229 protein-coding genes, 3 tRNA genes and 1 pseudogene (1 of these 233 only partly in view) are annotated in these 221,056 nt (G+C 63.8%); 107 read left to right on the top strand and 126 right to left on the bottom strand.

What is annotated here, in order from left to right:
* The first annotated feature begins 195 nt into the window (after positions 1 to 195).
* Entirely contained in the window at positions 196 to 732 is a 537-nt protein-coding gene (locus P2T60_RS11210) for a desampylase (protein ID WP_276279337.1), read from the top strand.
* Between the two features lie 518 nt (positions 733 to 1,250).
* Here the strand turns inward: P2T60_RS11210 and P2T60_RS11205 are convergent.
* Together P2T60_RS11205 and P2T60_RS11200 are read right to left on the bottom strand one after the other, a co-directional pair.
* Positions 1,251 to 1,547 carry a DUF7977 family protein gene (locus P2T60_RS11205; RefSeq protein WP_276279336.1) on the bottom strand — a complete coding sequence of 99 codons (297 nt, stop codon included), beginning with the start codon at positions 1,545 to 1,547 and terminating at the stop codon, positions 1,251 to 1,253.
* Positions 1,544 to 2,590: a zinc-binding dehydrogenase gene (locus tag P2T60_RS11200; protein WP_276279335.1), complete on the bottom strand. Its 1,047-nt coding sequence runs from the start codon at positions 2,588 to 2,590 to the stop codon at positions 1,544 to 1,546. The genes P2T60_RS11205 and P2T60_RS11200 overlap by 4 nt, the downstream gene beginning before the upstream one ends.
* A gap of 159 nt (positions 2,591 to 2,749) precedes the next feature.
* On the opposite strand from P2T60_RS11200, the gene P2T60_RS11195 reads away from it, so the two are divergent.
* Positions 2,750 to 3,403 carry a MogA/MoaB family molybdenum cofactor biosynthesis protein gene (locus P2T60_RS11195; RefSeq protein WP_276279334.1) on the top strand — a complete coding sequence of 218 codons (654 nt, stop codon included), beginning with the start codon at positions 2,750 to 2,752 and terminating at the stop codon, positions 3,401 to 3,403.
* A gap of 7 nt (positions 3,404 to 3,410) precedes the next feature.
* Here P2T60_RS11195 and P2T60_RS11190 read toward each other — a convergent pair whose 3' ends face one another.
* A complete protein-coding gene (locus P2T60_RS11190; RefSeq protein WP_276279333.1) occupies positions 3,411 to 3,998 on the bottom strand; it encodes an NUDIX hydrolase in 588 nt (195 codons plus the stop codon).
* Positions 3,999 to 4,464: 466 nt separating this feature from the next.
* On the opposite strand from P2T60_RS11190, the gene carB reads away from it, so the two are divergent.
* Positions 4,465 to 7,743 (top strand): carbamoyl-phosphate synthase large subunit, encoded by a 3,279-nt coding sequence (gene carB / locus P2T60_RS11185; protein WP_276279332.1) that lies wholly within the window; start codon positions 4,465 to 4,467, stop codon positions 7,741 to 7,743.
* A gap of 163 nt (positions 7,744 to 7,906) precedes the next feature.
* On the opposite strand, the gene P2T60_RS11180 is transcribed toward carB, so the two are convergent.
* Together P2T60_RS11180 and P2T60_RS11175 are read right to left on the bottom strand one after the other, a co-directional pair.
* Positions 7,907 to 9,070, bottom strand: a complete 1,164-nt coding sequence (locus P2T60_RS11180) for a hypothetical protein (RefSeq protein WP_276279331.1) — start codon at positions 9,068 to 9,070, stop codon at positions 7,907 to 7,909.
* A gap of 547 nt (positions 9,071 to 9,617) precedes the next feature.
* A complete protein-coding gene (locus P2T60_RS11175) occupies positions 9,618 to 10,802 on the bottom strand; it encodes a hypothetical protein (RefSeq protein WP_276279330.1) in 1,185 nt (394 codons plus the stop codon).
* Between the two features lie 402 nt (positions 10,803 to 11,204).
* Between P2T60_RS11175 and P2T60_RS11170 the strand changes: the two genes are divergently transcribed.
* A complete protein-coding gene (locus P2T60_RS11170) occupies positions 11,205 to 12,005 on the top strand; it encodes a transcriptional regulator FilR1 domain-containing protein (protein ID WP_276279329.1) in 801 nt (266 codons plus the stop codon).
* A gap of 63 nt (positions 12,006 to 12,068) precedes the next feature.
* On the opposite strand, the gene P2T60_RS11165 is transcribed toward P2T60_RS11170, so the two are convergent.
* A complete protein-coding gene (locus tag P2T60_RS11165; protein ID WP_276279328.1) occupies positions 12,069 to 12,344 on the bottom strand; it encodes a hypothetical protein in 276 nt (91 codons plus the stop codon).
* 61 nt (positions 12,345 to 12,405) lie between these two features.
* Positions 12,406 to 12,762, bottom strand: coding sequence for a DUF5802 family protein (locus P2T60_RS11160; protein ID WP_276279327.1), 357 nt, complete (start codon positions 12,760 to 12,762; stop codon positions 12,406 to 12,408).
* 162 nt (positions 12,763 to 12,924) lie between these two features.
* On the opposite strand from P2T60_RS11160, the gene P2T60_RS11155 reads away from it, so the two are divergent.
* From P2T60_RS11155 to P2T60_RS11140, 4 genes are all read left to right on the top strand, one after another.
* Complete coding sequence (locus P2T60_RS11155) at positions 12,925 to 13,566, top strand: DUF2306 domain-containing protein (RefSeq protein ID WP_276279326.1); 642 nt, start codon at positions 12,925 to 12,927, stop codon at positions 13,564 to 13,566.
* A gap of 208 nt (positions 13,567 to 13,774) precedes the next feature.
* Entirely contained in the window at positions 13,775 to 14,422 is a 648-nt protein-coding gene (locus P2T60_RS11150; RefSeq protein WP_276279325.1) for a DUF1405 domain-containing protein, read from the top strand.
* Positions 14,423 to 14,537: 115 nt separating this feature from the next.
* Positions 14,538 to 15,497 carry a DUF7096 domain-containing protein gene (locus tag P2T60_RS11145; RefSeq protein WP_276279324.1) on the top strand — a complete coding sequence of 320 codons (960 nt, stop codon included), beginning with the start codon at positions 14,538 to 14,540 and terminating at the stop codon, positions 15,495 to 15,497.
* Positions 15,498 to 15,546: 49 nt separating this feature from the next.
* On the top strand, positions 15,547 to 16,305 hold the full coding sequence (locus P2T60_RS11140; RefSeq protein WP_276279323.1) for an ArsR/SmtB family transcription factor: 759 nt from the start codon (positions 15,547 to 15,549) through the stop codon (positions 16,303 to 16,305).
* Here P2T60_RS11140 and P2T60_RS11135 read toward each other — a convergent pair whose 3' ends face one another.
* Positions 16,306 to 16,806 carry a hypothetical protein gene (locus P2T60_RS11135; protein ID WP_276279322.1) on the bottom strand — a complete coding sequence of 167 codons (501 nt, stop codon included), beginning with the start codon at positions 16,804 to 16,806 and terminating at the stop codon, positions 16,306 to 16,308.
* Positions 16,807 to 17,048: 242 nt separating this feature from the next.
* On the opposite strand from P2T60_RS11135, the gene P2T60_RS11130 reads away from it, so the two are divergent.
* The 4 genes from P2T60_RS11130 to P2T60_RS11115 all read left to right on the top strand — a co-directional run bounded on the left by P2T60_RS11130 (position 17,049) and on the right by P2T60_RS11115 (position 20,412).
* The gene (locus tag P2T60_RS11130) at positions 17,049 to 17,597 is read left to right on the top strand and encodes a DUF7437 domain-containing protein (protein WP_276279321.1); all 549 of its coding nucleotides are present in this window, start codon (positions 17,049 to 17,051) and stop codon (positions 17,595 to 17,597) included.
* On the top strand, positions 17,594 to 18,127 hold the full coding sequence (locus P2T60_RS11125) for a PIN domain-containing protein (RefSeq protein ID WP_276279320.1): 534 nt from the start codon (positions 17,594 to 17,596) through the stop codon (positions 18,125 to 18,127). Before P2T60_RS11130 ends, P2T60_RS11125 begins: the two co-directional genes overlap by 4 nt.
* 79 nt (positions 18,128 to 18,206) lie before the next feature.
* Positions 18,207 to 19,454, top strand: a complete 1,248-nt coding sequence (gene gatD, locus P2T60_RS11120; RefSeq protein ID WP_276279319.1) for a Glu-tRNA(Gln) amidotransferase subunit GatD — start codon at positions 18,207 to 18,209, stop codon at positions 19,452 to 19,454.
* Positions 19,455 to 19,464: 10 nt separating this feature from the next.
* Positions 19,465 to 20,412: a GNAT family N-acetyltransferase gene (locus tag P2T60_RS11115; RefSeq protein ID WP_276279318.1), complete on the top strand. Its 948-nt coding sequence runs from the start codon at positions 19,465 to 19,467 to the stop codon at positions 20,410 to 20,412.
* On the opposite strand, the gene P2T60_RS11110 is transcribed toward P2T60_RS11115, so the two are convergent.
* From P2T60_RS11110 to P2T60_RS11095, 4 genes are all read right to left on the bottom strand, one after another.
* Positions 20,409 to 21,578 carry a DUF7972 family membrane protein gene (locus tag P2T60_RS11110; RefSeq protein WP_276279317.1) on the bottom strand — a complete coding sequence of 390 codons (1,170 nt, stop codon included), beginning with the start codon at positions 21,576 to 21,578 and terminating at the stop codon, positions 20,409 to 20,411. The genes P2T60_RS11115 and P2T60_RS11110 overlap by 4 nt on opposite strands.
* A gap of 105 nt (positions 21,579 to 21,683) precedes the next feature.
* Positions 21,684 to 21,959, bottom strand: coding sequence for a ubiquitin-like small modifier protein 1 (locus P2T60_RS11105; protein WP_276279316.1), 276 nt, complete (start codon positions 21,957 to 21,959; stop codon positions 21,684 to 21,686).
* Positions 21,960 to 22,173: 214 nt separating this feature from the next.
* Positions 22,174 to 23,355: a TrkA C-terminal domain-containing protein gene (locus P2T60_RS11100; protein ID WP_276279315.1), complete on the bottom strand. Its 1,182-nt coding sequence runs from the start codon at positions 23,353 to 23,355 to the stop codon at positions 22,174 to 22,176.
* Complete coding sequence (locus P2T60_RS11095; RefSeq protein ID WP_276279314.1) at positions 23,352 to 24,614, bottom strand: potassium channel family protein; 1,263 nt, start codon at positions 24,612 to 24,614, stop codon at positions 23,352 to 23,354. Before P2T60_RS11095 ends, P2T60_RS11100 begins: the two co-directional genes overlap by 4 nt.
* A gap of 111 nt (positions 24,615 to 24,725) precedes the next feature.
* Between P2T60_RS11095 and P2T60_RS11090 the strand changes: the two genes are divergently transcribed.
* On the top strand, positions 24,726 to 25,895 hold the full coding sequence (locus tag P2T60_RS11090) for an NAD-binding protein (RefSeq protein ID WP_276279313.1): 1,170 nt from the start codon (positions 24,726 to 24,728) through the stop codon (positions 25,893 to 25,895).
* 34 nt (positions 25,896 to 25,929) lie between these two features.
* On the opposite strand, the gene P2T60_RS11085 is transcribed toward P2T60_RS11090, so the two are convergent.
* Entirely contained in the window at positions 25,930 to 27,435 is a 1,506-nt protein-coding gene (locus P2T60_RS11085) for a universal stress protein (protein ID WP_276279312.1), read from the bottom strand.
* A 397-nt stretch (positions 27,436 to 27,832) separates the two neighbouring features.
* On the opposite strand from P2T60_RS11085, the gene P2T60_RS11080 reads away from it, so the two are divergent.
* The 3 genes from P2T60_RS11080 to P2T60_RS11070 all read left to right on the top strand — a co-directional run bounded on the left by P2T60_RS11080 (position 27,833) and on the right by P2T60_RS11070 (position 30,075).
* The gene (locus tag P2T60_RS11080; protein WP_276279311.1) at positions 27,833 to 28,741 is read left to right on the top strand and encodes an ATP-dependent ribose-1-phosphate kinase; all 909 of its coding nucleotides are present in this window, start codon (positions 27,833 to 27,835) and stop codon (positions 28,739 to 28,741) included.
* A 52-nt stretch (positions 28,742 to 28,793) separates the two neighbouring features.
* On the top strand, positions 28,794 to 29,180 hold the full coding sequence (locus tag P2T60_RS11075) for a winged helix-turn-helix domain-containing protein (RefSeq protein WP_276279310.1): 387 nt from the start codon (positions 28,794 to 28,796) through the stop codon (positions 29,178 to 29,180).
* A gap of 163 nt (positions 29,181 to 29,343) precedes the next feature.
* Entirely contained in the window at positions 29,344 to 30,075 is a 732-nt protein-coding gene (locus P2T60_RS11070) for a nucleoside phosphorylase (RefSeq protein WP_276279309.1), read from the top strand.
* A 177-nt stretch (positions 30,076 to 30,252) separates the two neighbouring features.
* Here P2T60_RS11070 and P2T60_RS11065 read toward each other — a convergent pair whose 3' ends face one another.
* From P2T60_RS11065 to P2T60_RS11055, 3 genes are all read right to left on the bottom strand, one after another.
* Positions 30,253 to 31,059 carry a DUF63 family protein gene (locus tag P2T60_RS11065; RefSeq protein WP_276279308.1) on the bottom strand — a complete coding sequence of 269 codons (807 nt, stop codon included), beginning with the start codon at positions 31,057 to 31,059 and terminating at the stop codon, positions 30,253 to 30,255.
* 56 nt (positions 31,060 to 31,115) lie between these two features.
* Positions 31,116 to 31,682, bottom strand: a complete 567-nt coding sequence (locus P2T60_RS11060; RefSeq protein ID WP_276279307.1) for a DUF7553 family protein — start codon at positions 31,680 to 31,682, stop codon at positions 31,116 to 31,118.
* Positions 31,683 to 32,244: 562 nt separating this feature from the next.
* Positions 32,245 to 32,649, bottom strand: coding sequence for an SPW repeat protein (locus tag P2T60_RS11055; protein ID WP_276279306.1), 405 nt, complete (start codon positions 32,647 to 32,649; stop codon positions 32,245 to 32,247).
* Positions 32,650 to 32,839: 190 nt separating this feature from the next.
* Between P2T60_RS11055 and P2T60_RS11050 the strand changes: the two genes are divergently transcribed.
* From P2T60_RS11050 to arcS, 4 genes are all read left to right on the top strand, one after another.
* A complete protein-coding gene (locus P2T60_RS11050) occupies positions 32,840 to 33,412 on the top strand; it encodes an NUDIX hydrolase (RefSeq protein WP_276279305.1) in 573 nt (190 codons plus the stop codon).
* Between the two features lie 581 nt (positions 33,413 to 33,993).
* Positions 33,994 to 35,463 (top strand): tRNA guanosine(15) transglycosylase TgtA, encoded by a 1,470-nt coding sequence (gene tgtA / locus P2T60_RS11045; protein WP_276279304.1) that lies wholly within the window; start codon positions 33,994 to 33,996, stop codon positions 35,461 to 35,463.
* Between the two features lie 236 nt (positions 35,464 to 35,699).
* Positions 35,700 to 35,954, top strand: a complete 255-nt coding sequence (locus tag P2T60_RS11040; protein ID WP_276279303.1) for a hypothetical protein — start codon at positions 35,700 to 35,702, stop codon at positions 35,952 to 35,954.
* A gap of 104 nt (positions 35,955 to 36,058) precedes the next feature.
* On the top strand, positions 36,059 to 37,810 hold the full coding sequence (gene arcS / locus P2T60_RS11035) for an archaeosine synthase subunit alpha (protein ID WP_276279302.1): 1,752 nt from the start codon (positions 36,059 to 36,061) through the stop codon (positions 37,808 to 37,810).
* A gap of 55 nt (positions 37,811 to 37,865) precedes the next feature.
* Here the strand turns inward: arcS and P2T60_RS11030 are convergent, their stop codons facing one another.
* Positions 37,866 to 38,600 carry a peptidoglycan DD-metalloendopeptidase family protein gene (locus P2T60_RS11030; protein WP_276279301.1) on the bottom strand — a complete coding sequence of 245 codons (735 nt, stop codon included), beginning with the start codon at positions 38,598 to 38,600 and terminating at the stop codon, positions 37,866 to 37,868.
* Between the two features lie 219 nt (positions 38,601 to 38,819).
* Here P2T60_RS11030 and P2T60_RS11025 point away from each other — a divergent pair, with 219 nt between their 5' ends.
* The gene (locus P2T60_RS11025; RefSeq protein WP_276279300.1) at positions 38,820 to 39,635 is read left to right on the top strand and encodes a GNAT family N-acetyltransferase; all 816 of its coding nucleotides are present in this window, start codon (positions 38,820 to 38,822) and stop codon (positions 39,633 to 39,635) included.
* Here P2T60_RS11025 and P2T60_RS11020 read toward each other — a convergent pair whose 3' ends face one another.
* From P2T60_RS11020 to P2T60_RS11005, 4 genes are all read right to left on the bottom strand, one after another.
* A complete protein-coding gene (locus P2T60_RS11020) occupies positions 39,636 to 40,814 on the bottom strand; it encodes a hypothetical protein (RefSeq protein WP_276279299.1) in 1,179 nt (392 codons plus the stop codon).
* Between the two features lie 21 nt (positions 40,815 to 40,835).
* Complete coding sequence (locus P2T60_RS11015) at positions 40,836 to 41,267, bottom strand: MoaD/ThiS family protein (RefSeq protein WP_276279298.1); 432 nt, start codon at positions 41,265 to 41,267, stop codon at positions 40,836 to 40,838.
* Between the two features lie 163 nt (positions 41,268 to 41,430).
* Positions 41,431 to 42,123, bottom strand: a complete 693-nt coding sequence (locus tag P2T60_RS11010) for a glycosyltransferase family 2 protein (RefSeq protein ID WP_276279297.1) — start codon at positions 42,121 to 42,123, stop codon at positions 41,431 to 41,433.
* Positions 42,124 to 42,558: 435 nt separating this feature from the next.
* Positions 42,559 to 43,611: a hypothetical protein gene (locus P2T60_RS11005; protein WP_276279296.1), complete on the bottom strand. Its 1,053-nt coding sequence runs from the start codon at positions 43,609 to 43,611 to the stop codon at positions 42,559 to 42,561.
* Between the two features lie 330 nt (positions 43,612 to 43,941).
* Between P2T60_RS11005 and P2T60_RS11000 the strand changes: the two genes are divergently transcribed.
* On the top strand, positions 43,942 to 45,012 hold the full coding sequence (locus tag P2T60_RS11000) for a DNA methyltransferase (RefSeq protein ID WP_276279295.1): 1,071 nt from the start codon (positions 43,942 to 43,944) through the stop codon (positions 45,010 to 45,012).
* Here P2T60_RS11000 and P2T60_RS10995 read toward each other — a convergent pair.
* From P2T60_RS10995 to P2T60_RS10985, 3 genes are all read right to left on the bottom strand, one after another.
* Positions 45,009 to 45,920 (bottom strand): hypothetical protein, encoded by a 912-nt coding sequence (locus P2T60_RS10995; protein WP_276279294.1) that lies wholly within the window; start codon positions 45,918 to 45,920, stop codon positions 45,009 to 45,011. The genes P2T60_RS11000 and P2T60_RS10995 overlap by 4 nt on opposite strands.
* Before the next feature lie 244 nt (positions 45,921 to 46,164).
* A complete protein-coding gene (locus P2T60_RS10990) occupies positions 46,165 to 48,042 on the bottom strand; it encodes a hypothetical protein (RefSeq protein ID WP_276279293.1) in 1,878 nt (625 codons plus the stop codon).
* Positions 48,042 to 48,989 carry a hypothetical protein gene (locus P2T60_RS10985; RefSeq protein ID WP_276279292.1) on the bottom strand — a complete coding sequence of 316 codons (948 nt, stop codon included), beginning with the start codon at positions 48,987 to 48,989 and terminating at the stop codon, positions 48,042 to 48,044. The genes P2T60_RS10990 and P2T60_RS10985 overlap by 1 nt, the downstream gene beginning before the upstream one ends.
* A gap of 176 nt (positions 48,990 to 49,165) precedes the next feature.
* Here P2T60_RS10985 and P2T60_RS10980 point away from each other — a divergent pair, with 176 nt between their 5' ends.
* On the top strand, positions 49,166 to 49,432 hold the full coding sequence (locus P2T60_RS10980; protein WP_276279291.1) for a hypothetical protein: 267 nt from the start codon (positions 49,166 to 49,168) through the stop codon (positions 49,430 to 49,432).
* 175 nt (positions 49,433 to 49,607) lie between these two features.
* On the opposite strand, the gene P2T60_RS10975 is transcribed toward P2T60_RS10980, so the two are convergent.
* A complete protein-coding gene (locus P2T60_RS10975; RefSeq protein WP_276279290.1) occupies positions 49,608 to 50,153 on the bottom strand; it encodes a DUF8102 family protein in 546 nt (181 codons plus the stop codon).
* 114 nt (positions 50,154 to 50,267) lie between these two features.
* Between P2T60_RS10975 and P2T60_RS10970 the strand changes: the two genes are divergently transcribed.
* The 3 genes from P2T60_RS10970 to P2T60_RS10960 all read left to right on the top strand — a co-directional run bounded on the left by P2T60_RS10970 (position 50,268) and on the right by P2T60_RS10960 (position 52,598).
* A complete protein-coding gene (locus P2T60_RS10970; protein ID WP_276279289.1) occupies positions 50,268 to 50,894 on the top strand; it encodes a GNAT family N-acetyltransferase in 627 nt (208 codons plus the stop codon).
* 192 nt (positions 50,895 to 51,086) lie between these two features.
* Positions 51,087 to 51,431 carry a hypothetical protein gene (locus tag P2T60_RS10965; RefSeq protein WP_276279288.1) on the top strand — a complete coding sequence of 115 codons (345 nt, stop codon included), beginning with the start codon at positions 51,087 to 51,089 and terminating at the stop codon, positions 51,429 to 51,431.
* A 3-nt stretch (positions 51,432 to 51,434) separates the two neighbouring features.
* On the top strand, positions 51,435 to 52,598 hold the full coding sequence (locus tag P2T60_RS10960; RefSeq protein ID WP_276279287.1) for a ParB/RepB/Spo0J family partition protein: 1,164 nt from the start codon (positions 51,435 to 51,437) through the stop codon (positions 52,596 to 52,598).
* Positions 52,599 to 52,717: 119 nt separating this feature from the next.
* Here the strand turns inward: P2T60_RS10960 and P2T60_RS10955 are convergent, their stop codons facing one another.
* The 10 genes from P2T60_RS10955 to P2T60_RS10910 form a co-directional block, all read right to left on the bottom strand.
* On the bottom strand, positions 52,718 to 53,923 hold the full coding sequence (locus P2T60_RS10955; protein ID WP_276279286.1) for a bifunctional DNA primase/polymerase: 1,206 nt from the start codon (positions 53,921 to 53,923) through the stop codon (positions 52,718 to 52,720).
* Positions 53,924 to 54,023: 100 nt separating this feature from the next.
* Positions 54,024 to 54,158 (bottom strand): hypothetical protein, encoded by a 135-nt coding sequence (locus P2T60_RS10950; RefSeq protein WP_276279285.1) that lies wholly within the window; start codon positions 54,156 to 54,158, stop codon positions 54,024 to 54,026.
* A gap of 209 nt (positions 54,159 to 54,367) precedes the next feature.
* Positions 54,368 to 54,583 (bottom strand): hypothetical protein, encoded by a 216-nt coding sequence (locus tag P2T60_RS10945; RefSeq protein WP_276279284.1) that lies wholly within the window; start codon positions 54,581 to 54,583, stop codon positions 54,368 to 54,370.
* Positions 54,584 to 54,586: 3 nt separating this feature from the next.
* The gene (locus P2T60_RS10940; protein ID WP_276279283.1) at positions 54,587 to 54,796 is read right to left on the bottom strand and encodes a hypothetical protein; all 210 of its coding nucleotides are present in this window, start codon (positions 54,794 to 54,796) and stop codon (positions 54,587 to 54,589) included.
* A gap of 372 nt (positions 54,797 to 55,168) precedes the next feature.
* Complete coding sequence (locus tag P2T60_RS10935; RefSeq protein WP_276279282.1) at positions 55,169 to 55,483, bottom strand: hypothetical protein; 315 nt, start codon at positions 55,481 to 55,483, stop codon at positions 55,169 to 55,171.
* Between the two features lie 11 nt (positions 55,484 to 55,494).
* Positions 55,495 to 56,430, bottom strand: coding sequence for a site-specific tyrosine recombinase/integron integrase (gene xerA / locus P2T60_RS10930; RefSeq protein ID WP_276279281.1), 936 nt, complete (start codon positions 56,428 to 56,430; stop codon positions 55,495 to 55,497).
* Position 56,431: 1 nt separating this feature from the next.
* Positions 56,432 to 56,941: a hypothetical protein gene (locus tag P2T60_RS10925; protein WP_276279280.1), complete on the bottom strand. Its 510-nt coding sequence runs from the start codon at positions 56,939 to 56,941 to the stop codon at positions 56,432 to 56,434.
* A gap of 108 nt (positions 56,942 to 57,049) precedes the next feature.
* Complete coding sequence (locus P2T60_RS10920; RefSeq protein WP_276279279.1) at positions 57,050 to 57,220, bottom strand: hypothetical protein; 171 nt, start codon at positions 57,218 to 57,220, stop codon at positions 57,050 to 57,052.
* A gap of 88 nt (positions 57,221 to 57,308) precedes the next feature.
* A complete protein-coding gene (locus P2T60_RS10915; protein WP_276279278.1) occupies positions 57,309 to 58,697 on the bottom strand; it encodes a GmrSD restriction endonuclease domain-containing protein in 1,389 nt (462 codons plus the stop codon).
* Positions 58,698 to 58,749: 52 nt separating this feature from the next.
* Positions 58,750 to 59,460, bottom strand: a complete 711-nt coding sequence (locus tag P2T60_RS10910; RefSeq protein WP_276279277.1) for a GIY-YIG domain-containing protein — start codon at positions 59,458 to 59,460, stop codon at positions 58,750 to 58,752.
* An 83-nt stretch (positions 59,461 to 59,543) separates the two neighbouring features.
* Between P2T60_RS10910 and P2T60_RS10905 the strand changes: the two genes are divergently transcribed.
* Positions 59,544 to 60,269 (top strand): hypothetical protein, encoded by a 726-nt coding sequence (locus P2T60_RS10905; protein ID WP_276279276.1) that lies wholly within the window; start codon positions 59,544 to 59,546, stop codon positions 60,267 to 60,269.
* A 39-nt stretch (positions 60,270 to 60,308) separates the two neighbouring features.
* Here the strand turns inward: P2T60_RS10905 and P2T60_RS10900 are convergent, their stop codons facing one another.
* Entirely contained in the window at positions 60,309 to 61,460 is a 1,152-nt protein-coding gene (locus tag P2T60_RS10900; RefSeq protein ID WP_276279275.1) for a hypothetical protein, read from the bottom strand.
* 188 nt (positions 61,461 to 61,648) lie between these two features.
* Here P2T60_RS10900 and P2T60_RS10895 point away from each other — a divergent pair, with 188 nt between their 5' ends.
* Complete coding sequence (locus P2T60_RS10895) at positions 61,649 to 62,470, top strand: TIR domain-containing protein (protein WP_276279274.1); 822 nt, start codon at positions 61,649 to 61,651, stop codon at positions 62,468 to 62,470.
* A 10-nt stretch (positions 62,471 to 62,480) separates the two neighbouring features.
* Here the strand turns inward: P2T60_RS10895 and P2T60_RS10890 are convergent, their stop codons facing one another.
* The 3 genes from P2T60_RS10890 to P2T60_RS10880 form a co-directional block, all read right to left on the bottom strand.
* Positions 62,481 to 63,089, bottom strand: coding sequence for a RipA family octameric membrane protein (locus P2T60_RS10890; RefSeq protein ID WP_276279273.1), 609 nt, complete (start codon positions 63,087 to 63,089; stop codon positions 62,481 to 62,483).
* On the bottom strand, positions 63,086 to 63,535 hold the full coding sequence (locus P2T60_RS10885; protein ID WP_382209134.1) for a TIR domain-containing protein: 450 nt from the start codon (positions 63,533 to 63,535) through the stop codon (positions 63,086 to 63,088). Before P2T60_RS10885 ends, P2T60_RS10890 begins: the two co-directional genes overlap by 4 nt.
* A gap of 471 nt (positions 63,536 to 64,006) precedes the next feature.
* Positions 64,007 to 64,624 (bottom strand): IS1096 element passenger TnpR family protein, encoded by a 618-nt coding sequence (locus tag P2T60_RS10880; protein WP_276279271.1) that lies wholly within the window; start codon positions 64,622 to 64,624, stop codon positions 64,007 to 64,009.
* Here P2T60_RS10880 and hpt point away from each other — a divergent pair.
* Complete coding sequence (gene hpt, locus P2T60_RS10875; RefSeq protein ID WP_276279270.1) at positions 64,623 to 65,168, top strand: hypoxanthine/guanine phosphoribosyltransferase; 546 nt, start codon at positions 64,623 to 64,625, stop codon at positions 65,166 to 65,168. The two genes, P2T60_RS10880 and hpt, sit on opposite strands and share 2 nt — an antisense overlap.
* A 74-nt stretch (positions 65,169 to 65,242) precedes the next feature.
* A complete protein-coding gene (locus P2T60_RS10870) occupies positions 65,243 to 65,632 on the top strand; it encodes a pyridoxamine 5'-phosphate oxidase family protein (RefSeq protein ID WP_276279269.1) in 390 nt (129 codons plus the stop codon).
* 60 nt (positions 65,633 to 65,692) lie between these two features.
* On the opposite strand, the gene P2T60_RS10865 is transcribed toward P2T60_RS10870, so the two are convergent.
* The gene (locus P2T60_RS10865) at positions 65,693 to 66,340 is read right to left on the bottom strand and encodes a PKD domain-containing protein (RefSeq protein ID WP_276279268.1); all 648 of its coding nucleotides are present in this window, start codon (positions 66,338 to 66,340) and stop codon (positions 65,693 to 65,695) included.
* A gap of 60 nt (positions 66,341 to 66,400) precedes the next feature.
* Positions 66,401 to 66,829 carry a peptide-methionine (R)-S-oxide reductase MsrB gene (gene msrB / locus P2T60_RS10860; RefSeq protein ID WP_276279267.1) on the bottom strand — a complete coding sequence of 143 codons (429 nt, stop codon included), beginning with the start codon at positions 66,827 to 66,829 and terminating at the stop codon, positions 66,401 to 66,403.
* A 161-nt stretch (positions 66,830 to 66,990) separates the two neighbouring features.
* Here msrB and P2T60_RS10855 point away from each other — a divergent pair, with 161 nt between their 5' ends.
* Positions 66,991 to 68,373: a uracil-xanthine permease family protein gene (locus P2T60_RS10855; protein WP_276279266.1), complete on the top strand. Its 1,383-nt coding sequence runs from the start codon at positions 66,991 to 66,993 to the stop codon at positions 68,371 to 68,373.
* 1 nt (position 68,374) lies between these two features.
* On the opposite strand, the gene P2T60_RS10850 is transcribed toward P2T60_RS10855, so the two are convergent.
* A complete protein-coding gene (locus P2T60_RS10850) occupies positions 68,375 to 68,635 on the bottom strand; it encodes a hypothetical protein (RefSeq protein WP_276279265.1) in 261 nt (86 codons plus the stop codon).
* 89 nt (positions 68,636 to 68,724) lie between these two features.
* Between P2T60_RS10850 and P2T60_RS10845 the strand changes: the two genes are divergently transcribed.
* Positions 68,725 to 69,567, top strand: coding sequence for an ion transporter (locus tag P2T60_RS10845; protein ID WP_276279264.1), 843 nt, complete (start codon positions 68,725 to 68,727; stop codon positions 69,565 to 69,567).
* 24 nt (positions 69,568 to 69,591) lie between these two features.
* Here P2T60_RS10845 and P2T60_RS10840 read toward each other — a convergent pair whose 3' ends face one another.
* The 5 genes from P2T60_RS10840 to P2T60_RS10820 all read right to left on the bottom strand — a co-directional run bounded on the left by P2T60_RS10840 (position 69,592) and on the right by P2T60_RS10820 (position 72,288).
* Entirely contained in the window at positions 69,592 to 69,957 is a 366-nt protein-coding gene (locus tag P2T60_RS10840; protein ID WP_276279263.1) for a rhodanese-like domain-containing protein, read from the bottom strand.
* 59 nt (positions 69,958 to 70,016) lie between these two features.
* Positions 70,017 to 70,358, bottom strand: a complete 342-nt coding sequence (locus tag P2T60_RS10835) for a hypothetical protein (RefSeq protein ID WP_276279262.1) — start codon at positions 70,356 to 70,358, stop codon at positions 70,017 to 70,019.
* A gap of 237 nt (positions 70,359 to 70,595) precedes the next feature.
* Positions 70,596 to 70,853: a DUF8075 family protein gene (locus tag P2T60_RS10830; RefSeq protein WP_276279261.1), complete on the bottom strand. Its 258-nt coding sequence runs from the start codon at positions 70,851 to 70,853 to the stop codon at positions 70,596 to 70,598.
* Between the two features lie 83 nt (positions 70,854 to 70,936).
* On the bottom strand, positions 70,937 to 71,362 hold the full coding sequence (locus tag P2T60_RS10825; protein ID WP_276279260.1) for a pyridoxamine 5'-phosphate oxidase family protein: 426 nt from the start codon (positions 71,360 to 71,362) through the stop codon (positions 70,937 to 70,939).
* Between the two features lie 47 nt (positions 71,363 to 71,409).
* A complete protein-coding gene (locus tag P2T60_RS10820) occupies positions 71,410 to 72,288 on the bottom strand; it encodes a ZIP family metal transporter (RefSeq protein ID WP_276279259.1) in 879 nt (292 codons plus the stop codon).
* Positions 72,289 to 72,380: 92 nt separating this feature from the next.
* Here P2T60_RS10820 and P2T60_RS10815 point away from each other — a divergent pair, with 92 nt between their 5' ends.
* Both P2T60_RS10815 and P2T60_RS10810 read left to right on the top strand, forming a co-directional pair.
* Entirely contained in the window at positions 72,381 to 72,527 is a 147-nt protein-coding gene (locus tag P2T60_RS10815; RefSeq protein ID WP_276279258.1) for a hypothetical protein, read from the top strand.
* A gap of 165 nt (positions 72,528 to 72,692) precedes the next feature.
* Positions 72,693 to 73,106 (top strand): DUF7344 domain-containing protein, encoded by a 414-nt coding sequence (locus P2T60_RS10810; protein WP_276279257.1) that lies wholly within the window; start codon positions 72,693 to 72,695, stop codon positions 73,104 to 73,106.
* Here the strand turns inward: P2T60_RS10810 and P2T60_RS10805 are convergent.
* Together P2T60_RS10805 and P2T60_RS10800 are read right to left on the bottom strand one after the other, a co-directional pair.
* Entirely contained in the window at positions 73,103 to 73,675 is a 573-nt protein-coding gene (locus tag P2T60_RS10805; RefSeq protein ID WP_276279256.1) for a hypothetical protein, read from the bottom strand. The genes P2T60_RS10810 and P2T60_RS10805 overlap by 4 nt on opposite strands.
* A gap of 96 nt (positions 73,676 to 73,771) precedes the next feature.
* Complete coding sequence (locus P2T60_RS10800; RefSeq protein ID WP_276279255.1) at positions 73,772 to 74,290, bottom strand: metal-dependent hydrolase; 519 nt, start codon at positions 74,288 to 74,290, stop codon at positions 73,772 to 73,774.
* A gap of 41 nt (positions 74,291 to 74,331) precedes the next feature.
* Here P2T60_RS10800 and P2T60_RS10795 point away from each other — a divergent pair, with 41 nt between their 5' ends.
* Both P2T60_RS10795 and P2T60_RS10790 read left to right on the top strand, forming a co-directional pair.
* A complete protein-coding gene (locus P2T60_RS10795) occupies positions 74,332 to 74,760 on the top strand; it encodes a hypothetical protein (RefSeq protein ID WP_276279254.1) in 429 nt (142 codons plus the stop codon).
* 420 nt (positions 74,761 to 75,180) lie between these two features.
* On the top strand, positions 75,181 to 75,876 hold the full coding sequence (locus tag P2T60_RS10790; protein ID WP_276279253.1) for an SDR family NAD(P)-dependent oxidoreductase: 696 nt from the start codon (positions 75,181 to 75,183) through the stop codon (positions 75,874 to 75,876).
* 569 nt (positions 75,877 to 76,445) lie between these two features.
* Here the strand turns inward: P2T60_RS10790 and P2T60_RS10785 are convergent.
* Both P2T60_RS10785 and P2T60_RS10780 read right to left on the bottom strand, forming a co-directional pair.
* Positions 76,446 to 76,862: a pyridoxamine 5'-phosphate oxidase family protein gene (locus tag P2T60_RS10785; RefSeq protein WP_276279252.1), complete on the bottom strand. Its 417-nt coding sequence runs from the start codon at positions 76,860 to 76,862 to the stop codon at positions 76,446 to 76,448.
* Between the two features lie 23 nt (positions 76,863 to 76,885).
* Entirely contained in the window at positions 76,886 to 77,632 is a 747-nt protein-coding gene (locus tag P2T60_RS10780; RefSeq protein ID WP_276279251.1) for a YqjF family protein, read from the bottom strand.
* A 140-nt stretch (positions 77,633 to 77,772) separates the two neighbouring features.
* On the opposite strand from P2T60_RS10780, the gene P2T60_RS10775 reads away from it, so the two are divergent.
* The gene (locus P2T60_RS10775; protein WP_276279250.1) at positions 77,773 to 78,603 is read left to right on the top strand and encodes a ZIP family metal transporter; all 831 of its coding nucleotides are present in this window, start codon (positions 77,773 to 77,775) and stop codon (positions 78,601 to 78,603) included.
* Positions 78,604 to 78,609: 6 nt separating this feature from the next.
* Here the strand turns inward: P2T60_RS10775 and P2T60_RS10770 are convergent, their stop codons facing one another.
* Positions 78,610 to 79,347, bottom strand: coding sequence for a hypothetical protein (locus P2T60_RS10770; RefSeq protein WP_276279249.1), 738 nt, complete (start codon positions 79,345 to 79,347; stop codon positions 78,610 to 78,612).
* Between the two features lie 301 nt (positions 79,348 to 79,648).
* Between P2T60_RS10770 and P2T60_RS10765 the strand changes: the two genes are divergently transcribed.
* On the top strand, positions 79,649 to 80,053 hold the full coding sequence (locus P2T60_RS10765; protein WP_276279248.1) for a hypothetical protein: 405 nt from the start codon (positions 79,649 to 79,651) through the stop codon (positions 80,051 to 80,053).
* Positions 80,054 to 80,074: 21 nt separating this feature from the next.
* Here P2T60_RS10765 and P2T60_RS10760 read toward each other — a convergent pair whose 3' ends face one another.
* Positions 80,075 to 80,821 carry a hypothetical protein gene (locus tag P2T60_RS10760; protein WP_276279247.1) on the bottom strand — a complete coding sequence of 249 codons (747 nt, stop codon included), beginning with the start codon at positions 80,819 to 80,821 and terminating at the stop codon, positions 80,075 to 80,077.
* A gap of 627 nt (positions 80,822 to 81,448) precedes the next feature.
* Here P2T60_RS10760 and P2T60_RS10755 point away from each other — a divergent pair.
* The 4 genes from P2T60_RS10755 to ppk1 all read left to right on the top strand — a co-directional run bounded on the left by P2T60_RS10755 (position 81,449) and on the right by ppk1 (position 85,417).
* Positions 81,449 to 82,051: an FxsA family protein gene (locus tag P2T60_RS10755; protein ID WP_276279246.1), complete on the top strand. Its 603-nt coding sequence runs from the start codon at positions 81,449 to 81,451 to the stop codon at positions 82,049 to 82,051.
* Positions 82,052 to 82,170: 119 nt separating this feature from the next.
* Positions 82,171 to 82,244 (top strand) — tRNA-Ile (locus P2T60_RS10750).
* Between the two features lie 223 nt (positions 82,245 to 82,467).
* Positions 82,468 to 83,199 (top strand): metallophosphoesterase family protein, encoded by a 732-nt coding sequence (locus tag P2T60_RS10745; RefSeq protein WP_276279245.1) that lies wholly within the window; start codon positions 82,468 to 82,470, stop codon positions 83,197 to 83,199.
* Position 83,200: 1 nt separating this feature from the next.
* Positions 83,201 to 85,417 carry a polyphosphate kinase 1 gene (ppk1, locus tag P2T60_RS10740; RefSeq protein ID WP_276279244.1) on the top strand — a complete coding sequence of 739 codons (2,217 nt, stop codon included), beginning with the start codon at positions 83,201 to 83,203 and terminating at the stop codon, positions 85,415 to 85,417.
* 6 nt (positions 85,418 to 85,423) lie between these two features.
* Here ppk1 and P2T60_RS10735 read toward each other — a convergent pair whose 3' ends face one another.
* Positions 85,424 to 85,693 (bottom strand): DUF8060 family membrane protein, encoded by a 270-nt coding sequence (locus P2T60_RS10735; RefSeq protein WP_276279243.1) that lies wholly within the window; start codon positions 85,691 to 85,693, stop codon positions 85,424 to 85,426.
* Positions 85,690 to 86,718 carry a DUF7490 domain-containing protein gene (locus P2T60_RS10730; protein WP_276279242.1) on the bottom strand — a complete coding sequence of 343 codons (1,029 nt, stop codon included), beginning with the start codon at positions 86,716 to 86,718 and terminating at the stop codon, positions 85,690 to 85,692. The genes P2T60_RS10735 and P2T60_RS10730 overlap by 4 nt, the downstream gene beginning before the upstream one ends.
* A gap of 427 nt (positions 86,719 to 87,145) precedes the next feature.
* On the opposite strand from P2T60_RS10730, the gene P2T60_RS10725 reads away from it, so the two are divergent.
* A complete protein-coding gene (locus tag P2T60_RS10725; protein WP_276279241.1) occupies positions 87,146 to 87,919 on the top strand; it encodes an HAD-IIA family hydrolase in 774 nt (257 codons plus the stop codon).
* A gap of 119 nt (positions 87,920 to 88,038) precedes the next feature.
* Here P2T60_RS10725 and P2T60_RS10720 read toward each other — a convergent pair whose 3' ends face one another.
* The 3 genes from P2T60_RS10720 to P2T60_RS10710 all read right to left on the bottom strand — a co-directional run bounded on the left by P2T60_RS10720 (position 88,039) and on the right by P2T60_RS10710 (position 89,698).
* Positions 88,039 to 88,401, bottom strand: coding sequence for a 2Fe-2S iron-sulfur cluster-binding protein (locus P2T60_RS10720; protein WP_276279240.1), 363 nt, complete (start codon positions 88,399 to 88,401; stop codon positions 88,039 to 88,041).
* A 523-nt stretch (positions 88,402 to 88,924) separates the two neighbouring features.
* The gene (locus P2T60_RS10715) at positions 88,925 to 89,275 is read right to left on the bottom strand and encodes a VOC family protein (RefSeq protein ID WP_276279239.1); all 351 of its coding nucleotides are present in this window, start codon (positions 89,273 to 89,275) and stop codon (positions 88,925 to 88,927) included.
* Between the two features lie 198 nt (positions 89,276 to 89,473).
* Positions 89,474 to 89,698 carry a hypothetical protein gene (locus P2T60_RS10710; RefSeq protein ID WP_276279238.1) on the bottom strand — a complete coding sequence of 75 codons (225 nt, stop codon included), beginning with the start codon at positions 89,696 to 89,698 and terminating at the stop codon, positions 89,474 to 89,476.
* A gap of 123 nt (positions 89,699 to 89,821) precedes the next feature.
* Between P2T60_RS10710 and P2T60_RS10705 the strand changes: the two genes are divergently transcribed.
* Entirely contained in the window at positions 89,822 to 91,024 is a 1,203-nt protein-coding gene (locus tag P2T60_RS10705) for a hypothetical protein (protein WP_276279237.1), read from the top strand.
* A gap of 330 nt (positions 91,025 to 91,354) precedes the next feature.
* Here P2T60_RS10705 and P2T60_RS10700 read toward each other — a convergent pair whose 3' ends face one another.
* Positions 91,355 to 94,075: a DUF4350 domain-containing protein gene (locus tag P2T60_RS10700; RefSeq protein WP_276279235.1), complete on the bottom strand. Its 2,721-nt coding sequence runs from the start codon at positions 94,073 to 94,075 to the stop codon at positions 91,355 to 91,357.
* A 182-nt stretch (positions 94,076 to 94,257) separates the two neighbouring features.
* Here P2T60_RS10700 and P2T60_RS10695 point away from each other — a divergent pair, with 182 nt between their 5' ends.
* Together P2T60_RS10695 and P2T60_RS10690 are read left to right on the top strand one after the other, a co-directional pair.
* On the top strand, positions 94,258 to 94,458 hold the full coding sequence (locus P2T60_RS10695; protein ID WP_276279234.1) for a DUF7996 family protein: 201 nt from the start codon (positions 94,258 to 94,260) through the stop codon (positions 94,456 to 94,458).
* Between the two features lie 77 nt (positions 94,459 to 94,535).
* On the top strand, positions 94,536 to 94,796 hold the full coding sequence (locus tag P2T60_RS10690; RefSeq protein ID WP_276279233.1) for a DUF8006 family protein: 261 nt from the start codon (positions 94,536 to 94,538) through the stop codon (positions 94,794 to 94,796).
* A gap of 10 nt (positions 94,797 to 94,806) precedes the next feature.
* On the opposite strand, the gene P2T60_RS10685 is transcribed toward P2T60_RS10690, so the two are convergent.
* From P2T60_RS10685 to P2T60_RS10650, 8 genes and pseudogenes are all read right to left on the bottom strand, one after another.
* Positions 94,807 to 95,775, bottom strand: coding sequence for a succinylglutamate desuccinylase/aspartoacylase family protein (locus P2T60_RS10685; RefSeq protein ID WP_276279232.1), 969 nt, complete (start codon positions 95,773 to 95,775; stop codon positions 94,807 to 94,809).
* Between the two features lie 168 nt (positions 95,776 to 95,943).
* A complete protein-coding gene (locus tag P2T60_RS10680) occupies positions 95,944 to 96,264 on the bottom strand; it encodes a DUF7521 family protein (protein WP_276279231.1) in 321 nt (106 codons plus the stop codon).
* A 1-nt stretch (position 96,265) separates the two neighbouring features.
* Positions 96,266 to 96,610, bottom strand: coding sequence for a winged helix-turn-helix domain-containing protein (locus P2T60_RS10675; protein ID WP_276279230.1), 345 nt, complete (start codon positions 96,608 to 96,610; stop codon positions 96,266 to 96,268).
* 109 nt (positions 96,611 to 96,719) lie between these two features.
* Complete coding sequence (locus tag P2T60_RS10670; protein WP_276279229.1) at positions 96,720 to 98,318, bottom strand: methyl-accepting chemotaxis protein; 1,599 nt, start codon at positions 98,316 to 98,318, stop codon at positions 96,720 to 96,722.
* Between the two features lie 253 nt (positions 98,319 to 98,571).
* Positions 98,572 to 100,830, bottom strand: coding sequence for an NADP-dependent malic enzyme (locus P2T60_RS10665; protein WP_276279228.1), 2,259 nt, complete (start codon positions 100,828 to 100,830; stop codon positions 98,572 to 98,574).
* An 80-nt stretch (positions 100,831 to 100,910) separates the two neighbouring features.
* A complete protein-coding gene (locus tag P2T60_RS10660; protein ID WP_276279227.1) occupies positions 100,911 to 101,315 on the bottom strand; it encodes an HVO_A0114 family putative DNA-binding protein in 405 nt (134 codons plus the stop codon).
* 8 nt (positions 101,316 to 101,323) lie between these two features.
* Positions 101,324 to 101,649: pseudogene (locus tag P2T60_RS10655) on the bottom strand (toxin-antitoxin system TumE family protein).
* 43 nt (positions 101,650 to 101,692) lie between these two features.
* Complete coding sequence (locus tag P2T60_RS10650) at positions 101,693 to 102,811, bottom strand: M24 family metallopeptidase (RefSeq protein ID WP_276279225.1); 1,119 nt, start codon at positions 102,809 to 102,811, stop codon at positions 101,693 to 101,695.
* 553 nt (positions 102,812 to 103,364) lie between these two features.
* On the opposite strand from P2T60_RS10650, the gene P2T60_RS10645 reads away from it, so the two are divergent.
* From P2T60_RS10645 to P2T60_RS10620, 6 genes are all read left to right on the top strand, one after another.
* Positions 103,365 to 103,841 (top strand): COX15/CtaA family protein, encoded by a 477-nt coding sequence (locus P2T60_RS10645; protein WP_276279224.1) that lies wholly within the window; start codon positions 103,365 to 103,367, stop codon positions 103,839 to 103,841.
* 97 nt (positions 103,842 to 103,938) lie between these two features.
* On the top strand, positions 103,939 to 104,835 hold the full coding sequence (locus tag P2T60_RS10640) for a transporter substrate-binding domain-containing protein (protein WP_420028715.1): 897 nt from the start codon (positions 103,939 to 103,941) through the stop codon (positions 104,833 to 104,835).
* Between the two features lie 140 nt (positions 104,836 to 104,975).
* Positions 104,976 to 105,887, top strand: a complete 912-nt coding sequence (locus P2T60_RS10635; protein WP_382209170.1) for a transporter substrate-binding domain-containing protein — start codon at positions 104,976 to 104,978, stop codon at positions 105,885 to 105,887.
* A gap of 51 nt (positions 105,888 to 105,938) precedes the next feature.
* Positions 105,939 to 106,772, top strand: a complete 834-nt coding sequence (locus tag P2T60_RS10630; protein WP_276279221.1) for an amino acid ABC transporter permease — start codon at positions 105,939 to 105,941, stop codon at positions 106,770 to 106,772.
* A gap of 1 nt (position 106,773) precedes the next feature.
* Positions 106,774 to 107,502, top strand: a complete 729-nt coding sequence (locus P2T60_RS10625) for an amino acid ABC transporter ATP-binding protein (protein ID WP_382210370.1) — start codon at positions 106,774 to 106,776, stop codon at positions 107,500 to 107,502.
* A 207-nt stretch (positions 107,503 to 107,709) separates the two neighbouring features.
* Positions 107,710 to 108,981 (top strand): carboxylate--amine ligase, encoded by a 1,272-nt coding sequence (locus P2T60_RS10620; protein ID WP_276279219.1) that lies wholly within the window; start codon positions 107,710 to 107,712, stop codon positions 108,979 to 108,981.
* A gap of 98 nt (positions 108,982 to 109,079) precedes the next feature.
* On the opposite strand, the gene P2T60_RS10615 is transcribed toward P2T60_RS10620, so the two are convergent.
* The gene (locus P2T60_RS10615) at positions 109,080 to 109,733 is read right to left on the bottom strand and encodes a DUF7096 domain-containing protein (protein ID WP_276279218.1); all 654 of its coding nucleotides are present in this window, start codon (positions 109,731 to 109,733) and stop codon (positions 109,080 to 109,082) included.
* 72 nt (positions 109,734 to 109,805) lie between these two features.
* Positions 109,806 to 110,873: a helix-turn-helix transcriptional regulator gene (locus P2T60_RS10610; protein ID WP_276279217.1), complete on the bottom strand. Its 1,068-nt coding sequence runs from the start codon at positions 110,871 to 110,873 to the stop codon at positions 109,806 to 109,808.
* A 243-nt stretch (positions 110,874 to 111,116) separates the two neighbouring features.
* Here P2T60_RS10610 and P2T60_RS10605 point away from each other — a divergent pair, with 243 nt between their 5' ends.
* A complete protein-coding gene (locus P2T60_RS10605; protein WP_276279216.1) occupies positions 111,117 to 111,425 on the top strand; it encodes a HalOD1 output domain-containing protein in 309 nt (102 codons plus the stop codon).
* Positions 111,426 to 111,434: 9 nt separating this feature from the next.
* Here the strand turns inward: P2T60_RS10605 and P2T60_RS10600 are convergent, their stop codons facing one another.
* The gene (locus P2T60_RS10600) at positions 111,435 to 112,898 is read right to left on the bottom strand and encodes a replication factor C large subunit (protein WP_276279215.1); all 1,464 of its coding nucleotides are present in this window, start codon (positions 112,896 to 112,898) and stop codon (positions 111,435 to 111,437) included.
* 171 nt (positions 112,899 to 113,069) lie between these two features.
* Here P2T60_RS10600 and P2T60_RS10595 point away from each other — a divergent pair, with 171 nt between their 5' ends.
* From P2T60_RS10595 to P2T60_RS10580, 4 genes are all read left to right on the top strand, one after another.
* Positions 113,070 to 114,053 carry a calcium/sodium antiporter gene (locus P2T60_RS10595; RefSeq protein ID WP_276279214.1) on the top strand — a complete coding sequence of 328 codons (984 nt, stop codon included), beginning with the start codon at positions 113,070 to 113,072 and terminating at the stop codon, positions 114,051 to 114,053.
* Between the two features lie 112 nt (positions 114,054 to 114,165).
* Entirely contained in the window at positions 114,166 to 114,807 is a 642-nt protein-coding gene (locus P2T60_RS10590; protein WP_276279213.1) for a GNAT family N-acetyltransferase, read from the top strand.
* Between the two features lie 5 nt (positions 114,808 to 114,812).
* Positions 114,813 to 115,409 (top strand): GNAT family N-acetyltransferase, encoded by a 597-nt coding sequence (locus P2T60_RS10585; RefSeq protein WP_276282198.1) that lies wholly within the window; start codon positions 114,813 to 114,815, stop codon positions 115,407 to 115,409.
* Positions 115,410 to 115,425: 16 nt separating this feature from the next.
* Complete coding sequence (locus tag P2T60_RS10580) at positions 115,426 to 115,656, top strand: DUF7385 family protein (RefSeq protein ID WP_276279212.1); 231 nt, start codon at positions 115,426 to 115,428, stop codon at positions 115,654 to 115,656.
* A gap of 27 nt (positions 115,657 to 115,683) precedes the next feature.
* On the opposite strand, the gene P2T60_RS10575 is transcribed toward P2T60_RS10580, so the two are convergent.
* Complete coding sequence (locus tag P2T60_RS10575) at positions 115,684 to 116,868, bottom strand: metal-dependent hydrolase family protein (protein WP_276279211.1); 1,185 nt, start codon at positions 116,866 to 116,868, stop codon at positions 115,684 to 115,686.
* Between the two features lie 134 nt (positions 116,869 to 117,002).
* Between P2T60_RS10575 and P2T60_RS10570 the strand changes: the two genes are divergently transcribed.
* Positions 117,003 to 117,584, top strand: coding sequence for a DUF7978 family protein (locus P2T60_RS10570; RefSeq protein ID WP_276279210.1), 582 nt, complete (start codon positions 117,003 to 117,005; stop codon positions 117,582 to 117,584).
* A 404-nt stretch (positions 117,585 to 117,988) separates the two neighbouring features.
* Here the strand turns inward: P2T60_RS10570 and P2T60_RS10565 are convergent, their stop codons facing one another.
* Together P2T60_RS10565 and P2T60_RS10560 are read right to left on the bottom strand one after the other, a co-directional pair.
* Complete coding sequence (locus P2T60_RS10565) at positions 117,989 to 118,603, bottom strand: GNAT family N-acetyltransferase (protein WP_276279209.1); 615 nt, start codon at positions 118,601 to 118,603, stop codon at positions 117,989 to 117,991.
* A 464-nt stretch (positions 118,604 to 119,067) separates the two neighbouring features.
* Positions 119,068 to 119,826, bottom strand: coding sequence for a metal-dependent hydrolase (locus P2T60_RS10560; RefSeq protein WP_276279208.1), 759 nt, complete (start codon positions 119,824 to 119,826; stop codon positions 119,068 to 119,070).
* Between the two features lie 106 nt (positions 119,827 to 119,932).
* Between P2T60_RS10560 and P2T60_RS10555 the strand changes: the two genes are divergently transcribed.
* Both P2T60_RS10555 and P2T60_RS10550 read left to right on the top strand, forming a co-directional pair.
* Complete coding sequence (locus tag P2T60_RS10555; protein ID WP_276279207.1) at positions 119,933 to 120,646, top strand: helix-turn-helix domain-containing protein; 714 nt, start codon at positions 119,933 to 119,935, stop codon at positions 120,644 to 120,646.
* 216 nt (positions 120,647 to 120,862) lie between these two features.
* Complete coding sequence (locus tag P2T60_RS10550; protein ID WP_276279206.1) at positions 120,863 to 123,373, top strand: DUF8189 domain-containing protein; 2,511 nt, start codon at positions 120,863 to 120,865, stop codon at positions 123,371 to 123,373.
* Between the two features lie 25 nt (positions 123,374 to 123,398).
* Here the strand turns inward: P2T60_RS10550 and hmgB are convergent, their stop codons facing one another.
* From hmgB to P2T60_RS10530, 4 genes are all read right to left on the bottom strand, one after another.
* Complete coding sequence (gene hmgB / locus P2T60_RS10545; protein WP_276279205.1) at positions 123,399 to 124,736, bottom strand: hydroxymethylglutaryl-CoA synthase; 1,338 nt, start codon at positions 124,734 to 124,736, stop codon at positions 123,399 to 123,401.
* 61 nt (positions 124,737 to 124,797) lie between these two features.
* Positions 124,798 to 126,564, bottom strand: coding sequence for a hypothetical protein (locus tag P2T60_RS10540; RefSeq protein ID WP_276279204.1), 1,767 nt, complete (start codon positions 126,562 to 126,564; stop codon positions 124,798 to 124,800).
* 48 nt (positions 126,565 to 126,612) lie between these two features.
* The gene (locus tag P2T60_RS10535; protein ID WP_276279203.1) at positions 126,613 to 127,203 is read right to left on the bottom strand and encodes a DUF2150 family protein; all 591 of its coding nucleotides are present in this window, start codon (positions 127,201 to 127,203) and stop codon (positions 126,613 to 126,615) included.
* A 111-nt stretch (positions 127,204 to 127,314) separates the two neighbouring features.
* Positions 127,315 to 128,202, bottom strand: a complete 888-nt coding sequence (locus tag P2T60_RS10530; protein WP_276282197.1) for a TatD family hydrolase — start codon at positions 128,200 to 128,202, stop codon at positions 127,315 to 127,317.
* 462 nt (positions 128,203 to 128,664) lie between these two features.
* Here P2T60_RS10530 and P2T60_RS10525 point away from each other — a divergent pair, with 462 nt between their 5' ends.
* Positions 128,665 to 129,126, top strand: a complete 462-nt coding sequence (locus P2T60_RS10525) for a DUF8009 family protein (RefSeq protein WP_276279202.1) — start codon at positions 128,665 to 128,667, stop codon at positions 129,124 to 129,126.
* 287 nt (positions 129,127 to 129,413) lie between these two features.
* Here the strand turns inward: P2T60_RS10525 and P2T60_RS10520 are convergent, their stop codons facing one another.
* On the bottom strand, positions 129,414 to 129,857 hold the full coding sequence (locus P2T60_RS10520; protein WP_276279201.1) for an NYN domain-containing protein: 444 nt from the start codon (positions 129,855 to 129,857) through the stop codon (positions 129,414 to 129,416).
* 174 nt (positions 129,858 to 130,031) lie between these two features.
* Between P2T60_RS10520 and P2T60_RS10515 the strand changes: the two genes are divergently transcribed.
* The 5 genes from P2T60_RS10515 to P2T60_RS10495 all read left to right on the top strand — a co-directional run bounded on the left by P2T60_RS10515 (position 130,032) and on the right by P2T60_RS10495 (position 136,362).
* A complete protein-coding gene (locus tag P2T60_RS10515; RefSeq protein ID WP_382209188.1) occupies positions 130,032 to 131,609 on the top strand; it encodes a S8 family peptidase in 1,578 nt (525 codons plus the stop codon).
* A gap of 216 nt (positions 131,610 to 131,825) precedes the next feature.
* Positions 131,826 to 132,122 (top strand): hypothetical protein, encoded by a 297-nt coding sequence (locus P2T60_RS10510; protein WP_276279199.1) that lies wholly within the window; start codon positions 131,826 to 131,828, stop codon positions 132,120 to 132,122.
* A 132-nt stretch (positions 132,123 to 132,254) separates the two neighbouring features.
* On the top strand, positions 132,255 to 133,811 hold the full coding sequence (locus P2T60_RS10505; RefSeq protein ID WP_276279198.1) for a S8 family serine peptidase: 1,557 nt from the start codon (positions 132,255 to 132,257) through the stop codon (positions 133,809 to 133,811).
* 60 nt (positions 133,812 to 133,871) lie between these two features.
* Positions 133,872 to 135,602 carry a cation:proton antiporter gene (locus tag P2T60_RS10500; protein ID WP_276279197.1) on the top strand — a complete coding sequence of 577 codons (1,731 nt, stop codon included), beginning with the start codon at positions 133,872 to 133,874 and terminating at the stop codon, positions 135,600 to 135,602.
* 457 nt (positions 135,603 to 136,059) lie between these two features.
* Complete coding sequence (locus P2T60_RS10495) at positions 136,060 to 136,362, top strand: hypothetical protein (protein WP_276279196.1); 303 nt, start codon at positions 136,060 to 136,062, stop codon at positions 136,360 to 136,362.
* Here P2T60_RS10495 and P2T60_RS10490 read toward each other — a convergent pair.
* Positions 136,338 to 136,676 (bottom strand): hypothetical protein, encoded by a 339-nt coding sequence (locus tag P2T60_RS10490; RefSeq protein WP_276279195.1) that lies wholly within the window; start codon positions 136,674 to 136,676, stop codon positions 136,338 to 136,340. The genes P2T60_RS10495 and P2T60_RS10490 overlap by 25 nt on opposite strands.
* Before the next feature lie 332 nt (positions 136,677 to 137,008).
* On the opposite strand from P2T60_RS10490, the gene P2T60_RS10485 reads away from it, so the two are divergent.
* Entirely contained in the window at positions 137,009 to 139,147 is a 2,139-nt protein-coding gene (locus tag P2T60_RS10485) for a hypothetical protein (RefSeq protein WP_276279194.1), read from the top strand.
* Here P2T60_RS10485 and P2T60_RS21895 read toward each other — a convergent pair whose 3' ends face one another.
* Positions 139,148 to 139,267 carry a DUF7503 family protein gene (locus P2T60_RS21895; RefSeq protein ID WP_420028714.1) on the bottom strand — a complete coding sequence of 40 codons (120 nt, stop codon included), beginning with the start codon at positions 139,265 to 139,267 and terminating at the stop codon, positions 139,148 to 139,150. It lies immediately after the preceding gene.
* Positions 139,268 to 139,497: 230 nt separating this feature from the next.
* Here P2T60_RS21895 and P2T60_RS10480 point away from each other — a divergent pair, with 230 nt between their 5' ends.
* Positions 139,498 to 140,184 (top strand): hypothetical protein, encoded by a 687-nt coding sequence (locus tag P2T60_RS10480; RefSeq protein WP_276279193.1) that lies wholly within the window; start codon positions 139,498 to 139,500, stop codon positions 140,182 to 140,184.
* A 4-nt stretch (positions 140,185 to 140,188) separates the two neighbouring features.
* Here the strand turns inward: P2T60_RS10480 and P2T60_RS10475 are convergent, their stop codons facing one another.
* Entirely contained in the window at positions 140,189 to 140,323 is a 135-nt protein-coding gene (locus P2T60_RS10475) for a DUF7503 family protein (RefSeq protein ID WP_276279192.1), read from the bottom strand.
* Positions 140,324 to 140,592: 269 nt separating this feature from the next.
* On the opposite strand from P2T60_RS10475, the gene P2T60_RS10470 reads away from it, so the two are divergent.
* Positions 140,593 to 141,282: a DUF7504 family protein gene (locus P2T60_RS10470; protein WP_276279191.1), complete on the top strand. Its 690-nt coding sequence runs from the start codon at positions 140,593 to 140,595 to the stop codon at positions 141,280 to 141,282.
* Positions 141,283 to 141,303: 21 nt separating this feature from the next.
* On the opposite strand, the gene P2T60_RS10465 is transcribed toward P2T60_RS10470, so the two are convergent.
* Positions 141,304 to 141,663, bottom strand: coding sequence for a helix-turn-helix domain-containing protein (locus tag P2T60_RS10465; protein WP_276279190.1), 360 nt, complete (start codon positions 141,661 to 141,663; stop codon positions 141,304 to 141,306).
* Between the two features lie 459 nt (positions 141,664 to 142,122).
* On the opposite strand from P2T60_RS10465, the gene P2T60_RS10460 reads away from it, so the two are divergent.
* The 4 genes from P2T60_RS10460 (at position 142,123) to gcvH (ending at position 144,184) form a co-directional block, all read left to right on the top strand.
* A complete protein-coding gene (locus tag P2T60_RS10460; RefSeq protein ID WP_276279189.1) occupies positions 142,123 to 142,299 on the top strand; it encodes a hypothetical protein in 177 nt (58 codons plus the stop codon).
* A 94-nt stretch (positions 142,300 to 142,393) separates the two neighbouring features.
* Entirely contained in the window at positions 142,394 to 142,573 is a 180-nt protein-coding gene (locus P2T60_RS10455; RefSeq protein ID WP_276279188.1) for a hypothetical protein, read from the top strand.
* A 133-nt stretch (positions 142,574 to 142,706) separates the two neighbouring features.
* The gene (gcvT, locus tag P2T60_RS10450; protein WP_276279187.1) at positions 142,707 to 143,798 is read left to right on the top strand and encodes a glycine cleavage system aminomethyltransferase GcvT; all 1,092 of its coding nucleotides are present in this window, start codon (positions 142,707 to 142,709) and stop codon (positions 143,796 to 143,798) included.
* A gap of 2 nt (positions 143,799 to 143,800) precedes the next feature.
* A complete protein-coding gene (gcvH, locus tag P2T60_RS10445; protein WP_276279186.1) occupies positions 143,801 to 144,184 on the top strand; it encodes a glycine cleavage system protein GcvH in 384 nt (127 codons plus the stop codon).
* A 10-nt stretch (positions 144,185 to 144,194) separates the two neighbouring features.
* Here gcvH and P2T60_RS10440 read toward each other — a convergent pair whose 3' ends face one another.
* The 3 genes from P2T60_RS10440 to P2T60_RS10430 all read right to left on the bottom strand — a co-directional run bounded on the left by P2T60_RS10440 (position 144,195) and on the right by P2T60_RS10430 (position 148,533).
* The gene (locus P2T60_RS10440; RefSeq protein ID WP_276279185.1) at positions 144,195 to 144,956 is read right to left on the bottom strand and encodes a DUF7504 family protein; all 762 of its coding nucleotides are present in this window, start codon (positions 144,954 to 144,956) and stop codon (positions 144,195 to 144,197) included.
* A gap of 291 nt (positions 144,957 to 145,247) precedes the next feature.
* Positions 145,248 to 146,027: a CHAT domain-containing protein gene (locus P2T60_RS10435; protein WP_276279184.1), complete on the bottom strand. Its 780-nt coding sequence runs from the start codon at positions 146,025 to 146,027 to the stop codon at positions 145,248 to 145,250.
* Between the two features lie 325 nt (positions 146,028 to 146,352).
* Positions 146,353 to 148,533 carry a hypothetical protein gene (locus P2T60_RS10430; RefSeq protein WP_276279183.1) on the bottom strand — a complete coding sequence of 727 codons (2,181 nt, stop codon included), beginning with the start codon at positions 148,531 to 148,533 and terminating at the stop codon, positions 146,353 to 146,355.
* A 314-nt stretch (positions 148,534 to 148,847) separates the two neighbouring features.
* On the opposite strand from P2T60_RS10430, the gene gcvPA reads away from it, so the two are divergent.
* Both gcvPA and gcvPB read left to right on the top strand, forming a co-directional pair.
* Positions 148,848 to 150,191, top strand: coding sequence for an aminomethyl-transferring glycine dehydrogenase subunit GcvPA (gene gcvPA / locus P2T60_RS10425; protein ID WP_276279182.1), 1,344 nt, complete (start codon positions 148,848 to 148,850; stop codon positions 150,189 to 150,191).
* The gene (gene gcvPB, locus P2T60_RS10420) at positions 150,192 to 151,646 is read left to right on the top strand and encodes an aminomethyl-transferring glycine dehydrogenase subunit GcvPB (protein WP_276279181.1); all 1,455 of its coding nucleotides are present in this window, start codon (positions 150,192 to 150,194) and stop codon (positions 151,644 to 151,646) included.
* A 419-nt stretch (positions 151,647 to 152,065) separates the two neighbouring features.
* Here the strand turns inward: gcvPB and P2T60_RS10415 are convergent, their stop codons facing one another.
* Entirely contained in the window at positions 152,066 to 152,422 is a 357-nt protein-coding gene (locus P2T60_RS10415) for a response regulator (protein ID WP_276279180.1), read from the bottom strand.
* Positions 152,423 to 152,522: 100 nt separating this feature from the next.
* Between P2T60_RS10415 and P2T60_RS10410 the strand changes: the two genes are divergently transcribed.
* The gene (locus P2T60_RS10410) at positions 152,523 to 153,383 is read left to right on the top strand and encodes a class I SAM-dependent methyltransferase (RefSeq protein ID WP_276279179.1); all 861 of its coding nucleotides are present in this window, start codon (positions 152,523 to 152,525) and stop codon (positions 153,381 to 153,383) included.
* A 298-nt stretch (positions 153,384 to 153,681) separates the two neighbouring features.
* Here P2T60_RS10410 and thrS read toward each other — a convergent pair whose 3' ends face one another.
* The gene (gene thrS / locus P2T60_RS10405) at positions 153,682 to 155,610 is read right to left on the bottom strand and encodes a threonine--tRNA ligase (RefSeq protein WP_276279178.1); all 1,929 of its coding nucleotides are present in this window, start codon (positions 155,608 to 155,610) and stop codon (positions 153,682 to 153,684) included.
* Positions 155,611 to 156,198: 588 nt separating this feature from the next.
* Positions 156,199 to 156,366 (bottom strand): DUF7838 family putative zinc beta-ribbon protein, encoded by a 168-nt coding sequence (locus P2T60_RS10400; protein WP_165881748.1) that lies wholly within the window; start codon positions 156,364 to 156,366, stop codon positions 156,199 to 156,201.
* A 261-nt stretch (positions 156,367 to 156,627) separates the two neighbouring features.
* Between P2T60_RS10400 and P2T60_RS10395 the strand changes: the two genes are divergently transcribed.
* A complete protein-coding gene (locus tag P2T60_RS10395; RefSeq protein ID WP_276279177.1) occupies positions 156,628 to 156,867 on the top strand; it encodes a glutaredoxin family protein in 240 nt (79 codons plus the stop codon).
* A gap of 463 nt (positions 156,868 to 157,330) precedes the next feature.
* A complete protein-coding gene (locus P2T60_RS10390; protein WP_276279176.1) occupies positions 157,331 to 157,864 on the top strand; it encodes a cob(I)yrinic acid a,c-diamide adenosyltransferase in 534 nt (177 codons plus the stop codon).
* A 132-nt stretch (positions 157,865 to 157,996) separates the two neighbouring features.
* Here the strand turns inward: P2T60_RS10390 and psmA are convergent, their stop codons facing one another.
* From psmA to P2T60_RS10365, 5 genes are all read right to left on the bottom strand, one after another.
* Positions 157,997 to 158,761 (bottom strand): archaeal proteasome endopeptidase complex subunit alpha, encoded by a 765-nt coding sequence (psmA, locus tag P2T60_RS10385; RefSeq protein WP_276279175.1) that lies wholly within the window; start codon positions 158,759 to 158,761, stop codon positions 157,997 to 157,999.
* A gap of 4 nt (positions 158,762 to 158,765) precedes the next feature.
* Complete coding sequence (locus P2T60_RS10380; RefSeq protein ID WP_276279174.1) at positions 158,766 to 159,245, bottom strand: Rpp14/Pop5 family protein; 480 nt, start codon at positions 159,243 to 159,245, stop codon at positions 158,766 to 158,768.
* 158 nt (positions 159,246 to 159,403) lie between these two features.
* Positions 159,404 to 160,018 carry a class I SAM-dependent methyltransferase gene (locus P2T60_RS10375; protein WP_276279173.1) on the bottom strand — a complete coding sequence of 205 codons (615 nt, stop codon included), beginning with the start codon at positions 160,016 to 160,018 and terminating at the stop codon, positions 159,404 to 159,406.
* Positions 160,002 to 160,712 carry an RNase P subunit p30 family protein gene (locus tag P2T60_RS10370; RefSeq protein ID WP_276279172.1) on the bottom strand — a complete coding sequence of 237 codons (711 nt, stop codon included), beginning with the start codon at positions 160,710 to 160,712 and terminating at the stop codon, positions 160,002 to 160,004. The genes P2T60_RS10375 and P2T60_RS10370 overlap by 17 nt, the downstream gene beginning before the upstream one ends.
* Positions 160,713 to 160,966: 254 nt before the next feature.
* Positions 160,967 to 161,299 (bottom strand): ribbon-helix-helix protein, encoded by a 333-nt coding sequence (locus P2T60_RS10365; RefSeq protein ID WP_276279171.1) that lies wholly within the window; start codon positions 161,297 to 161,299, stop codon positions 160,967 to 160,969.
* A 152-nt stretch (positions 161,300 to 161,451) separates the two neighbouring features.
* Here P2T60_RS10365 and P2T60_RS10360 point away from each other — a divergent pair, with 152 nt between their 5' ends.
* From P2T60_RS10360 to P2T60_RS10350, 3 genes are all read left to right on the top strand, one after another.
* Positions 161,452 to 161,709 carry a YgaP family membrane protein gene (locus tag P2T60_RS10360; protein ID WP_276279170.1) on the top strand — a complete coding sequence of 86 codons (258 nt, stop codon included), beginning with the start codon at positions 161,452 to 161,454 and terminating at the stop codon, positions 161,707 to 161,709.
* A 58-nt stretch (positions 161,710 to 161,767) separates the two neighbouring features.
* A complete protein-coding gene (locus P2T60_RS10355; RefSeq protein WP_276279169.1) occupies positions 161,768 to 162,760 on the top strand; it encodes an HhH-GPD family protein in 993 nt (330 codons plus the stop codon).
* Between the two features lie 82 nt (positions 162,761 to 162,842).
* Entirely contained in the window at positions 162,843 to 164,264 is a 1,422-nt protein-coding gene (locus P2T60_RS10350) for a serpin family protein (RefSeq protein ID WP_276279168.1), read from the top strand.
* A gap of 128 nt (positions 164,265 to 164,392) precedes the next feature.
* Here P2T60_RS10350 and gdhB read toward each other — a convergent pair whose 3' ends face one another.
* The 3 genes from gdhB to P2T60_RS10335 form a co-directional block, all read right to left on the bottom strand.
* On the bottom strand, positions 164,393 to 165,682 hold the full coding sequence (gene gdhB, locus P2T60_RS10345) for a glutamate dehydrogenase GdhB (RefSeq protein WP_276279167.1): 1,290 nt from the start codon (positions 165,680 to 165,682) through the stop codon (positions 164,393 to 164,395).
* Between the two features lie 13 nt (positions 165,683 to 165,695).
* Positions 165,696 to 165,845 carry a rubrerythrin-like domain-containing protein gene (locus P2T60_RS10340; protein WP_276279166.1) on the bottom strand — a complete coding sequence of 50 codons (150 nt, stop codon included), beginning with the start codon at positions 165,843 to 165,845 and terminating at the stop codon, positions 165,696 to 165,698.
* A gap of 80 nt (positions 165,846 to 165,925) precedes the next feature.
* Complete coding sequence (locus P2T60_RS10335) at positions 165,926 to 168,841, bottom strand: bacterio-opsin activator domain-containing protein (protein WP_276279165.1); 2,916 nt, start codon at positions 168,839 to 168,841, stop codon at positions 165,926 to 165,928.
* A gap of 232 nt (positions 168,842 to 169,073) precedes the next feature.
* Here P2T60_RS10335 and P2T60_RS10330 point away from each other — a divergent pair, with 232 nt between their 5' ends.
* The gene (locus P2T60_RS10330) at positions 169,074 to 169,661 is read left to right on the top strand and encodes an NADPH-dependent FMN reductase (protein WP_276279164.1); all 588 of its coding nucleotides are present in this window, start codon (positions 169,074 to 169,076) and stop codon (positions 169,659 to 169,661) included.
* A 65-nt stretch (positions 169,662 to 169,726) separates the two neighbouring features.
* Complete coding sequence (locus P2T60_RS10325; RefSeq protein WP_276279163.1) at positions 169,727 to 170,746, top strand: NADP-dependent oxidoreductase; 1,020 nt, start codon at positions 169,727 to 169,729, stop codon at positions 170,744 to 170,746.
* A 16-nt stretch (positions 170,747 to 170,762) separates the two neighbouring features.
* Here P2T60_RS10325 and P2T60_RS10320 read toward each other — a convergent pair whose 3' ends face one another.
* Positions 170,763 to 171,497 carry a competence/damage-inducible protein A gene (locus P2T60_RS10320; protein ID WP_276279162.1) on the bottom strand — a complete coding sequence of 245 codons (735 nt, stop codon included), beginning with the start codon at positions 171,495 to 171,497 and terminating at the stop codon, positions 170,763 to 170,765.
* Positions 171,498 to 171,851: 354 nt separating this feature from the next.
* Between P2T60_RS10320 and P2T60_RS10315 the strand changes: the two genes are divergently transcribed.
* Positions 171,852 to 172,436 carry a thymidine kinase gene (locus tag P2T60_RS10315; RefSeq protein WP_276279161.1) on the top strand — a complete coding sequence of 195 codons (585 nt, stop codon included), beginning with the start codon at positions 171,852 to 171,854 and terminating at the stop codon, positions 172,434 to 172,436.
* A 9-nt stretch (positions 172,437 to 172,445) separates the two neighbouring features.
* Entirely contained in the window at positions 172,446 to 173,099 is a 654-nt protein-coding gene (locus P2T60_RS10310; protein ID WP_276279160.1) for a YIP1 family protein, read from the top strand.
* Positions 173,100 to 173,256: 157 nt separating this feature from the next.
* On the opposite strand, the gene P2T60_RS10305 is transcribed toward P2T60_RS10310, so the two are convergent.
* Entirely contained in the window at positions 173,257 to 173,520 is a 264-nt protein-coding gene (locus P2T60_RS10305) for a hypothetical protein (protein WP_276279159.1), read from the bottom strand.
* A gap of 329 nt (positions 173,521 to 173,849) precedes the next feature.
* On the opposite strand from P2T60_RS10305, the gene P2T60_RS10300 reads away from it, so the two are divergent.
* The 4 genes from P2T60_RS10300 to P2T60_RS10285 all read left to right on the top strand — a co-directional run bounded on the left by P2T60_RS10300 (position 173,850) and on the right by P2T60_RS10285 (position 177,760).
* Positions 173,850 to 174,101, top strand: a complete 252-nt coding sequence (locus P2T60_RS10300; RefSeq protein WP_276279158.1) for a hypothetical protein — start codon at positions 173,850 to 173,852, stop codon at positions 174,099 to 174,101.
* A 54-nt stretch (positions 174,102 to 174,155) separates the two neighbouring features.
* A complete protein-coding gene (locus P2T60_RS10295) occupies positions 174,156 to 176,222 on the top strand; it encodes a DHH family phosphoesterase (RefSeq protein ID WP_276279157.1) in 2,067 nt (688 codons plus the stop codon).
* 375 nt (positions 176,223 to 176,597) lie between these two features.
* The gene (locus P2T60_RS10290; protein ID WP_276279156.1) at positions 176,598 to 177,077 is read left to right on the top strand and encodes a VOC family protein; all 480 of its coding nucleotides are present in this window, start codon (positions 176,598 to 176,600) and stop codon (positions 177,075 to 177,077) included.
* The gene (locus P2T60_RS10285) at positions 177,074 to 177,760 is read left to right on the top strand and encodes an alpha/beta hydrolase (protein ID WP_276279155.1); all 687 of its coding nucleotides are present in this window, start codon (positions 177,074 to 177,076) and stop codon (positions 177,758 to 177,760) included. The genes P2T60_RS10290 and P2T60_RS10285 overlap by 4 nt, the downstream gene beginning before the upstream one ends.
* Before the next feature lie 29 nt (positions 177,761 to 177,789).
* Here P2T60_RS10285 and P2T60_RS10280 read toward each other — a convergent pair whose 3' ends face one another.
* The 3 genes from P2T60_RS10280 to P2T60_RS10270 all read right to left on the bottom strand — a co-directional run bounded on the left by P2T60_RS10280 (position 177,790) and on the right by P2T60_RS10270 (position 181,418).
* Positions 177,790 to 179,679 (bottom strand): right-handed parallel beta-helix repeat-containing protein, encoded by a 1,890-nt coding sequence (locus P2T60_RS10280; protein ID WP_276279154.1) that lies wholly within the window; start codon positions 179,677 to 179,679, stop codon positions 177,790 to 177,792.
* 241 nt (positions 179,680 to 179,920) lie between these two features.
* On the bottom strand, positions 179,921 to 180,346 hold the full coding sequence (locus P2T60_RS10275; protein ID WP_276279153.1) for a DUF8215 family protein: 426 nt from the start codon (positions 180,344 to 180,346) through the stop codon (positions 179,921 to 179,923).
* A 4-nt stretch (positions 180,347 to 180,350) separates the two neighbouring features.
* Complete coding sequence (locus P2T60_RS10270; RefSeq protein ID WP_276279152.1) at positions 180,351 to 181,418, bottom strand: mRNA surveillance protein pelota; 1,068 nt, start codon at positions 181,416 to 181,418, stop codon at positions 180,351 to 180,353.
* Positions 181,419 to 181,585: 167 nt separating this feature from the next.
* Here P2T60_RS10270 and P2T60_RS10265 point away from each other — a divergent pair, with 167 nt between their 5' ends.
* Positions 181,586 to 182,101, top strand: coding sequence for an RDD family protein (locus P2T60_RS10265; protein ID WP_276279151.1), 516 nt, complete (start codon positions 181,586 to 181,588; stop codon positions 182,099 to 182,101).
* Positions 182,102 to 182,161: 60 nt separating this feature from the next.
* Here P2T60_RS10265 and P2T60_RS10260 read toward each other — a convergent pair whose 3' ends face one another.
* The 3 genes from P2T60_RS10260 to rqcH form a co-directional block, all read right to left on the bottom strand.
* Positions 182,162 to 182,845 (bottom strand): DUF4013 domain-containing protein, encoded by a 684-nt coding sequence (locus P2T60_RS10260; protein ID WP_276279150.1) that lies wholly within the window; start codon positions 182,843 to 182,845, stop codon positions 182,162 to 182,164.
* 56 nt (positions 182,846 to 182,901) lie between these two features.
* Positions 182,902 to 183,639, bottom strand: coding sequence for a DUF4013 domain-containing protein (locus tag P2T60_RS10255; RefSeq protein ID WP_276279149.1), 738 nt, complete (start codon positions 183,637 to 183,639; stop codon positions 182,902 to 182,904).
* 225 nt (positions 183,640 to 183,864) lie between these two features.
* Positions 183,865 to 185,967 (bottom strand): ribosome rescue protein RqcH, encoded by a 2,103-nt coding sequence (gene rqcH, locus P2T60_RS10250; protein ID WP_276279148.1) that lies wholly within the window; start codon positions 185,965 to 185,967, stop codon positions 183,865 to 183,867.
* A 141-nt stretch (positions 185,968 to 186,108) separates the two neighbouring features.
* On the opposite strand from rqcH, the gene P2T60_RS10245 reads away from it, so the two are divergent.
* Positions 186,109 to 188,145 (top strand): methyl-accepting chemotaxis protein, encoded by a 2,037-nt coding sequence (locus P2T60_RS10245; protein ID WP_276279147.1) that lies wholly within the window; start codon positions 186,109 to 186,111, stop codon positions 188,143 to 188,145.
* Positions 188,146 to 188,154: 9 nt separating this feature from the next.
* On the opposite strand, the gene P2T60_RS10240 is transcribed toward P2T60_RS10245, so the two are convergent.
* From P2T60_RS10240 to P2T60_RS10215, 6 genes are all read right to left on the bottom strand, one after another.
* Positions 188,155 to 188,400 carry a hypothetical protein gene (locus P2T60_RS10240; RefSeq protein WP_276279146.1) on the bottom strand — a complete coding sequence of 82 codons (246 nt, stop codon included), beginning with the start codon at positions 188,398 to 188,400 and terminating at the stop codon, positions 188,155 to 188,157.
* Complete coding sequence (locus P2T60_RS10235; protein WP_276279145.1) at positions 188,364 to 188,765, bottom strand: hypothetical protein; 402 nt, start codon at positions 188,763 to 188,765, stop codon at positions 188,364 to 188,366. The genes P2T60_RS10240 and P2T60_RS10235 overlap by 37 nt, the downstream gene beginning before the upstream one ends.
* Positions 188,696 to 189,022 carry an MBL fold metallo-hydrolase gene (locus P2T60_RS10230; protein ID WP_276279144.1) on the bottom strand — a complete coding sequence of 109 codons (327 nt, stop codon included), beginning with the start codon at positions 189,020 to 189,022 and terminating at the stop codon, positions 188,696 to 188,698. The genes P2T60_RS10235 and P2T60_RS10230 overlap by 70 nt, the downstream gene beginning before the upstream one ends.
* A 202-nt stretch (positions 189,023 to 189,224) precedes the next feature.
* Positions 189,225 to 190,880, bottom strand: coding sequence for a tRNA uridine(34) 5-carboxymethylaminomethyl modification radical SAM/GNAT enzyme Elp3 (locus P2T60_RS10225; RefSeq protein WP_276279143.1), 1,656 nt, complete (start codon positions 190,878 to 190,880; stop codon positions 189,225 to 189,227).
* A 206-nt stretch (positions 190,881 to 191,086) separates the two neighbouring features.
* On the bottom strand, positions 191,087 to 191,725 hold the full coding sequence (locus P2T60_RS10220) for a phosphoesterase (RefSeq protein ID WP_276279142.1): 639 nt from the start codon (positions 191,723 to 191,725) through the stop codon (positions 191,087 to 191,089).
* Positions 191,726 to 192,158: 433 nt separating this feature from the next.
* Positions 192,159 to 192,902, bottom strand: coding sequence for an MBL fold metallo-hydrolase (locus tag P2T60_RS10215; protein ID WP_276279141.1), 744 nt, complete (start codon positions 192,900 to 192,902; stop codon positions 192,159 to 192,161).
* Between the two features lie 325 nt (positions 192,903 to 193,227).
* On the opposite strand from P2T60_RS10215, the gene P2T60_RS10210 reads away from it, so the two are divergent.
* Both P2T60_RS10210 and P2T60_RS10205 read left to right on the top strand, forming a co-directional pair.
* Entirely contained in the window at positions 193,228 to 196,023 is a 2,796-nt protein-coding gene (locus tag P2T60_RS10210; protein WP_276279140.1) for an ATP-dependent helicase, read from the top strand.
* Between the two features lie 85 nt (positions 196,024 to 196,108).
* A complete protein-coding gene (locus P2T60_RS10205; protein WP_276279139.1) occupies positions 196,109 to 196,885 on the top strand; it encodes a helix-turn-helix transcriptional regulator in 777 nt (258 codons plus the stop codon).
* A 127-nt stretch (positions 196,886 to 197,012) separates the two neighbouring features.
* Here the strand turns inward: P2T60_RS10205 and P2T60_RS10200 are convergent, their stop codons facing one another.
* Both P2T60_RS10200 and P2T60_RS10195 read right to left on the bottom strand, forming a co-directional pair.
* Complete coding sequence (locus P2T60_RS10200) at positions 197,013 to 198,353, bottom strand: lactate racemase domain-containing protein (RefSeq protein WP_276279138.1); 1,341 nt, start codon at positions 198,351 to 198,353, stop codon at positions 197,013 to 197,015.
* A 432-nt stretch (positions 198,354 to 198,785) separates the two neighbouring features.
* Entirely contained in the window at positions 198,786 to 199,850 is a 1,065-nt protein-coding gene (locus tag P2T60_RS10195; RefSeq protein ID WP_276279137.1) for a M20/M25/M40 family metallo-hydrolase, read from the bottom strand.
* Between the two features lie 151 nt (positions 199,851 to 200,001).
* Between P2T60_RS10195 and P2T60_RS10190 the strand changes: the two genes are divergently transcribed.
* Positions 200,002 to 200,307, top strand: coding sequence for a hypothetical protein (locus P2T60_RS10190; protein WP_276279136.1), 306 nt, complete (start codon positions 200,002 to 200,004; stop codon positions 200,305 to 200,307).
* 23 nt (positions 200,308 to 200,330) lie between these two features.
* Here the strand turns inward: P2T60_RS10190 and P2T60_RS10185 are convergent, their stop codons facing one another.
* Positions 200,331 to 201,197, bottom strand: coding sequence for an NmrA/HSCARG family protein (locus P2T60_RS10185; protein ID WP_276279135.1), 867 nt, complete (start codon positions 201,195 to 201,197; stop codon positions 200,331 to 200,333).
* Positions 201,198 to 201,290: 93 nt separating this feature from the next.
* Between P2T60_RS10185 and P2T60_RS10180 the strand changes: the two genes are divergently transcribed.
* The gene (locus tag P2T60_RS10180; protein ID WP_276279134.1) at positions 201,291 to 201,572 is read left to right on the top strand and encodes a hypothetical protein; all 282 of its coding nucleotides are present in this window, start codon (positions 201,291 to 201,293) and stop codon (positions 201,570 to 201,572) included.
* Positions 201,573 to 201,596: 24 nt separating this feature from the next.
* Here P2T60_RS10180 and P2T60_RS10175 read toward each other — a convergent pair whose 3' ends face one another.
* Both P2T60_RS10175 and P2T60_RS10170 read right to left on the bottom strand, forming a co-directional pair.
* Positions 201,597 to 203,330, bottom strand: a complete 1,734-nt coding sequence (locus P2T60_RS10175) for an adenine deaminase C-terminal domain-containing protein (protein ID WP_276279133.1) — start codon at positions 203,328 to 203,330, stop codon at positions 201,597 to 201,599.
* Positions 203,327 to 204,283 carry an MBL fold metallo-hydrolase gene (locus P2T60_RS10170; protein WP_276279132.1) on the bottom strand — a complete coding sequence of 319 codons (957 nt, stop codon included), beginning with the start codon at positions 204,281 to 204,283 and terminating at the stop codon, positions 203,327 to 203,329. Before P2T60_RS10170 ends, P2T60_RS10175 begins: the two co-directional genes overlap by 4 nt.
* A gap of 676 nt (positions 204,284 to 204,959) precedes the next feature.
* On the opposite strand from P2T60_RS10170, the gene P2T60_RS10165 reads away from it, so the two are divergent.
* Both P2T60_RS10165 and P2T60_RS10160 read left to right on the top strand, forming a co-directional pair.
* Positions 204,960 to 205,193, top strand: a complete 234-nt coding sequence (locus P2T60_RS10165) for a DUF7553 family protein (RefSeq protein ID WP_276279131.1) — start codon at positions 204,960 to 204,962, stop codon at positions 205,191 to 205,193.
* A gap of 88 nt (positions 205,194 to 205,281) precedes the next feature.
* Positions 205,282 to 205,356, top strand: a tRNA-Val gene (locus P2T60_RS10160).
* A 230-nt stretch (positions 205,357 to 205,586) separates the two neighbouring features.
* Here P2T60_RS10160 and P2T60_RS10155 read toward each other — a convergent pair.
* Positions 205,587 to 206,225 carry a hypothetical protein gene (locus tag P2T60_RS10155; RefSeq protein WP_276279130.1) on the bottom strand — a complete coding sequence of 213 codons (639 nt, stop codon included), beginning with the start codon at positions 206,223 to 206,225 and terminating at the stop codon, positions 205,587 to 205,589.
* 200 nt (positions 206,226 to 206,425) lie between these two features.
* Here P2T60_RS10155 and P2T60_RS10150 point away from each other — a divergent pair, with 200 nt between their 5' ends.
* On the top strand, positions 206,426 to 206,803 hold the full coding sequence (locus P2T60_RS10150; RefSeq protein ID WP_276279129.1) for a hypothetical protein: 378 nt from the start codon (positions 206,426 to 206,428) through the stop codon (positions 206,801 to 206,803).
* A 90-nt stretch (positions 206,804 to 206,893) separates the two neighbouring features.
* Here P2T60_RS10150 and P2T60_RS10145 read toward each other — a convergent pair whose 3' ends face one another.
* Positions 206,894 to 207,622, bottom strand: a complete 729-nt coding sequence (locus tag P2T60_RS10145; protein ID WP_276279128.1) for a DUF7282 domain-containing protein — start codon at positions 207,620 to 207,622, stop codon at positions 206,894 to 206,896.
* A 285-nt stretch (positions 207,623 to 207,907) separates the two neighbouring features.
* On the opposite strand from P2T60_RS10145, the gene P2T60_RS10140 reads away from it, so the two are divergent.
* The 3 genes from P2T60_RS10140 to P2T60_RS10130 all read left to right on the top strand — a co-directional run bounded on the left by P2T60_RS10140 (position 207,908) and on the right by P2T60_RS10130 (position 209,117).
* Positions 207,908 to 208,144 (top strand): DUF7511 domain-containing protein, encoded by a 237-nt coding sequence (locus tag P2T60_RS10140; RefSeq protein ID WP_276279127.1) that lies wholly within the window; start codon positions 207,908 to 207,910, stop codon positions 208,142 to 208,144.
* 211 nt (positions 208,145 to 208,355) lie between these two features.
* Positions 208,356 to 208,718: a DUF7344 domain-containing protein gene (locus P2T60_RS10135; RefSeq protein WP_276279126.1), complete on the top strand. Its 363-nt coding sequence runs from the start codon at positions 208,356 to 208,358 to the stop codon at positions 208,716 to 208,718.
* A gap of 69 nt (positions 208,719 to 208,787) precedes the next feature.
* Complete coding sequence (locus P2T60_RS10130) at positions 208,788 to 209,117, top strand: zinc ribbon domain-containing protein (protein ID WP_276279124.1); 330 nt, start codon at positions 208,788 to 208,790, stop codon at positions 209,115 to 209,117.
* Between the two features lie 29 nt (positions 209,118 to 209,146).
* Here the strand turns inward: P2T60_RS10130 and P2T60_RS10125 are convergent, their stop codons facing one another.
* The 7 genes from P2T60_RS10125 to P2T60_RS10095 all read right to left on the bottom strand — a co-directional run bounded on the left by P2T60_RS10125 (position 209,147) and on the right by P2T60_RS10095 (position 215,195).
* Entirely contained in the window at positions 209,147 to 210,088 is a 942-nt protein-coding gene (locus P2T60_RS10125) for a hypothetical protein (protein WP_276279123.1), read from the bottom strand.
* A gap of 162 nt (positions 210,089 to 210,250) precedes the next feature.
* Positions 210,251 to 210,748, bottom strand: a complete 498-nt coding sequence (locus P2T60_RS10120) for a hypothetical protein (protein ID WP_276279122.1) — start codon at positions 210,746 to 210,748, stop codon at positions 210,251 to 210,253.
* Between the two features lie 92 nt (positions 210,749 to 210,840).
* The gene (gene sucD / locus P2T60_RS10115) at positions 210,841 to 211,710 is read right to left on the bottom strand and encodes a succinate--CoA ligase subunit alpha (protein WP_276279121.1); all 870 of its coding nucleotides are present in this window, start codon (positions 211,708 to 211,710) and stop codon (positions 210,841 to 210,843) included.
* The gene (gene sucC / locus P2T60_RS10110) at positions 211,707 to 212,918 is read right to left on the bottom strand and encodes an ADP-forming succinate--CoA ligase subunit beta (protein ID WP_420028679.1); all 1,212 of its coding nucleotides are present in this window, start codon (positions 212,916 to 212,918) and stop codon (positions 211,707 to 211,709) included. Before sucC ends, sucD begins: the two co-directional genes overlap by 4 nt.
* Positions 212,919 to 213,017: 99 nt before the next feature.
* On the bottom strand, positions 213,018 to 213,815 hold the full coding sequence (locus tag P2T60_RS10105; RefSeq protein ID WP_276279119.1) for a M14 family metallopeptidase: 798 nt from the start codon (positions 213,813 to 213,815) through the stop codon (positions 213,018 to 213,020).
* A 42-nt stretch (positions 213,816 to 213,857) separates the two neighbouring features.
* Positions 213,858 to 214,553 (bottom strand): DUF7344 domain-containing protein, encoded by a 696-nt coding sequence (locus P2T60_RS10100; protein WP_276279118.1) that lies wholly within the window; start codon positions 214,551 to 214,553, stop codon positions 213,858 to 213,860.
* Between the two features lie 156 nt (positions 214,554 to 214,709).
* Positions 214,710 to 215,195 carry a DUF309 domain-containing protein gene (locus P2T60_RS10095; RefSeq protein WP_276279117.1) on the bottom strand — a complete coding sequence of 162 codons (486 nt, stop codon included), beginning with the start codon at positions 215,193 to 215,195 and terminating at the stop codon, positions 214,710 to 214,712.
* Positions 215,196 to 215,288: 93 nt separating this feature from the next.
* Here P2T60_RS10095 and P2T60_RS10090 point away from each other — a divergent pair, with 93 nt between their 5' ends.
* From P2T60_RS10090 to P2T60_RS10070, 5 genes are all read left to right on the top strand, one after another.
* Positions 215,289 to 215,948: a helix-turn-helix domain-containing protein gene (locus tag P2T60_RS10090; RefSeq protein ID WP_276279116.1), complete on the top strand. Its 660-nt coding sequence runs from the start codon at positions 215,289 to 215,291 to the stop codon at positions 215,946 to 215,948.
* 53 nt (positions 215,949 to 216,001) lie between these two features.
* On the top strand, positions 216,002 to 216,310 hold the full coding sequence (locus tag P2T60_RS10085; RefSeq protein ID WP_276279115.1) for a HalOD1 output domain-containing protein: 309 nt from the start codon (positions 216,002 to 216,004) through the stop codon (positions 216,308 to 216,310).
* Between the two features lie 59 nt (positions 216,311 to 216,369).
* Positions 216,370 to 217,149, top strand: coding sequence for a PHP domain-containing protein (locus P2T60_RS10080; RefSeq protein WP_276279114.1), 780 nt, complete (start codon positions 216,370 to 216,372; stop codon positions 217,147 to 217,149).
* A gap of 244 nt (positions 217,150 to 217,393) precedes the next feature.
* The gene (locus P2T60_RS10075; protein ID WP_276279113.1) at positions 217,394 to 218,011 is read left to right on the top strand and encodes a TetR/AcrR family transcriptional regulator; all 618 of its coding nucleotides are present in this window, start codon (positions 217,394 to 217,396) and stop codon (positions 218,009 to 218,011) included.
* Positions 218,008 to 219,441 (top strand): MATE family efflux transporter, encoded by a 1,434-nt coding sequence (locus P2T60_RS10070; protein ID WP_382209252.1) that lies wholly within the window; start codon positions 218,008 to 218,010, stop codon positions 219,439 to 219,441. Before P2T60_RS10075 ends, P2T60_RS10070 begins: the two co-directional genes overlap by 4 nt.
* A gap of 24 nt (positions 219,442 to 219,465) precedes the next feature.
* Here the strand turns inward: P2T60_RS10070 and P2T60_RS10065 are convergent, their stop codons facing one another.
* Both P2T60_RS10065 and P2T60_RS10060 read right to left on the bottom strand, forming a co-directional pair.
* Positions 219,466 to 219,726, bottom strand: coding sequence for a hypothetical protein (locus tag P2T60_RS10065; protein WP_276279112.1), 261 nt, complete (start codon positions 219,724 to 219,726; stop codon positions 219,466 to 219,468).
* Between the two features lie 153 nt (positions 219,727 to 219,879).
* Positions 219,880 to 219,964: transfer RNA gene (locus tag P2T60_RS10060), tRNA-Leu, on the bottom strand.
* A gap of 413 nt (positions 219,965 to 220,377) precedes the next feature.
* Here P2T60_RS10060 and P2T60_RS10055 point away from each other — a divergent pair.
* A protein-coding gene (locus P2T60_RS10055; protein WP_276279111.1) for an inositol monophosphatase family protein crosses the window boundary here: on the top strand, positions 220,378 to 221,056 show its 5' portion. It continues 116 nt past the right edge of the window; the window shows 679 of its 795 coding nt (coding positions 1–679); the start codon lies at positions 220,378 to 220,380; its stop codon lies off the right edge, out of view.

The raw sequence follows: 221,056 nt of genomic DNA, 5'->3' as shown, positions 1-221,056 counted from the left end.
CAGGGAGGAACGACCGGAGGGAGTGACGACCGAGACGCGCAGTCGGTTGGGGAGGCGTGAGGCCCCCGGTCGCGGTGCGGGGCGGTGCGGTCCTGATTGGTTCAAGCCTGAAGCTAGCGTCTTCTCGGCTTCACCTCATCCCAAACCCCGAACCGACGACCAGCACTTTTGTCGCCCGACGACCAACTCGGGACCGTGGCGACCGACGACACCGACGCGCCGACCCTCGTCGTGCCCGAGTCCGTCCGCGAGGAAATCCTCGCGCACGCCCGCGAGGGCGCGCCCGAGGAAATCTGTGGCATCCTCGCGGGGAGTCGCGGCGAACGCGGCCCCGAGACCGACCACCACGACGACTCCGACCACCGCGACGACACCGACGACTCCGACCACCGCGACGACACCGACGACTCCGACCACCGCGTCGAAGCCCACCATCCCGCCGAGAACGCCGCCGAGACGCCGCGGACGCGCTACGAAATCGACCCGCGCGAGCAGTTGGCCCTGCTGGAGCGAATCGAGGAGTCGGGTCGGGAGGTGGTCGGGTTCTACCACTCCCACCCGGCGGGTCCGCCGGGACCGAGCGCCACCGACGCGGCGCAGGCGACGTGGCCCGGCCGGTCGTACGTCATCGTCTCGCTCGGCGGTGAGGAAGTTTCGGTCGGGTCGTGGCGCTGGACCGGCGAGGAGTTCGTCGCGGAGACGGTGCAGTTCGTAGACGAGGATGCGACGTGAGAGTCGAGAGAGACAGGAGGGTCAGAACGACGACGGGAAAGGTTAGCGTGAGGTTCGACCCGAGACGGAAGAGACAGAGGGATAGCTTCAGGCTCGAACCAGTGAGGACCGCACGGCACCGCCACCGCGGGCCACACCCTCCCCAACCGATTTCGCGTCTCGCTCCCTTTCGGTCGCTCGATGCTCATCCACCGTCGGAAGCGAGTTCCGACGAGCTGTTGGGAATCACTGATTCGCTCCATCCCGAAAATCTTCGATTTTCGAGGACTTCGGTCGCCCCGCTCCCGAAGACACCGGCAGACAAACCGCGTCTGCCGAGCCATCGGTCGCCCCGCTCTCGATGACCTCGCGCGACGATGGCGCGCCACGGAGGGCGCACCCGCGCGCGCCGACTGCACGAAGAGAGACAGAGAGCGACCGCGGGAAGACAGGTAGAGGCACGTTATAGAATCATTTTCAATTCTCTTAGCCAGCTATACGGTGTTTAGACACGTTCAAAAATTCCTGAATCCGACCGCTCACTCGCTCCGCTGTGCCGACCACACCGCGGTCGCGCCCAGCAGAATCGCCGGAATCATCGGCAGGACGAGGTAGGCGAACTTGAACGGGCGGACCGGCGGGAGGAACAGAATCGTCGCCGGGACGACCAGAAAGCAGGTGACGATGACGCCGACCAGCACCCATCCGCGCCAGTCCCACTCCTCGCGTCCGCGTTCGATGGGTGCGCCGGGGTTGGCGACCGTCTCGTCGTCGCCGTCGCTCTCGCGGCCGTCTTCGACCTGTCCGGGCCGGTGGGTGTAGGTGTCTTCGGTCATCCGTCGTACTCGCTGTCGGGGACGACCACGACTTTCCCGAAGCCCTCGCGCTCTTCGAGCATCTCGTGGGCGCGGGCCGCCTCGCTCATCGGCAGTACGTCCCGGATTCGAGGTTCGAAGGTGCCGTCCCAGACGAGTTCGAGAACGTCGTCCACCTCGCCGGGGTTCCCCATCGTGGACCCGACGACCGACAGTTGATTCCAGAAGATGCGGTTCAGGCCCGCGCCGGGGTTCGGCCCGGTGGTCGCCCCGCAGGTGACGACCCGGCCGCCCTTGGCGAGACTCTTGAGCGAGTCGGGGTAAGTGGCCTCGCCGATGTGGTCTACCACCATATCGACGCCGCGCTTGCCGGTCATCTCGCGTATCTCGGCGGCGAAGTCGTCGTCGGCGTAGTTGATAACGTGGTCGGCACCCACCTCCTCGGCGTACTCCAGTTTCTCGTCGGTCGAGGCGGTGGCGTACACCTCCGCGCCAGCGTGGTCGGCGATTTGGACCGCGGCGTGGCCGACGCCGCCCGAGGCCCCGAGGACCAGCACCGACTCACCGGAGTCGAGACCGCCCCGGTTGAGGAGCATCCGCCACGCGGTCTGGAAGACCAGCGGTGCGGCCGCGGCGGTTTCGAACTCGACGCTCGACGGCACTTCGACCAGATTGTCCTCCGGAACCGCGGCGCGTTCGCTGTGGACGCCCCTGACGTGTTCGCCGATGATGTGGTAGTTGACGCACATCGAGTACTCGCCGTGGCGACAGTACTCGCACTTGCCGCAGTAGACGCCCGCCGATACCGCCACCCGGTCGCCGGGTTCGAACCGGGTCACGTCCTCGCCGACTTCGAGGACGACGCCCGCCCCGTCGCTTCCGGGGATGTGAGGCATGTCGAGGTTCACTCCCGGCAGTCCCTTCCGAGTCCACACGTCGAGGTGGTTGAGTGCGCCCGCCTTCACGTCTACCAGTACTTCGTCGCGGTCCGGCGACGGGTCCGGAAACTCGTCGTAGTCGATGACGCTTCGGTCCCCGTGTTCGCTGAACTGGACGGCTTTCATACCTTCACCGTCGGTTTCGCGGGGTAAAACTATATCCCAACGCGGCCACTCTTGCGGCGGAAGGCCCGAGAGCAGTCAGCTTTTCTACGGGACAACGACGCTTACGGAAGCGGCTCTCCGCGGCGTTGATTTAAGGCCCTGTCTACCGAATACTCGCGTATGGTCGATTTCCAATCGCGCGACACGCGGCGCGGACGTGACGACGAGGACGACGAGGACGACCGAGACTCGCCACCGTCCGACAGCGACGACGGCGGGGGCCACGACGACTCCACAGGTCACGACGGGAGCGACGACCACCAGCACGCCGACCACGGCCACCACGCCCACGACGTGGATTCGCTCGGCGCGGCGGTCGTCACCGTCTCCTCCTCGCGGAGTCTCTCCGAGGACCCCGCAGGGGACGCCATCGTCGCCGGACTCGAAGACGCCGGGCACAAGGTGGTTAGCCGCGACCTCATCGACGACAGTTACGACGGCGTGCAGGGGTCTATCGACGCCCTAGTCGGCCGCGGCGACGTTGACGTGGTGGTCACGACCGGCGGAACCGGCGTGACGCCCGACGACGTGACCATCGAGGCGGTCGAACCCCTCTTCGACAAGGAACTCCCCGGATTCGGCGAACTGTTCCGACTGCTCTCTCACGACGAAATCGGCACGCGAGTCGTCGGCACGCGCGCCACCGCGGGCGTCGTGGACGGCGTGGTCGTCTTCTGTCTGCCGGGGAGCGAGAACGCCGCGAGACTCGGCGTCGAGCAGATAATCGTGGAGGAGGCGGGCCACCTCGCCGGTCTCGCCTCGCGCGAAGAATAGGGTCGGCCTACTCGAAGTCCCGCCGCATCGCAATCTCGAACCACGGGCAGAGGCGCAACTGGCGGTACCACTCGGGGTGTTCGTGGAGTCGCTCGTAGGGGACCCACATCAGACCCGCGACCTCCTCCTCGTCGGGGTCGAGCGACAGGTCGTCCAAGGTCAGTTTCAGCACGGCACAGACCTCGTGTTCGACGCCCGCGTTCTCGAAGTAGCGCTTGTACTCGAAGCGGTCGGTCACGCGCAGGTCGTCGTACTGGTCGGGCGTGATGCCCAACTCTTCTTCGAGGCGCTGGCGGGTCGCTTCCTCTTGGCTCTGTCCTTCCACCGGATGGGAGGCGACGGTGCCGTCCCACCACGTTCCCCACAGGCGCTTGTCGGGCGCGCGCTGGGCCAGCAGGATGTTGCCGTCGCCGTCGAACACCAGCGAGGTGAACGCTCGGTGACGGATGCCGTCGCCGGTGTGTGCGTCGAGTCGGTTGACGGTCTCCTGTTTCTCGTCGTCGGCGTCCACCGCGACGACGTGCTGGCGTGCGTTCTCGTGGCGGTCCTCCGGCGTGGGTGTGTCGGCGTCTGCCGCCGTGTCGTCGGCGCTCATTGGCTTCTGGTTGTCGGGGATACGTAAAATCGTCTTCGATAGTTCGCCGGGGGATACAAACACTCAGTTGTCCCTTCTCTCCCGGCGCGGACCACCGGAATCGGGACGCCGAACGCCCCGAGAGCGCCCGCGCGCTCTCGGTTCCGCGAGCGCGCGGTAGTTTATTTATTGACCGAAGGTCTGCACGAATCCGGGAAGTTCTGCCTCCGAAGCGGAGCGTTGTAACCCCGAGCGCGTCCCCGTCGGCCGAACCGCCGGGTGTGCCTGTCGGCCGACCCACCGAGCGCACCCCGTGGACCGACCCATCGAGCGCACTTCGTAATTCGTCGGGCGTACGTGCGCTGGCGCGCGTCGGAGCGCGCCAGCGCGCTTGCGAGCGACCGAATACGAATTTCGAAACCAAGTTCCGAGACTCGTAACTCATCGTCGGATTTATTACGATGAGCGAACTTCCAACTACCAACAGATGACCGAGGAAACCGTAGGCGAGGGACGCACGATTCTGCTCATCGGTAGCGGGCCAATCCAAATCGGACAGGCCGCGGAGTTCGACTACTCCGGCGCGCAGGCCTGCCGCGCGCTTCAGGAGGAGGGCGCGCGAGTCGTGTTGGTCAACTCCAACCCCGCGACCATCATGACCGACCCCGAGATGGCCGACGAGGTGTACATCGAACCCATCACCACCGAAGCCATCGCCGAAATCGTCCGGAAGGAGAACCCCGACGGCGTTATCGCCGGACTCGGGGGCCAGACGGGTCTGAACGTCACCGCGGAACTCTCCGAGGAGGGGGTCTTAGAGGAGTACGACGTGGACATCATGGGGACGCCGCTGGACACCATCTACGCGACCGAAGACCGCGACCTGTTCCGCCAGCGCATGGAGGAGTTGGGCCAACCCGTCGCTCGCTCGACCACCATCTCGCTGGACGAGGACGAGGAAGTCTCGGAACTGACCGAAGACGACCTGAGCGAACGCGTGGAGGCCGCCGTCGAGGAAGTCGGCGGCCTCCCCGTCATCGCCCGGACGACCTACACCCTCGGCGGGTCGGGGTCCGGGGTCGTCTCGGAGATGGACGAACTGCTCGTTCGCGTCCGGAAGGGTCTTCGCCTCTCGCGCAACAGCGAAGTCCTCATCACCGAGTCCATCTCCGGGTGGGTCGAACTGGAGTACGAGGTGATGCGCGACGCGGGCGACTCGTGTATCATCATCTGCAACATGGAGAACATCGACCCGATGGGCATCCACACCGGCGAATCCACCGTCGTGACGCCCTCGCAGGTCATCCCCGACGACGGCCATCAGGAGATGCGCGACGCCGCACTCGAAGTGATTCGAGACCTCGGAATTCAGGGCGGGTGTAACATCCAGTTCGCGTGGCGCGACGACGGCACCCCCGGCGGCGAGTACCGCGTCGTGGAGGTCAACCCCCGCGTCTCGCGTTCCTCGGCGCTCGCCTCGAAAGCGACCGGCTACCCCATCGCCCGCGTGACCGCGAAGGTCGCACTCGGCAAGCGCCTCCACGAAATCGAGAACGAGATTACGGGCCAGACCACCGCGGCCTTCGAACCGGCAATCGACTACGTGGTCACGAAGGTTCCGCGCTGGCCCAAGGACAAGTTCGGCGACGTGGACTTCGAGTTGGGCACCGCGATGAAATCGACGGGCGAGGCGATGGCAATCGGGCGCACCTTCGAGGAGTCCCTGCTGAAGGCCCTCCGGTCGTCGGAGTACGACCCCGACGTGGACTGGGCAGACGTGGACGACGAGACCCTCGACGCCGACTACCTCGAAACGCCGACGCCCGACCGCCCCTACGCCATGTTCGAGGCGTTCGAGCGCGGCTACACCGTCGAGGAAGTCGTGGACCTCACCGGCATCGAAGAGTGGTACGTCGAGCGCTTCCAGAACGTCGCCGAGGCCGCAGTCGCGGCCCAAGAGGGCGAGTTCGAGGACGCCGCCGAACGCGGCTTCACCGACCACGAGATTACGGCCATCGCGGGCGGCGAGTTCGACGACACCCACTCGTCGTGGCTCCCGGCGGAGGACGCGGGCGACGGAAAGGAAACGTCCGCCGACGGCGCGGGCGTCACCGTCAAGGACGTGGAGGCCAGCGCGCCCGACCGTGACTTCAAGCAGGTGGACACCTGCGCGGGCGAGTTCGAGGCCTCGACGCCCTACTACTACTCCTCGCGGAAACCCGGTGCGGGACTCGGCCGCGACGAGGTACAGGTCGATAGGGACGTGGAGAGCGTCGTGGTGGTCGGCGGCGGTCCCATCCGCATCGGGCAGGGCGTCGAGTTCGACTACTGCTCGGTCCACGCGGTCCGCGCACTGCGCGAGCAAGGTATCGACGCCCACGTCGTCAACAACAACCCCGAGACGGTCTCGACCGACTACGACACCTCCGACGGTCTCTTCTTCGAACCCATCACCGCCGAGGAAGTCGCGGACGTAATCGAGACCACTAACGCCGACGGCGTGATGGTTCAGTTCGGCGGTCAGACCTCCGTGGACATCGGCGACCCACTCGAAGCCGAAATCGAGCGCCGGGGACTCGACTGCGAGATTCTGGGCACCGCAGTCGAGGCGATGGACCTCGCGGAGGACCGCGACCGGTTCAACCGCCTGATGGCGGACTTGGGAATCAGCCAACCGGAAGGCGGCTCTGCGACCAGCGAGGAGGAGGCGCTCGAACTCGCTCACGACATCGGCTACCCGGTCCTCGTTCGGCCCTCCTACGTTCTCGGCGGGCGCGCGATGGACGTGGTGTACGACGACGACGAACTCGTCGAGTACATCGAGGAAGCCGTCAGAGTCAGCCCCGACAAGCCGATTCTCGTGGACGATTTCCTCGCGGACGCGGTGGAACTCGACGTTGACGCCGTGGCGGACGGCGAGGACGTACTCATCGGGGGAATCATGGAACACGTCGAGACCGCCGGGGTCCACTCCGGTGACTCGGCCTGTATGATTCCGACGCGCGCGCTGGACGACGACACCCTCGGTCGGGTCCGCGAAGTGGTCGAAGACATCGCGGTGGCGCTGGACACCGTGGGTCTGCTGAACGTCCAACTCGCCGTGCAGGACGGCGAGGTGTTCGTCCTCGAAGCCAACCCGCGTTCGTCGCGGACCGTCCCGTTCGTCTCGAAGGCGACGGGCGTCCCCATCGCCAAACTCGCCGCGAAGGTGATGGCGGGCGAGTCGCTGACCGAGTTGGACGTAGACGAACAGGTGCCCGAACAGGTCAGCGTCAAGGAAGTCGTCCTGCCGTTCGACCGCCTGCCGGGGAGCGACCCCCGCCTCGGTCCCGAGATGAAATCGACCGGCGAGGTCATGGGCACCGCAGACACCTTCGGCAAGGCCTACGACAAGGCCCAAGACTCCACCGGCAAGCCCATTCCCGACGAGGGCACCGCGCTGGTGGACCTCACCGACGACTTCGGCGAGTACTTCAGCACCGAGCAGTTCGCCGACTACTTCGACGTGGTGACGCCCGAGGAGTACGAGGACGACGCCGACGAGTGGGCCGACCGCGCGAAGCAGGCGGTCTTGGACGGCGACATCGACCTCATCGTCTCGCGGCACCGCGACCTGTTGGAGACTGCGGTCGAAGAGGAGATTACCTACTTCTCGACCGAAGCGAGCGCCGCCGCCGCGTTGGAGGCGCTGGCGGCCCGCGACGAACCGCTCGACGTGGAACCGGTCGGTGACCGGGTGAAGCAGGTCCGCGAGTGGGGTCGGTAACGAGTTTCCGAGGCCGAAAACAGCCCAAAAATAGGGTGACAGACGGCGTTCGAGTCGCGTAACGAATGGCCGACGTGAAGCCTGTCGGAGCCTCGGTAACGGAGGTCCCGAGGGCGCTGTTATTCGCGTCGAATCGACCGCAGAGCCGCGGATTCTCGTGGTGTTAGCAGTGCTTGTAGGCCGTGTCCCACGACTTCAGCCAGTAGCCGTCGCCGCAACTACCGTCGGTGAACGTCGCTTTGAGTTCGAGGGAGCAGATATCGCGTTCTCCCATGCCACAGTCGTAGTCGGTCTGCTCACACTTGCTCGACGGTTCCATGGTGAGGGTGCTCGTCCGAACCGAATCACCGCATCGGTCGTTGATGTTCCAGGACCAGTCGCAGTAGTTGTCCCACTCCGAGGAATTGTCGGATCGTTCCATGGCGGGGTTAGTGTAGCCCCAACTCATGCTTGTTGAGACGCCAAGATCCGTCAAACTAAAGCTCGCGGAGACGCTATAACTCTCGGTCGAGCTTCCGCCATCGCTCGGACCCGCTGGTCGCCAGTAGCCGTTGCGGACGTCGACAAAGTTCATCTCGGACTTGTCCCAGAGGTGTTTTTTCCGCACGCTTTTGTTCTGCCAATTGCTGTCCCAGTCTTTGACCTGAGTTCCCGGTTCGATGGTCATCGGGGTGTGGAACCCGTGCAGGGTAGCTTCGTCGCTGTTGACGGTGTCCTGAAGCCAGTAGCACGTGGAACTAATCCTGCCGTGGGGGTAAACCTGGTGCTCTAGTGGGAAATCGTGAGCAGCCTCCATGTTCTCGAGCGAGTCGAGGTTTCCAGCAGTCTGGGTGCTCAGGTCGTCGTCGGAGGCTTCGAGCTTGTCGGAGACCTCTTGCACTCGGTCCTCGAAGCGGTTGTGGATTCCCTCCTCTGCACGACCGTTCGACTCGAAGCCTGGGGCTTCGCCCGCCATGCCGATGTACCCGCGAGCAGTGCCGTTGGCGTCGATTCCGTACGCGTACGCGACGACTTCGGATTCGAACGAGGCACCGTCTTCAGGCGAGTCCCCCGGTCCGTGGGCCGCTTTGGCTCGGACCGCCGGAATCCCGTCCAAGGTTTCGCCGGTGTTGCGCTCGTACTCCTTGACGGCTCGTTTGCGAAGCTGTTTGCGTCGTTGGTCCGAGACGGGATTGTTTATCGTGCCCTTGGCGACGTGAACGTCGGAGGCTTTGTCCGACCGGTTGGCCGCCACAAGGGTACTCCCGCTCGCTAGCGTTGCGATACCGGCCGCACCAGCCTTGAGTATCGAGCGTCGGTCAATTTCTCTCTCGTCGGCATCTGACACTGGACTACGTTTTACCATTACGGGAATAGTTACCTTCTTGCAGAATACATATTTAATGTATCTAAATTAGATAAATTATATTGTGGGGGACACAGAAAGCATTAAATTTTAATTATATTTTATGGAATTTGAGTGTGATAGTAGCCTATCGTAATAGACGGTCTGGCTAAGGAGGACAGTTCGTTCGAGATAGTGTGCCGACGGCTGGCGCTCGATACGAGCGATAGCGAAAACAGAAGAACTCATCGAGTTGCTCCGCGACCAACCCCTCGACGTGGAGTCGGTCGGCGACCGGGTGAAAGAAGTGCGGGAGTGGGACCTGCAACGCGGGTCCCCTCGAGGCTGATTTTTCCCGGTAGCGGGAGTCTATACGGGCATCGACGCGCCGCTTTTCGGTCGTCTCAGCCCGAAAACGAGTCGACAAATGGTGTTTCGAGTCGCGTAACGGTTGCCCGACGCGAGGCCCGTCGAAACCTCGGTAACGGAGGTCTCGAGGGGCGCTGTTACTCGCGCCGGTCCGAGCGCAGAACCGCGGATTCTCGTGGTGTTAGCACTGGATAAAGAACGTGGTTGAACTCTTCAGCCAGTGCGTATCGCTACAATTACCGTCGGTGAAGTCGCCTTCGACTTCGACATCAGCGATGTCGCGTTCACCCATGCTACAGTCGTAGTCTGTCATCTCACACGTACTCGACGGTTGCATGGAGAGCGTACTGTGCCGAACCGAGCCACCACATTTGTCGTTGACATCCCACTCCCACGCGCAGTAGTCGTTGTACTCCGAGGACAGGTCGGTTCGTTCCGTGGCGGGTTCGCTGAAGCTCCAACTCATGCCCGCAGAGACTTCGGCAGTCATCCAACCGGCGCTCACGCTGACGCTGACCGTCGTGGTCGAGGTTCCGCCCTCGCTCGGACCCGCTGGTTTCCAGTAGCCGTTGCCGACATCTTGCCACGACATGTCGTTTCTGTCCCAGTAGTGTCTGTTCCACGCGGCATTGTTGTGCCAGTGGGAGTCCCAGGTTATGTATCCCGGTTCGATGGTCATCGGCGAGTGGAATCCGTGCAGGGTTTTCTCGTCGTCGTACTCGGTGTCCCGAACCCAGTAGTACGTGGAACTAATGTAACCGTAGGGGTCGAGCGGGTACTCTAACTTGGCGTCGTGGAAATTCTCCATGTTGTCCAGATTTTCGATTGTCCCGCCGTAGGCCTGCGTGGACAGGTCGTCGTCGGAGGCTTCGAGCGCGGTGGAGATTTCCTGCACCCGGTCCTCGAAGCGATTGTGGATTAGCCCCTCTGCGCGACCGTTCCCCTCGGCCACGTCGGATTTGTCCGCCAGCCCAGTGTACGAGTGGGCAGCACCGTCGGCGTCGATTCCGTACGCAAACGCGACGACTTTACTGTCTTCAGACGAGGCGCCGTCTTCGGACGAGTCCCCCGGTCCGTGGGCCGCTGCGGGTCGGGCCGCCGGAATCCCGTCCATAGTTTCGCCGGTGTTGCGTTCGTACTCGTCGGCAGCTCGTCGCCGAAGCTGTTTGCGCCGCTTTTCCGAGACCGGATTGTTCACGGTCCCCTTGACGGCGTGAACGTCGGAGGCCTTGTCCGACCTGTTGTTCGCGGCGAAAGCAGTACCACTCGTCGCTAGAGTTGCGAGACCGACTGCACCGGCCTTGAGAAGCGACCGTCGGTCAGTCGCTCTTTCTTCAGTATCAGACGTTGAATCTTCGTTTACCATTACAAAAATAAACTTGGACGCTTAATACGTATATTTAACTACTATATCTAATACAAACTAAATTGCTTGGTCACAAGTTTAGCTAACTCGGCCAGAATATCTTACGAGGAACCGCTTTCTGATTCCGGTCTAAAGGAACGACCCTATGCGTCCACTACCTCTTCAACCAGTGGTAGCTACCGTCGCACTGGTCGGTGAACCGTCCTTCGACTTCGACCCCACACTGGTCTCTCCCCCATGCCAAAGTCGCAGGGTCCCACCGCACATCCCCATAGTGTATTAATAATTATATTTAACCTTGATAAACAAAATCTTTTCTGATATAGTTTAAATCTTTGGATAGAAACTAGAAGAATCTTATGGGAAATAAATTTCTGGTTTCAAACTAACGGAACAGACGATATGTCCGGGAAAGACGGTGCGTTCGGAAACGACGTGCCAGCGCCTGACGATTTGATGCGAACGATGGCGAAAACGGAAGAACTCATCAGAATGCTCCGCGACGAAGCGAAGTACAAACCCCATCTCGCCAGCGAACTCGGAGTCTCGAAATCGACGGTGTACAACTGGGCGACGGAACTCATCGAGTACGACATCGTTCGACGGACCGACGAGGGGTACGAACTCACGGCGCTGGGTGAGCAACTCTTCGAGTTTTACCACTGCGTAACCCGCGTTACGACGCAACTCTACGACATGCAGACGTTCCTCGAAGCCCTCCCGAACCACCACCACCCTCCGCTTTCGACCCTCGCGGACGCTGACATCGTGGACGAAAGCGACCACCCGTACGCACCGTTCGAGAGGGTGGTCGATTGGGTGAAAGACGCTGAACACGTCGTCGGCACTCCGGCGATTATGTCCACCGAGAAGTTGGAAGCGCTCGCTCCGAAGTTCCGGTCGAACGAAATGTCCGCCGATGTCGTTCTGGAGCGCAAGGACGTGGAGTTGATGAGACGCCACGTTCCCGATACGCTGGACGCCATCCTCGGAAACGCCACCGTGTACGAGACCGAACGTGAGATTCCGGTTCGACTGTACATCACCGAAAGCCTGTCGCCCTCGGTCGGTATCGCAACGCTGACCGACAACAGGCAAATATCGATGTTCGTCCAACTCCGAGGCGACGAGGCGGTCGAGTGGGGGTTCGAGCTGTACGAGGAGTTCCGCAAAGATGCGACCCGAATCGAGACGTTTCGATAACTTCGCTTCGGGCGACTCCGACCGAGTTCTACGGGACGTTCGTCACCGCACTCGACGCGAGCGTCAGAGGACGACCAACCCGACCGCCCCGCCGACCAGCAGGGCCGCGAGCGCGTACCACGGTTCGCGGCGAATCGTCCGCTGTGCGGCGGGAATCTTGCCGCTGTACTTCAGACCGAGTGCCACCGCGACGAAGGTGCTGACGACGCCGATTGACACCTCGGTCCGACCGATTCCGTGGGCGTAGCCAGCGAGAGTACCGATGACCGCTCCGAGGACGGCGGCGTGGACTTCGGTGTACGTCAGCGAGTTGTTCGACTCGAAAACGGATTTGGCCATAGAGACTGCTAGACGCTACGTAGTTTAAACTATTTCCGTACGTGAAAGAATTGGGGGCGAATCAAGTGCCGACGCCGGGAGTCGCCTCCTGATACCGAAGCAGTTGGTTCGCGCGGTCGGCTTTCGCCAGCAACACCTCTTTGAGTTTCGGGGGGTTCCGGATGCGGGTGTCGTCGAGGAGGTTCTCGGGAAGCACCAGCGTCCCCTCGGGAATGCTCTCGTCCCCGTGGACTGCGACGTGGTGTTGGTCTACCTTCATCACGAGCGGAGTGTCGAGTCGTTCGATGCCCTCACCGGAGGTGTACAACTGTTCGTTGATGCGCCTGTGTTCGTCGCGGCGCATGACCGCGTGTTCCCCGTCGGACGGCTCGACGTATAGCCGCCCGAGGTAGTAGCCGCTCGAAAACTCCTCGAACATGGGACGTGTTGACGTATACCACTGCCAGAACATAAACGTTTCGCAAAGGTTTATATAGTAGGGCAAATACACTGATTAAATCGTTTCGTATCTCACGCGGCGGTCGAACGTCCGAGTCGGATACACGTCAAAACTTATATCGCCCCTATCCGAGTATCGGCTATGGGACCACTCGAAACGCTGATTCTTCGCGTACACGTCGCCGCCGGAGTGGTCGCACTCTCGGCCGGTCTCGGTGCGCTACTGACCGCCAAAGGAGGTCTGCGCCACCGACAGACCGGCACGGTGTTCGTCGGGTCGATGGGCGTCACTGTCGGGACGGTGTTCGTGTTGCTGGCGTTCGACCCGACGCCCTTCCGAGTCTTCCTTACGCTCGTCGGGGTGTTCAGCGGCTATCTCGCGTTCTCGGGCTATCGCGTTCTCTCGCGGAAACGACCACGGGACGACGCACGACCCCTCGATTGGGCCGGGGCCGTGAGCGTCGTCCTCGCGTGTCTCGGTCTCGGCGGCTGGGGCGTCTTTCAACTCGTCGGCGGGGACTCGTTCGGAGTCGTGTTGGTCGCGTTCGGTGGAATCGGTCTCGCCTCCGGCGTCACCGACATCCGGACGTTCCGAAACGGCGACGACGCCGAGAAGTGGACGGAGACGCACCTCCAGCGGATGATAGCCGCGTTCATCGCCACGGTCAGCGCAGTCTCGGCCGTCAACCTCACGCCGGAACTGGGGTTCGTCGCGTGGCTCTGGCCGACCGTCGTCGGCGTTCCCCTCACGAGTTACTGGGCAAAGAAGTACCGGGTGACGTGAGTATTTCTTTGTCTGAAATTCTTTCCTGTTTTCCTAAACAAGCTATAGATTCGTGAGGGAAACGTATCTCTGTCTTCGTCACGCTTCGCCGAAGCGCCGTCACGCGTCGGGCGACTCCCGACAACCGCCGGGAGTCGCCCGACGCGTTCCGAGAGTCGCTCGGCGCGTTCCGGGAAGACCTTTGTCGCTGGCGCTCCCCGTCCACTGCATGACGACGTTGGAGCGGTACGCGCGCCGGTATCTCGAAGACGGCCCGAACCTCGCGTGGTTGCTGGCGGTGAACGTGCTGGCGATACTCGTCGGCGTCCAGTTCTACGTCGGGACGCTCCCCGAGGTTCCGGTCTACCTCTGGGCGTTCTACGCCGATTCGCCCGCCGCGCTGTTTCTGGTGACGCTCTCGCTGGCCACGCTCCTGCCGAACCTCGGGCGTCCGCTCGACGCCGCGCCGCGCAACCGGGCGCTCGCGTACCTCCACACGCTCGCGTTCGCGTGGCTGGTCAAGTACGGCGTCTGGACGTTCGTCTCGCTGAATCTGGGCTTCTCGGCGTACTTCGGCCCACCGTGGAACCCCGACGCCTTCTGGTCGTACTGGTTCATCGTCGTGACCCACCTCGGGTTCGTGGTCGAGGCGTACCTGCTCCCGTACTTCGGCGCGACCACCCGCGGTGCGCTGGCGACGACGCTGGTCGCCCTCCTCGCCAACGACGCCATCGACTACCTGCTGGGCTACCACCCGCCGCTCCGGTACGAACCCGACCTGCTGTTGCCCGCGGCGACCGTCGCGCTCTCCGTGCTGGCGGTGGCGGGCGCGGCCAGCGCGTTCGACCGACTCCCGAACACTGCCGGTCCGGAGTAGACGGGGTTTGCTCGGATTTTAAACTCTAAGCGTGCCTCTCTCCCCTCGAACCTCGGGCGTGAACAGAACGAACGAATGTCGGCCTTTTTAAGTCACGGGGATATAGGACCAACCGATGAGCCTCTACCGAGCCGTTCTGTTGGCGCTGTTCGTCGTCGGCGGTGCGCTGACCGCCGCTGTTCCGGCGGGCGCGACGACACACGCTGGCGTCGATGCCTCCCCCGACGTGGCCGACCCGACCGAACTCGGTGCTGGCCACGCAGACGCCCGGCAGGAGACTGCCGCGAACAACAGCACCGACAACACGTCGCTGGGCGCGGACATCTCGTCGTTCATGCAGTCGAGCGCCGTCGAGGTCGGCGGTGCGGTCGAAACCGGCATGTGGACCGCATCGTTCAACGCGACCGAAAACGAGTCGATGCGGGTCCAACTGGTCGAACGTCGCACCGACGAACTCCGAACCCAACTGGACGACCTCAGGGAGCGCAAGGCCGAACTCGTCGCCGAGCGTGAGGCGGGCAACGTCAGTGAGACCGCCTACAAAGCGAAAGTCAGCCGCCTCATCGGACAAATCAACGCTCTCGAATCGGCTATCGACAGGACCGCCGACCGCGCGGAGAAGGTGAACGCCGACACCGCGGCGCTCGGACGACTTCAGACCGAGACGAACAACCTGACCGGCCCCGAAATCGCGTCGGTCGCGCGCAACGTCACCGGCGTCGGGAACGCCAACGGCGTCGGAAACGGAGAGCGCGGTCCGCCGAGCGACGTGGATAACGGCGTCGGCAACGGAAACGGCGCAGTAGGCGCGAACAACGCGACTACCGGCCCGCCGGAGGGCGTAGGTAACGGCACCTCGAACGCGGGCCGACCCGGTGGACCGCCCGCCGACGCGGGCAACTTCCCGATGGTCGGCGACGAGACGACCAACGGAACCGCAGTCGGTCTCCCGAACGCCACCACGCCGACCCCGCCCGTGACCACCAACGGAACGACGGTCCTCTCGGCCACCACCTCCGTCGGACTCCTCGGACAGGTCGGGGCCGCACTCGGCGCACCCGGTGCGCTCGGGTGAACACCGAAAGACACGCTTTTGGGCGCGCGATTCCTATTTCCGGTAGCGAATGGACTCCGCCGAGTTACTCGACATCCTCGGGAACGAGAACCGCAGACGCATCCTCCGCTTGCTCGCCCGCAGGCCCTGTTACGTCACCGAGATTAGCGACTACCTCGGCGTCAGTCCCAAAGCCGTCATCGACCACCTCCGGAAGCTAGAGGACGCCGGACTCGTGGAGAGTCGGACCGACGACCAGCGCCGCAAGTACTTCAGCATCTCGCGCAACCTCCGACTGGAGGTCAGCGTCTCGCCCTACGAGTTCGGCATGAAGAGCGCCTACCCCGCAAGCGCCAACCTCGACGCGAGTCGGTGGCGCTACCTCTCGCTCAACGTCCAACTCGACGCGACCGACGCCGACGAGGACGAGGCGGACGAAGCGGAGGACACGACGGAAACGGAGGGGGTAACCGAAACGGAAGACCCGGACGAAGCCAAACCCGAGGAGGCGGTCGGAACGGCCACCGACCTCGCGGCGGAACTCGACGAACTCCAGCAACTCCAGCGCGAACTCTCGCTGGCCCAGCGGTGGGTCCACGGCCGCATCGCCGACGTACAGGACCGACTCGGCGACGTTCTCGACGGCGAGGCCGAGAGTCGCCTCCACGCGGAGGTTCTGGCGGCCGTCGCGGGCGGCGCGACCACCACCGAAGCGGTCGGCCGTACCGTCGAGGCCCCCCGCCACGTCGTGGAATCGTCGCTGGCGGAACTGGCCGACCGGGGATTCGTCGTGCGCGAGGAGAACGGGGAGTGGACGCTGGCCGAGTAGTTAGATGTCGGCGGTCAGGCCCTCGCGCAGGTCGCCGCCGAAGTAGGCGCCGAGCGCACCCGCCAGCAGGCCGGTCCCCGCGCCGAACGCCGCGAGGGGGACGCCGAAACCGCTGGCGACCGTCAGCGTGAGGTGGCTGAGCAGGGTCGCGAGTCCCGCCGCGACAGCACCCGCGGCGGCCGATTCGAGCATGGTCGAGCGTTCGACCGCCAGACCGAGGACGAACGCGCCAACGAACACGCCGAGGAGTCCCGCGAGGTTGTCGAGGAACGGAAGCGGGACGAACGCGCTCGCGCCCACCATCCCGCCGCCGAGCAGAACGAGGGCGTAGAGGAACACGCGCGGGGAGAACACGCTGACGGCCCGGTGCTGGAGACGCTGGGCGAACGACGCCGACGAGGACGACGCCGCGGACTCCGAGTCCGCGGCGTCGTCTTGGAGGGTCTCGGTGAAGTCGTCCGCGAACGAGTCGCGGGTGCGCTGGTCGGAGCGCTGGGGCATGGTGGAGTTGTTGTCGGGGGAGGTAATGGGTCTTTCCGTGAATCGAGCGTCGGGACGAATCGTCCGTCGGTTCGCTGTTGGCATTATTTTTGATTGTTTAAGCTGTGTTTTTACGGCTTAAAGAAATATATAGGTTGTTCTCTGCGGGATTCTGCATCCGGTCCGGGTTCCGGAGTTAGACGGTCGGGCACGAGTAGCGGTCTCCCCAAGACGTATTACAGATTATCCATAATTCGTAACTAATGGCTCAATCGTCGCCACCCTCTCGGACTCCGCCAATCGAACAGTTGCGGACGGTCCTCGACCTACTGGAGACGCCCAAACTCGCTCGTATCTACGCCTACATCTTTCGTCACGGCCCGACGGCGGTCCCGGAACTCGTGGCGGAACTCGACGTTCCGCAGGGGACCACGTACGAGTACGTCAGACGGCTCGAACGGGCGGGTCTCGTCTCGAAGGCGCGCGACGAGCGTCCCCGCGAGTACGAGGCGGAACCGCTCTCGCTGACGCTTTCGGCCGACGACGAGACGCGAACCATCACGCCGGAACTCGTGGACGCCGTCGCCCGTCGGGAACACGACGAGGACATCGACGTGTACATCGACCGCCACGGCATCGACGGACTGGCGACCGCACTGGAGTACGCCCGCCAACGAATCGAGGGGTCGGTCACCCACCGCGTGATGGCCCGCGAACTCGACGTTCCGGCGGTGGAAGCCGAAATCATCCTGCAAGCGCTCGAACCAGTCGTCCGGGAGTCGGCCGCCCGCGAGTCGTCCGCCGACGAATGACGACGCGATACGTCGCCGATACCGGCGTGTTCGTTCGGTGTGGCGGTCCGGACAACGAGAAGTATCAGCGACTCCGGCGGGCCGTCCGTCGCGCGGAGGCGCGTCTCCTCGTTCCGAGGCGGGTGTACGACGAACTGAACGGTAGTGTCGCCACCGAAACGTACGGTCGGTCTCGGTGGCAGGAAGGGTTCGACGAGGGGTGGATTGCTCTTGCCGACGACCTCGATTACGCGAACCCCGTCGTCTCGACGGTGATGGACGAGACGCGACGATTCATCGCTAGCGAGACGAACAGGGACGAGGACGTAATCGAGAAAGCCGACACCGCGTTGGTAGCGTTGGCGGGACAATTGCTGGACGGCGGGCGGGCCTCTCGGGTCGTGATTCTCACTACCGACAAGCCGCTCGGCGAGGCCGCCGAAACCCTCCTTCCCCGGCACGGCTTCGAGAACCGAATCGAGTATCGATACGTCGCCAGCGACTACCTCGACCGACTCGCTCCAGACGAGTTTCGAGACGGGTCGCGTTGACACTTCTCGTGTCGTCCCCGGCGAAGACTCCACGCGCCGAAAAGATGGTTTCAAGTCCGGCGCGCCGGTACTCCGAGGTATGAATCCCGGCGACCGCGTCCGCGTCGAGCGGGCCGACCAGACCTACGAGGGCGTACTGCTCCCCTCCTCGACGAGCCAGAACCTCGTCGTCAAGCTACAGGGCGGCTACAACGTCGGTATCGACCGAGAGGACGCCGACGTGGACGTACTCGAAAGCGACGTGTACGACATCGAAGAGGGCGACACCGAGGAGTCCTCGGAAGTCGAGTTCGACCCCGACCTACCCACCGTCTCGCTCATCTCGACCGGCGGCACCATCGCCTCGACGGTGGACTACCGGACCGGGGCCGTGACCGCCCAGTTCGACGCCGAGGACGTGCTTCGGGCCGTCCCGGACCTCGCGGGGCGGGCCAACTACCGGGGTCGCGTGGTGGCGAACATCCTGAGCGAAAACATGACCCCCGACGTGTGGCAGGACCTCGCGCAGGCCGTCTACGAGGAAATCGAGGCGGGCGCGGACGGCGTGGTCGTGATGCACGGCACCGACACGATGCAGTTCACCGCGTCGGCCCTCTCCTTTATGCTCGACACGCCGGTTCCGGTCGTCTTCACCGGAAGCCAGCGGTCGGCCGACCGACCGTCCTCGGACAACGTGATGAACGCGGTCTGTTCGGTGGAGGCCGCCAAGTCCGACGCCGCGGAGGTCATGGTGTGCATGCACGCCTCCGAGAGCGACGACGTGTGCGCGCTCCACCGGGGCACCCGCGTCCGGAAGAATCACACCTCCCGGCGCGACGCCTTCGAGACGGTTGGCCGCAAGCCCCTCGGCGAAGTCGAGTACGGCGGCGGCGAGACCGACGTGTCTTTCCGGCGCGCGCACGACGAACGCGGCGAGAAGGAACTGGACATCTCGCCCGAACTCGAATCCGAGGTCGAACTGCTCAAGTTCACCCCCGGCATGGACGAGTCGGCCCTCGACGTTGCGGAAGGGAAGGCCGGTCTCGTCCTCGAAGGCACCGGACTCGGCCACGTCCACTCCGACTGGGCCGACCGCATCGGCGAGTTGGTGGACGACGGAACCACGGTCGTCATGACGAGTCAGTGCATCGACGGCCGGGTCTGCGCCCGGGTGTACGACACCGGCCGGGACCTGCTGGACGCGGGCGTCGTGGAGGGCGAGGATATGCTCCCCGGCACCGCGAAGGTCAAACTGATGTGGGCGCTCGCCAACAGCGCCGACCCCGCCGACGAGATGGGCGAACCCCTCGCCGGGGAGATTACCGAGCGGTCGGTCCCGTGGGAGTGAGGTGGGTCCGGTGAGTTCCGACCAGACCGGAATCGAAGTCCGCGAGGCCAGCCACGACGACTACGAGACCATCGTGGAGTTCACCAAGCAGACGTGGCCCGACCGCGACGGCGGCGACTACATCCCCGACATCTACCACGACTGGATAGAGGGCGAGGGAAAGCGCACCGCCGTCGCCGTGGTGGACGGCGAAGTCGCGGGACTCGCCCAGACGGTCCTGCTGTCGGACTGGGAGGCGTGGAATCAGGGCCTGCGCGTGGACCCCGAGTTCCGCGGGCGCGGCGTCAGCGTCGCCGTCACCGAGGACCTCTTCGACTGGGCGCGCGAGCAGGGTGCCACCGTCGCCCGGAACATGGTGTTCTCGTGGAACGTGGCCGGGTTGGGCCAGTCGCGGGCAACCGGCTACGACCCCGTGACCGAGTTTCGGTGGGCGCATCCCGCGCCAGACGCCGACGCCGCCGACGAGTCGGCGGCGTCGGCCGAGTTCGAGGTGACGAGCGACCCGTCGGCCGCGTGGCGATTCTGGACCGACAGCGAGGCCCGCGACCGACTCCGGGGTCTCGCGCTCGACGCCGACGAGTCGTGGGCGCTCTCGGAGTTGACCCGCGAGAACCTCCGGACCGCGGCCGACGGCGGCGGCCTGTTCGTGGCCCAGAACGACGGGACGCGAGGGTTCGCCCACCGCGTCCGGGAGTACGAGCGCCCGGCCGCGGACGGCGAGGACCCGGAGACAGAGCAGTGGGTCGAGTACGGCGTCGGCGCGTGGGCCGACGCCGAGAGCGCCGACGTGCTTTTCGACGCCATCGCTCGGGACGCCGCCGACCGAGGGGCCGACCGGACGCGCGTGCTGATTCCGGAGTCGCCGCGGTACGTCAGCGACGCCGCGCTCTGCCGGGTCGAAATCGCCGACGAACCCGACTTCGTGTTGGCGGCCGACCTGACGCGGGAGTCGCGCTAATCGTCGTCGGCCGCTTTTTCCTCCGGCGTCTCACCGTCGTCGGGGGTTGGGACGCTCCGCTCGGAGACTTCGATGTCGTCGTCGTCCCAGTCGAACTCGTCGAGTTCGTCGCTGTGGCGCAGGACGAACGGTCCGGACGCCAGCGTCCGAAGGGTCACGGTCATCGCGCGCAGGACGTAGGAGGTGAGGACGACGTACGGAGCGAGCGCGATGGTGTACGAGAAGGCGACGAACAGGGTGAGCGGAACCATGCTGAGTTCCTGCGAGAGTATCCACAACTCTTCGGTCGGAATGAATTCGGGCGAGTGAATCGCCAGCATCACGTACGAGATGTAGACGATGGTCGGAAGCGCGACGTAGAGCAGTCTGGCCGACAGGCGCGCGAACTCCCGCTTGTAGTACAGCGACTTGAAGTACTCCCGGCCGGTGGCAAACACCTTCAGCGTCTCTACGAGGTCGTCTATGGCCTCCGTCTGGTCGTCGCTCAGGCAGTGGCCGTACTTGCGCTTGAACCGACGGGCGACGTGGAGTTGCCACGAGTAGTCGTAGTTCAGTCCGGCGAGCAGAATCTTGAACGACCCGAACTTCGCGCCCGAGAGCGTTTCGCCCGCTTTCTCGGCCTCCTTCGAGACTTCCTCGGAGAAGATTTTCGCCTCCTCCGCGAACTCGTCGTTGTCACCCTCCTCGGCAATCTTCTCGATGCCTGCGGCCTGCCTGTTGATTACCTTGAGAATCGTCCGTAGGAACTCCGCGGGCCGGGCCGGACTCACGTCCGACTCGATGTACTCCTCGATTTGGCCCCGATAGCGGATGGAGGCGTCGATGCGCTCTCGCTGGCTCTCGATGTCGGTTATCTCCTCGGAGAGGACGATGGAGTTGATGGAGACGACGATGGAGACCAGCAGGATAGACCCGCTCAAGAGCGAACTGAACAGCGTCTGAACCGTCGTGGTGTTTTCGAGCAGTTCCTTGAGATTCCACGGCTTGACGATGGAAGACACTAAGAGGACGACCAGCACGCCCGACAGGAGCGCCGCCGCGACCCACATCCGTTTCCCACGCAGGAGTACCCACTGGGAGATACGCTTGACCGGCGAACTCGACCGCTCGCGGTCCCCCGGAATCAGGTCGTCCAGCGAGCGTCGATGAGAGTCCCCGTTTCCCATTCCAAGAGAAGTACCGTCGCCCGAGGTTAAGGACTTCTGGCTAAACCGGAGGGCGCTGCCTACGGGCCGAAAAGGAGACCCTACTGGGACACCAGCGCCGGACGGCTACCCGCCGCTGACCGGCGGGAACAGCGCGAGTTCGTCGCCCGCGTCGAGTTCGGTGTCGAGTCCGTCCTCGGTGTGGACGTTCGTCCCGTTACGCAGGACGTTGATGTGGTCGCGCAGGTCGCCTTCGCCGTCGTACACGCGGTCTTCGAGGGCCGGATGCTCGGCGACCAGTGCCGCGAGCGCCGCGCCGACCGTCTCGCCGGGACCGGTCTCTACCTCGACCTCTTTCCCGCCAGCGATTTCGGCGAGGTCCGCGAACAACTTCCACTGCATGGAAGAAGCTTGGTGGCGGGCGGACTTCGTTCCATCGCTCTCGGGGTCGGTCTCGCCGTTGAGTCGTTACGGTACCGGTGGACTCGCGCCACGGCCACCGCCGAAGTGTGACGAACGCCCGGAAACCACCACCCCCCGCGGCGAACACGAAAGGAGCAATCTATACAATTCTAATAGAATCACGAACATATTTTAAAGAAATGTATTTCCAAGTCTAACGCTCGGTTCGTCCGCCTCGGTCCCGTGGAGTCACCGGACTCGCGTCAGTCCCCTCGCTCGCCGCTGTCTCGACTTTCCGGAGCAGGTCGGGTCTGGCGACCACGTAGAGGGTGTCGCCGGGTGCGAGCAGGCGGTGGTCGGCGGGAATCGTCTCGACGCCCTCGGCGTCGCGGACCGCGACCACCGTCGCGTCGATGCTCCCGACCGGCGCGCCGACCAGCGGACTGTCGGCGACCAGCGTGACCGCACCGACCGTCTCGTCGGCCGCTCGGAGGCGCGCGGAGAACTCTCTGTCGGCGCGAGGTTCGACCGGGAGCGTGACCAGTCGGTACGCGGCGTCGGGTTCGAGGTCGGTCGCGGCGTCGAGCGCCAGCGTCGCCACGTCGCCCACCGTCGCACGAAGTTCCGCGGTGGCGACCCGTTCGACGGGGGCGTCGTCGTCGGTCGCTCCGGACCGCCACACCTGCACGAGGTCGCCCGCGCTCGCGCTGAATGCCGGGTCTGCACGGACTGCGACCGCGACCGTCCCCGGAGCGAGCGTGGGACCGAGACCCACCGCTCGACCCCCGGCGGCGAGGTACTCGACCGTCCCGTCGTCGGCAAGTTCGACATCTACGTGTCCGACGCCGTAGTCGTCGCGGAGTCGCGCGACGAGACGCTCCCGGAGTTCGGCGACGGTCAGTCCCCGCGGGAACCGAAGCGACGCTCCGGCGAGCGTCTCGGCGGTCTCGGAGTCGAGCGGTTCGTAGCCGTCGATGTCGTCGATTTCCTCGGGGAGTTCGACCGTGACGAATCGGCCGACGGACTGGACGAGTCGGCCCACGTCGCCCTCGCGGGTGAGCGAAAAGGCGTCGGCGATGACGCGCGCACCGGACCGCGCGCCGACCGCGGCCGCTCCCGCCCCGAGCGCGAACGCCGCGACGTTGACCGCGACGACCCCCGGCGGAGGAATCGTCTCGCCGGTGCCGAGGAACTGTCGGAGCGCGGTCGCGGTGTTGAGCCATCCGCCGACCACGCCGAGACCGACGAGGACCGCCAGCCCTTCGGGAATCTCTTCGCGGGCGTAGAATCGATAGAGGACGCCGACCCCCGTCGCCACCCCGCTGGCGAGGAGCGTGAGACCCACGACGCGCACGACCGCTACCACCGGACGTTCGACCGCCGTGAGGACGCTCATCCCGCCACCTCCGTGAATCGGTCGAGCGCGTCGCGGTCTCCGACGGCGAAGAGGAGGTCTCCGCCCGCGAGACGGATGGTTCCCCGCGGCGCGACCGCCCACTCGCCGCCGTGCCGGAGCGCGAGAACCGCCACGCCGTACGTCTCCCGCAGGGCGACCTCGCCGAGGGTTGCGCCGTCGAGCGGACCGTCGTTTCGGACTTCGACCCGTTGGAACCGCTTACCGTCTCGACGGAGTAGCGAGAGGAGTTCGAACTCCCGGCGCGTCCCGCGAGCGCGAGCGCGAATCCGTCGGGTCTCGGCGTCGAGCAGGGTCTCGGCGTCGTCGCGCGGAACGGCGACCGTCACCCGACCGTCGCCGCCGGTCGCCTGCGCCGAGGACGCACTCGCCGCGAGTCGGGGGACCGTCCCGCTCGCGGCGTCCGATTCGTCGGCGACCGCCGACGAATCGGACTCGACCGTGGCCGAGGAATCCGTCGGCGTCGAACCCTCCCGGCCGGTTCGGGCGCTCAGGACCGTCCCGGTCACGTCGCCCGCCGATGTCGAAATCACCACCTCGTCGCGCCGGGCCAGTCCGGTCGGGACCAGCGTCTCCACCGAGACCGCACGCTCGCCCGGTGGGACCCGCCGCGAGAGCGCGCCGACCGGAGGGGCCGCGCTGACGGTCGCGCGGCCGCGCGAGTCGATACCGACCGTCACCGCTTCGAGGTCGTAGTCGGTCCGGAGTCGCTCTTCGAGGCGACGTTCGAGTTCCGAGAGAGGCAGGTCCGCGGGCAACGTCCACTCGCCGTCCCGAATCGTCGCCCGGAGGTCGTCGGGGAGTGGCGGGTACCCCTCCACGTCGCCGACCCCGCCCGTCGCTCGGACCCGAATCTGTCCGAACCGGCCGACGCGCTCGACCGCATCGGCCGACAGGCCACGCTCCCGGAGACCCCTGAGCGTGAGTCGCCGGGGGAACTCCGCGCCCATCCGGTCGCCCTGCGCGTGGGCGTAGAGCGTCGCCATCATCACGACCAGCGCCGACACCAGCGCGGTCGGCGAGGTGACGAACTGGGGGTCGAGCAGGCCGAGCAGACCGCCCTGCACCCCGGCGATAGCCACTCCGAAGACGAGGACGCCGAACCCCGGAATCGTGACGCCCGTGAAGTACCGAAAGGTGAACCCGAGCGACCACGCCACTAGCGCCGGGACGACTGCGGTCAGAACTCCGATGTAGAGACCGACGAGAACCTCGACGAGCAGTGCGGGACCGAGAGCCATGCGTGTGCTTTCGGCGAGACGCACCACGGCTAAAGAACTACCGACGCCCGAACCGCCACGTTCGTCCGGACTTCCGACCGTTTATGCACCAAGGCGGCGAGAGATACGGGTATGGAGGCGTCGTGGCGGCGGCAGGTCGGCGTCCGACTCACCGTGACCCTGACGTTCGCGGTGGCGGTTCTCTCGATAGCCACCGGCGTCTCCAGCATCGGGTTCACCGCGGCGTCGGCCCAGAACCTCTTCGGCGGCCGAATCCCCGAGTGGGCACAGGAGACCGCGGGGTTCACCGGCACGCTGACGGGCTTTCTGATGCTCGTCAGCGCAATCGGGATGCGTCGGGGTCTCCGGGGTGCGTGGTACTCGACGGTGTTCCTGCTCCCGCTGACCGCGGTGCAGGGTCTCGTCCAGTCGAGTCCGTACTCGCTCCCGCTGGTGGTCGTCTCGCTGGCGTCTCTGCCGGTGGTTCTGCGGGGCCGCCACCGGTTCGACCGCGAAATAGACCTGACGGCCTCGCAACTCGCGGCCGTCGCCGCCCTCGCGGGCGTGCAGGTGTACGGGACCGCGGGCGCGTACGCGCTCGACGACCACTTCCTGAACGTGGACACGCCCCTCGACGCGTTCTACTACACGCTCGTCACCGCCAGCACCGTCGGCTACGGCGACATCACGCCGACGACCCAGACCGGCCGGTTGTTCAGTCTCTCGGTGGTCGTCCTCGGCACCGCGAGTTTCGCCGTCGCGCTTGCGACCCTGCTCGGTCCCGCCATCGAAGCCCGCCTCGCCTCGGCACTCGGAAAAATGACAGAATCACAGCTCGAACTCCTCGAAGACCACGTTATCGTCCTCGGCTACGGCGACCTGACCGAACCTATCCTGACCGAACTCGACGGTCAGACCGAGTTCGTCGTCGTCACGCCCGAATCAGAGCGCGCGACCGAACTCGGAGACCGCGGGTTCAAGGTTCTCAAGGCCGACCCGAGCGACGAGGAACCTCTGCGACGGGTCGGCATCGACGAGGCCCGCGCCGTCGTCGCGGCCACGAACAACGACGCCGAGGACGCGCTCGCGGTCCTGACCGCCCGGCAGTTGAACCCCGACGTGCGCATCGTCGCGGCCGCGACCGACCGCGAGAACGTGGACAAGCTCCGACGGGCGGGCGCGGACTCGGTAATCAGTCCCGCGACCATCGGCGGCCACCTGCTGGTTCGCTCTGCGCTTGGAAGTGACGGGATGGAGACCGTCGCCGACCGACTCGCAGGCGAGTCTCGAACGAGCGACTGACCGCCGAGTCGCCCCGAGTCACTTCACTCCCGAGTCACCCTCGGTGGACGATTGCCACGTCGCACTCCAACTCCTGCAGGCGCTCGAACGTCGGCGGCGAGACGAACCGGGAGGCGGCCGACCGGTCGGTACTCGCGCCCATCACGGTGAGGTCGTAGTAGGTGTCGTTGGCGGTCAGAAACGACTCGATAGACGACCGCGAGACCCGCGTCTCGAACGACCCGTCGAACGTCTCCACGAGGTTCGCCAGCGTCGTCTCGGCTGACCGACGCTCGCTCTCGCGGTCGATGCAGGTACAGACGCTGATGTTCCCGGTGAGACCGGTGAGTCGCTGAGCGAAGTCTATCATCGCGTGGGCGGTGTCGCCCGGCCGTCGGACCGGGACCAGCACGCGTTTCCAGCGTTCGCGGGGTTCGCCCGCCGACCGGAACGCGATGGCGTCGATTTCGCTCTGGAACAGGCCGCGGACGAACCCCGAGAGGCTACCGTGTTCTTGCTCGTAGGGCGCGACCACGAGGTCGCAGTTGGTCTCTCGGGCCGTCTTCAGGACCGTCCGGGAGAGGTCGTCGCCGTCGCCGACCACGACCACCTCGCAGGGGACGCCGACCTTCGTCTCGATGCGGTTGGCCTCGGTCTCCAGTCGCTTGGCCGACTCGTCGGCGACCCGGACCTCCTCGGTTTCGACGCCCTCGGACTCGGCCGCCACCGCGTCCACGAATTCCGTCTCGGACTCCTCGGTCGGAACCTGCATGGTTCGCTCGGCCGCGTCGATTGCCTCTTCGTCCACCACGTCGAGCAGGACGACTTTTCCGGCGTCGTGGGCGGCGGCGAGTCGCGCGCCGAACATCGCGGCGGTCCGACTCCCCTCGCCGCGCATCGGCACCAGCACGTGGTCGTCGCCCTTCGTGGACTGGTAGAGGTACCGCGACCGGCGCTCGTAGAACTGCTCGCGCCAGACGTGGAACGCCGCGGCGACGATGGTGCTGGCGACGAAGACCGAGACGACGAACTGGAGGAAGAACTCGTCGAACCCGACCGGACCGGAGAACGCGGGCGCGATGAGCGCCAGCAGTGCCGTCGAGAACGCCGAGGGTTCCTCGAAGTCGAGCGCCCACGTCACCCCGCCCGTGAGGAAGATGGCGAGCGCGGCCTCCGCGGGCGAGACGAGCAACTGGCTCGTTCCGAGGGGGTCGCGCATCGACGTGTGGAGACCCACCCAGATGGCGACGGTGCCACAGAGCGCCCCGGCGGTGAGTCCGCCGACGAACTTCGTCGGCGAGGCGTACTCGCCCTCCGGTTCCGCAAAGAGGGTGAACGTGCCCGACGCCAGCGGCGGGAAGAGGACGAACGGCAACACGTCCACGGAGTTCGAGACGGCGGTCACGGCCGCGATGAGCAACGGGACGAACAGCAACACCGAGAGGTGGATGAGGTTGGTGGTGTGTTCTATCCACCGACGGAACTCCCGAATCTCGCGCCGCTCGAATCGGCGCACGCGCCGGAGAACCGCGTGGTAGCGCGAGCGCAGGCCGTCCAGCATTACCGTCACGTCGTCGGTCCCGCCTCAAATATCTGTTCGCTTGGGGGTCGGCGGCGTGACGGCAGGCCGACCGAACCACTGGGACGTGCCGGGAGACCAACCGCCGCCACGGATGCGCTCGGCCACACTTTCCACGGGTCCGGGTGGACTGAAAGGGGCCGCCCGCTCGCGTGTACGTGGTCGGCTGACCGACCCCTATCGGAGGCGAACGCAGTGAGCCGAAGATATGTCGGTCAGCGACCGCGAGCGGGCGGGGGCTTCCTTGAACGTTCTCGTCGCACGTGACGCACCGTCCCGACCGACCTCTCGCTCTCCTCGCCGACCCACCAGCGTTTTGACCACCGGGTGCATACCGTGGCGGTATGTCGCACGCAAATCGCCGCCACAGTCGCCAGCTATGGTCGAAGTGATTACCGCAGGCCACGTCAACTGGGACGTGACCCTCCGCGTGGACGCCCTCCCTCACCCCGACGGCGAGGCCCGCATCGACTCCCAGTGTCGGTCCGGCGGGGGAAGCGCCGCCAACGTCGCCGTCGCGTTGGCGGGCATGGACTTCGACGCCGGACTGGTCGGGAGCGTCGGCGACGACGAGACCGGCGAGTTCGCCCGTCGGGAGTTGCGGGCCGCGGGCGTGGACTGCTCGCACCTGCTGGAGGTCGAAGCGAGCGAGACGACCACCAAGTACCTCATCGTGGACGAACGCGGCGAAGTGATGGTGCTGGGCAACGAGGGCGCGAACGAGGCGGTCGCACCCGCCGACGTGGACCCGGAGTACGTCGCCAGCGGTGACCACCTCCACCTGACCAGCCAGCGACCCGACACCGCCGCGGAGTTGGCGCGCGTGGCGACCGACGCGGGCGTCAGCGTGAGTTTCGACCCCGGCCGACGCCTCGCGGAGCGGGACTTCGGCGAGGCGCTGGCCTACTCGGATGTCGTCTTCCTCAACGACCGCGAGGCCCAGACGTTGCTCGACAGCGACCTCGAACACCCCTCCTCGGAACTCCACGGCCGGGTCGTCGTCGTCAAACACGGCGAGGACGGCGCGCGGGTGGACACGCCGGGTGCCTCGTTCGACCACCCGGGCTTCGACGCCGAAGCAGTGGACACCACGGGCGCGGGCGACGCCTTCGCCGCGGGCTTTCTCGCGGTGCTGTTGCGCGAGGGCGGCGTCCTCGGACCGAGCGCGGACTACGAGCGCGCGCTGGAGTTCGCCAACGCCTGTGGGGCCTTGGCCGCGATGGAGGAAGGCGCGCGGACCGCGCCGACGTTCGAGGACGTGGGAGCGTTTCTGGACGGGCAGTTCTGAGCCCGTCGTCGGAAGTGACTAAACGGGGCGGTAGCAAACTCCATCCCGTCCGATGTCAGACACCGATTCCGACGAGCGACCGACCGGTCCAGCGCGGATACTTCCCGAGTCGAGCATTCTCGAACTCGAAGACTACCTCGCCATGCAGGACGCACTCGGCGACGAAACGCAGTTTCGGGTCCTCTACGCGCTGAAACGAACCGGGGACGCACATCCGTCCGACCTCGCGGAAATCCTCGACGCGAACAGGGACCACGTGGCGTCGAGTCTGGCGGAACTGACGGACGTGGGTCTCGTGGAAAATTGGATTTGGAACGAACCGGGAAACGACGGCGTAGACTCCACCTACCGAGTGAGCGCCTTAGGGGAGGGACTTCTCGAAGACGGCATCGAGTCACTCCTTCAGGGCGAGTGGGACGCCCGCGAACGCTACGCCTGAGGGCGGCGACGGACTTCTCGGCGGTCCGGCACAGCAAGGAAAATCGTTCTTTAAGAACGACTTTCCCAACTCTAGCGTGTCTGAATACGTCTCGAAGCCGCCGTCCGCCGCGCTCGCTCCCGAACCCGCACGCTTTTTCTCCCTCTCGCCAGAAACGACGCGCATGGCGAAACAGCCCCATCTCCTCGTAGAGGAAGGCGACGTGAACGACATCGCGCTCATCCCCGGCGACCCCGGCCGGGTGGACCGCATCGCCGGACTCTGCGACGACTCGGAAGTCGTGGCGGAGAACCGCGAGTACAAGGTCGTCAACGCCGAGTACGAGGGTACCGACCTCACCATCTGCTCGACCGGCATCGGGTGTCCCTCCGCGGCAATCGCCGTCGAGGAACTCCACGAGGTCGGCGTCGAGACGGTGATTCGGGTCGGCACCACCGGCGCGCTACAGGAGGGCATCGAAATCGGCGACATGATTGTGGCGACCGGCGCGGCGAAGAACGAGGGCACGAGCAAGCGCTACGAGTCGGTCGAGTACCCCGCGGTGCCCGACTACGGCGTCCTCTCGGCGCTGGTGGACTCCGCCGAGGCGAACGACGAGGACGTTCACGTCGGTCCCATCGCCAGCGACGACGCCTTCTACGCCGAGACCGACGAGTACGTCGCCGACTGGGAGGAGGCCAACATCCTCTCGGTCGAGATGGAGGCCGCGGCCGTCTTCTCGCTGACCCGCCGCCGGGACATGCGCGCGGGAGCCATCTGCACCGTGGACGGCAACCTCGTCGAGGGCACCCAGAAGGGCGAGACCGAGGACGAGGAACTGCCCGAGAAAGCCAAGAACAACGTCGAGCGCGCGATTCGGATTACCCTCGACGCCGTGGTGGACCTCGCGGAGTAGTCGGCCTTTCTTCGGTCTCTTCACTCGGTGTGAATCGTCGGCCCCGTGGAGTGAGTTCTGTTCTCGAACCACGCGGGCGTGCGACTGCCGAGTCTGCGCTCACGTCCGTTCGCCCAGACGCCGCGCCCGCGCGCGCCGAAGGAAAGGCGGGTTAGCCTCGGGACCTCCGACCCCGCGTCACCCCGTCACGATGAACAGCAACAGGTTGTGCGCGCCCGGACCCAACCCGACCGCACCGACCGCGCCCAACAGGAGAAAGCCCTCGCGCGGGTCCTCCCGAACGAAGTCGGCGAACAGAATCACCACGCCCTCCGCGATGGCGAGTTTCACGAGGACGAACAGCCACCCAACACCGAAAACCTCGGCGGTCGGCAGCGAGGCCGCCACGTCGAGGACGGCGCGCGAGACCGGCGTCCGCTCACCGAACCCGAGCAGGTCCACGCCCACCGCGGTCGAAACCGCGTCGAGCGAGTGGCCGAACAGCGCCAGCGCGCCCGTCGCGCCCGTCGCGGCGGTCACGCTCGGGTGAGTCCACCGGGTCGCGGCCCAGAGCGTCCCCGCGAGCAGGACGGCGACGAACAGGCCGACCGTCGGCCAGAACAGTCGGAGTCCGGACTCCGAACCGCGAGCGAGGGCGTAGGCGACGACTGCACTGGCCGCGACGACGCCGACCGAGACGACCGGTCGCTCGGGGTCCGTGCTGGTCCGAATCCCGACGAACCACACGGCTCCGGCGACGACGAAGGTAGTCAGGTAGACCGAGGGCGCGCCGAGTAGCGGCGCGACCGACTCGGGAACCCATTCGAGGACGTACAGCGCGTGGAGGCTCGACCCGACGACTATCCACGGCGCGAGCGCGAGGACAATCCGGTCGGAGACGTGCGGATCGGACCGGGCCAGCGCCCCGCCGACCAGCGCCACCGCCGCGAGCAGACCGACGAGATACGGGAGCGGCGGGAGCGCGAACCCCTCTGGAAGCACCATGCCCGATACGGCGAAGCGCGTGGCCGAAAGGCTTGCGGTCGGCGAGCGAGGCGAACTCAGACGCCCGCTCGCGAGACCGACACCGCGTAGTTGCTGGCGTCGCTGGGCACGTCCACGTCCATCTCGATTTGCTCCTCGACGCCCGCCGGAAGGTCGAACTCGGGGCCGCGCAACGACTTCACCTCGTCGCCGCCCTCGTCGTAGAACGTGACGAGCGGGACGATAGCGGCGTCGTCGCCGGTGTTGGCGACCGTGGAGGTCAGCGTCACCTCGCCGACGGGAAGCACGCCCTCGGCGTCCGGTTCCTCGTGCTGGCGGACGCCCGAGTCCACGACGACGAGGCTCTCGTCGGTCTGCTCGCGGTTCTCCCGGTAGATGTGGATGCGGTTTCGCGCGAACTGAATCGCTCGGGACGCCTCCTCGTCGTCCAGCGACGCTTCGACTCGGAGCAGTTGGTTGTCGATTTCGTCCACGACGCCCTCGCGGTCGGCGCGGTCGCGGTCGGCGAAGGCGTCGAGGCGGTCCCGGACCGTCTCGAAGTCCTCGCGCACGTCCTCGTCGGTCGCTTCCCGGGCGCGTCGCAGGTCGTCTCGGATGTCGATAATCGGTGGTATCGAAGCCACAGTCTCCCCCCGCCGGAGTTGTGGACGCGCCGGGAAGTGTTGTCCGGCCGTCGGTTTCGAGGATGGTCACAGCCAACGAGGTGCGACCGAACGTCACGACCCACGGGACCGCGCTCGCCTCCACTGACCACGGGATGCGCCGCGTCTGCGCTCGCGCTCGCGGTCCTGCGCGAGCGCAGACGCGCGCGGGGAGGAACGGGGCGCGGTGCGGAGGCGGTGCTGTGCAGTTGCAGTGCTGTGCGGTGGCGGTCCGATTGGCTCAAGCAGTAGCTAGCTTCCTCGTCACTTCTCGCCGCGCCACTTCTCGCCGCGCCACTTCTCGCCGCGCCACTTCTCGCCGCGCCACTTCTCGCCGCGTCACTTCTCCCATGTCGGTCGTCTTTTCACCACTTCCCGCACTCCGGTCGGTCCCTCGCCACGTCCCGCGTCTACATTTCGGTGCGGTCGAGAACAACTTTCTCTGTTTCTAGGCACTACATAGAATTCTTTATCACTGCTTTCTACGTTTCATAGCTATAGAAATAATCGTCCGGAAGACGACAGAGCTGTTCGTTCGACCCGGTTATCGGGTCTCGGCTTCTGCGGTCGGCGCGCGGCGTTCGGTCCCGCGGGACCGGTAAGCGTTGTACCCCGCGAGGACGGCGACTATCGCACCGCTAACGATGTCGCTCCAGAATGCGGCTTCGAGGACTGTCTCGAAGACGAACGGAGCGATGACCATCCAGAGTCCGAGCAGTGCGACCAGCGACGCACTACCGGTGTTGATTCCGCCGGGGTCGTCGGCTTTGAACGCGTTGTACCCCGCGATGACGCCGATTGCGGCACCGACGATGATGTCGTTCCAAAAGTTCGCCGCGGGCGGCGAGTAGACGAACGCCGAAATGACTATCCACCCGCCGACCAGCGCCGTCGCCGCCGAGATGTAGCCACTCGTGTCGTTCTGGTTCGCTGTCGTCGTTTCGCTCATACTCTCTCCCCCGTATTTCGTTGGTTATCGAATAGGATAAGTCGAATGGCTACTCGTTTCGGAAGGTGACGGAGCAAATACTATCGCGTTATGAAGTTTATTGATTCGCCGTCTCCCGACCGAGGGCGGCGTCTCCGACCTCCCGAATCGTAACGAAGCACCTTTTCAAATCCCGCGACGAGGGTGACGTATGTCCGACGGAAACGCGGCCGACTCGCTGGCGTGGGAGTTGCTCGACTCTCGCGTCGCGTACTCCTGTCCCGGATTCGACGTGCGCAACGAGGACGTGCGACTGCCCGACGGCACCGAGACCGACTTCGACTACCTCGCGGAACCCGAGAGCGTGGTCGTCCTCCCGTTCACGCCCGACGGCGAAGTCGTCGTCATAGAGGAGTGGCGACAGGCCGTCCGGCGGGTCAACCGGAGTCTCCCGGTCGGCGGCATGGAACCCGACGACGACGACCGGAAAGCCGCGGCCCGCCGGGAACTCCGCGAGGAGACCGGCCACGAGGCCGACCGCGTGGAGTTTCTGACCAGCGTCGAACCCGCGAACGGCATCGCCAACTCGGTCCTGCACTTCTTCGTGGCCCGCGGATGCACCCCGACCGCCGAGCAGGAACTGGACCACAACGAGTCGATTCGAGTCGAGACGACGACGATGGACGAACTCCGGGAGCATATCGCCGACCGGGAGATTCGGGACGGTCGGACGACGCTGGGAGTGCTGTACTACGAAGCGTTCGGGACCGAAGACGGAGAGTAGGCTTCGGTCGCTTCCTCGACTCACCGCTGATTCGTGACGCCGCGGAAAAGGTTGCGAGTGGAGCGGAGCTAGCTACTGCCGACTCCTGTGAGACCGCCCCGCACCGCGACCGCGGGCCACGCCCTCCCCAACCGACTCCTTCACTCGTCCCCTTCGGGTACTCGCTCAGTCGTCTACTGGCAGAGCAAGCTCTGCCGAGCAGTCGGCCCAGAGCGCCGACGCTACCGTCGGAAGCGAGTGCCGACGAGCTGTTGCGAATCACTGATTCGCTACATCCCGAAAATCTTCGATGTTCGAGGACTTCGGTCGCTTCGCTCCCGACGACCTCGCGCGGATGGGCGCGGCGCACGAGCCACCGGCAGACGTTCCTGCTCACTGCGTTGTCGCCGAAAATCGGAGATTTTCGGGATGACGAGAGCGTCGCTCTCGAACCACGCGGGCGTGCGACTGCGGGGCCTGCGCTCACGTCCGTTCGCGCAGACGCCGCGCGCGCCTGAGTGAAAAAATAGGATTCCGCACGAAACACCATCCGACGCCCGATAACGGAACCCTTACCCGATCCATCCGGCTATCCAACCACAATGACCAGAGACAACTTCGAGATACGCGACCAAGACGGTCTCGGTCGCATCGGGGAGTTGACGGTTCCTCGTGCTGGCGTCACCGTCGAGACGCCCGCGCTCCTCCCCGTCATCAACCCCCACGTCCGGACCGTCGAACCCTCGCGGCTCCGGTCGGAGTTCGGCGCGGAGATACTCATCACCAACTCCTACATCTTCTACGGGAGCGACGACTACCGCGAGGCGGCGCTGGACCGCGGACTCCACGACGTGCTGGACTTCGACGGGGCCATCATGACCGACTCCGGGTCGTTCCAGCTGGCCGAGTACGGCGAAATCGACGTGACCACGCCCGAAATCCTCCGGTTCCAGCGCGACGTGGGGAGCGACATCGGGACGCCCGTGGACATCCCGACGCCGCCGGACGTGCCCCGCGAGCAGGCCGAGGAGGAACTTGCGACCACGCAGGACCGACTCGAAGTCGCCGAGAGCGTGGACGTGGGCGGGATGCTGGTCAACGCGCCCGTGCAGGGTTCGACCTACCCGGACCTGCGCGAGGAGGCCGGACGCCACGCCGAGGAGACGGATTTAGACGTGTTCCCGGTGGGTGCGGTCGTTCCGCTGATGAACGACTACCGCTACGCCGAGATGGTGGACGTGGTGGCCGGAGCGAAGCGCGGTCTGGGCGCGGACGCGCCGGTCCACCTCTTCGGCGCGGGCCACCCGATGATGTTCGCGCTGGCGGTGGCGATGGGGTGTGACCTCTTCGACTCGGCGGCCTACGCGCTCTACGCCCGCGACGACCGGTATCTGACGGTCCGTGGCACCGAGCAGTTGGACGACCTCGATTACTTCCCCTGCTCGTGTCCGGTGTGCGCCGACTACACCCCGGCGGAGATGCGGAATCTCGGGTCGCGCGACCGGGAGGAACTGCTGGCCGAACACAACCTCCACGTCACGTTCCGCGAGATTCGGACGGTCAAGCAGGCCCTGCGGTCGGGCAACCTGCTCGAACTGGTCGAGACCCGCGCCCGCGCTCACCCCGCGATGCTCGACGGCTACCGCGCGCTGACGGGCCACGCCGACCAGTTGGAGCGAGAGGACTCGGTGTCGAAGGGCGCGTTCTTCTACCTCTCGGGCGAGAGCGCCCGCCGACCCGAAGTCGTCCGCCACCAACAGCGTCTGGACCGTCTGAACCCGGAGGGGAGCGTTCTGCTCACGGAGGGCGGCCCGAGCGACCGCTACGACGAGTCGTGGCGCGTGGTCGCTCCGTTCGGACCCTTCCCCCGCCACCTCTCGGAGTCGTATCCGCTGACCGCGGAGGTGCCCGAGCGGATGGACCGCGAGGGCTACCGGTCGGCCGCCGAGGGGGTCGCGCGCCTCGCGGCCGCGAACCCCGAGACGGAGTTCACGCTCGCCTACCACGACTGGCCCGAGAGCGCGCTGGCGCTGGTGCCCGAGGACGTGGACGTGGTGGACCTGAGCGAGTAGCCGCGCTTCGGCAACCTTCTTCGTTTTTTGAGACGTATTTTCGTTTCTTTCAGGTTTTTCTTTCGTTCCTTGAGACGTATTCCGATTGCTCCGTCGTCCCGTGGTACGAACGCGGGCGCACGCCGCACTCGCGGCGTGCGCCCGCGAGCGTCGACACCCCGGCGAGCGACGCGTTGCCCGACACTTGCAAGCAATCGGCTACAAACCATATCCGTGAGTCCGTGGTACCGTGGGGCATGAGTACCATCGCGCAACTCGGCGTCCCCGCGGAGGCGTTCGCGCTCCGGGAGACGCTCCCGCGAGTCCCCGACGTGGAGGTCGAAGCCGAGCGAGTCGTCGCTCACGACGAGGAGCGCGTCATGCCGTTCGTCTGGGCCGCGGGGACCTCGACGCCTTCGAGGACGCCCTCGCCGACGAACTCGACATCTCCCATCAGGCGCTCTCCGAGCGACTCCTGCGGGGACACGGCAACTTCGTCGCCAACGTGCTGACGGTCGAAGCCGTCGGAGACGACCGGAACCGCGAATCCGAGCAGACCGTCGAGTAACCGCTCCGTCTCGCAAGATAGTTGCCTTTCGGCCCCCGAACCGGAGGTATGACCGACTACTTCGAGGTCCACGAGCGCGACGGCGCGGCCCGAATCGCCGAGTTGCGACTCGCGGACTCGGTGACGACGCCCGCGGTTGCGGACGACTTTCTCGCCGACGCCGGGAGCCTCTGGACCGAAGACCGGGAGATTCCGGAGGGAGGCGACGACGAACTCACGATTCTGCCCCACCGAGGGTTCCCGAGCGGCACCGACGAGGAAGTGATGGATTCGTTCGCGCCCGAGTACCCGGACGTGGACTACCCGAGCGCCGCGGTCGTCGCGCCCGAAACCGCCGACGACTACGGCGCGGACGCCTACGTCCTCTCGGGCGCGCAGGGGTTCGTCGGCCACGGCGCTGGCTTCAGAGACGCCATCACCGAGACCCGTGAGGCGATTCCGGCCGACAGCGCGCTCTACCTTCCGGGGGTCGCCACGCCCGCGAACGTCGCCACGCTGGTCTACGCCGGGGTGGACCTCGTGGACGCCGACCGAGCGGTCGTCGCGGGGACGCAGGGCGAGTACCTCACGACCGAGGGTCGTCACTTCCTCGAAGACCTCTCGGAACTCCCCTGCGCGTGCCCGGCCTGTCAGAAGCCGGTCTCGGAGTTCACCCGCGAGGACTGCGCCGAACACAACGAGAACGCCCTCCGCGCCGAGTTAGGCGTCGTCCGCGAGCGCATCCGCGCGGGCCGACTGCGCGACTACATCGAGGGACAGGCCCGCCACGACCAGTGGCTGACCGCCGCCTTTCGGGAGTTCGACCAGCAGTGGTCGTACCTCGAAGAGCGCACGCCGCTCATCCGGGACGCCGAACTCTCGGCCGCGACCGAGGACACCCTCCAGCGCGTCGAAATCAAGCGGTTCGCCGACCGCGTGACGACCCGGTACCGAAACCGGTTCGACAACCCTCTCGTGCTGGTCCCCTGTTCGGCGACCAAACCCTACAGCGAGTCCCAGAGCCACGGCCAGTTCCACGACGCCATCCAGTTCCGGGGCCACACCGTCTCGATGACCTCGCCCATCGGCGTCGTCCCGCAGGAACTCGAGTTGACCTACCCCGCCCAGCACTACGACTCGGTGGTCACGGGCCGGTGGTCCGAGGACGAAAAGCAGTTCGTCGCGGAGGTCCTCCGGCGCTACCTCGAACGCAACGACTACCCCCGCGTGATTGCCCACGTCCCCGAACACGGCTACCGCGACGCGTGCGAACGCGTCGAAGAGGAGTTGGGGATTGACTTTGAGTACACCGTCGAGGACCACCCCACCACGACCGAATCGCTCGGCAACCTGATGCGGACGCTCGACGGCGAACTCAAGTACGGCAAGCGCGAGCGCCAGCACAACACCGTGAAGGCCATCGCCGACTACCAGTTCGGCGACGGTGCCGGTGACGCCCTCTTCGACGGCATCCAGACCGAAGCGCGCTATCCCAAACTCCGCGTGCAGGACCGCGACGGCGAGCAACTCGCCGCGATGGTGCCCCAGTACGGCGTCCTCTCGTTCACCCTCACCGGCGCTCGCCGGTGGGTTGAGTCCGAGGCCCCGACCAAGCGCGTCGAAATCGACGCCTTCGCGCCCCACGGGAGCGTCCTCGCCCCGGGCGTCGTGGACGCCGACGACGACATCCGAGTCGGCGACGAAGTAGTCATCGAGGGACCGAAGGCGTTCGCGGTCGGCCGCGCCGAGATGTCGGGTCCCGAGATGGCCGAGAGTACGCGCGGCATCGCCACCACGGTCCGACACGTCGAGGAGAAGTAAGCCACGACGAACACGCCGCGATTCCGAACGGACGACGAAAAGGGGGACGCCCGGCTCAGATGCCGGAGAAGTTCTTCGGCGCGCCGGTGAGTCGGTAGACGTAAGCGCCGTCGGTCATCGGCCAGTTCAGTTTGCCACCGTTGCGAATCTCGAAGTGAACGTGGTCGCCGGTCGAGTTGCCGGTGGTGCCCATCGCGCCGATGTGGGTGCCCTTGCTCACGGACTGACCGTCCGAGACGTAGATGTCGTTGAGGTGGGCGTATCGAGTCTGATAGCCGCCGCCGTGGTCGATGTAGACGACGTTGCCGTATCCGGAGACCCAGCCAGCGTGCGAGACGGTCCCGCTACGCGCGGCGTGGATGGCCGTGCCCTTGTCGTTGGCGATGTCGAGTCCGCGGTGGTATCGGTCGCAACCGTCTCGGCAGTCCCAGTACGTCGAGGTGACGACACCCGTCGCGGGCAGGCCGAAGTCGGCGTGATTGGTGTACTGCTGGACGCAGTAACCCGTGTACCGATTGTAGTTACCCGAGTCGCCGTTGACCTGAACTTCCCACCACGTGTACCCGTCGCTGGACCACGGGCCATCGACGATGTACATCCCGGTGTTCTCGGGGGCCGTTCGCTTGACGCCGTAGTTCAGACCCGGGCCGGTTCGGATGTTGAGACCGGTCGACGTGTAGACCGAACTGCCGACCTGATGGGCCGCGGCCTCGCCCGAGGCCGCAACCGTCCCTGCGAGCGCTGCTGCGGTTCCGCCGAGGAACTGCCGTCTGCTGATGTTTTCTTCCATGTTTAGACCTCGCTCAAGAATTATTATGCACCATAATAAAATTTAGTATTTAGTCTATATCCCAATAAGATTAAATACGTCTGCTGATTTCATGCTTATGTCAACTAATCTCAAATTCGGTCCGGGCGTGTTCGGAGTGGTTCGAAACGCGACTCCGCGGCAGTGGGGTGTTCGACCGCCGAACTACCTATGGGGGTAGGCGATGTAATCGGATGCGACATGGCGACACCGCAACTGGAGTTCGACAGCGACGTACGGGGGCGAATCTACCGGTACGTCGAGCGCCACGGGTCGGCCACTCGCGAGGAGGTCCGCGACGCGGTTCGCGTCTCGGAGGCCGCCGAGTCCAAGCCCGCCCGGTCGGGGACCGAACCGTCGGTCCGCCTGCCGGTCGAGGAGTTCAACCGCCACGTCGCGGCGCTGACCGACGACGGACACCTCACCGAACGCGAGGGCCGACTCTCGGTCGAACCCGACGCCGAGTCGGAGTCTCACGAGACCGACGACTTCGAGTACGAGGTCCGCCCGGCGCGCGAGGACGACCGGCAGGCGGTCGCAGACCTCATCCGCGAGGTGGCCGACGAGGGGGCCATCGTCGTGGACGAGCGAGTGGCCGAGACCATCGAGCGCGACGGCGCGCTGATTCGGCGCAACGAGCGCGAGTCGCGGATGGTGTTCGTCGCCGAGAGAATCGACCGGGACGAGGACGACGGCGAGACCCGCGAAATCGTCGGATGGGTCCACTTGCAGGGGTTCGAACTCCCGGCGCGGGACCACACCGTCGAACTCACGGTGGGGGTCGCCCCCGAGTACCGAGAGCGGGGAATCGGCGGCACGTTGCTCGAACGCGGCATGGCGTGGGCCGACGAGGGAGACTACTTGAAGGTGTACCAGAGCCTTCCGGCGACCAACGACGAGGCGCTCGACTTGCTCGACGAGTACGGGTGGACCCGCGAGGCGACCCGCGCGGACCACTACCGAGTCGAGGGCCAACTCGTAGACGAGGTGCAGATGGCCAAGCGACTGGACGATTGACTATCGCTGGGCGAACACGCCGAGGACGAGACCCGCGAACAGGCACGCGCCGACGAGCGCGCTCGCGCGACCGGCGAGAATCGCGGTCTGCGAGGCGACGAGCGACCCCGCCAACTCCGCGAGAAGACCGACCCCGGCCAGCGCGACGGACGCCAGCGCGGTCCGGTCGGACGCGCCGGGGAAAGTGCCGACCGTGGGCGGGTAGAACTGGTAGGTCGCGCCGACGATAGTCAGGCCGAGGAACCCGAGGACGTTGAGTCGGAAGTGGGTCTCGACCAGCTCGAAGCCCGTCCCCGAGAACGCGAAGTGGAGACCGACCAGCACGCCGAGGACGCCCGACGCGACTCCGGCGAGGACCGCGTAGAAGCCGACTCGACGGCGCTCCGAGCGCACGAACAGCGCGGCGTAGGCCGCCGCGAATCCGACGACGGCGGTCGCTTCGAGGACCGCCCCGGCCCGGAACCACGCGCCGCGGTAGAGTCCCCACGAGAGGACCGCCGGACCCACCGCTCCGGCGGGCAGGACCACCGCGACCAGCGAACGCGGCGGCGAGGCGACCAGAAACCGGGGGAAGAGTCGGAACCCGACGGCGAAGACGAGGAGCGCGGCGGTACCGGCGGCCAGCAGGTGGGCCGTGCGTGCGAACCCGAGCGACTCGAATCCGGGGACTCGGAGGTGCAGGGACAGCGTGGCGTAGCTTCCGGCGAGCAGGTACGCGAGGACGACCGGCACGAAGGCGTTGGCGAAGCGGTCCACCGGCCTGCGGTCGGCGTTGGCGTCGCTCGTGCCGGTCTCGCGGCCGGTGGGGTCGTCGCGAAGGGTCCACGCCAGCGCCGCGACGAAGACGGCGACCCCAGCGGCCCACAGGACCGCGCCGACGGGTCCGAGGGCGTCGGGGACGCCAGCGAACGGCGCGGCGGCGAGTCCGACCGCGCCGACCGCCGTGAACGGGAAGTGAACGGCGGGAGCGCGTTCGAGCGCGAGCGACCGGTCGAAGTACGAGGGCACCAGCGAGTAGGCCTTCCCGAAGACGGCGTGGAGGACGAACCCGTGGACGGCGAGGGTCACGCGGACGTGCCCGTTCGCTCCGGCGAGGGCGGCGACCTGCCACGCGACGAGAAAGAGCGCGCTCGCGGCGACGAACCGCCGCGACCACCGCGTCACTCCGCCCGCGCTCATCGTGGCCCGTCCGCCCCCATATCAACAGCAGAAGATGAACGGGTACATGAGTCCCACCCGGTCGCCGTCGGCGAGGCGGGTGTCGAGACCGTCGAGGTGTTCGTTGAACGTGCCGTTGACGGCGACGCGGGCGTAGGTCCGGGTCTGGTCGCCCTCGGGGTTCTTCTCCCACGTTCCGGGGAGGTCCTCGGGCGGGTCGGCCCATCCGCTGGTGGACGCCTCGGCTTCCGTCTCGGCGACGAGCAGGTCCCGCACGTCGTACTCGGCGAAGAAGGCGTCCAAGAACGCCCGGAGCGTGGTCCCCTCGAAGGTGTACTCCAGTCGCGGTTCGCCGACCTCCGTCCGGACGTGGCCGGTGCATCGAACCTCGACGGTGGTCTCGGTCGGGGTCGCGTCCCGTCGCTCCGTCGTTCGGTCGGTCGCCTCGGCGGTCCGCGTCTCTCCGGCGGTCATGTTCGACCGTACGCGCTCCGTCGGGGTATACGTCGGTGCGAACATGTTCGGATTGCGGTCGGCGTCGCGGTCGGTCCGGAGACGAGGTTCGAGTTGCGTACGTAATTGCTATATAAACATACTTATTGCTTAAAGAAAGGTGTAGTTGTCTCTACCGTCGCGGTCAGTAGTCCGCGGTCAGTCGTCCCCAGTCGAGTCGCAGGTAGTGGTAGAGCGTCCCGGTCAGGCCCGACTTCGCGACCCGACGCCCGGAAGTCTTCGCCAGCACGCTGGGGTGGTAGCCCGTCGCCCACTCCCGGCCGAGTTCGCGGCTGAACGCGGTGTCCTCGTTGGGCACGTTCGGAAAGCCGCCCGACGCGAAGTAGGCGTCCCGGCGGACGAGGCAGTTGAATCCCGGCAGGACGGGCCGGTCGAGTCGCGGGAAGGCGTGGTTGATGGTCGCCTCCACGAGTTTGGCCCGCGCCGGGCCGACCATCCGACACCGCGAGGACGCGGCGGCGAGGTCCGTCCCGCGCGCGAACCCGACCATCGCGTTGAGGTAGTCCGGCCGGACCACGGTGTCGGCGTCCACGAACGCCAACCAGTCGCCGTCTGCTCGCTTCGCGCCGCGGTGTCGGGCGTCCCCGATGCCCGGTCCGAGTCCGTCGCCGCCGTCGGCGGCGGGCCGCGGCTGGTGGACCACCGCGGCGTCGTAGCGCCGGGCGATTTCCGGAGTCGCGTCGTCGCTGTCGCCGTCCACGACGACGACTTCGAACTCGCGGGCGGTGCGCTGGTCGCGGATGCTCTCCAGCGTCGCGGGAAGCGACGCCTGTTCGTCTTTCGCGGGCACGACGAAACTGACCAGCGGGTCGGGCATGGGTGGTGCGTCGGGATGTAGACGAGTTACCGAGGTGTGAGGTTCGCCGGGAAGGAGTAAGGGTCTTTTCGCCGGAGCGGGTAGACCGAAGTGGCCGATGACGAGGCACGCGCTCCGAACTGGTCTCGGCAACCAGTCGTGACGAGCCCTATGAGTGCCGAGGCCGAACTATTACCGACTCTTTAGCTCTCTCGTTCAGCGTAGAATAATAGACTGCAAACAGCAGCGCACGGCGTGAGTACCTGGGCTAACTACTTTCGGTATACCACTAATTCAAAGAGAGCCGCTAAATCGAATCCACAATTGGGGTCCACAGTTGAGACAATGTTTCAGACATCGATGAAGCAAGCTCGTTAATATGAGTGTGAGAACTCAGACGCAACTTTGCGTTCACGGTACCCGTTCGCTGCTACTTACGGAGAGTCTTTCGGAAGGTTAGTCTTCTAATTCGACTTTAGACATGGCGTTTAGAATGTTCTCTGCTCTCCCTACCCCAATTCCGTCGACATCGTCCATCATTTCGTTTAATTCATTAACGAGTTGCGTCTTCACCTTGGTCAGTGTCCATCCTTGTTTTTCCAAATTTTCTGCGTATGTCCCCGCAATTCCCTCGACATCCTCCCAAGACTCCACTCGGTCGGATTCCTCAAACCCGGTGAAGAATTGTCCCCATTTCTCTGCTGATATTCCGAGCAGTTCCCGACTCTTCATCTGATTCATATACTCCTGGAGCGGGGTGATGTGCTTGATTGATTTCGACCTAAACCGTCCATAGTTCCCGCCTGAATCCTGTTCGGCGTGGTCCTGGACAAAGTCACTCTTTGCGTTTGGATAGGGGCTGATATCGCCTTCGGGACGCTTGATGCTTTTATCGGGCTTGTCAGCGTCCCAATTTTTCAATTCTTTCCAGTAATAATCGACGAACAGAGAGGCGAACTTGGCTGGCATAATGAAAGGGCGGAAGATTTCGGGCGAACCAGTGACGAGGTTATCCAAGACCCATGGGTAAACGACGAGCAAATCTTGCGGCGCACAGGCATCAGGTGTCGTTCCGAATCGGAAGCTCGGGTCGCCCTCTTTTGCGAGCAAGTAGAATCCTTTTAGTTCAATACCGATGACCGGGTCTTCGTCCGGAACTGGACCTTGAAACACAATGTCCGGGAATGTTTGTGACTGGCGAACGAAGTCATAGTTTTCATATCCCGATGGGAAGTCTACCTCCTCCGACTTGAGTGAATTGAGTGTTTCAGTCACTTGATTTTCTACAGATGACGCCAATACCTCGTTCAAGCCGAAAACATCGGTTGCGTCTAGTCCCTCAATATGTACGTCGCTCTCAAAATCGGCTGGGACTTGTTCAAGCAAACTAGGAAGAATCTGATACAGTTCGGAATGTTCTTCGTACCAATCTGTATCACTAACTGGTACGTACTCGTCAGCTTTCTCGTACTCTTCTAGATATTCCTCCCAACCAACATCTATCGCCATTAGGGTCGAGAAGTTGGCGAGGTGAAATAAACCCAATGGATAGAGACTTCCTTTATAAGCCTATTTAGATGGGTTATTTTCATCGATACGGAACCCGTATTACATTGCAACAAAGCAGACGTCCGCTACGTTGAAGAAATAAAGTGACAAGCCCCCTTAATGTAGGCTGTTTGACTGATGCCGAGGCGGGGATTTTGTGGACTTGGCACCACCAACAAGGCTTTGTTAGCATAGATAAATAGCGAGCGTAGGACGGGAGTTTTTATATGAAGAAGCGTCAAGCCCCAATTGAATAATGAACCGAGAGCGCATTGAGGAGGTCGATTTTCGATGAATCGTCAACAGAAAGCTGAGAAAGGGCACTATCTGGAAGAGGGGGTTGAAATCTATCCAGGTGACGTTGCTGAATGCTACGAAGACTGGGAAACTCCGGTTACGATAATCTCCGACGGAGCATATGGCACTGGATTGTTTCCGGATGAACCCGATGAAATAGATGCGGTTCCTGAATGGTACGAAAATCACATAAAAGCATGGAGCGAGCATGCAACTCCCCAAACGACTCTCTGGTTTTGGAATACTGAGGAAGGCTGGGCTGAGGTTCACCCTTACTTGAAAAAGCACGGATGGGAATATCGCGGCTGTAATATCTGGAATAAAGGTATGGGACACATCGCGGGGAACTCAAACACCAAGAAGCTTCGAAAATTCCCGCAAGTTACCGAGGTTTGTGTCCAATACGTCCGAGAAGCTGAATTCGAGGGTCCAGATGGTGAGGAAATGGATATGCAGGAGTGGGTTATTAACGAATGGTCTCGGTCGGGGCTGACACAACAAGAAGCGAATGATGCTTGTGGTGTCGCAGATGCCGCATCCAGAAAATATCTCACAAAAGGAAATCTCTGGTATTATCCTCCGCCGAAAAGAATGGAAGCCATGGCTGAATACGCGAATGAACATGGCGACCCCGCGGGGAAGCCCTACTTTGCGCCGGACGGAGAGAATCCTGTCGACGCTGAGGACTGGAAAAAATACCGGGCAAAATTCGACCTCGATGCAGGAATCACTAACGTTTGGGAAGAAGGTCAAGTGAACGGGTCCGAACGCGTACTTGAGGGTACTAAGGCAAAGCACATCAATCAGAAGCCATTGCGACTGATGCGGCGAATTATCAAAGCATCTACCGACCCGGGTGATATTGTCTGGGAGCCTTTCGGAGGATTATGCACCGGAGCGGTCGCTGCTAAGCAACTCGGACGAAAGTGCAGGTCCGCAGAAATCGTGGATGAATTCTATGATGCTGCTACCGAACGATTAGCGACTACTGAGCTAAATTCGAAGCGAGAAGATGCACCATCGGACGAGCAGATGGACTTAGGAACGTTTGATAGTTCTAACTAGTACGAATCCATCTGCTTTTGCTGGCCGAGATTTCCATCGAGCAAGTCCTGGGTTGCATTTTCATCCTCTTGACGAATTGCGCTTCGCCAATCAACGATTGTACGTCCAGCAAATAGGCTATTCATCACCTTGTCATCGAAATCATCCAGAGGAGTATGCTTCAGACGTGCTAATTTAGCAAAATTCGATTCTTGACGATACTCGAATTCTGAGTAGAGGCGACCAAGCTTTCGATGGTATTCGAAAGAGGAATCGTATTCGTCCGTCTTTAGAGCCAAGTCCTCTGTAAGCTGCTCTGCTTCTTCGATGCGCTCTTCATCATCCTCCTGAAATCGATGACCTCGAACATTTGATTGTTGAAGATTTCGCGTCCGGTTCGAGGTGTCTTGAGGTTCCATGACAAGGTACTGTGGTGGGTCATGATACTTATCATCCCGAGACTGCGCTACCTCTAGCGCGTCATCGACGAAGACATCAACTATCTGTGGTTCACCATATATGACCCACTCTGGAAGCCATGCGAGGATTGCTATCTTTGTCAGACCATCCTGTAGATGTCGCTGCGTTTCTCGAAAACGGCCGGTCATCTCTGTTGAAAGAGGATACCATGCTTTAATTTCAATACCTGGTTCCCCTCCATCTATTCCTTTTAAAACGACGTCAGGGAACTCTGGGTCCTGTCTCTCCCACCTCGCTCCATCAGGTAGGTCCATATTTTCATTGAGATATTCGGCAATGCGGAATTCGATAGTATTAGCAACAATTGGGGTGATTTTGTTGATTACCTGAGACAGCTCAACAGCTTCGTCTGTCGTTTCAGGTTTGCCCACATCTAGAACATCATATGTCTCTCCTTTGACCTCTTTCAAAGATTCTGCGGCTGCATCCAGATAATCATGAGGGTCCATAGCACAAAAGGAACAAGTATTCCACATGAATCCGTTGATTTGCGTCCCATGCTTAAATCTCAATTTGGCCTGTCTTATTCGATAGATTCCTTTCTATCCGAGTCCGCTATCGGTCACTGTACGAAGCGTAACGGGACTCAGACGCTAACGCATTGCTTCCGAGTCTGAATATCAGTCATCCTCTGGACGGTGGACTCGGTCGACAGGCGAGAGACTGTACGCTGAGTAACGGTGATGGTGCCACTCATGGGAGGACTTCCTGCAAAATTTGGCCGGACGTCATTTCATTAACAGTCAGAGGTTCGATGAACAGGCGAATCCCAGTCACAATCAAGATGAGTATTGCGAGACTGACTGCTGGTGAGAGAAGGGTCCCAATGATACGCATCTCGGTTGTTTCGGGGTAGTAGTCGGCGTCCCTGTGTCTGAACCAGATTATTCCTGTAATCAGTACCGAGGTTGCTGCGATAAGAAATTGTCCTGAAGAGCGCGGGTAGCCGAGAATCGAGATTATCGCTAATCCTCCCCAGACGACGATGAGAAGCCAGAACGCTAGTTGTAGCTTCTCGACAGCCCACTTTCGACGCTTTTCGGCGTACTCGACGTAGCTCCCTCGTCGGTCATCGAATCGGCTGAAGTCGAACAGATGGCCCGAGAAATCCTGAATTGTCTCGGAGTAGACCTCGAAGTCATCATTGCTCTCGCTTATCAGGTCGTCCAGTTCGTCGATTCGGGTTTGGATTGTTGGGAAGTAGAACAGGAGGACGCCGGAGATAACGAATATCGAGAACGGGAGCACCATATCCACGTTGGACCACCGGACGACGAGAAAGAGATTAGCGAATACTGCTCCGAGGAGCGCCAGCACCACTTTCTGAATCTCTGAAGTTAGGCTCCGTGTCGTCTCTGAGACAGTACTCGTAACGTCGGCGGTGAATACGTGGGCGTCTTGGATGGCATCGTTGAGGTCATCGAAATTCTTCTCGATGGCCTCCTCTTCCAAGAACGTGTAGAACTCACGAACCTGCGCCGTTTTCCGGGGCAGGTCCTCGAACGAATCACATTCTTCGACGATGCTACGGTGCCAGAAGTCTCGATACGTGTTCCGTGTGCCCTTCTCCACAAACGACTCATAGAACTCGTAAAGCGCCGCTAGTTCATCTACTGAATATCCTTGAACGGCATCGGTGAAGGCCTCCCCGTCGATTTCGTCGCTGACGGTTTTACGGCGTGTTTTGATTTCGAGTTCCAAGACGTCCTCAGTCAATCTCACTCGCTTTGAGACTCCGGCGAAGACGCTGTAGACGAACACTGACGAGAACAATTCTCTCGCCTTAGGTGTGCTAAAGAGCGAAGGAGACACTACCGACAGTTCGGGTCCGGCTTGGAGCATATCTCGGTCTCGGTCCATGAGCGTTCGATACTGACTCACGTTGAAATCGAGGTCCTCCGGCTCCGAGTTGAGCAAGGAGCTAACGGAGTGGAACTGAAGCAGTGATTCGTACTCTGGTTCGATTTCTTCGTAGAATACAAAGACTGGAGGATTTCGTTCATCGAAGAACTCGTCGGCAACTGTTGCGTAATCTGAGGTATGCTGGTCTAGCCAACTTCGAAGCCGCTCCTCCTCTGTCCAGAATGAAATTGAGATGGAGGTAGTGTTATCTAACTCCGGTTCGAGTCGGTCCCCAATCTCTGATTTGTCTATGATACAATCTACGTATAGAGATATCGACGCCGTCCCGGACCATTCAAGCAGAAAATCAGCTAATCTCCCAGCTTCGTCATCACGGAGGATGTCCCCGACGACTCGACGCCAGTCTTGAATATCTACGTCTTCGGTATCGTACGCTCTTTGGAGGGTGTCGAAACCAGAGTTGTGTATTCGAAGGCTCCCACCAGATTGGATAATCGGCTGCTCTCCGGTTCTATCCGTGTGGAATGTCACTTCAAAATCGTTGAAATAAGCTCCCTCCTCGTGGGCTAGCTGCAGGATTCCACTAAGCGCATCCTCAGAAAAATCGGAGACGGGGCTATCGATATCGATTATCCGAGACTCTTCTGTAATCTCTCGACCTTCCCACATCGGGGAAAGCTGAGAGAGGTGCTCTTCTATTTCGGTCATTACTGAATGTCATCGAACGAATCGTACTCAGACAGGTTCTCTAGAATCTCTTTCCGGTAGTCTCCGCCACCGTGCCCTGTAACCGCGACATTAGGTTCATTTCCGGGGATGACGACGTAGTACGACCCATCGTTGACGAGGAAGATATTGCGCTCTAGTACGTCTCGAAGGGACACACGAATATCGATGCCTGAGATAGTGATTGTGACTTGTCCTTCCAACTTCTCATCATCGAGGTCTCGCCGGATGTCATCGAAGTCATCCACGCTCTGAGCTTCGGATAAGGGGTTCTCATCGTCGCCTTCTTCCACGTCTTCGACTATCCATTCGTTCAGAACCTCGTTATTGGTCTTTGTGTCTTTGAGTCCAAGGAATTTCCACCAGTGCTGTGCATAGTAGCTTTTCTGGTATATTCCAGCCTCGTCTGGCCGTGCTTCGTCAAGCGAGTAGTTGACTCTGGGATAGATGACGCCCTTCTTCAGTTCGTCTTCGATAATCTCACTGATTTGGGAAAGCCCCACCTCATCATCCGGTTCGTAGACGTCCTCGTATGGCGCTTTGATTATCGCAAGCAACTCGTGCCCTTTGTGGGAGAATGGAACTACAATGAGAATACCCGGCTCCGAATTAGCCGCTTTGAGATATCGTTCCGCTAAATTGCTCAGGTTGGCTTCAAACTCGTCACCGTCCTTGAGTTTCGTCAGCAACGATTTCTCAGGGTGCTCATCACCTTCGGCAACATCGCTATAATCGAACTTGTGAAGTCGAGCAGTCGGCTTATTTGCTGAGAAGCTCTTTTCGGCGAGAGAGCCGAGCATACTTTGTGTCGCCTCTGTGGCGTCCTCGAAGTCCTCGTCGTCCATGTCGGACTGACTGATGTTCGAGAGGATGTCGTAATCGCCGTCCTCCTTGCATTGAACGACGCCAATCTGGGCGGCATCTACCATGTTGACTATAACCAATCAATCAGAGCTACAAATATGTTCATATCACAGATATAATAAGACAAAACTCGCAGCCCCACATCAAGTAAGTAATTTGATATTCGTTCCAGCCGTCTCTCTGAATAGGTCCTACTGCCGCCGCTAGTTCTAGCAGCGACGGCTTTGGCCGGGATACTACGATGACAGATTCAGACAGCGACGAGCACGGCGAATCGCGCGGCATCCAGATTGGTGGCATTCATATCGGCCCCTTAGAGTACAGATTTCTCAAACTCGTCGTCTACGCTATCATTGGACTGTTTCTCTGGCCGTATCTTCTATTGCTGTACATCTACATCACAATCCGTCGATTCAACAAGGGTATCCTCGAGGTCTCGAAGAAAGCTAAAGCCACGCTACAAGAGGAGTACGAAGCTGGCTACGAGGAGGGGAATTCTGAGGACTGATTCACGTTTCGAGGGTAGAAGACTGTACGGAAGTCCCCGTACTCGGCGCTGAAAATCCGTTTCTCCCTGAATGAATCATCTCTATCGAGTGTTGTGGGGACTGCGTGAGAAGACGACTGATGAAGACCTACGGCAAATCTTTGCCAGAGGTACTGGCCTGCGTGTTCGGCGGCGATTAGGCTATGTCTCTTCCCTTATTCTCGCTGTGTCGTTCTTGCAGAAGGTGGGCTGCAAGTTCACCATCAATCTCGCCGTTCATCAGTAGCTCACCGATTTCCTCATCACTGTACTCACTGATGTCTCGCGTCTCATCGAGGACGAGTCTTGTTTCGACGTTGAACTCTACATCTACTTCGACGCGGTTTTCGGATTCCTTTCGGGCTAACTTCTCTTCCGCGTTTGTAACCGCTTCCTCCAGGTAGTCTTTGAAATCGAGGTTCTGTTCTTTCAGAGCGAGATATGTGAATTCGAGTGCAGCGATGATTCCTCGATGGAGGTTTCGGTCATCGGGTAAGTCCTCGAACACGCTTCTCCGGTCGCGTTCTTCTAACTCATCAATGAGTAGTCTGAAATCCAAATAGGCGCTGTAGAGCCGCTTTCGGATTCGAGACCGAGCGACTCGTTCTGCGGAGCTTTTCGGTACGATTCCAGCACCGCTCCCGAGGTAGTTGCGGTCTTTGGTGCTGAGGATGCCGCGTTCTCGTTCGCCGTCAGATGCCATACGATATTCTATTACGGTGAGCCTAATGAAGCTACTGAAATAGCAAATACCGAACAAACCATATCATATTCTATTACGCCGTAATACTTATTGCATACGCCATCATAGAGGTAGATGAGTCGCGCAGAGAATCGCGGCTCAAGACGAGAGAGCGAAGACGAGACGACGGCTAGCGACGAGCTTGATGATAAGCTGCGAGATTACAGAGAGGCATCTCCAGCTTTCGCTCTCCGTCGAACCAAGGAGAAAATCATGGCAACAAAAACCACCGCAACCGAGAACCGAACCGACGTACAGAGAGCGGAGACTGAAGAAGACGTCATTCGCATTAACGACTTTTTCAATCTTCAACAGATTATTCAGGAGCTCCACTCGTTCACCTTCCGAGATAACCTTATCCGAGCGTTCGAACGCGACGACCGCGAACTCTACTACACGGAGGCGGGCGGAGAAATCACAGCCGGACTGATGGTCTGGTGCGAGTCTCGAATCCTAGAGGAAGACGAAGCTCAAATTCGACTCACGGCAACTCACCCTGAGCACCGAGAACAGGGTCTCGCCCATACTCTCGTTTCGACGGCTATCGAATTCGCTCGACAGCACGAGAAAGAGATGATGAAGGCCGAGACTGATGCGAACAGTCCAGCGGTCGCTTTCTGGGAGGCCTGCGGCTTCAAAAAAACCTCCTTCCGCGAGACGAAGAACGGTCGCAAGATGGTGATGATGGTTAGAGAGCTATAGATAGTTCTCAACCAACACGCTCCGCCCGAAGAACACACAACTCCGATTATTCCAACTATGACTCAAAGCAAAGAAGGCGCTGAAGAGAGCAACGACATTCAATTGAAAACGGTTAGCTCAGAGGACGAGCACGCTCGCCTGTGTGAATTCTTTGAGATTCATCGGAACATTGGCGAACTAGAGACACCATGGATGACCCCCGACATCGAGGCACCCATAGAACGAACAGATGGAGATTTTCTCTATACTGAAGAGAACGGTGTTATCAGTTCAGGTGCCCTGATTCAGTACGAAAGCTCTAACCTCAACTCAGATGAAGCTCGCATTCTCCTCTTCGCAGTCCATCTCATCTATTCGTCTTCAGAATCGACAGACAGAATCTTAGAAGAGGTCGGGGCAGCTGCTCGTTCAGAGGGGAACGCAAGGATGACTGCTATATCGCCAAATGACGAGGATGCGAAAGAATTCTGGCGTCGTAATGGATTCTCTTCTCACCAGAAAGGGTCAGACGCAGTAATCATGATTACGGGGGTGTGAATTATGAGTAAATCCAGTGCCAGCCAGCCTTCAACGGGCACAGCCACCAAATCCACCTCGGGGTCTCGAACTCCCAGTAAGCTGGAACCCCATCCTGCGAATCAGCGGATATACGGAGAAATCGACTTAGCGAGCGACTTCATCAAGAGTATTCGCTCAGAGGGAATACTCTACCCGGTCATCATAACCGGCAATGGCCAACTTATTGATGGGCACCGGCGGGTTCTTGCATCCAAGTACCTCGGGTTTGATGAGGTACCTGTTCAGGTCAAATCGTTCTCTGATTCGCTTTTGGAGCGGAGAGCGATTCTTCACCACAATAAACAGCGTCAGAAGACCTTCTCTCAGGTGGTTAAGGAAGGAAGAGAGCTTGAGGAAGTAGAGAAAAAGCTCGCTAAGAAAAGACAGGGGACGCGTACGGACCTCGGCCAAGCCCTTCAGAATGAGAAATCTGGTCGAACCAGAGATATCGTAGCCGAGGCTATCGGAATTGGGTCCGGTGAAACCTACAGAGTCGCTAAAAATATCCTGGACAAAGCAGAGGACGGTCACAAGAAGGCCAAATTAGAGGTGGAGGAGCTAGATAAGGGCAATCAGAGTATCCACGGGGCGGATAGAGCCATCGAGAATTACGAGAAAAAAATAGAAAATGAAGACCAAGTTACTTGGAAAGAGATTGAACAGCTAGATTCGCGTCTTCTCACTTATACTGACTGTGTGAATCGGTTCTTCATCAACCTCAGTAGCGGCGTGAAAGAGAACGGACCATGGTACTCCATTATCGGGTCTGCTCAGAATCATATGAAGGACAGTGATGACTTTGGTTCGAGCTACCGGGCGTGCACAGACCAGTTCGGCAAGAGTAGTCTTAGATACGTCTTCTTATATCTGCTTGAAAAGTATGGGCACGTCTCTCTGGAGGGGGATATCTCTGATTCGGACTCTCCCGATGCTGAATCTCTCGCCAATCGAAAACCGTCCTCGGGATTACTCTCCGAGATGCTTCACGAGGAGGAGATGACGCTGAAGGAAGTGGCGATGAGATTCGGAGTCAACCGTCATCTAATACTATTCTGGATGTGGGAGGAGGACACTCCTGCAAAGAAAAAGCACCTGCATCATTCGAAAACAGGGAAGCTTGACAGCCTTAGACAGAATCAGCCATAACAGGCTCCCTGTCGCCTTGCATTAACCCCCTTCAGGTGGGCCGTACAGAGATTCTGTCTTTACTGTCGCCATTATCCACAGTCCGCCTTTATAGTAGAACAGTAGCTAGTTCTAGATTATTATATTCCAAGCTTCGTTCGCATCTCCGGGTCGATAAGATTCTCTAGTCCGTCAAGATAGTAGTACGTCCTTGATGAGCCTGGTTCGTTGACTCTGATTACCGTGCCGTTCTCCTCATACCAATTTCGGGCACGTACCGCTGCGCTCGTACCTCTATCAAACGAATCGTGCTCAACTATCTCTACTGTGCGAGCGATTCCAAGGTCAAGGAGAGCACAATAGTAATTCTTACGTGTAATATGGCTGGCTGCAGGTCGCTCCTCGTAAGGGAGTTTTGGGGACGGAGGCTGATAATAGTCGTCGTGTGTTGCAAATTCGAGCGTGAGTCTTTGATAGAGTTCTCCAGCTTCAGTCCATTTTCGAGGACCGTTCACGTCTGCTGTTGGATATTCCCGACAAGCTCGGTCCATCAACTGCTTTACGAGCATTCGGTCTCCTTGCATCCACCAACCAAGATAAGCTACCAAGGACGCTTCTGCTCTTGACCGGTCATCGAATTCGGCATCACGATATCTCCCCTCCCAAAGCGCCTCGATTTTTTCATCCTTGGCGCTCTTCTTCATCTTCCTCAGACGCTTCTCAACATCAAAATCGGTCTCAATTTCCTCATCACCCATCCAATCTGATACTGTTGATTCCGTTGACTGAGGTTCTGCTGGCTCTTCTAAGCAGGCGTTGAGGTCCTCGATGCTAATCGTCGCTATCGGTAGGTCGTAGAGGATTTCATACCGTCCTTCTCCTGTCCGTGAGCAGTCGTGATTCTCTTTCGTACACTGCTTAAGCTCAGTTCCAGGTCCGACGACATACTCATTGTATGCACGTATCTCGCCCCATGGCTCTGTAGAGTTGGAGACCGGCTCCTCTATCTGGTAGTAGCGGTGTTTTCCCCCGTGTGCGCTTTCGACGGTGAGGGTTTTCGGGAGTGAATGGAGAGCATCGGGGGCCTCTGCTCCGTCTCGGTAGTCATCAATATCAAGGAATACCAACCCGCTTCCGGCATAGACCCCGTAACAGTCGTCGACGTCATCCGGTGGAAAGTGAGTGTGACTGATTGGTGCTTTCTTACCCGGTTGAAGCTGGATGAACCGATAGGCATCGATATCGGCCTCTTCAAGCCGCCTACTGAGTATCTTGATGGGATGATGGGCAGATTCGGCCGGTGCGTTCTTATTGGAGGATAGCGACGAGCTATTTGTTGAGGGCATAGTTGGTCGGGTGGCGCAGAATTCTATTCGAAAAGCGGTCCCACAATTGACGGGCCAGCAGAGGTAGGATGCTTCTGGCCCAAGCCACTTCTCGGAGCATCTACGTCTCCTCAGATTCGAGAGACTTGGCTGCTCGACGCAGATACTCGCTCCAAGATTCTCCATTCTGCTTCGTTCGCTTTGCGGCGTCTCTATCCTCGGGATAGACGTTGATGGTGGTATAGTCGTACTTCACGTCCGGCCGAAGAGAGTGGAGTATGTAACTGTTATGCTGGACTGAATCGATAAGGTAGAGACGTACGGCAAAAATTTGCCAAAAGTGTTCGGAGCGCACAGGCTGGTGTACCTCAGACGGGTCTCAGAGACGTTTAGTGGTGGTCTCTGTCGATTCCCCCTCTTATACTATATTGGGTATTGGAACTCAACAACGATTTGCCGTAGGTCCTATTCAGGGTTCAGTACTTTCGTCACGATGGACGGTCCTTCGTAGGCTTCAAGAATTCTCTCGGGGTCATCTAGGTCGGGAGTCGTCGGCTGGCTCAACTCCCATCGAATCCAGTCCTCAAAACCCTCCTCGATGCTTTCGACCACGTCGCCATCCTCAATGATACCGAGGTCGTGTAGCTCGCCGGCGTGGTACATCTGAAAGAGAATCCGCATTAGCTATTCCTCGTCCTCTGTCAGCGGAACGGCGTTGATGTAGTGATTGTTGAATGCCTCTCTCAGTCGCTCCTCATCATCCAAATCGTACGCTCCCTTCACCGTCGCCTCAAGCTCGCCAGTTGGGTCCTCGATTATCTCGCCGTCAGTAATCCTTCCGAGAACATCCCAGCCGTCTCGGTCCTCGTTGAGTCCCAGAAAGAGCAATGCCACGTCGAATCACCGTATTCAGTAATCGCTCTGTTCCATCATAAGACTCCCGAGCAGCGGACTGATTCAGCCTCTCTTGGTCTGAGACGGCGTGGAGGTCCACGCTGAGAGAACGGAGAACGCGACCACCATCAATCGAATATCAGTCATCATCGAGGACAGCAACCCGTTCTCTGGAGCAATCACGCACACTAGGGGACACCCATTGATTGATAGAGAAAATCTCGGGACTCCACGGTCCAAGCCAGCGTAGGACTGAGTGTTACCTATCGGGAGCAGAGAGCCGTTTGAGGATAACCGAGAGTCAATCTATTCAATTCGCTCAGAAATGTGTGAGCAGTTGAGGGACTACTACCACCGTACAGTCTTCGAGATTCAGAGTCGAGTGTCGAGCCCAGAGTCTTGAACCCAGTCTCGATATTCGTCGTCGCTCAGGTCCTCAACGACTCGCAGCGACTCTTCGCTATCGTAGTTCGCCATGACGTACCCGTTCGAGTACGACGAAGCAATGTACCGGAGTAGTTCGCGGCCATCCGTGTACTCGCTGATGATTGGGTCGCGTTCGTCCTGAATCCGGTCTCGAAGAGATTCAGCCGTCGGTGTCTCACCTATCACTTTACCCTCAATGGTGACTCGGGCGACCTCCTCAGGGTCCTCCCATGGGTTTCTGTAGATGACGACTTCGACCATGCTTCTGTCTTCTACAACCCGATTTCTTTGATGCAGTTCAGGTACTCTTCTTTCGCATCATCCCGGTCTACCCTGGTGTAGATATCCATCGTCTCGGTCTTGGCGTCCCCACGGATGTATTTCAGAATGTACGGCTTCATCCCCTGCTTGCGCATCAGGGTCGTGAAGACGGTTCGGAAGGTGTGAGGTGTGAACTTCTTCTCGAATCGTCGTTCCTCCTTGGGGGCGACGCCGGCGCGGTCGGCGGCGGCTTTCACCTCTCGTCGAATTCGTTCCTTACTGAGACGTCCTCCCAGATTGCTCGTGAAGAGATACGGAGAATCGGAATCGACGTTGATGAACTGATAGCGTTTGATAGCGTAGATTGTCTCGTCGTCAATGGGTACTACAGTCTGACCTCCGCCTTTGCGTTCTCGGAGTCGGATGAATCCCTTCTCTAAGTCTACGTCGTCCTCTTCGATTGAGAGAGCTTCGAGGAGACGGGGTCCCGTTTTCGCTAAGATGATGGCTACAGTTTTGTCTCGTGGGTCTGGAATGGCATGGATGAGTTTACAGGCATTCTCCCACGTCGCACAGTCCGGTCGGTCAGGGCGAACTCGAGATATCTCCTCCATCACGACCGCAGAGGGGTTACTCGTGATAGACTCGAACTCGTCCCGTTTTAGCATATAATTGTAGAAGCTGGAGAGGACTTCGAGATACTTCTTTTTCGAGTTCTGCGAGACACCTCGTTCGTCTAAGGCGATTACGTAATTCTCGACGTGTCCTGTTTTGATTTCGTCGGGATTGAGGTCTGGGAATTGGTCGTGATAGAACTCACGGAGAACCCGGCTGTACGAGTTGAGTGTTCTCGTACTGCGGTCTGTTGCCTTCTTCCGGGTGATGAAGTAGTTGACCTCGTCGTGCTTATTCTCATAGATTTTCGATGAACCGGGTTCGGCTCCCATGTTAGTTCCCCTCCTTGAGCCGCCAGCCGTGCCCACGCTGGAATTCAACCTGCCCATTCTCGGCTAAGGCGTACAGCCGGTTCTCGATTTGTCGTTGGAGGTGTTGGGTGACATCATCACTAGCAGAGACACGCTCTATGAGTTCGTCTAGTGACTGGTACTGTTGGTCGAGAACGCGCGTAACGAGGTCATCAATACTGAGGTGAGTTCGACCACCGCCGCCTTGCTGAGCCTCTTCGAGTTGCGTTTGGAGGTCATCGATTTTGTTCTGGAGTTGCTTGACCGTCTGGTCCTGCGTCTGGATGAAGGGTGCGCCGCTGTCCCGATACATCCGGGCTTCCTGAATCAGGTCGTAGAGGTACCGGCTGAGGCTGGACCCTTCGTGTTCGGCTTCTTCCCACCATTCCTCTTTGTGCTGTTTGGCGGGGAAGAGTTCTGCTCGGGTCGTATTCTCGTGAAGCGTTTGGAAGTCCCGTTCGTCGCTGGGGCTGTCCATAGACGTCTCTGTCATGCTAGAATCTCCGAATAGTCATTAGGTTGTTAGTTTAAAGAGATTACCGGTAGAAACGCGGTCTATGTCCCGATTTCGGACGAAAACGATGTTTCGGACAGGTTCGTCTCAGTCGTCGTTGTGACGCTGCCAGCGAGCTTCCTGAACGAGTTCGACCAGATATCGACTCAGGCTGATTCCCTGTTCGTCGGCCTCTTGCTGCCATTGGCCTTTGTGCTGGCGGTGACAGTAGATATCGACGCTGGTCATCCCTTCCGCTAATCCCTTGTTGTCGTCCATCGGTCGACGCGGTGCTAATGGTGAGTCAGTCATCGAGAATCGCCATCTAATCGGATGGCTGTCAGGATATTAATGATACTGCTGGACGCTATCGACTCCGGTTATGATGGGGGCAGAGTACCCGTGCGTTTTCGAGAACAGTCTGGCCGCCCTGTGAATGTTCCTCGATGTGGTCGGCGTCCCAATTGCTCCACGAGACTTTCGCCTCCTCTTCGGTTTTCCCTTCTTCTATGCACATCTCGCAGATGCGGTCGCTCTCGATGAAGAGCTTAATTCGCTGCGCTCGGGAGAATGCTCGTTGACTGTCGGTTTCTTGAATATCGGGTTCTGTCTCCCAGAAGGCGTTTTCGAGGATGTAGTGTCGCTTGTTGACTGCTCCTCGGTTCTGCTGGCGAGCCTCCTTGAATTGGAGCATTTCGCTGTCGTCTGTATCCTCAACTTCGAACCGCTTGAACCACTCCTCGGTGAAGTCCCGAACCTCGTCGTAGTTGTCTCGTCCGAAGTTGTAATCTCCAAACTCCAACTCGCGGATGAGCGAATACAGGCTGAGGATGAAGTACTCCTTGTTTAGGAACTCTATCTCTCCGTTCCCGTTCTTCAGGTCGGTATCGCGGTAGAGTTCCGTGAGGAGGTCGAGCATCCGCTGAACGCGCTGAATCTCGTCGCGTTGTTTGAATTCCTCTAAGTCCTCGTGGACGGTGAATCCCTCTCGCTTGCAGTCGAATAGTTTGGTGACCTCTTTCCCGGTGACTTTCGTCGCCCCTTCATCAATCTCAATCAGGATGAAGCGGGCGAGGAGTGAGAGTTGCTGGAGTCGGTCGTTGTTCCGAGCGAGAAGAGTGAAGAACTCGTGGCGGTTCGGGTTGTCGTCGCGGCTTTCGTAGTTCTCTCGGTCGAAGCTGATGTCGTCGGCTGTTTGAACGATGAAGTTCCGAACGGGGCTGTAGGTCTTACTGTGATTCTTCTCGATGTTGGTTAGGTGTTCGCCCTGCTGGAGTCGCCAGAAGACCTTGGTCGCTAATTCCTGATGGCGCTTGTCGTCGGGGTCGTCGATGCCGCGCAGCTTGATGACTTTGAGCGAACACTGAGAGTCGATATACTCCTGGACGTCCTCGCTAAGTTCGGAGTATCGTTTCCCAGCAATCTCGTGTTCCGGGTTGAGTTCGCGGAGTTCGGGGCTATCGGGGAGAGCAAATTCGTCCTCGAAGAATTCTTGAATCGCGGTGATTCGCTGTTGGCCGTCGACGACTTCCAGACGGAGGTCGTTACCGTCGAGGACGACTTGTCGGATTACAACAGGTGGGACGTAGAGTTGGCGAACGAAGCTATCGATTAGTTCCTTCTTCTTTCCAGTATCCCAGACGGTCTTTCGCTGGTAGGGTGGTCGCTTAACGAAGTATTCGCTATCGCTGTGGAACTTGCTAATGTCCCAGTCTTCGTCGTTCGAATTGAGAGGGTCATCGACGTAGATTGCCATGTTATAGCTGTACAGACATTACCGTTATAATAGTAGTCCTGTCGGTCGATTCTCAGACAGGGGATGTCGATTCTATCTGTTCTTCGAGTCGGTTGAGGAACTCTGAGTCATAGTCTTCATCGACGTGGTTCACGTTCCATAGTCCGGATTCGCGGATTTTCTTGCTTCGACTATGATTGCCCAGCCAGTCATCTGAACTAGCATCAACGGCCTTTCGCTGGTAGTTACTGAGGAGTGCAATCGAGTTTCGCTCGATGTAGGCCCGTTGGCTCTCGGCGCTTGGTTCGTCATCCACGTTTAGCCAGAGGAACGGCAGGTCCCGGAGATAGTCGCTTACTCGCCGCTCCATCTCAAGTTCATCGAGTCGGCGCTCTCGTTTTGCACTTGACCCCTCGCCCCAATGCGGATACTCATCGTGTCGGTCGTCACGTTCGACGAATGCCTCACCGACTCGTTTCCGGAAGACGGAGCCTCGATGGTTCCCGCCACCTTCGTAGGTTCCCCGCTTTGCTCCGCGATGCGTTCTGAGTCGGTCCCAGAGTGAGGTACTGCTTCCTTCGGAAACAGCGTGAGTCCCGATGCGAGTAATTCGAAGTTGGTCGTCGCCGTTGCGGCGCTCGTCTGATGCAAAAAAGAAGTAGACGCCTCGGTCGGGCCAGTCCATGTAGCCGGTGCAGTCCTTGAGCTTCTGTTTCCCGCCGACTGTCTGCTCTAGCTCGTCAAGGAGTTCATAGAGCCGGTTAATATCCTCACGTCGTGCCATCGTTGTCTCTTAGCATATGCTACTCCGGTACGTCCACAAAGAGTTTCGTTCTCTGAGTAGTCATTCAGAACAAGAATACACCGATGGGATTGGATGTGCTCGTTATCTCACCTTGTTCCGGAACGAAGCGATTTGATGCCGTTATCGGTCCCGAAGAGATAGACTCACGGGGGCGGACAGAGTTACTGAGAGAGTATCCTGATGCTGTGACATCGGCGGCTGAGATGTACACGGGACGCGAGCACGAAAATATCAAATCTGCAGTAAAACAGCTTTCAGAGGTTGCCGATATCGATTGGCGTATCATCTCTGCCGGGTTTGGTGTTCTCTCTGCTGGGACAGAGATTCCGTCCTACGAGTGTACGTTTAGCGAGATTGAGCAGGTTCGTCAACGGGCAGAACGGATGAACCTCGACGTAGATACGATGACCAACAACGAGTTAGTAGCGGCTGTTGGCCGGGAGAAAAATATCCCTCAGGACCTCCGGCAAATCTTTGCCGAAGGCTACGACTTGGTCTTCGTCGCATTGGGGACCAAGTATCTGATTGCTGCTCAGGAAGCGTTGACCTCATTGCCAGAAGAGACGAATGCGCTTGCGTTCGCTTCCAACGGGAGCAAGGAGTACATTGGAGATTGCTATTGGATACCTGCAACCGAGGAAGAGCGAGGTCATTTTGGGACGACGTGGCTTGAGCTCCGGGGGAGAGAACTACTCTCGCTAGCAGAGAATGTCAAAAACCGTCGACACCTCGAACGATTACGAGTGAATCCCGAAGAGGTACAAAAATTGAGTACGAATGTTGGTTGAATTCTCAGATTCACTATTGAATATAATATCCATAAGCTTCTACTCTACATTCTGGTCTGCGTATTCAATGACAGTGTAGAGAGTAGCATCTAAGAAAAGTAATGAAATCGTAGCAATATTCCGGTCGAAATACGCCAATGGGTCCCCATGCATTATCGCGTTTCTGTGCTGATAGAACGCGTCGAGGTTCTGAATGAATTTCCCCGTGTCAACGTCATACCATCCTTCATAGAGTCGAGCAAGAGTATCCCGCTTTGTATCCCATCGGTAAATATCATCACCGAAGCGGCTCTGGTCATCAGGTGTCACGCCATCTTGTCGGCAGAGCCAATCCATGAGGCCGTCTTGAACGCTAATGAAGACGAAAATAGGCGCGACGTACTGCTCGTCGCTGTGGTGCTCTAGCGCAAATTCAAGACGCTCGATGTACGACCTGAGCTCTGGAACTTCTTCCCGCTCAATCTGTTCAACGAAACGTTCTAACGATGAAACAGCAATAGCTTCAGCAGATTCATCAAATCTCACTCTGTCAGGGTCGTAATCCTTTGGACTATCGAAATTCGAGACACCACCTTCGATGGCACGTGTAATCTCGGGGAGAATTCGAGAAATCGCTCTGGACAAGGATTCAAACGCTGGCTGAAGATTGGTGACAGTCTCCGAAATGCGAGCAGAGACATCAGCGAGCCCAGTGTAGAGTGCTGGTGGCGGTGAGATGGATGACAGGGATTGTTGCACTTTTCGAACTGTCTCAGTCATTATCTCGGGATAGACCGCATCTTCGGGAATTTCGACGGAGTCAACTTCGATACTCTCAATGTCATTTTCGTCGAGAGTAACGGCGACAAAATCCCGAATCTCTTCTTCAACTTCTTCACGCGAGTCAGCTTCTTCGGATAACTCCTCGAGCGAAACTTGCCCGCCGTAATACTTGACTCCCCGTAGCATTGCCATAGCGGGAACATTCTCAGTTGGGGAGTTCACCAGTACAGCATATCTTTTTATCAGATTCCTTGTCTCATCGAGAGACTGTCCGAGTTCGTTAGCTACCTCTTCGATACCTTTCTCTCGAAATAGTTCTCCTGCGAGTTTTATTTCCGAGCACTCCTCAAAACTAATCTGTTCACGAAGCTGTCTTCTCCGCTCAGCCTCTTCTTCCACCATTTCCCGCAGTTTACTCAGGTCGGACATACTGTTACCCTATTGTATAGTAAGTCAACTATTTCGATATGATTACTTCGTATCTGTTATTTGAAATCTATATGAGTGCCTCAGGTTGAACAGTGAGCACTCTAGTGCGATACCGAGCTAAGTCGCATTCTCTGAACTGCGGTTGTTAAGTTCCAAGAATATAATATCATCAGGAATAGCTGTACTGTATGGATTTGCCGGACCGCTCAGGACGAACTTGGCAAGAGATACGCCACAATGTCCGCTATAACAACTCTCTTGAATATGTTCAACAGGATGAAGTCCCGCCAATCCCGTATGATTTCGATGCTCATACGGATGTTCTTCCAGGCGTCCGAGTGCATCATCAGAGCTGGGCGAGTTCAAATGATATCGCAATTTGGGAACCCGGAAACACGAATGTCTATTTTGTGACGCGCTACGAGCTTCTCAAGCGGTTTATAGAAAGCAAAGATGAGGTCGCAGGGGACGTTCTCGGCATTCTCGTTCTCGCTGGAGGTGCTGTCGTAGTTAAGATACTCTGGGATATCCTTAACCAACTCCTCGGTTCTGAGTCGAGCAAAAGCGCGGGCAGTACTGGCGGTATTCAACAGCGACCTCGTCCCGAGAATCGACAGTACAACGTGTTCATCAGCCATGCTTGGGACTATAACGACGATTACGAGCGAGTAGTCGAATTCCTCGATGATTTCGACGAACTAGAATGGCAGGACCATAGCGTTCCGTTGACCGACCCGCTTGATACGGTAAATGATGTCCATCTTCGTGCTCGACTCCGAGACCAAATTCGGACGACTTCCGTTGTCCTCGTGCTTGCAGGGATGTATAGTGCCCACAGGGAATGGATTCAGAACGAGATTGAGCTAGCGGACGAATTCAATAAACCAATCGTCGGAATTCGCCCGCATGGAGCGAAACAGACACCAAATGTGGTGGAAGAGGCAGCAGTTGAGACGGTTGGATGGCGACAGAATTCAATCGTGGGGGCGATTGTAGACCACACAGGCTAATCTTCACTCTCTACTCTTCTCCGGTGTAATCCCAGTACTTCTGCGTCGGGCTTTCACCCCGAATTACGAAGAATGCATAGACTCCCCAGATAGCGGCGAGGAGACCAACAGCCCACCAATAGAAATCCAGCATCTTCAGTAGAGAGAGTGCTCCGTAAACGAACAACACGGCGTAGAAGAACCCAAACACGCGCGGCCACCAGACCTCGACAGTAGTATGTTTAATGTAGACGTCTGGTTTCTCGCCTTCTTTGAGGCGCTCCCATTCCATTTTGAACGGGTCATACGGGAGGTTATCAGCGATTTCCCACAGAACTCGGTATTTCCCGCTATTCAGTTGCTTATACGAGAGGATATGGAACGTCCAAAGAACGCAGAAAGGAAGACCGATAGCACCGATAAACATGATTCCGACAGGAGTTACGTATCCCAATTTCGCCCCGATACCAGCAACACCTAGTAGCGCGATTAGAAGGCGCAAATAGAAGCGATTGTTCTTGAGTCGACGGTTGCTCACCTGGTGAGTGGATTGGCCGTAGAACTTCCATTGCTCAAGCTCAGGATTCTGGCCGACAGCCTCGCCAGTGTTGTTTGAACTTTCGCTCTCCTCGTCGTTCATGGAGCCAAGTCTCGAACCCCTTCGACAACGGAACTGGTGTTCCATCCCACCATTTTGTCTGCATGACGTTCAACGTAGTCGGAGGTGCGGTCGCTTCCCCATGGCTCCACCCCCAAGATGGGTTTATTTTCCTGTTCTGCAATTCGTATCTCCTTCCCAATCCAGTCGCTATACGTTGAGTACAACCCAGCGAGTACCACGACGACAGATGACGGTTTAATTTGCCCTTCTCTAAGTGCTTCTGCTAATTCCTTGTCGGTGTCAGCGTCAATTTCCTTCTCTGAAGGAATGCTATAGTTCTTGTACTCGAAATAATTCGCGTCGTCCAAAAGGTCGACCATCCGTTCGTACTCATTGCTGTAACTCCATGAGTGAGAGATGAACAGTCGGTATTCGCTCCGGCGTTTCGCGTTTAACGAGCTAGTTCGGTTGTTTCGGAATGACATAGTGATGAGTCCTCTGCGGGGGATTTTGTAGAGTCTTTCTCTTACGTGACTCTGCTGAGCTGCACTTTGTAGCCAACTGCCATGAAGGTCCTCCAACCGGAGTGAAAGTGGTCTCGCTGGTTAGTGAATCGGATTACGGATTAGAGATTTACATCAAGGCTCCGTTGGTGAGAGTATGTCCCATCGAAATCGCTCTGTGTGGCGCGAGTGCCCTGAGTGCGGTGAAAAGCAGAAAGTGAAGGCAGGGCAGTGGGCTACCTGCCGAAGTTGTGATGAGAGCTTTCACGCATAATCTCCGCCCATTTCATTCCACAAGATAGGGCGCATCGTCCGGCGTATCCCATCGTCGTCTGTCGGTTTGAATGAGAATTGGATTTTTCTATAAATAGTTTCGTAAGTCGGTAATAATCACTGGTTCGAGTGCCGAGGCCTTCGAGACGTGACTGGTAGCTCTCGGCGCGTCGAGTACGCTCAGGTCTCCCGCGGATTGGACGCACCGTACTGGTCGATTGGGTCGCCTTTTCGCTTTCGGACTTCCGGCTCTCGGTCGCTCGATTCGTCGCCGACGATTTCCGTACAGATGGCGTAGAAGCGCCACTCGTCGCCGTAGTCGTACAAGTAGCAGAGACGGTCTCGTTCCTCCAGTTCTAACTGTCGGACCATCTCGCCAATCGTGGTCTCGCTGGCGTCGTACGTCTCCTCGTCGAATCCGAAACCCCCGAGATTCGGCGTTTCCCCGAAGGCCTCGGTGCATTCGTATTTTACCTCGCTGTTCCAGTAGTCTTCGTCGGTTCCGACGAACCAGAGATGTCCGTGGTCGAGACCGACTGCTCGATTAATCGCTGTTTGGAACTCTTCGACGGTGCGATTTTCACCGACGACAATATCGCGCCACAGCGAAGTCGGGTCGGGGTCGAACTTGACGCGGAACCGGTAGGCAGTCATCTGGACCTCCTTCGGCTTGCATGCTCGTGAGGTTATCGCCGGGTCAGACAACCGCTCTTGCAGAACGCCGACCCGCGTCCGCCAGTCCCGACCTCGCCCGAAGAACGAACCGCTTTTCTCACCCTTCTCCCCAACACACCGCATGGACCGACTCCTCGAATCGCTGCACGACGCGCCCATCATCGACAAGGACGGCTACCAGTACCTCGTCCACCCCATCAGCAACGGCGTGCCGATGCTCGAACCCGAACTTCTGCGGGAAGTCGTGGTCGAGGTCACGCGGGCCGCGGACCTCGACGTGGACAAAATCGTCGCGCCCGAGGCGATGGGCATCCACATCGCCACCGCGCTCTCGCTACAGACCGACGTGCCCCTCGTCGTCATCCGCAAGCGCGAGTACGGACTGGAGGGCGAAGTCGCGCTCCACCAAACCACGGGCTACTCCGAGTCGGAGATGTACATCAACGACGTGGAGGAGGGCGACCGAGTTCTCATCGTGGACGACCTGCTCTCGACCGGCGGGACGCTGGCGTCCATCTGCGACGCGATGGACGAAATCGGCGCGGAGATAGCCGACATCGTGGTCGTCATCCGGAAGGTGGGCGAGACAGCGCTCGACGAGACCGACTACGAGGCGACCAGTCTCGTGGACATCTCTGTCGAGGACTACGAAGTGACGATTCACTGACCGGCACGGACCGGGCACGGTCCCGGCGCGCGACCGGCGGAAGCGTTTTCCACGCCACTACCTTGATGTGGGCCATGTCCAGCGCCATCCCGTCGAAAGCCGAAGCGTTGCTGACCAGCGAACCCCTGATGGCTCACTTCGCCACCTGCGCCGACGACCGCCCGCACGTCGCGCCGGTGTGGTACCACTACGACGACGGCGTGCTGGAGGTGCTGACCGGCGGCCGAAAGCTGGCGAACGTCCGCGAGAACCCGAGAGTCGCGGTGTCGGTCCAGAAAGACGAGGGCGGACAGGCCCGGTGGCGAGTCACTCTGTGCGGGACCGCGACGGTGGTCGAGGACCCCGAAGCACGCCGGGAGGCGGCCGAGCGCATCCATCCCAAGTACGGTTCGGACCCCGACGAGTACCCCGAGAACGTGCTGGTCCGGGTCGAGGTGGGGTCGGCGAGCTATCGGACGTACTGAGAATCCGACCGTTCCGGCCGTTCCTCGAAGAATCGTCTCTGTCGCCGAACAACGTCGGAATCAGGCTCCGTCGGCAGTGCCCGCCAGCGGACGGCCGTCTACCGTTCGTCCGGCGAGACGGGGCGTGGCGTCCCCGTCTCCGAGACCGGTTCGGTCCTCGCGGACCCAGACGCAGAGGTCCCCCTCGCGGGTCTCGGTCCGGACCGGGGCCGCGCCGCTTCCCATCGCCAGCGCAGTCGGCGCGCCGAACCGGAGCGACTCCACCGCGACGGCCGTCGCCGGGTCGAGGTCGCCGTCGCCCCGGAGGACGACCGGCATCAGTCCGTCTTCGGTCTCGCTCTCGCGGAGTTCGACGCCGACTTCGCGGTAAATCGTCACCGACTCGCGGACCGTCTCGGTCTCGCCGTCGTCGCGCGCGACGGTCAGCGTGACTTCCGTCTCGCCAGCGGCGTCGTAGATGCGACTGGCCTTCTCGCCCGTCGCCGTCGAACCGTCGCCGAAGGTCCACTCGCACCGACAGTCCGACTCGTCGGCCGGCAGTTCGACTTCGAACAGGACGGGGGTGTCCACAACCGGAACGCTGGGACCGTGCCGGACCGCGACGTTCGACCGGTTCCGGACCGCGCCGGACGCGGCGTCGGCGTCCGCCGACTCGGTGGTCTGTAGCAGTGTTCGACCGCTAGTGCGTACGTCTGGTTGGTCTACCATATCCCGCAACAGAGGTGTCAGAAAAATAAATGTTGGGTTTCTAAGTAAATTCTTCGCACCTCACTCGGCGCTCGACTCCTCGCCCTCGAAGTCCATCGCGGCCGAGTTGATGCAGTAGCGTTTGCCGGTGGGTTCCGGGCCGTCCTCGAAGACGTGCCCGAGGTGGCCGCCGCAGTTGGCGCACAGCACTTCGATTCGGTCCATCCCCTTGCTGGTGTCTCGCCGGGTCTCGATGCGGTCGTCGTCGGTGTCGTAGAAACTCGGCCACCCGCACCCCGAGTCGTACTTCGTCTCGGAGTCGAACAGTTCCGCGCCGCACCCCGCACAGACGTAGGTGCCGTCGTCCTTGCGGTCCACGTGTTCGCCCGAGAAGGGTCGCTCGGTCCCGGCCTCTCGGAGGACGCGGTACTCCTCGTCGCCCAGTCGCTCGCGCCACTCCTCGTCGGTCTCCGGCAGGTCGTCGCCCGTCGGTTCGGGGTTCTCACTCATGACTCTCCGTTGGGTCGCCGGAAGGATAGGGGTTGCGCGAGTCGGTCGGCGGCGACGGCCGACCTAATCCACGTTCTTGCATAAAACTCGACCCTCGGGGACGAATATGCGCTCGAACGCGAAACTATTATCTAGCGTGACCCGCACCTCCGGGGTATAGAATGACGACCGAAACCGAGGGGGAGATAGAACTCGAATACGAACTCGACGACAAGCCACCGTGGGTGAAGTCGCTCCTGTTGGGCGTCCAGCACGTCGCGGTGATGATAGTCCCGGCGACGGCGGTGGCCTACATCGTCGCCGGTGCGGTCGGTCTGAGCGCGGCCGACACCGCGTACATCGTCCAGATGGTCCTGCTGTTCTCCGGACTGGCGACTGTCGTGCAGGCCTACACCGTCGGTCCGGTCGGCGCGCGACTCCCAATCGTGATGGGGACGAGTTTCACCTTCGTCGGCGCGGCGACGACAATCGGCGCGAACGCCGGACTCGCGGCCGTCTTCGGCGCGATACTCGTCTCCGGGTTCGTGGTCGAGGGACTCATCGGCTGGCAGTTCGAGCGCATCCGACCGTTCTTCCCGCCGTTGGTCACCGGACTGGTCGTCGTCATCATCGGTCTCTACCTGATTCCGGTCGCCATCGACTACTCGGCGGGCGGGGTCGGCGCGAGCGACTACGGTGCGACGCACAACGTCGGACTCGCGGCGCTCGTCCTGTTCGTCTCGGTGGCGCTCAACCTCTTCACCTCGGGCGTCACGCGACTCCTAAGCACCCTCGTCGGCATCACGGTGGGCTACGGGGCCGCCGTCGCCGCGGGTCTGGTGAACTTCGCGCCGGTCGCCGACGCCGCGTGGGTCGCGGTCCCCCGCCCCGGCGCGTTCGGTGTCGCCTTCGAACCGGTTCCAATCGTCACGTTCGCGTTCCTCTTTCTCGTCTCGGCGATGGAGACGGTCGGCGACATGTCGTCGGTCACGGCCGCGGAGGGGCGGACTCCGACCGACGAGGAGTTCCGGGGCGGCCTGTTCACCGACGGCCTGCTGAGTTCGCTCGGCGCGGCGTTCGGCGCGTTCCCGGTCACGTCGTTCTCCCAGAACGCGGGCATCGTCAACTTCACCGGCGTCATGAGTCGACACGTCGTCGGCGTGGCGGGCGTCCTGCTGGCGATTCTCGGCTTCAGTCCGAAGGTCGGGGCCGCAGTCGCCACCATCCCGAGCGCCGTCTTCGGCGGCGCAGTCCTGCTGATGGCCGGGATGGTCGCCGCGAGCGGAACCCGACTCATCTCCCTCCACACCCACCTGAACCGTCGAAACATGGTCATCGTCGGGGTCTCGCTGGGTCTGGGTCTCGGGGTCGCCACCCGCCCCGAGGCGCTTCAGGGACTCCCGAGCGCCGCCGAGACGTTCTTCGGCGAACCGGTCATCATGACCGCGCTGTCGGCGTTGGTTCTCAACACGCTCACGCCGGGCGAGCAGAGTCCGCTGTTCGACGCCGCGCCCGACGAGACCCGAGCGGAGTCCCGGAACCTCGCGGCCTCCGGCGAGGACTGACCTACCGAACCGCGTCCGTATCGACCAACCGCTTGCCGTGGTGGTCCCGGAAGTGACGCACCCGGAGTTTCCACGCGTCGTTCGCGTCCGCTGGCGGGAGTTCCATCCGGCAGAGGGTACACGAGTCGGTCCCGTCGCGCGCTCTCGTCACCAGCGACTCGTCGTGTATCATCTCGTAGTGGCCGAACACCGACCGGACGCGAACGTCCCGACTGCACTGGGCGCACCGATACATCCGGTCGCGGAACGGGGTGTTGCTCATAGCTACACGAGGGGGCCGCGTTTCCAAAAGGGTACGCTTCGGCGGGTCGTTCCGAGAGACCCTTACCGATGCCGACCGTCGAACCCCGTATGGCCGGGCGCGCCACTCCGAGGGACGACCGAGACCTCCGGGAGTCGGTACGGTTCTACCTGCTCGACCATCAGACGTATCTCGGCATGGCCATCGACGTGGCGTTGCTGGCGCTGAACCTCGCGTTCGTCGGTATCTTCGTGGTCGAGACCTATTCCGTCTCCGACCGAACCCAGTCGCTCCTCTGGCAGGCGGAAGTCGCCATCACGGGGGTCTTTCTGGTCGAGTACGTCCTCCGACTCTACGGCGCGCGAGACCGGACCGCAGAGGCTTCGAACCCCTACACGGTAGTAGACCTGCTGTCGATTCTGCCGACGCTGGTCGTCCTGCTGTCGCCGATTCCGTCCGTCGCGGCCGACATCGGCTTCCTCCGGGTCTTCCGGGTCGTCCGCGTCCTGCGGTTCTACCGATTCACGAAGGACGAGGAGTTCTTCTTCGGCACCGTCGAAGTCGGGACGCTCCGGGCCATGAAGCTACTGCTGACGGTGCTGGTCGTCTTCTTCACCGCCGCGGGCCTGTTCTACGCGGCCGAAAACCGCGCGAACCCGGCGATAGCGACGTTCGGGGACGCTTTCTACTTCACGGTGGTCGCGCTCTCGACGGTCGGGTTCGGCGACGTGGTTCCCGTGACCAGACTCGGCAAGTGGGTCACGGTGTCGGCGATTCTGGCGGGCATCATCCTCATCCCGTGGCAGGCGAGTCGCATCGTCCGGGCGTGGACCAGCACCGAGAAGGTGGACGTGACCTGCCCGAACTGCGGTCTCTCGGCCCACGACCCCGACGCCTCCCACTGCAAGGCCTGCGGGCACGTCATCTATCAGGAGTACGAGGGCGACGGGTAGCCGAGTCCGACGACATGGGCGCTCTCAGAAGAGACCCCGAACCGCCGACGCGACCCGGTAGAGCAGGGTGTCGTCCTCGTAGTGTTTCCACCCCGTGAAGCCGCCCGAGAGGGTCCGCGCGTCGTACCCCTGCTCCCGTAGGCGACTCGTCGCCTTCTTCGCCACGACCCCTGCCTTACACACCGTCACCACGTCGGCGTCCGCCGGAATCTCGTCCATGTGGTCGTCGAGCGCCGCGTGGTCGCCGCTCCGCAGGTCGTGGTACACCGGCGCGTTGTAGCTTCCGTCGATGTGACCGTTCCGGTAGTTCTCGCGGGGCCGAACGTCGAGGACGAACACGTCGCCGTCGGCGAGTCGTTCCCCGAGTTCCGAGGGTCCGATTTCGCTCATAGCGTCCGATAGCGTCTCGGTCGCTTTAGAAGTCGCGCTCTCGACCGGTCGCTCGGCCGCTACCCGCCCCACAGTTCGGCCGCGACCAGCGCGATGGTCCCGACCAGCGCGAACCCGACGAGCGCGTAGTACGCCGCCGGGTCGGGCGCGGGGAACGGCGGGGAACCCGCGAGCAGACCCACCACGGGAATCAGCGTGAGGACGAGAACGAAGGCGAGGAAGACGGCCCGGAGAACGGTCGCGGCGGTGTCGAGTTTGTCGGTCAGCGACGACGCGTCCGACGAACCGGTGTCGGACGCCGACGCCTCCGCGTCGGCGTCCGACCGGATGGCGGAGTTCACGTCGGACGGAGCGATGGCGTCGGTCTCGGACGACGATTCGGCGGTCGAACTCGTTGCCATGCCCGGCCCAACGCGGCGAGGGAAAATCGGTCTGTCGGTCTCTGCGCGGCGTCCGCGCGCAGTCCTGCGCGCGGACGCCGACGCGACGTACTCGGGCGCGGTGCGAGTGCGAACGCGACCCCGACCGCACAGCGCGAGCGCGGGCACACGCGGCCACACGAGTCACTCCCCGCGCGACGACCAGATGCTGGTGGCTCCCGAGTGGCAGGTAGAGGACGTGGTGGGGGAGAGCGTAGTTCACGCCTCGCGCTCTTCCCGGCGCGCCCGGCCGTGGTCGGTACAGAGAATCTCGCCGGTCTCGGTGTCGAGGTAGAACTCGTCGCCGGTCTCGATTCGCTCGCCGCCGACGTGACACCCCTCCTCGTGGTTCAGGAAGTACTTGCCCTCCGAACGGCCGGTTTCGAGCCGGTCGGCCTGTCGTGCGAACTTGACGAGCGCCTCGCCGATTTGGGTGCGCTCGGGACCGTCGGCTTCTTCGAAGTGTACGACTGGCATCGGACGCGAGACCTACGACGCGGGCCGGGAAAAGTCGTACCCCGGTCGGGCCGCTCCCGGTCGCTCGCCGTCGTTCGCGCGCTTCAGTCGGTCCGTCGGCCCGTGACCTCCGCCATCTCCAGTTCGTAGACCGCGGCGTCCACGTCTTCGATGGTCTCGTCGAAGAGTCGGAAAGGCTCGAACTGCTCGTTTATCTCGCGGTCGGTCTCCGGCGGGAGTTCCCGGAGAGTCCCGCGGACGAGGACGCTCCACGACGACTGCTCGCCCTCCTTCTCGTAGACGACCAGCGTGGCCGTCGTCGTGGTTTCGAGGTAGTCCATCTTCGTGCTGTCGTCGCGTTCGCCGAGGCGGACGACGAGTCGCTCGCCGTCGTAGTGGTAGCCGACCGGCACGGCGTAGGCGTCCCCCTCGTCGGCGAGCGAGAGGACGCCGACTTCGGCGTTCCGGAGGTACTCGTCCAGTTCCTCGTCGGTCATCCCGAAGGTGTAGACGTATTCGACGTGTTCCATACCGGAGAGACGAGCGCGACCGACATAACCGCTTGCCGACGGCCGCGCTACCCCAGCACCACGTCGAGGTAGAGCATCACGGCGACCCCGACCATCGTCCCGAGGGTGGCTACCCGCTCGTGGCCGCGGGCGTGGGTCTCCGGGACGATTTCGTCGCTGATGACGAACAGCATCCCGCCCGCGGCGAACCCCATCGCGTAGGGCAGTATCGGGGCGGCGACGCCGACCGCGACCGCACCGAACACCGCCAGCGGAATCTCCACGAGTCCGGCCCGGACGCCAGCGAGGGTGGCGTAGAACAGCGACCCGAACCCGGCGTTGGCGGCCGCGACCGACACCGCGAGTCCCTCGGGGATGTTCTGAATCCCGATGGCGAGCATGAGCGCCAGCGCGTCCCCCAGATTACCGGACCCGAATCCGACGCCGACCGCCAACCCCTCGGGCATGTTGTGGAGCGTGATGGCGACGATGAACAGCAGGACCGAGGCGGTCCGGGCGTCGTCGGGGTCGATGCGCTCTCGACCGGTCGCGGTGTCGGTTTCGACGTGAGGGTCGCCGTCGGGTCGGGTTTCGTCGGGTCCCGCCTCGTCCGAGTCGCGGGACCCGCGACCCGTAATCACGACGTGGATGTGGGGGACCCACTGGTCGGCCCGGTCCAAGAGGACGACGCCGAGGGCGAACCCGACCAGTACGGGCCGGATGCCCCCGATTTCGATTCCCGGCAGGATGAGACTGGTGAAACTCGCCGACAGCATCACGCCCGCCGCGAACCCGAGTGCGCCGTCGAGTGCGCGCTCGGAGGGATTCCGCCAGACGACGACCAGCGCGGCCCCGAGGGTGTTCATCGCCGCGATGACGACGCCCCCTGCCAGACCCTGCATCACCGGGTCGTGGCCGACGATTCGGACGAACCACTCGCTCAGCATCACAGGTACGTCGGACGACCAGCGGGAAAAATCCGCCGCCGGAGACCTCAGGCGCCCACGAGATTGAAAGCCACGGGCGTCCAACGTGGGGTATGCGCGTTTGCGACATCTGCGAACAGCAGAAACCCGGCGGAACCCGGTTGGTCTCGCGCACCGGCGGCGACATGTGGGTGTGTCGAGGATGCATGATGCAGGCGGTCACCAACAAGGCCGACGAGTTGACGTATCGGGACTGGTGAGCGACCGGTCGGACCGCCGCGAGGGACCGAGGTGAGAGACCCAAATCGACCGCGCTACCACCGGTTTCGAGTCCGTCAGCAGACCTCTATTTATTCCGAAACTCCGTATTTGTGAGTAATCCACATAGATTTATGACGTGTGTGTGAGAACGACTATCGGAGGACATGAGTCAGGCACCGAACAATTCCACGGGGGAAGAGACCACGAACGCGCCGCCCGAAGACCGCCGTGGCTCGTGCGTCCGGTCGCTCGACGAGATTTTCGAGACACTCGCCGCGGAACGCCGCCGAAACGCGCTGTACGTGCTGTACCGACGTGCCGAAGGGATTACGCTGTCCGAACTCGCCGAGGAGATAGCCGGGGCCGAAGACGCCGACGCCGAACGTGTCGCCACGTCCCTCCACCACGTCCACCTCCCCAAACTCGCTGACGTGGGAGTCGCCGACTACGACCCCGCGGCCGAGACCGTACGCCTCGCCACCGACTCCGAACCGTTCCGACGCTACCTCACCGCCGCCGAAGACGAACGCCGACCGCTCCGACGGGGGTCCGACAGCGCCACGCTATCGGAGTTCTAAGCCGTCTCTTTTCGGGCGATGCGCCACTCGTCGCCGTCGAGTTCGACTTCCTCCAGCGCCGCCAGCGCCGGTCGGACGCACTCGCTCCACCACGATTCGGCGTCGTCGTGGCCGCCGGTGTCGGTCGGGTACACCTCGTTCCGGAGCGTCTCGGGGGTCGCCGGTCCGTACTCCGAGAGGTAGTAGCACACCGCGTAGATTGCGACTCGCTCGCGCTCGTCGGGGGCCGAGAGCGTCGAAATGGCGTTTTCGAGTCGCCGGGAGAGTCCGCCCTCGTAGTCGTGGGCTAGCCCCGGATGCGGACCGCGTTGCTCGTCGGTTCCGGTGTGGCCCGGCAACCACCAGACGGTCTCCTCGCCCGCCGACTTGCGTTCGAGGACGCCCTCGCTGGCGAGTCGTTCGAGTCGCTCGACGGTCGGCCCGCGACCGAACGAGACGGTATCGCAGACTTCCGCGGTGGTCAACACGGGGTCGTCCGTCTCTCGGAAGGGAGCGAGGAAGGCGTCGTCGGCGAGCGAACGGAGACCCTCGTTCGGACCGGGCGTCGGGTCGTTGGAGTCCCGAGTCACAGTGAAAATAGCGTCGGCACGGGCAAAGGGTTGTTGCCTGTCGTGGCGTGGCGCTCGCCGACGGGGAGACGAACACGCTCCGACGAGTCGGCGATTTCAGGGCGACCCACCAGTCAGCAGTTCCACGCCGAGGGACGCCGCCACCGCGGTCGCGAAGACGCCGAGGGCGAACAGCGCGTAGTTCCAGAGCGTGCTGTCGGCGGGCGTCACCGACAGCGAGTAGCGTTCGTCCGAGACGGGCCACAGAAGCGCCACGCCCATCGGCGTCAGCAGGTCGGCCGCGAGGTGCGCGAGAACCGCGAGCGCGGCGATGCCCGCCGCGAACGCCGGGAGCGCCACCGGTTCGACCGCGTGACCGGCGAGACCGGTCGCACTCGCGGCGGCGTTCGTGGCCGCCCACGCGCCGCCCGCCACCAGCGCCGCGAACGGCAGGGTGTGGGTCGGCCCGCGGTGGGCGACGAACGGGACGCGGTGGTCCCAGTCGGGGAGCATCGTCAACCAGAGGACGCCCGCACCGCCCGCGACGGCGGCCGTCGGGTGTCCGCGGGCGAGTAGCAACCCGCCGACGGGAGCGTACGCCGCGAGCGCCACGCCGTAGTGACCGGGCCTGAACATGGCCGGAGGTGGACGCCGCGGGGACGTAACTGTGGTGGAGTGTGGTTTCTGTCCGCGTTTTCGTCGCTGTCGGTGCGGTCTCTGTCGTTGGAGTCGTCGCTGTCGGTGCGGTCTCTGTCGTTGGAGTCGTCGCTGTCGGTGCGGTCTCTGTCGTTGGAGTCGTCGCTGTCGGTGCGGTCTCTGTCGTTGGAGTCGTCGCTGTCGGTGCGGTCTCTGTCGTTGGAGTCGTCGCTGTCGGTGCGGTCTCTGTCGTTGGAGTCGTCGCTGTCGGTGCGGTCTCTGTCGTTGGAGTCGTCGCTGTCGGTGCGGTCTCTGTCGTTGGAGTCGTCGCTGTCGGTGCGGTCTCTGTCGTTGGAGTCGTCGCTGTCGGTGCGGTCTCTGTCGTTGGAGTCGTCGCAGTGTCTGGAGGTGTACGTTCGTTCTCGAAATTCTCTGCCTCCGCAACAGCACAGCGACTGCCGGAATCATGACGACGAACGTCTCGAAAGCCCCCGCCCGCTCGCGGTCGCTCAGCGACATATCCTCGCTCGCTCACTGCGTTCGCTCGCTCGGATAGGGGTCGCTGAGGTGACTGAAGTAAACGCGAGCGGGCGGCCCCTTTACCCCACCCCGTCGGTTGGTCGGCCGAGCGCGTCCCAGTGGTTTGTCGGGGCGAGCGCGCCCCGTGGACCGTCGCGCCGAGCGTCCGCCGCGGCGGACGCTTGGCCGGGCGCTCGCGGAGTCGGGAGAAGAAACCTTTAGAACTGTTAGACAAACCCATGAATTTTTTAAGGATAATAAAATATTGCTAAAGGAAATAAGTACAGTTCCTTGCCGCTCTCGTCGGACGCCGCGGCGGACGCTTGGCCGATGCAGAAACCGGTTTGGGGCCGGAGACCGTCCGGTGAGGCATGGACGGACAGACTGCGGTCGTGACCGGCGCGAGTCGTGGCATCGGCGAAGCGGTGGCCCGGCGGTTCGCCGCCGAGGGCGCGCGGGTCGTCGCCTGCGCCCGAGAACAGGACGCCCTCGACGGGACCGTCGAGGACATCGCGGACGACGGCGGCGACGTAGAGGCGATGCGCGCCGACGTGCGCGACGAGTTCGACGTGGAGCGACTGATGGAGACCGCGGCCCGCGGGAGCGACGGCGGCATCGACGTGGTAGTCGCCTGTGCCGGGGTCTACCACGGGAGTCCCGGCGAGACGCCGCTGGCCGACGACGCCTACTCCGCGTTCGACGACTCCTTCCGGACGAACGCCCGCGGCGTCTTCGCCACGGTCAAGGAGGCCCTGCCCCACCTCGCCGAGGGCGCGCGGGTGCTGGTCCCCTCGGGGTCGGTCGCCCGCGACGCGAAACCGGGCTACGGGTCCTACGCCGTCTCGAAGGCGGCCGCCGAGTCGGTCGTCCGACAGTTCGCCGCGGAAATCGACCCGACCGTGGGCGTCGTGGACCCCGGCGCGGTCGCTACCGACCTGACCGGCGGACAGGGCCGCGACCCCGAAGACGCCGCGGACCTTTTCTTCTGGGCCGCGAACGACGCGCCCGCCGAGGACGTTGACGGCGTCGTCGTCGGCCTGAAGGAGTTCCGGAAGGCGACGGCGTGACGGTCGAAATCGGGCACGGAGTTGCGTCGGACTGGCCCACTCGCGGGGCAGAAGGCCCGGAAAGCCCCACGCGCGCCTGCGGTCGCTGACGGGCGCACTCCCGGCGCGGCGAGTCCGAACCGGTGGTCGTCGTCCCCTCGCCGACGAGTCGGGCGCACACCTCGAACGTCTCGACGCCACCCGGGTCGGCCTCTCGGAGGTTGTACAGCGTGAACTCGTCGCCCGCCGACACCTCTTTGGTCGTCTCGAAGACGGGTTCGCCCGTCGCCTCTCGGACGACTTCGACCCGGAGCGTCCGGGACTCGGACGCCTCGTTGCGAACCAGTATCGAGTGGTCGGGGTTCGGACTGTTCGAGGCCCGTTCTATCCAGTCCCCTGCGGTGTCCGATTCTCGGGTCGTGGTCGAGTCGTCGGGGAGGCGTCCCCCGAGGTCGGTCAGACACCCCGCGAGCGCGATGCTCCCACCGACCGCGAGGAGCGCCCGTCGTGTTCGCTCCGGCATGCGTCGAACTCCGGAATCCATTGTGATAACCGTTCCAGAGGCTGAAACGCGCGTTTCACTCTCCCCATCAGTCGTCGCCGGGGTCGCCCGTGGTGACGCTGTTGGGCCGAATCCTCAGCATCACCCGCGCGCCGTCTTCCTCGCCGAGGCGCGGGTACTCCTCGACGCCCATGTAGCGTTTTGCGAGTCGGTTGACGTGTTCGACTGCGCCCTCCTCGGTGAGTTCGACCACCTCGCCCCGCACCGTCAGGAATCGGTAGGGGTCGTCGGGGTCCGTCATCGAGACGGCGACGTGGGCCGTCTCGCGGGCGTTCTGCTCCTTTCGGGACCCCCGGACCGTGTTGACCAGCAGGCGGTTCTCGTCGGCGTCGTAATCTATCCACACCGGCACGGAGTGGGGCGTCCCGTCGGGCAGGAGCGTCGAGAGGTGAGCGAACGTCTTCTTCTCGAACAGGTCGCGGAACTCCTCTGGTATCGTCGTCACGAACGACCCCACGACGCCGACCCCTAAATCGGTACTTGCGCCCGCGGTCGGAACGGCGTCCGGACCCTGAACGTGGCGCTCGGCGCGAAATGAACCACGGGGTCCTCGGCGGGTGCTGGCAGACCGACCGACTCCAGCAGTGCGTCGGCGTGAACCGTCGCCTCGACCGGACAGAGCCGCCACGGGTCGTGTTCGACTCGCGCGCACCACACCGTCCCGCTCCCACCGCGACTCCCGCCGCGGACGAGGTAGAGTCGGTATCGCTCGGCGAGGAAGGCCGACAGCGAGTCCGGGTCGGCGTAGGCGGGCCTTCCGGTGGGTCGGTACTCGGCGGCGAAGCGCGCGGGCGACTCGTCGGTGTGGACTCGCTGGCAGTCGAACCGCCGGACATCGCCGGTCGTCTCGAAGTCGATGTCCGCGAGGTGGTACGGTAGGTCCCACACCGACCGGGCGAGTCGGACGCCGAGTTCGGTCGGCGCGTCCAGACTCAGGAAGTAGACGCCCGGCCGACCCCCGTACCGGACGTACGTCCGGAGGTTGACCTGCGGGAAGGTCAGACCGACGCGTTCGGGCAGGAACCACGGCCGACTCGCCGCCACGAGCGACGGGAGCGCCGACACCCACGCGGTCCCTTCGCGGGTGTCAACGTCGAGTTCGTCGGGGACTAGCGGTCGGACCCGCGAGGGGTCCACCGGCCAGTGGGCGAACAGGCCGTCTCGCCACGTCAGCGACACCGCGGGAAGGTCGCCGACGGCCGAAGCGATGTGCATACCCCGACAGACGCGCCCGACGGACATATGCGCCGCGGCGGAACCGGACGACGGGACACGCCGGGAAATCGCCGGAACGGGTTCCGACCCGCGACTGGGGAACCGACGACCTTATTAACTCTTGGTGGCGTCTTAACAACATGCGCATCTCTCGTCTCGGACTCCTCGGTCCGGTCGCACTCGTCGCGCTCACACCGCTCGCGCTCCGGGCGGGACTGACAAAAGTCGTCGGCATCTCGTGGGTGGCGTTCGCCGCGATGGGCGGCGCGGCGTTCCTCGGCGAGCGAACCGGCGCGACGACCGACGCCGGACGACTCGTGTGGGGGTACGGTCTCGCCAGCGGCGCGATGATTACCAGCGCGGCGGTGTTCATCGTGCCGGGGGCCATCGGTCATCACCCGCGATTCGGCGGGTTCGGCATCGCGCTCGGCGTGCTGGTCGGGTTCTCGGCGCACACGCTCGGCCACCGGGCGATGCACGCCGACCTCCCCTTCGACCACACCGCGGTCGAACTGACCGCTCACTCGCTGGCCGCGGGCGCCGTCATCGGACTGGTGTACGGTAACATGCCGGACCTCGGACTCCTGCTCGGACTCTCTATCGTCTCCCATAAAGGTCCCGCAGGCTACGCCGCGGCGGACCGACTCCGACGGGCCGACAAACCCGTCTCGGTCATCCTGCTCCCCGCGGCGGGCGTCGGTCTCACCGCGCTTCCGTCGTCGCTGTTGACCCTACCGAGTAGCGACCCGGTGAACGGTCTCGTCTTCGGATTTGCGGCCGGGGTGTTCCTCCACGTCGCCATGGACTTCCTCCCGCGGTGCGAGTTGGGCGGCGAGGTGTACGAGGTGGCGCAAATCACCGACGACGCTCACGCTCTCTTGGACCGCCTCCGCGCGCAGGCCGTGGTGAGTACGGGTCTCGGGGCCGTCGCCGTGTTCGTCGCGTGGGTGACGATACAGGGCGGCGTGTAGCGGCACTCACCAGCGCCCGCGGACGACGCCGACGACCAGAGCCGCCGTGAACGCGGCGAGGGTCACGGCCGGAGTGAATCCCGGCACGCCGGTACTCCGTTCGGTCGTGTACACGTCGCTCCGGTTCTGGATGCCGGGATTCCGCGGTGCCCAGTCCTCGTCGTCGGGAACGCCGTCGCCGTCGGCGTCCACGACGCCGCCGGGTCCGGCGGTGGCGGTCCGGTTCGCCGGAACCGACCGGTTCGTCCCTCTCGCTCGCTTCTCGTAGGCGTACGACCAGTCGTAGGGGGTCTCCGCGGACGTGTTGGCGTCCAACTCCCGCGAGAGTTCCACGCAGAAGAATCCGGACTTCTCCACGACGACGTTCCACGACCCTCCGGCGTGGTCGAGTTCCACCCAGTTGCTCCACGGGGAGTCGGTCAGCGAGTCGTTCGAGGGATTCTTCACGTCTACCACCGCGTCGGAGAAGGCGGCCTCGTGGTCGATTTTGACCGTCGCGTTCTCGGCGCTGACCGTCGCGTTCACCTCGATTACGTCGCCTTTCGTCACCGGGATTTGGAACACGTCGATGTCCATCGCAGAGTTGACCTGCCCCACCGTCTCGCCCGGCCGGACTTCGGGGGCGTCGAGACACTCGCTCGGAAATTTGTCCCTCGCGGCCGTCTCTCGGGGCGTCGCTCCCCCGACGACGCTGGCGGTCAGCAGGCAACAGAGCAAGAGCAACGTCTTCGGCGAAACCCACATGTGACGCCAGACTGGTAGGAAACCCCATAACACGTTCGAAACGGTTGGCGCTCCGGCCTCTCATCCACCGGTCGCGTCACGGCCGACCAACGGCCGTGGATGTACTTGAGGCTATAACCCGCCAGTTGACGCTGAGTGGATTAAACCGCTGTGAGAGAAAGAAGGATTCACCGTTCCGTTTGTTGTGTTCACATAATCTACAACACCATAGTCTGGCCCCCACATTTATGTAAAATAGATCATTTTCTGTCGGCTTTTGACTACCGAAACTTTTATTCTTCGCAAGGTTACTTGAATTTCTATGCCACTTAGCCGACGAGATGTTCTACTCGCCAGCAGTACATTGCCACTATTTTCAGGATGTTCCCAGTTTGATAGTCCATCCTCAGATATAGCCAACTTAACTATTATTCTCGTAAATGGCCAAGATAAAAAACACACATATAGGTTTGCACTTGAAACTACTGAAGGACGCCAAGAATGGTCGTCACATAGATTAAAAGCAAAATCAAAGGAAACTATCAGAGTAGAACCACCAAAAAAGGAGAAAGTTATCGCAATTCATGGCTCTGTTGCCGGATATACGCTCCGTGAAGAACTACAAGATTACAGTTCACAGAAAGTCTGTCCAGAAATATATATTGAATACGAATTAGCCGACAAGCCGACGATTCTTCAAAGTACAGATATAAGCTGTGGTCAATGAAAGGTAAAAATTAAAAGATACTCAGTTTTCGATTTCGACTTCTTCAGATGTTCGCCGTTCGTCAATGACCGTGAACGGATTCTTTGTCAGAATGTGTGTGATCTCCTCTACCTGCCCATTAACCTCTCTCGTAAGACCTTTTCCTTTCACCGATTTCACACCCCACTGTCTCCGTTCCTCGGGTGTCATCTCTTCAGGGTGACCGCTAGACGGTCTACTATCTGGTCGCTCGACATTTGAACTATTAACTGTGAGATCGGTTGAGGAAGAGCTTACGTTAGATTCGAATCCAGAGACTGTGTACTCTTTTTCCTCCCAGACTGTGGTCCCTGTCAAATGGATATGTTCTAAGTAGCCGTGTTTTAGTGTGACCGTTTCAAGTAGGTTATCGCCGCTAGAGTAGATCACCGCATCAGAATGAGCACATTCATCCCAGAACTCTACCGGATACGAGTCAGAAGTGTGCTGATATCCGTAGCCTACGTCGTGCTGATTGAAGTCAAACCCGTCGTATTCTGCCATCGAGTTTACTAGAGTACTTATGGGGATCCCGAAGTCGATCTGACTCATCGCGCTCATGACGCTCGCCTCTAAAATGGTTTTCGACCAGTTCATGTCGTCATCGGTTGGTGATGGATGAACCCCGTGGAGATGGTTAGAGGTATCTTTTAGGATACTGTCTTGGTTTGTGGGATTTGGAACATGGATGCTGTATCGTTGACCACGGAGGTTCGATGGAAGTCCGTCGTAAGTGTCGTTATCTTTCACCTCACATCCACCTCCAAATCCGAGACCGTGCGCCCAACCTAGAACATCACCGTACGCAGTACCGTACCAGTTGAGACCGTAACTACCGACAGTTGTGAATTTATCGTCATCACGAATTGTGAACTCACCAGATGTTACCGTACCCGGACAGTTCGAATCTTGATCACAGCCCAAATCGTACGTCCAGACATCGTTCGGCAACGTTTCAGCGGCAGAGACGGTTCCTGTAAAAGCACTACTCGCCGTAGCGCCGATTCCAATTCCCGATACAGCTTTCAGCAGTTCGCGCCTTGATTGCTCAGGTATACTGCTAAACTTAAGTGGTTATAAAATAAAATTTTCTAATATATAAATATATAATAAAGTTTGTTGCTGTATGGGTAATAAGTATCGAATAAACAGACTACTAGTGGGAATGGATACATTGTGAGACGGACCTAGCGTAGTACGACAACAGTATTGATGAACTATCACGCCACGGAGTTTCAACGCCAGCGGACGGTAATGGTGATTCCCGAAAACGACAAAGCGTCACGACCAAAAACTTCCAACTCAAAATCTCCTGTACCAGAACCCACCTAAAGCGTTTTACCGCGCGAGCGACTACTCACGGCCAAGACAGAACCGATGCTCAAACGCGCACTAATCGGACTCCTGCTGATTCCGCTCGTAGACGCGCTGTTCCTCGTCTACGTGGCGACGCAACTCGGGGCCGTCCTCACGGTCGCGCTGGTGGTCCTGACCGCGCTGGTCGGGACGCTGTTCGTCCGCGCGGAGGGCCGTCACACCATCCGGCGACTTCAGGGGACCCTCGAAAAGGGCGAGGTCCCGGCCGACGAACTGACCGACGGTGCCCTGCTCATCGCGGCGGGCGCGTTCTTGCTCACGCCGGGTCTCGTCACCGACACCGTGGGCTTTCTGCTGGCGTTCCCGCCCTCGCGCATCCTCGTGCGCGAGGCGGTTCAGAAGTGGGTCGTCAAGCCCTACCTCGAGAAGAAGACCGGCGGGTTCGCCTCCGGCAACGTCTACACCTTCGGGTTCCCGAACGCCGAGGACGTGAGCGCCAGCGGAACCGGCACCGGCGCGGGCGCAAGCGGCGCGGGTACAGGCGGCGCAAGCGCGGGCGGAGCGAGCGGTTCGACCGCGAGCGGCCAGTCCGACGACGACACCTACCGCGTGGACGACGACGCCTACGACATCGAGTTCGAGGACCGCGAGGACGAGAAGTAGTCGGCGCAGACGAGGCGTGGCAACCGAGCGATTTCGCCGACAAACTCCGTGAGGGCGTACCGAACTCGGAGTGAAAGGAAACGCTTAAACATTCAAGGGCGCAAGCAGTGAATGCGCTCGGGCCAATAGCTCAATCAGGTTGAGCGCTCGGCTGATAACCGGGAGGTTCGCGGTTCAAATCCGCGTTGGCCCACTTCCTTTACGTTTCTCTCGTTGCCTCTAGTCTCGACTGGTTCTTACACTTCGGGTTCGGTCGTTCCCCGTCGATAGCGTCCGTTCCGAGCGTGGACACCGGAGAGTACGACTCCCGACTGAGCGTGTCGGGGGCGACTCCGATTTTTCTACCCCTCGCTCAAAACCCCTATATATCCATCATAGCACTCGTTTAATACCGTCTCGGGCCTTATCACATCGTAATGGCTGTCACACTGGGAGAGCGACGCGACACCGTGACCGACTCCGCCTTCGCCGAGTGCGTCCCCCACGAGCGAATCGACGCCGAGGAATGGGACGACATCTACGTCGTCGGCGACGTACACGGCTGTCGAGCCGAACTCGAAACGCTCCTCGACCGCCTCGACGTGACCGGCGACGACTTCGTGGCCTTCGTCGGGGACCTCGTTCGCAAGGGTCCCGACACCGAGGGCGTGCTGGACCTCGTGCGCACGCGACCCAACTTGGTGAGCATCCGGGGGAACAACGAGGCGAAGATTCTCCGGGGAGAGACAGACCTCGACCTCTCGGAGGCGAACGCCGAGTTCGTCCGGTCGCTCCCCGTCGCCCTCTCGTGGGAGGGCGCACTGGTCGTCCACGGCGGCGTGGACCCCCGGCGCGAACTCGCCGACCACAGCGTGAACGACCTGCTCAACATGCGCGCACCCCACGCCGACGAGGAGTACGAGGGACCGCTCTGGTACGACGAGTACGACGGCGCGACGACCGTCTTCTCGGGCCACACCGTCCACGAGCGACCCCACGACGCCGACGGCGGAGTCGCCCTCGACACCGGGTGCGTCCACGGCGGCGCGCTGACCGCTTACGACTGGCGCGCCGAGGAGTTCGTCGCGGTGTCGGCCGAGGAGACCTACGTCGAGCGGAGCGCGGACAAAATCGTCCGACTCGACGGCGAGAAGTCGGTGTTCGAGTAGGATGTCGAGCGAGCGACCGCGAGCGGACGACGCCGACGCCGAGCGAATCGAGTCGGAGCGAGTCGAGACCGAGACGACCGACGCCGAGACCCCCGAATCCGACTTCGACCGCGACGACCCTCGGTACTACCTCAACCGGGAACTCGGCGAACTGGAGTTCCAGAAGCGCGTCCTCGCGGAGGCGACCGACGAGCGCAACCCCCTGTTGGAGCGCGTGAAGTTCCTCGCCATCTTCACGACCAACATGGACGAGTTCTTCCGCAAGCGGGTCGGCGGCCTGAAACAGCAGATTGCGGCCGGGGTCAGCGAGCGAACGCCCGACGGTCGCACCCCGCGCGAGCAGTGGGAGGCGATTCACGAGACCGCTCGGCCGATGTTCGAGCGCCAGACCGACTGCTACCACGAGACCGTTCGGCCCGCGCTCGCCGACGCCGGAATTCGGATTCTGGACTACGACGACCTCTCGGCGGGCGAGCGCCGCGACCTCAGAGGGTACTTCGAAAGTTCAGTCCTGCCGACGCTGACGCCGCTGACGTTCGACCCCGCACACCCCTTCCCGCACATCTCGAACCTCAGCCTCTCGCTCGGGGTGTTGACCCGCGAAGACCCGGACGACGACCTCACCTTCTCGCGAGTGAAGGTCCCGCAGAACCGCCCGCGACTCGTCCGCGTCGGCGGCGACCCCGACGGGGACGCCGCCGCGAGCGGACGGGAAGACCGGTTCGTCCTGCTGGAGGACGTTATCGCCGACAACCTCGACCTGCTGTTTCCGAACGTCGAAATCGTGGACTACTCGACGTTCCGGGTGACGCGAAACGCCGAAGTCGGCCGCGACGAGGAGGTGGCCGAGGACCTCATCGAGATGATAGAGGAGGTGCTGGAGGAACGGCGATTCGCCACGGTCGTCCGACTCGAAATCGAGGACGACGCCCATCCGAAGGTCCGGGAAATCCTCGCCGACAAACTCGGCGTGGGCGACCGCGAGGTGTTCGAGCGCCGGGGACCGCTGGCGTTCCGGGACTTCGACTCGCTTCTGGACCTCGACCGACCCGAACTCAAACTCGATAGCTGGTCGCCCAAACCGCACCCGAGACTCGCCGACGCGGGCGCGAGCGCCGACGGCGGCGACATCTTCGCCGAAATCCGCGACGACGACGTGCTGGTCCACCACCCCTACCACTCGTTCACCGGGACGGTCCAGCAGTTCCTCGACGCCGCGGCCCACGACCCCGACGTGCTGGCTATCAAGGCGGCCATCTACCGGACCGCCAGCGACTCGAAGGTGGTCGAGACCCTCATCGAGGCGGCCCGGAACGGCAAGCAGGTCGCGGTGATGGTCGAACTCAAGGCCCGGTTCGACGAGGAGAACAATCTGGAGTGGGCCAAGAAACTGGAGGCCGAGGGCATCCACGTCGCCTACGGCACCATCGGCTACAAGACCCACACAAAGACCTCGCTGGTCGTCCGCGACGAGGGCGAGGGCGTCCAGTTGTACTCCCACGTCGGCACGGGTAACTACCACTCCGAGACCGCCAAGAAGTACGAGGACCTCGGTCTGCTGACCGCGGACCGCGACGTAGGCCAAGACCTTGTGAAACTGTTCAACTACTTCACGGGTCACTCGCTCCACGAGCAGTACCGCGAGTTGCTGGTCGCGCCCGGTAACATGCGCGAGCGGTTCGTGGAGAAGATTCGCAACGAGGCCGAGTGCGCCCGCAGGGGCGAGGACGCCCGCATCGTCGCCAAGATGAACCGACTGGAGGACCCCGAAATCGTCGCGGAACTCTACGAGGCGTCGATGGCCGGGGTGGACATCCACCTCGTGGTCCGAGACATCTGTCGTCTCCGGCCCGGTTTGGAGGGCGTCAGCGAGAACATCGACGTGTACAGCGTCGTCGGCCGGTTCCTCGAACACTCCCGCATCTACCACTTCGAGAACGACGACCCCGGCTACTACGTCGGGTCGGCCGACTGGATGACCCGGAATCTGGACAACCGGGTCGAGGCCGTGACGCCAATCGAGGACCCGCGACTGCGCGAGCGTCTGGACTGCGTGCTGGCGACGATTCTCTCGGACAACCGGAACCGGTGGGCGATGAACGCCGACGGGAGTTACGACCGGATTCGGCCCGCGGAGGGCGAGGAAGTCAGGAACGCCCAAGAAATCTTCATGCGCGAGGCCGAGGAGACGCTACGCCAGCGCGACGGGTCGCGGTAGCGCGGCCTACTCCCCAACCAACTCCCGGACGCTCCACGAGATGCCGAGTCCCGCGACCAACAGCACGACCAGATTGAACGCCGCGCGGAACAGCGGCCGGTACTCGTGGGTGATGAACGTGTTGATGGTGGCGTTCACGCTGGCGTAGAGTTGAATCACCGCGACCACGGCCAGCAGGACGAACAGCGCCAGCGCCGCCCGGTAGAGGTTCGTCCGGAGTTCGAAGTCGGTGGTCGATTCCTCTGGTATCTCGGTGTCGGTGTTGGCTTCGCTCATGAGTTCCTCCTCCGCGCGAGCAGTAGCGCGCCGACCAGCGCCGCGGTTGCCGCGCCGACGCCGAATCCGGGCACGCCGCCGTCTGCCGCCGCGCTCTCGGTGACCGTCTCCTCGTAGTCGCGTCTCTTCTCGTCCTGTCGGTCGCCGTCGAAGTCGCCGACTTCCAGACCGACTTCGCGGACCGTCTCGTTGGCTTCGACAGTTTCGGTCGGGTTCAGGTTCGCTACGCTCCGGGCCGTGCCGACGATAACGCCGTCCTTCCACAGCACCGCGTCGAGGTAGTAGTTGTAGCCGTCGGGCACGGCGAGTTCGACGCTCGGGGTGGCGGTCCGGCCGGGTCGGACGGTGCCGACTTCGACCGACGCGCGGTCGGCGACGATGTTCGAGTCGGCCTGCCGCGCGGTGAACACGACTCGTAACTCCTTGGAAGCGGCGTCTCCTTCGTTGGTGAGGAACGTCGAAACGTCGAGGGTCGTCCGATTGTCCGCGGCGTCCGCGACGGTGTACTCTATCGGCGGCAGGCCGTCGCCGCCCTGCCAGTGGAACCGGACGCTGGTCCGGGCGTACTCCGGCGTCAGGGTGCCGACGCCGCGGACCTCCTTGCTCCCCTCGGCGATTCGCTCGTCGTCGCGGTAGACGATGGTCTCGACGCGATAACCGCCCGACCGCTCGACCGAGACGTTCTGGAGGACCGAGACTTCGCGCTCGCCCGAGATGGTCGAAACCGGGGTCTGTTTCGTCGTCTCGACCAGTCCGGATTCGAGGTGGACCGCCCGGACGAGGACGGAGACGTTCTCGGAGCGACCTCTGGAGTGTGCGAGGCGGGTATCGACCTGTAGGGTCGCGGTGCCGCCCGACACCGGGCCGGGTGCGATGGACACCTCTTGGATGTCGAGGTGGCCGGGCCGAACCGGGTCGCGTTCGGTGTCGGCGTCGGCTATCGCGCCGGGGACCACGGCGACGGCGAGGACGGACACCGCGACGACGAGGGCGATTGCACCCGCCAGTATCGTCTCGCGGTTCATATTCGGAGGCTCACGGGTTGGTATAAAGTGTTTTGTGGTGTGCGCGAGGCCGAAAAATCGGGGTCGGGTGCGTCGGCGGGAGTCGTTCGGTGAGTCGTCGGTTACTGCTCGAACCAGTCGGACCGCACGTGACCGTTTCGTGCGACACTGCGACCGCACCGCAACCGCCACCGCACAGCGGTCGATTGCCGACGCCACTCAGGACCGCACCGCAACCGCGCCCCGTCCCTCCCCGCCGCGGGCGCGCAGTTCTGCGCGCCCGCGGCGCGTCCCGTGGACTGTGGCGTCGCGCGCGTCCCGTGGACTGTGACACCGAGCGCGTTCCGGGGTCCGACGGTGCAGACAGACCCTTGGCCCCGGAGTCCGAACCTCTCTCCATGCACGTAGACACTCCAGACTCGGCGCGCCCGGCGGAGGCGAGCGACCGATGACGGTCCGGAGCGTCGTCCTCGACGTGGACGGCACCCTCGTCCGCGGCGACGAGACCATCCCCGGCGCGGTCGCGGCGGTGGACCGCCTCCGCGAGCGCGGACTCGACGTGCTGATGCTCTCGAACAACCCGACGCGGACTCCGGCCGACTACGCCGATTGGCTCGCGGACCTCGGGTTCGCGGTCGGTCCCGACGAGGTGCTGACCTCGGGGGCGCTCACGGCCGACTACGTGGCCGCGGAGTACCCCGACAGCGCGACGTACCTGCTCGGCGAGGCGGGCCTGCGCGCGATGCTTGCCGACCGCGGGGTTCCGCTGGTCGCCGACCCCGACGCCGCCGAGGTGGTCGTCGCCTCCATCGACCGGGAGTTCACCTACGACCGACTCCGCGAGGCGCTCTGGGCGCTGGAGGGCGCGGCGTTCGTCGCCACCGACCCGGACCGGACGATTCCCGCGGCCGACCGCCCGGTTCCGGGGTCGGGTGCCATCGTCGCCGCCGTCGCCGAGGCCGCGGACCGCGACCCCGACGCGATGCTCGGCAAACCCGCCACGACCGCCGCCGAAGCCGTCGAATCACGCGTGACGGGAACCGGCGCGGAGATTCTGGTCGTCGGCGACAGACTCGACACCGACGTTCTCATGGGCGAGCGCGCGGGCATGACGACCGCGCTCGCGCTCTCGGGCGTGACCACGCGCGGGGACGCGGAGGTTTCGGAGGTGGTTCCGGACTACGTGGTAGACTCGGTGGCCGACGTGGAGTCGCTGTTATAGGTCGGCGGGGTCGGGAGCTCCGATTACGTCTCGATAGACTTGTAGCTCGTGTAGTTGTACGTGTACGGCGTCGTGGTCACGTGGCGGTACTCCCAAAAGTAAGGTAACTTCTCTGTGTCTCACTCGTCCGGCGCGACCGACTCCATGCGCTCGTCTCGTTCGCCGCGTTCGACCTTCTGGCCCCAAAAGCCGGGGTGTTTCACTACCTCTACGTCGCCCCGCACGCGGGTCTGGCACGCGAGTCGGAGGCCCGAGTCCTCGTCGTGGGGCGGAAGCGAGAGGCGCCTGCGCTCGTCGTCGGCCATCCCGCTCACGCCGCCGCGGACCTCGACCGCACAGGTGCCACAGGTCGCGTGACCCCGGCAGTTGAGGTACTCCGACGCGCCGTTGTGCGGCGACAGGTCCGCGTCGAGCAGTGCGTCCCGAAGCACCTCGCCGTCCTCGCACTCGATTTCGTTCCCCCGGAAGTGAATCGTCGGCATGGCACCGACGTACGACGGACAGGTTGTTAGAAGTTAGCATTCGTCGGGAACGTGGACGCGCTCGGTTCGGAACTTGACCGCGGACGCGCCGGGCGGGACTGACGACCCGGCGCGCGCTGGCGCGACCGCGGAGCGTGTCGCGCCATCGTCGCGCGAGGGACGAGCGAACGAGCGCCGACGGCGCGAGTGAGCGAGTCGGTTGGGGAGGCGTGTGGTCCGCGGTAGCGGTGCGGTCGCGGTCTGATAGGTTCGAGCCTGAAGCTAGCTCGCTCGTGGTCCTCTGTCACCTCTCGTGTCGTTCCGATTTCTCGCGTCGGTCGTCTCCCCCGTGTCGTTCCGATTTCTCGCGTCGGTCGCCAGTCTCTTTCGTCGTTCCCTCTGCTCGCCTCGCGGTTCTGTGTCCGCTGGTCGTCCCCGTCGAAAGTGGCTCCTACCGCGTCTGTCACGGCCCGACGGCACGACAGCAAATTCTCTAAGAAACAAAAATAGGTCTCTAAAAAACAGATATATTGCTAAAAGACAACTATACTTCGTCCGTCGGATGGAGGAACGTCTGGAACTCTACCGTTCGGCCGTCGGGGTCCTCGGCGAAGAACTGGTAGATGTCGTAGGTCTCGTTCTCGTGGGGTTCGTCGCGGGCGTGGTCGGCCACCGTCTCGTACATCGCGTCCACGCCCTCGCGGTCGGGGTAGACGAACGTGACGATGCCCTCGGTGTCGGCCGTCTCGCGCTCGCAGAACCCGAGCAGTTGGTTGTCGTACTTCAGAATCGTGCAGTCGGTTTGTTCGAGCCACACGTCCGCACCGACGGTTTCGGCGTAGAAGCCGACGATTCGCTCCAAGTCGGTCGTGGCGAAGAAGGTGATTGCGCTCACACGCGAGGCGTCGGGGTCGGCGGGTAAAACGGTTTTTCTGCTAGCGTGTTTCGTCCTCGGACGTTCTCGCTCACTCGGTATCGTGACCGCCGGAATCGTGGTGACGAACGCTCGGAAAATCCCCCGCTCTACAACAGTGTAGCAACCGCCGGAATGGTACCAAGAAGTCCCAGAAAGCCCCCGCCCGCTCGCGGTCGCTCAGCGACATATCTTCGACTCACCTTCGGTTCGTCTCAGATAGGGGTCGCTGAGGCGACCAAGATGAACGCGAGCGGGCGGCCCCTTCATCCCACCCCGGCAGTTGGTCGGCCGAGCGTTCGCTGGCGGTTGGTCGGCCGAGCGTTCGCTGGCGGTTGGTCGGCCGAGCGCGTCCTCGTGGAACGTCTCACCGAGCGCGTTCGGGTCAAGAGCGACCCCGGCCAAGCGCTGATTCCGCGCTGGCAATCCGCGTTTCCGGCCGACAACGGGAGCGTTCCGCGGGCGGACTCGGATGAACGGTCGGCGCGTCTTATGCAAGTCCGGACCCTCTCGCCGTCGAGACCACCCATGACTTCCGACGGCTCAGGACCGGCCGGAGTGACGCGGCGCGCGCTTCTCAGCACCGGGGTAGCGGTCGGCGCGGTCGGGCTCGCGGGCGCGCGACCCCGCCAGCGGGACGGGACGGCGGGTCGCACCCGCCGACGGGACGCGCGGGACGGGCAGGACGGCCAAGACCGACGGGAGGTCGCCATCCCACCGCGACTCCCGAGCGCCATCGACGTGGACGCCGAGAACGGCACCGTCACGCTCCCGCTCTACAGCGGCCAAGCACCCACGGGGACGGTCCACTACGTCGTCTTCGAGACGACCAGCCTTCGAGTCGCCACCGACCGCGGTCTCAACTGGTCGCCCAAACTCGCCAACGCGCTCGACACCAACGCGGTCCAGCGCGCCAGCGGCAGGCAACCCCGAGCGCGGAATCGCGAGAGCGCCGGGGTGACGTTCACCGCGACGCCGAACTTCGCGCTGGAGCGTCAGGTCGTCCCCGGCCCGGAGGGGTTCCCGCTCGGCGGCGGCACCAACCCCGGCGCGCGCGGCGAGCGCTACACCCCGCTTTTCGTCACCCGGCGCGGCACGGTGTACAACGCCCCGCACGTCGCCAACGACTCGGGCGAACACGACGCAATCGTCGAAATCGACCGCGACGGGATGGAGGTGACGATGCGGTTGACCGCCGGGTTCTACGAGGGCCAGCGTGTGTTGTACGCCAGCACCGAGGCCTCCTCGCCCGAACTCGCCGCGCTCGAAGCCGCCACGTACGCGCCCGCGCTCAACGCGGCCCCGTCAGCGGGCGACCGCACGACGGCCACGTCCGCGCGCGAGCCGATTATCCCCGTCGTGAACGGCCCGATGGGTGCCGACGACCCCGACCGACAGGGGTTGCGCTCTGCGGTCGCTGGCGAGGGGAGTCCGCTGAACGTCGTCGCCGAACAACAGACCTGCGGCGACCCGAGTTTCCGCGAGGACTGTGACGCCCTGTTCTACAGTCCGTTGTGGGACGTGCATCCCGTCGAGTGGACCGCCGAGGCTATCGACGCCGGACGGCGACGCCGACTGACCAGCCATCAGGAGGTTATCGCCGCGTTCCGGCGCGAGCGACTGGCGACCGCCGCGCCCGACGGGACCGTGAACGACCAACTCGGCGGCCTTCGGGCCGCGGGCGCGCTGGTGAACTGCCCGCTGGTTCTGACCGGCCCCGAAGACGGGTAGTCGCCGCCCGCGCGCGGCGCGGGCGGCGTTCGTGACCGAAGCGGCGTTCGGAGGTCGTCGTTCGGGAGCGGAGTATATAGATACGGAGAGCTATAGTCGGCAATTAGCGAGGCTTTTCATCTCCGGCCGGGACGACCGAAACGTGGCGTGCGATACCTGTCGCGCCGCAACTCGACATCGGCATGGCACCTGTCATCTACGCCCCCGCACGCCACAACCAGTCAGCAAACAGTCGTTGCCGCGTCGTTTCTCCCCCTCGGTTCCCTCTTTCCCCTTTCCCGCGTTTCGATGCCGTAGCCGAAGAAAAGTAAAACGCGACGAACCGGGGTTTCAGTAGCTGTAATCCGTGTGCAGGCTTCCGGTGTCGTCGTAGAGGTACACCGTGTCGCCGCCGTTGTTCCAGATGTACGACCCGCCCCAGTAGAGGTCGGTGGCCGAGTCGGTGCCGTCGCCCGAGTGGAGCCGCACCACGTCCGCCGCGCCGAGCGAGAAGCCGTCGGGGAACTGGTAGCTGTTTCCGGCCTCGTCCTCGACGGTCCACCCGGTCAGGTCCTCGCCGCTGGACCCGGTGTTCTCGAAGTCCACGTACTCGTCGTTGAGCGTCGAACCGTCCTCGTTGACTGTCTTGACGGCGATTTTGCTGTCGGAGTCGTTGGTCGGGTACGTCTGCTCCGTGGCGAGGTTGTTGGCGTCGTCGTAGACGTACGCCGTGTCGCCGCTGTTGTTCCACACCGCCGAGCCACGGCCCCAGTAGAGGTCCGTCGAGGAGTCGGTGCCGCTTCCGGTGTGGACGCGCACAGTGTCGCCCGCCGCCAGCGAGAAGCCGTCGGGGAACTGGTAGCTGTTTCCGGCCTCGTCTTCGAGCGTCCATCCGGTCAGGTCGAGGCTACTCGACCCACCGTTTTTCACGTCCACGTACTCGTCGTTGAGCGTCGAGCCGTCCTCGCTGATGGTCGGGATGGAGACCGAGTATCCGGACGACGTTCCGGGCGTGTAGGCGTCGAACAGCGGGAACGACGAGTCGAAGGCCGTCGTCTCGGGCACCTCCGAACTGGTAGCCACGCTGTTGGTGTCGTCGGTCACTTGGTCGGCGTTGACCCGGAGGTCGGTGCCGAGTCCGCTGGCGAGGGAGTTGATGTTTCCGCGCGCCTCGGGGGTAGTCTTGCCGCTTCCCATCAGGACGACAGCGCCGCCGTTCGAGACGAAGGTGTTCAGGTTGTCGATTTCGGTCTGGGTGAACGACTCGGGCGGCGTCGTGACGACGACTGCGCGCGCGCCGTCGAGGTTCGCGCTGGTGAAGTCGTTGATGCCCTCGAACGCGATGTCCTGTCCTTCGAGGTAACGCATGTAGTAGGCCGCGTCCTCGGCCGAGAGACCGTAGTCCGCGCCGAACTGCCCGTGACCGCCGTCGATGAGAACGTCGCCCGAGGTGTCGGCGAGGTAGTCCACGAGGTTCGTCAGGAACGGGTAGTTGCCGTAACTCGACGTGTCGGTGCTGTAGCCCTCGTTCTTCTCGTAGCCCTCGTCGATGAAGGGACCGCCGACGACTGCGACGTTGGCGCTCTCGTCCACGGCCACCAGCGGGATGTCGCCGCCGTAACTGTAACCGCCGTCCAAGTTCTGGGTCGCGGTCGTCTCGGCGTACACCGGGACCCGCGAGTCCGACACCCCGCCGGTCGCGGTCCGGACGCTCGCGGTCTTCGGGAAGAAGAGGTCGTCCACGGGATTGTCCCGAATCTCGCTGGAGTTTGCGGGGTCGCTCTCAGCCCACACCTGCGTCCCGTTCGCCCTCGCGGTCTCCTCGGAGTCGATGAACGCCGAGTGCTTCGAGAACGACGAGTCGTAGACGCGTGCGTGGCCCTGCTTGACGAGTTGGTGGTTGTAGTTGGCGTTCCGCGTGCCGTCGCCGGACTTGTCGTAGTAGAGGTAGCCAAGCACCCGGCCGAAGGCGTCCCGGACGGGTTCGTTGTCGTCGAACACGAGGTCCACCGTCTTGCCGCCGAGTTCGCTCTTGCCGAAGTCGGTGGCGTCGGCGGCCTTGCTTTCGAGGTAGGTGTTGGACTCGATGCCCTCCCACTCTTGGATGCGCTCGTACTGGTCGTTGACCTCCTTCTCGGGCGTGTCGGTGCCGAGGATGCGGATGTTCTCGGTGGTACCGTCGTCGAACGTCACTTTCACCGTGTCGCCGTCGATGACCTCTTTGACCGGCACGGTGTAGGTCTTGTTCGGGTCGAGTCCGAGTCCGTCCCGGTCGCCGAAGTAGTCGAACGCGGTGTTGAATTGGGTCGTAACCGGTTGGTAGGGTTCGCCCGCGTTCCGGAAGTCGTCGGTCACTTGGTCGTCGTTGAACCGGAACGCGAGTTCGAGGTAGCCTGCGATGTCGTTGAGGTTGGCCGTCTGGTCGTAGTTGCCGTAGTCCGACTGGTCGTGGAGGAACAACCAACCGCCGTTGGACACGAAGTCGCCGAGGGCGTTCAGCTCCGACTGAGTGAACGCCGTACTCGGCGAGGTGATGACCGCGGCGTCGGCCCCCGAGAGGTCCGAGGTGAGCGAAGTGGTCGCGTTCACGGTGTAGCCGTTGTTCTCGGCGTAGGACGCGAACTTCGAGAACTTCGAGCGGGTGTAGTACTGGCCGTGACCTTCGTCCCAGAGGACGGTCCCCGACCCGCCGAGGGCGTCGTCCCAGACGTTGAGGACGAACTCCTCGTTGCCCTTCTGCCAGTTGGTGTCCGAGTCCGTGACGAGCATCGACCCGAACCCGACGACGTTCCAGTCGGTGGCGACGACCGGAATCGGGGTGTTCTCGCCGTAGGTCACGGCGTCGGCGCTACTGTCGGCGTCACCGTTCGTGGCGGTGTCCTCTGCCCACACCGCGACGTAGGAGTCGTTCGTGAGCGGTCCGTAGTTGTAGTTCACCAGACTCGACGTGGAGTACGTTTCCAGTTCGGGTATCTGGCCGGTCGCCGCGCGGACGCGACCGGTGAGTTCGATGCCTGCGGCCGAACTGCCCGCCGCGGTTGCGAGTGCTGACAGGAAGGTACGTCTACGCATGTGGAGAACCACCTTCTCTTCACATATAAAACCATGTAATTTGTGAATATTGCAACTATATCTCTAGGTGTAGGTATAAAGAGTCGGATTGCAGAGAGGTGTCGGCCGACCCGAACCGAGCGTTTGACCTTGGTCGAGTGCCTACTACCGGGCATGTCCCCACGGAACGGCGGTGGTCGCTGATGGGTCTCGGCGAGAAAGCCCGATTCGGTCTGGCGCTCGCGCTCGGCGTCACGGTTCCGGGATTCCTCAAGTACGTGCTGACCACCGCTGGCTACGAGTCGCTCGGAACCGCGGTGTGGGTGAGCGGCTACCTCACCGCGGTACTGGTCGTCTGGTACGTCTGGGTGCGTCCGCTGGACCTCCAAGGAGCGAGCGGATGAACTCGGCGAGCGAACGACCCCGGCATAGCGCCATAGCGGAACTTTAAAGGGTATTTCGAGGCGACTTTTGGGTAACGATGATAGAGTTCGTGCCACTGCCCCTCATCGACGACTTCCTCATCAACTACAACGTCGGGCAGGCGTTGTTGTTGCTGTTCGTTCTGTCGGTGCTGGCGGCAATCCCGCTCGGCTCTCGGAAGGTGTTGTCGCTGAACGCCATCACGTTCGGACTGGTGTTCATCCTGACACCGGCGAGTCTGGCACCGCTACACTACAAGTTCCTCGGCATCGCCCTGCTGGTCGTCGCGCCGCTTCTGTACATCACGGCGCGCCGATAGGAGCAGAAACTTACGACTCACGCACGAGCGCGACACTCAGCAGTTTTTCGCCGCCAGTTACGGTCGCTTCCCGCGTCAGCGAGTAGAGGACTCCGCCGCGGTCGGTCTCGACCTCCTGTAGCGTCTCGTAGGTCGTCGGGTCGTAGAGCGTGCCGACTCGCTCGCCGGGTTCGACGCGCTGACCCACTTCCCGGTCGGGGTCCGCGCGGAATAGTCCGGACTCGTCGGCCGTGACCCGACCGAGGTGGTTGCGCGCCAGCGTCGGGTCGCGGTCGCTCGGGTCGCCCGCGAGCAGTCCGAGATGCCGGAGGGCGTCGAGAGTCCCTTCGACGCCGGTCTCGATGGCGTCCTCGGCGAGTCGCTTGTTGTGCGCGAGTTCGGGCGTGATTGTCGGGATGCCCTTCCGCGTGGCCGCGACCCGCAACTTCCCGCCGAAGTCCCGCGCGTCCCACTCGGCGTCGGCGTCCTCGCCCGCCTCCTCCGAGAGCAGGAGACCCGTGCCGAACGCTTCGGCGAGGGCGCGCGACTCGTCGTGGCCCTCCATGAAGACGACGTGCGGGAGCATGTCGGCGCTCCCGGTGTGGAGGTCGATAACCGCGTCGGCGTCCTCGACGTACTCCCAGAGCGTGGCGGCCATCCGTTCGTGGAGGGTGCCGTCGGAGTCGCCGGGCCACACCCGGTTCATGTTGGGGTTCACGCTGTCTAACTGCTCGGGCGTCGTGTACGACACACGGTCGAACGTGAGCGGGTCGGCAACCGGCACGACGACGACCCGGCCCGCGAGGTCCGGGTCGTCGCCCGCGAGTCGGTCGTGGACCCGCCGCAGGGTCTCGGTCCCGTTTATCTCGCGGCCGTGTTGAGCGGCCTGTACGTAGACGGTCGGGCCGTCGGCCCGACCGTCGTAGGTGTGAACGGTCGTCTCGATTTCGACGCCCGAGGGGAGGCGCGCGAGCGTGACGCGCTCCGAACGATGTTCCATGTGCGTTTCTCTCGGGCGGGACAGTTGAAGCTACTCCCGGCGGCCGTCAGACGAGTCGGACGGCCGCCGGTGGCTCCGGAGTGTACGGAAATACGACGGTATAGAATTAAATAGAATTTCCAAAGGAGTGTTTAGAATTGCGAAAGACAGCGAATTACGTGTCTCGGCTTAGCCGGGCATCCGGAGCGCGTAGAGGATGCACCCGAGTCCCACCAGCGTACTCAGGTCCGAGAGGAGGGCGATGGCCGTCGCCGCGAACGCACTCTGGGAGAGAACGAGCGCCGGAATCACCATCACGAACGGGAGTCCGACGGTGAGCGTGAACCCGATTGCGATGAACAGCATCGGTCTGCTGTCGTTCCGACGATAGCCCCGGTAGGCCTGATACGCGATGAGGAGACCCACCAGCGCCGTGGCGATGCTTAGGATTTGCGACAGTATCCGCACCCAGTTGGGGATGTCCGCTGGCGCGAGTTGTAACGCCGTCATGTCACATCCCCTCGACGAGGTCGGTGAATCTGTCGGCGATGTCCTCCTCGCGTTTCAGTTCGACTGTGAGTGACCCGTCCTCCAGTTCGACGGTTACGCGCCGGAGTCGCGGCGAGTACACCTTGTAGTGGTGGCCCCCGGTCGGGTCCGGTCGGGTCTGTTCTTCGATGAGGTCGTACGCGCGCAGGTCCTTCAACCGACGGTAAATTGTCGGTTCCGATGCCCCGCATCGCTCGCTCAGTGCGTTCGCTGACATGGGTTCGATACTCGTTTCGGTGAGGATGGTCCGGACAGTCTCGTCCTCGAGGAGCGCCGCAATATCCTCGACATCACAGTCCTCACTCACAGTTATCTATGTAATTATGCAAACGGGATAAAAGGGTATCGACAACTTCAGCGCGTGAAGTTCGGCGTTGTAGGAGCCTCTCAGAGGCGCTACCTGCTCGACGCTCGATTCAATTCACTGTATCCTTGATGTCGGCAGTTTCGTCCGAACTCGTTTTGAATCGGTCGATGCTCTCGTAGAGGTCGTCGGCCATTGCGCTCAGGGCCTCTGCGGAGTCCGCAACTTGGTCCATCGCCGTGGCCTGTTGCTGGACTCCGGCGGAGACTTCCTGAATCGAGGCCGTGATTCGTTGGCTCAACTCTGCGGTGTCCTCGACTACGACGCTGACCTCCTCGGCGTTCTGGGCTTGGTCTTCGACGGCATCGCTGACTTCCGCCACCCCTTCGCTGGTCTGTTCGGCGGTTGCCTCGATGTCGCCGAGCGTGGTCACGACATCTTCGACCGCGTTGGCTCCGTCCGCCACGTTCGCGTTCATTTCCTCGATACTCGTGACGACGGTCTCGGTCTGCGAGCGGGCCGTCTCGATTATCGCAGTGATTTCGTCGGTCGATTCTTGGGACTCCTCGGCGAGGTTCTTGATTTCGCTCGCTACGACGGCGAATCCGTCGCCGTCTTCGTCGGCCCGTGCCGCTTCGATGTTGGCGTTCAGTGCTAACAGATTCGTCTGGTCCGCGATGTCCGCGATTACCTCCGTAATCCGACTCACGTCCTCCATGCTCTCTTGGAGGGCTTCGATGTCGGTCTCGATTTGGTCGGCAGACGCGGTTGCGTCTCTGATTTTCTCGACTGCCTGTGAGACGCTCCGGTTGCCTTCCGACGCCAGTTCTGCTGTCCGGTCGGACTGGGCGTCTATCTGTTGGGCCGCGCTCGTGACTTCCTCTATCGACGCACTCAGGTCGGTGACGTTCGACTCCGCGCGCTCGGTTTTGTTGGCGAGGTCCTCGACGCCGCGGGTAATCTCTTGACCGGAGGCTTCGATTTGCTCGATGGAACTCGTCACCTCTTCGCTCGACCCGCTGAGTTGCTCGCTCGACGCCGCGAGTTCGTCCGCTAGCGCCGTCAAATCCTCGACTACCGTCTGGATGTTCTCGACCGCCCGTTCGAGCGACCGATTCATCGCAGTGAACTCCGCGTGGGTCTCCTGCATCTCGGCGAAGTCGGCGTCGGGTTCCGGAACCGACGGGTCGATAGTCAAGTCGCCGTCCGCGAGCGCGTCCAACTTCGTCTGGAGGTCCGTGAGAACGCGTTGCTGGTAGTCGTTTAGCTTTTCTTTTCGCCGCTCTTCCTCGATTCGTGCCGTCACGTCGCGGTCGATTTCGAGACCGCCCGTAACCTCTCCCTCGTCGGTTACGAACGGGACGATGCTTCGGCTGATGACGATAGTCTCCCCACCGACTTCGAGAGTCTCCTGTCGTTGTTGGATTTCCTCTCCGGTCTCTAGAGCCTCCTCCACCAGTCGGGGGCTTTGCCCACCGTCGCCTCGTAACTCGTCCGGCGTCCGGCCAACTGCGTCCTCTTGCGTCGTGTCGAAGAGAGCGAGTGCCTGTCGATTGAGATGAGTAACGTCGCCGTCAGCGTCTACGACGAGAGTCGCGGCTTCGAGACCATCCAAGATGTTCTGAAGTAACACCTCGGTCTCGACATCTACGGCGTCCTCGGTCGAAGTATCCGAGCCGAGTCGGGCCGCGTCGTCGTCCGTCGGTTCCATATCGGTTCCGCTGAGTAAAACCCGAGTAAATTTCATAGTCGTTTCCTCCAGTTTATTTAGCCCACACGCAAGTTATTATGGTATTCTAACATATATCTTTCGGGAATTATCGTCTGTGAACATATTACGATACCCCGAACGGATGGTTTTCTATGTGTCTCCTCGCTCGTTTCACTCGCTCGGGACACCACTCGCGCAAAAAACCTCCTCCAAAAAAGCCCGCTCAGATTTCCGAGACGCTTCGCTCGCGGTTCTACTCGTTCTTCTGTGCGTCAACTACAGCGACGCCCGCGAGGTTTACGATGTCTTTCACCTCGTCGCCGCGCTGGATGACGTGGACTGGCTTGTCCATGCCGACCAGCATCGGGCCGATGGCGTCCGCGCCGCCGAGTCGCTGGAGGAGTTTGTAGCCGATGTTGCCCGCTTCGAGGTTCGGGAACACCAGCAGGTTCGCGGGGTCGTCGAGTTCCGAGAACTCGTAGGTACCGTTGAGGATGTCCTCCACGACGGCGGTGTCGGCCTGCATCTCGCCGTCCACCGGGAAGTCCACGTCGGGGTCCGCGCGGAGTTGCTCGGCCGCGTTCCGGGGCTTTCGAGTCCCCTCGTTGTCCACGCTCCCGAAGTTCGAGTACGACAGCATCGCCGCTCGCGGTTCGACGTTGAACCGGCGGGCGAGTTCCGCAGTGTGGCGGGTGATTTCGGCCAGCACGTCCTCGTCGGGGTCCTGATTGACGGTGGCGTCGGCGCAGAAGACGACTCGGTTCTTGAACGTCAGCATGTACACCCCGGCGGCGTAGTCGGCGTCCTCGTCGGTGCCGATGACCTGTAGCGGCGGACGGAGCGCCGACGGGTAGTGGTGGGTCAGGCCCGTGAGCATCGCGTCGGCGTCGCCCTGTTCGACCATCACGCTCCCGAAGTAGTTGCTGTCCTTGCGAACGAGGTCCTCGGCCTCGCTCTCGGTGATGCCCTTGCGCCGCCGGAGTTGGTAGAGGCGGCGACCGTACTCGTCGTAGTCGCCGTTCGCTGGGTCGGCGATGTCCGGGTCGAAGTCGAGTCCGAGGTCCGCGGCGGTGGCCTCGATAGCCTCGCCGTCGCCGATGAGGACGGGGTTGGCGATTCCCTCCTCCTGCATCTGGTACGCGGCGCGAATCATCTTCTCGTCGTCGCCTTCCGCCAGCGCCACCCGCTTGGGGTCGGACTTGGCCTTGTTGAGGACCACGCGCATCATCTCGCGGGACTTGCCGAGGCGCGCTTCGAGCGTCTCGACGTACGACTCGGTGTCCAACTCGCTCCGGGCGACGCCCGACTCCATCGCGGCGTCGGCGACGGCGGGCGCGACTTGGAAGAGGACCCGCGGGTCGAGTGGCTTAGGGATGATGTACTCCGGGCCGAACTGGAGCGGTTGGTCGCCGTAGGCTTTCACCACGGCGTCGGGCACGTCCTGCTTTGCGAGGTCTGCGAGGGCTTGGGCGGCGGCAATCTTCATCTCCTCGTTGATTTCGGTCGCGCGTACGTCGAGGGCACCCCGGAAGATGAACGGGAACCCGAGGACGTTGTTGACCATGTTGGGGTAGTCCGACCGCCCCGTCGCCATGATAACCGTGTCGTCGCGGGCGTCCTTGGCCTCCTCGTAGCCGATTTCGGGGTCGGGGTTCGCCATGGCGAAGATGATTGGGTCGTCGGCCATCGACCGGACCATCTCTTGGGAGACGATGCCAGCGACCGAGAGACCGACGAACACGTCCGCGCCCTCCATCGCGTCGGCGAGTTCGCCCTCGGGAACGTCGCGGGCGAACTCGGCTTTGTACTCGTTCACGTCACCGTGGTCGGCCCGGTTCTGGGTGATGATGCCCGAGGAGTCACACATCGTGATGTTCTCCCTGCGCGCGCCCAGCGAGACGTAGAACCGCGCGGTGGCGATGGCCGAGGCACCCGCCCCCGAGAAGACGATTTCGAGGTCTTCGAGGTCTTTTCCGTTGAGTTCGGTGGCGTTGAGCAGGGCCGCCCCGGAGATGATGGCAGTGCCGTGCTGGTCGTCGTGGAACACGGGGATGTCCATCTCCTCGCGCAGGGTCTCCTCGATTTCGAAGCATTCCGGCGCTTTGATGTCTTCGAGGTTGATGCCGCCGAACGTGGGTTCCATCGCCTTCGTCGTCCGAATCAGGTCCTCGGCGCTCTCTTGGTCCAACTCGATGTCGAACACGTCGATGTCGGCGAACCGCTTGAAGAGGACGCCCTTGCCCTCCATGACGGGCTTGGACGCCTGCGCGCCGATGTCGCCCAGTCCCAGCACTGCGCTCCCGTTCGAGACGACGCCCACGAGGTTCCCCTTCGCGGTGTACTTGTAGGCGTCGTCGGGGTTCGCGTCGATTGCGCGACACGGCGCGGCCACGCCCGGCGAGTACGCCAGACTCAGGTCGCGTTGGGTGTTCGTCGGCTTGGTCGTCGAAATCTCGATTTTCCCCGGCGGCTCTTCCCGATGATAATCGAGGGAGTCCTCGTCTAATCCCATGGTCGGGCCAACCGTCCCCGAGGGTAAAAAGCTACTCGAACGCGTCGAACCGGGGTTCGACAGACGACGAAAGAAAGCGGCTACGGCGTAGCGACATCGGTGTCGCCACCCGAGTCGGTAAACGGCAAGTCTATTTCTAACCCGTCGTAGGCCAGCATTGGCTTTTTCGGACGCCCGCGGCCTCCTCCCTCGAATTCGAGAACCCCGATGTCTTCGAGTTCGGAGAGATTTCGGTGAACCTGCTTGTAGTCTCTACTAACTATCTTCGCCGCCTCACGGATACTGTCCGGTTCGTGTTCGGCGATAGCTTCGAGCAACTCCAGATTTTTTTGGCTGAGAAGTCTGCTCAGGTCGGCGTACGACTCGAAGTTCAGCACTGGCTGAACGTCATCGAGAGAAACGTCTTCTTCGGCCGCCTCGATACGTCGGCGCGTTCGGTCTCGCAATCGGTCACGTTCGCCGACGGTGATTTTGAGTTTGGGCATGGTAGATGTCACCTCCGTGGTGGTCTACACCGATTTTGCCAACTCCACTCATCGGCTGTCGTTTCCTCGGCTTCGGTCTCGAATCGGTCGTAGAGTTCCACATACCGGGAAAGTCGATGTACTCGACTTCCCCTCTCGTGTGCCGTTCGTGACCTTTTGTCCGTTCGTGGGCGTTGTCGTACCGGAGAACCGTGTCGCCGCCGACCTCTCCGAGGTGGAGACTGTAGTCCCATCCACTCGGATACTTATCGTCCTCCGTTTTCCGAATGGTCACGTCCAACACGTATCCGGCCTCGACAGACTGCCAGTCTTCGATTACGGTGTAGCCCGCCATCCAGCGACCTATGTTATTTGGTCCATACGTATAAAGATGCGGCTTACTCCTCCCCGTCTTCCCGCACCAACACGTCCGGTCGCTCTATCACGGCGTCGTAGTCGTAGGCGTCCACGACAGTCGTCGGCCACCGTCCGGTGTCGGTCAGCACCTCGAACCCCTCGTCCGTCACCAGCACGGTGTCCTCGCTCTTGGCACCCTGAACCGTCGGGTTCCACGCGTAGGCCATCGGCGTCGTGACTTCGGCCGACTCGTCCATCTCGGGCGCGCCAATCCACTCCCGGCCCGCGAACCCGGCCGCGCCGCCCTGATGGTGGCGCTCCCACTCGTCGGCGTGGCCGAGGTGTTCGTAGGCGGCCTGTATCGCCTGAAAGACGCTGGTCGGGTCGCCCGAGAGTCCCGCGACGGCTTGGGTCGCGCCGAGCGCCGTCGTCTCCACGATGCGGGCGGCGTGGTGTCGCTCGCCGAGCTCGTTCAGGTCTGCGTCGTCCATCTCGGACTCGAACGCGACGGTCCGGGTCGTGCTGGCGTGGAGTCCGTCGCGCTCGGCCGTGACCGAGACCAGCGCGTACTCGCCGAGTTCCACGTCTCGGGGCGTGTAGTGGCGGTACTTCCGGGCGCGCTCGCTCCCGCCGACGAGCGCGACGGGTGCCTCGATTCCTCGGGCCGAGAGCGCGACCCGGAGCGCCGAGGCGACTTCCGACTCCACGTCGCCGGGTTGGAGTTCCCGGCACACCGCTTCCACCGCTTCGGCGGTCTCCCGGCCGAGTTCGCGGTATCGCTCGATGTCGTCGTCGGTCAGGGGTTGGCGCAGTGGCGAAGCGTCCAGCGACTCCGCGCCGGGCACGTCGAAGTCGGCCGCGGCGGGGTCTGCGGTGCGGTCGGCGACCGCCTCGGCCAGCGACCGGTCGTACCAGTCGAACTCGGTGACTGGCACGTCGTCGGCCAACTCCTCGTCGCGGAGGCGGTCGGCCTCGATGTTGTTGGTCACGACTTCGAGTCCGTCGCCGTCGTATCCCACCGCGGCCACGCCAACGTCGCCCTCGCGGTCCACGACGTTGTTCCCGCCGGTCAGCCACGCGAAGGAGTTGGGTCGCGCGAACCAGACGGCTTCGAGGTCGTTCTCCGCGAGGTAGGCGTCGAGACGCTCCTGCTTGGTCATGTCTGGTGGGTCGTGGGCGACGGCCTTGAAGGAGACGGATTCGGCCAGTCTTCGGTCGGCCAGCAGTCGTCTCGCGGGTCTCGATAGACCACGAGTACTCTCTGCCTCACGAACAGGGGGCGCGCTCCGAATATCGAACCACGGGACGCGCCGCGTCTGCGCTCGCGCTCGCGGGGAGGTTCGGGGGGCAGTGCAGTCCGCGGTAGCGGTGCGGTTTGCGGTGCTGTAGCGTTCGCAGTGCTGTGCGGTCTTCATCGGTTCAAGCCCGAAGCTAGCTTCTTTGGCCGTTCTCCTCACGTCGTCGTTCTGTGCGGTCGCGGTCCGGTCTTTGTCGGTTCACGGGGCAGAACTCCGAGAGATGTAAGCAACCTAGAGGGTCCTTTAGAACATATAAATATTTGTTTAGGAATTGTTAATCTATATCCTGTTACGTCGGTCCGTCCGAGAACCAGTCGAACAGACCTAAGTACGACCGGCCGAAACGTCCGCTAAGGGGAGTTCCAACAGTGCAAGTCCACACGTTCCGAACCGTCCCGCGGGGAGGTGCGCGCTGATGGTCCGGTTCCGTCACCTCGCGGCCACGACCACCGCCCTCACCTTCGCGCTCATCCTACTCGGCGTCTACACCGCCGCGATGGGCGCAGGGCTGTCCTGCTCGGCACAGTGGCCGTTCTGCGACGGCGGCCTGATTCCGCAGACGTGGCCGAGTTTCATCGAGTGGTTCCACCGACTCGTCGCGATGATAACCGGCTTTTTCATCATCGGCACCGCCGCCGGTGCGTGGAAGTACACCGCCCAGAAGCGCATCCGGGGCGCGGCCACCCTTGCGCTGGCGGTCACGCCGCTTCAAATCGTCCTCGGCGGCGCGACGGTGTTCGTCTACACTCCGCTCGTGCAGGTCGCTCACCACGCCGCCGCGCTCGTTATCTTCGGGTCGCTCGTGGCGACGACACTCTGGTCCTACGAGACCGGGGGCGCGCCCGACGCTCGCGGGGCCGACGCGACCGCGGGCTATCCGAGCGACGACTGACGCTGATTTTAGGCGCGCTGTCGCCCGAATCTGGGATTTTCGAGCCAACGATTATGTGGTATCGCGTAGACGTAACGTCGGGGGAGAACACATGGACATCGACAGGCGGTCGTTCGTCAAGGGGAGTGCAGGAATCGTCGGCGGTCTCGCGCTGGGCGGCGTCTCGGGAGCGCAGGACCAAGGGGTCGTCCGAATCGGGTCGGACATCCCGTACAAGCCGTTCGAGTACCGGACGCAGGACGGGTCTCTGACCGGGTTCGACGTGGAGTTGGCCGACGCCATCTTCTCGGAGATGGGTCTCGAATACGAGTTCGTCCAGACCGGGTTCGACACCATCATTCCGAGTCTGAACAACGGGAACTTCCGCATCATCATGTCGGCGATGACGATAAACGAGGAGCGCGACCAGAAGGTGGACTTCTCGGACCCGTACTTCGTCGCGTACCAGACCGTCGCCATCTTACGGGGGAGCGACATCGGTCAGGTCTCGGACCTCGAAGGCAAGACGGTCGCGGTCCAGAAGGGGACGACGGGCGAGACGGCGGCCGAGCAACTCAAAGAGCAGTTCGGCGGGAACCTCACCATCGACAGCTACGACCGGATTCCCGGCGCCTTCAGCGCACTGCTGAACAATCAGGCTGTCGCGGTCATCAACGACAACTCGGTCAACGTCCAGTACTCGCAGGACAACGAGAACGTCGTCTTGCTGGAGGGCGAGGGTGCGGCCGCCGAAGAGTTCGAGAGCGCACCGCCGTACCTCACGCTCACGGTCGAACGCTACGGCATCGCCTTCCGCCAGAACGACGACGAGTTCCGCCAGCAGGTCAACGAGGCGCTGAACGCCGTCATCCGGAGCGGTAGGTACGAGGAGATATACACGGAGTACTTCAGCGGGCGACCGCCCGCGAGCATCCTCGAACGCGCCCGACAACCGGGGACGACGACTGGGGGGAACGCGACGACTACGGCGTCGGACAACTCGACCGACACCTGATTTTCACCGTTTTTTCGCATTCTCCGAAGGGACGGGAGGTTTCGAGAGCAGTATCCGAGTAATCGTCAACGGATTTCACAGTATACGCCCAAATGAAAAAGAGTAAAGTCACATGAGTCAAAGGTATGTCTATCATACCCATGAAAAGACGTACGTTCGTGAAAGGAAGTGCAGGTATCACTACCGGACTGACGCTCGCAGGCTGTATGGGCGGTTCCGGCGACGGCGAAGAGACCGAGACCACCGAGACCACCGAGGCGAGCGAAACCACCGGAGACGGAACGACGCCCGAGGAGACTGCCTCGGAAGGTCTCGACGTGGAGGAACCCCTCGTCATCGGGTCGGACATCCCGTACCCGCCGTTCGAGTACCGCAAAGAGAACGGCGACCTGACCGGGTTCGACGTGAGCATCGCCCAAGCGGTGTTCAAAGAGGAGATGGGTCTGGACTACGAGTTCAAGAAGACCGGGTTCGACACCATCATCCCGAGTCTGAACAACGGGAACTTCCGTCTCATCATGTCGGCGATGACCATCAAACCCGAACGCGCGGAGAAGGTGGACTTCTCGGACCCCTACTTCACGGCCTACCAGACCGTCGCTATCCTGAAGAACGGCGAAATCGGCAAACTCGACGACCTGAAGGGCAAGACCGTCGCGGTCCAGAAGGGGACGACCGGCGAGGGCGCGGCCGAGCAACTCAAGAAGGACTTCGACGGCAACCTGACTATCGACAGTTACGACCAGATTACCGGCGCGTTCAACGCGCTACTGAACAATCAGGCCGTCGCGGTCGTCAACGACAACACGGTCAACGCCAAGTACGTCAACGAACAGGACAGCGTGGTCTTCCTCGAAGGCGAAGGCGAGGCCGCCGAACAGGGCAAGAACGCGCCGCCGTACCTCACGCTCACCGTCGAAGAGTACGGAATCGCCTTCCGGAAGGACGACGACGAGTTCCGCAAGAAGGTCAACGAGGCGCTGGCCGCCATCAAGGAGAGCGGTCGGTACGACGAAATCTACGCCGAGTACTTCGAATCGTCCAGCAACTGACGACCGAGGGAGGTTTTTTGGTCGTTGACGACTCCGTGATACACATCGACAATGGCGGGAACATACTCAGACGAAACGACGGTCGAAGAACCCCAGACCGACGACGGTCTGCTCACTGACCGACGGGTCAAGTGGTTCGGCATCGCCGTCGCCGGACTGTTCACTTCGGCGGTCGGCTACCTGTTGTACCGAATACTGACCGACTTCGTGGACTACGACCTGTTGACGGGCGTGGTTCCGCGGTTCGTGGACGCCTACCTCCTCGTCCTGCAAATCTTCCTCATCTCCAGCGTCCTCTCGCTGGTCGCCGGGACGTTCGTCGGACTCGGCCGGGTCTCCCGGACGACGTTCACCCGGTCGATAGCGACGGGGTACGTCGAGTTCTTCCGCGGGACGCCGTTGCTCTTCCAACTTTTCATCATCTATCTGGGCATCCCGGCGTTCTGGCCGCCCGGCGAGTTCCCGCTCGAAAACTGGAGTTTCGCCGCGGCAATCATCGGCCTGACGCTGAACCACGCCGCCTACTCCGGCGAGGCCATCAAGGGCGGCATCACCGCCGTCCCCGACGGCCAGATGGAGGCCGCCCGGTCGCTGGGCATGTCCTACATCGACTCGATGCGCGAGGTCATCCTACCACAGGCCGCCCGGAACGCACTGGCGGCGCTGGGTAACGACCAAGTGATTCTGGTGAAAGACACGTCGCTGTTGACGGTCATCGCGGTGCCCGAAATCATCAGCGTCTTCCGGAACGTCAACAGCAACCAGTTCGACGCGTGGACGCCCATCGTGCTGGTGGCGGTGGCGTACCTCGCCATCACGCTCCCGTTGGGCAAACTCGTGCGCTACCTCGAACGGCGCTCCGAATGGGGTGAGACCGGTGAGTAACATTCCGGCCGTGGAGTTCGACGGCGTGGACAAGTACTTCGGCGAGACCCACGTCCTGAAGGACATCGACCTCTCCATCGAGGAACAGGAGGTCGTCGTCATCATTGGGCCGAGCGGGAGCGGGAAATCGACGCTCCTGCGTTGCGTCAACCGCCTCGAAGAGATTCAGGACGGCGAGATTCGGATTCAGGGGACGCCCATCACCGACCCCGACGTGGACGTGAACCGCCTGCGCCAGCGCATCGGGATGGTGTTCCAGAGCTTCAACCTCTTCCCGCACAAGACGGCGCTCGAAAACGTCACGCTCGCGCCGACGGAAGTCCGGGGTCTCCCGAAGTCCGAGGCCGAGGACCGCGGACGCGACTTGCTCGCGGAGGTCGGACTCGGCGACCAAGCCGACTCCTATCCCAACCAGTTGTCCGGCGGTCAACAGCAACGGGTCGCCATCGCCCGCGCACTGGCGATGGACCCGAGCGTGATGCTGTTCGACGAGGTGACTTCGGCGTTGGACCCCGAACTCGTGGGCGAGGTGCTGTCGGTGATGCGGACGCTCGCCGACGAGGGGATGACCATGCTGGTCGTCACTCACGAGATGGGATTCGCCCGAGAGGTCGGCGACCGCATCGTGCTGATGGCCGACGGGAACGTCATCGAGACCGGACCGCCCGAGCAGTTCTTCGAGAACCCGACGACCGACCGGGCCAAGCAGTTCCTCTCGCGGGTCAAATAGCTGACGCGGGCGCGACGGCCGACCGCCTCGTCCGCGTTCCCGCCCGTGTCGTCGTCACGATGGCCCATCCGGAACGCCCGTTTCGGAGCCGTAGGCAGAGATTATCGGGCGTAAGACCGGATTTGTGATAGTTCTGGAATCGGAGAAATTTATTGCCCGTCCAACAGCCTCCGCATAACTAAACCTCGAAAAGTTGATGCCTGACTCATGGGCAGTCGCCAACCCACGTCCGAACCGGAGGTGGTCGTCCCCGCTATCGACACGGCGAGTAGCACTGCCGCCCTCCGTTCGCTCGGTCGGCGCGACGTTCGCACGGTCGCAGTCTCCGAACGCGCGAATCCACCGGGGTATCACTCCAAGTACTGCGACGAAGCTGTCACCGTTCCGGACCCCGCACGGGACCTCCGGGCCTACGAGGAGACGCTAATCGAACTCGCGCGCCGCCGCGACGTGCGGACGATTCTCCCGTTCCGCGAGTCCGACGTGTACGTCTTGGCGCGGAACAGGCAGACGCTCGCGGCCCACGTCGGCACGCCGTGGCCGTCGCTCGACGCCCTTCGAACTGCCCAAGACCGGGTGCGACTCTTCGACACCGCGCGCGAGGTCGGGGTCGCCACGCCCGCGACGAAACCGCTCGACGAGTGGGACGACTGGGACCGCGACATCATCGTCAAACCCCGATACACGGTCCACGCCGCCGAGTACGCCGACCGATTCGACGCGAGTCACACCCAGTGGAGTTCGACCCGATACGTCGCCTCTGACGAGACGCCCGACCCCGAGAGACTCGTCGCCGAGATGGGTCACGTTCCGCTGGCCCAAGAGTACGTCCCGGCCGCCGACGAGTACGGATTCTTCGCGCTCTACGACGAGGGCGAGGCGGTGGCGACGTTCCAACACCGACAGCGCCGGGGGTGGAAGTACTGCGGCGGGCCGAGCGCCTACCGCGAGTCGGTGTCCATCCCGGAACTGGAGTCGTCGGGCCGACGACTCCTCGACGCCCTCGACTGGCACGGCGTGGCGATGGTCGAGTTCCTCCGGAACCCCGAGACTGGGGCGTTCGAACTCATGGAGGTCAACCCCCGGTTCTGGTCGTCGCTCCCGTTCACGGTACAGGCGGGGGTCGATTTCCCGTGGTTGTACTGGCGGCAGGCGACCGGCGACCCGATAGCGCGTCCGCCCGACTACGACGTGGGCGTGGCCGGGCACCTGCTCCGGGGCGAACTCCTCCACCTCCACAGCATCGTGGCCGACGACTATCCGCTGGTCGAACGACCGTCGCTCGGCCGAACTACGGTCGAAGTTCTCGCGTCGGTCGCGGGCGACCGACGCTTCGACTACCTCGCGGCCGACGACCTCGGGCCGTTCGTCCGCGACGTTCGGAACACCCTCGGCCACCTGCGCGGCGAACGAGCGACGGCCTCCGAACAGCGGTCGGGACTCCGGGCGGCCCTCCAGACGCTTCTGACCCGACGCTGACGGAGCGCGCCGTCGGTGACGGCGCGCTCCGCCGGGCCACTTTAGATTCCTATTACAATTCTATTGGTTTGTTATAATTAGATATATCGTTATCGCGGCTAACTGTAGTTATCCGTGTCCCGCTCCGCGGACGCTCGGCTCGCGTTCAGGAAGGTCCCCTCGTTAGCCAGCGTCTCGTTGGCGACTTCCCGTCCGACCTCGCTCTCGAACTGGTAGAGTTCGTGAGCCTGCACGCTCAGATTCCGGACGTGGGTGACGTTGATGTCGTTTCGCTCCCGCACCGCGAACGGCAGGTCCGCGGCCGCCCGCACGGTCTGGTTGGCCCGGCGTTCGACGGTGCGCGCCCGAACCACGAACTCCGACAGCGAGGCGCGGTACTGACCCTCCGACACGTCGCCGTCGGCCCGCGCCGCGGTCAGGTTCGACCGCACCGCTTCGAGACTGTCGAGGTAGGTTTCGAGGGTCTCCACCTCGTCGGCGACCACCGCTGCGCGTTCGGCGGCGGTGGTCGCCGCCCCCAGTCGCGCCGAGAGCGTCCGGTTCCAGAGGTCTCCCTCCAGCGACGCGCCTTGCGCGCCGACCGCTCCGGCGAGTCGCTGGCCCGGCGAGACGGTCGTTTCGTTACTCTCGTTGGCCGTCGTGGTGTCGCCTCCCGGCCACGTCGGTTGGTTCTGTCCGCCGTCCGCCGCCACGACTCCCGTCGCTCCGAACAGGGCAACCGCGACGAGTACCAAGACGAAGGTGGGTCTCATCGCTCGTTTCCACGCTCTCTCGGGCCAACAAGCCGTCGTTACTGAACCAGAATTTAGCCGGATTAAGCGGTTTCAGGACTCCTGTCGCTCTCTCGGGAGCGCGAGTACGTTCTCCCTACCGAGCCTGAAGCTCTCGATTTTGCCTTGGTCGCGCAGGCTCCCGACGACCTGACTCGTCTTGGCCTCGGTCCACCCGAGTTCGTCCACCACGGCCTTCTGCTTGACCCGGCCGCCGCGCCGTTCGAGCAGTTTGAGGACTCGCTCTTCGTTGCTCAGCAGTCCCTCGGGAGGTTCTTCCGGCGGTTTCGCCTCGCCGCCGTCGCGGTTGCGGTAGAGCCACACCCCGCCGCCGACCAGCACCGCGAGGGCCGCGAGCGTGCCGAGCGCCGCGGCGACGGGCACCCACGGGACGTTCGGCCCGCCGACGCCCGGCGCGGCGAGGACGATTCGGGGTTCGTTACCCGCGAACTCGATGGGACCGTTCCAGACGACTGCCTGCTCGCGCTTCTCGTAGCCGGTTTCGGATTGCGGCTGTATCGTCGCGGCCTCGTAGCCCTCGGGCCACTTGACCAGCAGTCGGGTCTTCTCGTTGAGAATCAACCCCGACAGCGAGTCGCCGACGCGGAGTCGCCCGTCCGAGACGGCGGCGAACCCCCGCCACCGGAACGAGTAGACCACCACGCCGTAGCGCTGGGGGAACTCCCGGATTTCGGCCCGGACCGAGTAGTTCGTGCCCGACATCTCCCGGCCCGTGGACTGCTCTGCGCTCCGGAGCGTGCGGTTCATCCGGCCGACGAACTGCCGACTGTACTTCGTGGAGTTGTTCTCGATGTCGGCCTTGTACTCCCGGAACGCCGCGGAGGTCTCGGGGTCGTCGAGTCGGGTCCGGTAGACCACCTGCCACGCCGCGGTCCCGTTCTCGTGGACGCGAACGTCGAGGACCACGGTGTCGGGAGTCACCTGCTGGACCCGCGCCTTCGACGGCGCGGCGGTCGCACGCTCGTCGAGGTCCGTCGTCGCGCCGTCCGCGTCCGTCGCCGACTCGTCGGCGACGGACGCGGCGACACCGGTGGCTGTGCCGACCGCGGCCACGAGACAGCAGACCGCGGCGAGCAACGCTACGAACTGTCGCGTCCCCATTCGTCCCGACCCTCCGACGCGCAACGAAAAAGGGATTGCGTCGTTTTGGGTCGTCTTACCGTTTCGAGGAAGGTTCCACGGCTCGTTTCCTCGGCGTAGGTCGGCGTTACTCGGGTTACGACCGACTTGGGGCGTTTAACTCGGGTTAATTCGAGCGCAAGCCGCCCTCAGGCCCGGTAATCTGATTTCAGGGTTTCGGGGCTTGAAGCACCTGTCCGTCCTCCTCACAGTCGGCGAGATAGCATGTCGAAGACCGAAACGCACACGGTAGACGCGATGGAGTACGAGAGCGAGACACCCCTGCGAGTGCAGGCCGACTGGTCGGGCACCGAGACGCTGGACTCGGCGATAACCTGCGCGATTTCTCGGGCCACCGGGGTCTCGGTTCGGGAACTCGCGCCGCTCTACGAGTATATGGACCCCGACGCCCTCCACGAGTTCGTCGCCTCGATGCGCGACCGCGAGACGGAGACGAGCATCACGTTCCAGTACGAGGGCCACGACGTGACCGTCCGCGCCGACGGCGAGATACTGGTGTGGCCCCCGCGGTAGGCGACGGTCTCAGGTACCGAAGTCGGCCAGTCCGGTCTGACTGTCGTCGTCTTCCCCGCTGGCCTCGGCCTCCGAGTCCTCCGCTCGCTCCTCCACGGCGGTTCCGTCGGAACCGCCGCCCTCCGAGTCGGCGCGGTCGTCGTCCGACGCCGACCCCCTCGCGCCCTCGAACGCACCGCCGGAGTGTTCCACGGCCGCCTCCTCCCGGAGGGTCTGGGCGTCCTCTACGACGCTCCCGACCTTGTTGGTGTCCTTGCCCGACCCGGTGACGAACGAGACGTGTTCGGCGTCGAGGTCGTACTTCGCAGTCATCGCAACCGTCAACTCGCGGTTCTTGCAGTGGTGGGTCATCGCCGCGAGGAACGGCATCATCTCCCGGCGCGCGGTGGACATGCTCACGCCCTCGGTCTGGGCTATCTTGCGGGCCACGTAGTCGCGCTTCTTTCGGTTGGCCTTCGAACTCCCGAGCTTCTGCCAGTAACTCGGCGGGCCGTACCGGGTCCACCCGCCCTTCTCGCCCCGCCGAGAGGCGGCGACCCCGGCCGCGATGTTGTCGGTGGCGTAGCGCCACATCGAGTAGTCCTGCGTGGCCCGGACCCGGCCGAGCCACTTGTCGGCGTTCGAGAGGAAGCCGTAGGCGGTGGCGAGTTCCGCGCCCTCGTAGTCTTTGGGCACGTTGTCCTCGACCCAGTTCAGCAGGTCGTCTGGCGTCTCGTCAACGTCGTAGGACTCTTCGAGCGCGCTCTTGGCGTCTTTCTCCTTGAAGAGCGCGTCGAGGAAGTCGAAGATGCCGCTTGACCGGTCGCGCTCGCCCGTGACGGTCACGTCGTCTTCGGTGAGTCGTTCGTTGGTCTCGGCGATGGCCTGTAGGTCGTTGACCGCCGACCGGAGGTCGCCGTCGTTCTTGTCGGCGATGGCGCGCAGGGCCGCCTTCTCGTACTCGACGCCCTCCTGCTTGCAGATGTGTCTGAGCGCGGGCACGATGGACCGGGCCTGCACGTCCCGGAACTCGATGGTCTCGCAGTTGTTCCGGAGCGTGTTCGACATGTCGTAGAACTCGTTGGCGATGAGAATCATCGGCTGACCCGCGTCCGTGACGACTTCGGTGATGGCTTTCGACCCGCCGCGGTCCGCGTTGCCGTGGAGGTTGTCGGCCTCGTCCATGACGACCAGTTGCCGACCGCCAGCGTTGCCCGTCAGCGCCTGATTCTGCGCGGCACCTCCGGCGAGTTTCTCCACCACGTCCCCGGTCCGGGTGTCGCTGGCGTTCAACTCGATGGTCGGCCACCCCATGTCGTTGGCCAGCGCGTGGGCCGCGGAGGTCTTGCCCACGCCCGGACTGCCGTGGACGATAACGGCGTCCCGGTGGTCGTCCCACGTGTCGGCCCACTTCTTCAACTGGTCGCGGGCCTTGTTGTTCCCGCGAATCTCGGAGAGAGAGGAAGGGCGATATTTCTCGGTCCAGTCGGTCATTGTGCGTTGGTAGGGGTGAACGGCGTTTAGTGGTTGCGGAGCGCCAATCGTCCCACACGGTTACAAACGTCGGTGTAGACAACGTGACTGTGAGTAGCGAGTCCGCGACGACTGGAACGCGACGGCCAGTCCGTCCGAGACGCCGCCGAGGACCGAACACGGGCGGGACGAATGGCTGACCCGACTGCCATCGCACTCGACCTCGCGGTCATCGTGGCGAGCGTCGGCGCGCTCTGGGTCGGGGCGAAGCTACTGGTCGAGAACGCGGCCCGAATCGCTCGTCGCGCCGGAGTGTCGGAACTGGTCGTCGGTCTCACCGTCGTCGGGTTCGGTACCTCGACACCGGAACTCACCACGTCGGTCGGCGCGGCGCTCGCGGGTGCCGGAGATATAGCCGTCGCCAACGTCGTCGGGTCGAACCTCTTCAACGTCGGCATCATCCTCGGCGTCGTCGGCGTCCTGCGTCCGATTCCATCCTCTCGGACGTTGATTCGGCGAGACGGGGCGTTCATGGTTGCGGTCTCGGGGTTGGCGGCCCTCGTCGTCCGGGACGGACTCGTCGGTCGAACCGAGGGGACGGTACTAGTCGCCCTGCTCGTCGGATACGTCGCGTTGCTCGCCGCCCGCGGGACGCCGGACGGTACAGGCGCGACAACAGATGACCTCGCGAGCGGAACGACGAACGGCGTCCTCCCGCGGGAGGACGCCGAACCGACGACCCGCCGGTCGGTCGCGGTAGCGGTCGCCGGACTCGCCGTCGTCCTCGTCGGTGCGAACGCCCTCGTCTCGTCGGCGACCGGTCTCGCACGACTCGCTGGCGTCTCGGAGTGGGCTATCGGTGAGACCGTCGTGGCAGTCGGCACGTCCGCGCCGGAAATAGTCACCTCCGTCGTCGCAACGCGGCGCGGCGCGAGCGACCTCGCCGCGGGCAACCTCGTCGGGAGCAACGTGTTCAACGTCCTCGGCATCCTCGGAGTCTCGGCAGTGGTCCGTCCGCTGGCGGTGTCGCCGGTCGCGTTCGACGCGGCGGTCTGGCTGGTCGCGCTGTCGGCGTTCGTGGTCGGACTCTTAGCCACGCGAGGGCGACTGACGCGACCGGAAGGGGCGGTGTCGGTCGCCGTGACGGTCGGTCGGTGGCTCTTCGACGTGCTGTGAGGTCGGTCGAGCGGTGTTCGCCGCTCGACCGACGCGCCCTCCGTGCTTCGACCGTGACACCAGCTAGCATCCTCGGACAACGCTTTTGACTTCGGCCTCCGAGCCTTCTGGCATGTTTCCGGAGCGCATCCAGACCGACCGCCTCGTCCTCGAACCCCTCACCCCCGAGTACGTGGACGTGCTGGCGTTCTACGGTCACACCTCTCACCGGAACCCCGACATCGAGGAGATAACCGAGTATCTCTCGTGGGACCCCCACGAGACGCCCAAGGAGACGCTCGACTTCCTCGAATCCCGCGAGGAGGCGCGGGCCGCGGGCGAGGACGCGGGCTACGTCGTCCGACCCGCCGAGGGCGAGGACGGCGCGGGCGAAATCGCGGGTGCGGCAGGTCTCCATCCCGACTGGGAGCGCCGGACCGCCACCCTCGGGACGTGGCTCCGCAAACCGTTCTGGGGCAGGGGCTACTCCGGCGAGCGCGCGGCGGTCCTGATGGAAGTCGCGTTCGAGCGCCTCGACCTCGAAGTCGTCGCGGTCACGCATCAGGTCGACAACGAAAAGTCCGAGCGCGCGATTCGCAAGTACGTCGAACGATTCGGCGGCCAACACGAGGGTCTGCTCCGGAACGCCGGTCTCGCCCCCGACGGGCCGGTGGACGTTCGCCGCTACAGCGTCACCCGCGAGCAGTGGGCGGACGCGACCGGCGAGGAGACGCCGACTGTCGAAATAGTCCGAAGCGGAGGCGAGACCCGATGAGCCACCTGTTTCCCGAGCGCGTCGAGACCGAACGTCTCCTGCTGGAACGGCTCTGTCACGGGAACGTGGACGCTCTCGCTCTCTACGATTGCTTCGCGGCGGGAGTTGCCGACGAGGAAGTATTCGAGTACGTGCCCGAAGAGCCGTGGCACGCGCCGAAAGCGGCCCACGACCGCATCGAAGACGCCGAGGAACGCTGGCGCGAGGGGCGAGCGGCCGAGTACGTCGTCAGACCGGCGGACGGCGAGGACGGGTCCGGGGAAATCGCCGGAACGACCAGTCTCTTCTGCGAGTGGGAGCGCCGGACCGGGAGGCTCGGTCTCGTCCTCTGCAAGCCCTTCTGGGGCCGGGGCTACTCCGGCGAGCGCGCGGCGGCCCTGCTGGAACTGACCTTCGACCGCCTCGACCTCGAACTCGCCACGGCGGGCCACAACGAGGGCAACGAGAAGTCCGAGCGCGCGATTCGCAAGTACGTCGAGCGGTTCGGCGGTCAGTACGACGGGGTGCTTCGCAACTGGGTGCCGATGGGCGAGCGCGTCGACGACCTGCATCGCTACACCGTCACCCGCGAGCAGTGGAGCGAAGCGACGAAGGGGGACTGACGAGAACTCGCACCCGATGACCGACGAGCGATTCGACGTTCACGACCACCGCCACGCGCTGAAACTCCGCAAGGACACCGGCCAGACGCAGTTGTGGGAGAACAAAAAGGAGTTGGCGTGCCCGGCGTGCGACGATGCCTTCGCCGACCTGCTCGTCTCCGAGAAGCGCCACAACAGTTTCAACCCGCCGGACGGCCGGTTCTGCGTCGTCCGCGAGGAGGGTCGGATTCTGGTGTTCACCCACTGAAGTCGCCGAGTAGCGGCGCACGCGCCGTTACTCGGCGAGTCGGTCGAACGACGTTCCCGCGACGACTTCGCCGCCCTTGACGACCGTCTCGGGGTTCCGAAGCGTCCCGAGGTCTTCGAGGGGGTCGTCCTCGGCCACGAGGAAGTCGGCGAAAGAATCGGATTCGAGGGTGCCCGCGTCGTCCAGACCGATTACGTCGGCCGCCCGGCCGGTCATGGCGACGAGGGCGTCGTGGGGGTCCATCCCGTACTCGGCCATGAACGAGAGTTCGGTGGCGTTCGCGCCGTGGTAGTTGAACGGCGTCCCGGCGTCGGTGCCGCCGACGATTTCGACGCCCGCCTCTACCGCGTCCGCGAAGGCTTCGAGGTGGCGCTCGTACACGTCGTGGGTCTTCTGAAGCGCCTCGTCGGTGGCGTGGTCGGCGTTCCGGACGATGTGGTAGGGTGCCGAGAGCGTCGGCACCAGCACCACGTCCTCGGCGACGAGCAGGTCGATTGTCGCGGCGTCGAGGAACGTGCCGTGTTCGATGGTGTCCACGCCCGCGCGGACGGCGGCGCGCGCGCCCTCCGCGCCGTGTGCGTGGGCGGCGACGTGGACCCCGCGGCGGTGGGCCTCGTCTACCAAGGCGTCCATCTCCTCTTGAGTGAACGCGGGCGAGTTCGGGTCGGTACCGGGCGTCGTCACCCCCCCGGTCGCCATGAACTTGATGAACTGCGCGCCGCGCTTGACCTGCTCGCGGACCGCCTTCCGGCACTCGGTCGGCCCGTCTACCTCCCGGCCGAGGTGGTGGCCGTGTCCCCCGGTGATGGTTATCGACCGACAGTTGGCGACCATCCGGGGACCGGGAACGCTCCCGCGGGCGACGCGTTCGGCCAGCACCACGTCGAGGTCACGGGCACCCATCGCTCGGACGCCCGTCACGCCGGATTCGAGGGTCTCGCGGGCGTTCTCGACCTCGGTCAACATCAGTTCGGCCTCGCTCATCGACACCACGTCGGCGACGCTGGCCTCGCCCGACAGCGAGAAGTGGACGTGGGCATCGACCAGTCCCGGCACGACCGTCTTTCCCGACAGGTCGTAGACCGGTTCGTCCTCGCCGGGGTCGGCGTCGCCGACGGTCTCGACCCGGCCCGATTCGGGGTCGCACTGGAGCGATGCCTCGTCGTGGACTTCGCCGGTCCCGTCCACCACGCGGGCGTCACGCAGAATCATTTGGTGAACGTTCCCATTCCGCGCTCTTGAATCCCGCGAATGCTCTCGTCGGAATCGGTCGCAGAGTCCCAGAGGTGTCGCACCGCTGTCGTCCGGCCACAAGATACTCCCGGCGGCGACGGGTCGCTCCGGGCATGTCCCCGGTAGACGAGACGACGGCCGCGAGCGACGGACGAGTCCGTCGCGGAACGCTCGCCCGCGGCGCAGTCGCGGGCGTCGGCGCGTGGTTGCTCGGCTATCTACTCGCTTACGTCTGGAAGGCCCGAGCCGTCTCGGAGGCGTTGGAGGGCGTCGGGTTCGTCTCCAGACTGCTCGGCGGGGAAGCGATTCCCGCGTGGAAGGGCGTGACGTGGCTCTTCCTGAACGCCCACTTCGTGGCGACTCGGTTTCCCACCGTCACGGGCGGGACCCGGACGACCAACGTCGTGACCGGCGAGGGCGGTTCGACCCTCCTGCTGGCGCTCCCGCCGCTACTGTTGCTCGTCGCCGGAGCAGTCGCGGCGTACGGTCGTCCCGGCGGACTCGCGGCGGGTGCGGCGCTCGCGCTCGGCTATCTTCCGCTCTCGGCGATGGCCGCGTTCGTGACGACGCACGCCATCGGCGACACCTGGGCGGCTATCTCGGCCGACCCCGTGACCGCAATCCTGCTCGCGGGCGTGGTCTACCCCGCGGCGTTCGGCGCGGTCGGTGGTGTCGTCGTCGGCGCGGTGGAGTGACCGACAGCGGTCGGACCGAGTTGATTGCGCCACGGTTCTAACGCATCATATTGCCGTTTCAGAGCGCTAATACGGGTTTTAGCGCAATCTCTTGATTTTGTGGCCGCGCCGACGATTCTAACGCGACGTTGGCGGCCGACGACGGCAAACGACGAATCGGACGGAGCGGCTTACGAACTGCGAGAACCCGATTACCGCTCTGGAGCGGCGGCTTGGGGCCGAAAACAGTGTCAAACTTTCACACGCTACTAAAGGTTGGGTATTCAACTACTTCTCGATGGAGAGCTGGTGTGACTACTGTAGACGGCAACGACAAATCGTGAAAACGGTCTCGTGGCAACCGAACCTGTGTAGCGAGTGCGGGAACTCGGTCGAAGCGACGTAGCCCCGTTCCGCGGGCCTCGCTACTCCAACTTCCGGGCGACCATCTCGCCCCAGTGTTCGAAGCCGTGGCGGTCGTAGAACGCTTGCGCGCGGTCGTTCTCGCGGTCCACGTCGAGGACGAGGCGGTCCAGCGGCAAGTCTTGGTCGGCGGCCGACTCGACCGCGGCGTCCATCAGGTCGTCGGCGACGCCGGTCCCCCGGTACTCCGGCCGAACGTAAATCTCGTTGAGGACCGCGGCGTCCCAAATCATCGCCAACTGCTGAGGGAGAACGAACACGTACCCCGCGAGAGACATCTTTTCCTGTTCTGTAGATTCCTTTTTGTTTTCTTCAGCATCTTCTCTATTGCTTCCGGAATTATTTTGGTTGCTCTCGGCGTCGTCCGCGTCCGTCTCGTCCGCACCATCTCGGACCTCGGCCACGGTCACGCACCGCGGGTCGTGCTTCGTACACCAGAACACCCAGTCGAGGTATCGCTCGCCGTACTCGTCGGTCAGTTTCCCCTCGTAGACGGCCTGCTTGTCCTCGCCGCCCGTGCCCGACCCGAGACCGAGTTCGAAGCCGCGCTTGAGGTCCCACAGGTCGTGAGGGTCGCGGTCCGGGTCGTAGGGTCGGAGTCGAACGTCGTCGCTCATACCCGGAGGTTGGCGGACCGGGATGTTAGCGGTTGCGAGTCGGACCGCGCGGTGAACCGGGAACGCGAGTAGACCGACGCTAACCGCGAGTTCAGCGGACGTAGCGACGGTAGCTACTGCTTGAACCCGTGAAGACCGCACCGCAACCGCACTGCAACCGGAAGACCCGACGGGGAGACGCTAAGACCCGACGGGGAGACGACGACTTCAGGCTTGAACCAATCATACCGCACCGCGCCCCGTACCTCCCCGCGCCGCGTTCGCGCGGAACCGCGCGAACGCGGCGCGCGTCCCGTGGTCGGCGACAATCCACGAAACGCAGGGGTAAAACCCGCGATAGTGCCCGGTGGGACCGTCCACGAGGGTTCGGCCGGTCTCACGAGTCATCGGTTCAAGCAGTAGCTAGCTTCTCCGACCAGACCCCCTTCTCCGACCAGACCCCCTTCTCCGGCGTTTCGACTCCTTCACTCCCGCCGTCGCTCCATCCAGACTCGGAGACCCACGACCGAGTAGCCAGTCAGCGCGACAAGCGCGCGTTCCCCGGTGTACGCGATGGGGAAGAGGCGTTCGACGCTCTCGTCCTCCGCGCCCTTCTGCGGGTCCACGCCGGTACTGTAGTGGGTGTTCTCCGTCGTCGGGGCGGGCGCGGAGTCGCCGCCAGCGCCGCCTCCGCCGCCCGACCCACCGGCACCGCCCGACGCCGACGCGCCTCCACCGGACCCGCCCGCCGGTCCGGAACTCCCGCCCTCGTGAGGCAGGAGGGCGTCGGCCACCGCCTCGACATCGACACTCACGAGCGTCTGGACGAATCCCTTTTCGGTCGAGTAGAACACCTTGCCCGAGAGGTCGTAGAACCTGTCGTGGACCGGGTAGAACAGGTTCACGCCGTTGAAGAAGGCGTCGAGACCGATACCCGCGAACGCGACGGCGACGACGCCGACCCACGCGACTCGGACGCCGCGCGCACCCCACCGCGCGCGGACCAGCGACCGGTCGCGCCGCACGAAGTCCCACCACAGGACCCCGCCCGCGGCGAGGGGTAACAGGAGCGTGTGGAACGCCGACCGGTGGGCACCCGCTATCCAGAACCCCAGAAACACGTCGAAGTCCACCAGCGCCGTCGCCGCCATCACCACCGCCACCGCTTTCCCGTCGAAGTGTTCGGCGAGAAGCGCCGTCCCCACCAACCCCGCGAGCGCGACGTGTACCACCGTCGATGGCATGCACACCCATTCGACTCGCTGGACAATATCAGTTTCCCGGCGTGTTCGGCGAACGTCGAACCCCGACTTCGATACCCTTTTCCGACCGACCCCCGCACGCAGGACCATGACCGAACCGACCGACCCCCGCGAGGACCTCGCCGAACGCATCGCGGGCGAGATAACGCTGTCGGAGGACCCCGGCGCGACCCTCCGGAAGTGGCGGACCGACTTCGGCGTCTCCCAGACCGACCTCGCCGACCACCTCGACGTGTCGTCGTCGGTCGTCAGCGACTACGAGAGCGGCCGCCGCGAGAGTCCGGGCATCGGCGTCGTCTCCCGACTCGTGAACGCGCTGCTGGACATCGACGAGCGACGGGGCGGCGACCGAATCCGCCAGTACGCCCGGGTCCTCTCGGCCGGGTTCGAGAGCGACATCGTGAACGACCTCCGGGAGTACCCCACCACCGTCGCGCTCGACCGATTCTACGACGCGGTGGGCGCGACCGAACTCGCGGGCGGCGACCAGCACCACGTCACCGGCCACACCGTCATCGACAGCATCGAGGCCATCACCAGACTCTCCAGCGAGGAGTTCTATCGGCTCTACGGCCAGAGTACGAGCAGGGCGCTGATGTTCACCAACGTCACCCGCGGCGAGTCGCCGCTCGTGGCGATGCGCGTGGTCAACCCCACGCCGAACGCGGTGGTCCTCCACGGACTCGACCGCGAGGACCTCTGGGAACACGCGTCCAAGATGGCCCGCCTCGACGGGTTCTCGCTCGCGGTGACGAACGAACCGATAGACGACGTGTTGCACGCGCTTCGGGAGTTCCCGTAATCCGGGAGTCGCCGTACCCTTCGTTGCGCCGATTCAACGGGTGCTTGCCGGTCGCGCGCCCTCGGGTCGTTGGTCCGTCGGTTCCTACTGCCCTCGGTCGGGTCCCCCTTCTCCACGCGGTCGGTTCCGACGTGTGCGCTCGCAATCGAGACACGGCACCCTTCGTTTGATGAACGGTAGTCGTCCTTTATTTTCGTACTCGGAGTAGCGTCGGGCATGGTGGGGGACAACGACGACGCGAGCGACGACCCGTCCGACCAACCGGACGGCGAGATGCCCGGCGGGGGGATGACCGAGGGCGGCGGGTCCGGGAGCGGCTCGATGCCGGGCGGCGAGATGGAAGGCACCGGCGAGCAAGCACCGACCGAGAGCAGTATGCCCGAGGGGACCGTCGAACGCGGCGACTCCGAGCGCGAACGCGTCGGTATCCTCGTGGAGATGGCGGTCGAAGACGCCCGGATGGAGGCGATGGACGATGAGGCACTCGAAGAGACCGCGCTCGAACGCGCCGAGAACATCGACGTAGAGGAGTTCGAAATCGACAGGGAGTTTCAACCGCGGGTCAACCGCGTGCCGCCGTCCGACGCCAGCGCGGACGAGCGAGGCCCGAGTCGGACGGTCACTGTGTTCGGGACGGTCCGGCGCGACAAGATAGCCGACCTCGAAGACCAGTCCGGCATCGTCCGCGTAGACGAGGACGCCGCGGCTATCGAACCGTTCGACCGCACGAGAGACCGCGGGGAGTCGTCGGGTCACCCCGGACGACGCGCCGACAGGTCCCGACGCGCGGGCGACTCCTCGCGTCGGGTCCGACCCGCGCCGGTCGCCGAGGCCCGGACCACGGAGTCGGGGCGAACTTCGGAGTCGCCCCGCGCGTCGGCGACCGCCGACGCGCGGACCGAGGGGGCCGAGGCGCGCGAACTTCCGGTCGAGACGGGGCAAGCGCTCGGCGTCTGTCCGATTCCGCCCTGCGACTGCTCGCCGAGCGAGGCGAAGGGCACCCTCGACGAGGTGGCCGAGTACGTCGGCGCCAAACGCCTCTGGGACGCCGGATACGAGGGCGAGGAGATGGTGGTCGGCGTCGTGGACGGCGGTATCACGGCCACCGGCCAGACCTCGAACGGCGAGATTCCCCGAGTTGTCGGCGGGTGGCCCGAGGACGACTGGGGGACCACCGCGCTCTGGGACCGCCACGGCAACATGTGCGCGACGGACGTACTCGGCATCGCGCCGAAGGCGGAGTTGTACGACATCAGGGTCGCATCGCGGACCGGCGGCACGAAAGCGTACCTCTCGCGGCTGTTCCACGGCGTGGACTGGGCCATCCGCAAACACCGGGAGGACGGCACGCCCCACGTCCTCACGCTGAGCAACGGCATCTACCGGAAGTCGCTCGCGCCGAGTTACGCCGAGGACCCCGACCATCAGGTCACGCGCAAAATCGTGGAGGCAATCGACGAGGGCATCCTCGTGCTGTTCGCCGCCGGAAACTGCGGCGACGGGTGTTCGTGGTCGGACTCGCGGTGCGGGTCCACCGGTCCCGGCGGGAGCATCTGGGGTGCCAACGGCCACGGCGCGGTGATGACCGTCGGCGGCGTCAACATCGAAGGCCAGTTCGTCGGCTACAGCAGTCAGGGACCGGCCTCGCTCGCCGAGGACAAGCCCGACTTCTGCTCGGTGACGCACTTCAAAGGGTACAAAGAGAGCGCAGACAGCGGAACCTCGGCGGCCACGCCGGTCGCGGCCGGGTTGGTGACGCTGTTGAAGCAGGCCGACCCCTCCACGACCCAGAGCGACCTGAAAGACCGCCTGAAGCGGACCGCCACCGACATCGGTCCCGAGGGGTTCGACATCCACTCGGGGGCGGGAATCGTAGACGGTGAGAAGGCCTTCGAGTCGCGCGCCGAGTCCCGGTGGGGCGACTGGGAGGACCTCGGCGGCACCTGTCTCCACGGGGTCGGGGTCGCGTCGTGGAGCGCCGAACGCGTGGACGCGTTCACCGTGGGTCCGGACGCCGAACTCTACCGCCGGGCGTGGGACACCGACGGGTGGCACGACTGGGAGCGCCTCGGCGGGACCTGCGTCTCCGAACCCGCCGCGACGACCCGCGGCCAGAACAGCCTCGACGTGTTCGTCCTCGGCACCGACAATCACCTCTTTCGGACGTGGTGGGACGGCGACGAGTGGCGCGGGTGGGAACGGGTCGGCGGCCCCTGCTCTGAGGGGGTCGCCGCGACTTCGTGGGGCGAGGACCGACTCGACGTGTTCACCGTCGGGTTCGACAATCAGCTTCGCCACAAGACGAGAGACGCCGACGGGTGGGGGAGTTGGGAGAGTCTCGGCGGACCCTGCAACTCCGAACCCGCCGCGACAGCGTGGGGCGAGGACAGCCTCGACGTGTTCGTCCTCGGCACCGACAACCACCTCTATCACAAGTGGTGGGACGGGAGCAGTTGGAGAGGGTGGGAGAGCCTCGGCGGACCCTTCGTCCGCGGTCCGGCGGCGACTTCGCGGTCGGAGGGCACCCTCGATGTCTTCGCCGTCGGCACCGACAACCGACTGTACGGTCGCTCGTGGGACGGGTCGTGGGACGACTGGGAGGACCTCGGCGGGGTGTCGATTACCGCCCCGGCCGCGGTGTCGCGCACCCCCGACCGACTCGACGCCTTCGCGGTCGGTACGGACAGCACGCTCCAGCACCGAGCGTACGGACCGACCGAAGAGTAGGACCGCGACCGAAGGGGAGGGCGGACTACTCCACGTAGTCGTACATCCGCTCGTTCATCCGGCCGCGACCGGTGAAGACGAACTCGCCGTCCGGCACGGTGAAGTCCTCCATCTCGATGGTCTTGTCGTGGTTGTGCCGGTCGTGGACGTTCTCGTACTCGGCGAACGAGAGGTCGTAGCGGGCGTCGTTTTGCTCGTCGATGTCGAGCGCCTCGATTTCGCCTTTCCAGCCGTCTCGAACCGTCTCGGCGTGAATTTCGGCCTGTGCGCCGGAGCCGTAGGAACCGACGCCGAGTTTCTCGCCCGCGAGGTCGATGTCCTGCTCGGCGGCCTCCTTGAGTGCGGCGGCGCGGGCGATGTGGACCGACCCGGTGTACCAGTTACCCACCTGTCGGGAGAGCGAGAGCGTCGGTTCGACGGTGGCGTCGTACCAGTCGCGGTACGCCTCGGTCGATTTCAGGTCGTCCATGTGGTCGCGGATGGCCTCCTCGTATGCTTCGCGGTCCTCGAAGTCCTCCTCGCGCGGTTGGAAGCCGATTTCCTCGGCGAGTTCCTCCTCGACGGGCGTATCTCGAATCATGTGCCGATAGGCCAGCACCGCGGCCTTTCGGACCATGCCGGGGAACGGCGTGTGGAACGGGATGTACGCGAAGTCGTCGGGGTGGGAGGCACCCGCGACCGACTCGTAGTCCTCAAGCGCCTCGCGCATCCGGGCGAGGTACACCTGCATCGAGCGCTTGCCGTCCACGCTCGGGAACTGCTGGTTGGGCTTGAGGAAGTCCGTCTCGTCGGCGCTCCCGTAACCCTGTTCGGCCGAGAGTTCCACTAGATTCGGGTCCTCGGAGATGAGCATGGCGACTGCGCCCGCGCCCTGCGTCGCTTCGCCGGGGTCGCCGCGGGCGTAGAGGGCGGTGTCGGTGGCGACGACGAGCGCCGACCGGCCGCGGTTGCGTCCGGCCTTTATCCAGTTGTAGGCGTCGTCCAGACTCTGGGTGCCAGCGATGCAGGCGAACTTGCGTTCGCCCTTGTTGGCGTGGTGGAAGTCGCCGTCGTACACCTGTTCGAGACAGCCCGCGATGTAGGTCGAGACCGGTTTGGAGTTGTCGAACGCCGACTCGGTGGCCACGTCGATGCGGCCGATGTCGTCGGGCGTGAGGTCCTTGCGGTCCATCAGGCGCTTGGCCGCGTTCGCGCCCATCGTCACGATGTCCTCGTGGGCGTCCGGGAACGAACTCGCGTGCAGGCCGAGTCCTTTGGTGTACTTCTCGGGGTCCTCGCCCTTCTCGGGCGCGAACGTCTCCGCGAGGTCTAGCTTGAGCTTCCCGGTCCAGATTTCGATGGCGTCGATACCGACGGCTGTCATATCTTCACCTCCGGCGACCGGCTATAAGATTTTGTCGATGACTGTTTCGACGTTCGTCGAACTACGCGCCGGTCGGCGTCACCGTCGTGCTGTCGGTGCCGGTGGTCCCGTTGGCGAGCCGATAGGTGAACTGGATGTCGACCGGACTGCCGGTCACGTCCGACTGGCGCTCGCCGGGGTTCTCGCGGAACTGGTGGAGGTAGAACGTCGCGGTGCTCCCGCCCGACAGCACCGGTTCGACCGACTGGGTGGTCCGCCACCAGAACCGGTCCATGTCGAACGTCCGGGGGAGGTCGGAACCGTCGGGCGTGTCGTGGACGCCGTTGCGCACGTCGGCCTCGACGTACACCTCGCTCTCCCACTTGCCCTCTCCCGACGAGGGGTCGCTCAGTCGCTTTATCCGGCCCTGTTGGGGGTCAACTCGAACGTCGGTGATAGTCACCTGCTGGTCGTAGTCGTTCCTCACGTCGAAGGTCACGCCCGCGGGCGTCCCGTCGCCGTCCACGTCGGTCGCAGTCGCGGTGCCGTCCTTCGAGAGGCCCTTCGGGTCCGGGTCCGGGTCCGGGTCCGGGTCCGGGTCCGGGGTCCCCCCGTCGAGACTGTAGACCTGTAGGTCGAAGGTGACGTTCTCTTTCGCTTCGACGTTGAAATCGCCGTTCGGCACGTCCGCGATGCTCACGTTCACGCTCTCCTCGCGGGTGTCCCCGTCGAACTCGCCCGCCGCGAACTGGACCGCGACTCGGCCCTCCGAGTCGGTCCGGAGGTCCGAAAACGAGTCTGCGGACGTACCGCGGTGGACGAGTGCGTCGTCGGGGTCGTTGGGTTCGCTGGCGTTCAGCGAGAGGTTTACCCGCGCGCCCGACACCGGATTGTTGTACCGGTCCCGGACCTCCACGACGAGTTTCCGGGTGCCGCCCTCGGGGACGCTGGCGTTGTCGCCGCGAACGTCGGTGGCGTAGTGGGGTTCGACTCCGCTCACGTCGGTTCCGACGCCGACCTTCGCCAGTCGTAACTCGTAGACGCCGGGTTCCAGCAGGATGCGAACCGCGTCCCGTCCCGCGACGGGTTGGACCGCCGAAACGTGGTCGTCGCTACTCGTTCCCGCGGGGTCGAGTTCGCTTTCGAGCAGGTCCTCCCACTTGGTCGCGGTCAGGTTGGTCGGAACGACCAGCGTAACCTCGTCGCCCGGAACCTCGTTGCGGACGGTCACGGTCCGGGTCGCGGCGCTGACCGCCCGGATGTTCACGGAGGCGGTCGCGCTACTCGACTTCGAGAGACTCCCGTTCACCGCGACCAGCGAGATAGCGTTTCCCTGCACGAGTCGCTGGCCCGCGACCACCCGGTCGGCGCTGTCGAACCGGTTGTAGAGGACGCCGTTCCGGTAGACCGTCGTCGGCGGGTTCTGATAGACGTGATAGGTCGGGTCGTAGGTCACGCCGCGAGTCCGGAATCTGCGGGTGTCGCCGTTCCAGTAGTCGCCGGTCTCGCCGACGGCCTCCGCGTTGCCGAGTTCGACCCTCGCGGGCGGGGTCGTCCGTAGGGTCCCCGACGGCGGCGCGGGGTTGACGAAGAACGCACGGACGGGGTACTGGGTGCCGAGGGCGACCGACGACGACCCGTCGCTCCCGGTGACGGCGGTCCGGAGGAGTTCGTCCCGGAGGTCCTGCAGTTGGCTCTGGACCTGCTGGTTGTGGTTGAACTCCACCTGCTCGTTCTGTTGGGGGACGACCGAGGCCTGATACGTCGAGAGCAGGACGATGAGTACCGCAAATAGCAGTACCGTCCCGATTTGGACCGTCACGCCTCGGTCGTCGGTTCGCAGTCGCACTACTCGGTTTCTTTCAGGGATAGCAGTTAAACGTAGCGCCTGTCGGTCCTACTCGTCGGCTTCGTCTTCCTCTTCGACCACTTCGGGGTCGCTCATCGCACTCTGGAGACTGTCGAGTCCGTTGACCCACTCGGTGACGAGACCGTACTCGAGTTCCTCCGTGACCGACATGTCGAGTTCCTCGCCGTCGATGATGCGGGTTCCACCGGCCGCGACCAGTCCGAGCGCCGAATCGAGGTCCTCGGCCTCCTCAGCGCGGCCCGCCTCCAGAACGTACTCCTCGACTGCGGCCTCGTCCGCCGCGCCCTCGGCGACGTACTGCTCGGCCGCGTAGAAGACGCAGACGAGACTCGTCTGAACGCCGTCGATGAGCATGGCCTTGTCGTCGTTCTCGAACGAAACCTCGTCGAGAACGACCTCCCGGATGTCGGTGAGTTCGTCCGTCGCCTCCTCCTCGTCGATGTCACCGTCGTCGTAGGCGGTGACGATTTTGGCGACGGCGATTGCCACGTCGTCCTGCAAGTTGAGGAGGAGACGGGCGGAATCCTCGTCCTCGGGGTCGATGTCTTCCTCGCGGATGCGGTCGAGCCAGTTCTGCCAGCGTTCGTCGGAGTAGAATTCCTCCGGAGGCGCGCTCATGTCTCTTCGGAGTGTTGCGCGCTTCATAAATCCTGCGAGGCGGCTTTCCTCGGCGAAAACCGCCGTCTCGGACTCGCTGGCGGGACGACACGGGGACGCCGAGAGGTTCGGCTATCGCCGGAGGGTCGCCTCGGTGTCGAGTCCGTACACCCGCCGGGGAGTCTCGACGTGGGCGTTGTGAATCGCGTCGTCGTAACCCGACTCGCGCATCCACCGGACGCGCCGGGGGACGGTCTTGGGTCCCATGACCGCGCCGGGTCGGTCGGGGTCGTCCACGAAGTCGGTCTCCATCAGGAAGGGGTCGCCACATTCGGCCGCGAGTTCGAGGCGGTCTTTCTCGCTCATCACGCTCGGGGTCGGCCCGGCGAGTCGGCCGCCAGCGTAGTGCTTGACGACGCGTTCGGGGTCGAGTCCCGCGTCCTCCGCCCACCCCGCGATGTCGGTCAGGTCCTCGCTGGCCTCGGTGTGGAGTTGGACCGCGCAGTCGTTTTCCGCGCCGAGTTCGAGACCGTGCCGGAGGACCGCGTTCGACGCCTCCCACACCGCGTCGGCGGTGTCGTAGTGCGGGCGGCCGGTCTTGAGCGCGACGGCCTCGCCGGGTCCGACGGGTTCGTCCGACTCGGCGGGGTCGCCGTCCGCGACGTACTCGGCGGCCACGTCCAACCCGGCCCGCATCAGGTCGCGGGCCTCCTCGGGGGAGTATCCCCTGTCGTCCACCAACTTCGAGACGAGACCGGGGTGGACCCCGAGGACGGGCCACGCCCGGCCGTCGAGTACGTCGTCGGCGCGCGAGACGACTTCGAGGGTGGTCTCGAACACCGGGCGGAACTCCTCGCCGGTCTCGGGTTCGACGCCGAGCAACCACGACGGCTTGTTGACCACCAGTAAGTGGGTGCCACCGCTCCGCGCGAAGTCCTTCACGGCCTCGATGCCCCGGCCGTGGTCGGGGTCCAGATGCAGGTGATTGTCGAGTACCGGCGTTCCGAGGTCCTCGGTCATACCCGCCGATTGGCCCGAGAGCGAAAAAACGTCGGCGGTTCGCGCCCGGACGAGGAAGTCGTCGAAGGTGGCGGTGAGGTGCTGTGCTGTGGAGTCGCGGTGCTGTGCGGTCGTGGTGCTGTGGCGGTGCTGTGCGGTCGTGGTTTTGATTGGCTCCAGAGTAGTCTTCGTGGTCTGTCGCGGTGCTGGTCGGTCGCGGCGCGTCCAGCGGTACGTCGTCACACCCGTTCTAAGACATCTATAGAATCTTTTAAACAAAATAGATATTATCTAAAACAGTATTTCTGTATATCTGAGCAATATAAATATTTGCTACCGTTCGCGCGCTCGTGCGATGCACTCGCGCTGTGTGCCTACGTGTGCGAAACACAATCAAATATAGAGTACGGGCGGACCCTACCGGTGCGCAGTCCGACGCCGCGCGGCGCGGCCTTGAAGGTGGCTCGGTTCCCAACGTCGGGCATGGCCGACGACCCGCGGACGGTTCGGTCGCTCGCCGTCACGGTCGGCGACGTAGTGGCGGCGTACGAGACCCGACGCCGGAGTTCCCGCAGGCCGGTCCTCCGGGTGACGCCGCCGTTCTCGGGTCGGATGCGGGCGCGACTCCACGACCCCGGACCGGCGGACGAGAGCGAGGCGGACGACCGGAATCCGGAGACCGGCGCGCTCCACGTCCCGCCCGCGCGGTTCGTCGCCGAGGCGGACGTGCCCGCGTACCCGACTCCCGACGCCACCGAAGACGCGCTTCGCGCGGACCCCGACGCCGAGTTCTCGGTCGAGCGCCACCGCGAGCGCCACGTCGAAGCGGTCGAAGCGTGGCGCGCGGCGGTCGGCGAGTCTATCGCGGCGTCGGTGGTGCTTCGAGTCGGGGACGGAACTCACCGCGTCGAGGTCAAGACGCTGGACGGGCCGTCCGTGGGGTGAGTTGTTCGCGGTCGGAGCGTTCGAGGAAGTTCGTTGGAGCGTGTTGCTCGGATGGACGGAAGTTCGAGGGAGCTAGCTACAGGCTTGAGCCAATCATACCGCAACTGCACAGCACCGCCGCCGCCCCGCTACCGCGGGCCACACCCTCCCCAACCGACTCCTTCGTTCCCTCCGGTCACTCAGTCGTCCCTCACGCGGTTGGCGCGGCACAGGGCCGCGCCAGCGCGCGCCAGAAGGGAGGTTCGAGGATAGCGCACGCCGGTCGCCGATTCCCGGAAGCGCCTCGTTCACTCTTCGACCACGAAGGCGTCGTGGGCCGCGTTCCGGAGGGCGTCCGACCGGCCGTGTTCGCCCGGCGCGATGGCGACGGTTCGGACCCCGTTCCGGGCGGCCTTCTCCAACACCGGCTTGAAGTCGGTGTCGCGCGAGGCGATGGCCAGCACGTCCAGACCGTCGGTCAGCGCGAACTCCGTCGCGTCTACCGCGAGTTTCACGTCCACGTCGCCGCTGGTTATCGTCACCTCGAAGCCCCGCGCTTCGGCGGCCTGAATCAGCCCCGGCGTGGCGTGTTCGTCCAGATAGAGCCTCGACACCGACAACTGGCCGAGGTCCTCGGCCACCGAGCGCACGTCGTCCAAGTCCACGTCGAACTCCTCGCGCAGGACGTTGGGACCGTCCACGAACAGCGCGACGGTGGTCGTCCCGTCGAGGAGCGAGCGCAACGGTTGCATACCCTGCCGTAGCGCCCCTTCTACTTTATCGGTGCCGGTCGCGGACGTGACCTAAGTTACCACGGCAAACACGTTTTTAGCAGTTTGTGATTCCGGTAACTATAGCCAGATAACACTTTATTACAAGCCATGATTAAGATTTAAATAACTTCGGCGTGTGGGTTGTAATGTAGCATGTCAGACGACAGCACGCAGCGATTCAATCGACGTACGTTCCTGAAGGCCACCGGTGCAGCTGGCGCGGCTGCTGCAATGAGTGGTGTCGCAGCAGCAACCCCCGGCCGCGAACCCGGTCCGAAGAAGGACGAAATTCTGGTCGGTGTCTCCGCCGGTAAGGGCGACGTGGAAGCCAAAGTCTCCCAGCACGTCCCCGGCAACGCGGAAGTCGTTCACACGAACGACAACCTCCGCTACGCCGCCGTGAAGTTCCCCAGCTCGGCCTCCGACAAGGCAAAGGCGAACTTCATCGACGCCGTCACCAAGAAGGACGGCATCAAGTACGCTGAGCCGAACAAGACCCACACGACCCAGCTCTCGCCGAACGACCCGCGAGCGAGCGACCAGTACGCGTTCAAGCAGGTCCAGTCCGACGACGCGTGGGACACCACGCTCGGTGACTCCAGCGTTACCATCGCCGTCGTGGACACGGGCGCTCAGTACGACCACCCCGACCTGCAGGCCAACTACAAGTCCAACCCCGGCTACGACCACGTGGACAACGACTCGGACCCGTACCCGGACGTTCCGTCGGACGAACAGCACGGTACTCACGTCTCCGGCTGTGCCGCGGCAACCGTCGACAACGGCACCGGTGTCGCCGGGCAGGGTAACACCTCGCTCATCAACGGTCGCGCGCTCGACGAGAACGGCTCGGGTTCGACCTCCGACATCGCCGACGCCGTCGAGTGGGCCGCAGACCAAGGCGCGGACATCATCAACATGTCCCTCGGTGGCGGTGGCTACACCTCCACGATGAAGAACGCCGTCTCGTACGCCGTCAACAACGGCGCGCTCCCCATCTGTGCGGCCGGTAACAACGGTTCCAGCTCCGTCTCCTACCCGGCGGCCTACAGCGAATGTATGGCCATCTCCGCGGTGGACTCCAACGAGAACCTCGCTTCCTTCTCGCAGTACGGTGACGTTGACCTCGCCGCACCCGGCGTGGACGTTCTCTCCACGATTCCGACCGACAGCTACGCCAAGTTCAGCGGTACCTCGATGGCGACCCCCGTCACGTCCGGCGTGGCCGGTCTGACCCTCGCCAAGTGGAGCCTCACCGTCTCCGAACTCCGTAGCCACCTCAAGAACACCGCGAAGGACATCGGTCTGTCCTCGGACAAGCAGGGCGCAGGTCAGGTCAACGCCTACAACGCGGTCACGACCGACCCCTCGAACGGTGGCGGCGGCGACGACCCCACCGACCCCGGCGACGGTTCGACCACCGAAACGGTCAGTGGTTCGCTGTCCAGCTCCTACGACTACGACGACTACGAGTGGAACTGGGAGTACAGCAGTCCGAGCCAAATCGTCGTGGAACTGTCGGGTCCCTCGGACGCCGACTTCGACCTCTACGTCAACGAGGGCACGACGACGGCGGCCTCCCCGAGCAACTACGACTACCGCTCCATCAGCACCGACAGTCAGGAGTCCGTCACCATCGACAACCCGGACACCTCGACGCCGCTTCAGGTTGACGTTGACTCCTACAGCGGTTCGGGTAGCTACGACCTGACGTTCACCGAGTACCAGTAATCCGACTGCCTCGGTTCGACTGTCCTCCTTTTTTGCGAGCCAATCGCGGCGTAGCCGCTGATGTCGTGTCCGTTCGAGTTACGCCCATTCGAGTCTAGATTTTAGCTCTTCGAAGCAGAAAGTAACACGGCATGTCGGATTTCGACTACTTCGACAGACGAACGTTCTTGGAAACGAGCGGTTCGGTGGTCGCGGCGAGTTGCGCGCCGGTCGCGGGTGCGTCCGGTCGGACTCCCGGACCGAAGCGAAATCCTCGTCGGCGTCTCGGCGGGCCGGGACCTCCGGGGGACCGTCGCCCTGCACGTCCCGACCGGTGGCGAAATCGTCCACGACAACGAGACGCTTCGCTACGTCGCAGTCGCGTTCCCGAGTCGGGCCGACGACGCGTGGGACGTGACCACCGGGTGTTCGGACGTGACCGTCGCCATCCTCGACACTGGCGTCCAGCACAACCACCCCGACCTCGAACCCCGATTTCACCCCTCTTTTAAAGGAGTTTCGTCGTCGTGGTAATCGGGTCGGACATACGCTGTGCGTCGGGTGGGGGTATTTATACTGCCTTATTGATAAGGCACCCCGGAGAAGAAATAAATAAGTGAACGACTAGGAAATTTAATATAGTTTGTACGATTAATCAAGTTTGTCATGTCAGAAAACGACATCACGATTGACAGGCGTTCGCTTCTGAAAGCTGGTAGTGCCGCGGGTGCGCTGGCCGCATTCGGTGGCATCACGATGGCCGCTCCCGGCCGCGAACCCGGACCGAAATCGAACGAAGTGCTGGTCGGCGTCTCGGCCGGTGCTGGCGAACCGAAGGAAGTCGCGGCCAAACACGCCCCCGCGAAGGCCTCGGTCGCCCACGAGAACAAGACGCTCCGGTACGCGGCGGTCAAGTTCCCCGAGGAAGCCTCGGACACTGCCCGCCAGAACTTCATGGACGCCGTGGCCGACGACGACGCCGTGAAGTACGCCGAGGAGAACGGCACTTACGAGACCCAACTGTCGCCCGACGACCCCAAATTCTCCGACCAGTACGCTCCCCAGATGGTCAACGCACCGACCGCGTGGGACACGACGAAAGGCACGTGGGACGTGACCATCGCCGTCTTGGACACGGGCGTCCAGTACGACCACCCCGAACTCTCGAACAACTACGCGAGCAACCCCGGCAAGGACTTCGTGGACGACGACAGCGACCCCGCCCCGGACGTGCCGTCCGACGAGTACCACGGCACTCACGTCTCGGGCATCGCGGGCGGCGAGACCGACAACGCGACCGGCATCGCGGGCATGAGCGAGTCCGAACTCATCAACGGTCGGTGTCTCGACGAGAACGGCTCCGGCTCCTACTCCGACGTGGCCGACGCCATCACGTGGGCGGCCGACCAAGGCGCCGACATCATCAACATGAGTCTCGGCGGTAGTAGTCCGAGTAGCACGATTGAGAGCGCAGTGGACTACGCCCACAGCGAGGGCAGTCTGATAGTCGCGGCGGCCGGGAACAGCGGCAGTGACGCCGCCAACCACTATCCGTCGGCCTACTCCAAGGTGATGTCTATCTCGGCGCTCGACTCCGACGGAACGATAGCGTCCTACTCGAACACCGGCGAGGAAATCGACGTGTGCGCGCCCGGTTCGGGCGTCCTCTCGACCGCTCCGACCGACAGCTACAAGACTCTCAGCGGCACGTCGATGGCGACCCCGGTCGTCTCCGGCGTGGCGGGTCTCGCCCTCGGGGAGTACGACCTCACTAACGTCGAACTCCGCGACCACCTCAAGAACACCGCGGTCGACATCGGTCTGTCGGCGAACAAGCAGGGGAGCGGTCGCGTGGACGCCGCCAACGCTGTCGAAACCGCGCCCGCTCCGTGTGGCGCGCGAACGAACGTGACGACCATCACCGACCAGCTCTCGGGTAGTAGTGACAGCGACTGCTGGATGCGGGAGTTCGAGTACAGCGAACCGTGCCGCGTCACCGTCGAGTTGTCCGGTCCCACGGACGCCGACTTCGACCTCTACATCAACGAGGCCGACGGCTACTGTCCGAGTACCGACAGCTACGACTATCGTGGATTTAGCGTGAACAGCCAAGAGACCATCATCATCGACAACCCCAAGGCCTACTACCCGCTGTACATCCGCGTGGACTCGTGGAGCGGGTCGGGTAGCTACGACCTGACCATCACCGAAGAAGGACTCTGAAGCGCCGATAGCACCCTCTCGGTAACTGGCCTTTTACGCGTCGGACGAGTACGCAGGGTCATGGTCGCGGAGACTGGAATCGCCGCCGAACTCATCGACCTGCTGTCGGTGTTCGTCATCGCGGCGGGCGTCGGCGTCTTCGTCGCCAAAGTCGGCCGATTCCCCTACACGATTGCGCTCTTGCTCGCCGGACTCGCGGTATCCGTTCTCGGCATCACCATCGACATCGAACTCTCTCACGACCTCATCCTGTTGGTGTTCCTCCCGCCGTTGCTGTTCGAGGGCGCGGCGACAACGGACCTCGAACGCTTCCGGGCGAACCTCTCGCACGTCCTCGTCCTCGCGGTGGTGGGACTCGTCGTCGCCATCCTTCTGCTCGGTGTCGCCGGGCACTACGCCTTCGACTTCCCGTTGCTCGTCGCCCTCCTGTTCGCGGCCATGATTCTTCCCACCGACCCCGTGTCGGTGCTGGCGCTGTTCGAGGAACTGGGCGCGCCCGAACGACTCTCGGTGCTGGTCGAGGGCGAGAGCCTCGTCAACGACGGCGTGGGCGTCGTCATCTTCTCGACGCTGTTCGCGCTGGTGGTCGAATCCACCGAGGCCGGGACCGACCTCGCGGAACTCGTGACCGTCGGCACCATCGCCGACGCTTCGGCCGACATCCTCGTCGCCAGTCTCGGCGGCGCGGTGGTCGGACTCGTCGCGGGTCTCGCGGTGTATCAGGTCATGTACCGACTCGACGAACACACGACCGAAATCGTGCTGACGCTGATACTGGCCTACGGGAGTTTCCTGCTGGCCGAACACACCCTGAGCGGCGTCGTCGGCGACTTCTACTTCAGCGGCGTCATCGCCACGGTGACGGCCGGACTGCTCATCGGGAATCGGGGCGCGGAGTACGCGATGAGCGCCCAGACCAAGATTTCGGTGTTCAACACGTGGGACACCGCGGCGTTCCTCGTCAACACGCTCATCTTCCTGCTTATCGGCGCGAAGACGCCCATCGACCAGATGCTGGCCCACGGCCGACTCATCCTGCTGTCCATTCCGCTGGTCGTCCTCGCGCGCGCGGCGGTGGTCTACCCCGTCACGACGCTGGTCAACCGGTTCGCCCCGAAGTCGGTACCGCTCGACTACCAGCACGTCATGGTGTGGGGCGGTCTCCACGCCTCGATTCCCATCGCGTTGGTACTGGGTCTGCCGCCGAACTTCCCGTTGCGCGAGGAACTCCGGGCGATGGTGTTCGGCGTGGCGGCGTTCAGTCTCGTCGTACAGGGGCTGACGATGGGGCGGGTCATGAACGCCCTCGACATCGTGACTCGCTCGGACGCCGAGGAACTGTACGAACTGCTCGTTGGCCGCGCCCGCGCGGTGGACGCGGCGCTCGAATCGGCCGAACGCCTCCACGAGTCGGGCGACCTCTCGGCGAGCGTCTACGAGGACTTCCGCGGGGAGTACGAACGCGAGAAGCGCGACCTGAACGAGACCATCTCCCAACTCCTCGAGGACAACCCGGAACTCCGGCGCGAGGAGTTGCTCATCGGCGAGCGCCAAGTCCTCAAACAGGAGAAGAGCGCCCTGTTGGACGCGATGCGGACGGGAACGGTCAGCGACGACGTGGGTCGCCACCTGATGGAGGAAGTGGACCTGAAAATCGACCGGGTGCAGTCGGGCGAGAGTACGGTCAGCGACCGACCCGACGAAGAGGGTTACGAGGAGTTCTGGCGCTCGCGCGCCGCGGAGTTCGGACTGGAGACGCGACTGGAGACCCGAGAAGCCAGCGACGACTGAGGGCGCGAGAACCGACCGCTCGCGCTTCTCGGGGCTTCTGACGGGGAACGCTTCTCGGGACAGACTTCCCGACTCGGCGCATACTTTTCCGGACGAACCACCCGGCGCGCGCTGGCGCGAGTTCATCTCGCGCCAAGCCGCGCGAGGGACGACTGAGCGACCGCAGGGAGCGAAGGAGTCGGTTGGGGAGGGTGTGGCCCGCGGCGGCGGTGCGGTTTGCGGTATGATTGGTTCAAGCCTGAAGCTAGCTCTCGGGTCGTCGTCCTACGTTTGCGGTGCGGAGCGGTCTCCCGGTCCGACCCTGAAGCAACCCGCCACTTAAGCAACACAAACATTTTTCTAACAATTAAAAACATTGCTAAGACAAATACAAAAATACCTCTACTAAGGTTCAAGTACGATACCGCACCAGTTCGGGCCGACCGGCGCGCGGAACGCACCTGCCGGTCCGACAACCATGACGCACTGCTACAACTGCGGTCACACCGGTACGTTCGTACTGCTCGTCCAGTTCGCGCTCGCGGTCCCCAGTCCGGCCGGGGACCACGACGCCGAATCGTCTGCCGCGACCGGAGTCGGCGACGGAACCGTCGCCGACTCCGCCGCCGACGCGGACCGCCACGCTACCGCGGACCCCCGACGACCCGCGTCGTCGCCGGGTCTCTCGCTGGCGGTTCAGTGTCCGGCCTGCGACAGCACCGATGTCGGCGTCGAGGCCAGCGACCTGCTGGCGCGCTACAGGTCGAGTACCACGTCGTAGCGGTCTTCGACCGCTTCGTCTCGGCCGGTTCCGTCGCCACCCGTCTCACCGGTACCGTCTCCGTCCGCTCCGTCGGTTTCGCTCGTCCAGACGACTAGCCGTGCGTCCGCCCGGCGCGCGGCGGTGGCGAGTCGGCGTTCGAGCAGGGCCACCACGCCGTCGCCCCACCACGAGCGAATCTGGTCGCGTTCGCAGAGCCACACTTCTTGGGGGTCGCGGTCGGCGGTCAGGTCCGCCGCGCAGTCGGCGGCCGCTGTCGCGTCGGTGCCGTCGTAGCGCCGGACGGTCCGACCGCTCGGTGCCTCGGCGGTCACGTACAACGGCGCGCGCCGCCGTCGGGACCCACCGATGCCGTGACGGACGGTTCGACCGTCACGGTCTCGGGCGGGCGCGGCGGCGGGTTCGCACCGCGAACGAGCGCACGCCGTGCGCCGCTTTCGTCCAACCGAGAACGAAGTTGCTTCATCTGCGGTATCGTCATTATAGACTATCTCTCCGAAATAGCTATCGGTTCATAACGGTACCGATACGCGGACCTATCGCGGACGACCGTGGGAGAGACAACCTAACGTTCCCACAGTTACCACGCCACGCGTGTTCCGGTGTGGATAGAACTATAAACGCGGGAAGAGACGCTTTCGAGCGAATGGAGTTCGACGTACTCGACCACCGTTCGGGTCTCGGCGTCTTCGACCCAATCGAGAACGCCCGGTTCGAGTTGTACACGCCCGAGTCCGTCGAACCGGAGTCCGAATCGACCGACGGTTTCTACTTTCCCGTGGACGTTGCGGTGGGGTTCGAAGCCTCGGCGGTCGAGATTCCGAAACTGGTCTCGACCGTCGTCCGGCGACACACCGGCGAAATGCTCGCCGACGCGACCACCAGCGAGACCCAGACGTTCGGTGCTGGCCGCTACCTCGTCGAACTCCAGAGTACGCCGATGAAACTCTACCTCGTCGTGGACGGTCCCTTCGAGATACGGCCGGGCGACGAGTCCGTCACCGCCAGTTTCGGCGAGCGTCGTCGGGTTCGGGTCGGCGCGCGGTCGTTCCACGAGCGACCGCTCGGGACGATTACCGTGACCGACGACGTGGAAGACGCGATGGCGGCGGTTTCGCTGTTCGGGTCCGCGCTCAAGACCACCTCGTGCGAGCGGTCGTTTCCGACCCTGCGCGGACATCCGCCGCGGGTCGAGCGCGGCGACTCGTTTGCTGTCTCGGACGGCATCGACGCTCCCGACACGGGCGTCGAAATCGTCCTGCCGCCCGACCGAGAACACGTCTATCCGAGCGCGTCGCTGGCGTACTACCTCGGTGCCGAACTCGTCGCCGGGTCCGACCCCCGACTCGTCGCGGGCGACTTCGAGTACGACCTCGACGGCGCGGGTGGCTACGAGGCGACGGTCAACCGCGTGTTGAAGCAGGTGTTCTTCCTCGACTGCCTGACTCGGACCGAGGGCTACTACCCGGTCGAACTCCACGAGCGCGAGCAGGTCGAACCCGCGGTGGACCTCGACTTCCCGGACCTCTACGGCCGACCGCTGGCCGAGCAACTGCCTCGGTACCTCTCGGTGCCGTTCGACGCGCTCGAACCGCACGTACTGGACTGGCACCTCACGACCGACGTGGTGCCGACGGCCGGGAACGCGGCGGCGCTCCCGTACTTCGCCCACGAACTCGCGCTGTTGCGGACGCCCGAGGACCCGACCGACCAGTCGGTCGAGCCGACGTTCGAGGAACTGGACGAGTTCACGCGGTCGGCCGTCGCCTCGGGCGACTTCACCCGGAGCGCGAGCGACGACGCTTCGACGCGGGGCGGGCGCGACGACGCACTGACCCGGAACACGCGCGAGACGTGGACCACGGACGACGAGATGTTTCGGGTCGAACCGGCAGAGACCATCGAACACGCGTGGGTGGGCGAGGGCTACCCCATCAACGCGAACAAGGTGACGATAGCGTCCCTGCGTCGGCAGGCCGAGCGCACGCCGCCGGACGACTCGGACATCGAGGTCCACGTCGTCTGCAACGACCCGGAGATGGACGAAGAGAGCGTCGTCGGCGAGTTCTACGGCCTGCGCGACTTCGTGAACTACGACGTGACGATTCACGAGGAGTTGACCGTCGCGGAACTTGGAGACCTACTCGAATCCTCGGCGGACTTCTTGCACTACATCGGCCACGCCGACGACGAGGGGTTCCGGTGTGTTGACGGCCACCTCGACGCCGACTCGCTGGAGTCGGTGGGCGTCGAGGCGTTCCTACTGAATGCGTGCCGGTCTTACGAGCAAGGCGCGAAGCTGGTCGAGAAGGGGAGTACCGGCGGCGTGGTGACGCTCGCGGAGGTGGTCAACTCGGCCGCGACGAAGGTGGGTCGGGCGCTAGCGCGGTTGCTGAACTCAGGGTTCTCGTTGCGCTCGGCGCTGAGTATCGCCGAGAAGGAGGTACTGGTGTCCATCGAGTACGTCACTATTGGGGATGGCGGGTTGATGTTGTGTGAAAACGACAACGGATGTCCTATTTCGTACCGTATTGAGGAGGGAGAGGAGGAGAATCAATATATTTTCGTCCCTTATGCTCATCCTTGCTCGTCGCATGGTCTTGGAACTATAGCAAATAGTATAGCAGAAGAGTCATCAACTAATTATCTATCATCTGGCTCGCTTAGGCCCTTTCAATTCACAAAGGACGAAATAATGGATTTCATAAACAACGATGAAAATATCGTCCCTGTACTCATAGAGGAAGAACTCTATTGGGGTAATGACCTTCCCGAAGTTTTGTAATTAGGGACCAGGATTTGCACCGATTTGATTCGCCGCGGCGTTTCCTGTTTGTGCCAGAACCATTCCGGTGGTGAATAGGAAACCGATTAGTCGTGGGTGCTGTGCGAGCGTGTCAAGCATGGTTGTCTTCGACATGCATGCATAACACTCTGCTATCTGAAATTATATTTTTCTAAAGTATTCTAACTATGAAATATATTGTAAAAAGTGGTATCGGTTGTTGAGTTGACCTAATATATTGGTTCTAGTAGCAATTAGTTAAAACGTCCGTTTGGAATACAAATTATTTATTTTGCTTTCATTTAGCATCTAAAAAAGTTAGGGCGTGTATATTCGACTTGTGCGACTTCGTGAACTACGACGTGACGATTCACGAGGAGTTGACCACGGCCGAACTCGCCGATTTGCTGGAGTCCTCGGCGGACTTCTTGCACTACATCGGCCACGCCGACGAGGAAGGTTTCCGGTGTGTTGACGGCCACCTCGACGCCGACTCGCTGGAGTCGGTGGGCGTCGAGGCGTTCCTACTGAATGCGTGCCGGTCTTACGAGCAAGGCGCGAAACTGGTCGAGAAGGGGAGTACCGGCGGCGTGGTGACGCTCGCGGAGGTGGTCAACTCGGCCGCGACGAAGGTGGGTCGGGCGCTAGCGCGGTTGCTGAACTCAGGGTTCTCGTTGCGCTCGGCGCTGAGCATCGCCGTGAAGGAGGTGCTGGTGTCCATCGAGTACGTCACTATTGGGGATGGCGGGTTGTCACTTTGTGAGGGTGATAGCGGTGGTTTAGTAAAGTTCGACATTAAAAGGGTTGGAAGCGAGTATCTGATTAGCCATTATTCGTACCCTAGTTCGTCCTATCGACTCGGAACCTTGGCGAAGTTCATGGATGAAGAGACGACTCGCCATCTGGCCTCTGGCTTACTCGATACGTTTCGCGTAAGTGAAAAAGAGCTGAACTCAATTTTAGATGTTCAATTTGCACCTGTTGAAGTTGATAACAAACTCTACTGGAGCAACGAAATTTCGCTTTCTGACCTGTAGTGGCTTATGGTCCGTTCGTCATTCCTGTATTGTTCGCCGCGACATTCCCTGCCTGTACCAGAACCATCCCGGTGGTGAACAGGAAGCCGATTAGTCGCGGGTGCTGTGCGAGCGTGTCGAGCATGGTGTTCTTCGACATGCATGCATAACACTCTGCTATCTGAAATTATATTTTTCTAAAGTATTCTAACTATGAAATATATTGTAAAAAGTGGTGTCAGTTATCGAGATGACCTTACAGGTGGATTCTAGCAGAGATTAGTTAAAACATGCCCATAGCTAGTGAATTATCCGTCTCGAATCGGTTTCGAGGACCGAGACGGTGCGGCGGCAACGTCCCGATTCTCGGCCCTCTGCCGCCTCACCTTCCGGAAATTTTATCTAAGCTACGTCCGACAACCTTGACAAATGGACTCAGAGCTACGGTTTCGCGGGAGCGGAGCGAACCCTCGCTTCACGAAGTGGCTCGCCAACCTCAAGCAGGTCGGGAGCAACATCCTCGTCACCGGTGAGGTACCCGACGAGGTTTCCGCGCGAGCCTCTAGATTCCTCTACGGGCGCGAGAAGCGCCGCTTTCGGATACTCGCGCTGACCGACCAGACGATAACCAGCGCCGAGTCCCGACTCCCCGAGGACGCCGCCTTCGACGACCCCACGACGTGGATTATCGACCAGCGCCGCGGCGAGCGGTCGGTCCCGGCCACCGCGGGCGGCGTCACCGCCGGGTTGGACCCGCTCGGGTCCGACGACGCCCGACAGCTCTGTGACGAGATTCAGTCCGCAATCGCGTTCTACGACGAGAAGGCCGAGGGTCTCGACCCCGCGGAACTCCGCGTGGGCGTCGATTCGCTGTTTCCGCTGGTCGAAGAGGACCGCTCGGCGGCCGAACACGCCCTGCGGACGCTCGGGGCGACGGTCCGCGGAGTTCACGGGATGGCTCACTACCACCTCCGCGTCCCGGCCGACGACGAAGTGGTCGAGCGACTCATGCCGCTGTTCGACGCGCGCGTCGAGCTCCGCAAGCGACCGCGCCAGAACCCCGAACAGCGCTGGTACGCGCCGAAAATCGACGCCAAGACCCCGTGGATGGAACTCTGACTCTCGCGACCGACCTCCGACTCACTCGACGAACTCCCTGACGTTTCCTTCGAGAAGCGCTCCCGAATCCTCCAGTTGCGACTGAAGCGCGTAGTGAAGCTTCGTCACGTACTCCGCCTGCTCGGTGTCCGCCAGCCTGTACTTCGGCGACGCTTGCGTCCCGGTCTCTGCCCCCGTCTCTCGTTGCTCGACCACGCCGAAATCGAGGAGGACCGACTTGTGGTCCCGGTGAAAGCCGGACTGCGAAACGTCGGCGAGGTCACAGAGTTCGGCGGCAGTGAGCCACGCTCCCCGCCGTTCTACGAGAACAGCGACGAGCTTTGTTCGAGCGCGCGACCCGAAAATCCGTGAGAGTACGGGAGTGAACTCTTTCGTGACCATACCTTCGTTCCACAGTATCGGTGAGCGTGCTAAATACGTGGGTGAAACGACTCATAACACCACTGCCAAATAGTAATATTTCCGATAAGTATTTCTGAAGTATCGTCGTATCAATCGATGCCGTCGTAAAAACATCGTTTCGAACTCCGATTCCAATCGTAAAAATGTCAGAGAAAGATATAGAATTCGACCGTCGTTCCGACACAGAACAGACCCCCTTGCTTCTCGATGGCGTCTCGCGCGACGACCTGACGAAAGGATTTCTCCGCGAGATTCACGAAGCGGCAGACGACGAGGAAGTGCCGTTAGAAAATATCTCGATAGCGACTCGTTGAGCGGACGCGTCCGAAGTCTACTCCCGGCACAAAGACGCGACATCCCCAACTATTTTGTCTATAGCGTCAATAGTACGTATATAGCTACCAATCCATAAAAGAGCCACTGTTCTACAAACTAGAGATGACTGACGAAATGGAGGAAAAGATACTCGGTACGACGACAGTCACCCAGCGATGGCGCATCAGTCTCATCAAAGCCGTCCGCGAAGAACTCGAGAAGGACGCCGACGAGATAGAGGAAGGCGACCGACTCGTCTACAAACTCGCTGACGGAAAAATAGTCATCGAATTGGCGTAAACGTCGATAAATCGTAGTCTATTGGGGTATTTTCAGCTAGATAGTCGAAATAGCTAAGAGTCCATAACAACACCGATACCCAAGACGGCCGTAGATGAGTTCAGACGAATCCGAAGAGAAGATACTCGGAACGACGACAGTCACCCAGCGATGGCGAATCAGCCTCATCAAGGCCGTCCGCGAGGAGTTCGCCGAGGACGGACTCGAAGTCGAGGAGGGCGACCGTCTCGTCTACAAACTCCGCGACGGTCAAATCGTCGTCGAACCCGCGTGAGCGCGCCGCTCGACCAGTATCGACGCCGCTCGGTTCGACGCCAGTCCGTCCGACGCTCGTTTACTCGACATCGAGTACTGCTGAAGCGCCCGGAAGACAAAGCATTACGTGCCGGGCGTCTAACCGTCTCCACATGACGCTTCGGAAGCCGCCACTGCGCGACGTTCACGCTGGCGAGGGAGCGACGTTCACCGAGTTCGGCGGGTGGGACATGCCCGTGGAGTTCGACTCCATCAAGGCCGAACACGCCGCGGTCCGCGAGGAGGCGGGCATCTTCGACGTGTCTCACATGGGCCAAATCCAAGTCGGCGGCCCGGACGCCCGCGAACTGATGCAGAAGCTCACGTCCAACGACGTGACCGAACTCGGCCGCGGCGACTCCCACTACTCGATGATAACCGACGAGGAGGGGACGATTCTGGACGACACCGTGGTCTATCGACTGCCCGATGACGAGGACGCCGAGTACCTCTTCGTCCCCAACGCGGGCCACGACGAACAGATGCACCGCCGGTGGACCGACCACCGCGACGAGTGGGACCTCGACGCCACCGTCGAGAACGTCACCGACGAGTACGCGATGTACGCGGTGCAGGGTCCCGACGCTCCGGACCTCGTGGCGGACGTAGCCGACGGGTCGGTGACGGACCTCTCGAAATTCGACGGCAAGTACGTCGAGTTCGACGGCGTGTCGTGTTGGACCGCCCGAACCGGCTACACCGGTGAGGACGGCTTCGAGATTATCGTCCCCGTCGAGGCGGCCCAAGCGGTCTGGGAGTCGTTCGACTGCCAGCCCTGCGGGCTCGGTGCCCGCGACACCCTCCGGATGGAGATGGGCTTCCTGCTGTCGGGCCAAGACTTCGACGCCGACGAGGACCCCCGAAACCCCTACGAGGCGGGCGTCGGGTGGACGGTGAAACTCGACACCGAGTTCGTCGGCCGGGACGCCCTCGAAGGCGTCGATGCGGAGGGAACAGACGAGGAGTTCGTCGGCATCAAACTCGTGGACCGCGGGGTGGCCCGCCACGGCTACGACGTGACCGACACCGACGACCACGTTATCGGCGAAGTCACCAGCGGAACGATGAGTCCGACGCTGAACGAACCCATCGCGCTGGGTTACGTCCCCTCGGAGTACGCCGACGCCGGGACCGTCGTCCGCGTGATGGTCCGCGGCCAGTCGAAAAAAGCAAAGATTGCGAACACGCCATTCCTGAGTGACTAACAATGAGCTTCGAAGTCCCTGAAGACCGAAAGTACAGTAGCGAACACGAGTGGGTAGAGACGACCGACGGCACCGCGAGAGTCGGCATCTCCGACTTCGCGCAGGACGAACTCGGCGACGTGGTGTTCGTCGAACTCCCGAGCGAGGGCGACGAACTCACCCAAGACGAGGAGTTCGGCGTCGTGGAGTCCATCAAGGCGGTCTCGGACCTCTACGCGCCGGTCAACGGCACCGTCACGGCGGTCAACGACGCGCTCGAAGACCAGCCCGAACTCGTCAACGACGACCCCTTCGGCGAGGGGTGGATGCTCGAAGTGGAGTTGGCCGACGACAGCGGCTTGGACGAGTTGCTGACCGCCGACGAGTACCGAGAACAGATAGAGTAGTCGCGTCGGTTCAAATCGACGCCCAACCGACGGACAGGTCCCGACTCGGGACGTGCCACCGTTGCTCGCCGACTCGACCGTCGTCGGCCGAGTCGGACAACCGAATTTCTACGATAGCGTCCATGTCGTCGGCGAAGGTCTGTACAACGTCGCTATCGTACGGTTTCGGCAAAACGTAGTGGGCCATCGCGTCGTAGTCGCGGACGTAGCCCCCGACGATGCGCAGACAGCGCCGAACTACGTCTTCGCCGTAGAAGTCCAAAAGCGGCTCCAGCGAGTCGATTCCAATCCGGAGGTCCCCGGGGTGGAGCGAGCCAGCGCGAGTTGCGAACTCCTCGATAGCTTCGACCACCGCGGCCTGAAGTCCGGCCAACTGCGGGTCCGCGATACGGGTCTCCTTGACGCCAGCGAGGTCCGGCGGAGTGTTCGGGTCCGTCGCGGTCGTGACCGACCGGAGCGCCCCGGCGTGGTTGAGGACGTGGGTCGTCTCGCCGACGGGCCGCGGCGACTCGCTCGGGTCGGGAAGTCGCTCGGCGATGCTCTCGGGAGTCGCGTCCGTAACTGCGAGCGTCCGATAGCGGACCGTATCGTCGTCCCCGAACATCCGGGAACTCGCCTGCGTGAACAGCTCGCGCGGTGCATCGCCGACGACGAGCAGGTTACAGCCGGTGGATTTCAGCTCGTTCAGGAGACCGAGAAAGTCCGTGAGGTCGTCGGCGGGTGGCGATTCGTCGGACCCGCGTGTGAAATCGCGGGGAGTTGGGGACGACATAGGTGTTGGTATGACTGTCATTTTCAGAGGAAATTTATAAAATTTCCCTCTTAATCGTGGTAGATACAATTACTACCACACGTTATAGATTTGTCTGGAACGTAAATACGGGATTCTCAATAGTTAGAATTGTAGTAAAATAAACTATAGTAGAAAGTCGGAAGTTGCTACAGTTGGTAGCATCACGTACGATGGCACAGTTTGATTTCAGTGATTGGTTTTACGAGTCCCCTCGGCTATTACAAGTGGTTTGGGTAGTCACGCTAGCTCTAAGCGAGCAGTGGATAACGATTACGGGTTGTTGCGCGAAATCGGGGCCGTAGTTTCGTCTTGCTGGAACCATGCTCCACTCCAGACTAATTCTCGATTCACAACTAAAGGGTCGTAATCGGTTGCAGTCCATTTTTCAACTGCATCCCGTGTAGTCGTTAGGTCGTCGTACTTCCCTACGGCGATATAATATTGGTCACCATCGAAGAATGAAGGACTAAAACTAGACCCTATTCCACGCTTTTGAGTCGGATACGCATGTGGACTAATGTTAATTCGTGAGCTTTCTCCAGAACGTTTGCTGATGTGGCATAGTGTCGGTATTCCACTTTCACATTGTGCGACTAGCGATAGCGGGTCACCCACAACTACGTACCTGTTGCCAATCGAAGTATACTCACGAATAATCTTCATCGCGGCACCGATACCAAATCCGTGATAGAGCAACCGAGATAGCGTCTTACCGATTTCAACAGCGCCGGAATTGAACAAATCCGCGAGACTCACGATAGCCGCACTCGCACCCGCTTTCACCAACTCGACGCCTTGGTCGTGCGACCGACAACCGTTCAAAAGCACAGTCGTCGCGTTGACCTCTTCGACAGTCTTAGCATCCAGAATCCCGTCAGGACACTCGAAGCCCTGCCCGTCGATGTGACCGATGAAGTGAAACACGTCGTAATTCTCGGCGAGTAGTTCCCGCAACTCGCCGGTCGAGACGCCGATTTTCGAGGTCACGTCGGCCGGTACGTCGTCTCGACTTCCGTAGATGTCGCCGACAGAGGCCAATTCTTCGCGCATCCGCTCGTCGTTACAGACCACCGCGATGTCGATGGTGCCGTCGGAGGGTTCCGGCGTCTCGTTGGCGAACGCCTCCCGGAGTAGCTTCGTCCCGCGAATCGGCGTCCCGTCGCCGACCCACAGCCAAACATTATTAATTTGTTATTTTTAGTGGAAAATTGGAAGGTGCTACGTCCATTAGCAAAATATACGATGGCACAGTTTGACATCACAAAATGGATTAGGGAGAGTCCGAAACTAGTTGAAGTCGCTTGGTTTATGTCAATCTCTTTATTTTATTTAGGGGTGGAAATCGAAAAGTGTTGTGCGAAGGTCGGACCGTAGATTACATTTCAGTCAGTAGTTCACTTCCCCAAATCAGCTCTCCATTAAAAATTACAGGTTCGTAATCTTCCGAAATCCAACTTTTTAGTTTATCACGTGTGATGTTAATATCGGCGTGTTCTCCAATGGCTAAATGATAATAATTGGTTTCAAATATTTCTGGCTCAAAAACAGTGCCGATTCCTATTTCTGGAACCGGATATGCTATTGGTTGAACATTAAGTGACTCACTTTCGGTGGGTTTCGTAGTTATGTGGCAGAGTATCGGCAGAAATCCATCACATTGTACTACGGGCACGCCGGGATTGCCGATAACTACGTATCGGTCGCCAATCGAAGTATATTCTCGAATTATCTTCATTGTAGTACCGACATCAAATCCGTGATAGAGCAAGCGAGTGATGGTTTCGCCGATTTCAACAGCGCCGGAATTGAACAAATCCGCGAGACTCACGATAGCCGCACTCGCACCCGCTTTCACCAACTCGATGCCTTGGTCGTGTGAGCGACAACCATTCAGAAGCACAGTCGTCGCATTAACTTCCTCGACAGTTCCGGCGTCCAAAATCCCGTCGGGACACTCGAAGCCCTGCCCGTCGATGTGACCGATGAAGTGAAACACGTCGTAATTCTCGGCGAGTAGTTCCCGCAACTCGCCGGTCGAGACGCCGATTTTCGAGGTGAGACTGACCGGCACGTCGTCTCGACTTCCGTAGATGTCGCCGACAGAGGCCAATTCTTCGCGCATCCGCTCGTCGTTACAGACCACCGCGATGTCGATGGTGCCGTCGGAGGGTTCCGGCGTCTCGTTGGCGAACGCCTCCCGGAGTAGCTTCGTCCCGCGAATCGGCGTCCCGTCGCCGACCCACGCCTGTTCCAGCGCGTCCACCTCCGGGAGCGTCACGTACTCGTCCAAGTCCGGCACGCCCGAGACCGAGCTACCCGACTCGCCGTCTCGACGCAGGTTCGGCGCGTCCGCGGACCGGTAGAAATCCTCGATGGCGGCGGCCTCCACGCTCGGGCCGGGCCGCCGGAGGAACGAGTCCAGCGCGTCGTCCAACTCGTCGTCGATTTCGGACTGCGCCGCCGAACGCTCGCTTCCGACCTTCGGCCGGACCAGCGACAGGTCGTTGACGAGGTAGGGCAGGAGTTCGGCCACCTCGGGACCGGGGTTCGCCTCGGTGTGCGTGACGCGGTGCCACGGCGAAGCGATGGCTTCGACTGCCTCGTCGGGGATGGTGAGGTACACCGCGAGTCGCTCGGCGGGCGAGACCTCGTAGAGGTCCGCGAAGTCCAAGTCAATGTCCGCGCGTGCTTCGAGGACGTTGCGCTCGTGGAGTTCGTCGGGATACAGGCCTTCGGTCCTGACCACGCAGTCGAGGAAGAAGACCCGCTTGAGTAGGGCCTCCGTCGCGTCGGCGATTTCTCCCGGTTCGTCACCGAGATGGAGTGCGGCCCCAGTATCGGCAGTTACGTGCGCGCTCTCGCCGGGGACGACCTCTGCGCCGAGGTAGTACGCCAGCGGAGCAACGGTGTACACCGCCCAGTATTCGGACGGCACCGTTACCCGGATGCCCGTGTCGGGCACCTCGAGGTCCGAGGGAATTTCGAGTTCGTCGCCGCGTTCGACCCGCGGCGGATGTCCGCGCAGGGTCGGCCACGCACGCTCCGGCGAGAGCGTCTTGAGTGCCGACGGGAACGTCGAGACGGCTTTCATCATCGCTTCGGGGTCGTCCGGGACCGTAATCGTCGCGCCCGGAGCGCTGTGGTACGACCGCGCGCCGATGTCGATAGTGGCGTCGTCACCGAACTCGAAGACGACCCGCTCGGTGGTCGCCTCGACGTGGACGCGCCCCGAAACGCGCAGATACACTTTGATAGGCGAGTGGAGTTCCAACAAGTAGTCGTCGGCCGCGAGTTCGTGCGAGGACGGACTATCGACCGACCGTAACGGGTCGCCGTCCGGCGTCCGAACGTCTACGGGAAGCAGGTACGGGAGACGAAGCACGCCGACTGAAATACGACGGGCCGTATCGACCGGAAAGGCGAACGGCTCGGTATCGGCGGGCGTCGGGTCCACTGGTTCGTCCGTGCGAAGCGAAAAGTGGCGAGTTTCTACCGGGTCGATGATGTCGAGTCCGGTCTCGTCGGACGGCAATTCGAATCGCGGATGGAGAGACATGATTGGAACCCCTCGACTGTACGACGGTGGTCACAGGCAGTCGTTAAAAACCCTCGGACAACTGATTGCTTCACTCCGAGCAACAGCGTCGAGTCGCTCTCTGAGGCATATCCTCAGATAGTCCTGAACGACATATTCCTTGCTTAAAAAATCGTATAGGTATGTATTATTAGAAAACATTTCGTACTATTTCTCAGTCCGTCCGCGTCCGACCACAGTTCACTAGCGAGTTCCCACGACTTTCGCAGTAATTACCCCGAAAGCGCGACCGAATACCTCCATCTTAAAACGATACGCTCCGTAGCACCGTTCACATGAGCGGACGACACGAGTCAGGGGAACGGGGAAGCCCGTACGCACCGCACACCGCCGACGAGACCGCGGCGATGTTAGAGGCGGTCGGCGCGGACGACGTGACGGAACTGTTCGACATCCCCGAGTCGGTCGCGTTCGACGGGGAGTTCGGTATCGAGGCCAGAAGCGAGCAGGCGGCAGAACGCCACGTCCGGGGCCTGCTCTCGCGCAACGACGACCTGACCGAGTTCCTCGGCCGGGGACACTACGAACACTACGTGCCCTCGCTGGTGGACCACCTCTCGCTCCGGTCGGAGTTTCTGACCTCCTACACCCAGTACCAACCCGAGATTACGCAGGGGTTCCTGCAAGCGCTCTTCGAGTACCAGTCGATGCTGGTCGAGTTGACCGGTCTCGGCATCGTCAACGCCTCGATGTACGACCACGCGACCGCGCTCGCGGAGGCGGCCCTGCTCGCGGCGCGCGTCCGCTCGACCGACGGCGACCGGGTGCTGGTGCCCGACTACCTGCTGGCCGAGCGCCGCGATGTTCTCGAAAACTACACCGACGGTGCGGGTCTCTCCGTCGAGACGTTCGCCACCGACGACGGCAACGTCGATACGGACGCGCTGGCCGAGACAATCGACGACGACGCCGTGATGGTGTACGTCGAGAACCCGACCACCCGCGGGACGATAGAGGAGCATCTGGCGGCGGTCGGGGACCTCGCCGACGACCACGCCGCGCTGTTCTGCCTCGGTTCCGACCCCGTGGCCCTGTCCGTCCTTCGAGAACCCGAGAGCGTCGGCGCTGACGTGGTGGTCGGCGACGCCGCGACCCTCGGTCTCCCCACGGCCTACGGGATGGGACTCGGCCTGTTCGCCTGCCGCGAGGACTTCGTGCGGCAGGTCCCCGGCCGTCTCGTCGGCGCGAGCGAGGACGCCGCCGACAAGCGAACCTACACGCTGACGCTCCAGACCCGCGAACAGCACATCCGCCGGGAGCGGGCCACGAGCAACATCTGCACGAATCAGGCGTGGGTCGCGCTCCGAACCGCCATCCACGCGGCCTACCTCGGTCCCGACGGACTCGTGGACCTCGCCAACGACTGCGTGCGCCTCGCGGCGGACCTCGCTCAGCGTTTGGACGACGTGACCGGTCTCCAAGCGCCGGTCCACGACCGACACCACTTCCGGGAGTTCGTCGCCCACACCGACCAACCGGCGGGTGCGGTCGCTTCGGACCTCGAAGCCGAGGGCTTCGCGGTCCACGCCGTGGGCGAACACGAGGTACAGGTGTGCATCACGGACAGCAACGAACACGCCGCGGACGAACTCGTCGCGGCCTTCGAGGAGGTGGCCTAGATGAACTACGACCAAGCGCGATGGACCGACGGCGCGGCGAAGGGCGGCGAAGACGCCGAGGGGCAGTACGAACCGCTCCTCTCGGAGAAGAACAGCGAGGAGGTCGAAGTCGAGTCGCCGCTCCCCGACGAGTTGACCCGCGACAGCCTCGAACTCCCCGCGCTGGAGGAACCCGAACTCGCGCGCCACTACACGCGGCTGAGCCAGATGAACTACGGCGTCGAGTCCGGACCCTATCCCCTCGGTAGCTGTACGATGAAGTACAACCCCAAGTTCACCGAGGACGTGGCCGCGCTTCCGAGCGCGGCGGTCCACCCCGACCGCTCCGAGCGGAGCGTGCAGGGGAGCCTCGCGCTCATGCACGGGCTACAGGACTACCTCGCGCGAATCGGCGGGATGGACGCCGTGAGCCTCCAACCGCCAGCTGGCGCGGCGGGCGAGTTCACCGGCATCCTCGTCGCCAAGGCGTTCCACGAGCAGAACCGTGAGGGCGACCGGCGCGACGAGATTATCGTGCCCGACAGCGCCCACGGCACCAACTTCGCCAGCGCCGCCCTCGCGGGCTACGAAGTCGTGGAACTCCCCTCGGGCGACGACGGCCGCGTGGACTTGGAGGCGCTAGAAGCGGCCGCGAGCGACCGGACCGCGCTGTTCATGCTCACGAACCCGAACACGCTCGGCCTGTTCGAGCGCGACATAGAGGACATCGCCGAAATCGTCCACGACGCGGGCGGTCTGCTCTACTACGACGGCGCGAACCTCAACGCACTGCTCGGACAGGCCCGGCCGGGCGACATGGGCTTCGACATCATGCACTACAACGTCCACAAGACGTTCGCCACGCCCCACGGCGGCGGCGGTCCCGGTGCCGGTCCAGTCGGCGTCACCGACCGCCTCGCGGAGTTCCTGCCCGCCCCGCGGGTCCGGGAGGCCGAGGAGGGCGGCGGCTACGAACTGTTCGACCCCGAGAACACCTTCGGGAAGGTCCACGGATTCCACGGCAACTGGCTCGTCCTCGTGAAGGCCTACGCCTACATCGCGCGCCTCGGCGACGAGGGCCTGACCGACGCCTCGGCGAAGGCGGTGCTGAACGCCAACTACCTCGCCAGCCAAATCGACTACGAGGTGCCCTTCGAACCGTTCCACCACGAGTTCGTCGCCAGCGCGGGCGACCAAGACGCCGCCGATGTCGCAAAGCGCATGTTGGACTACGGCGTCCACCCGCCGACGACCAAGTGGCCCGAAATCGTCCCGGAGGCGCTGATGACCGAACCCACCGAAATCGAGGGCAAGGACACGCTGGACCAACTCGCAGAGGCGTTCGACGCCGTGGCTACCGAGGACGACGAGACGCTGGCGAACGCGCCCAACCGGACGACGGCCCGGCGCATCGACCAGACCAGCGCGGCCCGGAACCTGCGCCTCTCGTGGCAGGCGCTCGGCGACGACGAGTAGGGCGTTCGCTCGGCGCGTCGTCCGCCCGGCCCGCCAACCGCCCGCCAGTCGTCCGCCCGGCCCGCCAACCGCCCGCCAGTCGTCCGCCCGGCCCGCCAACCGCCCGCCAGTCGTCCGCCCGGCCCGCCAACCGCCCGGCGTCGTCGCCGGGGAACCCGGCGACGACGCCGACACGATTCTCGCGTCCTAAAGAAATACGGGAGTTTCTAAAGCCCCACTAAATAAGTCTCTTGGACAATTATACCTGTCCGATAGGTGGCGCTACGTCCGGCGCGTCCGGCGTCCAGCGGTCGGTTCGGTCCCGACGCGCGCGCGTCGGGACCGAACCGACGGGCCGGGCGGAGGCCGGAAACTTCCGACGCGACGGGCGAGAACTCCCGACGCAGAATTGCCGACCGGCGTTTCCGCGCGGCGCGGCCTCAGAGAACCGCCGCGAGTTCCGACAGCACGTCCTCGGGTTCGAAGGGCTTGGTCACGTAGCCGTCGGCACCGGCTTTGACCGCCTCCTTCATCTTGCTGTCTTGGTCCACGCTCGTCACCATCACGATGGTCGGCGGGTTCTCGCGGGACTTGATTTCGTCCGTCGCCGCCACGCCGTCCATCTCCGGCATCATGATGTCCATCGTAATCGCGTCGGGAACGTGTCGCTCGTACTGCTCGACCGCTTCCCGGCCGTTCGCGGCCTCGCCGACCACGTTGAACTTCTCTTCGACCGCCTGTCGAACCATCGTTCGCTGGAAGTCGCTGTCGTCCACTATCAACAGACTTGGAGCCATTCGTTACTCGTAACCCGGTATCTATCAGGACATAAGTATTTCTCGTTGGAGTCGCCGTCGTTCGGAACCACTTTTCCCGTCGCGCGCCGGACTCCACGCCATGCGCGAACTCCCGTTAGACGACCTGCCCAAGCACTCGCCGTGGCCCGCCCGACTACTCGGATGCGACGACTGGGAAGAACAGCCCGGCTACGGCGGCATCGGCGTCTCCACCTACGACGAGGTGTACGGCAAGCTCCGGTCGCTCGTCCGGGAGAACCCCGAGATGGGCTTTCGAGAGCTACAGCGGTCGGCCAACCACTACGCAGAGGAGAGTCCGGTGGCGATTTCCCGGTCCGAGAGCCTCTACCTCGTTGACGTGGACGAGAAGCAGGAACTGCAGGACGAGGCGCTGGTGGCCTCGCTCGCGGGCACCCTAGACGGCGGCGAGACGGTGGTCTCGCTCGGGTGCGGGTGGGGCTACGAACTCGGCGTCCTCGCGGAGTCCTACACCGACTGCGAGTTCCTCGGCGGCGACCCCACGGAGAACGGCGTGGCGCTCGGCCGGGACCTGTTCGGCGACCGCGACCGAATCACCGTCGAAGCCTTCGACTTCCGCGACGACTGGTGGGACCTGCTGGAGGGCGTCCTCGCCGACGCCGACCCCGACGAGGTGGTCCTGTTCACGCAGGGGTCGCTGACCGCGCTCCCAAGCGTCCGGGACATCGTGGTCGAGACGCTGGCCGACTACGCCGACCGCGTGCGGGCGGGCGTCCACCTCGAACACGTCTACGAACTCCACCCCGAGGACACCCTGCTCGGCCACCTCCGCCGAGGGTACGCCGACCTGCGGGAGTACAACGACGACATGCTCGCTTCGCTCCGAGTGGCGGACGGCATCGACGTGACGAGCGCGACCTACGACGTTATCGGTGGGAATCCGCTTCATCCGCTCTCGGAGGTCCGCTGGAAACCGGCGTGAGAGACGGGACCCCAGAGAGTGTGAGTCGGCGAGAAGTGAGTCGGCGAGAGGTGAGTCGGCGCTAGCTCTCGCCGACTCCAATCGGACCGCGACCGCACGGCACCGCACCTCACGCCTCCCCAACCTCGGCGGCCGCGGATGCGGCCGCCTCCCTCGCGCGGACGGGTGCGACACGCTTGCGCGGTCGCACCCGCGCGCCGGTGTGGACGTGTATGCGAGCGCGAGCCAGTGCGGACGGGCGTGCGAGCGCGCGCCGGAGAAAAGACGGAACAGAACTCGAAAAGCGGCGAATCGGTCGCTATTCGAGGAACGTCGGCCGGACCGTCTTGCTCTCGACCTCTTCTTCGAGGTGGTCGCGGAACGCCTCGACGCTCACGTCGTCGCGTTCGCGCTCTTGGCGGTCACGCACCGAGATGGTCCCGGCCTCCTCCTCGTTGTCGCCGACGACAAGCATGTAGGGCACGTTGTCGTCGTGGGCCTGCTGAATCTTCTTGCCGACCGTCCACGACCGGTCCTCGATTTCGACCCGGAAGTCGCCGAGATACCGGTTCTGAAGCTGTTTGGCGTAGCCGATGTTGTCGTCGCTGACCGGCAGGATGCGGACCTGTTCGGGCGCGAGCCACGTCGGGAAGTTGCCTTTGAAGTGTTCGATGATGATGCCCATGAACCGCTCGAACGTCCCCAAGAGCGCGCGGTGGACCATCACCGGCCGGTGTTCGTCGTTGTCCTCGCCGACGTAGGTCAGGTCCAGACGCTCGGGGATGTTGAAGTCGAGTTGGACCGTGCCGATGGTCCACTCCCGACCGATGGCGTCCACGGCGTTGATGCCAATTTTCGGGCCGTAGAAGGCGGCTTCGCCCTCTTCTACGTCGTAGTCGAGACCTTCCGAAGAGAGGGCGTCTTTCAGCGCGCCGGTCGCCTGCTCCCAAATCTCGTCGCTCCCCACGGCGTCGTCGCCCTTCGTCTCCAACTTGTACTGCACGTCGAGTTCGAAGTGGCCGTAGATGTCGTCGATTACGTCGAGGACCGACAGAATCTCGCTCCGAATCTGGTCCTTCCGGATGAATGCGTGACCGTCGTCCTGCGTGAACCCGCGGACCCGGAGCAGACCCGAGAGTTCGCCCGACTGCTCGTTGCGGTAGCAGGTGCCGAACTCGGAGAACCGGACCGGAAGGTCCCGATACGAGTACTGGTGGTCGTCGAAGATGTGAGCGTGGTTCGCGCAGTTCATCGGCTTCAGGCCGTACTCGGTGTCGTCCTGTTCCCACGCGAACATCTCGCCCGCCTCCTTGAAAGTGTCGTAGTGGCCCGTGGGCTTCCAGAGTTCGGCCTTGTTGAGTTCGGGCGTCCACACCTCGTCGTAGCCCAACTCGTCGTTCTTCGACCGGATGTAGTCCTCCAACTCGCGTCGGATGGTCATCCCGTTGGGGTGGTAGTGAGCGCACCCCGGCGAGTGGTCGGGAATGGAGAAGAGGTCCATCTCTCGGCCGATTTTCCGGTGGTCGCGCTCCTCGGCCTCCTGTCGGCGCTGGATGAACTCCTCCAGTTCGTCCTCGCTCTCGAAGGCGGTGCCGTAGACGCGGGTCAGCATCTCGTTGTCCTCGTCGCCGCGCCAGTACGCCCCCGAGATGGACAGCAGGGCGAACCCGCCGATTTCGCCGGTGGATTCGACGTGCGGACCCTTACAGAGGTCCTCGAACTCGCCCTGTTCGTAGAAGGAAATGGACTCCTCGTCGGCGGCCTCGTCGTCCAGAATCTCGCGCTTGAACTCGTTGTCCTCGTACACCTCGAACGCTTCCTCGCGCGAGCGCTCGAACCGCTCGATGGCGAGGTCCTCGTCGATGATGTCGTAGGCCTCGTCCTCGATTTCTTCGAGGTCCTCCTCTTCGAGTTCGACGCCGTAGATGTCGTAGTAGAACCCGTCGTCGGTCCACGGGCCGATGGTGAGTCGGGCGTCGGGGTAGAGTCGCTGGAGGGCTTGGGCGAAGACGTGGGCCGCCGAGTGGCGAAGCACGTCGAGATACTCGTCGCTGGAGGGCGTGACGATTTCCAGTTTCGCGCCGTCGTGGAGTTGGCTCGCTTTGTCTACGAGGTCGCCGTCCACGACTCCGGCGACGGTATCTCGGCCGAGTCCGGGACCGATTTCGAACGCCGCGTCCTCGACCGTGGCCCCTTCCTCGAGTTCGAGTTCGGAACCGTCGGGAAGAACGACCGTAATCTGGCTCATGTTTCGTTTACGGTTCCGGTATCCTGATAACGCTTTCTACACGCGGGTTGGGTCGGTCAGTTGACGACAGTGGTGATAGCTACTCCGTCGGCGAGCTCGTCGGCCGTCTACGAGTCTGTATCCGACGCTCGGAGTAGCGGCTGTCACACCTATTCTGTATATCCATATTTAGTTTATCCGTTCGACTCGTCCCGGTGTTTCCGCCGCGGACGAGGGTCGTTGCGGTCGAACTCGGGAGAAACGGCGGCGAAGGCGGCGGTCCGAAGGACCGGAACCAGTGGTTCGCCTCCGTTTGGGACGCCTTCGGTGAGGAGAGGAGTATCGTGGCCCGCTCGGGTACGCGCGGGCCACGAGTACGTAGCAGGCCACAACCGAGCGCGGTTGTGACAGACTACGAGTCAAGAGCGGTTCCCAAACAGTACGGTCTCCCGACGGCGTGGCTTTCGGTCGGGACAGGAGAACACAGAATTGTTGCTCTGAGAAATATATACAATTGTAATAGAACGATGAGAGATTGTCACCCGACGCGCCGAGCGGTCGCTGGCGAGCGAGAAGCAGGTTACGAACCGGGACGACGAGGGGTTACTTTCAGGCTTCGGCCGAGTCGATGTCGCCGTCGATGCGGACGAACCGGAAGTCACACTCGGGGCATCCCCACTTGGTCTTCTCGCCGAGGTGGAGGGTGGTACTCGCGGTGCGGTAGAACGTCCGTTCGGTGCCACACTGGGGACAGTCGTGGTCGAGTTCCTGAGCCATGTTCGAACGTGGCTTCGCGTCGCATTTGAGGATACTGGTTTTGGCCGGTGGCCGGGGTCCGGGTCGATAGTCGAGGGGTCGAACCTCCCGAATCAGCCATCGGCCGCCCCCGGACTGAATAAACTAATAATTGCTATACTCGATCCGAGTTCGCGCCTTTCGTGGCGAGCGTTCCGACGGCGCGGAGTATCCCGGACCGGGGGTCGCCACTGAATCCGACCCGGCACCAACTACTTGCCCGACGCGGGCGAAGTGACGGCCATGTCCGTCACACTATACGCGCTCGACGGCTGTCCGTACTGCGAGACGGTCCACGACGCCCTCGACGACTACGGCGTCGAGTACGAGACCCACTGGGTCGAACCGCTCCACTCCGACCGCGACGAGGTGAAGCGAGCCAGCGGTCAGCGCGGCGTCCCGGTGCTGATAGACGACGACAGCGGCGTGACGATGGCCGAGAGCGAGAACATCGTGGCGTACGTCGAGACATCGCTGGCGTGAGAATCGAGGGACGACTTTTAGGAGTCCCGCCCGGTCGCTCCGTGGTGTTACCACAGTCGCCGGAGTCGAGACCGTAACGGTCCAGAAAGCCCCCGCCCGGTCGCGGTCGCTGAGCGACATATCTTCCGCTCACTCCGTTCGCTCCAGATAGAGGTCGCTCAGACGACTACAGTGAACGCCGGGAGACAAACCGCGTCTCCCGAGGTCACACTCGCTTGCTCACGGTTACACCGTTCGCAGTCGCGGCGCGGAGCGCCGCGCACCGCTCGCGTGACCGCGACCGGGCGGCCCCTTTCGTCCACCCAGACTGTGGTTGGTCGGCCGGGCGTTCGCTGGCGGTTGGTCGGCCGGGCGCGTCCCGGTGGACTGTTTCACCGAGCGCGCGCTGTGGTTCGTGACCCTGAGCGCGTCCCGCGGACCGGTCGGGACGGGAGTTAAGTGCGGTCCCCTCGCTACACGACGTATGAAGATTTACACCGGTCGCGGCGACGAGGGCCAGACCGACCTCCGGGACATGTCGCGGGTCTCGAAGGCCAGCCCCCGAATCGAAGCCTACGGCACGGTAGACGAGGTGAACGCGCTGGTCGGGCGCGTCCGGCCGACGGGCCACGACGACGTGGACGGCCACCTCCGGGAGATTCAGAACCACCTCCACGTCGTGCAGGCCGACTTCGCCAACCCCGACCCCGACGAGGACGACCCGGCGGTCCGCGAGGAACACGTCGAGCAACTCGAAACGTGGATGGACGACTACGACGACGAACTCGAACCCCTCCAGTCGTTCATCCTCCCCGGCGGCGGCGACGACGGCGCGCGACTCCACCACGCCCGGACGGTGTGTCGCCGCGCGGAACGCCGCGCCGTGGCCCTCCAAGCGGACGAGGACGTAAACGACACCGCGGTCACGTACCTGAACCGCCTCTCGGACGCCCTGTTCGTCTTCGGCCGCGTGGTCAACCGGCGCGACGGCGTTCCCGAGGAGTCGCCGACGTACTGACCACCGACGGCGAACGCCCTGCCGACCAACCGCCGCGGGCGGGACTCTGAAGCGCGTCTTCGTCGCCGCACCGTCCCGATGCGAAGAGAAGGCACTGCTCGCTCGCCTGAAACCGCGGGAAAGAAGGGCCGATTACTCTTCTTCCGGTTCGCCTTCGTCGTCGCCGCCGCCGAGAAGGTCGAGTTCGGCGAGGTACTCCTCGGTCTCGTCGTTCGAGAGTTCGAGGAACTCCTCGGTTTCGGCGTCGATGGTGGCGATGCCGACGCCCTCCGGACTGAGTTCGTCGTCGTTGACCGAACCCAGCGCGCGGAGCGCGAGTTCGATGCCGCCGTCCAAGTCCATCGACTCGCTGTAGTTGTCTTCGAGGTACTCCTGAATCTCGCCGCGGTCCGCGCCGACGGCCAGCGCCTTCCACTCGTAGGGCGTCCCCGACGGGTCGGTCTCGTAGAGGCGCGGTTCGCCGTCCTCGATACCGCCGATGATGAGCGCGACGCCGAACGGTCGCGCGCCGCCGACCTGCGTGTACTGCTGGATGTGGTCGGTGACTTCCTTGGTCAGCGTCTCGACGCCGATGGGTTCGCCGTAGCGCAGGCGGTTGACCTGTGCCTGCTGTCGGGCGAAGTCGATGAGTTGGCGGGCGTCGGCGACGTGGCCCGCGGAAGCGATGCCGATGTGGTCGTCGGCCTTGTGAATCTTCTCGACGCTGGTCCGCTCCATCAGCTCCGAGCGGATTCGCTTGTCCACGGCCAGCACGACGCCGCCTTCCGTACGGACGCCGATACTCGCCGTGCCGCGCTTGACGGCTTCGCGGGCATATTCGACCTGATAGAGCCGTCCGTCCGGGGAGAAGATGGTAATCCCACGGTCGTAGGCCTGCTGTTGGGCTTGTCCCTGCATAGTATCACTCGAAATCGAGTTCCGTCGCGCCCGCGAACGCGCCGTCGGTTCGCACGTCGAGGAGTCCGTCTCGCTCGACGGCGGACCGCTTTGCGTCCCCGAACACGACTTTTCTCTCGTCCCGAATTTGGCCGTCTGCTCCTAAATACTTTTCTTCACAGGCACGGACCGTACCGCTTATACCGCACACGCGAAGGCCTACGGGGTCGTTTCGGATTTCGTCCACGCAGGCGAGGGCGGCGCGGGCGTCGTCGGCGTGGCCGTGTCGGGCGCGAACGATGGCCTCGCCGGTGGCGTCGTCGAACTCGAAGTGGAGGACTTGCAGGTCGGCGTCGGCGCTCCCGGCGTCGCCGAGCAGGTTCTGGGCCGCGAACCAGACGCTCCGCTGGAAGTCCCGGCGGTCGAAGTCGGCGTCGGGCCACGCTTCGAGTTCGACGGCGAGGTAGCGCCACCGCGGTCGGAGGTGCTTGGGGAGGTGTTTCATCGGTCAGTTGGCGGGGATTGGGGAGGGCGAGGCTTGAAAGGTCGGTACTCGTCTGCCGGAGTGTGGAGACTCGACCGTCATCCGCTAACTGCGACCGAGCGGGGTTCGGGCAGTAGAACGGGTAGCGTCCGGAAGGACGGAAGAGAACTCGTTTCGGGTTACTCGCCGTTTCCGCGCTCGGCCACCAACACGCCCACCTGCTCGTGAACCTTCTCTACGGCGGTCAGCGCGAACCCCGCTTCGGTCAGCGCGTCGGCCAGATGGCCCACCGTCGAAGGGTCGTCCACCTCGGGACTGTAGAAGGGTTCGTCGGGGTCGGGCGTGCCGAAGAACATCACGTCGCCGAGGACGAACTTCCGCGGACCCAACTCGGCAATCGCCTCGATAGCCTCGCGCTTCTCCTCGTCGCTGAGGTGGTGCATGGCGAAGTTCGAGACCACCACGTCGGCCGAATCGACGTTGGGTTCGCGGAAGCGTCCTTCGGCGAACGCGACGTTCTCGATGCCCTGCGACTCGGCTTTCTCGCGGGCCTGTTCCATCATGCCGTCGCTGATGTCCCGGCCGAGGACTTCGCCCGCGTCGTCGGCCAGCGCCAGCGCGATTGCGCCGGTTCCGGTACCGAGGTCCGCCACGGTGTCGTCGGGACCGGGATTCGCGTGGTCCACCACCAGCGAGACGCAGGCGCGGTACTCGTCGGTGTCGTTCTGACTGTCGTCGTACTCGCCCGCCACCTCGTCGAAGCGCGAGGCGTGTTCCTCAAGGCTCTTCTTCATACCTGCCGCGTTTGACTCCGGGCGCAATGAACTCGTCGGACATCCGCTCGCGGTTTCGCTCGGCGAGGGTGGCCCACGCTTCGAGACCCCGCCGAATCTGGTCGGCGGAGAAGCCGATGGTCTCGCCCACCGCGGCCAACTCGCGCGGTGCCCGGAGTTGGAGGTGCGAACCGGGGTTCGCGCTGACGACGAACGGCGCGTCGTACTGCGTCACGATTTCCCGAAGCTTTCGCAGGTCTTGGAGGGCCTGCACGCGCGGTCCGCCGTCGTCCCGGAGGACCCGCGAGAGGTCGAACTCGACGCGAACCTCGTGTTCGGCCGCGGCCTTCGCCAGCACGTGGTTGAAGTCGCCGCGACCCCGCATCGGGTGGGCCAACACGTCCACGCGGTCGGACTCGACGGCGAAGCGGTTCATCGCGTTGGTCCCGCCGTGGACCGCCAGAATCGTCTGCTTGGGTCGGTAGTTACCGACGTGGCCCGCGGCCACGTCGGGGTTGTCGGCCCGAATCTCGATGGCTTCCACCACGTCCACGCCGTACTCGTCGCCGATTCGCTCGGCGTCGTAGTCGGCGGTCGAATCGCTGTGGTTGCGCACGACCACGCCGTCGAAGTCGTACTCGACGGCGGTGGCCGCGAAGCGCGCCACGGTGCTGTCGCCGTCGGGATGGGCGTGGACGCCTTCGTAGAGTGGCATGGGTCGGGGTTCTCTGGGGAATCTTTTTTGGGGCGTGGATTTGGGTCTGTCCCTTCGACTTGGAGGTCGGCCTTTTTATATCTCGACGCTGTACGTTGCAGTATATGAGTCGCCAGTCGCAGGCGGAACTGGAACGAAAAGGTCAACGGAGCCACAAAGGTCCGGCACTCCTGTCCAAGTTGTTCCGTCGAAACACGTCGTCCGAATCCGACGACGAGTAGATACGTTCGAAAGTTTGGAGTTCGTCTGCGCTCTCAAAACTGGTAGCGCCGGTCGTCTTTCTGCTGTTGTTGTGGGAACGCCTGCCCGCCGCCGGTCATCTCGTCGTAGGTCATCCCCGAGAGGTACTCGTCGTAGGTCACGTCGTAGCCACTCCGGAGGTGAAAGTCCAGATTCCCGGTATCGACCGCGGTCTGAAACAGCATGTGGACCGCCCGGCGGAGCAGTTCGTCGGCGTCCTCGGGGTCGAACGCGGCGTTCAGCATCGCCAGTTCGTTGCGGGTCTCGCGGTCTAGCGACACCGACACCTCGTCGCCGAGGTCCGCGTACTCGCCCTCCAAGTCGTCCTGTAGGTCGTCGAGACTCATGCGCGGAAGGTGGCCCGCGGGCCGGAAACGCCTTTCGACTGGTCGGGAGAATCGCCGACGCGACCCACCGTCGAGCGCCCGCACGGACGACCCCAATCTTGCAGGAAAAGCTCAAGTCCCTACGCGCCCTACCTCTACGTTGGGGGAGAAAGATGCAAAAGAACGTCGGCGGATTCGACCGAACGGTGCGATTGATACTCGGTCCGGTACTGCTGGTAGTCGTCCTCGCGTGGTTGCTCGGTGCAATCGCGCTGGAGTTGTGGCTCGCGGCGGTGGCGTTGCTCGTCGGCGCGATTCTGACCGTCACCGGACTGACCCAGAAGTGCCCGGCCAACAGCCTTCTCGGGATGAACACCTTCCGTCGGGAGGGCGAGACCGAGGACGAGCGACCCGCAGAGACGGCACGGTAATCGGAGCGACGCCCTCGAACCGCCGACCCTTTACCCGACTCGTCCTTACCTCTCGGCGATGAGCGACGCCGAATCGGACGCCGACTACGCGCTCCCCGAGGACCTCCCGGCGGTCCGCGACGCCCTGATTTCGTGGTACGAGAACGACCACCGCCAGTTCCCGTGGCGCGAGACCGACGACGCCTACGAGATTCTGGTCTCGGAGGTCATGAGCCAGCAGACCCAACTCGGCCGGGTCGTGACCGCGTGGGAGGCATTTCTCGACGAGTGGCCGACTCCCCGAGCGCTCGCCGACGCGGACCGCGCCGACGTGGTTGGCTTCTGGACCGACCACAGTCTCGGCTACAACAACCGCGCGAAGTACCTCCACGAGGCCGCCCGGCAGGTCGTGGAGGGCGTTCCGTCGGAGACGGAACGAGAAGACGGCGAAGCCGTCGAACCCGGCGAGTTTCCCGACTCGCCCGACGAACTCCGGAACCTGATGGGCGTCGGGCCGTACACCGCGAACGCGGTGGCCTCCTTCGCGTTCAACAACGGCGACGCCGTGGTGGACACCAACGTCAAGCGCGTCCTCCACCGCGCGTTCGACGTGCCCGACGACGACGCGGCCTTCGAGGACGCCGCCAGCGAAGCGATGCCCGACGGCGAGTCGCGCGTCTGGAACAACGCCATCATGGAACTGGGCGGGGTCGCCTGCGAGCAGTCGCCCAAGTGCGACTCGGCGGGATGCCCGTGGCGCGAGTGGTGTCACGCCTACGAGACCGGCGACTTCACCGCGCCCGACGTGCCCACCCAACCGAGTTTCGAGGGAAGCAGGCGGCAGTTCCGGGGGAAGGTCATCTCGATTCTGAAGGAGTACGACGAACTGGCGCTGGACAAACTCGGTCCTCGTGTCCGAGTCGATTACGCGCCCAGCGGCGAGTACGGACGGGAGTGGCTGAGAGACCTGCTCTCGGATTTGGCCGACGACGGACTGGTGGAAGTCGATTCGGACACCGCGGGCGACGGCGAGTCGAGCGACGGCGAGACCGTCGCTCGACTCCGGCGGTGAGACCACCTACTTCCCCTCTATCACTGAAACGCCCGTTTCACCCTCCAGAAAGCGTTTATCCCGACCCGCAGAACCTCCTTCCATGACCCTCCGACGCCGCGAAACCCTCGCGCTGTCCGGTGCCCTCCTCGCCGGACTCGCGGGGTGTACCGGAAGCGACGACCCGGCGACGACCGAAACCGAGACCACGACCCGCGAGACCACCGAGAGCCACCCTGACCCGACCGAGACGACCACCGAGGAGTCGCCCGACTTCGCGGACCTCGACGCGCCGCCGTTCCCCGACATCGACCCCGAGACCGACCCCGAACTCCCCGAGAACCTGCTGGCCGACCAGATTCGTGGCAACGTCGGGTTCGCACTCGACCTGCTCGGAGTCCTGCGCGACCAGCACGACGACCCAAACCTCTTCGTCTCGCCCTACAGCGTCTCGGTCGCGCTGGCGATGACCTACGCCGGGGCGCGCGGCGAGACGGCCGCGGAGATGGCCGACGCGCTGAACCTCGCCCTCGACGGCGAGGACTTCCACGCGGCGTTCGGGTCGCTCGCGGCCGAGTTCGAGCGCCGCAACGAGGACGGGCAGGAGGCCAACGTCTCGGTGATGTCCGACGAAGAGAAGGACGCGGGTCCGGCGTTCGAGTTCACCACGGCGAACGCGGCGTGGGGGCAGGACGGCTACCCCTTCCGCGAGGCGTACCTCGACCTGCTCGACGCCTACTACGGCGCGGGCCTGCGACTCGCGGACTTCACGGGCGACCCGGAGACCGCCCGCGAGCGAATCAACTCGTGGGTCGCCGAGCGGACCGACGACCGAATCGAGAACCTGCTCCCGCGGGAGTCCATCGACGCGGCGACTCGACTCGTGCTGACCAACGCCGTCTACTTCTCGGCGCGGTGGAAGGTGCCGTTCTCCGAGGACGAGACCGAACCCCGGCCCTTCACCGCGCTCGACGGGACGACGGCCGAGGTGCCGACGATGCACGAGTCCATCGAGACCCAGTACGCCGAAGTCGGCGGCCACCAGTTGGTCGAACTCCCCTACGCCAACGGCCAGACGAGCATGGTCGTCGTCCTCCCCGCCGAAGGCGAGTTCGAGGCGTTCGAGCGGGCGCTGACCGTGGACCGCCTCGCCATCATGCTCGACCGGACGACCGACGCGCTGGTGGACCTCGCGCTCCCGAAGTTCGAAATCGAGTCGGCGGTCGGTCTGGTCGAGGCCATGCAGTCGCTCGGGATGAAGCGAGCGTTCACCGGGTCGGCGGACTTCACCGGGATGGCCGAGGCGAGCGACCTGTTCGTCAGCGACATCGTTCACCAGAGCTTCGTGTCGGTGGACGAACGCGGCACCGAGGCCGCGGCCGCGACTGCCGCGATACTCGCCGAGAGCGCCCCGGCGAAGCAGGCAGAGATGACGGTGAACAGGCCGTTTCTGTTCTACATCCGGGACAGACCGACCGAGACACCGCTGTTCGTCGGGCGCGTGACGGAACTCTCGGAGAACTGAGACTGCACCGCCCGCCCCTGACCCGGCGCATCGGCTTTCGTCCGTGCAAGCAAATCCTTAGTTTGTGAAGCGAACCCGATGCGCCCGCCGTCTCCGGAGTTCGCTTCGCTGGCCGCGTTACCGCCGTACTACGGCCAGAGACCTCTGCTCGATTTCGCTTCGCCGACGCGTTCGAGGGCGACGACGTAGGCGGCGTCGCGCCAACTCACGTCGCCCGCCTCGACCTCCCGGCGCACGTCGTTCCACGCCGAGAGCATCAGCGATTCGAGTTCGTCGTTGACGCGTTCGAGCGACCACTGGCGACGGTTGATGTCCTGCAACCACTCGAAGTACGAGACCGTCACCCCGCCCGCGTTGGCGAGGATGTCCGGAATCACCGGCACGCCGCGCTCTTCGAGGATTTCGTCGGCGGCCGAAGTCGTCGGGCCGTTCGCGCCCTCGACCACGATGTCGGCCTGCACGTCGTCGGCGTTGTCCGCGGTGAGGACGTTGCCGACGGCGGCCGGAATCACCACGTCCACGTCGAGTTCGAGGACTTCCTCGTTGGTGAGCGTGTTCGGCGCGTCGTACTGCATCACGGCCTCTGGTTGCTCCTCGTGGGAGGGGACCGCGTGGGTGTCGAGACCGGTCGTGTCGTAGGCCGCGCCGTTCACGTCGCTGACCGCGACGACGTTCGCGCCCCAGTCGTCCAGCAGACGCGCGGCGTTCGCACCGACCGAACCGAACCCCTGCACGGCGACGGTAGCCTCGTCGAGGTCCTCGCCGTAGTAGCGCAGGGCCTCTCGCGCGATGATTGCGACCGAGCGACCGGGCGCTTCCTCGCGGCCCTCGCTCCCGCCGATGACGGGCGGTTTGCCGGTGACGACGCCGGGCGTCGTCTCGCCCTCCTGCATCGAATAGGCGTCCATGAACCACGCCATCGTCTGGGCGTCGGTGCCCATGTCCGGGGCCGGGATGTCCTGTTTCGGGCCGATGGTGTCCCGAATCTCCTCGGCGAACCGGCGGGTCAGACGCTCTTTCTCCTCGGTGGAGAGGTCCTTGGGGTTGACCACGACGCCGCCCTTCGCGCCGCCGAACGGCAGGTCCATCACCGCGCACTTCCACGTCATCCACATCGAGAGACCCACGCACTCCTCGGCGGTCACTTCCGGGTGGAAGCGCAGGCCGCCCTTGTAGGGTCCGCGTACGTCGTCGTGTTGGGCGCGATAGCCCGTGTACACTTCGACGGACCCGTCGTCGCGCTTGAGCGGAACGCCGACTTCGACCACCCGCGTCGGGTGCTCGAGTCGCTCGATGACGCCCTCGTCCACGTCTACGTGGGTGGCCGCCGCCGAGAGTTGCCGTAGGGCGGTTTCCAGTGCCGATTCGGTCTCCGAATACTCGTCCGCGTCGCCGTCTTCGAGCGTGTTCGTTGCCATGTTCTGGAGCGAATTACTCGTAGGGCATCTGACGATTTCGCATCGCGGTCCCGCAGTCAGAACAGGTTCCGGGATGGCTGTCTTCGCTCACGATTTCGCCGCAGTGCAGACACTCGTACTCGGAGTCGGCGTCCGCGTCGTAACCGATGTCTCTGTGGCTCATTCGGTAAAAATTGCTACGAACTGCGGCGACATGGAATGAGCAGTTGAATAGTAAACCGTGACGCCGGGCTTCGCGGGTTACTATTCAACCCCCGCGGGTCGCGGGCGACTCTCGAACAGCGAGGCGAACAGTTTCCGCTGAATTCGACGCACGTGGTCGTAGAACGCGGTGTGGGAGATGTCCAACATCGACGCCACGTCCCGGCCCGTCACGTCCCGGTCGGCGTCGAAGAATCCGGTGTGGTAGGCCATCTGCGCGACTTCGAGTTGGCGCTCGGTCAGGTTCTCGCGGAACCGCTCGGAGCGCCTCGCGGCGTCTATCGCCCGAGTCCGCTCGCGCTGAGCGACCAGTTCGGCGTCGTCGTACGTGTTCGAGACTACCTCGTCTATCGACCGAGTTGCGACCGAACCGGGCACGTCCACGGTCAGCGAGAGGCTTTCGGGGGTCGCGCGCAGGCCGCGCAGGACCGCGCCGTGGTCGGCGAGGACCGTCGTCACGAACTCCTCGCGGACTCGCAGGCCGACGAGTCCGCCGCCGTCGGTCTCCCGAATCGGTTCCGCGTCGGCGATGCCGACGAACTCCCCGGCCGCCGCGACCACGCCGTCGAGGTCCGCGCCCTCCACCGCGGCGAACACGAGCGTCGTCCCGTCGTCTCGGGCCACGTCGCCCTCCACGTCGAACGACGCGCCGGTCTCGGCGGCGAGTCGGCGGAGGTCGGCGTTCGCGTCCGAGACCCGGTATTCGAGTTCGGCCACCGTGTCGCTCTGGAGGGCCTCCTTGCGCTGGACCGCGTTGATGGCCGCCGCCACGGTGTCGCCCAGTTCCCGGAGGACCGACCGGACCATCCCGTCGAAGGCGTCCGGGCGGTCGGCGTAGACGCTCAGCGTGCCGAAGAGCACGTCGTCGTACGCGAGGGGAATCGACAGCACCGACTGGAAGTCCCGCGACACCGCCTCCTTGCACCACCGCCCGGTCCGGAGGTGGTCGGCGACGTTCGAGACGAGGGCGGCCTCGCGGTCGTCGGCCGCCCGGACGCTCGGTTCGGCGGTCTCGGCGTCGAGACCCGACTCCAGCGGAACCGCGTCGAGGTAGCCCCGTTCGTCGCCGTCCCACGCCCGCGGGCGGAGCGTCCGACTCAGCGCGGTCGTCTCGCCTATCCACGCGAAGGCGAAGCGGTCGTCGGCGGTCAGTCGCTCGCAGACCGCGGTCTCTATCTTCTCGCGGGACTCCGCGCCGACGAGGGCTTGGTCTATCTCGCGGATGAACTCGTTGACCCGATTGAGTTGCGAGAGCCTCCGATTCTGGTGCTGGAGGGTCCGGTCGCGCTCGCGGAGTTCGGTCTCACGCTCTACCCGGTCGAACGCCGCTTCGGTCGTCGCCGCCAGCAGTTCCGTGACTTCTTCGCCCACCTCGTCGAACGTCTCGCCGTCCGTCGCGGCCGCCACGAAGACGCCGTGGTCTCCGAGCGGAACCGCCACGAAGTCGCTACAGGTCGAGAAGAGCGCCCGTCGCCCGGACGCCTCCGCGGGGCGGGTCCCGGCGGAGTCTGTCCCGACCGAGTGCGTCCCGCCGGTCAGGGTCTCGTCCTCCACGAACGCCCGACTGACCGCCGAATTCCGGTCGAGGCGGAGGGACGGAAGCGTGCCGAGCATCGCCTCCAACTCGTCGGACACCGCCGTCGGGTAGAGGACGTTCTCCTCGCGGTCGAACTGGTAGACGGCCGCGGCCGCCGAGGGGAGGACCGACGCGGCGTCGGAAACCACGCGGTCGGCTATCTCGGGGTGGGTCTCGGCGTACAGCAGGTTGCGACTGGTCCGGTGGAGTTGGGTCAGCGCCCGTTCGCGCTGTTTGCGCTTGGTGATGTCCCGGCAACTGTAGAGGGTGGTCCCGCCCTGAATCGAGACCCGCCGGACGTTGACCAGCAGGGTGTGTTCCCGGCCGTCCTTGTCGGTCGCGGTGCATTCGAGGTTGGTCAGTACCCCCTCGGTTTCGAGGCGTTCGCGGTCGAAGAGGTCCTCGCCCAGCAGGGCGTCGATGGTGCCGAGTTCGTGAATCTCCTCGGCGCTGTGGCCGAAGATGAAGTGGACGTTCGGACAGACGTAGGTGAACTCGCCGCCGTCGTCGGTGACGAGAACGGTGTCGGTCATGTTGTTCAGCGTGACGCGGTGGAGTTCCTCGGACGCGCGGAGTTCCTCCTCCAACCGGACGCGCTCGGCGACTTCGCGGCCCTCCACGACGAGGCGCGTCACCTCACCGCCGTCGGCGACGGGCCGGACGGTGAACTCGAATCGGGTGGCGTCGTCTCCGCCCGGACCGTCCGCGTCGGAAGCAGGCAGTCCGGCCTCGAAGTTGGCGTACTCGCCGCGCCGGGCGCGCCGAATCGCGTCCTGTAGGTCCCGGCGGGAGTCGTCGGTCCACGGAAGCCCCCAGAACCGCTTGCCGAGGACGCTCCGCTCGTCGGTTCCCAGATAGTCGAGCGCGCCGCGGTTCACCCGAACGACGGTCCCGTCGGCGTCGAGGACGGCGCTGAACTGGTCCGGCGTGGCGAAAAACGACTCGAACTGGTCGGCCTTCGCGCGCTGGCGGCGTTCGTCGTCGCGGCGTTCGACCGCCTCCCGACACCGACGCCGCAACTCCGCGGCGTCGGCGTCCGTCGGCAGGTAGTCGGCGACGTTCGCCGCGACTGCCTCGCCCGCCAGCGACTCGCTTCCCTCGTCGGGTGCCAAGACGAACGCGGCGGTGACGCCGCGTTCGCGGAGCGCCGCCGCCAGTTCGAGACCGGTCGTCCCGCCGAGTCGGTGCGCGGAGACGACGCAATCGACGCCCTCGGCGTCGATTGCGGTCGCTATCGCTCGGTCGGCGGTCCCGACGACCCGCGTCGAGAACGCGCCGGAGTCGGCGAGCGCCGGTCGGACCCGTTCGACCCACGGGTCCGGTCCCACCAGCAGAGCGTCGAGAGAGTCGGTCGTACTTCGAGCAGACCGGGGCGTGTCCATCGTCGCCGTCTTAGCGCGGTGAGTGATAAAGAACGTTCGTTGTCCGACTCGCGCGCCGTCGGAGGAGCGCCCGGACCGAGAGAGAAACAATTATCTATTGTAGAGCAATCTATAGTGGTCTATAAGAAAGGTAAATATTTGTTCGGGTCGCGCTCCCGACGGGAGCGCGACCCGTCGCTCGTCTCGCCGCCTGTCACCCACCTATTTGTCGCTCGCCTCCGACCAGTTCGGTATGTCAGAGACGCCCCACGTCGTCGCTATCTGCGGAAGCCTTCGGGACGAGAGCGTCACGAGAGTCGCGCTGGAACACGCCGCGGACGCCGCGGAAACCGCGGGCGCGGAGACCGACCTGCTCGACCTGCGCGAGTACGACCTGCCCGCCTACGACCCCGACGTGGACGACGCCGACGCGGGGGACGCCGCCCGACTCGCCCGCGAGGTCCGGGAGGCCGACGCCGTTCTGCTCGGGTCGCCGATGTACCACGGGTCGTACTCGTCGGTGCTGAAGACCGCCCTCGACTACTGCGGGTTCGACGAGTTCGAGAACAAGACCGTCGGCCTGCTGGCAGTCTCGGGCGGGAGTTTCCCCATCACCGCGCTAGAACACCTCCGTTCGGTGTGTCGCGCCCTCGACGCGTGGGTCCTGCCCCATCAGGCCGCGGTCCCTCGGTCGCACTCGGCGGTCCGGGACGGGACGTTCACCGACGAGGACGTGGCGGAGCGCGTCCGGGAACTCGGCCGAGAAGTCGTGGGCTACGCCTTCATCGAACCCTGCCCGCCGACGCCCGAGAGCGAAGAGAACGTCGGCGCGGTTGAGTAGCGTTTAAATCGACCATCTCTGCCCCGACCGTAGGTCCCTTTCCCGTGGGGACCGTCGTTGCTCCCATGTCGCAGACGAACCGGAAGTTCCTGCTGGCGAAGCGCCCCGACGGAAAACCCGACCGAGACACCTTCGAGTTGGTGGAAGAAGACGTACCGCGACCCGGACCCGGCGAGGTGCTGGTTCGGACGCTCTATCTCTCGGTAGACCCCTACATGCGTGGCCGGATGGACGCCGGAGAGTCCTACGCCGAACCGTGGGAAGTCGGGGACCCGCTTCGCGGCGGCGTCGTCGGCGAAGTGGTCGAGTCGAACGGCGCGGGCTTCGAAGCGGGCGACGTGGTGACGGGCAACCTCCAGTGGGCCGACTACGCGACTGCCCGCGGGGACGAACTCCAACCGGTGAACCCCGACCTCGGCCCGATTTCGACCGCACTGGGCGTCCTCGGGATGCCGGGACGCACCGCCTACTTCGGCACTCGTGAGGTCGCACGACCCAAGGCGGACGACACCTTCGTCGTCACGGGCGCGGCGGGCGCGGTGGGTTCGGTCGCGGGCCAGATAGCCAAACTCTCGGGCGCTCGCGTCGTCGGGTTCGCGGGGTCCGACGAGAAGGTCGCGTTCCTCGAAGACGAACTCGGTTTCGACGCCGGAATCAACTACAAGGCCACCGACGACTACGCCGCCGCGCTGGACGAGGCGGCTCCGAACGGCGTCGATAGCTACTTCGACAACGTCGGCGGACCCATCACCGACGCCGTGTTCTCGAAGTTGAACGTCGATGCGCGGGTCGCGGTCTGCGGCCAGATTTCGATGTACAACGCCGAGGAGATACCGACGGGACCGCGAAAGCTCGGCAAACTCATCGAGACGCGAGCGACGGTCGAGGGACTGCTCGTTCAGGACTTCGCGCCGCGGTTCGAGCAGGCGACCCGGCGACTCGCCGAGTGGGTCGCCGACGGCGAGATACAGTACCGCGAGACGGTGACGGAGGGACTCGAAGACGCTCCCGATGCGTTCCTCGGACTCTTCGAGGGCGAGAATATCGGCAAGCAACTCGTGAAGGTCGGCGAGCGCGAATCGTAGCGCGCTTCTCTCGCTCTCACTTCTCGGCGACGACTTCGACTCGCTCGCGTAACCACGCGGCGGCCGACTCGACGGTTTCGGAGTCCGACCCCGACACTTTCAGGCGGTTTCGCTCGTCGGTCGCGGGGTAGCTTCCGACCGCCACGTCGAACCGGTCGCGCACGCCCGCTATCGCACCCAACAGGGACGCCTCGGGTTGGGGCGTGTAGAGGGTCGCCGAAACCACGTCGCCGCCGAACTCGTCGGCGACCGCCTCGAACAGCGCCCGCATCTCCGTCGGGACGCCGGGAAACGCGTAGACGTTGCCGAGGACGCAACCCGGACACAGCCCTTCGGGGTTCAGGACCGGTCGGCCTCCCTCCGGGAGCGCCGCCCACGCGTCCACGTCGAGGTCCAACTCGTGGGCCTCGACCGTCTCGGGGTTTTCGTCTCGGTACGCCGCGACGGTCGCTATCACGTCCTCGCGGACGGTCTCGTCCACGACGAGTTCGCTGTCGAACGCGTCGGCGATGGCGTCGGCGGTCACGTCGTCGTGGGTGCCGCCGAGACCGCCCGTCACGACCACCGCGTCGAAGGCGTCGGCCCACTCGCGGACCGTCTCGGCGACGAGTTCGCGGTCGTCGGGCACCGTGAGGATGCGCGCGACCGTCGCGCCAGCGTCGGTGAGTCGGCCCGCTAGCCACGTCGCGTTCGTGTTCTCGGTGTCGCCCGCGAGTACTTCGTCGCCGACGGTGAGGATGGCGACTTCCATCGACGGAAGCGACGCTGGCCGCGGACAAAAGCCACACGGTCGGGCGAGCGGCACCGAACTTCGGGCCAGTTAGTCGTGACAGCGAAACGGGTTTCGGACCGTAGCCAGCGACCGACGCTCGGGGTACTGCCCGGAAATCCCCGTTAGACGATGGATGTTACGACTGGTCGGTGTATCTTTACTTGCATTTGGACCTGTCGAGGCGGGTGCGATTCTCGTCGTATCCGTCTTCGATTTCTGACGACACGCCAGTCGAGTAGTCAGTTCTTTTACCGAACGTCCCTCTTTCGCACGACTGTCCACACCGACGCGATTCGGCAACCCTTTTGACCCTCCTGTGAGCGCAGAACGGACATGCACAAGATAACCAACAGCGGGTGGGTCGAGGTCGTGACCGGGTGCATGTTCTCGGGCAAGACCGAGGAACTCCTCCGGCGACTTCGCAGGGCCGAAATCGCGGGCCAAGAGGTGGCGGCGTTCAAGCCCTCGCTCGACGACCGCTACGGCGAGGGGACCGTGGGGTCGCACAACGGCCGCCAGTGGGACGCGACGGTCGTAGACCCCGAGGAGGGCGTCTGGGACATCCCCGAAGAACTCAACGGCGAGGAAGTCGTCGCCGTAGACGAGGCGAACTTCTTCTCGGCGGAACTGGTCGAAGTCTGCGAGTTCCTCGCGGCGGACGGCCGACGGGTCGTCGTCTCGGGCACCGACCAGACCTTCCGGGCCGAACCCTTCGAACCCCTGCCGCGCCTCGTCGCGCTGGCGGAGTACGTGGACAAGTATCAGGCTATCTGCGCCCAGTGTGGCGAACCCGCGACCCGAAACCAGCGCCTCATCGACGGCGAACCCGCCCACGTCGACGACCCGACCATCATGGTGGGTGCCGACGAGTCCTACGAGGCGCGATGTCGGAACTGTCATACCCTCCGGACCGACTAGTGCTACGCGATGACCCAGTGGGTCGAGAATCCGACGGGCGGGCGCAATCGCGGTCCCGCGGCGCTCGCTCGCGCGTGGGTGGAAGTCCTCCTCAATCCCCGGCGGTTCTTCGAGCGCGCCATCGCGCCGGGCGACCAAGCGCCGGGACTCGTCTTCGCCGTGGCAGTCGTCCTCGCGGAGGAGGCGACCCGGTTCGCGCTGGTTCCGGGCGCGGCCCCGACCTTCGGCGGGCGACCGGCGCTCTCGGCGGCGTTCGGACTCGCGCTGGCGGCGCTGTTCGTCGCGCCCGCGGTCCTCCATCTGACCGCCGCGCTCCAGACCGTCCTCCTGATGGCAGTCGTGCCCGAGCGCGCGGGCACCAGCGAGACGGTGCAAGTCGTCGCCTACGCCACCGCGCCGTGCGTGTTCGCCGGGGTTCCGTCGCCGACGCTCCGGGCCGCCTGCGCCCTCTACGGCGCGGCGCTGTTCCTCGTCGGTCTCCGGACGGTCCACGACACCTCCTACTTCCGGGCGCTCCTCGCGGGCGCGATTCCGGCGGCGCTGGTCTTCGGGTACGCCTTCCGGGGAATCGCGGCGCTGGAGGAAGTCGTCGCGTGGAACGGCGAGACGGCGTGTCTCCGGGTCGTGGAACTCGGCGCGGAGGTCTGCGTCGCGCTCGTATAGGAACGTAGGAAACCCATGTTAATTTTGTTTGGCGTGCGCGAGAAACGCGCGCGAGAAGGCCGGGAAGGCGTGAGGTTCTCGCGGTGCGGTTGCGGTGCTGTGCGGGCCACCAGTCCACCATCACTAGAACACTGTCACGAACCCGCTCACGCGTGACTTATTCGAAGACCGGACTGTCGTCCTCCAGCGCCTCGATGTCGCGGGCAATCTCCCGGACCTGCTCGGGGAAGAGTGCGACCTGTACCTCGTTGCCCTCGTCGTCCTCGCAGACGATTTTCACGCGCTTGTCGCCGAACTCTCGGGCCTCGGCCGACTCCACGTCGAACAGTTTCGCGGTGCCGGACTTGTTCGAGGGACCGACGTTCTTGATGGCTCCGTCCTTCAGTTCGACCATGAAGTCGTCGAGGATGAGGTTGAGCATGCCTCGTCGTTCGCGCGGGAGCGTCTTATAAAGGATGGGTCGGCAGGTCGGAGAAGGTCGTTCGTCGGGGGAGAGTCGTTCGCTGAGATGGAGAGTGTCGTTCGCTGGGGGAAGGGGCCGCGTTCGCTCTTCGCATCCGGGACGGAGAACGACGACGAGACGCTAGCTTCAGGCTCGAACCAATCAGACCGCAAACCGCACCGCGACTCGTGGCCCCCGCACCGCTCGCGCCTGTCGGCGCTCGCGGTGCGCGTCCCGTGGTCCGTTACACTTCACTGTTCAAAGTAGGCAGTCAACTTTCAAGGCGTTCGGGGTTGGGACCCTATCGGATGGCATCCGACGAGTCCGACGACTCTCACGAGCGTAGCGACCCGGAGAAGGCCGACCACTACCGCCACGGCGGCGGCACCGACGAAATCGTCTTCGCCGTCGAGGACGGCCGTGTGCTGGCGATTCGGGAGTACCCGACCGTCGCGGCGTTCGAGCGAGCGGTCGGAGACGCCGAGTTCGTCGGCGTCCACGAGGGGGTCGCGGACCTGCCGGGCGTCGAGGCGTTCGAGGGCGAAGAGACGCGCGAGTAGCCAAGCCAGTTTCGACAACCGTTTTAGGCCGGGGCTATTTTGCTCGCGTATAAGATGGGTTCGTGTATCATCTGCGGGACTCCTGCCGACGGCGCAATCTGCGAGAGCCACGAGCAGGATGTCCTCTTCGAATTCACCGGCGACAACCCGAATCAGTTGTCGTCGGGACGGTACTACAAAGGAACTGTAGACGGCTTCGCCGAGTTCGGCGTCTTCGTCAACGTCGGCGACAGCGTGACCGGGTTGCTCCACAAGAGCGAACTCGACCAGCGACTCGACTCGCTCGACTGGGACGAGGGCGACGAGGTGTTCGTGGAAGTCACCGGCGTCCGCGACAACGGCAACGTGGACCTCGGGTGGTCGCTCCGCCAGTCCGAACGCGAGTTCCGGGGCAAGCTAATCGACGACCCCCAACGCGGCGCGGTCCTCCCCGAGGACGTTGACGCCAGCGAGGGCGACGACGGCGACGACCAGCAGGCGACGACCGACGGCGCGGGCACGGTCGACCCCGCCGAGCGAGAAACCGAGTCGGCAGGCGAGTCCGGCGCGGAGTCGGAGTCGTCCGCGGACGACTCCGCGGCCGAGTCCGACGCCGAATCCGGTCCGTCCCGCGTCGAAATCGAGACGCTGAGCGACCGAGTGGACGACGAGGTTCGCATCGAGGGCGAAATCGTCGGCGCGCGCCAGACCAGCGGTCCGACCGTCTTCGAGGTCCGCGACGAGACCGCGACGGTCGATTGCGCCGCGTTCGTGGAGGCGGGCGTCCGGGCCTACCCCGAGACCGAGACGGGCGACCTCGTTCGACTCGACGGCGTGGTCGAACTCCGCAACAACGAGTTGCAGGTCGAGACCGACGACCTCCAGAAGTTGGAGGGCGACGACCGCAAGACCGTCGAGACCCGACTCGAAGCGGCCCTGACCAGCGAGGCCCGACCCGACGACGTTGGCCTGCTGGCCGACCACGAGTCGGTGTCTGCAGTCCACAGCAGGATTCGGGACGCCGCCGAGGAGATTCGGCGCGCGGTCATGGAGTCCCGGCCGGTCATCGTCCGGCACAACGCCACCGCCGACGGCTACGTCGCTGGCGCGGCCATCGAGCGGGCGGTCCTGCCGCTGGTTCGAGACGAACACGCCAAGAGCGACGCCGAGTACCACTACTTCGACCGGCGACCGCTCGAAGGCGGCGACTACGACATGGCCGACGCGACCAAGGACGTGACGACGATGCTCGACAACCGGGAGCGCCACGACGAGAAGCTCCCGCTGTTCGTCGTCGTCTCGGCCGGAAGTACCGACGAGTCGCGCGACGGCTTCGAACTTCTCGACATCTACGACGCCCCGCGCGTCGTCGTGGACGCGACCTACCCCGACGAAGACGTTGCCGACCTCGCCGACGTGACGGTCAACCCGCACCTCGAAGGTGCCGACGCCAGCGACGTGAACGCGGGCGTCCTCGGCGCGAACGTCGCGGCCCACGTCAACGCCGACGTGCGAGAGGACGTGTCTCACCTCCCGGCGGTCAGCTTCTGGGAGGGCGCGCCCGAGGCGTACACCGACCTCGCCAGCGACGCGGGCTACGACGCCGACCACACCACCGCGCTTCGGGAGGCAGTCGCGCTGGAAGCCTACTATCAGGCTTACGAGGACAAGCGCGAACTCATCACCGATCTCCTCTTCGAACACGAGAAGCGCGACCTCGCCGAACACGTCGGCGAGCAGTTCCGCGAGAAACTCCAGACCGAACTCGACACCGTGGAACCGAACCTCTCGGTCCGCGGCGAGGGCGGCGTCTCGTTCACCGTTCTCGACACCGAGGCGTTCACCCACCGCTTCGACTTCCCGCCGACGGCGCTCCTGTTGGACGCCATCCACCGACAGGGACTCGGCGCGGAGGGTGCCTCGGGCGACGAACACGTCACCCTCGGCGTGGACGAAGACGAGATTCACGTCCGGAGCGACGGCCGAGTCAACGCCCGCGAAGTCGCGGCCGCCGCGAGCGACGAGGCCGAGAACGCGGGTATCTCGGCGAAGGGCACCCGCGACGGAGCCATCGAGTTCCTCTCGGGCGAACGCGACGAAGCCCTCGACGCCGTGGTCGCCGCAATCAGCGACCAACTGTAGGGTCGCCGCAGATAGCGGTCGTTTCTCGCCGTTCTCACGGTCCGATAGCCTCGCGTGCGAGCGACACCCAGCCAGCGAACGCTCGGCCGACCAACCGACAGCGAGTGCCCGGCCGACCAACCCCAAGGGTGGACAAGGGGCCGCTCGGTCGCGTGCAGTTTCGTCGTCTCAGCGACCGCGAGCGGGCGGGGGCTTTCGAGGAAGGCTCCGCGCTTCCGGTTTCTGCGACGACTCCGACGTTTCGTAGCGGTCCCGTCGCGCCGAACCGCGTTACTCCGCCGGTCTCTCGGACTTCGGACCAGTCGGTGACAGTCACGTCACCTGCTTACCTCTCCGTCCGGCAAGGCTCAAGGCCGCGCTCGGGCTACCAGAGGTATGCCCGACGCCGACGCGCCGCCGCTTTCGAACGTCAACCACGTCACGAACATCTGCACCGACATGGACCGCACGCGAGAGTTCTACGAGGACGTGCTGGGCTTTCACACCGTCAAGATGACCGAGAACTACGACGACCCCGGCACGAAGCACTACTACTTCTCGCCGACGCCCGAGGGCGAACCCGGCACCGTCGTCACCTACTTCGAGTATCCCGACTCGCGCGGGACGCCCGGGCCGGGCGCGTCCCACCACTTCGCGTTCGGCGTCCCCGACGAGGAGACCCTGCGCGACTGGCGCGACCACCTCCGCGAGCAGGGCGTCCGGGTCTCGCAGGTACGGGACCGGACGTACTTCCGGAGCATCTACTTCTCGGACCCCGACGGCTTGACCGTCGAAATCTGCACGGAGGGACCGGGATTCGGCGTGGACGAGGACGTGCCGGGAACCGAGTTCGTGGCGGCCCCGGACCAGCGATGACGGCGAGCAATCCCCACGCTGGCGCGTCCGACCCCCACGACGGCCAACCGGTCGCCACCGCGGGCGCGGTCGCGGACGGCGTACCCACCGCCGACGCCGACGCCGTGGTCGTGTTCGTCCACGGCCGGGGAGCGACCGCCGAGGGGATGCTGGAGATGGCCACCGAGTTCGACGCCGACGGCGTGGCCTACCTCGCGCCGCAGGCCCGCGGCCGGACGTGGTACCCCGACTCCTTTCTCGCGCCAATCGAGGACAACGAACCGAGTCTGTCGTCGGCGCTCGACTTCCTCGGCAGGGTCCACCAGCGCGTCGCCGACGCCGGGATTCCGGCCGACCGGACCTGCTTGGTCGGGTTCTCGCAGGGTGCCTGCCTCGCCAGCGAGTTCGTCGCCCGCAACGCCGAGGAGTACGGCGGACTCGCGGTCCTGAGCGGCGGACTGATTGGCCCGGAGGGAACCCCGCGCGACTACGACGGCGACCTCGGCGCGACGCCGATTTTCCTCGGTTGCGGCGACCGGGACCCACACATCCCGGTCGAGCGCGTCCACGAGACCCGCGACGTGCTGACGGAACTCGGCGGCGACGTGACCGAGCGCATCTACGAGGGGATGAGCCACGGCGTGAACCGCGAGGAGATGGAGTACGTCCGGAATCTGGTTGAGGACGCGGCGTCGATGGAGTGAGTCGTCCGGACCCGCGAGAGTGACCCCGGCTACACCCACCACCAGTCCCACGCGGACGGAGCGGAACTCTCGAACCAGATTTCCCCGGCTCTCGGAACGAACACCGGCGAGGGGTCGGTGTTCAGCGTCGTCGTCGTGCCGAACGAGTTGATGGTCACGCCGCTCCCGCCCTCGTGGTACACCCACGCGCCCTGCGCGTTCCTGTTCGCGGTCGCGTTCGCGCTACCCGTTCCGCTCGGTAGCACCGGCGTCGCCCGCGAGAATCCGACGGGGTTCGTCGAGTTGCCGACGACTTTGGGTGCGACGAACCTCGGTTCGCCGATTGTGGCACTCCCGACGGTGGCTTCGATGCCGTCCCTCGCCCAGTTGCCGGTGACGACGATGCGACGCGCGTTGTTCTCCAACACGATGTCGTTGGCCGACCCGTTCGTGGACCGGAACGCGTTGTTCGCTACGACCACGCGGTGGCCTTGGGAACTGTCGAACCGTATCGCGGGTTCGCCAGCGTTGCTTCCGAAGTCCTTGAACGTACATCCCGTGATGGTTGAAACCGCGCCGCCGGTGCTACCGGACCGGTATATCGCCTCCCGTCCCGTGCCTCTAAACGAACAGTTGGAGATGGAACAGTGGTGAATGTCGTTGAACGCTCTCCCCGAACTGCTGAATCGGCACCCGGAAAACTGGGACTTCGACACGCCGTTGAACACGTTCACGTTACTGCCGCCCGTGACGAACGCGGAGGCCGTGACTTGCATCCGGTTCGTTCCACCCGCCACGTCGGAGGAGTCGACGCGCGAGTCCGACCCCAGAATGCCGAGTTTCCCGGACGCGTCGGACGAGACGACAGCGAGTCCATCGTTCAGACTGGGACCGTCAACGCCGTTGAACAGTGCGTTCGTGACCCGAAGTCCTTGACTGAAGACGACTACCGGGGGACAGGTAGAACTGTTCGTGTTGAACGTCACGTTGTGGAACCTGAGCGAGTTCGTGTCCTTCGAGCGCGGAACGTTCTTGACGAACGCCGCTTGGTCGAAGTAACTGTCCACGATGTTGCTGTTGAACGACCCGATGTAGACGATGCCGTTCCCGTTCGGTCCGGGGTTCACCGACTTCACGTCGGTCGTTCGAACCCGGTCCTGCGCCCAGTTGTATATCCCCGCTACGTCGAGACCCCCTAAATCGAAGTAGAGGTTTCGGAGGTGCGTCGCCTCCCCATCGCCCGGATTGGTCCCGTCGCCGACGTTTCCGAATTCGAGGATACCACGACCGGACGGGAAGGAAGTTCCGGGAACGAAACGGGTGCCGGACTGACCGTTCCCCTGACGGAACGACTGCCCAGTCAGCGTCGTCCCGCGGTGGTTGGAGAACACGACCGGAGTATCGAACGTGAACGCGCCAGCCCCGACTCTGATTTCGCCGATGTTGTCGTTCGACCGGGCCTGTCCGAGGGAGTCGAGTAGCGACTGAAGTACCGTCCCCGCGTCGCTGGTGTGCGTCCACACTTCGTCGGTGACGAACGAAACTGCCCTGTAGTCACCGTTGCCGTCGATGAGGAGCGCACCTGACCGTTCGTCCGTGTCGCTGAACAGTCGGTCGGCGGTCAGCGCGTCGAAGTGTGACGTTCCGGGGACCGGGTTCGTCTCCGTCCCGAGCGGTACCTTCGTCCATCCGCTCGTGTCGCTCGTGTACTCGAACCGTCCTTCGTTGGTAATCGCAATCGCCGGGACCGTGCCCGGCGTCGAGAGGTCCGATTCGGTCGGTTCGCGGTGTATCTGGTCGTACACCGTACTCGTGGCGAGTTGCTGGGTCGCGGCGTCGATAGCTTTCGCGTCGCCCTGTACGCTGTAGCATCCGGCGAGCGCCGCCGTGAGTCCGCTGGACACCTCCAGTAACGTCCGTCGTGATAGCTTCTCTGTCATGTGGTAGATTACTCCCGAGGGGGACGGAATCCGTTCGAGCAATCGACTCGTGCCGCCGGACGGGACGAACCTGCTACGACCGTCTGCGGGTCGGTTCGGCGAGTACAGGTCGTGCCCCGACTCCGGTTCCGCGCACCCTATTGTGTCTGTCAATTTATTCCACGGGATAAAAACGCCCCGTTCTATCGCTAGACCCCGGCGATTAGTTCAAATATTCAGAAAAGAGAATAATTGTGGGCTCTCAGAACGTCTCCGAACGAAGCCTGTTCGCCAGCGACCGAAAGCCGCCAATCGCTCGGGGGAGCGCGACCATCGCCGCGAGCGAGACGCCCGTCGAGACCGCGATTCCGGCGGCAGGGACGCCGAGCGCGACGTGCGCCGCGGCCCCGAGGTACGACGCCACGGCAATCGTCGCGCTGTAGTAGGCCGACCGCGCCGGGACGGTGTAGGGGTCGCCCGGCCGAGGCCAGTCGCCGAGTTCGACCCATCCGCCGCGGAGGGTCGCCGCCGCGCAGGTCGAGACCGCGATTGCGGTCAGAGCGGCGAGCGAGACAGGGCCTCGCGGCGTGGCGTACAGCAGGGCGACGAGCGCCGGAATCGACAACACCGAGATTTCGAGACCCGCGAAGAACACCGAGTCCAGCCACTCCTCGAAGTCCACCGCCACACTCCTACTCCAGTCGGTACCGCAGGAGCGCGGCGATGCCGCCGAACCCCGAGAGTTGGTCGCCCGGCGCGAACTCGCTGGAGAACACCGTCACCTCGCCGCCCTTCTGCTCGGCGGTGGTGATGAGTTCGTTCACGTCGAAGTCCCACTCGCCGTCGTCGCCGCGTTCCGCGCGCAGTCGCTCGTCCAGAATCAGGAGGTGTTCGATGGCCCCGAAGTCGGCGGCCTTCTGGACCTGTTCGGCACCGTAGGCGACCTTCGGTCCCTCGCCGATGCGCTTGGTGAGTTCGTCGATTAGTTCGGCTTCCTTGGCGATGCGGGTGTCCTTCTGGACCTCCTCGACTGCGCCGCGCTTGAGGACCTCGTGGACGCCGCGGTCCCCGACGGCGCTGGTATCCACGGTCGTAATCTTCTCGGTGAGGTCGGGGGCCTCCTCCTCGATGAAGTCGAGGGCGTCCTGCTTGGTGAACCCCGGTCCGGCGAGGATGATGGCGTCGGTGTCCATGCGCGAGAGCGCGCTGGTGAGTTCCCCGAACAGTTCGTCCCGGCCGCGGGCGTACTCGCCCTTCCCCGTGGTGCCGGTGAACTCGGCGTACTCCTCGGTGCCGTACTGGGCGACGGTGTGGATGTGGGCCTGCCCTTCCTCGACGGTGACGATGGCAACGTCGGGGTTGTCGGTGGCTTCCTCGGCCTCTTCGAGGCGGTCGAGCTGGTCGGGTTTCCAAATCTTCTCGATGGCGATTTCCTTGTTCTCCTCGACGTTGAGGGTGTGGTGCATACCGAGTTGGTCCTCGCGCGAGGCGTCCTCGATGACGCCGCTGATTCGGAGTCGGTTGGAGAACTTGTGGAACTCGGTCTCCTCGACGCCGAGCGTGACGTGCATGTGTTCGCGCTCGCCGCCGGTGTCGCGCATCTGGTCGTCGTTGCGCTGGATGCGCCGGGTCGTGTCCCCCGACACGAAGTCGCCCGGTTCGAGGACGTAGGTGAGGTGCCACAGGTCGTCGAGACTCTCGGGGACGAGCGTGATGCGCTCGCGGGAGCCTTCGACCTGCTGGCGGTTGCTGATTCGCATACGAACTGCTCCGTGTTCTGCCTGTAAGTGTTCTACTATCTATCGGCGCGTGACGCTCTCTCGGTGGCGCTATCACGGAACGTCACCGCTGAGAACCCGCATCCGTTTTTATATCTACGTGGGAGTTCCGCCCAATTTATAAAGTTAGGTTGGGAATTATTTGAGCGATGTCAGGTTATCCGAAACGACCCGACCGCGACGATACCAACGTTATCGGAGCGCGCATCGGCGCACAAATCATCGACTCGCTCGTCGGTTTCGCTATCCTCCTCGGGGTGGTCCTGCTCTTCGGAGTGATGGGCGGTGCGACCGGCAACAGCGACATCGCCGGAAGCTTCGGCCTAATCGGTCTCTTGCTAGGTTTCGTGGGAAGCGTGTTCTACGGCTTCTTCCTCGAAGGCTACTGGGACGGCTACACCGTCGGCAAGAAGCTACTGGGAATCAAAGTCGTCAAAGAAGACGGGAGCGAGTGCGGATACGGCAGTGCGTTCCTCCGCAACGCTCTCGAAATCATCGACGGCCTGTTCTACTACGTCGTCGGCTTCATTTTCATGGCGAGCGGCGACAAGCGCCAACGTCTCGGCGACCGAATCGCGGGCACCGTCGTCGTAAAAGAGACCCCCCGGGACACCGGTGCATCGACGGCGACCGAGACGACCCCCGAGACGGAACCCACACCGTAAGAACCGCTCGGAAACGTTCTGTTATCGCTCACGCGCTGGTCCCCGAGGTCGTCGCGGCGGCTAACCCGAGATACCTCGGCCCACCAACCGAGCGACCACGACGGCGGCGTAGAACCCGACCGCGAGCGCGAGGACCTCACCGGGTCGGCCGAGCGTCGCCAGTCCACCGGCGAGGACCAGACCGACGCCGCCGACCAGCAGGGCCGCGGCCCACGCGACGAAGTACCGACTCCCCCCGGCGACTCCGCGGAGGCGGCCGCGGTCCATCGCCGCCGCGAGTTCGCCGGTCCGAGCGACCCCGACCAGCGCCGCGGGCAGGAGGTAGGCGAACGCCAGCGAGACGAAGAGGACGACGGTCCCCGCGCCGAAGACGAACGTCGTCGTACCGAGGCTCTCGGGTCGCGCGCCCGCGCTCGCGCCGCCGACCGTGACCGCGAGCGCGGCCGCGGGCACGAGCAAGTACCCGACCGTGACCGCGAGCGCACGCGCACCGTCGGCCGCGAGCGCCCGGAGGTCCGAGAACTCCGGCGGCGCGTCCGCATCTGCGGACGCGCCGCCGGAGGATTCGGCGGTAGCGCGGAGGACGGCCAGCACGTAGCCCACGAGGAGGACGGCGGGAACGACCGCGAGGGCCGCGAGAACGCCGAGGCGGGCGAGCAGACCGACCGCGACGACGAGTATCGTCCCGACGAGCAGGGTCTCCTCGTCGGTCCGGGCCGGGTACGACAGCGACTCGCGGAGCATGACAGAAGGTTCGAGTAATCCAAGTTAGTTCTGGCGTCTCGTCGCCGGTCCCGCGTTCACGCCGGGGTCTGGCGCTCCCCTTCGACGGATTCGCGGCGTCCGGCACGAGTCGCCTCGCGGTAGGCCCGCCCGTAGAGCGCGAACGCGACGACGTTCAGGTAGAACGCCGCGAACGGAACCGCCGCCCACCCGACGAAGGGTATCGAGGCGAGACCGCCGACGAGGGCACCGCCGACCACGAGGACGACCAGCGCGACCAGCCACCCGGTCAGGTACGACTCGCTGGTGACGACCGACCCCAGTTTCCGGAACTCGAACGCGGCACCGAGGCGACCCTCGACCGCGAGTCGGGCGAGCGCGGCGGGCAGAGCGTACCACGCGGCGAGCGCGGTCACGGACGCGAGCGCCAGACCGCCGAGAACGACGACGACGCCGAGGGGGTCGGGTCCGACGTTCGTGACTGGTTCGGCGACGGCGGGGGACTCGACCACCGCCGTCTCGACCGAGACGACCAGCAGACTGAGGAGGACCGCGGTCAGCAGGACAATCGGGACCGCGAAGTAGGCTATCGTGACGCCGATGGCCTTCAGGCCCTCGGCGAACAGGTCGGCCCAGTCGTCGAACGACGGGGCGGTCTCGTCCGCGTTCGTCCGCGCGAGGACTCGCTGGAAGTAGCCCGCGACGAACACCGCCGGAATCAGGAGCCACGCCAATAGGGTGAGTAGTCCGCCGACGAGGATGGTCTCGACGCCGTCGTCGCTGTCCACGAGGTATCTGAGTGCTGTTTCGAACATGATTGATTCCGAGCAGGTGCTTCGGTGGAGAAGGGGACTTGCTCGCAGGTACGGACGCTGGCTACCGGCTTAATGGTTGTGAGGCGGGGTGTAGCGTGGGTCGGTAGATTCATATATCGTTCTCTAAAGTGTGTATTTATTTCTTTTAGAAATGTATAGTTAGTCCAGATGGCGGACCGCGACAGGACCGAGTAGCGCGTCGGGGTCCGACGCGCTACTCGGCCGCTACTCGCCCTTCGTCCGACTCCCGCCCGGCGGCAGGAACTCCTGAATCAGGTCGGCGCTCGCCACCTTCCGGACGAACGAGGTGTCCTCGAACCGCTCGCGGAACTCCCGGTAGATGCGCTTTGCGATGTCGTTCTGGGCGTACCGGCCGGGTTCGACCTCGATATGGGTCTCGACCTGCGGGACGATGGCCGACGGCGGCCCGCCGAGAACCCGGGTGTGGGGTTCGCAGGCGATGCCCACCGCCACGCCCACCGCCACGTCGCGGAAGTAGTTGCGGTCGCCGCGGATGGCGAACCCGCCCTTTTCGAGGTACTCGCCGCTCTCGGGCGTCTTGCTCACTTGGTCGGGCGTGACCACGTAGGCGTCACCGGCGAACCGACTGTCCTTCCACACCGACGAGTAGGAGACGGCGAACTGGGCCGCCTCGCGCTTGCTCTGGTCGGGCACGTCCACGTCGCGGGAGGGTTCGCTCGGGTCGGAAGTCTTCAGAATCGTCACCGGACCGCCGTGGGCCTGCGCGTGGAAGAACAGGTCGTTGCCGTCGAGATACTTCTGGACCAACTCCTCGTTCTGGTCGGCGTTGCGCCCGCCGATGACCAGAAAGCCGTCGGAGGTCCGGAACCACCGGAAGCGCTCGTACCACTGTTCCTGCTTGCGAATCGGAATCGAGGGTTCCGAGAGCCAATCGACTTCCTCCTGTTCGTCGTCGCCCTCGTCCTCGTCGTCGGGTTCGGCCTCCCACTCCTCCTTGCGGCGCTTCACGTCCTCCAAGTCCTCGCGGGTGTCCTCGATGGCGGCCAGCGCGCCCTCCTTCTTCTCTTCGACACGCTTGGCCTCGGTGTAGAGGCGGTCGGCGTTCTTCTCGACGCCCATCTCGGCGTCGAGGGGCACGTCCACGCCGTCGATTTCGACCGTCACCATGCCGTTCTCGGGGTCTACGCCCTGCACCGCTTGGGCCGCCTCGATGCCTTGGTCGGCACCCTCGGCGAATCGCGCCTCGATTTCCTCCCACGAGGTGCCCTCGTCTAACGCCGTCCGGACCGTCGTCAGAATCTCGTCGGCGAGTCCGTAGTGGCCGTAGAGTCGTTCGGCCTTCTGTCGGACCTGTTCGGCCTCCTTTTCGAACCCCTCGATGGCCTGCTCTTGCTGTTCGATGATGCGCTTCTGTTTCTCGATTTCGGCCTCGAAGTCGGGGCGCTGGTCGCCGACCCCGCCGCTGTCGGCGTCGTCGCCCTCCAAGTCGAGGTTGGCGTAATAGAAGTCCACCGCCTCGTTGAACGTGTCGAACGCCTCGGCGTCGAGGTCGGCGTACTCTTCGAGAGGGAGCGGCGTCACGTCCACGAGTCGGTCGTCCTCGCGGTAGACCCGCGGGTCGAACTCCCCGGAACGGACGGGTTCGGCGAGACGCTCGATGGCGTCGAAGATGGCTTCGTAATCCTCCTCGTCGGCGTCGGCAATCGCCTTGCCCTTCTCGACGCCAGCGCGGGCGCACACCTCTTCGGCGTAGAGACCGCCGAAGTTGAGTTGCGTGGCGAGGGTGCGCACGAGGTCGGTGTCCGACTCCTCCATGTGGGCCACGAGGACCTCGTAGTCGATTTCGAGGGGATTGACTCGCTCGTCGGGGAACTCGTACTGGCTCCCCGGCGCGACGGTCCGGGACTTGAGACGCACCGTGTCGAGCGAATCGACGACTTCGCGGTTCTCGTCCAACACCGCGACGTTGCCCTGCCCGAACAGTTCCGCGACGATGGTGGTGTCCTCGTCGCCGCGCTCGAAGTGGAACTGGAGGATGCGGTCGAAGCCGTACTGCTCGACGCCCGCGAAGTCCGCGCCCGAGAGCCGATTCCGGAGCATCATGGCGAAGTTCGGCGGTCGCCCCGGCGCGTCCGGGACGTTCTCGGGGGCCGAGACGTGAGCGCGCTTCAACTCGCCAACTTCCACGATGAGTTCGACCCGCCCGCGGTCGAAGTCCCGCATCTTGAGACGCAACAGGTCGTCGTCGTAGAGATACGCCTTGTCGAGTTTCGCCCCCTCGTAGGCCCCCAACTCGGCCACGACAGCCGCGAGGTCGATGCTCGACAGTTCCCGCTTCTGGTCCATGCCCCGTAATTTCTCGTTGCGGCGGAAAATCCTATCGTTACGACGAGTTCGGCCGCGCTACGATTCTCCGAACACTGACAGCTTTGAAAATATATTAACCGAGGGATACATGAGATAGGAGGATACTAATCTGAGAAAAGGATGTCACACGAAAGACAGCCCCACGAGTCCGACGATTCGGGTTGGTCGTCGCGGGGGAACGACGCGCCCGACGTGGACCCGCGAGTTCTGAGCGACCAGTACGACGCGGCGGTTCCCGCGGAGTTGCGCCGCGACCACGCCGACCACCTCTCTGCACTGCTCGCGGGCGAGACGGCGACCGAGACCGCCTCGGCGCTCGGTTGCCGGGTGGCCGGGGAGGGCGTCAGCGCGGGCGCGTACCTCGACACCTACTCGGTCGCGTTCGACGCGTTGGTCTCGTCGGTCTTCGACGGTCTCCGTAGGGACGGCGAGGACGACTTGGATTCCGACGACCTCGACACCGCCGAGGCGCGACTCCGCGGGGGTATCGCCGCGGCGCTCGCCGACATGCGGGCCGGGGTCGAGGGGTACGTCCCCGAGGACGACTCGGACGCGACCGCCGACGCGGTGGACCCTCGCGAGAACGCCTCGGACCTCCGTGAGGACGCCTCGGCGTCGTCCGCGGACGACGCCGAGGCGACTGCCGAGCGAACCGAGTCCGACGCCGAGAGTTCGGACGCGACTGGCGAACTCCCGGACAGTTCCACAGACACGGCGCTCGCGGTCGGAGACGTGTTGGCGGCGCTCCCGACGCCCGCGTTCCTCGTCGCGCCCGACCACACCGTGCTGGCGTACAACGAGGGTCTGGCGGAGATGCTCGGCATCGGCGAACGCGAGGCGCTTGGCGAGGACAATCGCGAGAGCATCGCCGCGGCGTCGTACACCGACGGCCGCCGCCACGAGAGCCTCGTGGACAAGGTGGCCGACGCGCCCCGGACCGCCCACGAGCGAAGCGACGTGGAGCGGACCGAGACGACCTTCGGCGACCGGTACGTCTACGAGGACACCAGCACCCTGCTCAACGAACGCGACGAGGAGATTCACATCGGCTTTCGGGCGGTCCCGCTGTTCGACGACGGCGGTGACCTCCGGGCCGTCCTCGAAGTCGTCGACGACCGAACCGACGAGGTTCGCCACCAGCGGAGCGTCTCGGCGCTCGCGGAGGAAGTCACCTCGACCTTAGACGCCATCGGCGAGGGCGACCTGACGGCGCGGGCCGACTACGACGACCCCCACGGCACCGTCGGCGACGATTTGCTGGCGCTCACCGACGACGTGAACGCGATGGCCGAGAACTTCCAGCGGCTGGTCGAACGCGTGGACGACCGGACCGAGGCGCTCTCGGCGTCGATAGACGAGGCGGTCGCGTCCGCGAACCGAATCGACGAGCAGATAGACGACCAGAACGACGCGCTGGCCGAAGTCACCGACGAAATCGCCTCGTTCAGCGCGACGATGGAGGAAGTGGCGGCGAGTTCGAACGAGGTGGCGGAGGCGGCCGAGCAAGCCCTCTCGGAGGCAGAGCGCGGACTCGACTCGGGCGAGGAGGCCCGCGACGCGGCCGCCGAAGTGCTGGAGTTGAGCGACGACCTGCTCGACTCCGTGACGGAACTCGAAACCCGGATGGACGACATCGGCGAGGTGGTCGAGTTCATCTCCGACGTGGCCGACCAGACCAACCTGCTCGCGCTGAACGCCAACATCGAGGCGGCGCGGGCGGGCGAGGCCGGAGACGGGTTCGCGGTCGTCGCAGAGGAGGTCAAGGAGTTGGCGACCCAGACCAGCGACCACGCCGACGACATCGCAGACCGGATAGGGACGCTCCGTCAGCGGGCGCTCAAAACCGTCGAGTCGGTAGAGGAGTCCCACGGTCGGGTCGAACACGTAGACGAGGAAATCGACGCGACTCTCGACGCCCTCCGGGAAATAGCCACCGCGGTCGAAACCGCGACCGAGGGTATCAGGGAAGTCGCGGACGCGAACGACGAACAAGCCACCGCCGTCGAGGAAGTCGCGGCGACCATCGAGGACGCCAAGCGGAGCGCCGACGGGGTGGACGAGACTGCCGACGAAATCGTCCGCGAGATGGACGCGCAGGCCGACTCGGTAGACGACCTCGCGGCGCGCGTCGGCGAACTGACGGGCGACGGTCGCTGACCTCGCTCGCTACACCTCGATGTCCATCCCGTCGCGGCCGAACTCGACCCCGAGGTCGGCGTACTCGTCGGCCAGTTCCCAGTACTCGTCCGGCCGTCGCCGGTAAATCTCTTCGATTTCGGTGAGGACGGTGCGGTCGGGTCCGACGGTCCGGACCTGTTCGAGCGTCTGGTCGAAGGTGGTCTGGTGGTCGCGCTCTTCGGCCCACAACTCGTCGCTCAGGATGGGGTCGCCGCCGGGCGTCTCCCGGAACATGCCACATTCCTTGACCCACAAATGAGGTCGTCCGGAACTTTTTCGAGGTCGAGGAAGGTGGTCTCGTCCGGCGAAATCAGCGCGCGCTCGTCGTCCTCCTCGAACAGGTACTCCATCGCGGCGTCCTCTGGGCCGTCGGGGTCGAGAGGTGCGCCGATTCCCGTGACTTCGACCCCGCCGCCGAGCGCCATCGTCTCGCCGTCGGCCAGAAACTCGAACTCGGCGTACCCCCGGTCGTCGTACTGGGCTTCGATGTCGAGCGACTCGGCGATGCGGTCGTAGGTCGTCTCGCTCATCACCACCGTCGCCGGGTCCTCGTTGTCCCAGTCTTCGAGGGGGTACTGCGGGCGTCCGATGGCCTGCACGATTCGCAGACTCCTACGTGGTCCATGTGGTGGTGCGAGACGAAGATGTACTCCACGTCGGTCACGTCGTGGCGGTTCAGCATCGCCCAGATGGACTCGGGCGCGTCCACGACGGCGTTGGCCTCGCGGACCAGCGTCGAGTTGCCGAGTCTGGCGTGGGGCGCGCCCTCCTCGCGGGCGGGGTCGCAGACGCGACAGTCGCAGGTCGGCATGGGGGTCTGGGAGTCGCCGCCAGAACCCAAGAGCGTGAGGTGCATGGAGCGAGGTTGGTGACTCGCGGTGAAGAACTCGGTGGCAGAATTAGAGTCGCTTGCTCACGTACGGGCCGGTCCGACCTTTTCCGGCGCTCGCGGCCTGAACGCCGCTCGCTTGCAAAACGTCGATGAAAAGCCGTCGTTCGTCCCTTCGGTCCTCACTCGGCCCGCTCGCTACGCTCGCGGTGTGGTTGCTCTCGCGGGTTCACAGCCGTTTGCTCACGTACGGGCCATCCTGATAGTAGCCCAACTTCTCCCGGTAGTACTCTCGCGCGCCGATGCCCGAGATGACGCTGACCTTCTCGTACCCGGCGTCGGCCGCGAGTTCCTCGGCCTTCCGGAGCAGTTTCTTGCCGTAGCCCTTGTGTTGCCAGTCGTGGCTCTGGTCGCCGACTTCGACCATCGGGCCGTAGACGTGGAGTTCGCGGACGAGCGCGGCGTCTTCGAGTTCTCGGCGGACCGGATTTCCGGGTTCGCGCAGGCGACAGAAGCCTATCAGGAGGTCCTTGTCCGGGTCCTCGTAGCTGATGAAGTGTTCGGTGCCTCCCGCCGCCTCGTAGGTCATCACGTCGAGTTCGACGTTTTCGGGGTCCTCGTCGTTCATGCCGACCTCCCGGCACCGGATGCAGTCGCAAGTCCACCCGTGGTCGTCCATCCGCTGGCGGGCGAGTTGGCGGAGGTTCGACTTCCAGACGCCCGCGTCGATGAAGTCCGCGGGGATGTCCCGCTGGACGCGCTGGAGGCGGGTATACTTGGGAATCATCGACTTGATTTCGGCGACCAACTCGGCGGCCTCCTCGTTCCGGAGGGGTTCGTAGTCGTCCCGATGCCACCAGTCGTAGGTCGCGGTGCCCCGGACGACGAGCGTCGGGTAGATTTTGAGGTAGTCGGGCTTCCACTTCTTGTCCTCGAAGAGTCGCCGGAAGTCCTCCAGACACATCTCCTTGCTCATTCCGGGTTGGCCGGGCATCATGTGGAAGCCGACCTTGAACGCCGAGTCCCGGAGTCGCCGGTTGGCGTCGATGGAGGCCTGCACGCCGTGGCCCCGGTGCATCTCGCGGTTGATGCGCTCGTAGGTCGTCTGGACGCCGACTTCGACCTTCGTACCGCCCAAATCGAGCATCCGGTTTATCTGCTCGGGGTCACACCAGTCGGGCTTGGTCTCGAAGGTGATGCCGATTGCCCGCACGTCGTTCTGCTCGTTCTCGGCGATAACGTCCTCCAGATACCGGAACTCCACGTCCTCGGGGTTCTCGGCGAAGCTGACGCCCTCGGCGGGTTCTGGCTCTTTCCCGGTGTCGTAGTCGTTCATCGCCTCCAGCGCGCGCTTGACGAACCACTCCTGATAGTCGTGGCTCCGGGCGGTCATCGTCCCGCCCATCAGGATGAGTTCGACCTTATCGACCGGGTGGCCGATTTCGCGCATCTGTTCGAGACGGAGCGTGACCTGCCCGTAGGGGTCGTAGTCGTTCTGGACGCCGCGGGCGGCGGCGGGTTCGTGGCCGGTGTAGCTCTGCGAGGAGGAGAACTCCGACCCCGGTCCGCCCGGACAGTAGAGGCACTTGCCGTGGGGACACTGGTGGGGACTGGTCATGATTGCGACCGGCGAGACGCCCGAGGCGGTCCGGACCGGCTTGCGCTGGAGGACCTCCTGTAAGTCTTCGCGGCGCTCGTCGGGCGCGTAGTCGAGCAACTCGGAATTCTTCGGAACTTTCGGCGAGGAGAACTCCGAGCAGACCGATAGCTTCTCGCTCTCCAACTCGTCGCGTTCCACGTCGCCCGCGAGGATGCGCTCGACGAGTTCCTCGCAGACTCGCTCGAACGCCTCGGTCTCGGTGGCGTCCGGCGTCTCGGTACTCATTACGTGGTATTTGGTCGGTTGGGCGGGAAAAGGGTGTCGTCTGTGAGTGCAAAACTCGTTTTGGAGTGGTCTCGTCGTCAGGGAATCTATTAGAGCCGACAGAACAGTAGTGATGAAGATGCCCGTTGAAGCCCCCGGTCGCTGAGACGACTAAACTGAACGCGAGCGACCGGCCCCTTCATCCTCCCACGGTGGATTGTGAAGATTCACGAAACCACCGAATCCGGCTCCGCGCGCAACTCCCCGCCGGTCTGGAACCAGAACACCCCGACCACGACCGCCGCGACGACGAGGAACGCGCCGACCGACTGCGCCCAGTCGTGCGCGCCCAGATACACCCGATTCGGGACCATCACCACCGGAATCAGAAGCGTCGGCCAGAACTTCCGGTCCACGAGCGTCAGGTAGAGCGTCGGCATCACCGCCATCGTGACGTGGCCCGAGAAGTTCCAGAACGGCGAGAGCGCGGCGTAGGGAATCGTCGCGGCCGCGAGTGCCTCCGCGTACCCCGGCACGAGCGGTCCCCAGTCGTAGCGGTGCCAGAGCAACCACGTCACCCCGGCGGTGAACAACACCCCGCCCGCGACCAGCGCGTCCACTTGCCAGACGTTGCCCTTCGTGACCTGCCCGAGGCTCTGGCCCGTGACGGCGGCGTAGACCAGCGTCGGGACGAACGAGAGGACGCCCGCGCCGAGGAACGCCCCGAGGCGGCGAACGAGCGCCGACCGGTCGGCGTCACGTCGCGCCCACTCGTGGCGAATCAGGACCAACACCCCCGCGCCGACCATCACGGCGGGGTGGAATACGTAGGGGTAGACCCGCATCGCCGCGTCGAGCGCGCTCATGTCGAACCGGGATACGTCGTCGTGAGGGAAAACCTCGCTGGCGGTCGGAGGCGACGGAGAACTGTCCCCGTTCTCCCCCGTCGAAACGGTCGCGGACTCGGGAATCGGTACGAAGAAGGTCCGGAAAGCCCCGGGTCGCGGTCGCTCCGGTGGATATTCTCGCGCCTCACTTCGTTCGGCGCTCGAATAGGGCCACCGGAGACGACCAAGCGTTGCGCGAGCGGCGGCCCCTTTATCCACCCTTGGAGTTGGTCGGCCGAGCGTCCCTCGATGGACCGTTGGGAGTGAAATATAGAAAAATAATTTTTTAACAATTAAAATTCTTTCTCAAGATATGGAGTAGTTGTCCCTTCCTGCCCGTTCCGGTCTCCAGTCACGGTTCGTCCGTCCGAAAATCGTCGGCACTGCTGACGACTTCCAGACGTGTCTCGTCCTACAACTCTACGGTCCGCAAGTCGTCGGCGAACCGCACGTCACCGTCGTAAACCGCTTCGATGGCGTTCAGCATCTCCTCGTGGCGGCCCTCGGTGTGGGGGTAGAGGTGGGTCAGGAACACGCGGCCGATGTCGGCGTTCGACGCCGCCAGCGCCTCGCCCAACTGGGTCGGCGTCGGGTGGTTGTCCACGTCCACGTCGTCCGGGAACGAGCAGTCGTGGGCCAGCGCGTCACACCCGTCGGCGAAGTTGGCGAGACCCGTGAACGCCTCGCTGTCGCCGCTGTAGGTGAACGAGTCGCCGAAGCGGTAGGCCAGACACGGCAGAGAGTGGCGGGTCTCGTAGCCCTCCACGTCGAACCCGGCCACCTCGAACTCGTGCGCGCCGACCTCCCGGATGCGGAGGTCCACGCGGCCTTTCAGGTAGTCGTGAACGTCGAGCAGGTCGTCCACCAGCGACTTGGTGCCCGAGGGTCCGACGACTTCGAGGTACTCCTCGCCCGCCAGCCATCGGGCCTTCAACAGGGGGAGGAGGTCGGCCACGTGGTCGAGGTGGTGGTGAGTCAACAGAACCGTCGAGACGTTCTCGTACTCGACGCCCGACTGCTGGAGGCGGTGGAGGACGCCGCTCCCGCAGTCCACGAGGAGGCGTCGGTCCGCCTCGTCGTCGGAGACGACGAGACCGGTCTGATACCGTTCGCCGGTCGGCATCGCGCTTCCGGTGCCGAGAAACGTGACCTGCATGTTCGATTCGCCGGGCCGAACGGTGTTAATGGCTTGGGTGACGATTCCGCGAGCGGAGTCGTCGGTTGCGACGAATATTTATATAGTCCACTCTGGAAGCGAAAAGGGGACGACCAATACGAGACGGTCCGAAGGCCGACGTTTCACTTTCACTAGATGGCGAGGAGTTATATTTGAACATCGGCCGGAATCGAATCCGAGTCGGCCCCGCGAGTCGAAGCGACTCGCGGGGCCGTCCGACGCGGAACTACTCGAACTCGCCGGGTTTCACTTTCGCTCCGGTGGGCAAACCGTCTTAAGTACCCGACCCCAACACACCGCCAAGATGGGAGCGCGCGAGTTGCTGGCGCGCGGGGATTTCGACTTCGACGCCGAGTCGGTCGAGTTGGACGACGCCGCCGTCCTCGAATCGCTGGAACCCGAAGTCCGCGAGTGGTGGGTCGAGGAGTTCGGCGAGTACGCCCCCGAGAACGGCGGGTTCTTCACGCCGCCCCAGAAGGAGACCATCCCCCTCGTCCGCGACGGCGAGAACGCGCTGGTCGCCTCGCCGACGGGAAGCGGCAAGACGCTGGCGTCGTTCACCGCCATCCTGAACGAACTGTTCCGCCGGGAGCGCCGACAGGACGACGGACTCGACAATTCGGTCTACTGTCTCTACGTCTCGCCGCTCAAGTCGCTGGCCAACGACATCCACCGGAACTTGGAGGTCCCTCTCGGAGGCATCGCCGAGAAGACCGACGGCGACCCCTCGATTCGCCACGCCATCCGCCACGGCGACACCGACGATTCGGCCCGCCGGAAGATGCTCGACGAGACGCCCCACATTCTCAACACGACGCCCGAGACGCTGGCCATCCTGCTCAACTCGCCGAAGTTCAAGCAGAAGTTGGAGACGGTCGAGTACGTCGTCGTGGACGAGATTCACAGTCTCGCCGACGGCAAGCGGGGCACCCACCTCGCGGTGAGTCTGGAGCGACTGGAGAACGTGGCCGAGTCCTCGCCGACCCGAATCGGGTGTTCGGCGACGGTCGAACCCCTCGAAGACATCGCGGAGTTTCTGGTGGGGCGCGAGACGGGCGACGGGACGGACGGGGAGACCGACGGCGGGTCGGACGCCGGTTCCGGCGTCCGACCCGCCCGCGACTGCGAAATCGTGGACGCCCGGTTCGTCCGGGAGTTCGACATCGAGTTGCAGTGTCCGACCGACGACCTCATCGACACGCCCCGCGAGGTGGTCAACGAGCGATTCTACGACCAACTCCACGACCTCATCGGCGACCACACCAACACCCTCGTCTTCACGAACACCCGGTCCGGTGCCGAGCGAGTCCTCCACAACCTCCGGGAGCGATACGACGCCTACGACGACGGAAACTCGGGGTGTCACCACGGCAGTCTCTCGAAGGAGGCCCGCCAGTCCATCGAGGAGGACCTGAAGACGGGAGACCTCGACGTGGTGACGACCTCCACGAGTCTGGAGTTGGGCATCGACATGCCCCACATCGACCTCGTGGTGCAGGTCGGGTCGCCCAAGTCGGTGGCCTCCCTGCTCCAGCGAGTCGGGCGGGCGGGCCACCAACTCGGCGAGACGGTCACGGGCCGGGTGATTGCGCTCGACCGCGACGAACTCGTGGAGTGTGCGGTCATGCTCAAGAAGGCCCAAGAGGGGTTCGTGGACCGGGTGTTCGTCCCCGAGGAGGCCTACGACGTGGCCGCACAGCACGTCTACGGCATGGCTATCAACGCGGTGCGCCCCGAGAGCGAAGTCCGTGAGACCCTCCGTCGGGCGTACCCCTATCGGGACTTCTCGGACGAGCAGTTCGAGACGCTGTTTCGCTACCTGACCTCCGACTACGAGGGACTGGAGGACAAGAACGTCTACGCCAAAATCTGGCGCGACGAGAACGACCCGCCCGACGGCGAGTACCACTATCCGGAGTTCGACGTGGGCGAACCCTTAATCGGCAAGCGCGGCAAGTTGGCGCGGGTCATCTACATGACCAACATCGGCACGATTCCGGACTCGTTCACCTGCGACGTGTTCACCCGCGGCGACGACGAGTGGGTCGGCGACTTGGACGAGAGCTATCTCGACACCCTCGAAAAGGGCGACGTGTTCGTCCTCGGCGGCCAGAACTTCGAGTTCAAGTACCGCCGGGGGTCGAAGGTGTACGCCGACCGGACGAACTCCCGGCCCACCGTCCCGTCGTGGTTCTCCGAGCGGTTGCCCCTCTCCTACGACCTCGGCCGGTCGATTCTGGCGTTCCAGCGCGAACTCCTCGAACGCTTCGAGAAGCGGGGCAAACCCGCGGTCAGGGTGTGGCTTCGGGAGTTCCCGCTGGACGAGAACAGCGTCCGAGCAATCACGCGGATGTTCGACGAGCAGGTCCGGTACGCCGGACCAGAGAGCGTCAGCACCGACGAGCGCCTCGCCGTGGAGGTCGAACTCGACCGCGACGAGTACCAGCGACACTACTACGTCCACTCGAACTACGGTCGGAAGTTCAACGACGGTCTCTCGCGGGTGGTGGCCTACCGATGTGCGAACGCCGCCAACACCAACGTCTCGGTGGCCGTCGCCGACCACGGATTCACGGTGTCGATGCCGCTGAATCGGAAGGTGGACGTGACCGAGATTCTGCGCGACGTGGACCCCGACGAGGTTCGGTCGGACCTCCGGGCCGCCCTCGACGGCACCGAACTACTCCAGCGGTACTTCCGAATCAACGCCACCCGGTCGCTGATGATTCTCAAGCGGTACAAGGGCTACGAGAAGTCCGCCAGCGAACAGCAGGTCTCCAGCGAGATGTTGCTGGGATTCGCCGAGGAGTTGGAGGGGTTCGCGGTGGTCGAAGAGACCTACCGGGAGATAATCGAGGACAAACTCGCGGTGTCGGCCGTAGAGGACGTGCTGGCGGACGTACAGAGCGGAGACGTGTCGGTCGTCGGGAATCGCGTGGACACCCCGACGCCGAAGGCGTTCGGTCTCGCCACGCTGATGGCGAGCGACGTTGTGCTTGCCGAAGACGAGAGCGCCGTGCTTCAGGAGTTTCACGAGCGCGTACTGGACGAAATCGGCGACGAGTGCGGGAGCGCGGGCGGTCCGAGCGCCGCGAAGTAACGCCGCGCTCGAGTCGTGACGACCAGCGTACTATATACTCTGGCTGACAAAAATGACTTCTCTCCCCTCTGTTTTCCTACGGCTAATGACTGCTACCGAGAAAGTGAGATTTCTCGCGGCGTCCGAACATCGAGTCGAGACGTTACGGTCGCTCACGTCGGAGTCGCTCACGCCCGCGGCGTTGTGCGACGAACACGACGCCTCGCGCGCGACGGTCCATCGGATACTCGACTCGTTCGAGGAGTTCGGGTGGGTCCGTCGCGGCGACGACGGCTATCGGGCTACCTCCGCGGGTCGAATCGTTCTCCGGCGGTTCGAGACGGTGTGCGAAACCGTCGCCGAGGTGGAGTCGCTGAGCGGATTCCTCGCCCAGTTCGAACGCGCCCACGAACTGCCGGTTCCGCTGGAGGACTACCACGTCGAAACCTCGACGCGGACCGACCCCCACGCCGCCAGCGAGTATTTCATCGGGTCAATCCCGATGGACGCGACCCAACTCCGGGTGCTCTTACCGACCGTCGTCCCGGCGTTCAACCGGGCGTGCGAACCGCTCATCGAACGGGAGTCGTCGGTGCAACTCGTCCTCTCCCAGTCCGCGGCCGAGACTTCCCAGCAGTCGTATCCCGACGACTTCGAACAGGCCCGGTCGCTCGAGTGCCTGTCGCTTTTCGTCTCGCCGGAGACGTTCACGTTCGGTCTCTCGGTGTTCGACGACGACGTGTTTCTCGGCGGGTACGACGACACGGGCCACCTCCGGGCGTGCCTGCACTCGACCGACGACGACCTGCGCGAGTGGGCGCTGTCGGTGTTCCGGACGTTCCGGAACGACGCCGTCACCGTCGAGACGGCCTCGACGCCGTGACCCGTTTCGGAGTCCGAAACCGTTTCACCCTCTGAAACGAGCGCGCGAATCGTTCGGGTCGGGAAACCCTTCCAGTCGGTGATTACTCTACCCCAGAGAGAACATGTCGAACTGCGCCTCGACACCGTTACCTAGCAAACCCATTTCCCGGACCGTCCGAGACAACCAACGTGTCGAGCGCGTCGGGAACGACCAGTACGTCGCTCCCCTTCGGTATCGCGTCTTCTACCGACCCGCTGGCGTGCATCAGACAGTCCTCCACGACTCCGGGATGTTCGCTGTTCGTGACGTAGATGTCGTAGTTCCGGAGTACCCGCGCGACGACGAACGCGCGCTGTGCGCCCGGTTCGTAGCCCCGTCGCATCTCGTCGTAGAGCGCCTCGGCGCTTTCGGCCCCCCTGAGTCGGTCGTAGAAGCGCCGCTCGCCCGTGCCCTCGCCCGCGCCCTCCTGCAAGCGCGCGGGGACGACGAGTCGCCCCCGGTCCCGCGGTTCGCTACGCGCTCCGCTCGCGGCCGAGTCGTCCCCTTCCCCGCTCGCGTCTCCGGCGCGCCGTGCCGGAGACGCGAGCGGGTCGTAATCGCCCAAAGCGACGTAGGTGGCGGCCCGAGTCGCCTGATAGAGGTTGGCGTCTTTCGGTGCGCCCACGCCCGCGACCACGGCATCGTACGTATTGCTTAAAGAAACAGAAATATTTCTTTTGCATAACTCCGAAAGGTCTCGAACCACGTCGCGGTGGTCGCCCGCGCTCGCACCGAGGAACCCCGCGGGACCGTGAGTGACGTTCAGACAGAAGTCGAGACCGATGCGGTCGCCCGCCTCGTCCAGCATCGCTCGGAAGGGGTTGCCTTCGACGCGTCCGAGGCGGACGCCCTCGCGGGCGAGCATCGCCGGGCCGTGGGTGTACCGGACGAGCGACTCGCCGCCAGCGCCGATAGCGACGGTCTTTGCGCCGCCGGAGAACCCCGCGTACTGGTGGGGTTCGACCATCCCGGTCGAAATCACGGCGTCTGCGTCGGCCACGATGGGGTTGAGTTCGACCGGGACGGACTCGCCGTCGGGTCCCTCGACGGTCCCGACCTCGCGGGCGGCGTCGGCGTCGTGGTTGTGCGCGATGTCGGCGTACTCGCCGAGCGCGGTCCGCAACTCCTCGTCGGTCATCGGCCGGTGTAGGCCGAGTCCGACGACGATACTCACCTGCTCGCGGTCGATTCCGGCCGCCCGGAGGTCCGAGAACAGCGCGTCAACCAGCACGTCGTCGGGGGTCGCGCGGGTCACGTCGGTCACGGCGATTGCCACCTCGTCGTCCGCGCTCACTCGCTCGGCGAGCGGTGGCCCGTGCGGGTCGGCCATCGCTCGTTCTGCGGCCTCGCGGGGTTCCACTGGGTCGCCGCCGGGCGGTTCGGCCACGGTGACGTTGCAGTCGGGAAGCGAGGCTTCGATTGTGGTGTCGCCGTAGGGGAGTTCCATCGCTCGGGGGTTCGTCGTCTCGGGGCCTGAAACCGTCGCTACGTGTCGGCGATATTTTTGGTTCCGGCGGCGTCGGTGCGGTGGTTGACGACCGGGATTCGGGACCCCACAGCACTGCGACCGCAACGCGACCGCACTGCACAGCACCACCACTGCACCGCGACTACACTGCAACGTGACCGCACAGCATCATCACTGCACAGCAGTCGATTGCCGACGCCAATCAGGACCGCACCGAAACCGCATCCGCTACCGCACCGCGACCGCACAGCACCGCGCCCCGTTCCTCCCCGCGTGCGTCTGCGCTCGCGGGGAACCGCGAGCGCGAGCGCAGACGCGGCGCATCCTGTCGGATGGTGAGTAGAGCGCGTCCCGTGGTCCGCCGAGTCGGGCGCGTCCCATCACTTGTCACGCCGAGCGCCCGCGGTCGGTTCAAATATCGACCGCGAACTCCTCGCGTCCGGCCGACTCCTCGGCGAAGGCGGCCAGCAGGTCCGCGGCGGCGTCCAAGTCGTCGGTGTCGATGACCTCGACCGGGGTGTGCATGTAGCGGTTGGGCAGGCCGAGGTTCAGCGATGGGATGCCGCCCTGCGAGGTGTAGAAGGCGTCCGCGTCGGTCCCCGTCGAGCGACCCGACGCCTGCAACTGGACCGGCAGGTCGTGGCTCTCGGCGGCGTCTCGGACCGCGCGCACGACCTCGGGGTGGTTCGAAGAGCCACGGGCGACGACCGGACCCGCGCCCAAATCGACCTCGCCGTGTTGGTCTTGCTCTTTGCCGATGTCGGGCGAATCGACCGCGTGGGTCACGTCCACCGCGACTGCGGCGTCCACCGGCAGGTCGAACCCGACCATCTTCGCGCCCTGCTTGCCCAGTTCCTCTTGGACGGTGCTGACCGCGTACACCGTCGCGTCCACGTCGGACTCGGCCGCGCGCCGGGCCGCTTCCGCCGCGACCCAGATGCCCACGCGGTTGTCCATCCCGCGGGCGGCCTTCCGGGTCCCCTCCAGTTCCCGGACCGGCGTGTCGAAGGTGATGGGGTCGCCCACGTCCACGAGTTCGCGGGCCTCGGCCTCGCTCTCGACGCCGATGTCCACGTGTTGCTCGTTGATGTCCTCGAACTCCTCTTCGCCGGTGTCCCTGAGGTGGATGGCGGTCTGGCCGACCACGCCCCGGACCACGCCGTCGTCGGTGTGAATCTCGACGTGCTGGCCCTTCGAGACGGTGCGGTCGGTGCCGCCGACCCGCGAGGGGTGGACGAAACCGTCTTCGTCCACGCTGTTTACCATCAGGCCGATTTCGTCGGCGTGGCCGGTGAACGCGACGGCGGGGTCGCCGCCCTCCACGACGGCGACGGCGTTGCCGTACTCGTCGGTTCGTACCTCGTCGGCGAACGCCGAGACGTAATCGACCCAGACGCGCTGTACGTCTGTCTCGAATCCGGACGGACTCGGGGTGGTGAGCAGATTGTCGAGAAAGTCGCTGTGTGCATCGTCCATATCGGGAAAAACGACTGCGTGATAATGAAACTTCTACTTCGGTTGCCACACCGTATCACGAGACGCTACGTCGGTCGCCGGTACGTCGTTCAGGCGACGGCCTTTCGACCCGCCCCAACCGCTAAGTTCGCGCTCGGCGAAGTCCCAAGGCATGGGAATTCTCGAAATCCATTTCCACGACTCGGAGTTCAGTTGGTCGGTGAACCCCGACGGCGGCGAGAAGCAATCGCGCTCTCGCTCGCTGTCGCTGGGGTCCGGGAGCGAATCGGACGCGAGTACCGACGGCGGGCAGTCCGACCGACCGTCAATCGCGCCCAAACTCCGGTCGTTCGCCATCCTCGCGCTGGTCGTCGGCGCGGGCATCGCGTACAACCGGCTTCGGTCCCAGCGCGCGCGCAAGGCCGCGGCCGAGGAGGAATCAGTGGGCGGTCGGCTCTCGCGCATCCGGTCGCGGTAAGCCTTCGCGCCTCCACGGAATCGTCAGTCGTCGGCGCTCCACCCGCGTTCGCGGAGGTACTCCGCGAGCGGCGTGAAGCCCACGTCGTGGTCGGTCCGGAGCGCCTCTATGTCGGCCTCGTAGCCGTGTTCGTTGAACCACTCGAACATGACCGCGTACTCCTCGCCCATCTGCTCGCGGAACTCGTCGATGGGGACGTGGACCGCTTCGACCTCGTGGCCCAGCACGTCGGAGAAGGTCTCGGCCGCGCTCTCGAGGGTGTGTTCGTCGCTGGCGAGTTCGTAGCTCTCGCCGACGTATCGGTCGGGGTCCGCGAGCGCCTCGGCGACGAACCCGCCGATGTCGTCGGCGTCTATCATCTGGAGCGAGACGCCCTCCGCGAGGGCGTTTGCCAGCGTCCCGCCTTCGATGTCCTCGCGCGCCGCCTCGAAGTTCTGCATGAAGAAGACGGGGCGGACGACCGTCGCGGGCAGGTCGAGGTCTCGAATGCGCCGTTCTATCTCCCACTTCGAGTCGAAGTGCGGGATGCCGGTGTCCCGTTCCGCGCCACCGACCGAACTGAACACGAGGTGTTCGACGCCCACGTCGGCGGCGGCCTCCGCGAGGTTCGTGCCGTGTTCGATTTCGTCGTCGTAGCCGTGTTCCCAGAAGTTCGTCACGCCGAACACGGCGTCTACCTCCTCTACGATGGGTCGAATGGTGTTCTTCTCGGCGAGGTCGCCCTGCACTACCTCGGCCCCGCGCTCCGCGAGTTCGCGGGCCGGGGTGCTGTCGGGGTGGCGGGTGAGCGCGTGGACCGCGAACTCGCCGTGGTCGCCCGACAGCAGGTGGTCTGCGACTGCGCCGCCTTGGGTTCCGGTCGCGCCGGTCACGAGAACGGTCTTCGGCATGGTAGCGGGAGTGCGACGGACGCGGGCTTAAGCGAAGTGGCTAGTGATGGCACCCTACACACTTATCGACTTCTGTGACGTACTCCCTCCGCCATGCCCGAGAGCGTCTACTCGGTGTACCTCGTTCAACGACACGGCGAACAGGGCGGCAAACGAGAGGTCACGTCTCCGGTGAGCGGCCACAGTCTGGAGTTCTACGACACCGGCGTCTGGATAGACCGCGATACGGGCCGGAACTTCTTCCCGTACGAGCAGATTCGAACCATCCGGGAGCATCCCGAAGGCGGGCGAGAGACCGAGAGTGCGGCACAGGCACGGACGCCCGAAGGTGGCGGCGGGGAGTCGGGGGCCGAAGAGGAGATGCTGGAAGACTGAGAGCGAGCGAACCGGAACGAATTTTCAGGGCGTCAAGCCGACGACTTCCCGGTTCAGGATGTCGGCGTAGCCCGAGAACGAGAACTTGAGTTGGGGGACGCCGGGGAACGTGAGCGTCTGGACCGCGAGCAGGGGTCGGTCGCCGTCGGCACCGAGCCGCCGGAGGGCCGCCTCTACCGCGTCGTAGAGCTTCGCGGTCTCCTCGACTTCGAGGTCCGAGCAGACGCCCGCGACCCGCGTCGGGAGTTCCGCGACGACTTCGCCGTCCTCCACGACGGCCCACCCGCCGCCCATCTCCGCGACGTGGCCGACCGCGGTTCGGGCGTCGGCGTCGTTCGTCCCGATGGCGAGGACGCCAGTGGTCTCCCAGACGACGCTGGTAGCGACCGCGCCCGAGTCGAGACCGAGACCCGTCACGAACCCGGTGAACCCGGTGCCGTCTCCCTTCGGGTGGCGGTCGAGCAGGGTCGCCTTCAGGATTCCCGCGTCGGGATTTGCGACGAGTTCGCCGTCCTCGACCGGCGGGGAGACGGTCGTCTCGCGCGAGAGCAGGCCGCGTTGGTGTTCGACCGCGCGGACCTCGCCGTCGGTGGCGGCGTCGGCGGACACCCGGAACTGCTCGGGGTCGGTCGAGACGTTCACCGAGTCGTAGAAGCGGTCGGGGTACTCGTGGCTTCTGGGCGGGACCTTCGACTCGCCCTTGTTGAAGACGACTTCACCGCCGCTGATTACCGTCGAGACGTTCACCTCGTCGAGGTCGTCGATGAGTACCACGTCGGCGACACTGCCCGGCGAGAGCGACCCGACGCCTTCCTCGTCCAGCCCGAAGTGGCGCGCGGGATTGAGCGTCGCCATCCGAATCGCGTCGGCGGGTTCGACGCCCTCCTCGATGGCCCGCCGGACCACCGCGTCCATGTCGCCCTCGTCTATGAGTTCGCGGGGCCACATCCCGTCCGTCGAGAGCGAGAGTTCGCCGGTCGGCACCTCGGGGTAGGCCTCACCTATCGCTTCCATGTCGTCCCGAATCGACCCGTAGCGCCCGATGGCGTGGATGCCGTTCTCGACGCGCTCGACGATTCCCTCGCCCGAGATGGCCTCGTGGTCGTCGTCGATGACGCTGGCGAAGGCCGCGAGTTTCTCGTCGGCGCAACCAGCGGCGTGGCCCGAGACGGTCTTGCCTTCGGCGTCCGCTCGCTCGTAGAGCAGTTCCGCGGGGGTCTCGCGGCCGACCGCGTGAATCCAGTCGGTCTCGCCGACGCCGACCACTCGGTCGTCGCCCAGCAAGTCCACGAGGGCTTGGGCCTCCTCGTCGTCGGCCCGGCGGGGTTCGAAGGTGTCGAGCAGGGGGTGAGGCGGGACCACGGCCCGGACCCGGACCGGGAGGTAGGAGGTAGCCGCGAGGAACTGCTCGACGCCCTCCGCGCCGAACGCCGGACCGTAGCCCGTGACCTCCGAGACGACCGTGGTGGTGCCGCCCTCGATTGCGTAGTGATAGGCGTTCTCGAACGTCTGGTGGAGGTCGAGGTGGGTGTGGGCGTCCACGAATCCGGGGGCGACGACGCGATTGCTGGCGGTGACGACGCGGGTGTCGTCGCCGATTACCGGGTCGGCGTCCTCGGGGAGGGCGGCCACGCGGTCGTCCACGATTACCACGTCGCGCGACTGGAACTCGCCGACTTCGGGCAGGCAGACCCGCCCGCCCGTAATCACGAGGTCGGCCGACTCCTCGCCGAGCGCGACCGACTGGAGGTCGTTCACTCTGCCACCTCCCAGACCACGACGCCGCCCTGTTCGCGCGACTCGACTTCGCCGCGTTCGTCCAACACGTCGAGGTGGCCGACCGCCTCGCTCATCCCCGAGAAGTACTCGGTCGCGGGCAGGTCCTCGAACAACTCGTTCATCACCTCGACGGCGGTGGTCGGGCCGTCGGCGACGATTCCGCGGACGTTCTCGGTGCGTTCGTCGTGGGCGTCCAGAATCTCGCCGATGCGCTCGTCGGGGTTCTCGATTTCCTCGCGGTGGCCCGGCAGGAGTCGGTCGAAGTCCCGGCCGCGGAGGTCCGCGAGCGAGCGGTTGAACGCCGGGAGGACGCGGGGTCGCTCGCCGCCCTCCTCGATTGGGGGTTGGAGCAGGGGATTGGGCGTGATGTCGCCGAGAACGTGGTCGCCGACGACGGCCTCCTTCTCCCCGTCGTCGGTCTCGTAGGTGAAAATCGTCTCGCCGGGCGCGTGGCCCTGCACGGCCTCGGCGGTGAGCGTCGTGTCGGCGACTTCGACGGTCTCGCCGTCTTCGAGTGTGGCGTCGGTCTCGACGCCGGGCGCGACCCGGAGGAACGACTCGGGGAGGTCAGTGACGGTTTCGGCGGTCGAGCGAGCCATCCCGTGGCGCTCGAAGAAGTCCACGAAGTACGACTGTTCGTAGTCGAGTCGGGCCTCGAAGTCGGCGATAACGTCGGCCGTCGTCGGACTGGCGACGATTCGCGCGCCCGCCTCCCGGAGGCGCGAGGCGAGTCCGAAGTGGTCGGGGTGGGGATGGGTCACCAGCACCTGCTCTACGTCGGTGGGTCCCAACCCGCGGGCTTCGAGTCCGTCGAGCAGGGCCGCCCACGCCTCCTCGCTTCCGGGTCCGGGGTCGATTAGCGTCCGCCCGGCGAGGTAGGCGTTGACGGGGCCGATTTGGAACGGCGTCGGTATCGAAAGCCGCGTGAACATACGCCCACTGTGGCCGTCTGCCGATAAACAGTTTTTGACACGCGCCGTCGCTCCCGAAGGAGTGACGCGACGTGAGCGCTCGAGGGCCGCCACGTCTCGGGGTTTCTCGGACCGCGGAGCCGCGGTCGGCCCACAGACCACGTGACTGCACTTGGCCCGACAGACAACAGGATGCGCTCTACTCATCATCCGACAGGATGCGCCGCGTCTGCGCTCGCGCTCGCGGTTCCCCGCGAGCGCAGACGCACGCGGGGAGGAACGGGGCGCGGTGCTGTGCGGTCGCGGTGCGGTAGCGGATGCGGTTTCGGTGCGGTCCTGATTGGCGTCGGCAATCGACTGCTGTGCAGTGGTGGTGCTGTGCGGTCACGTTGCAGTGTAGTCGCGGTGCAGTCGCGGTACAGGCACGGTGCGGTCCTGATTGACTCACGGAGTCGATAGTTCTCTCCGCGGTGACGGAACGGCGTCGTGGCGTCACCGTTCGCTACCACGACGGTCAGACGGGGAGACAGCAAAATAAACCTCGTGAAAATCTATACCTGTCTTTAAAAATTGTGAAATTATCTAAAAGCAATCTGTAGATGTCTCTTAGTGAACTCGACACTAGCTCTCGACTCGGGCACGGCGAGGGTAAAAGCTATATCTGTCCTCGTCGTAAGAACATAATGGTGTGCCAGAGATGAACAAACACTTCGAAGACGCGTGGTACTACGCCCGTCGCGCGGGCAAGCACCTCGGCCGCGGCGTGCGCGAGGAACTCGAACCCGCAGAGCGCCGCGTCCGGAAGGCGACGGGCCGCGAGCGAGAGGAATTGAACCGCGCCCAGCGATGGCGCGCGGAACTGAAGCGGACCGAGGACGAGGCCGCCGACAGAGCGCGCCGCGCCGTGCGGAAGGTGCGCAGGCGCGCTTGAGGGGGTTCGCGCCGCGCCTCGGCCGCCGGTCGGTTTTCCGAACGTAAAGTAAGTCTTAAGTCCCGGAAGAGGAAAGGATGGAGTACGCGGGTCGGTAGTCTAGTCCGGTTATGACAGCTCCTTCACACGGAGCAGGTCGGCGGTTCGAATCCGCCCCGACCCATATTCTCGCGACGAGCAACACCGCGAGCGACTTCTCTGTCGCTCGCTCGTCCGCGAGTCACAAATTCCGTCGTCGGAAGGATTCTGAACCAGACGAGTCGCACGCCCGGACCGGCGCGAAGCGCCGCACGCCCGGACCGTCTCGGCGAGGTTCGAATCCGCCCCGACCAACTATTCTGCCGCGAACTACACGGAGAACAGAACCATCTCGGTCGAGAAGTCCGCTATCCGTCACTCTACCGTCGTCTCGTTGCTCTCCTCGTCCGCAGTCGTCTCCGTCTCGGGTTCCTCTGTCTCTTCTGTCGGGGTCTCGGTCTCTTCGGTCGTCTCCGTTTCTTCCGTCGTTGTTTCAGTCTCTTCCGTCGTCGTGGGTTCCGTCTCGGGGTCGTCCGGGACCTCGGTCGTTGTCTCTGTCGTCGTTTCCGTCGCCGTCTCGGGGTCGTCGGGACTCTCGTCGGTTTCGGTCTCGGAGTCGCTCGAGGTTGCCGAATTCCCACACGAGCCGCCACTCGACAGTCGGACTTGGAAGTTTCCGCAGAAGTTGCCGTTCCCGGTCGCACTGAACCGATAGGTGTCGCCGACGGTCGGCTTGCCGGAACCGACCGGGACCAGCAGGTAGAACGTCGCTCCGTCGCAGGTCCGGCACTTGAACGAGTCGCCGTCGTTGCAGAGGCTCGACCCGAAGTATCGAAAAGTCTCTACGGTGCCGTCGCTCCCGTCGATTGTCGCTCTGCTTCCCTTCGTCACCCACCCCGTGATTCCCGACGTGGCGCGCCCGGCGTCGGACGCCCGCGACCCGAGTACGGAGAACCCGCCGAGTACCCCACCGCTGGTTTCGAGCAGTCGCCGACGCGAAATATCGTCCGTCATTCCTGTCCCCTGTCTCACAGTACGGACGTGGTATGTTAACTATTATCGAACTGAATCTGGTAGGTCTGCGAGTCCGTACTCGTCGCCGACTGCCTTCGTTCGTCGGCCCGCCGATTTAAATAGACGCTCGCTATCGTATCGTTTCCAAAATATGTTCTTGTCGATTACACCATTCTCTGTGTCGGTTTCGGCGACCGAACTTGATACGGTACGGGCCACGGCGTGTCCGCGCGGTCGGCGAACGCCTCGCGGTGCTTCGCCAGCACGTAGATGTCTTCCTCCCGGACCGGGACAATCGTCCGAACGTCGGGGAGCGAGGCCAGCGAGAGCAGTGTCTCGGCGTAGGCCGCAAGGTCCTCGTTCGGGTCGGGCGTCGTGACCGAATCCTCGCAGTATCTCGACCGGAGCGCGGGAGCGGTCTCCTGTTCGGAGACGGCAATCGTCGGGACGCCTCGCCGTCCGAGCGACCGGAGGCGGCGCTACTCGCGGCGTCGATGACCGGGACGAGTACGGCGTCTGGCGTCTCGACCGTCACGCACGATTCACCCCTCTCGGTCGGCCGACCGGACTCCCCGTGAACGCGTTCGCTATCACTGTTACCGACGCGACGACGCCGCGCCGTATGACTACTCGGTCACGTCAAAAAAGAGTCAGTCGAGCGTGTGGCGTCAGTTGCGACGCATGGCGACGAACGCGGCCGCGAGAAGCGCGACGACTGCCGTCGCGGGCGTGAAGCCGGGGGTGCCACCGCTGGAGTCTTCGGTGGTCTCCTCGGTGGTTTCGTCGGCCGTCTCGTCGCTCGACGTGGTGGCTTCGGTGGTCTCGGTGTCCTCGGCCGTGGTCGCAGTGTCCTCGGCCGTGGTCTCGGTGTCTTCGGCCGTGGTCTCCGCAGTCGTGCGGTTACCGCGGTCTTGGAGGTAGACGTAGCTCACGTCCGCGACATCCTGACCCTGTGCGTTCTGGTAGGCCACCTTGTCCGCGGAGGCGTTGTAGGTCTCGCTCCCGTTGTTGCGGACGAGGGCCACGACCAGCACTTGGGGTTCCTCGACCGACTCGTTCAGGGTGACGGTGAGGTTCTCGTGGTCGCCCGCCGCGAGGTAGCCGGTGCGGCCGATGCGTGCGCTACTCTGGTTGTAGACGACCGCGAACCCGCCGTCGGGCAGGTACGCGGAGTCGATGGTGAGTTCGTCACCGTCGAGTTTCTGGTCGGGGGCCGAAACGGATGCCGTTTCGTTCGTCCCGTTCGTGGTGGTAGTCGTCTCGTTCGTCGTCGTCTCGTTCGTCTGTGCGTCCATCGCGTTCGTAGTCGAGGTTGCGGAATCCGCGACGGCGACTCCGGTGAGTACCGCGAGCGCCAACACTGCCGCAACGAGGACCGTTCGTGTCGTACCTGTCATCGTTTTCTCTGCCCCGGTAGATGTGTCTCGGCGACGTTACGTGTCGAGCGAGCGCACTGGGGCGCTCGCGGCCGAGAGGCTTCCGGAACGTGGTCCGTTCGTTGACACGCCAATGAAAATTACTTTACGGTACCGAATGTTACAAAATATCACGACCATTGGTGGCGAAAGACTGCCGACGAGTGCCGCGGTACCGAGGCGTCAGTTCGCTCCCAACCGATATATATGGCTCATAGAAAACACTTAACCTATCCGTGCCGGAGCGACGAACGCGCCCGGAGTACTATGAGTACGGACCCTGACATCCTCGACACGCCGACCGACGCGGACCGCTCCGACGATTTCCAGACCGACCGACGCGCCGCGCGCCCGGACATCGAGTTGTGTTCCGTCGTCGTGGATTACGAAGACGGACCCGACCGCCGGACAGTCTACCCGGACGGCCTTTCGAGCGTAGAGCGAATGTCTACGTGGCTTACCGCAGACGACGACGCTTTCGTAGACCTCGAATCGGCACGCTGAACTTCTGAATACCTCGTTTTCCGGTCCTCGACTCGTCTCTCGTCCGTTCGCTGGCGTCGGCCGTCGCGGGTCCGTGGTCGCCCGACCTCGGCGTTACTGTGGGGGATGTTCTCACCGGGAACCGACCGCATCGGAACCGAGCCGACCGCACCCAAATATATCAGTACCCCGAATAGTTTGATGTAGTCGGGGGTCTTCGACCCGAACGGCTATGAATCGAAGCCGACGAGACTCGGCCGACCTGTCGAACAGCGCGCCCGACGACGCCGACAGACCGCTTCCCGACGACCTACACTGGGTGCTGACCGACCGGCGGCGGCGGGCGGCGCTGGACCACCTCCGCGAACACGGGTCGGCGACCGTCGCCGAGCTGACCGACACCATCGCCGGGTCGGTGGACCAGCACCCCGAACGACTCCGCGTCTCGCTCGACCGCCACCATCTCCCGGTGATGGACGAGGCGGGCCTGCTCGACCGGAACGAGAGCGAACGCGTCGTGCTGGCCGACCTCACTGCCGAGACCTGCGAGCGAATCGACCACAGCGTCGAGCGGTTCGAAGACGACGAGTCGTAACCCGCGCGCCGACCGACTCGTATTCAAGGAATCGATAGAATTAATAAGGTCTGCTCACGCCAGTCGGACATGAACCTCGCCCTCCGACTGCTGGTCGCCTGTTTCGTGATTACCGCACCGACGGTCCTGTTTCTCGGCCTGATGCGCGGACTGGAGAAGATGCGCGACGACGCGCTGTTGATGGCGCTCGCGGAGCGCGACGACACGCCACAGGACGTGTCGAGCGCCGCCGCCCAAGCCCTCGACAAGGGTCCGATTCGCGCCGACGGCCGCGGGTCGTCGGACTCGTCCGACGACCCGCTCCCCACCGCCGACTCGTTCGTCTGTTCGACCTGCGGCGCGTCGAACATGACGGGCGCGCGGTACTGTCAGGACTGCCTCGGCGAGCTGAATCGGTAGCTTCGCTACCACTTCAGCGCGGCGTTGGGTTACGACCGAACGCCACCGTCAGCCGCCGTTATCTCGATGCCACTCGGCCGAAGCGCTATCGTCGGGTCGACTGCTGTGGCACCCGCGTTCTCGAACGTTTGCGCGGCGCTGGGACCGCTCTCGACTTTGAGACCGACCTTGACCTCCGTCGCGGGCGGAATTCCGGTCCACGTCTGGTCGGAATCCGGTCTGACGACGATTTCCTGCCGAACGACCACGCCACCGGCCGCCGTCCGGCAGGCGATGCGGCATCTGACCGCTCGGTTGAGCGCGCTGGTGACGGTGATGGTCCCGTCGAGACCGAGGTCCGCGTCGATTACGTCGCCGGTCGGTGAGCCACCAGCCACGTCTCGCGGGAGGTCGGTCGGCCCGTCGCTCTCGTCGGTCCTGCCGGATGCAGTTGTGTCGTCCTCAGGGGTTCCGCGGTCGTTTTCGCTGGTTTCGGGGATACCTCTGGAACCGACGGACGACGGCGAGGACTCACCTCTCGTGGCCCCGCCGACTGGGTTCCGGGGTGACACAATTCCGGCCGAGATAAGTTTGTACGCGAGTGCTACACCGACTACTCCAGCCACCAACGGAAAGATGAAGAACGCGGGCACGAGCCCCTCGCTGGCGATGAACGAGAGCGGGAGACCGTTCGTCAGCAGCGTGAACACGGTGAGTACAAGCGAGAGAACACCGTTGACTGCGGCGACACTCGCGGCGACGGCCGCACCACCTGTGACTGTTGGCGGTCCGCTCGCGTAGAGTGCGACGGCGCTACAGGCCACGAGTATCAGAAAACTCGTGACCGAGTACGACCCGAACGGGAAGACGAACCCGAGCAAGTCCACGCTCCCGACGGCGTAGTCCACCACGAACGCGAGAAAACCTGCGACTGCACCGATGCTGAACCGACGGCCGGAGGGAAATTCGTACGTTAATTCGGTCGTTGACATGAGTTTGGTCGTGGGAGTGATTCGTTTCGTGACGAGACGCACGGCCTGCGACGGCCGTCGCAGGCCGTGCGTTCTGCCGAATCCGGCGGCCAGTTGGCGCGTTTCGCCGGATTCGGTGTCCGAGTGCCGTGTTTCGGCGTCAAGTCGGCTCTGCAGGGGTCGCTACCACTGGTTGCGCTTGTTCCAGACGTGACGGGTGTACTGGATGAACTCCTCAAACGGCTTTCCCCGGCCGGTGCTTCGCGTGAGTGGAATCTTGATGTCGCTGTTCGGATTCGTCGTGTGGAGTCGGAAGTACGACCGCCGCGTGTAGAGTGTGGCGGCGAAGATGGCGATAGACACGAGGAGAACGAACGTAGCAACGTCGCTCGTATCCGTGGCGAACAGAACCAGCGACAACACGAGCAACGCGACACCCAGCGCGAACCAGCCGAATTTGAACAGTCGCCCCTGCGTTACGGCGACGACGTTCTTGAGCGGGATTTCACGGAACGACTTCGCGCCGAGGGTCTTGTCCATCCGGAGGATGCGCCGCTGGGTGAGATAGCACTTGCGCCGTGTGAAGAGACTGAACAGGTACGGCCGCCACGTCACCACCCGTATCACCTCTTCGTCGTCGGGGAGAAACGACGCGATTTCCGGATGCTCTGATTGAGACATGACTGAATAAATATATATGCTCGGTCGCTATTTTAAAAGTGCTGGTCGCTGACAGCGGGTCCAGAAAAAGAGCGATGAACGGGAAAGCGTCGCTACAGGAAGTCTTCGATGTGGTCGGCGACTTCGTTCGGCGTGTCGCCCACAGGGACGCCAGCGTCGTTCAGCGCGTTGATTTTGCTCTCGGCGGTGCCCGTCCCGCTACCGGAGACGATTGCGCCCGCGTGACCCATGCGCTTGCCCGGCGGGGCGGTCCGACCGGCGATGAAGCCAGCGACCGGCGTGTCCATGTTCTGTGCGATGTACTGGGCGGCCTCTTCCTCGTCCTCGCCGCCGATTTCGCCGCACATGACGACCGCCTTCGTGTCGGGGTCGCTCTCGAACAGTTCCAGCGCGTCGATGAAGTCCGTGCCGATGATGGGGTCGCCGCCGATGCCGATGGCGGTGGTCTGGCCGATGCCTCGGGACGTGAGGTTGTCCACGACTTGGTAGGTCAGGGTGCCCGACCGCGAGACCAGACCCACGTCGCCGGACTCGAAGATGTTGCCCGGCAGGATGCCGAGTTTGGACTCGCCGGGGGTGATGATGCCCGGACAGTTCGGGCCGATGAGTCGGGTATCGACCTCGCTCAGTCGCTTGTTGACCTTCGCCATGTCTTGGGTGGGGATGCCCTCGGTGATGGCGACCACGAGGTCCAGCGGCGCGTCGAGACCCTCGAACACGGCGTCACCCGCGAACGCGGGCGGGACGAACACGACCGAGGCGTCGGCGTCTTCTTCGCGGGCGGCCTGCTCTACGGTGTCGTAGACCGGCACGCCAGCGACCTCTTGGCCGCCCTTGCCCGGCACCGCACCGGCGACGACGTTGGTGCCGTACTCCATCATCTGCTCGGCGTGGAACTTGCCTTCCCCGCCGGTGATACCCTGTACGACGACTCTGGTGTCCGAATCGACTAAAACGCTCATTGTGCTTCCTCCTCTGAGTATTCGACCGTGCGTTGAACCGCGTCTTCGAGGGTCTCCTCGACCGTGACGAGTTCGTCGTTCAGAATCTCGCGGCCCTCCTCGGCGTTGGTCCCGGCGAGGCGGACGACCACGGGCTTGGGAATCTCGTCGAACTGCCCGAGGGCGTCGTTGATGCCCTTTGCAACCTCGTCGCCGCGGGTGATGCCGCCGAAGATGTTGAACACGACCGCATCGACGTTCTCGTCGGAGAACACCATGTCGAGCGCGTTGGCCACGCGTTCGGCCTTCGCGCCGCCGCCGATGTCGAGGAAGTTGGCGGGTTCGCCGCCGTAGTAGTCCACGAGGTCGAGCGTCGTCATCACGAGACCCGCGCCGTTGCCGATGATGCCGACGTTACCCGAGAGTCGAACGTAGTCGAAGCCGTACTCGCCGGCCTTGCGTTCGAGGTCGTCCTCGTAGGTCTCTTCTTCCATCTCGGCGAGGTCCGACTGGCGGAAGAGGGCGTCGTCGTCGATGTTCATCACGGCGTCGGCCGCGATGATTTCGTCGTCCTCCGTGACCATCAGCGGGTTGATTTCGACCTCGCTGGCGTCTCGGTCGTCCCAGAGCTGATAGAGAGTCCGCAGAACCGACGCCACGTCCGAGGCGAGTTCGCGGGGGACGCCCGCGTCGTAGACGGCTTTGCGGGCCTGATAGGGGTGCATCCCGAACGCGGGGTCCACGTGTTCGCGCGCGATGGCTTCGGGGGTCTCCTCGGCGACGGACTCGATGTCCACGCCGCCCTTCGTGGAGACCATGGCGACCGGCTTGCCCTCGCCGCGGTCCATCGTGACGCCCACGTAGAGTTCGTTCACGAAGTTCACGGCCTCTTCCACGAGAACGCGCTCGACGTGGTACCCCTTGAGGTCCATCCCCAGAATCTCGTCGGCGACCTGTTCGGCTTCCTCGCGGCTTTCGGCGAGTTTGATGCCGCCAGCCTTCCCGCGACCCCCGACGTGTACCTGTGCCTTCACTGCGACGGGGTAGCCGATGTCCTCGGCGGCCTCGACTACCTCGTCTACCGACGACGCCAGTTCCGCGTCCGGCGTCGGAATTCCTGCCTCGGCGAAGACGCTCTTCGCCTGATACTCGTGTAATCTCATTTTGGACTCGGACGGTACTTTCCTCGTACAAGAGTTAGTAGTATCGGAATCGCCGAGAACTGCCACCCGAGCCTCGGCGTCGTCTGCCGAAATGGTACTCCGAGGCGAGTAAATTAGCGGGCGAGAAATCCGACCCGCACGTCCCGGAGTGTCGGACTCGTGCGCTCACCCGTCGAGGACGCCGATTCGCTCGCCGCGGTAGCCGAAGACGTTCTCGTAGCCGTACGCCGACATCAACACGGGGTAGAAGGGTTCGTCGGCCACCAACTCCCGGTCGTCGGCGGCCGCGAACGCCTCGCCCTCCGGAACGCGCTCGAAGTTCTCGGCGAACACCTCGTAGTCGTCGGCCCCGTTCTTGGGCACCGGTCGGCCGAGGCGGTAGACTTCCACGTCGTTCTGGTCGTAGCCAGCGACCGGTTCGTCGTCGGGAAGCGCACCGGTCGCTTCGAGGAAGCCGTAAATCAGTTCGACCGCGTTGTCCGCCGCGCTGTCCGACCCCTGTAGGCCGCACTCCGCTTCCACGACGTGGGGGTACTCGATGAGTCTGCCGTCGCTCTCGGCCTCGGTTTCGACCAGCACGGAGACCGGGAGGTACGGACACACCGACCGCGCAATCGCGTCTACCGTGTCCACCAGCGCGAACGGTTCGGCGTACGACTGGGTAGAGTGGAGCGACAGCGTGGTACAGTCGCGGACCTCTCGCGCGAGGTCCGCGGCCAGTCGTCGCTCGTGGGTGTCGGCGTCCGGGTCGCCGGGGAACGCGCGGTTGAGGTCCTCTTCGACGTACCGAACGTCCTTCTCCAGTGCCGCCTCGTTCGCCACGACGAACTTGACGGGTCGCTCGACGGCGGGCGACTCGGCGAGGAGTCGCTCGACGGCGCGGACTCCGCACGGTTCGTCGCCGTGGATGGCCGCGACTACCGCAATCTCGGGCGCGCCCTCGCCCAACTGCTCGATTCGCATCGAAGAAAAAACCGCATCGCTCGCCCTTGAGAGTTTCGACTCTCAGTCGTCAGCGGGGTCACACAGCGACCGGAACGGGGATTCGAGCGTCCAGCCAGCGTCGGTCAGTCGCACGTAGTCGTCGGCTTGGTCGTACTCCACGAGACCCGCGGCCCCGAGTTTCGGGACGTGCGTGTGGTACAGCGAGAGGTAGACCTGCAACACGTCGTCGGGTTCGATGTCGGGGAGGGGTTGGCCGTACTCCGCGACCGCAACCTCGTCGGCGAGGTCCGGGAGCGACAGGTCGTCGTGTCCCAAGAGCGTGACGTACGCGGTCCGGCGGCGGTGGTCGGCGAACAGGTCGAGCAGTGCGTCGAGCGAGACCGGATAGTCCGCGGACTCGAACGACTCGATAGTCGGGACCATCGCCTCGAACCGGGATTCGGGTCGGTACTGGACGAGTCCGCGGTCGGGGTCGTAGCTCACGAGACCCGCGTCGGCGAGTTTCGGCAGGTGAGTGTGATGGAGACGGGCGAGCATGCGGGTTTCGGCGGTTTCCGAGTCGGTCTCGTCGGTCAGTTGCGTGGCGAGGTCCGCCACCAAGAAGGCGTCGTCGTCGCTCTCGACGAGGTGACGGAGAAGGTCCCGGCACTGCCGATTCGAGAGTGCGTCGAAAGTGGCGTCTAACGGAGCATCGCGCTCAGGACTGTGCCGTCGGGCGTTCGCCGTCGTGTCTTGGCGAGAGTCGGTCGTAGTCATGTGATGACCTCCTGTTCGGGGAGTGTGTCGCGCGCAGTTGGGGACCACACTGGCTACACAATCGACGCGAGAAGTATATAAGTTGTCGATTCGTTTTGATTACGTGTCTAATAAAAGAGGCAAACTAGGGGTCGGAGACGGATTCCGCGAGCGAACTCACTCCAGCGAGTCGGCGTAGGCGAAGTCGGCGGCGTCTGCTTCCGGTCGGGTCTCGTCGAACCCAATTTTCCAACCTTCCAACACGTCGGGTGTTTCGAGCGCCCGCGTCATGGTCTCGCGCACGTCCGGCAGGTCCACGCCGTAGTAGTCCGGCGGCACGCCGTGGAGGTACTGGAGCGCGGTCCTGAACAGCGACCGCATCCCGGCGTCGTCCTCGAAGTCGAAGTGCTTGTACGCGCCCGCCGCGACCTGCACCATCCCGTGGAGGAACGCGCTTTCGGTGGTCCCGCTCCCGTAGTTGTACCACTCGTCTTCGAAGCAGTCGTGGGACTCGTGGAATTCCCCGGCGTTAAACAGGCGGACGCCGTGAGCGGTCGCGCGCCGGAGCGTGTCGTGTTCCCAGTGGCCCTCGGCGGGGAGCCATCCGGTCGGCGTGCCGACTCGCGGCGGCTCGACCGACTCGTCGCGGGTGTGTTCGTCCATGCGGCACACGTAGACCCGTAGCCGGGTAACGTCGTCGGACGAAGGAGGCGGCCGCGCGAAAGTGCTATCTTCACTACCTCCGTACACCCGCCGATGAGTTTCGTCGCGGAGTTCGTAGTTAGCTCACCGATACTTCGGGAGACCAGAAAAGTCGTCCCCGAAATGACCTTCGAGACCGAAGACGTTCGACGGATGCCCGACAGCAGTCAGAAGTTCGTCTTCTGGGCCAGCGGCGACGACTTCGACGCCTTCGAGTCCGGCGTCGAGGACGACCCGACCGTCGCGGACTACTGCCTCCTCGCGGACCTCGGCGACCGGCGACTCTACCGGGTGACGCTCTCGGAGTCGGTCGCCGAGCGAATGACTCACTCGGTGGCCGTCGAGCGAGACATCACCTTCCTCGACGTGACCGCCGACACGACCGAGTCTCGGGTCCGCGCTCGCGTGCCCAACCGGGACGCGCTCTGTGCCTACCGGGACGCCTGCCGGGAGATGGGGTTCCCCTTCCGACTCGTCGGCATCTACGACGAGTCCGAGACAAACGCCGACGGCCAGCAGTACGGCGTCACGACGCCACAGCGCGAGGCGCTGGTCTGTGCGCTGGCGGCCGGATACTTCGACGTGCCGCGCCGGACGACCCTGACGGAACTCGCCGAGGACCTCGGCATCTCCGACCAAGCGCTGTCGGCCCGACTCCGGCGCGGACAGGCGAGTCTCGTCGAGAACGCCCTCGACGGCGACGCGGCGACTTAAACAGTTGGCCCTCCAACGGGGAGAGATTCCCGTCCGGTACCCATTGTGAGAGTATGACCTACAGTAAAGACCGGCTTGGCGCGTCGAAGGAGTTCCGGTATCAGGCGACGGCCGATTCGACGCCCGCCGAGGCCATCGTCGCCGCGGTCACGGCGTCTGGGGGAGCGTCCGCCTTCGACGGACCCGAGGACGTGACTCGACTGCCGCCGCTGTACGACTCGGTGGACACCGACGCGCTGAACGCTATCTTCGACTCGTCGTGGGGCGAACGGAACGCGGACGTGTCGGTGACGTTCGACTACTCGGGGTACGCGGTGTCGGTCGATAGCACGGGAGCGGTCGAACTCACGCACGGGCGGTGAGCGCCGTCCGCCGACGCCCGACCCCAACAGATACGCCGAACGAGCGCGAAGTGTCGTCCGTGTCCGTCGTCCACGACTACCACGTTCACTCGAACTACTCGGACGGCACGCAGATGCCGCGGATGTTGGACGCCGCCGCCGACGCGGGTCTCCGAGCAATCGGGTTCGCCGACCACTGCAACGTCGCCCAGCGCGAAACACTCCTGCGAGGCAAGCGCGAGTACGGCATCAACTTGGACCGAACCTATCCGCTCCGCCGGGAGGCCGTCGAGTCGCTCCGCGAGCAGTACGACCTGCGCATCTTCGACGCGGTGGAGCTCGACTACGACCCCCGCGACGAGGGCGACATCGCGTCGTTTCTGGACGACGCCGACTTCGACTACGCCGTCGGGAGCGTCCACCGCGTCGAGGGGACCAACGTCCAGCGGAGCGCACCCTTCGCCGAGATGCCCGAGCGAGAACGCCGGGCGTTCGTGGACGACTACTACGAACGCCTCGCGACCCTCGTGGAGTCGGAACTGTTCGCTATCGCGGCCCACGTGGACCTCGTGGAGCGCACGCCCGAACTCCGGGGGTACACCACTGCGGACCACCACGCGATGGTGGCCGACGCCTTCCGCCGGTCGCGGACCGTTCCGGAGGTCAACGCCGGGCGCGTCCTCCGGGACTACGGCGAGTACCACCCCGCGCCCGACTTCCGAGCCGCGCTTCGAGAGCGCGGAATCGAGTTCGTCACCGGGTCGGACGCCCACGAACCCGACGAGGTGCGAGAGCGACACGCGGCGCTGGAGGAGCTGTTCGCCGAGCGCGAGGTGTCGCCGGTCCGACTGTTCGAGTGAACCGGTCGGTAGCGGCGTTTCGCCCTGCGGTTTCCGACTCGGACGGCTGTCCGAGTCGGAAACCGCAGACACGCGCGGTAGCAATCCCTCTCATCGTTAGAGAACTGTATACATGTCTCGAAGCAAGGTATATATATTCGAGAGAAATCGATACGTTTCCGATAGCGGAGCGGTTCCGGACCGGTGGGCGTTCGCGTTCCGACTCCCGAACCCTTTTGACTGACCGGTCAGTTAGTTTCTCGTAGTGACTGCGAGCAAAGCCGACGAAACCACGGAGGACATCGTAGAGGCGACCTACTGCGCGCTCTGCGAGTGCGGGTACGCCGGGTTGACGATGCAGGACATCGCCGACCGGTCCGAGGCGAGCAAGTCGTCGCTCCACTACCACTACGACACCAAACACGACCTTCTGCTTGCGTTTCTGGACCACCTCTTCGAGTCGTTCGCCGACCGGTTCGAGACCGATTCCGACGCCGACCCCTTAGACCGATTCGGGGCGCTGGTGGACGAGGTGTTGGACGACTCCGACGACGAGGCCCGTCGGGACTTCCGGACCGCGATGCTGGAAATCAAAGCCCAAGCACCCTACGACGAGGCGTTTCGGGAGCGTCTGACCGAGTTCGACGACCACGTTCGGGAGTGCGTCCGGTCCGTCGTCGCCGACGGTGTGGAGTCGGGCGTCTTCCGGGCCGACGCCGACCCGGAGGCGACTGCGGAGTTCGTCGCCACGGTCTTCGACGGCGCTCACACCCGCGCGATTTCGACCGACAGCGGACTGGCCCACGCGCGCCGGGCGCTAGCCGACTACGTGGAGCGCGACTTACTGGCCGACGGGGTGGACCGGGAGGTCGAATTCGCGTGAGTCTGCGCGAGCAAGTCGGGACGCTCCGCGAGCGACTGAGCGGCACGTTCAAAGACCAGTCGGACCTCGATTTGACCGAGGGCGGCATCGGGTGGCCGCTGTTCTACCTCTCGCTACCCATCGTCGTGACGAACCTGCTCCAGACCGCCTACAACCTCGCCGACACGTTCTGGCTCGGCCAGTACAGCACGAAGGCATTGGCGGCCATCAGTTTCGCGTTTCCGATGGTGTTCCTGCTCATCTCGCTCGGGATGGGCCTGTCCGTCGCGGGGTCGATTCTAGTCGCTCAACACGTCGGTGCGGACGAGGAGGAGCAAGCCGAGTACGCGGCGTCCCAGACTGTCACCTTCTCGCTCCTCGCGTCGGTGGTGTTGGGTGCAGTCGGCTACACCTTCGTCGGGGACTTCCTCGCGTTCCTCGGGGCCTCGCCCGACGTTCTCTGGCGCGCGGAGGCGTACATGCAGGTCATCTCGCTCGGCATCGCCTTCATGTTCGGCTTCTTCGTGTTCATCTCGCTCATGCGGGGGTACGGCGACACGGTGACGCCGATGCTGGTGATGCTCGGGACGGTCGTCCTCAACGTCGTGGTAGACCCGTTCCTCATCATGGGTTGGGGTCCGTTCCCCGCGATGGGTATCGAGGGTGCGGCAATCGCCACCGTCCTCTCGCGGGCGATGGCGATGGTCGTCGGTCTCGGAATCATGTTCCGGGGGAACCGCGGCGTCCAGATTCACCTCTCGCAGATGACGCCCGACCTCGACTTCTTCAAGAAGTTGCTGGGAATCGGGATTCCGGCCTCCATCGAGGGGACCGGCCGCGCGCTGTCGGTCAACCTCCTGTTGTACGTGGTCGGCCTGTTCCCGACCACGGTGGTCGCGGCGTTCGGCATCGGAACTCGAGTGTTCTCGGTCATCTTCCTGCCCGCCATCGCGGTGGCCCGCGGCGTCGAAACCATGTCGGGCCAGAACATCGGCGCGGACAAACCGGACCGTGCGGCCAGCGCCAACGACTTCGCCGCGAAGGTGATGTTCGGCGTCTTGGCCGCCATGGGCGTCGTTATCTTCCTCGGCGCACACGGCGTCGTCGCAGTGTTCACCGACGACCCGGAGGTCATCGACATCGGCGCGAACTTCCTGCGGTGGGTCGCACCCTCCTTCGGGTTCATCGGAGTCATGCGAGCCTACACCGGCGGGTTCCGCGGCGCTGGCAAGACGCTGGTCGCGGCGGCAATCTCCATCTTCATGCTCGGCGTCGTCCGCCTGCCGGTCGCGTGGGTCGGCGCGCAGAGCTTCGGGCCGGAGGGCATCTGGATGGCGTTCCTCGTCTCGAACGTCGTCGGTGCCGTCGTCGCCGTCCTCTGGTTCAAACGCGGGACGTGGCGCGACGCCGACGTTCGCGGGGAACCGAAGGCCACGTCCGCGGACGACTGACCCGCTCGCAGGTTCGTCGGCGCGTCACGACCCGTCGTCGCTCTCCCGCGGGTGCGACCTCTCGTCCAACAGGTCCAGCGCCCGCGCGAACGCTTCCTCGCTCGTCTCGAACTCGCCTTCGTGGGTCCACTCGTCGTCGGCGGTCGTGTACACGTCGAAGTCACCGCCGCGGTACTCGTGGCTCTCGACGTACAACTCTCGCTCGACGCCTCCGTCGTCGTCCACGAGTAGCCAGATTCCGAGTTCCTTGCCGCCTTCGAGGTCCCGCCGTCGCTCCCAGTGCATGCCGAACGTGAACGATGCGCAGAGGTTAGGCTTTGGTGGGCGTGGCCGCCGCTACCGAACCAGTCGCGTCAGAAGTGTTGCGAGGGCCCGCGTGGGCCGAGGTTTGCGAGGGCAAGACGCTCCGAAGCGGTCTTGCTTGCACTCGTCTCCAAGTGCGAGGGAAGGGATTCGAACCCTTGGACCCCTACGGGAGCGGATCTTGAGTCCGCCGCCGTTGGCCAGGCTTGGCTACCCTCGCACGCGGTCGGGTTTCGTTCGGGCTTTCAGCCTGACGTTTCTTCCTAATGAGGCGGGTATATAAACCTCCTACGGTGTCGGACGGAGCGTCGAGCGTCCCGACACCGATTCGGCGTGAGATTGCGAGAGAGGCAAAAAGAGGGAGAACGACGGGACTGAGATGGACCCAGAGATAGCGACTCCTCGAACCAATCACGACCGCTACCGCACCGCCACCGCGGACCACACTCTCCCCAACCGACTGCGTTGCTCGGCCGCCCTCGTTCGCGTCGCTCACGAGACGGCCTGCGCTACTCATCCCTCTTAGCAAAAAGTAGAGGCGACGCCAGCGCAAGCCCGGAGAGAAGGCTTCGCCGACGACTTCCAGAGACGCCGAACCGATAACACTTTTCGGGCGACGGACCACCTTCCGGTATGACCGACGACGCCGAAGAACGCCTCGCAGTGGCAGAGCGCGCCGCGAGCGCCGGAAGTCGAGTCGCGGCCGAGAGCTTCAGACAGGGCATCGAAGTCGAGACCAAATCAGAGAAGACCGACGTAGTGACCGAGGCCGACCGCCAGACTCAGCGTCGGGTCATCGAGGTCATCCGCGAGGAGTACGTCGAGGACGCCATCGTCGGCGAGGAGGAAGACGAGTTGAAGGAGGTCCCCGACGAGGGACCGGCGTGGGTCATCGACCCCATCGACGGCACGAACAACTACGTCCGGTCGATTCCCGTCTGGGCGACTTGCGTGGCCGCGGTTCGGGACGGCGAACCCGTCGCGGCGGTCAACGACTGCCCGGCGCTGGGCGAGACGTTCGTCGCGGGTCCCGACGGGGTTCGGCGCGACGGCGAACCCGTCTCGGTCAGCGAGCGGACCGACCCCGAGACGTTCACCGTCGCGCCCACCATCTGGTGGGGGTTCGACCGGCGCGACGAGTACGCCGCGGTGTGCCGGGAACTCGTCGAGCGATTCGCCGACATCCGGCGGTTCGGGTCGGCGCAGGTCACCCTCGGCATGGTCGCCGCCGGGTCGCTCGAAGGCGCGGTATCGAACGTGGACCCCAACCCGTGGGACACCGTGGCGGGCGTCCACATGGTCCGGCAGGCGG

It is taken from the genome of Halorussus caseinilyticus (assembly GCF_029338395.1).
GTDB lineage: Archaea > Halobacteriota > Halobacteria > Halobacteriales > Haladaptataceae > Halorussus > Halorussus caseinilyticus.
This window is presented reverse-complemented; position numbering and strand designations above follow the sequence as displayed.

Coding starts and splice junctions, on each gene's coding strand:
- P2T60_RS11205 (WP_276279336.1), bottom strand. CDS start 1,547: ATGACCGAAGACACCTACACCCACCGGCCCGGACAGGTCGAAGACGGC.
- P2T60_RS11200 (WP_276279335.1), bottom strand. CDS start 2,590: ATGAAAGCCGTCCAGTTCAGCGAACACGGGGACCGAAGCGTCATCGAC.
- P2T60_RS11195 (WP_276279334.1), top strand. CDS start 2,750: ATGGTCGATTTCCAATCGCGCGACACGCGGCGCGGACGTGACGACGAG.
- P2T60_RS11190 (WP_276279333.1), bottom strand. CDS start 3,998: ATGAGCGCCGACGACACGGCGGCAGACGCCGACACACCCACGCCGGAG.
- carB (WP_276279332.1), top strand. CDS start 4,465: ATGACCGAGGAAACCGTAGGCGAGGGACGCACGATTCTGCTCATCGGT.
- P2T60_RS11175 (WP_276279330.1), bottom strand. CDS start 10,802: ATGGTAAACGAAGATTCAACGTCTGATACTGAAGAAAGAGCGACTGAC.
- P2T60_RS11170 (WP_276279329.1), top strand. CDS start 11,205: ATGTCCGGGAAAGACGGTGCGTTCGGAAACGACGTGCCAGCGCCTGAC.
- P2T60_RS11165 (WP_276279328.1), bottom strand. CDS start 12,344: ATGGCCAAATCCGTTTTCGAGTCGAACAACTCGCTGACGTACACCGAA.
- P2T60_RS11160 (WP_276279327.1), bottom strand. CDS start 12,762: ATGTTCGAGGAGTTTTCGAGCGGCTACTACCTCGGGCGGCTATACGTC.
- P2T60_RS11155 (WP_276279326.1), top strand. CDS start 12,925: ATGGGACCACTCGAAACGCTGATTCTTCGCGTACACGTCGCCGCCGGA.
- P2T60_RS11150 (WP_276279325.1), top strand. CDS start 13,775: ATGACGACGTTGGAGCGGTACGCGCGCCGGTATCTCGAAGACGGCCCG.
- P2T60_RS11145 (WP_276279324.1), top strand. CDS start 14,538: ATGAGCCTCTACCGAGCCGTTCTGTTGGCGCTGTTCGTCGTCGGCGGT.
- P2T60_RS11140 (WP_276279323.1), top strand. CDS start 15,547: ATGGACTCCGCCGAGTTACTCGACATCCTCGGGAACGAGAACCGCAGA.
- P2T60_RS11135 (WP_276279322.1), bottom strand. CDS start 16,806: ATGCCCCAGCGCTCCGACCAGCGCACCCGCGACTCGTTCGCGGACGAC.
- P2T60_RS11130 (WP_276279321.1), top strand. CDS start 17,049: ATGGCTCAATCGTCGCCACCCTCTCGGACTCCGCCAATCGAACAGTTG.
- P2T60_RS11125 (WP_276279320.1), top strand. CDS start 17,594: ATGACGACGCGATACGTCGCCGATACCGGCGTGTTCGTTCGGTGTGGC.
- gatD (WP_276279319.1), top strand. CDS start 18,207: ATGAATCCCGGCGACCGCGTCCGCGTCGAGCGGGCCGACCAGACCTAC.
- P2T60_RS11110 (WP_276279317.1), bottom strand. CDS start 21,578: ATGGGAAACGGGGACTCTCATCGACGCTCGCTGGACGACCTGATTCCG.
- P2T60_RS11105 (WP_276279316.1), bottom strand. CDS start 21,959: ATGCAGTGGAAGTTGTTCGCGGACCTCGCCGAAATCGCTGGCGGGAAA.
- P2T60_RS11100 (WP_276279315.1), bottom strand. CDS start 23,355: ATGAGCGTCCTCACGGCGGTCGAACGTCCGGTGGTAGCGGTCGTGCGC.
- P2T60_RS11095 (WP_276279314.1), bottom strand. CDS start 24,614: ATGGCTCTCGGTCCCGCACTGCTCGTCGAGGTTCTCGTCGGTCTCTAC.
- P2T60_RS11090 (WP_276279313.1), top strand. CDS start 24,726: ATGGAGGCGTCGTGGCGGCGGCAGGTCGGCGTCCGACTCACCGTGACC.
- P2T60_RS11085 (WP_276279312.1), bottom strand. CDS start 27,435: ATGCTGGACGGCCTGCGCTCGCGCTACCACGCGGTTCTCCGGCGCGTG.
- P2T60_RS11080 (WP_276279311.1), top strand. CDS start 27,833: ATGGTCGAAGTGATTACCGCAGGCCACGTCAACTGGGACGTGACCCTC.
- P2T60_RS11075 (WP_276279310.1), top strand. CDS start 28,794: ATGTCAGACACCGATTCCGACGAGCGACCGACCGGTCCAGCGCGGATA.
- P2T60_RS11070 (WP_276279309.1), top strand. CDS start 29,344: ATGGCGAAACAGCCCCATCTCCTCGTAGAGGAAGGCGACGTGAACGAC.
- P2T60_RS11065 (WP_276279308.1), bottom strand. CDS start 31,059: ATGGTGCTTCCAGAGGGGTTCGCGCTCCCGCCGCTCCCGTATCTCGTC.
- P2T60_RS11055 (WP_276279306.1), bottom strand. CDS start 32,649: ATGAGCGAAACGACGACAGCGAACCAGAACGACACGAGTGGCTACATC.
- P2T60_RS11050 (WP_276279305.1), top strand. CDS start 32,840: ATGTCCGACGGAAACGCGGCCGACTCGCTGGCGTGGGAGTTGCTCGAC.
- tgtA (WP_276279304.1), top strand. CDS start 33,994: ATGACCAGAGACAACTTCGAGATACGCGACCAAGACGGTCTCGGTCGC.
- P2T60_RS11040 (WP_276279303.1), top strand. CDS start 35,700: ATGAGTACCATCGCGCAACTCGGCGTCCCCGCGGAGGCGTTCGCGCTC.
- arcS (WP_276279302.1), top strand. CDS start 36,059: ATGACCGACTACTTCGAGGTCCACGAGCGCGACGGCGCGGCCCGAATC.
- P2T60_RS11030 (WP_276279301.1), bottom strand. CDS start 38,600: ATGGAAGAAAACATCAGCAGACGGCAGTTCCTCGGCGGAACCGCAGCA.
- P2T60_RS11025 (WP_276279300.1), top strand. CDS start 38,820: ATGGCGACACCGCAACTGGAGTTCGACAGCGACGTACGGGGGCGAATC.
- P2T60_RS11020 (WP_276279299.1), bottom strand. CDS start 40,814: ATGAGCGCGGGCGGAGTGACGCGGTGGTCGCGGCGGTTCGTCGCCGCG.
- P2T60_RS11015 (WP_276279298.1), bottom strand. CDS start 41,267: ATGACCGCCGGAGAGACGCGGACCGCCGAGGCGACCGACCGAACGACG.
- P2T60_RS11010 (WP_276279297.1), bottom strand. CDS start 42,123: ATGCCCGACCCGCTGGTCAGTTTCGTCGTGCCCGCGAAAGACGAACAG.
- P2T60_RS11005 (WP_276279296.1), bottom strand. CDS start 43,611: ATGGCGATAGATGTTGGTTGGGAGGAATATCTAGAAGAGTACGAGAAA.
- P2T60_RS11000 (WP_276279295.1), top strand. CDS start 43,942: ATGAATCGTCAACAGAAAGCTGAGAAAGGGCACTATCTGGAAGAGGGG.
- P2T60_RS10995 (WP_276279294.1), bottom strand. CDS start 45,920: ATGGACCCTCATGATTATCTGGATGCAGCCGCAGAATCTTTGAAAGAG.
- P2T60_RS10990 (WP_276279293.1), bottom strand. CDS start 48,042: ATGACCGAAATAGAAGAGCACCTCTCTCAGCTTTCCCCGATGTGGGAA.
- P2T60_RS10985 (WP_276279292.1), bottom strand. CDS start 48,989: ATGGTAGATGCCGCCCAGATTGGCGTCGTTCAATGCAAGGAGGACGGC.
- P2T60_RS10980 (WP_276279291.1), top strand. CDS start 49,166: ATGACAGATTCAGACAGCGACGAGCACGGCGAATCGCGCGGCATCCAG.
- P2T60_RS10975 (WP_276279290.1), bottom strand. CDS start 50,153: ATGGCATCTGACGGCGAACGAGAACGCGGCATCCTCAGCACCAAAGAC.
- P2T60_RS10970 (WP_276279289.1), top strand. CDS start 50,268: ATGAGTCGCGCAGAGAATCGCGGCTCAAGACGAGAGAGCGAAGACGAG.
- P2T60_RS10965 (WP_276279288.1), top strand. CDS start 51,087: ATGACCCCCGACATCGAGGCACCCATAGAACGAACAGATGGAGATTTT.
- P2T60_RS10960 (WP_276279287.1), top strand. CDS start 51,435: ATGAGTAAATCCAGTGCCAGCCAGCCTTCAACGGGCACAGCCACCAAA.
- P2T60_RS10955 (WP_276279286.1), bottom strand. CDS start 53,923: ATGCCCTCAACAAATAGCTCGTCGCTATCCTCCAATAAGAACGCACCG.
- P2T60_RS10945 (WP_276279284.1), bottom strand. CDS start 54,583: ATGCGGATTCTCTTTCAGATGTACCACGCCGGCGAGCTACACGACCTC.
- P2T60_RS10935 (WP_276279282.1), bottom strand. CDS start 55,483: ATGGTCGAAGTCGTCATCTACAGAAACCCATGGGAGGACCCTGAGGAG.
- xerA (WP_276279281.1), bottom strand. CDS start 56,430: ATGGGAGCCGAACCCGGTTCATCGAAAATCTATGAGAATAAGCACGAC.
- P2T60_RS10925 (WP_276279280.1), bottom strand. CDS start 56,941: ATGACAGAGACGTCTATGGACAGCCCCAGCGACGAACGGGACTTCCAA.
- P2T60_RS10920 (WP_276279279.1), bottom strand. CDS start 57,220: ATGGACGACAACAAGGGATTAGCGGAAGGGATGACCAGCGTCGATATC.
- P2T60_RS10915 (WP_276279278.1), bottom strand. CDS start 58,697: ATGGCAATCTACGTCGATGACCCTCTCAATTCGAACGACGAAGACTGG.
- P2T60_RS10910 (WP_276279277.1), bottom strand. CDS start 59,460: ATGGCACGACGTGAGGATATTAACCGGCTCTATGAACTCCTTGACGAG.
- P2T60_RS10905 (WP_276279276.1), top strand. CDS start 59,544: ATGGGATTGGATGTGCTCGTTATCTCACCTTGTTCCGGAACGAAGCGA.
- P2T60_RS10900 (WP_276279275.1), bottom strand. CDS start 61,460: ATGTCCGACCTGAGTAAACTGCGGGAAATGGTGGAAGAAGAGGCTGAG.
- P2T60_RS10895 (WP_276279274.1), top strand. CDS start 61,649: ATGGATTTGCCGGACCGCTCAGGACGAACTTGGCAAGAGATACGCCAC.
- P2T60_RS10890 (WP_276279273.1), bottom strand. CDS start 63,089: ATGAACGACGAGGAGAGCGAAAGTTCAAACAACACTGGCGAGGCTGTC.
- P2T60_RS10885 (WP_382209134.1), bottom strand. CDS start 63,535: ATGTCATTCCGAAACAACCGAACTAGCTCGTTAAACGCGAAACGCCGG.
- hpt (WP_276279270.1), top strand. CDS start 64,623: ATGGACCGACTCCTCGAATCGCTGCACGACGCGCCCATCATCGACAAG.
- P2T60_RS10880 (WP_276279271.1), bottom strand. CDS start 64,624: ATGCGGTGTGTTGGGGAGAAGGGTGAGAAAAGCGGTTCGTTCTTCGGG.
- P2T60_RS10870 (WP_276279269.1), top strand. CDS start 65,243: ATGTCCAGCGCCATCCCGTCGAAAGCCGAAGCGTTGCTGACCAGCGAA.
- P2T60_RS10865 (WP_276279268.1), bottom strand. CDS start 66,340: ATGGTAGACCAACCAGACGTACGCACTAGCGGTCGAACACTGCTACAG.
- msrB (WP_276279267.1), bottom strand. CDS start 66,829: ATGAGTGAGAACCCCGAACCGACGGGCGACGACCTGCCGGAGACCGAC.
- P2T60_RS10855 (WP_276279266.1), top strand. CDS start 66,991: ATGACGACCGAAACCGAGGGGGAGATAGAACTCGAATACGAACTCGAC.
- P2T60_RS10850 (WP_276279265.1), bottom strand. CDS start 68,635: ATGAGCAACACCCCGTTCCGCGACCGGATGTATCGGTGCGCCCAGTGC.
- P2T60_RS10845 (WP_276279264.1), top strand. CDS start 68,725: ATGGCCGGGCGCGCCACTCCGAGGGACGACCGAGACCTCCGGGAGTCG.
- P2T60_RS10840 (WP_276279263.1), bottom strand. CDS start 69,957: ATGAGCGAAATCGGACCCTCGGAACTCGGGGAACGACTCGCCGACGGC.
- P2T60_RS10835 (WP_276279262.1), bottom strand. CDS start 70,358: ATGGCAACGAGTTCGACCGCCGAATCGTCGTCCGAGACCGACGCCATC.
- P2T60_RS10830 (WP_276279261.1), bottom strand. CDS start 70,853: ATGCCAGTCGTACACTTCGAAGAAGCCGACGGTCCCGAGCGCACCCAA.
- P2T60_RS10825 (WP_276279260.1), bottom strand. CDS start 71,362: ATGGAACACGTCGAATACGTCTACACCTTCGGGATGACCGACGAGGAA.
- P2T60_RS10820 (WP_276279259.1), bottom strand. CDS start 72,288: ATGCTGAGCGAGTGGTTCGTCCGAATCGTCGGCCACGACCCGGTGATG.
- P2T60_RS10815 (WP_276279258.1), top strand. CDS start 72,381: ATGCGCGTTTGCGACATCTGCGAACAGCAGAAACCCGGCGGAACCCGG.
- P2T60_RS10810 (WP_276279257.1), top strand. CDS start 72,693: ATGAGTCAGGCACCGAACAATTCCACGGGGGAAGAGACCACGAACGCG.
- P2T60_RS10800 (WP_276279255.1), bottom strand. CDS start 74,290: ATGTTCAGGCCCGGTCACTACGGCGTGGCGCTCGCGGCGTACGCTCCC.
- P2T60_RS10790 (WP_276279253.1), top strand. CDS start 75,181: ATGGACGGACAGACTGCGGTCGTGACCGGCGCGAGTCGTGGCATCGGC.
- P2T60_RS10780 (WP_276279251.1), bottom strand. CDS start 77,632: ATGCACATCGCTTCGGCCGTCGGCGACCTTCCCGCGGTGTCGCTGACG.
- P2T60_RS10775 (WP_276279250.1), top strand. CDS start 77,773: ATGCGCATCTCTCGTCTCGGACTCCTCGGTCCGGTCGCACTCGTCGCG.
- P2T60_RS10770 (WP_276279249.1), bottom strand. CDS start 79,347: ATGTGGGTTTCGCCGAAGACGTTGCTCTTGCTCTGTTGCCTGCTGACC.
- P2T60_RS10765 (WP_276279248.1), top strand. CDS start 79,649: ATGCCACTTAGCCGACGAGATGTTCTACTCGCCAGCAGTACATTGCCA.
- P2T60_RS10755 (WP_276279246.1), top strand. CDS start 81,449: ATGCTCAAACGCGCACTAATCGGACTCCTGCTGATTCCGCTCGTAGAC.
- P2T60_RS10745 (WP_276279245.1), top strand. CDS start 82,468: ATGGCTGTCACACTGGGAGAGCGACGCGACACCGTGACCGACTCCGCC.
- ppk1 (WP_276279244.1), top strand. CDS start 83,201: ATGTCGAGCGAGCGACCGCGAGCGGACGACGCCGACGCCGAGCGAATC.
- P2T60_RS10735 (WP_276279243.1), bottom strand. CDS start 85,693: ATGAGCGAAGCCAACACCGACACCGAGATACCAGAGGAATCGACCACC.
- P2T60_RS10730 (WP_276279242.1), bottom strand. CDS start 86,718: ATGAACCGCGAGACGATACTGGCGGGTGCAATCGCCCTCGTCGTCGCG.
- P2T60_RS10725 (WP_276279241.1), top strand. CDS start 87,146: ATGACGGTCCGGAGCGTCGTCCTCGACGTGGACGGCACCCTCGTCCGC.
- P2T60_RS10720 (WP_276279240.1), bottom strand. CDS start 88,401: ATGCCGACGATTCACTTCCGGGGGAACGAAATCGAGTGCGAGGACGGC.
- P2T60_RS10705 (WP_276279237.1), top strand. CDS start 89,822: ATGACTTCCGACGGCTCAGGACCGGCCGGAGTGACGCGGCGCGCGCTT.
- P2T60_RS10700 (WP_276279235.1), bottom strand. CDS start 94,075: ATGCGTAGACGTACCTTCCTGTCAGCACTCGCAACCGCGGCGGGCAGT.
- P2T60_RS10695 (WP_276279234.1), top strand. CDS start 94,258: ATGGGTCTCGGCGAGAAAGCCCGATTCGGTCTGGCGCTCGCGCTCGGC.
- P2T60_RS10690 (WP_276279233.1), top strand. CDS start 94,536: ATGATAGAGTTCGTGCCACTGCCCCTCATCGACGACTTCCTCATCAAC.
- P2T60_RS10685 (WP_276279232.1), bottom strand. CDS start 95,775: ATGGAACATCGTTCGGAGCGCGTCACGCTCGCGCGCCTCCCCTCGGGC.
- P2T60_RS10680 (WP_276279231.1), bottom strand. CDS start 96,264: ATGACGGCGTTACAACTCGCGCCAGCGGACATCCCCAACTGGGTGCGG.
- P2T60_RS10670 (WP_276279229.1), bottom strand. CDS start 98,318: ATGGAACCGACGGACGACGACGCGGCCCGACTCGGCTCGGATACTTCG.
- P2T60_RS10665 (WP_276279228.1), bottom strand. CDS start 100,830: ATGGGATTAGACGAGGACTCCCTCGATTATCATCGGGAAGAGCCGCCG.
- P2T60_RS10660 (WP_276279227.1), bottom strand. CDS start 101,315: ATGCCCAAACTCAAAATCACCGTCGGCGAACGTGACCGATTGCGAGAC.
- P2T60_RS10650 (WP_276279225.1), bottom strand. CDS start 102,811: ATGACCAAGCAGGAGCGTCTCGACGCCTACCTCGCGGAGAACGACCTC.
- P2T60_RS10645 (WP_276279224.1), top strand. CDS start 103,365: ATGGTCCGGTTCCGTCACCTCGCGGCCACGACCACCGCCCTCACCTTC.
- P2T60_RS10635 (WP_382209170.1), top strand. CDS start 104,976: ATGAAAAGACGTACGTTCGTGAAAGGAAGTGCAGGTATCACTACCGGA.
- P2T60_RS10630 (WP_276279221.1), top strand. CDS start 105,939: ATGGCGGGAACATACTCAGACGAAACGACGGTCGAAGAACCCCAGACC.
- P2T60_RS10620 (WP_276279219.1), top strand. CDS start 107,710: ATGGGCAGTCGCCAACCCACGTCCGAACCGGAGGTGGTCGTCCCCGCT.
- P2T60_RS10615 (WP_276279218.1), bottom strand. CDS start 109,733: ATGAGACCCACCTTCGTCTTGGTACTCGTCGCGGTTGCCCTGTTCGGA.
- P2T60_RS10610 (WP_276279217.1), bottom strand. CDS start 110,873: ATGGGGACGCGACAGTTCGTAGCGTTGCTCGCCGCGGTCTGCTGTCTC.
- P2T60_RS10605 (WP_276279216.1), top strand. CDS start 111,117: ATGTCGAAGACCGAAACGCACACGGTAGACGCGATGGAGTACGAGAGC.
- P2T60_RS10600 (WP_276279215.1), bottom strand. CDS start 112,898: ATGACCGACTGGACCGAGAAATATCGCCCTTCCTCTCTCTCCGAGATT.
- P2T60_RS10595 (WP_276279214.1), top strand. CDS start 113,070: ATGGCTGACCCGACTGCCATCGCACTCGACCTCGCGGTCATCGTGGCG.
- P2T60_RS10590 (WP_276279213.1), top strand. CDS start 114,166: ATGTTTCCGGAGCGCATCCAGACCGACCGCCTCGTCCTCGAACCCCTC.
- P2T60_RS10580 (WP_276279212.1), top strand. CDS start 115,426: ATGACCGACGAGCGATTCGACGTTCACGACCACCGCCACGCGCTGAAA.
- P2T60_RS10575 (WP_276279211.1), bottom strand. CDS start 116,868: ATGATTCTGCGTGACGCCCGCGTGGTGGACGGGACCGGCGAAGTCCAC.
- P2T60_RS10570 (WP_276279210.1), top strand. CDS start 117,003: ATGTCCCCGGTAGACGAGACGACGGCCGCGAGCGACGGACGAGTCCGT.
- P2T60_RS10565 (WP_276279209.1), bottom strand. CDS start 118,603: ATGAGCGACGACGTTCGACTCCGACCCTACGACCCGGACCGCGACCCT.
- P2T60_RS10560 (WP_276279208.1), bottom strand. CDS start 119,826: ATGCCATCGACGGTGGTACACGTCGCGCTCGCGGGGTTGGTGGGGACG.
- P2T60_RS10555 (WP_276279207.1), top strand. CDS start 119,933: ATGACCGAACCGACCGACCCCCGCGAGGACCTCGCCGAACGCATCGCG.
- P2T60_RS10550 (WP_276279206.1), top strand. CDS start 120,863: ATGGTGGGGGACAACGACGACGCGAGCGACGACCCGTCCGACCAACCG.
- hmgB (WP_276279205.1), bottom strand. CDS start 124,736: ATGACAGCCGTCGGTATCGACGCCATCGAAATCTGGACCGGGAAGCTC.
- P2T60_RS10535 (WP_276279203.1), bottom strand. CDS start 127,203: ATGAGCGCGCCTCCGGAGGAATTCTACTCCGACGAACGCTGGCAGAAC.
- P2T60_RS10530 (WP_276282197.1), bottom strand. CDS start 128,202: ATGACCGAGGACCTCGGAACGCCGGTACTCGACAATCACCTGCATCTG.
- P2T60_RS10525 (WP_276279202.1), top strand. CDS start 128,665: ATGGCCGACGACCCGCGGACGGTTCGGTCGCTCGCCGTCACGGTCGGC.
- P2T60_RS10520 (WP_276279201.1), bottom strand. CDS start 129,857: ATGCAACCGTTGCGCTCGCTCCTCGACGGGACGACCACCGTCGCGCTG.
- P2T60_RS10515 (WP_382209188.1), top strand. CDS start 130,032: ATGTCAGACGACAGCACGCAGCGATTCAATCGACGTACGTTCCTGAAG.
- P2T60_RS10505 (WP_276279198.1), top strand. CDS start 132,255: ATGTCAGAAAACGACATCACGATTGACAGGCGTTCGCTTCTGAAAGCT.
- P2T60_RS10500 (WP_276279197.1), top strand. CDS start 133,872: ATGGTCGCGGAGACTGGAATCGCCGCCGAACTCATCGACCTGCTGTCG.
- P2T60_RS10495 (WP_276279196.1), top strand. CDS start 136,060: ATGACGCACTGCTACAACTGCGGTCACACCGGTACGTTCGTACTGCTC.
- P2T60_RS10485 (WP_276279194.1), top strand. CDS start 137,009: ATGGAGTTCGACGTACTCGACCACCGTTCGGGTCTCGGCGTCTTCGAC.
- P2T60_RS21895 (WP_420028714.1), bottom strand. CDS start 139,267: ATGCTTGACACGCTCGCACAGCACCCACGACTAATCGGTTTCCTATTC.
- P2T60_RS10475 (WP_276279192.1), bottom strand. CDS start 140,323: ATGTCGAAGAACACCATGCTCGACACGCTCGCACAGCACCCGCGACTA.
- P2T60_RS10470 (WP_276279191.1), top strand. CDS start 140,593: ATGGACTCAGAGCTACGGTTTCGCGGGAGCGGAGCGAACCCTCGCTTC.
- P2T60_RS10465 (WP_276279190.1), bottom strand. CDS start 141,663: ATGGTCACGAAAGAGTTCACTCCCGTACTCTCACGGATTTTCGGGTCG.
- P2T60_RS10460 (WP_276279189.1), top strand. CDS start 142,123: ATGACTGACGAAATGGAGGAAAAGATACTCGGTACGACGACAGTCACC.
- P2T60_RS10455 (WP_276279188.1), top strand. CDS start 142,394: ATGAGTTCAGACGAATCCGAAGAGAAGATACTCGGAACGACGACAGTC.
- gcvT (WP_276279187.1), top strand. CDS start 142,707: ATGACGCTTCGGAAGCCGCCACTGCGCGACGTTCACGCTGGCGAGGGA.
- gcvH (WP_276279186.1), top strand. CDS start 143,801: ATGAGCTTCGAAGTCCCTGAAGACCGAAAGTACAGTAGCGAACACGAG.
- P2T60_RS10440 (WP_276279185.1), bottom strand. CDS start 144,956: ATGTCGTCCCCAACTCCCCGCGATTTCACACGCGGGTCCGACGAATCG.
- P2T60_RS10435 (WP_276279184.1), bottom strand. CDS start 146,027: ATGCGCGAAGAATTGGCCTCTGTCGGCGACATCTACGGAAGTCGAGAC.
- P2T60_RS10430 (WP_276279183.1), bottom strand. CDS start 148,533: ATGTCTCTCCATCCGCGATTCGAATTGCCGTCCGACGAGACCGGACTC.
- gcvPA (WP_276279182.1), top strand. CDS start 148,848: ATGAGCGGACGACACGAGTCAGGGGAACGGGGAAGCCCGTACGCACCG.
- gcvPB (WP_276279181.1), top strand. CDS start 150,192: ATGAACTACGACCAAGCGCGATGGACCGACGGCGCGGCGAAGGGCGGC.
- P2T60_RS10415 (WP_276279180.1), bottom strand. CDS start 152,422: ATGGCTCCAAGTCTGTTGATAGTGGACGACAGCGACTTCCAGCGAACG.
- P2T60_RS10410 (WP_276279179.1), top strand. CDS start 152,523: ATGCGCGAACTCCCGTTAGACGACCTGCCCAAGCACTCGCCGTGGCCC.
- thrS (WP_276279178.1), bottom strand. CDS start 155,610: ATGAGCCAGATTACGGTCGTTCTTCCCGACGGTTCCGAACTCGAACTC.
- P2T60_RS10400 (WP_165881748.1), bottom strand. CDS start 156,366: ATGGCTCAGGAACTCGACCACGACTGTCCCCAGTGTGGCACCGAACGG.
- P2T60_RS10395 (WP_276279177.1), top strand. CDS start 156,628: ATGTCCGTCACACTATACGCGCTCGACGGCTGTCCGTACTGCGAGACG.
- P2T60_RS10390 (WP_276279176.1), top strand. CDS start 157,331: ATGAAGATTTACACCGGTCGCGGCGACGAGGGCCAGACCGACCTCCGG.
- psmA (WP_276279175.1), bottom strand. CDS start 158,761: ATGCAGGGACAAGCCCAACAGCAGGCCTACGACCGTGGGATTACCATC.
- P2T60_RS10380 (WP_276279174.1), bottom strand. CDS start 159,245: ATGAAACACCTCCCCAAGCACCTCCGACCGCGGTGGCGCTACCTCGCC.
- P2T60_RS10375 (WP_276279173.1), bottom strand. CDS start 160,018: ATGAAGAAGAGCCTTGAGGAACACGCCTCGCGCTTCGACGAGGTGGCG.
- P2T60_RS10370 (WP_276279172.1), bottom strand. CDS start 160,712: ATGCCACTCTACGAAGGCGTCCACGCCCATCCCGACGGCGACAGCACC.
- P2T60_RS10365 (WP_276279171.1), bottom strand. CDS start 161,299: ATGAGTCTCGACGACCTACAGGACGACTTGGAGGGCGAGTACGCGGAC.
- P2T60_RS10360 (WP_276279170.1), top strand. CDS start 161,452: ATGCAAAAGAACGTCGGCGGATTCGACCGAACGGTGCGATTGATACTC.
- P2T60_RS10355 (WP_276279169.1), top strand. CDS start 161,768: ATGAGCGACGCCGAATCGGACGCCGACTACGCGCTCCCCGAGGACCTC.
- P2T60_RS10350 (WP_276279168.1), top strand. CDS start 162,843: ATGACCCTCCGACGCCGCGAAACCCTCGCGCTGTCCGGTGCCCTCCTC.
- gdhB (WP_276279167.1), bottom strand. CDS start 165,682: ATGGCAACGAACACGCTCGAAGACGGCGACGCGGACGAGTATTCGGAG.
- P2T60_RS10340 (WP_276279166.1), bottom strand. CDS start 165,845: ATGAGCCACAGAGACATCGGTTACGACGCGGACGCCGACTCCGAGTAC.
- P2T60_RS10335 (WP_276279165.1), bottom strand. CDS start 168,841: ATGGACACGCCCCGGTCTGCTCGAAGTACGACCGACTCTCTCGACGCT.
- P2T60_RS10330 (WP_276279164.1), top strand. CDS start 169,074: ATGTCAGAGACGCCCCACGTCGTCGCTATCTGCGGAAGCCTTCGGGAC.
- P2T60_RS10325 (WP_276279163.1), top strand. CDS start 169,727: ATGTCGCAGACGAACCGGAAGTTCCTGCTGGCGAAGCGCCCCGACGGA.
- P2T60_RS10320 (WP_276279162.1), bottom strand. CDS start 171,497: ATGGAAGTCGCCATCCTCACCGTCGGCGACGAAGTACTCGCGGGCGAC.
- P2T60_RS10315 (WP_276279161.1), top strand. CDS start 171,852: ATGCACAAGATAACCAACAGCGGGTGGGTCGAGGTCGTGACCGGGTGC.
- P2T60_RS10310 (WP_276279160.1), top strand. CDS start 172,446: ATGACCCAGTGGGTCGAGAATCCGACGGGCGGGCGCAATCGCGGTCCC.
- P2T60_RS10305 (WP_276279159.1), bottom strand. CDS start 173,520: ATGCTCAACCTCATCCTCGACGACTTCATGGTCGAACTGAAGGACGGA.
- P2T60_RS10300 (WP_276279158.1), top strand. CDS start 173,850: ATGGCATCCGACGAGTCCGACGACTCTCACGAGCGTAGCGACCCGGAG.
- P2T60_RS10295 (WP_276279157.1), top strand. CDS start 174,156: ATGGGTTCGTGTATCATCTGCGGGACTCCTGCCGACGGCGCAATCTGC.
- P2T60_RS10290 (WP_276279156.1), top strand. CDS start 176,598: ATGCCCGACGCCGACGCGCCGCCGCTTTCGAACGTCAACCACGTCACG.
- P2T60_RS10285 (WP_276279155.1), top strand. CDS start 177,074: ATGACGGCGAGCAATCCCCACGCTGGCGCGTCCGACCCCCACGACGGC.
- P2T60_RS10280 (WP_276279154.1), bottom strand. CDS start 179,679: ATGACAGAGAAGCTATCACGACGGACGTTACTGGAGGTGTCCAGCGGA.
- P2T60_RS10270 (WP_276279152.1), bottom strand. CDS start 181,418: ATGCGAATCAGCAACCGCCAGCAGGTCGAAGGCTCCCGCGAGCGCATC.
- P2T60_RS10265 (WP_276279151.1), top strand. CDS start 181,586: ATGTCAGGTTATCCGAAACGACCCGACCGCGACGATACCAACGTTATC.
- P2T60_RS10260 (WP_276279150.1), bottom strand. CDS start 182,845: ATGCTCCGCGAGTCGCTGTCGTACCCGGCCCGGACCGACGAGGAGACC.
- P2T60_RS10255 (WP_276279149.1), bottom strand. CDS start 183,639: ATGTTCGAAACAGCACTCAGATACCTCGTGGACAGCGACGACGGCGTC.
- rqcH (WP_276279148.1), bottom strand. CDS start 185,967: ATGGACCAGAAGCGGGAACTGTCGAGCATCGACCTCGCGGCTGTCGTG.
- P2T60_RS10245 (WP_276279147.1), top strand. CDS start 186,109: ATGTCACACGAAAGACAGCCCCACGAGTCCGACGATTCGGGTTGGTCG.
- P2T60_RS10240 (WP_276279146.1), bottom strand. CDS start 188,400: ATGTTCCGGGAGACGCCCGGCGGCGACCCCATCCTGAGCGACGAGTTG.
- P2T60_RS10230 (WP_276279144.1), bottom strand. CDS start 189,022: ATGCACCTCACGCTCTTGGGTTCTGGCGGCGACTCCCAGACCCCCATG.
- P2T60_RS10225 (WP_276279143.1), bottom strand. CDS start 190,880: ATGAGTACCGAGACGCCGGACGCCACCGAGACCGAGGCGTTCGAGCGA.
- P2T60_RS10220 (WP_276279142.1), bottom strand. CDS start 191,725: ATGAGCGCGCTCGACGCGGCGATGCGGGTCTACCCCTACGTATTCCAC.
- P2T60_RS10215 (WP_276279141.1), bottom strand. CDS start 192,902: ATGCAGGTCACGTTTCTCGGCACCGGAAGCGCGATGCCGACCGGCGAA.
- P2T60_RS10210 (WP_276279140.1), top strand. CDS start 193,228: ATGGGAGCGCGCGAGTTGCTGGCGCGCGGGGATTTCGACTTCGACGCC.
- P2T60_RS10205 (WP_276279139.1), top strand. CDS start 196,109: ATGACTGCTACCGAGAAAGTGAGATTTCTCGCGGCGTCCGAACATCGA.
- P2T60_RS10200 (WP_276279138.1), bottom strand. CDS start 198,353: ATGGAACTCCCCTACGGCGACACCACAATCGAAGCCTCGCTTCCCGAC.
- P2T60_RS10195 (WP_276279137.1), bottom strand. CDS start 199,850: ATGGACGATGCACACAGCGACTTTCTCGACAATCTGCTCACCACCCCG.
- P2T60_RS10190 (WP_276279136.1), top strand. CDS start 200,002: ATGGGAATTCTCGAAATCCATTTCCACGACTCGGAGTTCAGTTGGTCG.
- P2T60_RS10185 (WP_276279135.1), bottom strand. CDS start 201,197: ATGCCGAAGACCGTTCTCGTGACCGGCGCGACCGGAACCCAAGGCGGC.
- P2T60_RS10180 (WP_276279134.1), top strand. CDS start 201,291: ATGCCCGAGAGCGTCTACTCGGTGTACCTCGTTCAACGACACGGCGAA.
- P2T60_RS10170 (WP_276279132.1), bottom strand. CDS start 204,283: ATGTTCACGCGGCTTTCGATACCGACGCCGTTCCAAATCGGCCCCGTC.
- P2T60_RS10165 (WP_276279131.1), top strand. CDS start 204,960: ATGAACAAACACTTCGAAGACGCGTGGTACTACGCCCGTCGCGCGGGC.
- P2T60_RS10155 (WP_276279130.1), bottom strand. CDS start 206,225: ATGACGGACGATATTTCGCGTCGGCGACTGCTCGAAACCAGCGGTGGG.
- P2T60_RS10145 (WP_276279128.1), bottom strand. CDS start 207,622: ATGACAGGTACGACACGAACGGTCCTCGTTGCGGCAGTGTTGGCGCTC.
- P2T60_RS10140 (WP_276279127.1), top strand. CDS start 207,908: ATGAGTACGGACCCTGACATCCTCGACACGCCGACCGACGCGGACCGC.
- P2T60_RS10135 (WP_276279126.1), top strand. CDS start 208,356: ATGAATCGAAGCCGACGAGACTCGGCCGACCTGTCGAACAGCGCGCCC.
- P2T60_RS10130 (WP_276279124.1), top strand. CDS start 208,788: ATGAACCTCGCCCTCCGACTGCTGGTCGCCTGTTTCGTGATTACCGCA.
- P2T60_RS10125 (WP_276279123.1), bottom strand. CDS start 210,088: ATGTCAACGACCGAATTAACGTACGAATTTCCCTCCGGCCGTCGGTTC.
- P2T60_RS10120 (WP_276279122.1), bottom strand. CDS start 210,748: ATGTCTCAATCAGAGCATCCGGAAATCGCGTCGTTTCTCCCCGACGAC.
- sucD (WP_276279121.1), bottom strand. CDS start 211,710: ATGAGCGTTTTAGTCGATTCGGACACCAGAGTCGTCGTACAGGGTATC.
- P2T60_RS10105 (WP_276279119.1), bottom strand. CDS start 213,815: ATGCGAATCGAGCAGTTGGGCGAGGGCGCGCCCGAGATTGCGGTAGTC.
- P2T60_RS10100 (WP_276279118.1), bottom strand. CDS start 214,553: ATGACTACGACCGACTCTCGCCAAGACACGACGGCGAACGCCCGACGG.
- P2T60_RS10095 (WP_276279117.1), bottom strand. CDS start 215,195: ATGGACGAACACACCCGCGACGAGTCGGTCGAGCCGCCGCGAGTCGGC.
- P2T60_RS10090 (WP_276279116.1), top strand. CDS start 215,289: ATGAGTTTCGTCGCGGAGTTCGTAGTTAGCTCACCGATACTTCGGGAG.
- P2T60_RS10085 (WP_276279115.1), top strand. CDS start 216,002: ATGACCTACAGTAAAGACCGGCTTGGCGCGTCGAAGGAGTTCCGGTAT.
- P2T60_RS10065 (WP_276279112.1), bottom strand. CDS start 219,726: ATGCACTGGGAGCGACGGCGGGACCTCGAAGGCGGCAAGGAACTCGGA.